201 protein-coding genes, 2 pseudogenes, 1 riboswitch and 1 other annotated feature (2 of these 205 only partly in view) are annotated in these 230,686 nt (G+C 53.2%); of the genes and pseudogenes, 75 read left to right on the top strand and 128 right to left on the bottom strand.

Translation table 11 applies throughout. From position 1 onward, the window contains the following. Positions 1-226 carry the final stretch of a tRNA (N6-threonylcarbamoyladenosine(37)-N6)-methyltransferase TrmO gene (tsaA, locus tag FHD02_RS07810; protein ID WP_061380835.1) on the top strand. 482 nt of this gene lie to the left of the window's left edge, so the window shows 226 of its 708 coding nt (coding positions 483-708); its start codon lies beyond the left edge, outside the window; its stop codon occupies positions 224-226. A gap of 113 nt (positions 227-339) precedes the next feature. Further along, on the top strand, positions 340-2,058 hold the full coding sequence (proS, locus tag FHD02_RS07805) for a proline--tRNA ligase (protein ID WP_220393787.1): 1,719 nt from the start codon (positions 340-342) through the stop codon (positions 2,056-2,058). A 43-nt stretch (positions 2,059-2,101) separates the two neighbouring features. Here the strand turns inward: proS and nlpE are convergent, their stop codons facing one another. The 3 genes from nlpE to FHD02_RS07790 are packed head-to-tail and all read right to left on the bottom strand — an operon-like array spanning position 2,102 to position 3,795. Beyond that, positions 2,102-2,800, bottom strand: coding sequence for an envelope stress response activation lipoprotein NlpE (gene nlpE / locus FHD02_RS07800; RefSeq protein ID WP_087857695.1), 699 nt, complete (start codon positions 2,798-2,800; stop codon positions 2,102-2,104). A 30-nt stretch (positions 2,801-2,830) separates the two neighbouring features. After that, a complete protein-coding gene (arfB, locus tag FHD02_RS07795; RefSeq protein ID WP_042312146.1) occupies positions 2,831-3,253 on the bottom strand; it encodes an alternative ribosome rescue aminoacyl-tRNA hydrolase ArfB in 423 nt (140 codons plus the stop codon). Beyond that, positions 3,250-3,795, bottom strand: coding sequence for a YaeQ family protein (locus FHD02_RS07790; RefSeq protein ID WP_042312149.1), 546 nt, complete (start codon positions 3,793-3,795; stop codon positions 3,250-3,252). Before FHD02_RS07790 ends, arfB begins: the two co-directional genes overlap by 4 nt. 188 nt (positions 3,796-3,983) lie before the next feature. On the opposite strand from FHD02_RS07790, the gene FHD02_RS07785 reads away from it, so the two are divergent. Beyond that, positions 3,984-4,184, top strand: a complete 201-nt coding sequence (locus FHD02_RS07785) for a YaeP family protein (RefSeq protein ID WP_005132083.1) — start codon at positions 3,984-3,986, stop codon at positions 4,182-4,184. After that, a complete protein-coding gene (gene rof, locus FHD02_RS07780; protein ID WP_032940409.1) occupies positions 4,171-4,431 on the top strand; it encodes a Rho-binding antiterminator in 261 nt (86 codons plus the stop codon). The genes FHD02_RS07785 and rof overlap by 14 nt, the downstream gene beginning before the upstream one ends. An 83-nt stretch (positions 4,432-4,514) precedes the next feature. Here rof and tilS read toward each other — a convergent pair whose 3' ends face one another. From tilS to rpsB, 20 genes are all read right to left on the bottom strand, one after another. Continuing rightward, a complete protein-coding gene (gene tilS, locus FHD02_RS07775; RefSeq protein WP_137360294.1) occupies positions 4,515-5,807 on the bottom strand; it encodes a tRNA lysidine(34) synthetase TilS in 1,293 nt (430 codons plus the stop codon). Between the two features lie 61 nt (positions 5,808-5,868). Further along, positions 5,869-6,258 (bottom strand): VOC family protein, encoded by a 390-nt coding sequence (locus FHD02_RS07770; protein ID WP_137360293.1) that lies wholly within the window; start codon positions 6,256-6,258, stop codon positions 5,869-5,871. A 67-nt stretch (positions 6,259-6,325) separates the two neighbouring features. Then, the gene (gene ldcC / locus FHD02_RS07765; RefSeq protein WP_220393786.1) at positions 6,326-8,464 is read right to left on the bottom strand and encodes a lysine decarboxylase LdcC; all 2,139 of its coding nucleotides are present in this window, start codon (positions 8,462-8,464) and stop codon (positions 6,326-6,328) included. A 99-nt stretch (positions 8,465-8,563) separates the two neighbouring features. Continuing rightward, positions 8,564-9,523, bottom strand: coding sequence for an acetyl-CoA carboxylase carboxyl transferase subunit alpha (accA, locus tag FHD02_RS07760; RefSeq protein WP_038637427.1), 960 nt, complete (start codon positions 9,521-9,523; stop codon positions 8,564-8,566). A 12-nt stretch (positions 9,524-9,535) separates the two neighbouring features. Beyond that, the gene (dnaE, locus tag FHD02_RS07755) at positions 9,536-13,018 is read right to left on the bottom strand and encodes a DNA polymerase III subunit alpha (RefSeq protein ID WP_079225448.1); all 3,483 of its coding nucleotides are present in this window, start codon (positions 13,016-13,018) and stop codon (positions 9,536-9,538) included. A 24-nt stretch (positions 13,019-13,042) separates the two neighbouring features. Further along, a complete protein-coding gene (gene rnhB / locus FHD02_RS07750; protein WP_038637421.1) occupies positions 13,043-13,639 on the bottom strand; it encodes a ribonuclease HII in 597 nt (198 codons plus the stop codon). Further along, on the bottom strand, positions 13,636-14,784 hold the full coding sequence (gene lpxB, locus FHD02_RS07745; RefSeq protein ID WP_137370456.1) for a lipid-A-disaccharide synthase: 1,149 nt from the start codon (positions 14,782-14,784) through the stop codon (positions 13,636-13,638). The genes rnhB and lpxB overlap by 4 nt, the downstream gene beginning before the upstream one ends. Further along, positions 14,784-15,572 (bottom strand): acyl-ACP--UDP-N-acetylglucosamine O-acyltransferase, encoded by a 789-nt coding sequence (gene lpxA, locus FHD02_RS07740; RefSeq protein ID WP_003018525.1) that lies wholly within the window; start codon positions 15,570-15,572, stop codon positions 14,784-14,786. Before lpxA ends, lpxB begins: the two co-directional genes overlap by 1 nt. 3 nt (positions 15,573-15,575) lie before the next feature. Next, on the bottom strand, positions 15,576-16,031 hold the full coding sequence (gene fabZ, locus FHD02_RS07735; RefSeq protein WP_003018528.1) for a 3-hydroxyacyl-ACP dehydratase FabZ: 456 nt from the start codon (positions 16,029-16,031) through the stop codon (positions 15,576-15,578). Positions 16,032-16,134: 103 nt separating this feature from the next. Next, positions 16,135-17,160, bottom strand: coding sequence for a UDP-3-O-(3-hydroxymyristoyl)glucosamine N-acyltransferase (lpxD, locus tag FHD02_RS07730; RefSeq protein WP_137370455.1), 1,026 nt, complete (start codon positions 17,158-17,160; stop codon positions 16,135-16,137). A gap of 3 nt (positions 17,161-17,163) precedes the next feature. Further along, entirely contained in the window at positions 17,164-17,649 is a 486-nt protein-coding gene (skp, locus tag FHD02_RS07725; RefSeq protein WP_016151765.1) for a molecular chaperone Skp, read from the bottom strand. A gap of 122 nt (positions 17,650-17,771) precedes the next feature. Further along, positions 17,772-20,189 (bottom strand): outer membrane protein assembly factor BamA, encoded by a 2,418-nt coding sequence (gene bamA, locus FHD02_RS07720; protein WP_137360290.1) that lies wholly within the window; start codon positions 20,187-20,189, stop codon positions 17,772-17,774. 29 nt (positions 20,190-20,218) lie between these two features. Then, positions 20,219-21,571, bottom strand: a complete 1,353-nt coding sequence (gene rseP, locus FHD02_RS07715) for a sigma E protease regulator RseP (protein WP_137360289.1) — start codon at positions 21,569-21,571, stop codon at positions 20,219-20,221. A gap of 11 nt (positions 21,572-21,582) precedes the next feature. Then, entirely contained in the window at positions 21,583-22,440 is an 858-nt protein-coding gene (gene cdsA, locus FHD02_RS07710) for a phosphatidate cytidylyltransferase (protein ID WP_038637406.1), read from the bottom strand. A gap of 12 nt (positions 22,441-22,452) precedes the next feature. Then, positions 22,453-23,211 carry a (2E,6E)-farnesyl-diphosphate-specific ditrans,polycis-undecaprenyl-diphosphate synthase gene (ispU, locus tag FHD02_RS07705; RefSeq protein WP_137348921.1) on the bottom strand — a complete coding sequence of 253 codons (759 nt, stop codon included), beginning with the start codon at positions 23,209-23,211 and terminating at the stop codon, positions 22,453-22,455. Between the two features lie 187 nt (positions 23,212-23,398). Continuing rightward, entirely contained in the window at positions 23,399-24,595 is a 1,197-nt protein-coding gene (gene ispC / locus FHD02_RS07700) for a 1-deoxy-D-xylulose-5-phosphate reductoisomerase (protein WP_137370453.1), read from the bottom strand. 97 nt (positions 24,596-24,692) lie between these two features. Continuing rightward, positions 24,693-25,250, bottom strand: a complete 558-nt coding sequence (frr, locus tag FHD02_RS07695; RefSeq protein WP_220393785.1) for a ribosome recycling factor — start codon at positions 25,248-25,250, stop codon at positions 24,693-24,695. A gap of 139 nt (positions 25,251-25,389) precedes the next feature. Next, positions 25,390-26,115, bottom strand: a complete 726-nt coding sequence (gene pyrH, locus FHD02_RS07690) for a UMP kinase (RefSeq protein ID WP_003018549.1) — start codon at positions 26,113-26,115, stop codon at positions 25,390-25,392. Between the two features lie 145 nt (positions 26,116-26,260). Beyond that, a complete protein-coding gene (gene tsf, locus FHD02_RS07685; protein ID WP_006686782.1) occupies positions 26,261-27,112 on the bottom strand; it encodes a translation elongation factor Ts in 852 nt (283 codons plus the stop codon). 136 nt (positions 27,113-27,248) lie between these two features. Then, a complete protein-coding gene (gene rpsB, locus FHD02_RS07680) occupies positions 27,249-27,974 on the bottom strand; it encodes a 30S ribosomal protein S2 (protein WP_003018553.1) in 726 nt (241 codons plus the stop codon). 325 nt (positions 27,975-28,299) lie between these two features. On the opposite strand from rpsB, the gene map reads away from it, so the two are divergent. The 4 genes from map to FHD02_RS07660 all read left to right on the top strand — a co-directional run bounded on the left by map (position 28,300) and on the right by FHD02_RS07660 (position 33,232). Next, positions 28,300-29,094 (top strand): type I methionyl aminopeptidase, encoded by a 795-nt coding sequence (gene map, locus FHD02_RS07675; RefSeq protein ID WP_038637400.1) that lies wholly within the window; start codon positions 28,300-28,302, stop codon positions 29,092-29,094. 113 nt (positions 29,095-29,207) lie between these two features. Beyond that, entirely contained in the window at positions 29,208-31,880 is a 2,673-nt protein-coding gene (glnD, locus tag FHD02_RS07670; RefSeq protein WP_220393784.1) for a bifunctional uridylyltransferase/uridylyl-removing protein GlnD, read from the top strand. Positions 31,881-31,911: 31 nt separating this feature from the next. Continuing rightward, positions 31,912-32,736, top strand: coding sequence for a 2,3,4,5-tetrahydropyridine-2,6-dicarboxylate N-succinyltransferase (gene dapD, locus FHD02_RS07665; RefSeq protein WP_006686779.1), 825 nt, complete (start codon positions 31,912-31,914; stop codon positions 32,734-32,736). A gap of 109 nt (positions 32,737-32,845) precedes the next feature. After that, positions 32,846-33,232 carry a DUF3461 family protein gene (locus tag FHD02_RS07660; RefSeq protein ID WP_003018562.1) on the top strand — a complete coding sequence of 129 codons (387 nt, stop codon included), beginning with the start codon at positions 32,846-32,848 and terminating at the stop codon, positions 33,230-33,232. A 62-nt stretch (positions 33,233-33,294) separates the two neighbouring features. Here the strand turns inward: FHD02_RS07660 and cdaR are convergent, their stop codons facing one another. The 3 genes from cdaR to dgt form a co-directional block, all read right to left on the bottom strand. Further along, complete coding sequence (gene cdaR / locus FHD02_RS07655; protein ID WP_137360286.1) at positions 33,295-34,452, bottom strand: DNA-binding transcriptional regulator CdaR; 1,158 nt, start codon at positions 34,450-34,452, stop codon at positions 33,295-33,297. Positions 34,453-34,599: 147 nt separating this feature from the next. Beyond that, positions 34,600-36,033 carry a serine endoprotease DegP gene (gene degP, locus FHD02_RS07650; RefSeq protein ID WP_005132129.1) on the bottom strand — a complete coding sequence of 478 codons (1,434 nt, stop codon included), beginning with the start codon at positions 36,031-36,033 and terminating at the stop codon, positions 34,600-34,602. A 129-nt stretch (positions 36,034-36,162) separates the two neighbouring features. Then, positions 36,163-37,680 (bottom strand): dGTPase, encoded by a 1,518-nt coding sequence (gene dgt / locus FHD02_RS07645; protein WP_042312189.1) that lies wholly within the window; start codon positions 37,678-37,680, stop codon positions 36,163-36,165. A gap of 83 nt (positions 37,681-37,763) precedes the next feature. On the opposite strand from dgt, the gene mtnN reads away from it, so the two are divergent. The 3 genes from mtnN to FHD02_RS07630 are packed head-to-tail and all read left to right on the top strand — an operon-like array spanning position 37,764 to position 39,916. Beyond that, complete coding sequence (gene mtnN / locus FHD02_RS07640; RefSeq protein ID WP_042312191.1) at positions 37,764-38,462, top strand: 5'-methylthioadenosine/S-adenosylhomocysteine nucleosidase; 699 nt, start codon at positions 37,764-37,766, stop codon at positions 38,460-38,462. Further along, entirely contained in the window at positions 38,455-39,255 is an 801-nt protein-coding gene (btuF, locus tag FHD02_RS07635; protein ID WP_137370452.1) for a vitamin B12 ABC transporter substrate-binding protein BtuF, read from the top strand. The genes mtnN and btuF overlap by 8 nt, the downstream gene beginning before the upstream one ends. 37 nt (positions 39,256-39,292) lie before the next feature. Beyond that, on the top strand, positions 39,293-39,916 hold the full coding sequence (locus FHD02_RS07630) for a TRIC cation channel family protein (RefSeq protein ID WP_038637378.1): 624 nt from the start codon (positions 39,293-39,295) through the stop codon (positions 39,914-39,916). Positions 39,917-40,035: 119 nt separating this feature from the next. On the opposite strand, the gene erpA is transcribed toward FHD02_RS07630, so the two are convergent. The 3 genes and pseudogenes from erpA to clcA form a co-directional block, all read right to left on the bottom strand. Further along, positions 40,036-40,380 carry an iron-sulfur cluster insertion protein ErpA gene (erpA, locus tag FHD02_RS07625; RefSeq protein WP_006686771.1) on the bottom strand — a complete coding sequence of 115 codons (345 nt, stop codon included), beginning with the start codon at positions 40,378-40,380 and terminating at the stop codon, positions 40,036-40,038. Next, positions 40,373-40,438, bottom strand: a pseudogene (yadW, locus tag FHD02_RS07620) (small protein YadW). Before yadW ends, erpA begins: the two are co-directional and overlap by 8 nt. A gap of 23 nt (positions 40,439-40,461) precedes the next feature. Next, a complete protein-coding gene (gene clcA / locus FHD02_RS07615) occupies positions 40,462-41,883 on the bottom strand; it encodes a H(+)/Cl(-) exchange transporter ClcA (protein ID WP_042312194.1) in 1,422 nt (473 codons plus the stop codon). Positions 41,884-42,051: 168 nt separating this feature from the next. On the opposite strand from clcA, the gene hemL reads away from it, so the two are divergent. Further along, a complete protein-coding gene (hemL, locus tag FHD02_RS07610; protein ID WP_137360283.1) occupies positions 42,052-43,332 on the top strand; it encodes a glutamate-1-semialdehyde 2,1-aminomutase in 1,281 nt (426 codons plus the stop codon). A gap of 113 nt (positions 43,333-43,445) precedes the next feature. Here hemL and fhuB read toward each other — a convergent pair whose 3' ends face one another. The 6 genes from fhuB to hrpB all read right to left on the bottom strand — a co-directional run bounded on the left by fhuB (position 43,446) and on the right by hrpB (position 54,746). Beyond that, the gene (gene fhuB / locus FHD02_RS07605) at positions 43,446-45,428 is read right to left on the bottom strand and encodes a Fe(3+)-hydroxamate ABC transporter permease FhuB (protein WP_220393783.1); all 1,983 of its coding nucleotides are present in this window, start codon (positions 45,426-45,428) and stop codon (positions 43,446-43,448) included. Beyond that, positions 45,425-46,315: a Fe(3+)-hydroxamate ABC transporter substrate-binding protein FhuD gene (fhuD, locus tag FHD02_RS07600; RefSeq protein WP_220393782.1), complete on the bottom strand. Its 891-nt coding sequence runs from the start codon at positions 46,313-46,315 to the stop codon at positions 45,425-45,427. Before fhuD ends, fhuB begins: the two co-directional genes overlap by 4 nt. Further along, positions 46,315-47,112, bottom strand: coding sequence for a Fe3+-hydroxamate ABC transporter ATP-binding protein FhuC (fhuC, locus tag FHD02_RS07595; protein WP_220393781.1), 798 nt, complete (start codon positions 47,110-47,112; stop codon positions 46,315-46,317). Before fhuC ends, fhuD begins: the two co-directional genes overlap by 1 nt. Positions 47,113-47,159: 47 nt before the next feature. Beyond that, entirely contained in the window at positions 47,160-49,334 is a 2,175-nt protein-coding gene (fhuA, locus tag FHD02_RS07590) for a ferrichrome porin FhuA (RefSeq protein WP_220393780.1), read from the bottom strand. A gap of 306 nt (positions 49,335-49,640) precedes the next feature. Beyond that, entirely contained in the window at positions 49,641-52,181 is a 2,541-nt protein-coding gene (gene mrcB, locus FHD02_RS07585; RefSeq protein WP_048214900.1) for a bifunctional glycosyl transferase/transpeptidase, read from the bottom strand. A 135-nt stretch (positions 52,182-52,316) separates the two neighbouring features. Then, complete coding sequence (gene hrpB, locus FHD02_RS07580) at positions 52,317-54,746, bottom strand: ATP-dependent helicase HrpB (RefSeq protein ID WP_220393779.1); 2,430 nt, start codon at positions 54,744-54,746, stop codon at positions 52,317-52,319. A gap of 73 nt (positions 54,747-54,819) precedes the next feature. On the opposite strand from hrpB, the gene thpR reads away from it, so the two are divergent. The 9 genes from thpR to panD all read left to right on the top strand — a co-directional run bounded on the left by thpR (position 54,820) and on the right by panD (position 61,936). Next, positions 54,820-55,350 carry an RNA 2',3'-cyclic phosphodiesterase gene (gene thpR / locus FHD02_RS07575; protein ID WP_220393778.1) on the top strand — a complete coding sequence of 177 codons (531 nt, stop codon included), beginning with the start codon at positions 54,820-54,822 and terminating at the stop codon, positions 55,348-55,350. 15 nt (positions 55,351-55,365) lie between these two features. Next, entirely contained in the window at positions 55,366-56,070 is a 705-nt protein-coding gene (gene sfsA / locus FHD02_RS07570) for a DNA/RNA nuclease SfsA (RefSeq protein ID WP_220393777.1), read from the top strand. Between the two features lie 177 nt (positions 56,071-56,247). Then, a complete protein-coding gene (gene dksA / locus FHD02_RS07565) occupies positions 56,248-56,703 on the top strand; it encodes an RNA polymerase-binding protein DksA (RefSeq protein WP_003018625.1) in 456 nt (151 codons plus the stop codon). Between the two features lie 70 nt (positions 56,704-56,773). Further along, entirely contained in the window at positions 56,774-57,670 is an 897-nt protein-coding gene (gluQRS, locus tag FHD02_RS07560) for a tRNA glutamyl-Q(34) synthetase GluQRS (RefSeq protein ID WP_079937052.1), read from the top strand. A gap of 71 nt (positions 57,671-57,741) precedes the next feature. Further along, positions 57,742-59,139 carry a polynucleotide adenylyltransferase PcnB gene (gene pcnB, locus FHD02_RS07555; protein ID WP_204192014.1) on the top strand — a complete coding sequence of 466 codons (1,398 nt, stop codon included), beginning with the start codon at positions 57,742-57,744 and terminating at the stop codon, positions 59,137-59,139. 51 nt (positions 59,140-59,190) lie between these two features. After that, a complete protein-coding gene (gene folK / locus FHD02_RS07550) occupies positions 59,191-59,682 on the top strand; it encodes a 2-amino-4-hydroxy-6-hydroxymethyldihydropteridine diphosphokinase (protein WP_003829228.1) in 492 nt (163 codons plus the stop codon). Positions 59,683-59,802: 120 nt separating this feature from the next. Then, positions 59,803-60,594, top strand: coding sequence for a 3-methyl-2-oxobutanoate hydroxymethyltransferase (gene panB / locus FHD02_RS07545; protein ID WP_220393776.1), 792 nt, complete (start codon positions 59,803-59,805; stop codon positions 60,592-60,594). 11 nt (positions 60,595-60,605) lie between these two features. Continuing rightward, positions 60,606-61,460 carry a pantoate--beta-alanine ligase gene (gene panC / locus FHD02_RS07540; RefSeq protein ID WP_220393775.1) on the top strand — a complete coding sequence of 285 codons (855 nt, stop codon included), beginning with the start codon at positions 60,606-60,608 and terminating at the stop codon, positions 61,458-61,460. Between the two features lie 95 nt (positions 61,461-61,555). Then, on the top strand, positions 61,556-61,936 hold the full coding sequence (panD, locus tag FHD02_RS07535; protein ID WP_000621526.1) for an aspartate 1-decarboxylase: 381 nt from the start codon (positions 61,556-61,558) through the stop codon (positions 61,934-61,936). Between the two features lie 6 nt (positions 61,937-61,942). On the opposite strand, the gene FHD02_RS07530 is transcribed toward panD, so the two are convergent. The 4 genes from FHD02_RS07530 to FHD02_RS07515 form a co-directional block, all read right to left on the bottom strand. Beyond that, on the bottom strand, positions 61,943-63,172 hold the full coding sequence (locus FHD02_RS07530; protein WP_220393774.1) for a polysaccharide deacetylase family protein: 1,230 nt from the start codon (positions 63,170-63,172) through the stop codon (positions 61,943-61,945). Positions 63,173-63,238: 66 nt separating this feature from the next. Then, on the bottom strand, positions 63,239-63,679 hold the full coding sequence (locus tag FHD02_RS07525) for a PTS sugar transporter subunit IIA (protein ID WP_038637318.1): 441 nt from the start codon (positions 63,677-63,679) through the stop codon (positions 63,239-63,241). A 103-nt stretch (positions 63,680-63,782) separates the two neighbouring features. Continuing rightward, the gene (locus FHD02_RS07520) at positions 63,783-64,553 is read right to left on the bottom strand and encodes an ABC transporter permease (RefSeq protein WP_042312267.1); all 771 of its coding nucleotides are present in this window, start codon (positions 64,551-64,553) and stop codon (positions 63,783-63,785) included. Then, positions 64,550-65,476: an ABC transporter ATP-binding protein gene (locus FHD02_RS07515; RefSeq protein ID WP_042312269.1), complete on the bottom strand. Its 927-nt coding sequence runs from the start codon at positions 65,474-65,476 to the stop codon at positions 64,550-64,552. Before FHD02_RS07515 ends, FHD02_RS07520 begins: the two co-directional genes overlap by 4 nt. Positions 65,477-65,584: 108 nt before the next feature. On the opposite strand from FHD02_RS07515, the gene can reads away from it, so the two are divergent. Then, on the top strand, positions 65,585-66,247 hold the full coding sequence (gene can / locus FHD02_RS07510; protein ID WP_038637306.1) for a carbonate dehydratase: 663 nt from the start codon (positions 65,585-65,587) through the stop codon (positions 66,245-66,247). 93 nt (positions 66,248-66,340) lie between these two features. Here can and hpt read toward each other — a convergent pair whose 3' ends face one another. After that, positions 66,341-66,877 carry a hypoxanthine phosphoribosyltransferase gene (hpt, locus tag FHD02_RS07505; RefSeq protein WP_042312274.1) on the bottom strand — a complete coding sequence of 179 codons (537 nt, stop codon included), beginning with the start codon at positions 66,875-66,877 and terminating at the stop codon, positions 66,341-66,343. A 203-nt stretch (positions 66,878-67,080) separates the two neighbouring features. Here hpt and FHD02_RS07500 point away from each other — a divergent pair, with 203 nt between their 5' ends. After that, positions 67,081-69,471 carry a glucose/quinate/shikimate family membrane-bound PQQ-dependent dehydrogenase gene (locus FHD02_RS07500; RefSeq protein WP_220393773.1) on the top strand — a complete coding sequence of 797 codons (2,391 nt, stop codon included), beginning with the start codon at positions 67,081-67,083 and terminating at the stop codon, positions 69,469-69,471. 83 nt (positions 69,472-69,554) lie between these two features. Here the strand turns inward: FHD02_RS07500 and cueO are convergent, their stop codons facing one another. Next, positions 69,555-71,165 (bottom strand): multicopper oxidase CueO, encoded by a 1,611-nt coding sequence (gene cueO / locus FHD02_RS07495; RefSeq protein ID WP_220393772.1) that lies wholly within the window; start codon positions 71,163-71,165, stop codon positions 69,555-69,557. Between the two features lie 153 nt (positions 71,166-71,318). Here cueO and FHD02_RS07490 point away from each other — a divergent pair, with 153 nt between their 5' ends. Next, positions 71,319-71,666, top strand: coding sequence for a YacC family pilotin-like protein (locus FHD02_RS07490; RefSeq protein ID WP_003018667.1), 348 nt, complete (start codon positions 71,319-71,321; stop codon positions 71,664-71,666). Positions 71,667-71,676: 10 nt separating this feature from the next. Here the strand turns inward: FHD02_RS07490 and FHD02_RS07485 are convergent, their stop codons facing one another. The 6 genes from FHD02_RS07485 to acnB form a co-directional block, all read right to left on the bottom strand. Further along, positions 71,677-72,444, bottom strand: coding sequence for a DeoR/GlpR family DNA-binding transcription regulator (locus tag FHD02_RS07485; protein WP_137360268.1), 768 nt, complete (start codon positions 72,442-72,444; stop codon positions 71,677-71,679). 9 nt (positions 72,445-72,453) lie between these two features. After that, a complete protein-coding gene (locus FHD02_RS07480; RefSeq protein ID WP_137360267.1) occupies positions 72,454-73,437 on the bottom strand; it encodes a D-threonate 4-phosphate dehydrogenase in 984 nt (327 codons plus the stop codon). After that, positions 73,427-74,698, bottom strand: a complete 1,272-nt coding sequence (locus FHD02_RS07475) for a D-threonate kinase (protein ID WP_137360266.1) — start codon at positions 74,696-74,698, stop codon at positions 73,427-73,429. Before FHD02_RS07475 ends, FHD02_RS07480 begins: the two co-directional genes overlap by 11 nt. Further along, positions 74,695-75,648 (bottom strand): 2-keto-3-deoxygluconate permease 1, encoded by a 954-nt coding sequence (locus FHD02_RS07470; RefSeq protein WP_137360265.1) that lies wholly within the window; start codon positions 75,646-75,648, stop codon positions 74,695-74,697. The genes FHD02_RS07475 and FHD02_RS07470 overlap by 4 nt, the downstream gene beginning before the upstream one ends. Before the next feature lie 178 nt (positions 75,649-75,826). Beyond that, positions 75,827-76,189 (bottom strand): protein YacL, encoded by a 363-nt coding sequence (gene yacL / locus FHD02_RS07465; RefSeq protein ID WP_020996227.1) that lies wholly within the window; start codon positions 76,187-76,189, stop codon positions 75,827-75,829. Between the two features lie 174 nt (positions 76,190-76,363). Continuing rightward, the gene (gene acnB / locus FHD02_RS07460; RefSeq protein WP_220393771.1) at positions 76,364-78,961 is read right to left on the bottom strand and encodes a bifunctional aconitate hydratase 2/2-methylisocitrate dehydratase; all 2,598 of its coding nucleotides are present in this window, start codon (positions 78,959-78,961) and stop codon (positions 76,364-76,366) included. 399 nt (positions 78,962-79,360) lie between these two features. On the opposite strand from acnB, the gene FHD02_RS07455 reads away from it, so the two are divergent. Then, positions 79,361-81,010 carry a DUF3300 domain-containing protein gene (locus tag FHD02_RS07455; RefSeq protein ID WP_220393770.1) on the top strand — a complete coding sequence of 550 codons (1,650 nt, stop codon included), beginning with the start codon at positions 79,361-79,363 and terminating at the stop codon, positions 81,008-81,010. A 9-nt stretch (positions 81,011-81,019) separates the two neighbouring features. After that, complete coding sequence (locus tag FHD02_RS07450) at positions 81,020-81,814, top strand: DUF2950 family protein (protein ID WP_137360262.1); 795 nt, start codon at positions 81,020-81,022, stop codon at positions 81,812-81,814. A 66-nt stretch (positions 81,815-81,880) separates the two neighbouring features. Here FHD02_RS07450 and traT read toward each other — a convergent pair whose 3' ends face one another. From traT to pdhR, 6 genes are all read right to left on the bottom strand, one after another. Continuing rightward, positions 81,881-82,612 carry a conjugal transfer complement resistance protein TraT gene (traT, locus tag FHD02_RS07445; RefSeq protein ID WP_137360261.1) on the bottom strand — a complete coding sequence of 244 codons (732 nt, stop codon included), beginning with the start codon at positions 82,610-82,612 and terminating at the stop codon, positions 81,881-81,883. 197 nt (positions 82,613-82,809) lie between these two features. Beyond that, positions 82,810-83,094: a hypothetical protein gene (locus FHD02_RS07440; protein ID WP_137360299.1), complete on the bottom strand. Its 285-nt coding sequence runs from the start codon at positions 83,092-83,094 to the stop codon at positions 82,810-82,812. Positions 83,095-83,363: 269 nt separating this feature from the next. Next, a complete protein-coding gene (gene lpdA, locus FHD02_RS07435) occupies positions 83,364-84,788 on the bottom strand; it encodes a dihydrolipoyl dehydrogenase (protein WP_003018686.1) in 1,425 nt (474 codons plus the stop codon). Between the two features lie 175 nt (positions 84,789-84,963). Then, on the bottom strand, positions 84,964-86,853 hold the full coding sequence (aceF, locus tag FHD02_RS07430) for a pyruvate dehydrogenase complex dihydrolipoyllysine-residue acetyltransferase (RefSeq protein ID WP_137360260.1): 1,890 nt from the start codon (positions 86,851-86,853) through the stop codon (positions 84,964-84,966). 14 nt (positions 86,854-86,867) lie between these two features. Further along, on the bottom strand, positions 86,868-89,531 hold the full coding sequence (gene aceE / locus FHD02_RS07425; RefSeq protein ID WP_137360259.1) for a pyruvate dehydrogenase (acetyl-transferring), homodimeric type: 2,664 nt from the start codon (positions 89,529-89,531) through the stop codon (positions 86,868-86,870). Positions 89,532-89,693: 162 nt separating this feature from the next. Next, positions 89,694-90,458, bottom strand: a complete 765-nt coding sequence (gene pdhR, locus FHD02_RS07420) for a pyruvate dehydrogenase complex transcriptional repressor PdhR (protein WP_003018699.1) — start codon at positions 90,456-90,458, stop codon at positions 89,694-89,696. Between the two features lie 564 nt (positions 90,459-91,022). Here pdhR and aroP point away from each other — a divergent pair. From aroP to FHD02_RS07405, 3 genes are all read left to right on the top strand, one after another. Beyond that, positions 91,023-92,396, top strand: coding sequence for an aromatic amino acid transporter AroP (aroP, locus tag FHD02_RS07415; protein ID WP_165406846.1), 1,374 nt, complete (start codon positions 91,023-91,025; stop codon positions 92,394-92,396). A 157-nt stretch (positions 92,397-92,553) separates the two neighbouring features. Continuing rightward, positions 92,554-93,960, top strand: coding sequence for a glycoside-pentoside-hexuronide (GPH):cation symporter (locus FHD02_RS07410; protein ID WP_137360258.1), 1,407 nt, complete (start codon positions 92,554-92,556; stop codon positions 93,958-93,960). Continuing rightward, positions 93,960-94,910 (top strand): family 43 glycosylhydrolase, encoded by a 951-nt coding sequence (locus tag FHD02_RS07405; RefSeq protein ID WP_137360257.1) that lies wholly within the window; start codon positions 93,960-93,962, stop codon positions 94,908-94,910. Before FHD02_RS07410 ends, FHD02_RS07405 begins: the two co-directional genes overlap by 1 nt. Positions 94,911-94,998: 88 nt before the next feature. Here the strand turns inward: FHD02_RS07405 and ampE are convergent, their stop codons facing one another. Both ampE and ampD read right to left on the bottom strand, forming a co-directional pair. After that, positions 94,999-95,853 (bottom strand): beta-lactamase regulator AmpE, encoded by an 855-nt coding sequence (gene ampE, locus FHD02_RS07400; RefSeq protein WP_137371178.1) that lies wholly within the window; start codon positions 95,851-95,853, stop codon positions 94,999-95,001. Continuing rightward, complete coding sequence (gene ampD / locus FHD02_RS07395) at positions 95,850-96,413, bottom strand: 1,6-anhydro-N-acetylmuramyl-L-alanine amidase AmpD (RefSeq protein ID WP_061382950.1); 564 nt, start codon at positions 96,411-96,413, stop codon at positions 95,850-95,852. The genes ampE and ampD overlap by 4 nt, the downstream gene beginning before the upstream one ends. Positions 96,414-96,500: 87 nt before the next feature. Between ampD and nadC the strand changes: the two genes are divergently transcribed. The 4 genes from nadC (at position 96,501) to hofC (ending at position 100,649) form a co-directional block, all read left to right on the top strand. Continuing rightward, positions 96,501-97,394 carry a carboxylating nicotinate-nucleotide diphosphorylase gene (gene nadC / locus FHD02_RS07390; protein ID WP_042312634.1) on the top strand — a complete coding sequence of 298 codons (894 nt, stop codon included), beginning with the start codon at positions 96,501-96,503 and terminating at the stop codon, positions 97,392-97,394. Between the two features lie 233 nt (positions 97,395-97,627). After that, positions 97,628-98,065 carry a prepilin peptidase-dependent pilin gene (gene ppdD, locus FHD02_RS07385; RefSeq protein WP_042312306.1) on the top strand — a complete coding sequence of 146 codons (438 nt, stop codon included), beginning with the start codon at positions 97,628-97,630 and terminating at the stop codon, positions 98,063-98,065. A 9-nt stretch (positions 98,066-98,074) separates the two neighbouring features. Further along, the gene (gspE, locus tag FHD02_RS07380; RefSeq protein WP_137371177.1) at positions 98,075-99,457 is read left to right on the top strand and encodes a type II secretion system protein GspE; all 1,383 of its coding nucleotides are present in this window, start codon (positions 98,075-98,077) and stop codon (positions 99,455-99,457) included. Next, positions 99,447-100,649 (top strand): protein transport protein HofC, encoded by a 1,203-nt coding sequence (gene hofC / locus FHD02_RS07375; protein ID WP_220393769.1) that lies wholly within the window; start codon positions 99,447-99,449, stop codon positions 100,647-100,649. The genes gspE and hofC overlap by 11 nt, the downstream gene beginning before the upstream one ends. Before the next feature lie 34 nt (positions 100,650-100,683). Here hofC and FHD02_RS07370 read toward each other — a convergent pair whose 3' ends face one another. After that, entirely contained in the window at positions 100,684-101,727 is a 1,044-nt protein-coding gene (locus FHD02_RS07370) for a GMP reductase (protein ID WP_042312312.1), read from the bottom strand. A gap of 225 nt (positions 101,728-101,952) precedes the next feature. Between FHD02_RS07370 and coaE the strand changes: the two genes are divergently transcribed. From coaE to yacG, 3 genes are read left to right on the top strand one after another with little or no spacing between them, the layout of a single operon-like run. After that, positions 101,953-102,573 (top strand): dephospho-CoA kinase, encoded by a 621-nt coding sequence (gene coaE, locus FHD02_RS07365; protein WP_220393768.1) that lies wholly within the window; start codon positions 101,953-101,955, stop codon positions 102,571-102,573. Next, on the top strand, positions 102,573-103,316 hold the full coding sequence (gene zapD, locus FHD02_RS07360; RefSeq protein WP_038637234.1) for a cell division protein ZapD: 744 nt from the start codon (positions 102,573-102,575) through the stop codon (positions 103,314-103,316). The genes coaE and zapD overlap by 1 nt, the downstream gene beginning before the upstream one ends. 9 nt (positions 103,317-103,325) lie before the next feature. Further along, positions 103,326-103,520: a DNA gyrase inhibitor YacG gene (gene yacG, locus FHD02_RS07355; protein WP_003018740.1), complete on the top strand. Its 195-nt coding sequence runs from the start codon at positions 103,326-103,328 to the stop codon at positions 103,518-103,520. A 167-nt stretch (positions 103,521-103,687) separates the two neighbouring features. On the opposite strand, the gene mutT is transcribed toward yacG, so the two are convergent. The 23 genes from mutT to leuO all read right to left on the bottom strand — a co-directional run bounded on the left by mutT (position 103,688) and on the right by leuO (position 130,899). Continuing rightward, positions 103,688-104,077, bottom strand: coding sequence for an 8-oxo-dGTP diphosphatase MutT (gene mutT, locus FHD02_RS07350; RefSeq protein ID WP_042312636.1), 390 nt, complete (start codon positions 104,075-104,077; stop codon positions 103,688-103,690). Positions 104,078-104,133: 56 nt separating this feature from the next. After that, complete coding sequence (secA, locus tag FHD02_RS07345; RefSeq protein ID WP_042312318.1) at positions 104,134-106,839, bottom strand: preprotein translocase subunit SecA; 2,706 nt, start codon at positions 106,837-106,839, stop codon at positions 104,134-104,136. A 60-nt stretch (positions 106,840-106,899) separates the two neighbouring features. Continuing rightward, positions 106,900-107,406 carry a secA translation cis-regulator SecM gene (gene secM, locus FHD02_RS07340; RefSeq protein ID WP_042312321.1) on the bottom strand — a complete coding sequence of 169 codons (507 nt, stop codon included), beginning with the start codon at positions 107,404-107,406 and terminating at the stop codon, positions 106,900-106,902. A gap of 281 nt (positions 107,407-107,687) precedes the next feature. After that, entirely contained in the window at positions 107,688-108,605 is a 918-nt protein-coding gene (lpxC, locus tag FHD02_RS07335; RefSeq protein WP_006686706.1) for a UDP-3-O-acyl-N-acetylglucosamine deacetylase, read from the bottom strand. A gap of 100 nt (positions 108,606-108,705) precedes the next feature. Then, on the bottom strand, positions 108,706-109,857 hold the full coding sequence (gene ftsZ, locus FHD02_RS07330; protein ID WP_003018753.1) for a cell division protein FtsZ: 1,152 nt from the start codon (positions 109,855-109,857) through the stop codon (positions 108,706-108,708). A gap of 62 nt (positions 109,858-109,919) precedes the next feature. Further along, a complete protein-coding gene (gene ftsA / locus FHD02_RS07325) occupies positions 109,920-111,182 on the bottom strand; it encodes a cell division protein FtsA (protein WP_003018755.1) in 1,263 nt (420 codons plus the stop codon). Continuing rightward, positions 111,179-112,012, bottom strand: coding sequence for a cell division protein FtsQ (gene ftsQ, locus FHD02_RS07320; RefSeq protein WP_003018758.1), 834 nt, complete (start codon positions 112,010-112,012; stop codon positions 111,179-111,181). Before ftsQ ends, ftsA begins: the two co-directional genes overlap by 4 nt. A 1-nt stretch (position 112,013) precedes the next feature. After that, on the bottom strand, positions 112,014-112,934 hold the full coding sequence (locus FHD02_RS07315) for a D-alanine--D-alanine ligase (protein WP_137360252.1): 921 nt from the start codon (positions 112,932-112,934) through the stop codon (positions 112,014-112,016). Further along, the gene (murC, locus tag FHD02_RS07310) at positions 112,927-114,402 is read right to left on the bottom strand and encodes a UDP-N-acetylmuramate--L-alanine ligase (RefSeq protein ID WP_220393767.1); all 1,476 of its coding nucleotides are present in this window, start codon (positions 114,400-114,402) and stop codon (positions 112,927-112,929) included. The genes FHD02_RS07315 and murC overlap by 8 nt, the downstream gene beginning before the upstream one ends. A gap of 51 nt (positions 114,403-114,453) precedes the next feature. Next, positions 114,454-115,521 carry an undecaprenyldiphospho-muramoylpentapeptide beta-N-acetylglucosaminyltransferase gene (murG, locus tag FHD02_RS07305; protein ID WP_042312327.1) on the bottom strand — a complete coding sequence of 356 codons (1,068 nt, stop codon included), beginning with the start codon at positions 115,519-115,521 and terminating at the stop codon, positions 114,454-114,456. Further along, positions 115,518-116,762 carry a cell division protein FtsW gene (gene ftsW / locus FHD02_RS07300; protein WP_079225510.1) on the bottom strand — a complete coding sequence of 415 codons (1,245 nt, stop codon included), beginning with the start codon at positions 116,760-116,762 and terminating at the stop codon, positions 115,518-115,520. Before ftsW ends, murG begins: the two co-directional genes overlap by 4 nt. Further along, complete coding sequence (gene murD / locus FHD02_RS07295) at positions 116,762-118,078, bottom strand: UDP-N-acetylmuramoyl-L-alanine--D-glutamate ligase (protein ID WP_137360251.1); 1,317 nt, start codon at positions 118,076-118,078, stop codon at positions 116,762-116,764. The genes ftsW and murD overlap by 1 nt, the downstream gene beginning before the upstream one ends. A gap of 2 nt (positions 118,079-118,080) precedes the next feature. Next, positions 118,081-119,163 carry a phospho-N-acetylmuramoyl-pentapeptide-transferase gene (gene mraY, locus FHD02_RS07290; RefSeq protein WP_137360250.1) on the bottom strand — a complete coding sequence of 361 codons (1,083 nt, stop codon included), beginning with the start codon at positions 119,161-119,163 and terminating at the stop codon, positions 118,081-118,083. Next, on the bottom strand, positions 119,157-120,515 hold the full coding sequence (murF, locus tag FHD02_RS07285) for a UDP-N-acetylmuramoyl-tripeptide--D-alanyl-D-alanine ligase (RefSeq protein WP_220393766.1): 1,359 nt from the start codon (positions 120,513-120,515) through the stop codon (positions 119,157-119,159). Before murF ends, mraY begins: the two co-directional genes overlap by 7 nt. Continuing rightward, on the bottom strand, positions 120,512-121,999 hold the full coding sequence (murE, locus tag FHD02_RS07280; RefSeq protein ID WP_038637205.1) for a UDP-N-acetylmuramoyl-L-alanyl-D-glutamate--2,6-diaminopimelate ligase: 1,488 nt from the start codon (positions 121,997-121,999) through the stop codon (positions 120,512-120,514). The genes murF and murE overlap by 4 nt, the downstream gene beginning before the upstream one ends. Then, positions 121,986-123,752 carry a peptidoglycan glycosyltransferase FtsI gene (gene ftsI, locus FHD02_RS07275; RefSeq protein ID WP_038637202.1) on the bottom strand — a complete coding sequence of 589 codons (1,767 nt, stop codon included), beginning with the start codon at positions 123,750-123,752 and terminating at the stop codon, positions 121,986-121,988. Before ftsI ends, murE begins: the two co-directional genes overlap by 14 nt. A gap of 15 nt (positions 123,753-123,767) precedes the next feature. Further along, a complete protein-coding gene (gene ftsL / locus FHD02_RS07270; protein WP_006686695.1) occupies positions 123,768-124,133 on the bottom strand; it encodes a cell division protein FtsL in 366 nt (121 codons plus the stop codon). Next, positions 124,130-125,071 (bottom strand): 16S rRNA (cytosine(1402)-N(4))-methyltransferase RsmH, encoded by a 942-nt coding sequence (gene rsmH / locus FHD02_RS07265; RefSeq protein WP_220393765.1) that lies wholly within the window; start codon positions 125,069-125,071, stop codon positions 124,130-124,132. Before rsmH ends, ftsL begins: the two co-directional genes overlap by 4 nt. A gap of 1 nt (position 125,072) precedes the next feature. Continuing rightward, entirely contained in the window at positions 125,073-125,531 is a 459-nt protein-coding gene (gene mraZ, locus FHD02_RS07260) for a division/cell wall cluster transcriptional repressor MraZ (RefSeq protein ID WP_137360247.1), read from the bottom strand. A 613-nt stretch (positions 125,532-126,144) separates the two neighbouring features. After that, positions 126,145-127,149: a catabolite repressor/activator gene (gene cra, locus FHD02_RS07255; RefSeq protein WP_032940373.1), complete on the bottom strand. Its 1,005-nt coding sequence runs from the start codon at positions 127,147-127,149 to the stop codon at positions 126,145-126,147. Positions 127,150-127,414: 265 nt separating this feature from the next. After that, a complete protein-coding gene (ilvN, locus tag FHD02_RS07250; RefSeq protein WP_003829566.1) occupies positions 127,415-127,906 on the bottom strand; it encodes an acetolactate synthase small subunit in 492 nt (163 codons plus the stop codon). Between the two features lie 2 nt (positions 127,907-127,908). After that, the gene (gene ilvI, locus FHD02_RS07245; protein WP_137360246.1) at positions 127,909-129,633 is read right to left on the bottom strand and encodes an acetolactate synthase 3 large subunit; all 1,725 of its coding nucleotides are present in this window, start codon (positions 129,631-129,633) and stop codon (positions 127,909-127,911) included. 318 nt (positions 129,634-129,951) lie between these two features. After that, positions 129,952-130,899 carry a transcriptional regulator LeuO gene (gene leuO / locus FHD02_RS07240; RefSeq protein WP_042312350.1) on the bottom strand — a complete coding sequence of 316 codons (948 nt, stop codon included), beginning with the start codon at positions 130,897-130,899 and terminating at the stop codon, positions 129,952-129,954. A gap of 654 nt (positions 130,900-131,553) precedes the next feature. Here leuO and leuL point away from each other — a divergent pair. The 5 genes from leuL (at position 131,554) to leuD (ending at position 136,411) form a co-directional block, all read left to right on the top strand. Continuing rightward, positions 131,554-131,640 (top strand): leu operon leader peptide, encoded by an 87-nt coding sequence (gene leuL, locus FHD02_RS07235; protein WP_048998978.1) that lies wholly within the window; start codon positions 131,554-131,556, stop codon positions 131,638-131,640. 89 nt (positions 131,641-131,729) lie between these two features. After that, positions 131,730-133,301 carry a 2-isopropylmalate synthase gene (leuA, locus tag FHD02_RS07230; RefSeq protein WP_061382934.1) on the top strand — a complete coding sequence of 524 codons (1,572 nt, stop codon included), beginning with the start codon at positions 131,730-131,732 and terminating at the stop codon, positions 133,299-133,301. Then, positions 133,301-134,392: a 3-isopropylmalate dehydrogenase gene (leuB, locus tag FHD02_RS07225; RefSeq protein ID WP_220393764.1), complete on the top strand. Its 1,092-nt coding sequence runs from the start codon at positions 133,301-133,303 to the stop codon at positions 134,390-134,392. Before leuA ends, leuB begins: the two co-directional genes overlap by 1 nt. 2 nt (positions 134,393-134,394) lie before the next feature. Beyond that, positions 134,395-135,795 carry a 3-isopropylmalate dehydratase large subunit gene (leuC, locus tag FHD02_RS07220; RefSeq protein WP_137360244.1) on the top strand — a complete coding sequence of 467 codons (1,401 nt, stop codon included), beginning with the start codon at positions 134,395-134,397 and terminating at the stop codon, positions 135,793-135,795. A 10-nt stretch (positions 135,796-135,805) separates the two neighbouring features. Further along, on the top strand, positions 135,806-136,411 hold the full coding sequence (gene leuD, locus FHD02_RS07215; protein ID WP_137360243.1) for a 3-isopropylmalate dehydratase small subunit: 606 nt from the start codon (positions 135,806-135,808) through the stop codon (positions 136,409-136,411). A 45-nt stretch (positions 136,412-136,456) separates the two neighbouring features. On the opposite strand, the gene FHD02_RS07210 is transcribed toward leuD, so the two are convergent. The 5 genes from FHD02_RS07210 to sgrT form a co-directional block, all read right to left on the bottom strand. Beyond that, positions 136,457-137,449 (bottom strand): LacI family DNA-binding transcriptional regulator, encoded by a 993-nt coding sequence (locus FHD02_RS07210; RefSeq protein ID WP_137360242.1) that lies wholly within the window; start codon positions 137,447-137,449, stop codon positions 136,457-136,459. Positions 137,450-137,531: 82 nt separating this feature from the next. Next, positions 137,532-138,815, bottom strand: coding sequence for an MFS transporter (locus FHD02_RS07205; protein WP_220393763.1), 1,284 nt, complete (start codon positions 138,813-138,815; stop codon positions 137,532-137,534). Between the two features lie 58 nt (positions 138,816-138,873). Then, the gene (gene idnO, locus FHD02_RS07200) at positions 138,874-139,638 is read right to left on the bottom strand and encodes a gluconate 5-dehydrogenase (protein WP_061382927.1); all 765 of its coding nucleotides are present in this window, start codon (positions 139,636-139,638) and stop codon (positions 138,874-138,876) included. 278 nt (positions 139,639-139,916) lie between these two features. After that, complete coding sequence (locus FHD02_RS07195) at positions 139,917-141,095, bottom strand: sugar efflux transporter (protein WP_220393762.1); 1,179 nt, start codon at positions 141,093-141,095, stop codon at positions 139,917-139,919. Between the two features lie 115 nt (positions 141,096-141,210). Next, positions 141,211-141,333, bottom strand: coding sequence for a glucose uptake inhibitor SgrT (sgrT, locus tag FHD02_RS07190; protein ID WP_016151681.1), 123 nt, complete (start codon positions 141,331-141,333; stop codon positions 141,211-141,213). A gap of 99 nt (positions 141,334-141,432) precedes the next feature. On the opposite strand from sgrT, the gene sgrR reads away from it, so the two are divergent. From sgrR to thiQ, 4 genes are all read left to right on the top strand, one after another. Then, a complete protein-coding gene (sgrR, locus tag FHD02_RS07185; RefSeq protein ID WP_137371172.1) occupies positions 141,433-143,088 on the top strand; it encodes an HTH-type transcriptional regulator SgrR in 1,656 nt (551 codons plus the stop codon). A 33-nt stretch (positions 143,089-143,121) separates the two neighbouring features. Next, positions 143,122-143,219: riboswitch (TPP riboswitch) on the top strand. A gap of 30 nt (positions 143,220-143,249) precedes the next feature. Beyond that, the gene (gene thiB, locus FHD02_RS07180) at positions 143,250-144,233 is read left to right on the top strand and encodes a thiamine ABC transporter substrate binding subunit (protein WP_079225518.1); all 984 of its coding nucleotides are present in this window, start codon (positions 143,250-143,252) and stop codon (positions 144,231-144,233) included. Further along, positions 144,209-145,819: a thiamine/thiamine pyrophosphate ABC transporter permease ThiP gene (thiP, locus tag FHD02_RS07175; protein ID WP_137360239.1), complete on the top strand. Its 1,611-nt coding sequence runs from the start codon at positions 144,209-144,211 to the stop codon at positions 145,817-145,819. Before thiB ends, thiP begins: the two co-directional genes overlap by 25 nt. Further along, positions 145,803-146,510, top strand: coding sequence for a thiamine ABC transporter ATP-binding protein ThiQ (gene thiQ, locus FHD02_RS07170; RefSeq protein WP_042312368.1), 708 nt, complete (start codon positions 145,803-145,805; stop codon positions 146,508-146,510). The genes thiP and thiQ overlap by 17 nt, the downstream gene beginning before the upstream one ends. A gap of 38 nt (positions 146,511-146,548) precedes the next feature. Here thiQ and FHD02_RS07165 read toward each other — a convergent pair whose 3' ends face one another. Both FHD02_RS07165 and araC read right to left on the bottom strand, forming a co-directional pair. Then, positions 146,549-147,316, bottom strand: coding sequence for a DedA family protein (locus FHD02_RS07165; protein WP_038637157.1), 768 nt, complete (start codon positions 147,314-147,316; stop codon positions 146,549-146,551). 119 nt (positions 147,317-147,435) lie between these two features. Next, positions 147,436-148,281 (bottom strand): arabinose operon transcriptional regulator AraC, encoded by an 846-nt coding sequence (gene araC / locus FHD02_RS07160; protein ID WP_003018834.1) that lies wholly within the window; start codon positions 148,279-148,281, stop codon positions 147,436-147,438. A gap of 339 nt (positions 148,282-148,620) precedes the next feature. Here araC and araB point away from each other — a divergent pair, with 339 nt between their 5' ends. The 6 genes from araB to rluA all read left to right on the top strand — a co-directional run bounded on the left by araB (position 148,621) and on the right by rluA (position 158,832). Then, positions 148,621-150,330, top strand: coding sequence for a ribulokinase (gene araB, locus FHD02_RS07155; protein ID WP_220393761.1), 1,710 nt, complete (start codon positions 148,621-148,623; stop codon positions 150,328-150,330). Positions 150,331-150,340: 10 nt separating this feature from the next. Then, positions 150,341-151,843: an L-arabinose isomerase gene (araA, locus tag FHD02_RS07150; RefSeq protein ID WP_220393760.1), complete on the top strand. Its 1,503-nt coding sequence runs from the start codon at positions 150,341-150,343 to the stop codon at positions 151,841-151,843. 96 nt (positions 151,844-151,939) lie between these two features. Then, on the top strand, positions 151,940-152,635 hold the full coding sequence (gene araD / locus FHD02_RS07145) for an L-ribulose-5-phosphate 4-epimerase (RefSeq protein ID WP_042312376.1): 696 nt from the start codon (positions 151,940-151,942) through the stop codon (positions 152,633-152,635). A gap of 91 nt (positions 152,636-152,726) precedes the next feature. After that, the gene (polB, locus tag FHD02_RS07140; RefSeq protein WP_220393759.1) at positions 152,727-155,078 is read left to right on the top strand and encodes a DNA polymerase II; all 2,352 of its coding nucleotides are present in this window, start codon (positions 152,727-152,729) and stop codon (positions 155,076-155,078) included. A gap of 176 nt (positions 155,079-155,254) precedes the next feature. Then, complete coding sequence (rapA, locus tag FHD02_RS07135) at positions 155,255-158,161, top strand: RNA polymerase-associated protein RapA (protein ID WP_042312380.1); 2,907 nt, start codon at positions 155,255-155,257, stop codon at positions 158,159-158,161. Positions 158,162-158,172: 11 nt separating this feature from the next. Next, entirely contained in the window at positions 158,173-158,832 is a 660-nt protein-coding gene (gene rluA / locus FHD02_RS07130; protein ID WP_220393758.1) for a bifunctional tRNA pseudouridine(32) synthase/23S rRNA pseudouridine(746) synthase RluA, read from the top strand. 95 nt (positions 158,833-158,927) lie between these two features. Here rluA and djlA read toward each other — a convergent pair whose 3' ends face one another. Continuing rightward, positions 158,928-159,743 (bottom strand): co-chaperone DjlA, encoded by an 816-nt coding sequence (djlA, locus tag FHD02_RS07125; RefSeq protein ID WP_003845702.1) that lies wholly within the window; start codon positions 159,741-159,743, stop codon positions 158,928-158,930. Between the two features lie 255 nt (positions 159,744-159,998). Between djlA and lptD the strand changes: the two genes are divergently transcribed. The 6 genes from lptD to apaH are packed head-to-tail and all read left to right on the top strand — an operon-like array spanning position 159,999 to position 166,744. Next, positions 159,999-162,359 carry an LPS assembly protein LptD gene (gene lptD / locus FHD02_RS07120; protein ID WP_137360234.1) on the top strand — a complete coding sequence of 787 codons (2,361 nt, stop codon included), beginning with the start codon at positions 159,999-160,001 and terminating at the stop codon, positions 162,357-162,359. Positions 162,360-162,412: 53 nt separating this feature from the next. Further along, entirely contained in the window at positions 162,413-163,699 is a 1,287-nt protein-coding gene (gene surA, locus FHD02_RS07115; protein WP_220393757.1) for a peptidylprolyl isomerase SurA, read from the top strand. Then, positions 163,699-164,691, top strand: coding sequence for a 4-hydroxythreonine-4-phosphate dehydrogenase PdxA (gene pdxA / locus FHD02_RS07110; RefSeq protein ID WP_220393756.1), 993 nt, complete (start codon positions 163,699-163,701; stop codon positions 164,689-164,691). Before surA ends, pdxA begins: the two co-directional genes overlap by 1 nt. Then, positions 164,684-165,505: a 16S rRNA (adenine(1518)-N(6)/adenine(1519)-N(6))-dimethyltransferase RsmA gene (gene rsmA, locus FHD02_RS07105; protein WP_005124503.1), complete on the top strand. Its 822-nt coding sequence runs from the start codon at positions 164,684-164,686 to the stop codon at positions 165,503-165,505. Before pdxA ends, rsmA begins: the two co-directional genes overlap by 8 nt. A gap of 2 nt (positions 165,506-165,507) precedes the next feature. Further along, positions 165,508-165,885: a Co2+/Mg2+ efflux protein ApaG gene (gene apaG / locus FHD02_RS07100; RefSeq protein ID WP_003018867.1), complete on the top strand. Its 378-nt coding sequence runs from the start codon at positions 165,508-165,510 to the stop codon at positions 165,883-165,885. Positions 165,886-165,895: 10 nt separating this feature from the next. Beyond that, positions 165,896-166,744, top strand: coding sequence for a bis(5'-nucleosyl)-tetraphosphatase (symmetrical) ApaH (gene apaH / locus FHD02_RS07095; RefSeq protein ID WP_220393755.1), 849 nt, complete (start codon positions 165,896-165,898; stop codon positions 166,742-166,744). A gap of 66 nt (positions 166,745-166,810) precedes the next feature. Here apaH and folA read toward each other — a convergent pair whose 3' ends face one another. The 9 genes from folA to FHD02_RS07050 form a co-directional block, all read right to left on the bottom strand. Beyond that, a complete protein-coding gene (folA, locus tag FHD02_RS07090; protein WP_137383754.1) occupies positions 166,811-167,290 on the bottom strand; it encodes a type 3 dihydrofolate reductase in 480 nt (159 codons plus the stop codon). Between the two features lie 198 nt (positions 167,291-167,488). Beyond that, on the bottom strand, positions 167,489-169,351 hold the full coding sequence (kefC, locus tag FHD02_RS07085) for a glutathione-regulated potassium-efflux system protein KefC (RefSeq protein ID WP_220393754.1): 1,863 nt from the start codon (positions 169,349-169,351) through the stop codon (positions 167,489-167,491). Next, positions 169,344-169,874 carry a glutathione-regulated potassium-efflux system oxidoreductase KefF gene (kefF, locus tag FHD02_RS07080; RefSeq protein ID WP_079937112.1) on the bottom strand — a complete coding sequence of 177 codons (531 nt, stop codon included), beginning with the start codon at positions 169,872-169,874 and terminating at the stop codon, positions 169,344-169,346. The genes kefC and kefF overlap by 8 nt, the downstream gene beginning before the upstream one ends. A gap of 103 nt (positions 169,875-169,977) precedes the next feature. Then, the gene (locus FHD02_RS07075) at positions 169,978-170,211 is read right to left on the bottom strand and encodes a YgdI/YgdR family lipoprotein (RefSeq protein ID WP_003018880.1); all 234 of its coding nucleotides are present in this window, start codon (positions 170,209-170,211) and stop codon (positions 169,978-169,980) included. A 90-nt stretch (positions 170,212-170,301) separates the two neighbouring features. Then, positions 170,302-171,645, bottom strand: coding sequence for an MFS transporter (locus FHD02_RS07070; RefSeq protein WP_003845694.1), 1,344 nt, complete (start codon positions 171,643-171,645; stop codon positions 170,302-170,304). 147 nt (positions 171,646-171,792) lie between these two features. After that, a complete protein-coding gene (gene fixX / locus FHD02_RS07065; protein WP_220393753.1) occupies positions 171,793-172,080 on the bottom strand; it encodes a ferredoxin-like protein FixX in 288 nt (95 codons plus the stop codon). Beyond that, the gene (locus tag FHD02_RS07060) at positions 172,077-173,363 is read right to left on the bottom strand and encodes an FAD-dependent oxidoreductase (protein ID WP_123268686.1); all 1,287 of its coding nucleotides are present in this window, start codon (positions 173,361-173,363) and stop codon (positions 172,077-172,079) included. The genes fixX and FHD02_RS07060 overlap by 4 nt, the downstream gene beginning before the upstream one ends. 48 nt (positions 173,364-173,411) lie before the next feature. After that, positions 173,412-174,353 carry an electron transfer flavoprotein subunit alpha/FixB family protein gene (locus FHD02_RS07055; RefSeq protein WP_220393752.1) on the bottom strand — a complete coding sequence of 314 codons (942 nt, stop codon included), beginning with the start codon at positions 174,351-174,353 and terminating at the stop codon, positions 173,412-173,414. A 15-nt stretch (positions 174,354-174,368) separates the two neighbouring features. Continuing rightward, the gene (locus FHD02_RS07050) at positions 174,369-175,139 is read right to left on the bottom strand and encodes an electron transfer flavoprotein FixA (protein ID WP_079937116.1); all 771 of its coding nucleotides are present in this window, start codon (positions 175,137-175,139) and stop codon (positions 174,369-174,371) included. A gap of 480 nt (positions 175,140-175,619) precedes the next feature. Between FHD02_RS07050 and caiT the strand changes: the two genes are divergently transcribed. The 6 genes from caiT to caiE all read left to right on the top strand — a co-directional run bounded on the left by caiT (position 175,620) and on the right by caiE (position 182,722). After that, positions 175,620-177,137, top strand: coding sequence for an L-carnitine/gamma-butyrobetaine antiporter (caiT, locus tag FHD02_RS07045; RefSeq protein WP_003829695.1), 1,518 nt, complete (start codon positions 175,620-175,622; stop codon positions 177,135-177,137). A gap of 34 nt (positions 177,138-177,171) precedes the next feature. Further along, positions 177,172-178,314, top strand: a complete 1,143-nt coding sequence (gene caiA / locus FHD02_RS07040) for a crotonobetainyl-CoA dehydrogenase (protein ID WP_220393751.1) — start codon at positions 177,172-177,174, stop codon at positions 178,312-178,314. Positions 178,315-178,397: 83 nt separating this feature from the next. Then, positions 178,398-179,615 carry an L-carnitine CoA-transferase gene (gene caiB, locus FHD02_RS07035; RefSeq protein WP_003018901.1) on the top strand — a complete coding sequence of 406 codons (1,218 nt, stop codon included), beginning with the start codon at positions 178,398-178,400 and terminating at the stop codon, positions 179,613-179,615. 61 nt (positions 179,616-179,676) lie between these two features. After that, on the top strand, positions 179,677-181,230 hold the full coding sequence (gene caiC, locus FHD02_RS07030) for a crotonobetaine/carnitine-CoA ligase (RefSeq protein ID WP_220393750.1): 1,554 nt from the start codon (positions 179,677-179,679) through the stop codon (positions 181,228-181,230). A gap of 54 nt (positions 181,231-181,284) precedes the next feature. Continuing rightward, positions 181,285-182,070, top strand: coding sequence for a crotonobetainyl-CoA hydratase (caiD, locus tag FHD02_RS07025; RefSeq protein WP_220393749.1), 786 nt, complete (start codon positions 181,285-181,287; stop codon positions 182,068-182,070). Between the two features lie 55 nt (positions 182,071-182,125). Then, the gene (gene caiE, locus FHD02_RS07020; protein WP_220393748.1) at positions 182,126-182,722 is read left to right on the top strand and encodes a carnitine operon protein CaiE; all 597 of its coding nucleotides are present in this window, start codon (positions 182,126-182,128) and stop codon (positions 182,720-182,722) included. Between the two features lie 76 nt (positions 182,723-182,798). On the opposite strand, the gene caiF is transcribed toward caiE, so the two are convergent. The 5 genes from caiF to FHD02_RS06995 form a co-directional block, all read right to left on the bottom strand. Then, entirely contained in the window at positions 182,799-183,194 is a 396-nt protein-coding gene (caiF, locus tag FHD02_RS07015; protein ID WP_220393747.1) for a carnitine metabolism transcriptional regulator CaiF, read from the bottom strand. A gap of 278 nt (positions 183,195-183,472) precedes the next feature. Further along, positions 183,473-186,697: a carbamoyl-phosphate synthase large subunit gene (carB, locus tag FHD02_RS07010; RefSeq protein WP_220393746.1), complete on the bottom strand. Its 3,225-nt coding sequence runs from the start codon at positions 186,695-186,697 to the stop codon at positions 183,473-183,475. An 18-nt stretch (positions 186,698-186,715) separates the two neighbouring features. Next, positions 186,716-187,864 (bottom strand): glutamine-hydrolyzing carbamoyl-phosphate synthase small subunit, encoded by a 1,149-nt coding sequence (carA, locus tag FHD02_RS07005; protein WP_220393745.1) that lies wholly within the window; start codon positions 187,862-187,864, stop codon positions 186,716-186,718. A gap of 456 nt (positions 187,865-188,320) precedes the next feature. Continuing rightward, complete coding sequence (gene dapB, locus FHD02_RS07000) at positions 188,321-189,142, bottom strand: 4-hydroxy-tetrahydrodipicolinate reductase (RefSeq protein WP_220393744.1); 822 nt, start codon at positions 189,140-189,142, stop codon at positions 188,321-188,323. Between the two features lie 133 nt (positions 189,143-189,275). Beyond that, entirely contained in the window at positions 189,276-190,283 is a 1,008-nt protein-coding gene (locus tag FHD02_RS06995) for a LacI family DNA-binding transcriptional regulator (RefSeq protein WP_220393743.1), read from the bottom strand. Positions 190,284-190,472: 189 nt separating this feature from the next. Between FHD02_RS06995 and FHD02_RS06990 the strand changes: the two genes are divergently transcribed. Genes FHD02_RS06990 through FHD02_RS06970 form a run of 5 tightly spaced genes read left to right on the top strand, consistent with a single transcriptional unit; the run spans position 190,473 to position 194,783 of the window. Beyond that, positions 190,473-192,218 carry a class I mannose-6-phosphate isomerase gene (locus FHD02_RS06990; protein ID WP_220393742.1) on the top strand — a complete coding sequence of 582 codons (1,746 nt, stop codon included), beginning with the start codon at positions 190,473-190,475 and terminating at the stop codon, positions 192,216-192,218. Between the two features lie 4 nt (positions 192,219-192,222). After that, entirely contained in the window at positions 192,223-192,651 is a 429-nt protein-coding gene (locus FHD02_RS06985; RefSeq protein WP_220393741.1) for a PTS sugar transporter subunit IIA, read from the top strand. Positions 192,652-192,662: 11 nt separating this feature from the next. Beyond that, positions 192,663-193,157, top strand: a complete 495-nt coding sequence (locus FHD02_RS06980) for a PTS sugar transporter subunit IIB (RefSeq protein WP_042312435.1) — start codon at positions 192,663-192,665, stop codon at positions 193,155-193,157. A 10-nt stretch (positions 193,158-193,167) separates the two neighbouring features. Beyond that, positions 193,168-193,965, top strand: a complete 798-nt coding sequence (locus FHD02_RS06975; RefSeq protein WP_042312436.1) for a PTS sugar transporter subunit IIC — start codon at positions 193,168-193,170, stop codon at positions 193,963-193,965. Then, entirely contained in the window at positions 193,965-194,783 is an 819-nt protein-coding gene (locus FHD02_RS06970) for a PTS system mannose/fructose/sorbose family transporter subunit IID (protein ID WP_016151643.1), read from the top strand. The genes FHD02_RS06975 and FHD02_RS06970 overlap by 1 nt, the downstream gene beginning before the upstream one ends. 111 nt (positions 194,784-194,894) lie before the next feature. Here the strand turns inward: FHD02_RS06970 and FHD02_RS06965 are convergent, their stop codons facing one another. The 9 genes and pseudogenes from FHD02_RS06965 to FHD02_RS24360 form a co-directional block, all read right to left on the bottom strand. Next, positions 194,895-195,677: a glucose-6-phosphate isomerase family protein gene (locus tag FHD02_RS06965; protein WP_061382893.1), complete on the bottom strand. Its 783-nt coding sequence runs from the start codon at positions 195,675-195,677 to the stop codon at positions 194,895-194,897. Then, the gene (locus FHD02_RS06960) at positions 195,670-196,233 is read right to left on the bottom strand and encodes a glucose-6-phosphate isomerase family protein (protein ID WP_220393740.1); all 564 of its coding nucleotides are present in this window, start codon (positions 196,231-196,233) and stop codon (positions 195,670-195,672) included. The genes FHD02_RS06965 and FHD02_RS06960 overlap by 8 nt, the downstream gene beginning before the upstream one ends. 97 nt (positions 196,234-196,330) lie before the next feature. Next, positions 196,331-197,245: a ribonucleoside hydrolase RihC gene (rihC, locus tag FHD02_RS06955; protein WP_042312442.1), complete on the bottom strand. Its 915-nt coding sequence runs from the start codon at positions 197,243-197,245 to the stop codon at positions 196,331-196,333. Between the two features lie 65 nt (positions 197,246-197,310). Next, positions 197,311-198,261: a 4-hydroxy-3-methylbut-2-enyl diphosphate reductase gene (ispH, locus tag FHD02_RS06950; RefSeq protein ID WP_032948486.1), complete on the bottom strand. Its 951-nt coding sequence runs from the start codon at positions 198,259-198,261 to the stop codon at positions 197,311-197,313. A 1-nt stretch (position 198,262) separates the two neighbouring features. Beyond that, entirely contained in the window at positions 198,263-198,712 is a 450-nt protein-coding gene (gene fkpB / locus FHD02_RS06945) for an FKBP-type peptidyl-prolyl cis-trans isomerase (protein ID WP_220393739.1), read from the bottom strand. A gap of 117 nt (positions 198,713-198,829) precedes the next feature. Next, complete coding sequence (gene lspA, locus FHD02_RS06940; RefSeq protein WP_003018932.1) at positions 198,830-199,327, bottom strand: signal peptidase II; 498 nt, start codon at positions 199,325-199,327, stop codon at positions 198,830-198,832. Further along, the gene (ileS, locus tag FHD02_RS06935; RefSeq protein ID WP_042312449.1) at positions 199,327-202,143 is read right to left on the bottom strand and encodes an isoleucine--tRNA ligase; all 2,817 of its coding nucleotides are present in this window, start codon (positions 202,141-202,143) and stop codon (positions 199,327-199,329) included. Before ileS ends, lspA begins: the two co-directional genes overlap by 1 nt. A gap of 37 nt (positions 202,144-202,180) precedes the next feature. Next, entirely contained in the window at positions 202,181-203,119 is a 939-nt protein-coding gene (gene ribF / locus FHD02_RS06930) for a bifunctional riboflavin kinase/FAD synthetase (protein WP_038637072.1), read from the bottom strand. Between the two features lie 7 nt (positions 203,120-203,126). Further along, positions 203,127-203,342, bottom strand: a pseudogene (locus FHD02_RS24360) (DUF2575 domain-containing protein). A 105-nt stretch (positions 203,343-203,447) separates the two neighbouring features. Here FHD02_RS24360 and rpsT point away from each other — a divergent pair. Beyond that, entirely contained in the window at positions 203,448-203,711 is a 264-nt protein-coding gene (gene rpsT / locus FHD02_RS06920; protein ID WP_038637070.1) for a 30S ribosomal protein S20, read from the top strand. 58 nt (positions 203,712-203,769) lie between these two features. Here the strand turns inward: rpsT and nhaR are convergent, their stop codons facing one another. From nhaR to dnaK, 8 genes are all read right to left on the bottom strand, one after another. Then, the gene (gene nhaR, locus FHD02_RS06915) at positions 203,770-204,669 is read right to left on the bottom strand and encodes a transcriptional activator NhaR (protein ID WP_220393738.1); all 900 of its coding nucleotides are present in this window, start codon (positions 204,667-204,669) and stop codon (positions 203,770-203,772) included. A gap of 38 nt (positions 204,670-204,707) precedes the next feature. Next, positions 204,708-205,874 (bottom strand): Na+/H+ antiporter NhaA, encoded by a 1,167-nt coding sequence (gene nhaA / locus FHD02_RS06910; protein WP_042312462.1) that lies wholly within the window; start codon positions 205,872-205,874, stop codon positions 204,708-204,710. Between the two features lie 158 nt (positions 205,875-206,032). Beyond that, positions 206,033-207,283 carry a cytoplasmic protein gene (locus FHD02_RS06905; RefSeq protein WP_220393737.1) on the bottom strand — a complete coding sequence of 417 codons (1,251 nt, stop codon included), beginning with the start codon at positions 207,281-207,283 and terminating at the stop codon, positions 206,033-206,035. A gap of 24 nt (positions 207,284-207,307) precedes the next feature. Next, complete coding sequence (locus FHD02_RS06900; protein WP_220393736.1) at positions 207,308-208,495, bottom strand: anaerobic sulfatase maturase; 1,188 nt, start codon at positions 208,493-208,495, stop codon at positions 207,308-207,310. A 103-nt stretch (positions 208,496-208,598) separates the two neighbouring features. Then, a complete protein-coding gene (locus FHD02_RS06895; protein ID WP_137360217.1) occupies positions 208,599-210,092 on the bottom strand; it encodes a sulfatase in 1,494 nt (497 codons plus the stop codon). 20 nt (positions 210,093-210,112) lie between these two features. After that, complete coding sequence (locus FHD02_RS06890; RefSeq protein WP_137360216.1) at positions 210,113-210,877, bottom strand: outer membrane protein OmpK; 765 nt, start codon at positions 210,875-210,877, stop codon at positions 210,113-210,115. Between the two features lie 353 nt (positions 210,878-211,230). Continuing rightward, positions 211,231-212,364, bottom strand: a complete 1,134-nt coding sequence (dnaJ, locus tag FHD02_RS06885; RefSeq protein ID WP_003018956.1) for a molecular chaperone DnaJ — start codon at positions 212,362-212,364, stop codon at positions 211,231-211,233. 85 nt (positions 212,365-212,449) lie between these two features. Continuing rightward, the gene (gene dnaK, locus FHD02_RS06880) at positions 212,450-214,372 is read right to left on the bottom strand and encodes a molecular chaperone DnaK (protein WP_042312465.1); all 1,923 of its coding nucleotides are present in this window, start codon (positions 214,370-214,372) and stop codon (positions 212,450-212,452) included. A gap of 384 nt (positions 214,373-214,756) precedes the next feature. Between dnaK and FHD02_RS06875 the strand changes: the two genes are divergently transcribed. From FHD02_RS06875 to satP, 3 genes are all read left to right on the top strand, one after another. Beyond that, positions 214,757-215,161: a DUF2541 family protein gene (locus FHD02_RS06875; RefSeq protein ID WP_042312469.1), complete on the top strand. Its 405-nt coding sequence runs from the start codon at positions 214,757-214,759 to the stop codon at positions 215,159-215,161. A 32-nt stretch (positions 215,162-215,193) separates the two neighbouring features. Beyond that, the gene (gene msyB / locus FHD02_RS06870; protein ID WP_137360215.1) at positions 215,194-215,907 is read left to right on the top strand and encodes an acidic protein MsyB; all 714 of its coding nucleotides are present in this window, start codon (positions 215,194-215,196) and stop codon (positions 215,905-215,907) included. A 148-nt stretch (positions 215,908-216,055) separates the two neighbouring features. Further along, entirely contained in the window at positions 216,056-216,622 is a 567-nt protein-coding gene (satP, locus tag FHD02_RS06865; protein WP_042312473.1) for an acetate uptake transporter, read from the top strand. A 34-nt stretch (positions 216,623-216,656) separates the two neighbouring features. On the opposite strand, the gene FHD02_RS06860 is transcribed toward satP, so the two are convergent. The 3 genes from FHD02_RS06860 to tal form a co-directional block, all read right to left on the bottom strand. Then, positions 216,657-217,964: an MFS transporter gene (locus tag FHD02_RS06860; RefSeq protein WP_137360214.1), complete on the bottom strand. Its 1,308-nt coding sequence runs from the start codon at positions 217,962-217,964 to the stop codon at positions 216,657-216,659. A 124-nt stretch (positions 217,965-218,088) separates the two neighbouring features. Next, the gene (mog, locus tag FHD02_RS06855; RefSeq protein WP_038637056.1) at positions 218,089-218,676 is read right to left on the bottom strand and encodes a molybdopterin adenylyltransferase; all 588 of its coding nucleotides are present in this window, start codon (positions 218,674-218,676) and stop codon (positions 218,089-218,091) included. A 110-nt stretch (positions 218,677-218,786) separates the two neighbouring features. Then, positions 218,787-219,740, bottom strand: a complete 954-nt coding sequence (gene tal / locus FHD02_RS06850; RefSeq protein WP_005124064.1) for a transaldolase — start codon at positions 219,738-219,740, stop codon at positions 218,787-218,789. A gap of 274 nt (positions 219,741-220,014) precedes the next feature. Here tal and FHD02_RS06845 point away from each other — a divergent pair, with 274 nt between their 5' ends. Beyond that, a complete protein-coding gene (locus tag FHD02_RS06845; protein ID WP_137360213.1) occupies positions 220,015-221,445 on the top strand; it encodes a sodium:alanine symporter family protein in 1,431 nt (476 codons plus the stop codon). 77 nt (positions 221,446-221,522) lie between these two features. Then, complete coding sequence (gene yaaA, locus FHD02_RS06840; RefSeq protein WP_042312480.1) at positions 221,523-222,296, top strand: peroxide stress protein YaaA; 774 nt, start codon at positions 221,523-221,525, stop codon at positions 222,294-222,296. An 84-nt stretch (positions 222,297-222,380) separates the two neighbouring features. Here yaaA and thrC read toward each other — a convergent pair whose 3' ends face one another. The 6 genes from thrC to yjjY all read right to left on the bottom strand — a co-directional run bounded on the left by thrC (position 222,381) and on the right by yjjY (position 228,646). Next, on the bottom strand, positions 222,381-223,667 hold the full coding sequence (gene thrC / locus FHD02_RS06835; RefSeq protein WP_137360212.1) for a threonine synthase: 1,287 nt from the start codon (positions 223,665-223,667) through the stop codon (positions 222,381-222,383). A 3-nt stretch (positions 223,668-223,670) separates the two neighbouring features. Then, a complete protein-coding gene (gene thrB / locus FHD02_RS06830) occupies positions 223,671-224,600 on the bottom strand; it encodes a homoserine kinase (protein WP_038637046.1) in 930 nt (309 codons plus the stop codon). Between the two features lies 1 nt (position 224,601). Next, positions 224,602-227,064 carry a bifunctional aspartate kinase/homoserine dehydrogenase I gene (gene thrA, locus FHD02_RS06825; protein WP_137360211.1) on the bottom strand — a complete coding sequence of 821 codons (2,463 nt, stop codon included), beginning with the start codon at positions 227,062-227,064 and terminating at the stop codon, positions 224,602-224,604. 23 nt (positions 227,065-227,087) lie between these two features. After that, positions 227,088-227,214 (bottom strand) — a sequence feature (Thr leader region). Continuing rightward, positions 227,144-227,209, bottom strand: a complete 66-nt coding sequence (gene thrL, locus FHD02_RS06820) for a thr operon leader peptide (RefSeq protein ID WP_032337689.1) — start codon at positions 227,207-227,209, stop codon at positions 227,144-227,146. It overlaps the preceding feature by 66 nt. A gap of 206 nt (positions 227,215-227,420) precedes the next feature. Beyond that, positions 227,421-228,107, bottom strand: a complete 687-nt coding sequence (locus tag FHD02_RS06815) for a tRNA/rRNA methyltransferase (RefSeq protein ID WP_042312489.1) — start codon at positions 228,105-228,107, stop codon at positions 227,421-227,423. Positions 228,108-228,505: 398 nt separating this feature from the next. Further along, on the bottom strand, positions 228,506-228,646 hold the full coding sequence (gene yjjY / locus FHD02_RS06810) for a protein YjjY (RefSeq protein WP_042998021.1): 141 nt from the start codon (positions 228,644-228,646) through the stop codon (positions 228,506-228,508). A 95-nt stretch (positions 228,647-228,741) separates the two neighbouring features. Between yjjY and arcA the strand changes: the two genes are divergently transcribed. Beyond that, positions 228,742-229,458 (top strand): two-component system response regulator ArcA, encoded by a 717-nt coding sequence (arcA, locus tag FHD02_RS06805; RefSeq protein WP_001194359.1) that lies wholly within the window; start codon positions 228,742-228,744, stop codon positions 229,456-229,458. A 60-nt stretch (positions 229,459-229,518) separates the two neighbouring features. Here arcA and creD read toward each other — a convergent pair whose 3' ends face one another. Then, positions 229,519-230,686, bottom strand: partial view of a cell envelope integrity protein CreD gene (creD, locus tag FHD02_RS06800; protein WP_220393735.1) — the 3' portion only. The gene runs 194 nt beyond the window's last position; 1,168 of the gene's 1,362 nt are visible here — the last part of the coding sequence; the start codon falls outside the window, past its right edge — the gene reads right to left on this strand; its stop codon occupies positions 229,519-229,521.

The following is a 230,686-nucleotide window of genomic DNA, read 5'->3' as shown; positions in this document are numbered from 1 at the left end:
AGATGTGACGTTCAGTGAAGAGATCGCTGGGCAACTGGCTGGGCTGGAAAAACGTTATCCGCATCTTCGCCAGTTTATTGCCGAAGTGCTGGCGCAGGATCCCCGTCCTGCCTACCGTAAAAACGAGGAAGAAGGCAAAACCTATGCCGTTTGGCTGCTGGACTTTAACGTCCGCTGGCGCGTTACGCCGTCAGGATTTGAGGTCTTTGCTCTGGAAGCCCGCTAATTTGCGTCGCGTACTCTTTTGACATCCCTTTCTCGCTGGTAAACTAAACCACTTTTGTTTTGTGCCAGGCTCGTTTTGAGCCTGTTCGATCGTTCAACTGGAACCGTAACAACATGCGTACTAGCCAATATCTGCTCTCCACTCTGAAGGAGACACCTGCCGACGCCGAAGTCATCAGCCACCAGCTGATGCTGCGCGCCGGGATGATCCGCAAGCTGGCCTCCGGGTTATATACCTGGCTGCCGACCGGCGTGCGCGTCCTGAAAAAAGTCGAAAACATCGTGCGTGAAGAGATGAACAACGCCGGTGCGATCGAGGTGTTGATGCCGGTCGTTCAGCCCTCTGAGCTGTGGCAAGAGAGTGGCCGTTGGGAACAATACGGCCCGGAACTGCTGCGTATTGCTGACCGTGGCGATCGCCCGTTCGTCCTTGGCCCAACGCATGAAGAAGTGATCACCGACCTGATTCGTAACGAGCTGAGCTCTTACAAACAGCTGCCGCTGAACTTCTACCAGATCCAGACTAAATTCCGTGACGAAGTCCGTCCGCGCTTCGGCGTGATGCGTTCCCGCGAATTCCTGATGAAAGATGCTTATTCTTTCCATACTTCTCAGGAATCTCTGCAGGAGACCTACGACGCGATGTATGCGGCGTACAGCAAGATCTTCAGCCGTATGGGTCTCGATTTCCGTGCGGTCCAGGCGGACACCGGTTCAATCGGCGGTAGCGCCTCTCACGAATTCCAGGTGCTGGCGCAGAGCGGCGAAGACGATGTGATCTTCTCCGACTCCTCCGACTATGCAGCAAACATCGAATTCGCCGAAGCCGTGGCCCCGAAAGAGCCGCGTGCGGCAGCAACGCAGGAGATGACGCTGGTTGATACGCCGAACGCGAAAACCATCGCCGAGCTGGTTGAACAGTTCAACCTGCCGATCGAAAAAACCGTAAAAACCCTGCTGGTGAAAGCGGTTGAAGGCAGCAAGTCTCCGCTGATTGCGCTGCTGGTTCGCGGCGATCACGAGCTGAACGAAGTCAAAGCGGAAAAACTGCCGCAGGTTGCCAGCCCGCTGACCTTCGCCACTGAAGAAGAAATTCGCGCGTTGGTGAAAGCGGGTCCGGGATCTCTGGGTCCGGTGAACATGCCAATTCCGGTTGTTATCGACCGTACCGTTGCCGTGATGAGCGATTTCGCTGCGGGCGCGAACATCGACGGTAAGCACTATTTCGGTATCAACTGGGATCGCGACGTTGCCACCCCGGAAGTTGCGGACATCCGTAACGTGGTCGCTGGCGACCCGAGTCCGGATGGCCAGGGTACGCTGCTGATTAAACGCGGCATCGAAGTGGGTCACATCTTCCAACTGGGCACCAAGTACTCTGAAGCGATGAAAGCCGCCGTTCAGGGCGAAGATGGCCGTAACCAGATCCTGACCATGGGTTGCTACGGTATCGGGGTCACTCGCGTGGTTGCTGCAGCTATCGAACAGAACTATGACGATCGCGGTATCGTATGGCCAGACGCCATTGCCCCGTTCCAGGTCGCGATTCTGCCGATGAACATGCATAAGTCCTACCGCGTGCAGGAACTGGCTGAAAAGCTGTACGCAGAGCTGCGCGCGCAGGGCATTGAAGTGCTGATGGACGACCGTAAAGAGCGTCCGGGCGTGATGTTTGCCGATATGGAACTGATCGGTATTCCGCACACTATCGTGCTGGGCGACCGTAACCTCGACAACGACGATATCGAATACAAATACCGTCGTAACGGCGAGAAGCAGTTGATTAAAACGGGCGACATCGTCGACTACCTGGTAAAAGCCATTAAAGGCTAATATCAGCAAAAGGCCCTGATAATCAGGGCCTTTTTTTCATCAATTAATTACACCCTTTACCGGGGATAAATTTCGCATCTTTATCCGCCATCAGCGTTTTCACTTTCTCGCCAGTGTCCGGGTTCGCCTCCAGTGTAAAATGCGCTTCCAGCGTCAGCAATACGGATTGCCCGTTTTCCGCGCGCGCGGCTAAATAGTCACGCTCAAGCTGGGCGTTATTCGCCACCGGCATCCGTTTACCCGTTGCGCAGTCGGTAAAGATAGCTGCGTCAGCCATATAGAAGTACATGCCCCGCATCGGCATTGGCGTCACCGGTAAGCTGGCGGAAACGGGCTGAAGGGTGTAGTTGAACTGCGACTCAATCGGATTACCTTCACGATCGAGCATTTCCAGCGCTTCGCCTTTAGCACGATAGTACGACTTTTCACCTTTACTGTCGGTCAGCACCAGCTTATCCGCAGTGCGCGCCCATGTTCCATAAGAGGCAAAGGACGACGGTTCATCCCTCACCCCCTGATAACGTTCGTTCATCACCCATGTTCCGTCTTTTTCGAGGAACAGAGAAGTTTCAATCCCTTCGCAGTCCGCGCAAGGCAGGATGCCTCGCCAGCTCTGCTGCATCGGTTTTAATTCTGCCGCCCGTGTCGGCTGTAGTACTTCGACTTCAGTACGATTGTTACAGCCGATCAAGGAAAAAAGCGTGCATGCAGCGACTACGGACAATATTGCTGTTTTCACTATCAATTCCTTATAAATTTTTATTCCTGCTCGTCAGTCTTGCGTTCGACGAACTCTCCCGCGCAGTGCTTTCACTGTGGATTTTTGCGCCTTCGACGACAACCTACGCTCTTTCGAAGCGCGCGTAGGACGCGTTGCCTGTCGGCTTTTTTGCACTGCGGTTAATTCTTTGATCACCGCCACCAGCCGCGAGATTGCCGCTTCCCGATTAAGCTCCTGGCTACGGTATTCCTGCGCCTTAATGATAATAATGCCATCGCTGCTAATCAGATGATGGCTGGCGGCAAGCAGTCGTTCCTTATAATACTCTGGCAGGCCAGAGGCCCGAATGTCAAAGCGCAAATGGATAGCCGTCGAGGTCTTGTTAACGTGCTGACCGCCCGCGCCCTGCGCCCGAATCGCCGTGATTTCCAGCTCATTATCAGGGATAGAGACGTTTCGGGAGATAACAATCATGAACGCGGCTGCCACGCGGTCAGATGAATTTCCAGATTGTTCTGAGAATCGGACAACCAGATCGCGCCATCCTGGATCGTCGCCTGCAGCGCCATGGTGCGACCAGCAAATTCACTCAGTTGTGCCAGCTGTTCGTCATCCAGATACCACACGGTAAGATTTTTAAACTGCGCGCACTTACTCTGGTTTTGTTGCCACCAGATCTGGGCCGCACGGCTGTTGTAGGTAAACAGGGCCACCTCAGCAGACTGAGTGCAGGCTTTCTTAATACGGCGCTCATCCGGCAGGCCGAGTTCAATCCATAAATCAATGCCCAGATGGTCGTTTCGCAGCCATGCTTCCGGTTCATCTTCCGCACTCAAGCCCCGCGTAAACTGCAGGCGCTCATCGGCATATTTAATCCACGCCAGCAGACGCAGCATCATGCGCTCCTGGGTTTCTGAAGGGTGACGCGCCAGCGTCAAGGCTGCGTCAAGGAATTGGTTGCGGTCAAGATCCGCCACATTGACTACAGCTTTATAGATTGTCGCTTTAAGCGCCATTTGAGAACTCCTTTCGAATCAGGCGCACATTGTAGCGAAAACCACGGCAAAAGGCTGCTAACAGCGCCTCTATCAAGGCGCTGATATTGCCTGAATGAGTATGGTATAGTCACCTTGCTAAACAGAGTTTATCTTCGTAGGCTTAGACTTGCATCCACGGTTAAGTCAGAGTGCTGACAGGAGGGCATGTGGAAAAATATTGTGAGTTAATACGCAAGCGGTACGCGGAAATCGCCAGCGGAGACTTAGGGTATGTCCCGGATGCGCTGGGCTGCGTATTGAAGGTGCTTAATGAAGTGGCGGCAGACAGCGCCCTTTCAGAGTCGGTCAGGGAAAAAGCGGCCTATGCTGCCGCGAACTTACTGGTGAGCGATTATGTCAATGAATGAAACGTATCAACCCATCAACTGTGATGATTACGACAATCTTGAACTCGCCTGCCAGCACCATTTGTTACTGACGTTGGCGTTAAAAGATGGCGAAGTTTTGCAAGCGAAGGCAAACGATCTGGTTTCCCGCAAAAACGTGGAATATCTGGTCGCAGAGGTCGCAGGTGAAACACGTGAGCTTCGCCTCGACAAAATTGCCAGCTTCAGCCACCCACAAATCGGTACCGTGGTCGTCAGCGAATCCTGATTATTTTGTTGCCGGATGGCGGTGCAAGCACCTTATCCGGCCTACGGTCCATGCAATACGTAGGCCGGATAAGCGCAGTGCCATCAGGCATACCAAATCAGACTCACACCTTCTTCATCTTCTGCTATTCCCTCACGCGTCACAAAAACACCCGCAGCCGCAATCAACGTTTCACCATAAAACAGCAGCGGCGTGGTATCTCGTCGCCAGGGTGGAATCCCCTGCTCCTGCCAGATTTTCTTTAATTTACGTCCACCGTTACGCCCGACAATATGTAATACGCCTGGCGCTTTAAAACGAATACTGACCAGCTCGTCCGCTTTAGGCACGCGCAATTCGCCTGCGGAGATTAACTGCACCGATCCCAGCCCAACGGGCAGCGTCAGCGGCGTTTGCCAGCATGGCCAAGGAATGACGGTTTCGCTGTGCCCGTCGACCGGTTTCACCCACCACAGTTGCGACTGGTAGCGACGAATGTCGAACCCTCCAAGGCGAAAACAGGGGGAAGCATCCTCTCGTGCCAGCGCGACTTCCTGCCAGATACGTTCCAGAGCGTCACGGGAAGGCATTGGCGCATGTAATCCCGCCAGCCAGCGGCGAAGCAGCGCAGCACGCCGCACATCGCTCATCATCATAAGCGGCGCCAGCAACAGTGTTCCCTGGGCCGTGACACAGTCGGCTAGATCGCTGGCAAGCAATTCATCCAGCAAGCTCTCCTGCTCGGCGCACAGCGCGGCGCTGCGGGCTGTAGCTTGCGCGAAGTGTGGCCAACGCTGTTGCAGCAAGGGAGTAACGCGCAATCTGAGGAAATTGCGATCGTAGGTATCATCCTGATTACTTTCATCTTCGATCCAGCATAATTGGTGCTGTCGCGCCCACCCTTCCAGCGCCTCTCGTGTTTGCGCCAGCAGCGGTCGGATCAGCCGGGTCCCGGCGAACGGTGAGCTTTCCCCCATGGCGGAAAGCCCGGCAGGACCACTGCCGCGCTTAAGTGCCAGCAGAAAGGTTTCGCACTGGTCATCCAAATGCTGGGCGGTCATCAGTACCTCGCCCGGCAGTAACGTCTGTGCAAATGCGTGATAGCGCGCCCGCCGCGCCTGAGCTTCTATACCCAGGCCATCATCCTCCAGACGGACCCGTTCAACCGCCAACGGCACCTGCCACTGCGCGCATATCGATTCACAGTGCTGCACCCAGCTGTCCGCATGGGGACTTAGTCCATGATGAATATGGATTGCGCGCAACGTAACGTCAGGGTGCTGTGCTCGCCACAGCACTAACTGATGCAGCAGCACGGTGGAGTCCAGCCCGCCGCTAAAGGCGACCAGAATCGATTGAGAATTCAGCAGTGAAGTATTCAGCGTGAGTGTTGTCATGATGGTTACTTACAATGGCATTGCCCGGCACGTTACCGGGCTAACGCCACAATAACAAGCCTTACAGCTCATACAGTTCGAGCGGTAATCCGTCGGGATCGTTAAAAAACGTAAAGCGTTTGCCGGTAAAAGGATCGATGCGTACCGCCTCACACTTCACATCGCGAGCCTCCAGATGCGCGATCGCTTTCTCTACATCATCCACACTGAACGCCAGATGACGTAAACCACAGGCTTCCGGTCGACTAGGGCGGCAAGGTGGAAATGGGAAAGAAAAGAGCTCAATCACATACTGACCGTTCAATGCCAGATCGCCTTTCCAGGAGTCACGCTCTTCCCGGTAGGCTTCGCTCATCAGGGTGAAGCCCAGCACATCGCAGTAAAATGCCTTACTCACCGCGTAGTCCGTCGCAATAATGGCAATATGGTGAACCTGTTTTAATTCCAGCATAGCGTCATCGCCTCTTTCGTTTGTTCTTTCAGCACGTTACTCGTGCGTAATGGGTTCAGGCAAGTCGTTATGCCATTTTTAAGACTCTCACACGATACACGCCATCCTCACCCAGTTTAGCGCCATGGATATCGGTTTCAAATCCAGGATAATGATGGCCCACTGAACACAGCATCAGCAGGAAATCGAGTACAGCCCGGCTTTTTTCCGTGATCATTTCACCAGGCATCAAGAGCGGTACTCCGGGCGGATAAGGCAGGATCATATTGGCGGAAACGCGCCCCACCAGTTGATCAAGCGCCACCGTTTCAACCTCACCTTTGATCTGCCGCTGCCAGGCCTGATGCGGCGTCATTTTCATTTCCGGTAAGGTATCAAATGCCCGCAGCATCAGCCCGGAGAGATCGTGCTGGCGAATAAGCCTATGGATCCCCTGCGCCAGATCCTGAATACGCATATTGCGATAAAAATCGGGATCCTCGGCATACAGATCCGGCAGCATGTTTTTCACGCGTAAATTCAGATCGTACGAACGCTTAAATTCCGTCAGGCCGCGCAGCAGGCCCATCGCCCGGGTTTTATCAATACCGATGCTGAACAGGAACAACAGATTATACGGTCCCGTTTTCTCGACAACCACGCCGCGTTCATCAAGGAATTTCGCCACCAACGCGGCGGGGATCCCCTCTTCACTCATATTTCCTTGTTCATCCATCCCCGGCGTCAGAATAGTGACTTTCACCGGGTCGAGGAACATGTGGTCGGCGTCAGCATCGACAAATCCGTGCCAGTCTTCACCAGGCGCTACCGGCCAGCATTCTGCTTCATCCACCCTTTCCGGCTGCCAGATATCAAAAAACCAGCCATCCGACTCTTCACGCAACCGCTGCACTTCTTTACGAAAATGCAGCGCCCGCTCCACCGAACGATTGATTAACCGCTTGCCTGAATTGCCTCGCAGCATGGCCGCTGCGGTTTCTATCGAGGCAACAATCGGGTAACTCGGCGAAGTGGATGTGTGCATCATAAAGGCTTCGTTGAAGGTGTCTTCGTCGTAGTCACCCTTAATGTGGATCAAAGAAGCCTGTGACAACGCCGCCAGCATCTTGTGGGTGGACTGGGTTTCAAAAATCACCTTCCCCGGCACGCGCTCACCGCTCATCCCGCTTTTCCCCTGATAGATCGGATGAAAATGGGTATATGGCACCCAGGCTGAATCAAAATGGATAGAGGGCACATCCAGCGTTTGCTTGATCCAGTTGGTGTTATACAGCAGGCCGTCATAGGTAGAGTTGGTGATCACCGCATGCATCGGCCATTGCGCCTGGGGGGTCTCCTCTATCTTGCTTTCAATGCTTGCACGGGTAAATTCCCTTCGGGGGATACCACCCAGAATACCCAACGCATTACGCGTCGGCTTCAACCAGATTGGCACCACATCGCTCATCATCAGCAAATGCGCCAACGACTTATGACAGTTGCGGTCAATCAACAGCGTACTGCCCGTTGGTGCGGCATACATACCAACAATTTTATTGGAGGTGGACGTGCCGTTGGTCACCATATAGCTCTGCTCGGCGCCAAAAGTGCGCGCGATATACTCCTCCGCTTCCAGGTGCGGGCCGGTATGATCCAGCAGCGAACCCAGCTCGGTCACAGAAATGGACACATCGGCTTTCAGCGTATTGCCGCCAAAGAAATCATAGAACAGGCAGCCGACCGGGCTTTTCTGGTACGCCGTTCCCGCCATATGACCGGGCGTGCAGAAGGTATACTTTCCTTCCTTCACATAGGTAAATAGCGCTTTGGTAAAAGGCGGCGTGATGTTATCCAGATATTCACTGGTGTACTGGCGGATGCGGGTGGCAATGTCTTCAGACTGGCCCAGCGCATACTCAAAAAACCACAGCGCCATACGCAGATCATGGGCGCTGACATCCATCGTCGAATGGGTATTAATAAAGGCGTAGAGCGGAAGATATTCGTTTAGCTGGTTGATCTCACTGCACAGATCCAGACTGTATTCATCCCAGTCAAAAATGACGCCGCAAATTCGCGGGTTATGTTCGATAAACTTCAGCAGGTCAACGCTATTCTGCGGCCAGATAATCTGAAACCCCTGCTGTTGTAGCGCACGCTCAAGTTCCTTGATGGGCTCATCTTTATAAAAGACGCCATGCGGTCCCATGATGGCAATGATATTCATGCGTTCCTCCTGGAAAAACCTTAGTTAAGCATAGCCTGGTCAAACAGCAGGTAAAAAAAAGGGCCACAGCATTGTGGCCCTTTTCAGAATGAATGCAGTTTACGCGTAGCCGTAGCTCATCAGACGCTGGTAACGACGGTTTTTCAGATCTTCTTTACCTAACACATCAAGATCGGCGAGATCGGCCAGCAGTTGCGCTTTCAGCGACGCCGCCATGGCTTCCGGGTTGCGGTGCGCGCCACCCAGCGGTTCAGGAATGATAGAGTCGATAAGCTTCAGCTCTTTCAAACGCGGCGCGATAATCCCCATCGCTTCTGCGGCCAGCGGCGCTTTATCGGCGCTTTTCCACAGAATAGACGCGCAGCCTTCCGGGGAGATAACGGAATAGGTGCTGTATTGCAGCATATTCACTTTATCGCCTACGCCGATCGCCAGCGCGCCGCCGGAACCACCTTCACCGATAACGGTGCAGATGACCGGTACGCTCAGACGCGACATTTCACGCAGGTTGCGCGCGATCGCTTCAGACTGACCACGTTCTTCAGCGCCCACGCCCGGGTAAGCCCCAGGGGTGTCAATGAAGGTAATGATCGGCATGTTGAAACGTTCAGCCATTTCCATCAGACGCAGCGCTTTGCGATAGCCTTCCGGCGCTGGCATGCCGAAATTACGACGAATTTTTTCTTTGGTCTCACGGCCTTTCTGATGACCAATGATCATCACCGGACGGCCATCCAGACGCGCGATACCGCCGACGATAGCTTTGTCATCCGCATAGGCACGATCGCCCGCCAGCTCATCAAATTCATCAAACGCCAGGCGGACATAATCCAGGGTGTACGGACGCTGTGGATGGCGCGCCAGTTGGGCTACCTGCCATGCGCCAAGATCGGCGAAGATTTTACGCGTCAGTTCTACGCTTTTTTCACGCAGACGATGCACTTCTTCATCGATGTTAATATCCAGTTTCTCATCCTGACGGCTAACCGCAGTCAGAGAATCGATTTTTGCTTCCAGCTCTGCAATCGGCTGTTCAAAATCAAGGAAATTCAGACTCATAGTATTCCTGTATTAGTCAAACTCCAGTTCCACCTGCTCCGAACCAATAAGGCCGCGGAGATCGTTTAGCAAACGATCGCTCGGAGAGACACGCCACGTCGCGCCAAAACGCAACCGCGCACGTGCATCCGCCCTCTGATAGTAGAGATGTACTGGAATTGTCCCCGAGCGGTGGGGTTCCAGAGACTGACGGAGTCGGTTTAAAAGCTGGTCATCAATTTGCCTGTCCGTCAGCGAGATAGCAAGCCCGCGAGCATATTTTTCCCGGGCTTCGTCAATATCCATGACTTCACGGGCCATCATTTTAAGCCCGCCGCTGAAGTCATCAAAGCTGACCTGTCCGCTGACGATAAGTATGCGGTCTTTTTCCAGCAATTGCTGGTATTTATCCAGGGCATCGGTAAACAACATAACTTCCAGACGCCCGGAACGGTCATCCAGGGTACAGATGCCGATACGATTGCCGCGCTTGGTGACCATTACCCGCGCGGCAATGACGAGCCCCGCAGCCGTGGTGACTTTACCACGTTCTGTCGGATGCATGTCTTTCAGCCTGTGGCCTCCAACATAGCGCTCAATTTCTTTTAAATACTGGTTGATGGGGTGTCCCGTCAGGTAAAGCCCTAACGTTTCACGCTCACCGTCTAATACTACCTGCTCAGGCCACGGTGTACAGTTGGCATAAGACTGTTCAATTTGTTCCGGCTCTTCCGCCAGCACGCCAAACATATCAGCCTGGCCAATAGCCTCGGCTTTCGCATGCTGATCGGCGGCTTTTAGCGCATCGTTGAGCGAATTCATCAACGCCGCGCGGTGTGGGCCAAGGCGGTCAAACGCCCCGGACATAATCAGTTTTTCCAGCACCCGGCGATTAAGTTTTTTGATATCCGTACGCGCACAGAGATCAAACAGCTCGCGGAAGTAACCGCCTTCGTTGCGCGCCTCAATAATAGCTTCAATTGGCCCTTCACCCACGCCTTTTATCGCGCCGATGCCGTAAACAATCTCGCCATCATCGTTAACGTGGAAATGGTAAAGCCCGGAGTTAATGTCCGGCGGCAGGATTTTTAGCCCCATGCGCCAGCATTCATCCACCAGCCCGACCACTTTCTCGGTGTTATCCATATCGGCCGTCATTACCGCTGCCATAAACTCGGCTGGGTAATGTGCCTTCAGCCACAGCGTCTGGTAAGAGACGAGCGCATAGGCTGCGGAGTGCGATTTGTTAAATCCGTAACCGGCGAATTTCTCCACCAGGTCAAAGATTTTCATCGCCAGTTCGCCGTCGACGCCGCGCTTTTTCGCCCCTTCTTCAAAGGTGCCGCGCTGCTTGGCCATCTCTTCCGGCTTTTTCTTACCCATCGCACGACGCAGCATATCCGCGCCGCCAAGCGTATAACCGGACAGCTCCTGGGCAATCTGCATAACCTGTTCCTGATACAGGATAATGCCGTAGGTTGGCTCCAGTACCGGCTTCAGACACTCATGCTGCCATTGTACGTCCGGGTAGGAAATCTCTTCGCGCCCATGCTTACGGTCGATAAAGTTATCTACCATCCCCGACTGTAGCGGGCCAGGGCGGAACAGGGCCACCAGAGCGATCATATCTTCGAAGCAGTCAGGCTGCAGACGTTTGATCAGATCCTTCATGCCGCGGGATTCAAGCTGGAATACCGCGGTGGTCTCCGAGCGTTGCAGCATGTCGAAGCTTTTCTTATCGTCAAGCGGAATGGCTGCGATATCCAGCGGCGGCTCGCCGTTCTTTTCACGGCGGGCGTTGATCATCTCCAGCGCCCAGTTGATGATAGTCAGTGTGCGCAGACCCAGGAAGTCGAACTTCACCAGGCCGGCGTATTCCACGTCGTTCTTATCAAACTGAGTAACCGGGTGTAGCCCCTGTTCATCGCAGTATAGCGGCGCAAAATCGGTAATTTTGGTCGGAGCGATAACCACGCCACCGGCGTGCTTACCGGCGTTACGCGTGACGCCTTCCAGCTTACGCGCCATATCGATCAGCGCTTTAACCTCTTCATCCGCCTCATAGATTTCCGGCAGTTGGGGTTCAGCTTCGAAGGCTTTCGCCAACGTCATGCCCGGATCGGGCGGCACCAGTTTCGAAATACGATCCACGAAGCCGTACGGGTGCCCCAGCACGCGGCCCACGTCACGGATAACCGCTTTTGCCGCCATCGTACCGAAAGTAATAATCTGTGAAACCGCATCACGACCGTACATTTCCGCCACGTGTTCAATAACCTGGTCGCGTTTCTCCATACAGAAGTCAACGTCGAAGTCGGGCATTGAGACACGTTCCGGGTTGAGGAAACGTTCGAACAGCAGGTCAAATTCCAGCGGATCCAGGTCGGTAATTTTTAGCGCATAGGCCACCAGCGAACCTGCGCCGGAACCACGTCCCGGGCCGACTGGTACACCGTTATCCTTCGACCACTGGATAAATTCCATAACGATCAGGAAGTAGCCTGGGAATCCCATCTGGTTGATAACCTGTAGTTCCACATCCAGACGCTCGTCATACTCCGGACGACGCTTGGCGCGCACTTCCGGATCCGGGAACAGGAATTCAAGACGCTCTTCCAGACCCTCTTTCGACTTGGCCACGAGGAAGTCCTCGGTGGTCATATCGCCGGTCGGGAACTGCGGCAGGAAATATTCGCCAAGGCGCACCGTGACGTTACAGCGTTTGGCGATTTCGACGGTGTTTTGCAGCGCCTCCGGGATATCGGAGAACAGCTCGCACATCTCGTCTTCGCTGCGCATATACTGCTGCGCGGAGTAGTTACGCGGACGTTTGGGATCGTCAAGAGTGAATCCGTCGTGGATCGCCACACGGATTTCATGCGCGTCGAAATCACCGGTTTCCAGGAAGCGAACATCGTTGGTCGCCACCACCGGCAAACCACGCCTTTCGGCCAGTTCTACCGCGGCATGCAGATAGTTTTCTTCATCTTGTCTGCCGGTACGGATCAGCTCAAGGAAGTAGCTATCCGGAAAATGCGCTTCGTAAAACGCCACGCATTCGTCAACCAGGGCGCTATTACCGCGCAACAAGCTACGTCCGACGTCGCCCATCCGGCCGCCGGAGAGCAAAATCAAACCTTCTTTTAGCTCGACCAGCCAGTCCCTGTCGATGACCGGCCCTTCTGCGCCATAACCGCGCTGATAGGCTTTTGATATCAACAACGTCAGATTCTGATAACCGGTATTGTTAGCGGCCAGCACGGTGAGTTGCGTGAGTTCATCACCCAATAGCTCACTGCGGACATGAAAATCTGCACCAACAATCGGTTTAATGCCGGCGCCGTGACCCGCTCCGTAAAACTTCACCAGACCACAGAGGTTGGTAAAATCGGTGATCGCCAGCGCGGGCATGCCTAACGCGGCCGCCTTCTTCACCAGCGGCCCGGTTTTCGCCAGCCCATCGATCATGGAGTAGTCGCTGTGCACCCGGAGGTGGACGAAACGTGGTTCAGACATCTTCAGATTCCTTCGACACAAGAATCAGGACGTGAGTCCCAGTGCGCGTTTGACGGGGCCAAAACTGCGGCGATGGTGCTCTGTCGCGCCATACAGTGCCAATTTTTCCAGATGAAAAGCAGTTGGATAGCCTTTGTGCTGTGCAAAACCATACTGCGGAAAAACCGTATCCAGCGCAGCCATTTCAGCATCGCGGGTCACTTTTGCCAGTATTGACGCTGCGCTAATCTCCGCAACGCGGCTATCACCTTTGACTACCGCCATCGACGGTACCGGTAATGCCGGGCAACGATTGCCGTCAATCAGTACGTATTCTGGCGCAATATGCAGACCCGCGACCGCACGCTGCATCGCCAGCATGGTGGCATGCAAAATATTCAGATCGTCGATTTCATGCGGTTCTGCACGGCCTACGCTCCAGCTTAACGCTTTTTCTTTGATTTCATCAAACAGCGCCAGGCGACGTTTTTCTGACAGTTTTTTTGAGTCGTTAAGACCGATAATCGGGCGAGCCGGATCCAGAATAACGGCAGCAGTAACAACCGCACCGACCAAAGGACCACGCCCGACTTCATCCACACCCGCCACTAAATGCGTATGCGGATAAACAAATTCAATCATAGCGTTAACTCCAGGACTGCATCCGCTGCCTGCTCATCGGCATTGCAACGGATCTGCTGGTGCAGTTCACGGAATGTGTCGTGCATCGCATGGCTGGTTTTGCCATTCGCCAGTAACGGCAACAGCGCTTGCGCCAGCGCATGCGGCTCACACTCTTCCTGCAACAGCTCTTTAACCAGTTCTCTTCCCGCTAACAGGTTAGGTAGCGAAACGTAATCCGTTTTCACCAGACGCTTCGCCAGCCAGAAGGTGAAGGGTTTCATGCGGTAGCCGACCACCATCGGACACTTTGCCAGCATACACTCCAGCGCAGCGGTGCCTGAAGCCAGCAGTGCGGCGTCGCTGGCCACCATCGCTTCACGTCCCATGCCATTAAGCAGATGCACGGAAAGCTCCGGCGCAACCTCAGCCTTGATACGCTCAAACTGCTCCCGGCGTTTGGCATTGACCAGCGGCACCACCACTTCGAGATCCGGGTAATGCTGACGTAACAGCTGCGCCGTTTTCAGAAAATCGGCGCTGAGCATCTCCACTTCAGCGCCACGGCTTCCAGGCAGCAGCGCCAGGCAGTGAGCATCGTGGGGAATACCCAGAATATCACGTGCCGCGTTTTTATCCGGATCCAACGGCATGGCATCCGCCATGGTGTGGCCGATAAAGCGGCACGGGACGTTAAATTTGTCATAAAACGCTTTTTCGAAAGGCAGAAAGGCCAGCACCATATTGGTGGATCTGCCTATTTTGAAAACGCGTTTCTGTCGCCACGCCCAGACGGACGGACTGACATAATGAATGGTTTTTATGCCCTGCTTTTTCAAGTTCCCTTCAAGGGTAATATTGAAATCAGGCGCATCAATACCAACGAAAACATCCGGCTTGAGATCGGTGAATCGACGAGTGAGATCGGCACGAATATGCAGTAAACGGCGCAGACGTCCGAGCACTTCAACAATGCCCATCACCGCCAGTTCTTCCATTTCGTACCAGGCTTCACAGCCTTCGGCCTGCATTAGCGGCCCCGCCACGCCAACAAAACGCGCATTGGGAACACGAGCTTTGAGTGCGCGAATTAGCCCTGCACCAAGAATATCGCCGGAGGTTTCTCCGGCGACGAGGGCAATCGTTAAAGGACGCTGCTCAGTCATTAACGAATCAGACCACGCGTTGAGCGCTCAAAGAAGTCGCTGAAAGCCTGGACTTCGGGGTACTGTTTCGCCAGTTCGGCGATTTCCGGCTTCACTTCTTCCAGAGTTTTACCGCTACGGTACAACGCTTTGTAGGCATTACGAATCGCGGTAATCGCTTCGCGGGTGAACCCACGACGCTTCAGACCTTCGATGTTGACGCCAAACGGCGTCGCGTGGTTGCCCTGGGCGATAACGTACGGGGGCACATCCTGAGCAACGCCAGAACAGCCGCCAACCATTACATGCGCGCCGATGATGCAGAATTGATGCACCGCAGTCATGCCGCCGATGATAACAAAATCATCCAGCGAAACATGTCCGGCAAGCGTGGCGTTATTCGCCAGAATACAGCGGTTGCCTACCGTACAATCATGCGCGACGTGCGCATTAATCATCAGTAAGTTATCGCTGCCCACCTTCGTCACTCCACCGCCCTGCACTGTGCCACGATGAATGGTGACGCTTTCGCGGATGCGGTTGCGATCGCCAATTTCCACGCGGGTCGGTTCGCCAGCATATTTCAGATCCTGGTTAACTTCGCCGATGGAGGCAAACTGATAGATCTCGTTATCGCGACCAATTTTTGTATGGCCATTCACGACAACGTGAGACTTCAGTACGGTACCCTCACCAATTTCAACATGGGGTCCAACAATACAAAATGGGCCAATGTGAGCGTTAGCGCCAATACTGGCGCCCTCTTCCACAATGGCGGTAGGGTGAATAAAGGCGGATTTATCAATCACGTATCAGGCCTCCCGGCTACGGGCACACATCATCGTTGCTTCGCACACAACTTTACCGTCGACCAGCGCAACCCCTTTAAAACGGGTCAGGCCACGGCGCGTTTTCTCGAAAGTCACTTCCATGATCATCTGATCGCCTGGCACGACAGGACGCTTAAAGCGCGCTTCGTCAATACCCGCGAAATAGTACAGTTCGCCTGGTTCCAGTTTTCCTACGCTTTTAAACGCAAGGATTCCGGTGGCCTGCGCCATCGCTTCCAGAATCAGTACGCCAGGGAAAATAGGTTTGCCCGGGAAGTGGCCCTGGAAGAAAGGCTCATTAACGGATACATTTTTCACTGCGCGCAGAAAACGACCTTCTTCAAAATCCAGCACACGGTCAACCAGCAGAAACGGAAAACGGTGCGGCAGAAGTTCTAAAATCTCTTCAATATGCAGAGTATGAGTGTTAGTAGTCAAAATACTCTTCCTGTCAAAATATACTAAAAGGCAATAATAACACGGCCTGTCGCAATCGTATGAATGGGACAGGCCGAAAAGTCAGACATGCAAAAAAGGTGCTTTAGTCTTGTTGATTAACCTTGCGCTCAATCACTTTGAGGCGCTTGCTCATATCATCAATATTCATCACCAGTGCAGCTGTTTTACGCCATACCTTATTGGGTTGTAGCGGAATGCCTGAGGAGTAGACGCCAGGTTCAGTGATAGGACGCATCACCATACCCATGCCAGTTACCGTGACTTTGTCGCATATTTCCATATGCCCATTGATCACACTGGCGCCGCCAATCATGCAGTAACGGCCAATCTTCAGGCTACCCGCCATAATGACGCCACCGGCTACCGCCGTATTGTCGCCAATCACAACGTTATGTGCAATCTGGCATTGATTATCAATGATAACACCATTACCGATCACAGTATCGTCCAGAGCACCACGGTCAATGGTGGTACAAGCGCCGATCTCGACGCGATCGCCGATAATCACACGACCAAGCTGCGGGATCTTCACCCAGTTACCACGATCGTTCGCGTAACCAAATCCATCCGATCCGACGACAGTGCTGGACTGGATCAGGCAGTTCTCACCGATCTGAATGTCGTGGTAAATCGTCACATTCGCCCACAAACGCGAACCTGCACCGATTTTTGTATTTTTTCCGACGAAGCAGCCTGCGCCGATAACCACGTTATCGCCCAGCTCTACGCCAGACTCAATGACCGCATTTGCGCCCACAGAGACATTTTTACCCAGCTTCGCCGTCGCATCGATCGCTGCACTCGGTGCAATGTTCTGTGCGGGCTGAGGCGTGGTATCTAAAATTTGCGCCATACGAGCATAGGTCAGGTAGGGATTCTTCACTACCAGCGCCGCACTCTTAGCAAAAGGAAGATCGTCCTGCGTCATCACAACGGCAGAAGCCTGGCATACGCCTAAGTGTTCACGGTACTTAGGATTCACCATAAATGTGATATTGCCAGTTTGCGCAGATTGCATGGACGCTACGCCGGTGATGACGATATCGCCATCACCGTGTAATTCTGCATCCAACTGCTCTGCTAAATCAGCCAGTCGAATTGAAGGCATTACTTATTTAACCTGTTTCAGTACGTCAGCGGTGATGTCTTTTACATCGCTGCTATTGTATGCAACGGTGTTTGCGTCAACGACCAGATCGATGCTCTGGCTGTTAGCAACAGATTTCACAGCTGTCTGGATACGAGTAACCAGTTTGCCACGTTCTTCGTTGGAACGACGCGCACGATCCTGCTCAAAAGCCTGAGCTTTCTGAGAGAAAGTCTGGCGCTGAGCCATAACGTCTTTTTCCAGCTTGGTACGATCGCTACCCGCTTTCATAGATTGCAGACGCTGCATTTTAGATTGCAGATCGGATTCCATGCGCTGCAGTTCGCTGGCACGGCCTTTGAACTCGTTTTCCAGCGTCGCGGAAACACCTGTCTTCTGTGCAACCTGTTGGAACAGGCTACCCATGTTGACGATTGCAATTTTGTCAGCAGCCTGTGCGGACGTTGCCATCGCTAAACCGAGACCTGCAGCTAATAACCACTTTTTCACAATTAACTCCTTACCATCCCATTTGCACCCGAAGGTACAGTTCTTTGCGTGGCCAGGCGATCCCATGCAAGATCGCCTAAAGTCAGCGCTACACTACCACTACATTCCTTTGCGAAGAACAATTACCAGGTTTTACCAATGTTAAACTGGAACTGTTCCGCTTTGTCTCCATCGTACTTCTTGAACGGTTGGGCGTAGGAGAAAACCAACGGCCCCAATGGGGACATCCATTGTAAAGCGATACCCGCTGACATACGGATATTGCTCGGATCGCTGTAATCTGGCACACCGACAGCTCGTGTTTCTGCGCTATCCTGCCAATTAGTATCCCAAACGGTACCCATATCCCAGAAGAAGGAGGTACGAACCGAGTTGGCATATTTATCACTAATAAACGGTGTTGGGGTAATAAACTCCAGGCTGGCGACAGCCATGGCGTTACCACCGACTGCATCATCTGATTTACAGTCTTTACCGTCCTTGTTCGTGCACTCTTCGTAGTCGTCAGGATCCCCTGCATAAGCCCCTGATTTATAAACTGCTTTCGGACCGATAGTATTCGACTGGAAACCACGTACGGTGCTGGAACCACCGGCATAGAAGTTCTCATAGAACGGCATTTCTTTACTGCCAATACCGTCTCCATAACCTACCTTGGTACGGCCCAGGACAACCCATTTGTGATCGTCATCAATCGGCACGTAGGTCGCGGTATCCATCGACAATTTGTAGTATTCGTTATCAGAACCCGGAATGGTCACTTTACCGTTCAGGTTGACGCGCGTACCGTCTGTCGGGAAGTAGCCACGGTCAAGCTTGTTATATGTCCAACCATAGTTAAAGGTGAAGTCATCAGCAGCAAAGCTGTTGGTATTGGTCTCACCCATTGACTCAAGATAACGATCCATCGCAACCTGCGGCTGCATGTTGGACAGTTTGTTATGTACATAACCCAGACCCGCACGCAGCGTATTGTATTCGTTAACCGGGAAGCCGAGCGTTACATCAGTACCATAACTTTTGTTGGTATAGTCGGACAGATCTGCATCATCCGCTTCAAAGTCGTTATAGAAGACGCGGCCGCCAAGGCTCACACCGTCAACGGTGAAGTACGGGTTGGTGACAGACAACTCAGTATAGGTCTGGTAGTCGTTTTTGGTGCCGTTAATACCGACGGAATAACCGGTACCTAACCAGTTATCTTGCTGAACGCCCGCCTGGAAGCTCACGCCGCTCTCGGTACCGTAACCGACACCGAAGTTAAAGCTACCGGTGTTACGCTCTTTCACCTTATAGACCACATCAACCTGATCCGGACGACCCGGAACACGCTGAGTATCGGTATCGACGGTTTCAAAGTAACCCAGACGGTTCAGACGTTCTTTACCCTGGTCGACCAGATCGCTGCCCAACCATGCGCCTTCCATCTGACGCATTTCGCGACGCAGAACGGAGTCTTTAGACGTGTCGTTCCCTTCAAAGCGAATCTTACGCACGTAGAAACGGTTACCCGCATCCACATTTACGCGTAATTTAACGGTTTTGTCGGCATCATTGATTTCAGGCTGCGACTGAACGCGCGGATAGGCATAGCCATAGCGACCCAGAAGCTTCTTGATATCATCTTCCATTTTGGTCACTTTGGTGCCGTTATAGAGTTCGCCTGGCTCGATTTTGGTCAGGCTCTCAATTTCGGCGGAGTGTCCGGCCAGGTTACCGCTCACCTCGACTCCAGAAAGCTTGTACTGATCGCCTTCAGTGATGTTAACGGTGATGTAGATACCTTTTTTATCCGGCGTCAGGCTGACCTGGGTAGAATCGATATTGAAACGAGCATAACCGCGATCCAGATAGTAGCTGCGCAGGGTTTCAAGATCGCCCGCGAGTTTCTGTTTCTGGTATTTACGATCGCCCACCACGTTCCACCACGGCACTTCATCACGCAGTTGGAAGTGAGAGATAAGTTCGTCAGTCGAGAAAGCATGGTTGCCGACGATATTGATCTGTTGGATCTTCGCCGAAACACCTTCCTGGAAGACCAGTTTGAGGTCAACGCGGTTACGCGGCAACGGTGTTACCACCGCTTTCACACTAGCGCTGTACTTACCGACGCTATAGTAGAAATCTTCCAGGCCTTTTTCGATATCGGCAAGCGTGGTGCGATCCAGAGACTCGCCAACACGTACGCCAGACGCCTCGAGGTTTTGCTTCAGCATGTCGTCTTTCACCGATTTGTTACCGGAGAAAGTGATGCTGGCAATCGTCGGACGTTCTTTTACCTGAACCAGAAGAGTATCACCATCGCGCAGGACGCGGACATCCTCAAAGTTACCGGTGGCGAACAGAGCACGAATGGTATTACTGATGTCTTCATCATTAACCGTGTCGCCTGTGCGCACCGGCATACTGAGGAGAGCCGCACCAACGGCGACTCGCTGTAGGCCTTCGAAATGAATGTCCTTCACTACGAACCCTTCAGCACCGTATACGGTGGCGCTGCTAAACAGCAGCGACGCTATGAGCAACTTTTTCATCGCCATCGTTATTATGCGTTCTTCCTAACACTCTCTTACAACCGAGAGAAATCATTGAAAAGTGCAAGCCCCATTAACAACACCAGCAAGATAGAGCCAATGCGATAACTAAAGTCTTGAACCCGCTCGGATACCGGACCGCCCTTCAGCTTTTCAATCGCCAGGAACAGCAGATGCCCCCCGTCAAGAACGGGCAACGGAAACAGGTTAATTATCCCTAAGTTCACGCTGATAAGCGCAAGGAACATCAGGTAATAAATCACCCCGAACTCCGCTGACATCCCAGCCCCCTGGGCGATAGAAATCGGCCCACTGAGGTTGTTCAGTTTTACATCACCGGTAATCAATTTTCCCAGCATACTGACCGTCAGCTTCATCAACTGCCACGTTTTATCCGAGGCTTCGAGGATGGCGCTGAAGGGCCCATACTGGCGTACAGTCTTATACTCATCAGGCAGAGGAATAATTTTAGGCACCACGCCCGCAAAACCTTCTGCCTTCCCGTTAACCTGTTTTGAATCTGGGGTTAACGTTAAAGACAAGGAACTTCCTTGTCTTTCAATATCTAGCGCTAACGGCTCATCCGGATTATCGCGCACCAGCGTCACGAACGTCATCCATTGCGTCAGCGACTGACCATTGACTTTAACGATCCTGTCGCCAGCTTGCAAACCCGCCTTACTTGCAGCCGAGTTAACCTGCACTTCTGACAGCACTGGTTCAATCTGTGGACCGCGTGGGCGAATCCCTAAACTGGAGACGGGATCCTGTTTGTCTGGCTCAAATGCCCAATGGCGTAAATCCAGCGTTTTGTCCTGCCGCTGGTCACTGCCAAACTGCGCCACGCTGAGCGTCGTATGCTCATCGCCAATTTTGGCAACCAACTGCAGTCTCACGGCATCCCAATCTGGGGTTTCGATACCATCAACCGCTTTTAGTTCCGTACCTGGTTGAATTTGCGCCTGCGCAGCAATCGAGTTGGGCGTTATTTCACCAACAACCGGACGAACACCAGGGACACCGATGATAAACACCAGCCAATAAGCGAAAATAGCAAAAAGGAAGTTTGCAATCGGACCTGCGGCAATAATGGCTGCGCGTTGCCCAACCGTTTTATTGTTGAAAGCGTAATGGCGCAGCTCCGGTACCACCGGTTCAGCGCGCTCATCCAGCATTTTGACGTAACCGCCGAGGGGGATTAGTGCGATGACGTATTCTGTACCCAGTTTATCGGTACGACGCCAAAGCGCTTTTCCAAAGCCAATGGAAAAGCGCTCAACGCGGACTCCGCAGCGCCGTGCAACCCAGAAATGACCAAATTCATGCACGGTGATAAGCACACCGAGTGCGACGATGAATGCAGCCAGATTCCAGAGAATACTCAGCATAAGACCATCCGTTAGAGCGTCCTGAATACCAGTAACAACAGGCAGGCAAAGACCGGTACCGCAGCCGTCAGGCTATCAATACGATCCAGAATACCGCCGTGTCCTGGAATTAAGTGACCACTGTCCTTAATACCTGCTTCACGCTTAAACATACTCTCAGTCAGGTCACCCAGCACGGAGGCCAGGGCTGCAACGATGGAGCAAATAAGCAAGGTGACAGGCGCAACTTCAAGATTCGCCCACATGCCATAACCCCATGAGATCACGGCCGCAGTAGCGAGTCCGCCAATAAAACCCTGCCAGGTTTTACCAGGAGAAACCTTCGGCGCCAGTTTATGTTTGCCAAACAGCTTACCAAACATATACGCACCAGAGTCCGCTCCCCAGACGAGGATCATGACATACAGCAGCCATAGCGCGCCACTATAATGATTCTCATCATAGTGCCATGCCCGTAGCGCCAGCATTCCCCAAAAGAAAGGAACAATGGTTAGTACGCCGAAAATTATGCGTAATGTTTTGGAATTACGCCAGACCGACGCCGAACCTGGGTAAAACAGTACCAGTAACAGCGCGACGATCCACCAGCCCAGCGACGCCCATAGCGATACTTCAACCAGCGGCTGATGAATATTGCGATGGTATTCTGGCAGTAAAAAAAGCATTAGCGCCAGCAACAGCCCGCATAAAACCGCCAGCCAGACTCGCTGTGTACGCGTGGTAAAGCCGCTTAACTGTCCCCATTCCCAGGCGGCCAACATACAGACGACCAGCGTAACAATGGCGAACCCCACCGGCGGCAGCAAAAACAGCGCCGCGATGACAACGGGTATTAAAACAAAAGCAGAAATCAGGCGATACTTCAGCAAAAGCGACCCCCATCAGGCTTTTTCATCACCGGGCTCGGTGCCGCCGAAACGACGCTCACGATTAGCAAAGGCATGCAGCGCACCTTCAAAGTCTTGTTCATCGAAATCGGGCCAGAGAACATCCGTAAAGTAAAGTTCGGCATAGGCAATTTGCCATAACAGAAAATTACTAATTCGATGCTCTCCCCCAGTCCTTATCACTAAATCCACAGGGGCCAGTTCATGCATACAAATTTGCTGCCCAAGCATTTCTTCATCGATTTGCTCTGGACGCAGCAGACCTTCCTGCACCTGTTGTGCCAGTTGCCTGACTCCCTGGACAATATCCCACCGTCCACCGTAATTCGCTGCAATATTCAGCGTCAACCCGGTATTCTGGGCGGTAAGCGCTTCTGATTTGCGAATCCGTTCTTGCAAACGTGAGTTAAATCGACTGATATCCCCGATAATACGCAGACGTACGTTATGGCGATGCAGGTTTTTCACTTCGCTATCAAGCGCCCACACAAACAGTTCCATTAACGCGCTCACTTCCTGCGCAGGTCGGTTCCAGTTCTCACTGCTAAAGGCATACAGCGTTAACGCATCAATACCGTTATTGGCAGCAAAAGAGACAGCCCGGCGGACGGATTTTGCTCCGGCCTTATGCCCAAAGGCGCGAATCTTCCCTTGCTTTTTCGCCCAGCGGCCATTGCCATCCATGATGATTGCTACATGGCGGCAACCATGTGCTGGCAAACTTTCGCTTAATGGTTTAGTTGCAGACAACATAACGCGTTTTTAGTCCCTGAAAGGATTTACGGTACTCAGGAATACTGAAGCCCTCACACAAAAAAGCCGTGTCAAACCACGGCTTACCCGACCGACAAAAAGCAACTACCCGCGATCGAGTGGCGCAGACTATATCACTGAAGCCCAACGCTAACAAATAGCACGATCTTCCGTAGAGGGATTATCATCAGCTTGAGAGTCGCATCACTGCTTTTCTGGCAACTTCCCGCGCGATGGCATCAACCTTCAGTACGTCATCAACGCTCTGCGGCTCCTGCAAATCCATCTTATCCAGTACGGATAAATTAAGATCGGCAATATCGGTAAATCGAATCTGCTGCGCCAGAAATGCGGCAACGGTAATTTCATTCGCGGCGTTCAGGGCGGTCGTCGCCGCCTGCCCTTGCTCAAACGCGTCCATCGCCAGTTTCAGGCACGGATAGCGCTGGTAGTCAGGTGCGGAAAACGTCAACGCACTGAGTTGGCAAAAGTCGACAGGCGTAACGCCAGACTTCACACGTTCCGGCCATGCCATCGTATGGGCAATAGGTGTACGCATGTCAGGTTCCCCTAACTGCGCCAGAACGCTGCCATCCTGATAACGAACCATCGAATGAATAACCGACTGCGGATGAATCAGCACTTCCATCTGGCTTGCGCTGGCATTAAATAACCAACGCGCTTCAATGTATTCCAGACCTTTATTCATCATGGTGGCTGAATCGACAGAAATTTTTCGTCCCATCGACCAATTCGGATGACGACATGCCTGATCGGGGGTCATAGCAACCAGATCGCGCAATGGCGTTTCACGGAAAGGGCCACCAGACCCGGTAAGCAGCACGGACACGACGCCGTTTTGCTCAAGGTCAGCGTATCCCAGATTGAGTTGGATCGGTTGCGGTAAACTCTGAAAAATCGCGTTATGCTCGCTATCAACCGGCAAAAGCTGCGCTTTGTGGCGTTTCACGTCGTCCATAAACAGACGTCCGCAGGTTACCAGAGACTCTTTGTTCGCCAGCAAAATGCTTTTGCCCGCGCGGATTGCCGAAAGCGTCGGCAGCAAGCCCGCTGCGCCGACAATCGCCGCCATAACCTGATCAACATCATCCAGCGCGGCCATATCACAGGCAGCCTGCTGTCCACTCATAACTTCAGTGCGGCTACCCTGCTCCAGCAGAGCCGATTTTAGCAATGCCGCGCTTTTTTCATCGTCCATTACCGCATAGCGAGGAGAAAATTCCAGGCATTGCTCCACCATACGGGCAACATTCTTACCCGCAACCAACGCAGCAACACGAAATTTTTCCGGGTTATGGCGTACTACATCCAGCGTACTGCAACCAATGGAACCGGTTGATCCCAGGATGGTTAATTGCTTCATGAGACATCCAGAAAAATAGGGTATAGGCAGAAAAAGCAAAACGCCGCCATCCAGCCCTTGCAGGCCTTCTAAGCGGCGTTTTTAGCGTACAGATGAATCAGAACTGCATCAGTTCCGTTTCTTTCTCTGCCAGCGCCGCATCAACTTTCTTGATCGCTGCGTCAGTCAGTTTCTGTACTTCGTCCTGAGAACGGCGATCGTCATCTTCGCTGATCTCTTTATCTTTCAACAGCGCTTTCACTTTGTCGTTTGCATCGCGGCGTACGTTACGTACGGCAACACGCGCGCCTTCCGCTTCGCCACGCACGATCTTGGTCAGATCTTTACGACGTTCTTCGGTCAGCGGAGGCAGCGGAACGCGGATGTCGGAACCCGCTGAACTTGGATTCAGACCAAGGTCGGAAGCCATAATTGCTTTTTCAACGGCAGGTCCCATGGAGCGGTCAAACACGTTGATTTTCAGGGTACGGGAATCTTCAACCGTTACGCTTGCCAGTTGGCGCAGCGGAGTCGGCGTGCCGTAATATTCCACGACAATACCATCCAGCAGGCTAGGAGAAGCACGGCCCGTACGAATTTTGCTGATTTGATGTTTGAACGCTTCGACGCATTTGTCCATGCGTACTTCAGCATCTTTTCTGATATCGTTGATCACGTTACGAATCCTTGAAAGCTCGTTTCAGTCAGACCATACCCACCACGCAAGGTGTGACAAGTATAGTCTTGATTAATTTTGAGGGACGTATCCCGCGACATTAAAGCGGAATATTACCTGCATTTAGCCGCAACGGGAATTATTCCGTGATTAACGTGCCTTCTTTTTCACCCATAACAACACGGCGCAGCGCACCCGGTTTGTTCATGTTAAAGACACGAATCGGTAATTTGTGGTCACGAGCCAGCGTGAACGCAGCCAGATCCATCACTTTCAGCTCTTTATCCAGTACTTCAGTGTAGGTCAACTGTTCGTACATGGTCGCCGTAGGATCTTTAGCCGGGTCGGCAGTAAATACGCCGTCCACTTTGGTGGCTTTCAGTACTACATCCGCTTCAATTTCAATACCGCGCAGACAGGCTGCTGAATCGGTAGTGAAGAACGGATTGCCGGTACCCGCAGACAAAATAACAACGCGGTTGTTACGCAGCAGGCTGATCGCTTCCGCCCAGCTGTAGTTATCACACACGCCGTTCAGAGGAATGGCGGACATCAAGCGAGCGTTCACATAGGCGCGGTGAAGCGCATCGCGCATCGCCAGACCGTTCATTACGGTGGCTAACATGCCCATGTGGTCGCCCACAACGCGGTTCATCCCTGCTTTCGCCAGACCAGCGCCACGGAACAGGTTACCGCCACCAATCACTACGCCAACCTGAATACCCAGCTCAACCAGCTCTTTGATTTCCTGAGCCATACGGTCAAGTATGCTTGCATCAATACCGAAGCCTTCTGAACCTTGCAGAGCTTCGCCACTTAACTTAAGCAGAATACGTTTGTAGACGGGTTTTGCATTGGTAGCCATGTTTCTTTCCTGAGACTGTCAACGAATGAGATGAGTTAATTCCGGCGACATTGTATGTCGCTTTTCAGCATGACCACTATAGCGGTTCGCTGAATTTACAAGCCAGACACAAAAAGAAGCCGCCCTCAGGCGGCTCCTTTAAAAATTAAGACTGCTTGGACATCGCAGCAACTTCTGCTGCAAAGTCAGTCTCAACTTTCTCGATGCCTTCACCCACTTCGAAGCGGATGAAACCCGTTACGTCAGCATTGTGCTCTTTCAGCAGCTGACCAACAGATTTGCTCGGTTCCATAACGAAAGGCTGGCCAGTCAGAGAAACTTCGCCGGTGAATTTCTTCATGCGGCCTTCAACCATTTTCTCTGCGATTTCTTTCGGCTTGCCAGACTGCATGGCGATGTCCAGCTGAACCTGGTATTCTTTCTCTACCACTTCAGCAGAAACGTCTTCCGGCTTAACGAATTCTGGTTTGCTTGCAGCAACGTGCATTGCCAGCTGTTTAACCAGTTCTTCGTCAGCGCCAGTTGCAGCAACCAGAACACCGATACGCGCACCGTGCTGGTAGTTACCCAGAACGTCGCCTTCCAGGGAAGCCACGCGACGAATGTTGATGTTCTCACCGATTTTAGCAACCAGCGCAACACGTTCTTCTTCGAACTGTGCTTTCAGAACTTCAACGTCAGTGATTTTGCCAGCAACGGCAGCGTCCAGTACTTTGTCAGCAAATGCCTGGAAACCAGCATCTTTAGCAACGAAGTCAGTCTGGCAGTTAACTTCCAGAATGAAAGCGATGTTGCCGTCGATTTTGGTTTTGATTACGCCGTCAGCAGCAACGTTGCCTGCTTTTTTCGCCGCTTTGATTGCGCCGGACTTACGCATGTTTTCGATTGCCAGCTCGATGTCGCCATTAGCTTCAGTCAGTGCTTTTTTGCAATCCATCATGCCTGCGCCAGTACGCTCACGCAGCTCTTTTACCAGGGATGCGGTAATTTCAGCCATTCTAAAATCCTCGGAAGATTTGATCTGCCCGGCATGAAACCGCACAGATTTAAAAGTGAAAAAGGGGGCCATATACAGGCCCCCTAACCAAACGTGATACTACCTGGTCTATAAGGGCTCTAACGAGCGTGCCTTATTATTCAGCTTCTACGAAGCTTTCTTCCGCCTGGGAAGCCAGATCCTGAGAACGGCCTTCACGAACGGTAGTAGCTACAGCGCCCAGGTACAGGGTCACAGCACGGATTGCGTCGTCGTTACCCGGGATAACGAAGTCAACACCGTCCGGATCAGAGTTGGTATCAACGATAGCAAATACCGGGATACCCAGGTTGTTTGCTTCTTTGATAGCAATGTGCTCGTGGTCAGCATCGATTACGAACAGAGCGTCCGGCAGACCGCCCATGTCTTTGATACCGCCCAGGCTGTTTTCCAGTTTCTCAAGCTCACGAGTACGCATCAGCGCTTCTTTCTTGGTCAGCTTTTCGAAAGTACCGTCCTGAGACTGAGTTTCCAGATCTTTCAGACGTTTGATGGACTGACGAACGGTTTTCCAGTTAGTCAGCATACCGCCCAGCCAGCGATGGTTCACGAAGAACTGGTCGCAGCTGTTAGCAGCTTCTTTCACCGCTTCGCTTGCAGCGCGTTTAGTACCAACGAAAAGGATTTTACCTTTACGAGCAGAGATCTTGTTCAGTTCAGCCAGAGCTTCGTTGAACATCGGTACAGTTTTCTCAAGGTTGATGATGTGAACTTTGTTACGCGCACCGAAGATGAACGGCTTCATTTTCGGGTTCCAGTAACGGGTCTGGTGACCAAAGTGAACACCAGCCTTGAGCATGTCGCGCATGGAAACAGTTGCCATGATTAAAACCTCTATATATAAAAGTTGGGGTTAAGCCTCCACGCATCCCATATTACCGACCCCAAAGGGCACCCCGGAATATGTGCCGATACGTGTGTGTTGTTACACAAAGTGAGATTTGTCGCTCCCGTCCATCGTGTGTAGTCTTCGAATGGATCGGAAGTCCGGCGCGCTTTATACCACAAATACGCCACCGACACCAATAATTGTTGGCGGTCTGTGCTGTTAATGATTCTCAATTTGGCAGGGTACACCCCTGACTGATACCATTGTCAGCACTTACACAATTATTGCCGAAAATAATCGGCACTGATGGACAGAATTCATGGCTATCTCAATCAAGACCCCTGAAGAAATCGAAAAAATGCGCGTCGCTGGCCGTCTGGCGGCGGAAGTACTGGAGATGATCGAACCGTTTATCAAACCGGGCGTCAGCACCGGCGAACTGGATCGCATTTGTAATGACTATATAGTTAATGAGCAGCAGGCCATTTCCGCGTGCCTGGGCTACCACGGTTACCCTAAATCCGTGTGTATCTCGATTAATGAAGTGGTATGCCACGGGATCCCGGACGACGCGAAGCACCTGAAAGATGGTGATATCGTTAACATCGACGTGACCGTGATTAAAGACGAATTCCACGGCGATACCTCTAAAATGTTTATCGTCGGCAAGCCCACCATTCTTGGCGAACGTCTGTGCCGTGTAACGCAGGAAAGCCTGTATCTGGCGCTGCGGATGGTTAAACCGGGCATTCGCCTGCGCACGTTGGGCGCTGCGATTCAGAAATACGCGGAAGGCGAAGGCTTCTCTGTAGTACGTGAATACTGCGGTCACGGTATCGGTCGCGGCTTCCACGAGGAGCCTCAGGTTCTGCACTACGATGCGGACGACGGCGGCGTGGTACTGCAGCCGGGCATGACCTTCACCGTAGAACCAATGCTGAATGCCGGCGATTACCGCATCCGCACTATGAAAGACGGCTGGACGGTGAAAACCAAAGACCGCAGCTTGTCTGCTCAGTACGAGCATACTATTGTGGTAACAGAAAACGGCTGTGAGATCCTGACGTTACGCAAGGATGACACCATCCCGGCGATCATCACTCACGACGAATAATGTTTTGCCTGATGGCGATGCCTCCGCATCTTATCAGGCCTACAAATTGTACTACTTCGTAGGCCGGATAAGGCGTTCACGCCATCATCCGGCTTTTTAATGGGTGGCGCATAATGAATACTCTTCCTGAACAGCACGCAAATACAGCCCTCCCCACCCTGCCTGGCCAACCGCAAAACCCCGGAACCTGGCCACAGCACGATCTCAACTGCGCCGGCATTAAAGCGCATATCGACACGTTCCAGCGCTGGTTAGGCGAAGCGTTTGACAGCGGAATTTCCGCTGAACAGCTCATTGAGGCCCGTACCGAATTTATTGACCAGTTGCTACAACGCCTGTGGATTGAAGCCGGTTTTGGCCAAATTGCCGACCTGGCGCTGGTTGCCGTTGGGGGTTACGGGCGCGGCGAACTGCACCCGCTTTCCGACATTGACCTGTTGATCCTCAGCCGTAAAAAGCTCCCGGACGCGCAGGCCGAAAAAGTCGGCGAGCTGTTAACGCTGTTATGGGACGTGAGGCTGGAAGTGGGCCACAGCGTGCGTACGCTGGAAGAGTGTCTGTTGGAAGGTTTATCAGATTTAACCGTCGCCACTAATCTGATAGAAACACGCCTGCTGATTGGCGACGTGGCGCTGTTTCTTGAGCTACAAAAGCATATTTTTAGCGAAGGTTTCTGGCCGTCCGATAAGTTTTACGCCGCCAAAGTGGAAGAGCAAAATCAACGCCACCTGCGTTATCACGGCACCAGCTACAATCTGGAACCCGATATCAAAAGCAGCCCCGGCGGCCTGCGCGACATCCACACTCTACAGTGGGTCGCCCGCCGCCATTTTGGCGCAACCTCACTGGATGAGATGGTTGGTTTCGGCTTTTTGACGCTGGCGGAGCGTGCCGAGCTGAATGAATGCTTGCATATCCTGTGGCGCATACGCTTTGCTCTGCACCTGATCGTGAGTCGTTACGATAACCGCCTGCTGTTTGATCGTCAGCTTAGCGTAGCCCAACGGCTAAACTACGGCGGCGAGGGCAATGAGCCTATCGAGCGGATGATGAAAGACTACTTCCGCGTCACACGACGGGTCAGCGAACTGAACCACATGCTGTTGCAGCTGTTCGACGAGGCGATCCTCGCTATGCCCGCCGACGAAAAGCCGCGTCCGATTGATGACGACTTTCAACTGCGCGGCTCCTTGATTGATCTGCGCAGCGATGACCTGTTTATCCGCAAACCCGAAGCGATATTGCGGATGTTTTACATCATGGTGCGTAACAGCGCAATCAGCGGGATTTATTCCACCACGCTGCGCCATCTGCGCCATGCCCGCCGTCATTTAACGCAGCCGTTATGCTATATCCCGGAAGCACGCTCGCTGTTTCTCAGCATGTTACGCCATCCGGGCGCGGTGAGTCGTGGTCTGCTGCCGATGCATCGCCACAGCGTGTTGTGGGCCTATATGCCGCAATGGTCGCATATAGTCGGCCAAATGCAGTTTGACCTATTTCATGCCTATACGGTGGACGAACACACCATTCGCGTAATGCTCAAGCTGGAAAGTTTTGCCAACGAAGATACCCGCCAGCGCCATCCGCTGTGTGTGGATCTGTGGCCGCGCCTGCGGCAGCCGGAGCTAATTCTGATTGCCGCTTTGTTCCATGATATCGCCAAAGGCCGCGGTGGCGATCATTCGGTTCTCGGTGCTCAGGACGTACTCAAATTCGCCGAGCTGCACGGCCTGAACTCCCGCGAAACACAGCTGATCGTGTGGCTGGTGCGCCAGCATTTACTTATGTCAGTCACCGCTCAACGTCGCGATATTCAGGATCCCGAAGTGATTAAGCAATTCGCCGAAGAAGTGCAAACGGAACACCGCCTGCGCTTTTTAGTGTGCCTGACCGTTGCGGATATTTGCGCCACCAACGAAACGCTGTGGAATAGCTGGAAGCAAAGCCTGCTGCGCGAGCTGTACTTTGCCACGGAAAAACAGCTACGGCGTGGGATGCAAAACACGCCGGATATGCGCGAGCGCGTGCGTCACCATCAGCTTCAGGCGTTGGCGTTATTGCGGATGGATAACATTGATGAAGAAGCGCTGCACCATATCTGGTCACGCTGTCGGGCGAACTATTTCGTGCGCCACAGTCCAAATCAACTGGCCTGGCATGCGCGTCATCTCTTACAACATGACCTCAAAGAGCCGCTCATTCTGCTTAGCCCGCAGGCAACGCGTGGAGGAACGGAAATCTTTATCTGGAGTCCGGATCGCCCGTATCTGTTTGCCGCCGTTTGCGCCGAACTGGACCGGCGTAATCTGAGCGTCCACGATGCGCAGATTTTCACCACCCGTGATGGGATGGCGATGGATACGTTCATTGTGCTGGAGCCGGACGGCAGCCCGCTGTCGTCAGACCGACACGAAGCGATCCGTTTTGGGCTGGAACAGGCGATCACTCAGCGTAGCTGGCAACCGCCGCAACCGCGTCGCCAGCCGGCAAAATTACGTCATTTCACCGTCGATACCGAAGTGACTTTTCTACCAACTCATACCGATCGAAAATCATTCCTCGAGCTTATCGCTCTCGACCAGCCAGGACTGCTGGCGCGGGTCGGGCAGATTTTTGCCGATCTGGGAATTTCGCTGCATGGCGCCCGAATTACAACTATTGGCGAGCGAGTAGAAGATTTATTCATAATCGCCACCGCCGACCGGCGCGCCCTTAATAATGAGCTGCAGCAGGAAGTGCATCAACGGTTGACAGAGGCCCTCAATCCAAACGATAAAGGGTGATGTTTTTATTTATTATGGAAAGAGTTTAACAATGCAGCAGTTACAGAACGTTATTGAATCCGCTTTCGAGCGCCGTGCCGACATTACTCCGGCAAATGTGGATACCGTAACCCGCGAAGCGGTGAATCAGGTTATTTCTTTACTGGATTCCGGTGCTCTGCGCGTCGCAGAAAAGATTGAGGGTCAGTGGGTCACGCATCAGTGGCTGAAAAAAGCGGTCCTGCTCTCTTTTCGTATTAACGATAATCAGGTTATCGATGGTGCGGAAAGCCGTTACTTCGATAAAGTGCCGATGAAATTCGCCGACTATGACGAAGCGCGCTTTCAGAAGGAAGGTTTCCGCGTGGTTCCGCCTGCGGCCGTGCGTCAGGGCGCGTTTATCGCCCGTAACACCGTGCTGATGCCATCTTACGTAAACATCGGCGCTTATGTTGATGAAGGTACGATGGTTGATACCTGGGCGACTGTCGGGTCCTGTGCGCAAATCGGTAAAAACGTACACCTGTCCGGCGGCGTTGGCATTGGCGGCGTACTGGAGCCGTTACAGGCTAACCCGACCATCATTGAAGATAACTGCTTCATCGGTGCGCGTTCTGAAGTAGTAGAAGGCGTGATCGTCGAAGAAGGCTCCGTTATCTCCATGGGCGTATACATCGGCCAGAGCACCCGTATTTATGATCGCGAAACTGGCGAAGTGCATTATGGCCGCGTTCCGGCGGGCTCCGTTGTCGTTTCCGGCAACCTGCCGTCGAAAGATGGCAAATACAGCCTGTACTGCGCGGTGATAGTGAAAAAGGTTGATGCCAAAACGCGTGGCAAAGTGGGAATCAACGAACTGTTACGCACCATCGACTAACAGCAATTTGAAAAAGCGGGCTTAGCCCGCTTTTTTTACATCTGCGAGTGGCGTAAACAAGGCTTTTCGTTAATTATTCAATGGTTATAGTGAGCTTAAGGGTACCGCTATGTATGACAATCTGAAAAGTCTGGGCATTACTAATCCTGAAGAGATCGATCGTTACAGCCTGCGGCAAGAAGCCAACAACGATATCCTGAAAATCTATTTCCAGAAGGATAAAGGCGAGTTTTTTGCCAAGAGCGTGAAGTTCAAATATCCCCGTCAGCGTAAAACGGTTGTCGCCGATGGCGTCGGCCAGGGTTATAAAGAAGTGCAGGAGATCAGCCCCAACCTGCGCTACGTGATCGATGAACTGGATCAGATCTGCCAGCGCGATCGCAGCGAAGTCGATCTTAAACGTAAGATCCTCGATGATTTACGTCATCTGGAAAGCGTCGTGACCAACAAGATCAGCGAAATTGAAGCCGATCTGGAAAAACTGACGCGTAAATAACCGCGAGTGGATGTATTCGTAGGCCGGGTAAGGCGAAGCCGCCACCCGGCATTTTGCCTGAATCAATGCTGCTCATCTAGCTGCAACGCCACATACAGCAGCAGCCTGTCGTCAAAATTTCCCAAATCCAGCCCGGTCAGTTCTGAAATACGATTCAGGCGATATTCCAGCGTATTACGATGAATAAACAATGCCTTTGAGGTCGCCAGCGGCTGAACGTTATGCCGAAACCATGCCGCCAATGTCCGACGCAGCAAGCCGTTATTATCCATTGCTTTTAACCGTACCAACGGACGTGCCAACTCATTGGCCTGCCAGCCGCCGCGCAGGCTGTCCAGCAGTACCGGCAGCATCAGATCCTGATAGAAATAGCTTCGGCTTTCCGGCATCCGCTGCTTACCGACCATCATGGTGGTACGCGCCGTACGATACGAACGGGCAATGCTGCCAGGCCCGGTAAAATAGTTGCCGAGTGAGACGCGAAAACGCAGCTGTCCGTTCTCTTTCATCCGGGTAATAAGCTGTTCAACGCGCTTGCGATGATCTTCGGCATCCCAGCGGCCAAACTGATTGAGCGCGGGTTTCAGCACCACCATCTCAGTCAGGGAAACAATCGCAATCAGATTATTACGCTCTGGCGTGGTCAACGCATTCTGTAATTGCTGTAGTTCAGCCATCGCGCTGTCAACACCAAGCTGACCGCTGTCGACTTCGACTACCGCTACCACGCGCGGCTGGTTCAAATCGATGCCTAAACGCTGCGCCCATTCCATTAGCGCCGGGGTATTTTCTTCCGCCTGGATCAGGTTCATCACCAGCTCTTCGCGCAGACGGCTGTCCTGGGCTAAAAGATGCATCAGACGAGACTGTTCCAGCATCATTTCGGCGGTCATACACACCAATTCGCCGTATTTGCGCAGATGTTCCGGTTCGCCGGTAAGACCGATAACACCAACGATTTCGCCGTCAAGACGCAGCGGCAGATTGATCCCCTGTCGCACACCGTGTAAATGCCGTGCGACCGCATCGTCAATATCGACCACCCGCCCCTGAGAAAGCACCAGCAGCGCGCCTTCGTGCAATTCACCAATTCGTTCGCGATCGCCGCTGCCGATTATCCGCCCACGGGCATCCATTACGTTGATATTGGTATCAATGATGCGCATGGTACGCGACACGATATCCTGCGCCATTTTGGTATCAAGATGCCAGCCAGCCATAAACCCTCCTGTGAGCAGAGCTCAAGCATAAGGAAGATAACAAGCGACAACATTGTGCAAATGCACAAAGCGCAAGAGAGAAGTATGGAGTTGTGGGAGGTATCACAAAAAGAAACCCCTTCCTGTGCAGGAAGGGGTTGAGGGAGATTACTGCATCAACAGATAGATGGAGCTGTCGCCACGCTGAATGTTCAGCGCCAGTACAGCGGGTTTGCTGTCGAGAATTTTGCGCAGTTCGGCGATATTTTTCACCGGTTGCTGGTTAGCACCGATAATCACATCCCCTTTCTTCAGGCCAATCTGTGCAGCCGGAGAATTCGGTTTCACGTCGCTTACCACGACCCCTTTGTCCTGGCCCTTGTTGCTCATATCGGCACCTTCAATGCCTTTGAAGATAGAGCTGGAATCAACCTGGGTCTGGCTGCTCTGCTGCAGTTCCAGATTCACAGTAACAGGCTTACCGTCGCGCAGCAGGCCAAGGTTAATTTTGCTGCCTACCGGCATAGTTCCCACCTGCGCACGCAGTGCGGCAAAGCTGCTGATAGGTTTACCGTTCAGGGAGGTAATCACATCCCCGGCTTTAATACCCGCTTTCGCTGCGGAAGAGTTCGGCATGACCTGGCTGACGAATGCGCCACGCTGGGCGTCAACTTTCATCGCTTTCGCCAGCTCAGAGCTCAGCTCGGTACCCATAATGCCCAGCTCGCCACGTTTAACCTGGCCGAACTCAACCATCTGCGAGGTCAGGTTTTTCACCATGTTGCTTGGGATTGCAAAGCCGATCCCGATATTACCGCCGTCCGGTGCGAGGATCGCGGTATTAATCCCGATCAGCTCACCGTTCAGGTTGACCAGGGCGCCACCGGAGTTACCCCGGTTGATCGCAGCATCGGTCTGGATAAAGTTCTCGTAGTTTTCCGCATTCAGGCCGCTACGGCCCAGCGCAGAAACGATACCGGAGGTAACGGTCTCGCCGAGGCCAAACGGGTTACCAATTGCCACGGTGTAATCACCCACGCGCAGCGCGTCAGAATCTGCCAGCTTAATTGCTGTCAGGTTTTTCGGATCCTGAATCTGGATCAGCGCGATATCGGAGCGCGGATCTTTACCCACGATCTTCGCGTCAAATTTACGTCCATCGCTCAGTTGAACTTTAATCACCGTGGCGTTATCCACCACGTGGTTGTTGGTCACAACATACCCTTTCGCGGCATCAATAATTACGCCGGAGCCCAGCGCCATAAATTTTTGCTGCTGGCCACCGCCGTTGTCAGCGCCCGGTGCGCCGCCCTGGCAGAACGGGGAACTCTGGAACGGAGAACCGTCCTGGCAGAATGGGGAATTATCACCGAAGAACTGCTGGAAATTACGCGGCATGCGCGGCGTATTCACCGTCGTGCTCCCCTCGACGTTAATACTCACCACCGATGGCATCACTTTTTCAAGCATCGGGGCCAGGCTTGGCATCTGTTGGGCGGTCGTTGCTGAAGACGCCGTTTCAGCCGCTGTTGCAGACAAGGGGGACAACGCCAAACCTAAACTCAGAGCCAGTGCACTCATTGCTAATGTGGTTTTTTTCATGTGTTTCGTTCTCGATTAACAGGTAACGCAAAATTGCTGTATACGTCAGAGTCGTTTTATAGCGCTAAGTTCCAGATTTAAGTTTAAGGAAAAAGTAAAATTTTATTGTCGGCCTTTACAAATGATTATTTATTGCTCTACTGCCATCAACCGGCGATATTCATCCCAGGCGTATAAATCTGTCATCCCGCTGATATAATCCTGAATCAAACGACAGCGATAATAATATTCCAGAACAGAAAACTCAGCGCAGCCAACCGATATTTTACTGACCGCCTCAACATAAGCAAGGCGATGGCGAGTGGACAGCTTCTGAAATAACCGGGACTCGATAGGAAAACGTTTTACTCTTTCATTTTCGACCAGTTCAGTAAAATCTGACTGAGTCATTTTTAATAACGGTTGATAGATTTCCAGCAGCCCGCTGATCACCCGATAGCCCTGTAACTCCAGTTGCTCAACGTCTGGGTGGCTAAACACATGTTTTATCGCCACATTTTTATAGACACCCAGCAACTGGCTGAAGCTACTGGCATCTTCTAACAGCGCGTGATTAAAACATCCCTCAAAAATCTGCGGCAAGTTATCGATAAATCGCTGAGCAGCGTACGGCACCAGTTTATTCAATGTATTAACGCGTAAATACATAAAGAACTGATCTTCGGTACTCCGGCTTAATGTATTTGAACGTGATTTCTCCCAGGCGTTCTCTACCACCAGACTGAACAGGGAACCTTTTTCGTGGTGTCCCCACGCCTCATGCAGATGGTGATAAAGTTGCTCGACGCTAAAGATTCTTTTCTCAACGGCATCTTCCAGATCGGCCACGCAATAAGAGATATCATCGGCAGCTTCCATAATCCAGGTTAATGGAAAGCGACTGTAAGGCGCTAATGATAATTCTTTACGTAACCTCTCAATATACAGTTCTTCAGAAAGATAATAGCCTGGTTTCTTCATTAAATAGTTGTGTGTTGCGGGCGCATTACCACGCCACCACGCCGGACGGGTATATTTCAAAATACCGCCAACCTGCGCCCAGGTAAGATTCATGCGCATCAGGGTATGTACCAGACGAATCCCTTGCGCATTACCTTCAAAATGACACAAATCTTGTCGCACCTTACGGCGAATATCATTCAGCGACTCTTCGCCTTCGCGCAAACGTAATGCCGCCACCAGACAGCGGTCATCGCTGAGTGGCTGACTTTCCGCATCTGCGGGATACAGTCGCTGGCGGAACCAGTCATTAATTGCCGCTTCACCAAAGTGACCAAACGGCGGATTGCCAATGTCGTGCATCAGGCAGGACATTTCGACAATACTTTCAAACGGCCCCGTCAGTTCATCCAGGCCATACTGCTCCAGCAACTTTTGCTCTTTTAGTCGGCTGAGGATCTCTTTCGCGATATAGCGGCCAACCTGCTGAACTTCCATTGAGTGCGTTAAACGCGTGCGCACCGCCGCATTACGTTCCAGCGGAAAGACCTGGGTCTTTTGTTGCAGTCGGCGAATTGCCGGAGAATTTATAATACGTCCACGATCGCTTTCGAAAATACGCAGGATCTCATGCTCAGTCTTCACGCCCTGCGGCGAACGGTAACGACGATGCCAGTTTATTTTTTTTCGGAAATCGATCTGTGCCATGTCCTCTCCCGCCTGAGAAATGCGCTACCCCTTAAGCGCATGATAGACTATGCCCTCAAATCTGGCTTATCGCGAGTAAATCTATGAAAATCGGCATCATTGGTGCAATGGAAGAAGAAGTTACGCTACTGCGTGACAAAATCGAAAACCGTCAGACCATCGCTCTCGGCGGTTGTGAAATTTACACCGGCCAACTGAACGGTACTGAGGTTGCGCTACTGAAATCAGGCATCGGTAAAGTCGCTGCTGCACTGGGCGCTACGTTGCTGCTTGAACGCTGCAAGCCGGACGCCATCATTAATACCGGTTCAGCGGGCGGCCTGGCCTCTACGCTGAAAGTCGGCGATATCGTGGTTTCTGATGAAGCGCGCTATCACGATGCCGACGTCACGGCCTTTGGCTATGAATTTGGTCAGCTACCGGGTTGCCCGGCGGGTTTTAAAGCCGATCCTGCACTGATTGCTGCGGCAGAAGCCTGCATTGCAGAACTGAATCTGAATGCTGTCCGTGGGCTTATCGTCAGCGGCGATGCCTTCATTAATGGCTCTGTTGGCCTGGCAAAAATTCAACATAACTTCCCACAGGCGATTGCCGTTGAGATGGAAGCAACCGCGATTGCGCATGTTTGCCACAATTTTAACGTGCCGTTCGTCGTAGTTCGCGCCATCTCTGACGTCGCCGATCAGCAGTCCCATCTCAGCTTTGACGAGTTCCTGGTGGTCGCCGCGAAGCAGTCAAGCCTGATGGTTGAAACGCTGGTACAGAAACTGGCGCATGGCTAAATTACTCTCCAGGGCGCTGGTCGCCCTGCTTTTCACTCTCCCGGCGTTCCTTTACGCCGCACCGCGTGTTGTTACGCTTTCTCCCGCCAATACTGAACTCGCCTTTGCCGCCGGCATTACCCCCGTTGGCGTCAGTAGCTATTCAAATTACCCGCCCGAGGCCAAAAATATTGAAGAGGTCTCAAGCTGGCAAGGCATGAATCTGGAACGCATTGTGGCGTTGAAACCGGATTTGGTCGTCGCCTGGCGCGGAGGAAATGCTGAGCGGCAGGTTAATCAGCTAACCGCGCTGGGCATTAAGGTCGTCTGGGTGGATGCCGTTACCATTGAGCAGGTCGCCGATGCGCTACGCCAGTTGGCGCCATGGAGCCCCAGGCCAGAGCAGGCCAAACAGGCAGCAAAAACGTTGCTTGATGAATATGCTTTACTAAAATCTCAGTATGCCAACAAACCGAAAAAACGCGTGTTTCTCCAGTTTGGGGCGAATCCTCTGTTTACCAGTGGAAAAGGCTCCATTCAACATGAGGTTCTTGAGGTATGCGGTGGAGAAAACATTTTTGCTGGCAGCCGGGTTCCCTGGCCGCAGGTTAGCCGTGAACAGGTCCTGGCAAGAGCGCCGCAGGCTATCGTTGCCACCGGTGGTTCGGGCGAAACGCTGAAAATTGAGCAATACTGGGGAAACCAGCTAAAAATACCCATTATTACACTTAATAGTGACTGGTTCGAACGCGCGAGCCCGCGTATTATCCTCGCCGCAAAACAACTCTGCAATGCGCTTTCACAGGTAAATTAGCGCCTGCCCCCACCAGGTTTGTTGTGAGGATTTAAACATGCTCGTCTATTGGCTGGATATTGTCGGTACCGCGGTATTTGCTATCTCTGGCGTCTTGCTTGCCGGTAAACTGCGTATGGATCCGTTCGGCGTTCTGGTCTTAGGCGTGGTAACAGCCGTCGGTGGCGGGACGATCCGCGATATGGCGCTGGATAACGGACCGGTGTTTTGGGTTAAGGATCCTACCGATCTGGTGGTGGCGATGATCACCAGCATGCTGACGATCCTGCTGGTGCGTCAGCCCCGACGGTTGCCGAAGTGGATCCTGCCGGTGCTGGATGCCGTTGGTCTGGCGGTATTCGTGGGCATTGGCGTCAACAAAGCTTTTATAGCCGGAACAGGGCCTCTGGTGGCGATTTGTATGGGAGTGATCACCGGCGTTGGCGGTGGGATCATTCGTGACGTATTAGCCCGTGAAGTACCGATGATTTTGCGCACCGAAATCTACGCGACAGCCTGTATTATCGGCGGGATCGTACATGCGACCGCGTTTTATACCTTTGATGTTTCACTGGAAAACGCCAGTATGATGGGGATGATTGTCACCCTGCTGATTCGGCTGGCCGCCATTCGCTGGCATTTGAAATTGCCGACGTTTGCGCTGGATGATAACGGACGTTGATATGACGATACAGAACATGTAGGCCGGATAAGGCGTTTACGCCGCCATCCGGCACATTGCCCGGTGGCGCTGCGCTTACCGGGCCTACAACATCAGACCATCAGTATTACAGACAGCAATCAGATGCTGAAAGAAGAACCACACCCGCAGGTGCTTTTAGCATTCGGGTTAGTCACAACGAAGCGGGAACCTTCCAGACCTTCGGTATAGTCAACCGAACCACCCACCAGATATTGCAGGCTCATCGGATCAACCACCAGACCAACACCTTGTTTCTCAATGGTCATGTCACCATCGTTCACCTGATCATCAAAGGTGAAACCATACTGAAAACCACTGCAACCACCGCCGGTGATATACACGCGTAATTTCAGGTTCGGGTTATCTTCGTCAGCGATCAGGCTTTTTACTTTATTGGCTGCTGCTTCAGTAAATTGCAGTGGCAGCGCTACGTCATCACTCATATTTTGCTCCAAACGACATTGGCAATTGGGCAAATTATAACCCAATGGTTAAAGCCATTATCTAATACCCTGGTATTTCGTTCAAGTATTCTCGCCAGCGGCGGTACCCTGGCTTTTTGCCGCCTGCTCCGCTTCCTGTTTTGCCAGCGTGCGGGCAAGGATAGTCGAGTATAGCGGCTTTCCGCCCATAAATTGGGCTAATAGTGTTGCGCCAAGACAGGTAATAATCATTGGCAAAATGAGCTGATAGTTATCGGTCATCTCCAGCACCAGCACAATACCGGTGAGCGGCGCCCTTACCGACGCCGCCAACAATGCCCCCATTCCGGCGATGGCGAAGGTCCCGGCCTCGAGGTGATAATGCGGAAAGGAGGCCGCTGCGGCCATACCGAACGCGGTACCAAGCAGCGTGCCCAACGCCAGCATCGGGGCAAAAATCCCACCAGGCGCACCGGACGAGAAGCACAGCAGCGTGGTAATAACCCGGGTAATAAAGATAAACAGCAGCAGACCGACGCTAAAATTGCCTGCCGCAGCAATCGGGATCAGGTTAAACCCGCCACCTGCCGCTTCAGGTTTAATTAATCCAAGGATCCCGCACAGGCCGCCAATCGCACCGCCCATGAGCACCCATTTTTTAATCTCGCCACCGTGGAAACGCTGGAACATGTCCTGGGTACGCAACACCATGGTATTAAACAATGGTCCGACGCAGCCAAAAATAATCCCCAGCACCAGATACAGCCACAGCGTATTCACCGGCGCATTGGAGAGCTTGCCAACTTCAATAATCGGGGCTTCACCGTTGAAAACGCGAAACACAATGCTCGACATGATGACGCCGGTAAACACGGCTTTGATCGACACGAGGTTATAGCGAAACTGTGGACGCATCTCTTCAATAATGAACAGGATCCCCGCCAGAGGAGCATTAAACGCCGCCGACAAGCCCGCTGCAGCACCGGTAGCCAGCAGGGTATGCCGCGCTTCGGCGCTGCGCATACGGAAAATATCCAGCACCATGCGTCCAATGTTGCCGCCAATCTGCACGGTCGGCCCTTCTCGCCCGAGCACCATCCCAGCGCCCAGTGTGCCCATACCGCCGATAAATTTCACCGGCAGAACGCGCCACCAGCGCACGGGTCGCAACTCTTCCAAAGCGCCTTCAATCTCTGGGATCCCCGAACCGCCCGCTTCCGGCGCAAATTTACGCACCAGAAAATAGCCGACCATCGCCAGCAATGCAGAGAGGATAAACGCCAGCGGCCACAGCAGAATGGCATGGTCCGCAACCTGAGCCAGCGCGCCTATGCGCTGATTCTGCACCCAGGTCACCGCTTTCTCAAAGGCTACGCCCACTAGTCCCGTCACGGTCCCCACTACCGCGGCCATCAAGAGGATCGCCAACGGCGTTTTGTCTCGTTCCAGGAGTCGACGGATTTGATCCCTGCGGCGTAAACGCACAATTTGTTGTGCTTCAAAAGAGGGAGTGTCTGTCTTCATCAGATGATCATTAATTGGTAATACAAATACGGAATCGGCATTCTACTCGCACATTTCACGAAAATCCCCTGCAAATCGCATTGTTTCAATTGCGTAAAACTTTCATAACCTTCTCTGAATAACTAGAATAGCGGGCATTTACTTTTTCTACGAACCAGGACCCCATCCATGAGTAAGTCTGAAAATCTCTACAGCGCAGCACGCGAACTTATCCCCGGCGGCGTTAACTCCCCCGTTCGCGCCTTTACTGGCGTGGGTGGTACTCCGCTGTTTATCGAAAAAGCGGACGGCGCGTATCTGTACGATGTCGATGGTAAAGCCTATGTCGACTACGTCGGTTCCTGGGGACCGATGGTACTGGGTCACAACCATCCGGCAATCCGTAATGCGGTGATTGAAGCCGCAGAACGCGGTTTAAGCTTCGGCGCGCCAACCGAGATGGAAGTGAAAATGGCGGAGCTGGTCACTGAACTCGTGCCGACCATGGACATGGTGCGCATGGTGAACTCCGGTACGGAAGCGACAATGAGCGCCATCCGTCTGGCGCGCGGTTTTACCGGTCGCGATAAGATCATCAAATTTGAAGGCTGCTACCACGGCCATGCTGACTGCCTGCTGGTCAAAGCCGGTTCCGGCGCGTTAACGCTGGGCCAGCCGAACTCCCCTGGCGTTCCAGCTGATTTCGCGAAACACACCCTGACCTGCACCTATAACGATCTCTCTTCAGTGCGTGCAGCGTTTGAACAGTACCCGCAGGAGATCGCCTGTATCATCGTTGAGCCGGTCGCCGGCAACATGAACTGCATCCCGCCGCTGCCAGAATTCCTGCCAGGCCTGCGTGCATTGTGCGATGAGTTTGGCGCGCTGTTGATTATCGATGAAGTGATGACCGGTTTCCGCGTGGCACTGGCCGGTGCTCAAGATTATTACGGCGTTGTTCCGGACCTGACCTGCCTGGGTAAAATCATCGGTGGCGGGATGCCCGTTGGCGCATTCGGTGGCCGTCGTGATGTGATGGACGCGCTGGCGCCGACCGGTCCGGTTTACCAGGCGGGTACGCTGTCCGGTAACCCGATTGCAATGGCGGCGGGCTTTGCTTGTCTGACCGAAGTGGCGCAACCGGGTATTCATGAAACGCTGAACGAACTGACAACGCGTCTGGCGGAAGGTCTGTTGGAAGCGGCCAAAGACGCCAATATTCCGCTGGTGGTTAACCATGTGGGCGGGATGTTCGGGATTTTCTTCACCGATGCAGAAACCGTGACCTGCTATCAGGATGTGATGGCATGCGACGTTGAACGCTTTAAGCGTTTCTTCCACATGATGCTGGATGAAGGGATTTACCTGGCGCCGTCCGCCTTCGAAGCGGGCTTTATGTCTGTGGCGCACAGTGAAGAAGATATCAATAACACCATCGACGCCGCGCGTCGGGTGTTTGCGAAACTGTAAAAGAGAACGTACAGAAACAACGTAGGCCGGGTAAGGCGAAGCCGCCACCCGGCTTTTTTATTGCCGGATGGCGACGCGAGCGTCTTATCCTGCCTACATGAAAAGAATCAGCCTCAGCGGCTCTGCTTTCTCAGCAGATAGATAAAGTACGGCGCGCCGATAAATGTCGACAGTAATCCCGCCGGGATCTGATACGGAAACAGCACCATTCTGCCGCACCAGTCGGCAAAGACCAGCAGCACGCCTCCCGCCAGCGCCGAAATCAGTATATGCGGCATCGCCCGGCGAAAACCCATCATGCGAGCAATATGCGGCGCCATCAGCCCGACAAAGCTCAACGGCCCAATCGTCATGGTTGCTGTCGCCGTCAATCCCGCCGCCAACAGCAGTAACCCCACGCGTGACGGCGTCAACGCCATACCGACCGCCCGCGCCGTATCGCCGCCGAGCGGTAAAATCGTCAACCAACGACGGCACAGCGGCGTCAGCACCAGCAAGAAAACCATCACTATCCCGGTACGCAATACCTGCTCGCCTGTCGCGTTATAGGTTGAGCCAGAGATCCAGGTCAACACGCCCGCCATGCGCGGGTCGCCGCTGGCCTGCAGCATCATCAGCAGCATTGTAAACGCCGTGCTGAGCGCCATCCCTGCCAGCAGCATACGGTGCGGCGAAAAACCGCCGCGCCCGGCGGCAACCATGATGATAAGCAGAGTGACTGCCGCTCCGAGGCTCCCGGCGGGGAGTAGCCAGCCAAAGGCATTGCCGGGCACCAGAAACAGCATGAGCACTACGCCAAATGCCGCGCCGGAGCTAATACCCAGGACTTCCGGGCTGGCCATTGGATTTCCGGTCAGACGCTGAATAATACAGCCCGCAACCGCCAGCATCACTCCGGCAATCAGCGCCGCCAGAATACGTGGCCAGCGCCAGGGCATCAGTTCATCAAGCATCACGCCGCTGGCCCATGTCCAGCCGTGTGCATCACGTCCGAACGACAACGCCACGACAACCGCCAGCAGTAAAATCGCACCGCCCGCCAGCGCAAACATCAGTACATTTTGACGCTCAGCGGCGATGCGGTTGCTGGCATTCATATCCGGTGCGCTCATGCTTTTAAGGCGCGGCAGCAGCCACAGCAGCAGCGGCGCGCCAACCAGTGCCGTCACCGAGCCGGTGGAGACTTCCATCCAGACGCGGGTTAGCCACAGAATGATTTGATCGGAGAGCCAGAGGATCAGCGCGCCAATCAACGGGGCCAGCAACAGACGCGCCAGTAAGCGCCGGGCACCGAGCATTTTTGCCAGCAGCGGCGCAAACAGACCGATAAAACCGATAATTCCGACGGCGTTAACCAGCAAGGCGCTGATGACAATCGCCAGCGTCAGTGCCGCCAGGCGCGCCAGCGATAGCGCCAGCCCAAGGTTGCGCGCCACGCCGTCATCCAGTCCCATCAGCGTCATTGGGCGTAATAACAGCAGCGTCAACATCACGCCGCCCAGCAGTTGCGGCCACAAACGCTGAACGCCACTCCAGTCGGTTTGCGTCAGCGAGCCACTGCTCCATAAAAACATGCTTTGCAGCTGATCGTGATGGAAAAGTACCAGTAACTGGTTAATCGCCCCGCAGTACAGGCTGACCACCAGACCGGCAAGGATTAGCGTCACGGGGGAAAGACGTTTGCCCCAGGCAACGCCAAACACCAGCGCGCCAACGATACAGGCCCCTGCCAGCGCCGCAAATTGCGCGGTCAGCGCCCCCGGAATCGCCCACAGCGTCGTGACCGTAATACCTAACTGCGCCCCGGTTGCGACACCTAACGTAGTGGGTTCTGCCAGTTGGTTACGCAGCACCTGCTGGAACAACACGCCGACCAGGCCCAGCCCGGCACCGACCAACAGCGAAATTGCCAACCTCGGCAGCAAGCTGTAGTGGAAAACCATCTGCTCAATAGCATTGATATCCGGTGACCAGATAGCCTGTTGCCACTGGCTGCGCGGTAGCGCATCGGAGAAGTTAACCCAGGTGAGCCAGCAGGCAGCGACAAACAGAACCGCCAGAAGAAGCGTAGGGAACAGCGCAATTCGTTTACTCACGCTTTGCCTCCCAGCGCATTATCCAGAATGCGGGCAAAATGCATCGCGGACAGCGTTGCGCCATAAAACCAGACGGCAGGCACGCGCTGAAAACGTCCGTCACGGACAAACGGCATCGCCTGCCATAATGGCGTAGACATCAGCGCAGCCATCTCTTTATCGTTGCCGTGATCAAAGCACAGCACATCAACATCCTTATAAGCAGCCAGACGGTCAATACTCACAGCAGTGCTGCCCCAGAAGTTGGTTTCTCCCTGCCAGGCGTTGGGGATCCCATATTCGTCCAGCACCTCCTGAAACAGGCTGTTCGGCCCAAACACCAGCATATGCCGCGAATCAAGCAGGGATGTCAGGAGCACGGGGCGCGCGCCACGTTGCATAAAGCGCGCTTTCAGGCTGGCGATAAAACGATCGTACTCGGCCAGATGGCGTTCAGCGGAGGCTGACAGATTCAGCAATTGCGCCATTTCCTGCAGCGATTTTCGCGCAACGGCCAGCGGCTTTTTGCCATCACTGAAATTAAATCCCTGCCCGGGGGCAATCCGCGCGAGCTTTTCGGGGGCGGGGCCATAACCAGCCGACCACACCAGAAACGAGGGCTTCATTTCGGTCAGCAGTTCGAGATTGGGTTCCGTACGTAGCCCGACGTCAATCACCGACTCCGGCAATGGAGGCTCATTGACCCACAGCTTGTAGTTAGGGATATCGGCAATGCCATACGGCGTAATACCCAGCGCCAGCAACAGCTCTACCGGTAACCATTCCAGCGCCACAATACGCTGTGGATCAATCGCCGCCGCGTGCGCCGTATTCATCCGCCACAGCAGAGGCGACAGCGCCATCGCCGTGAGCAGCCGCCGACGGGTAATATGATGTAATCCGATCATTAATAGACAAAACTCACGGGTGCGGCACCGGCCGGATGCGGCAAAATGCCCATCGGGATACCGTAAATTTGTTCCAGAGTTTCACTGCGCATCAGTTCAGCTGGCGTTCCTTGAGAAATCATCTCACCGCCGCGCAGCGCAACGAGGTAATCGCAGTAGCGGGCCGCCATGTTGATATCATGCAGCACCGCAACCACCGTCAGCCCGCGCTGCTGGCTTAAGCGGTGCACCAGCGCCAGCACGTCAACCTGATGGGCGATATCCAGCGCGGAAGTCGGTTCATCAAGCAGCAGGCAGCGGCTGTCCTGTGCCACCAGCATGGCAATCCACGCGCGCTGGCGTTCACCACCGGACAGGCTATCGACCAGACGATGCGCCAGCGGTTTTAAACCGACCAACGAAATCGCTTCTTCCACTTTCTCTCTGTCGGCTACGCCAAAACGCCCCAGCGCCCCGTGCCATGGATAACGACCAATCGCCACCAGTTCACGCACCGTCATCCCTTCCGCCTGCGGCAACTGCTGCGGCAGATAGGCGACCTTGCGGGCAAATGCTTTGCTGCTCCAGTTCTCCAGCGGCTGTTCATCAAGCAGGATTTCACCTTCTGACGGCGGCTGATGACGTCCCAGCATTTTCAATAACGTCGATTTACCGGAACCGTTGTGGCCGATAAGACCAGTCACTTTCCCCACAGGAAAAGTTAATGAGAGAGGATGCAATAGCGTGCGGCCAGGCACACGAAAGGAGACATTACGCAACGCAAAAGTGGTGTCGGGATGGGATCTGTTTTCCTGCATAGCAGCCAACTTGTAAAATGGGCACGCAAAGCGTGCCCAAAGAGAAATTAGAAACGGAAGGTTGCGGTTGCAACGACCTGACGTTCTGCGCCCCAGAAGCAGCCATAGGTATCAAAGCAGCTGGCAACGTATTCACGGTCAAACAGATTAGTAACGTTAACCGCAACGCTGGAACCTGCCATACCGAGACGAGCGAGATCGTATTTAACGACGGCATCCATCACGGTTGAGCTACCCACCTTGAAAGTATTTCCAGGATCACCATAGCTAGAACCGACATAACGGCCACCAGTTCCCAGCGTTAACCCAGATAACGGGCCTTCGTAGAAGGTGTAATCCCCCCACAGAGAGGCCATGTTTTTTGGTACCTGAACAGGTGTTTTACCTTTAAGCGTCGTGTCTTCTGTATATTCCGCATCGGTATATGTATAAGACGCTGTAAGGTTAATGTTCGCATTCACTGCGGCTTTTGCTTCTAATTCAACGCCACGAGAACGTATTTCACCCCCCGGAACCTGCGCATACGGGTTAAGCGGGTCGGTAGTCAGGTTATTCGTTTTCGTCAGCTCATATACCGCGGCAGTAACAACAACGGGCAGATCTTTTGGAACATATTTCACGCCAGCTTCATATTGCTTACCTTTTGACGGTGCATACGCAACGTTGTCGGCAGGAGTTGCTGCCCATGCTTTAGAAGGGTTCGGCTCAAAAGATTCGCTGTAGCTGAAGTATGGCGTAATACCATTGTCGAAGAGATAGTTAATCCCGCCGCGCCAGGTGAACTGCTCATCGTTACGCTCAACTTTCTGATTACTGGAACGAATAGTGGTTGCCTGCTGAGACCAGTCATAGCGGCCTCCCAGTGTTGCAACCCATTTATTCCATTCCAGTTGGTCCTGTACATACACGCCAGTTTGGTGCTGCGTGTTAAGCTGGAACGGTTTCGCGTCAGGGAAATCAACATCTTCATACACCGGATTATTCATATCTAAAGGCGGTGCACTTCCGTAGGCGTTATCAATATCGTTTCGCAGACGCGAATAGTCGACGCCGGTGAGCAGAGTGTGTCCAACATCTCCCGTCGCGAACTTGCTTTCCAATTGAGTATCTACGCCAAAATCATTATAGCGTTCATCGGCGACGATAATCTGACGAGTCAATTGATTACCCACTGCGCCGAAACCGTACACACTCTGTTGAGAGGTTTTGATTTGGCTATAACGTAAATTTTGACGCACAGTGAAGGTATCATCAAAACTGTGTTCAAAGCTGTAACCAACCATTCGCTCATAACGCGAATAGGTATTGTTCGGCGCATAATCCGTAAAGCTCACTGGCAAACGGGAACCATCAGGTAACGGATCGACCGTACCTTGTTTCGGCAACCAGCCGTAATAGCCCGTTGACGGTTCATTCTGAATGTTTGCTCGCAGAGTCAGGTTGGTTCGGTCATCAGGCTTCCAGCTAAACACTGGAGCAATGGCATAACGCTTCTGCTTCGCGAAATCCTGTTGTTCGTCATTAGAACGAGCCAACCCTGTCAGGCGGTATGAGTACACGCCGTCGTCATCCAGGGAATCGCTGAAATCAAAACCGGTTTGGAACAGATTATCCGAACCCATTTTGAATTGAATTTCTTTTAGCGGCTCTGATGTCGGGCTTTTGCTAACCATGGAGATCAAGCCGCCCGGATTACTTTTCCCGTAAAGGACAGATGTTGGCCCGCGCATAAGCTCGACGCGTTCAAGCATGTAAGGATCAACAACGGCAGAGCTGTAGTAATCCCCCTGTAGCTTGACGCCATCAAGGTAATTGTTTGGTGTTGGGCCAGGCGTATAGAAGCCACGAATAATAACGAAATCATAAGTGCTGGAAGCGCCACGCGTAGAAACGGCAGCACCAGGGGTATAGGCTAAAGCCTCTTTTACCGACCCTGGCTGATGCATATCCATCTCTTCACGCGTCACAACCGAAACAGACTGCGGGGTCTTTTCGATAGGCGTATCAGTCTTGGTGGCAGTGGCAGAGCGTTTCGCGGCGATGGTTGCTGCAGGTCCCCATGCACTTTCCTGCGGAGCAGGCGCTGCAGTTACGGTGATGGTTTCTTCTTTCGGGTCAACCGCCGCCTGTGCATAGACAGACATGCCGCTAACCGCTGTGGCTACCACTACTGCGATTTTACGCAGTGATGAACTTGGCTGAGCAGTTTTAAGACGCGCCATTGGTATTTCTCTGATGAAAGTAAATGATAACGTAAACGAGAATTATTATTATAACGGCAGCATAATATTCGAAACTCTGACGAGATAGCAAGCAATACACGTCCCTACTAAAACTGAGGGGTTAAGAAATAACCAGATGAAAAGAAAGGGTTAATAAATTAGGCTGAAAGGCGGCGTTACGCCCTTGCACTGTACGGCTGATAAGCGTAGCGCCATCAGGCAAAACAATGGCGGATAGTTGAATAGCAGCGTGAGTATCTTGCGCGAATAAAGAAAAACCCGCCGAAGCGGGTTTTTAGGCAGGCGTTAGTTACCGCCAAACATCTCTTTAATCCAACCGGCCACGCCATCGCCGTCCTTCTTCTCTTGCTGCGGCGGTTGCTGCTGTTGAGGCTGCTGTTGCTGCGGCTGCTGAGAAGATTGATCGAACGGATTACCCGACTGCTGCAACATCTCACCTTGTTGACACAGTGAATCCGGATCGGTGGTCCATACCGGAAGCGTACGCATCCCGCCGCTGCAAACGAAGTTACCGTCGTAGTCTACGCCCATATCCACCACATCCTCCGGCGGCGTCAGCACCAGCGGTGTCGGGGTCTGGTTGGCCAGGTAACGCTGGTAAATCGACATCGCGCCGCTGGCACCGTACAGCTTGGTTGGCTGGTTGTTATCGCGGCCCACCCAGGTGATGGTCACCTGGCTGCCGTCGATCCCGGCGAACCAGGTATCGACGTTGTTGTTGGTGGTCCCGGTTTTACCTGCCAGATGCAGCCCAGGATACTTCGCGCCAAGCTGGCGGCCCGTACCACGCTGAACCACCTGCTGCATGGTCCACAGCGTCATATACGCCGCCTGCGCCGGAACAGCGCGCTCAGCCTGCGGGAAGCTCTGGTACAGCACGGTACCATCTTCGGCAATCACCGAACGCAGCGCCGACAGCGGCGCACGATTCCCGCCGCTGGCGATAGTCTGGAATGCCTGTGCTACTTCGATTGGCGTCAGGTTCAACGCCCCCAGCAGCATAGCCGGAACCGGGTTAAGCTGATCTTTTGGCGCACCCAGCTTCAACCAGGTATCTGTTACCGCAGGCAGGCCCAGCGCCATCCCCAGATTTACCGTTGGCACGTTCATTGAGCGCGTTAAGGCATCCACCAGCATCACTTTCCCGCTTTCGCTATAGCGACGGTCATCGTTCTGCGGCGACCACACCTGGCCGTTCGGCTGACGCAGCGCAATCGGCGCGTCGGCAATCCAGGTATTCAGGCGGTACAACTTCGGCTGGCTGAGCGCGGTCAGATAGGTCGCCGGCTTGGCCAGAGAACCAATTGAACGACGCGCCTGCATCGCACGGTTATAGCCCGCAAACTGCGGTTCGGCTCCGCCAACCATAGCGCGAACTTCACCACTAAAGCGGTCAACGACCACAATCGCGGTTTCCAGGTCGCTCAGCTTACGCTGTTTCTTCAGCACCGGAATGCCTTCCACCGCCGCTTTTTCTGCAGCGTCCTGCGCTACGGAATCAAAGGTGGTGAAAATCTTCACACCAGAGAGATCTTTAACTTTATCGCCCAGCTTCGCCTGAAGCTCCTGACGCACCATCTGCATAAAGGCTGGCTGCGGGGAGATAACCCCACCACGCGGCTGTACACCTAACGGACGCGCGCTCAGCATGTCATACAGATCCTGGTCGATAATCTGCTGCTGTTGCAGAAGGCGCAGAACCAGATTACGACGCTCCAGCGCCAGTTTCGGGTTACGCCACGGGTTGTAGATCGACGCCCCTTTAACCATCCCCACCAGCAGCGCCTGCTGGTCGAGGCTCAGCTCTTCTACCGGACGACCAAAATAATAGAGGCTCGCCAGCGGGAAACCGCGAATCTCGTTATCGCCGCTTTGGCCGAGATAAACTTCGTTCATGTACAGCTCAAGAATGCGGTCTTTGCTGTAACGCGCATCCATGATCAGCGCCATATAGGCTTCGTTGGCCTTACGCCAGTAGGAACGCTCGCTGGACAGGAACAGGTTTTTCACCAGCTGCTGAGTCAGCGTACTGGCCCCCTGAACTGTACGACCTGCCGTCAGGTTCGCCAGTACCGCACGGCCAATGGAATAGAGGCTGATACCGTCATGCTCATAGAAGTGACGGTCTTCGGTCGCCAGCAGCGTATCCACCAGCAGATCCGGGAAGCCGCTACGCGGAACAAACAGGCGCTGCTCACCGTTAGGTGAAGAGAGCATGGTGATCAAACGCGGATCGAGACGGAAGAAACCGAACTGGCGGTTGTTATCCATATTCTCGATGGTGTCCAGATGATCGCCGTCAAAGGTCAGACGCGCACGCACCTGCCCTTCTTTGCTGTCCGGGAAGTCAAACGGACGACGAATCATCTCGATGCTCTTCGCCTGCACGGTAAATTCGCCCGGACGCGTCATCTTCGTCACCTGCCGGTACTGCGTGGCCTCCAGCAGCTTCACCATCTCGTTCTTGCCGATAGGCATTTCTGGCTCAAGGTTAACCATACGGCCATATACCGCCGCAGGAAGCTGCCAGACTTTGCCATCAATACGGCTACGGATTTTTTGGTCCAGATAAACACCATAAATGGCGATCAGCACCAAAAAGACAATCGACAGTTTTACCAGCAGCCAGAACCAGCCGCGCTTACCACGAGGCTTACGCCCTTTGCCTTTACCCTTACGCGGCATCGGTTCTTCATCCTCATAGTCATCATCATCATAATCGTCGTCATACTCTTCATCTCTGAGTTGACGACGGCTCACCTTTTGTTTCACCGGACGCGAGGGTTTCCCTTTACGTCCAATTGGCTCGCGGTCATTCCCCGCCATGCTTTTTCTCCGCAACATTCAGGCGCAAGGGCCCGATTCTCTGTTCTTCCGTCCTGCGACAGAAGAAGAAATCTCTCAATTTTCTGCTGTATTTATGCCGGATAACGGCTTCGCCTTATCCGGCCTACAGTTGCATTACGAATACTTCTTTGTGCGCCGCGTTGGCGCGGTATTCGCCGGATCGTCCGGCCAGACATGTTTGGGATAACGCCCTTTCATCTCTTTTTGCACCTCACGGTACGATCCCTGCCAGAACGCGCTCAGATCGCTCGTCACCTGTAGCGGTCTTTGGGCCGGAGACAGCAGCTCCAGCACCAGCGGCACGCGTCCCTGGGCGATGGTTGGTGTCTTCGCTTCACCAAACATTTCCTGCATCCGCACCGCCAGTGCCGGAGGATTATCTTCATGATAGCGAATGGCAATCCTACTCCCCGTCGGCACAGTGTAATGCGCCGGCAGTTCACTATCCAGACGTTGCAGCATTGACCAGTCCAGCAAACCGCGCAACGCCTGACCCACATTTAATGCTTTTAACGCGCGTAATGAGTGCACACCGCTCATGTGCGGCAGCAGCCAGGTCTCCAGCGTCGCCAACAGAGAATCCTCATCTACCGCGGGCCAGTCGTATTCTGGCAACCAGGTCGCCGCACACTGCAGACGCAGTCGAAACTGCTCGGCTTCCGGCGTCCAGTTGAGCACACTTAGCCCTTTATCGCGAATGCCATTCAACATCGCCTGGTGCAACTCCTCTTCCGAAGGTTTGGCTAATGGTTGTACTTTTACCGTGAGCTGACCAATGCGCAACCGACGCAATGCCTTTAACGTTCCCTGAGCCTCATCCCATTCGATGGTGTCGGACTGTTGCAGCAGCTCAGGACATGCCTGCATTAGCGCCTCAATATCCAGTGGCAGAGCCAGCAAAATACGCGCATCCGGCGAAGCGCTGCCCTGCAACAAAAGCGGCGCTATCAGCCATTCATGGCGTCCGGAAGCGTCATCGGCATCCAGCATTGCGCCCATACCATTAGCCAGCTGATAACGCCCTTCCTGCCCGCGTCGACGCGCGATCCGGTCAGCAAACGCCCTCGCCAGCAACGGGGGGAGTTGTGTGCTGTCGGGCTGTCCGCTGCGAACGTTAAGCCGTTTCAGCAACTGTTGACTGCGCTGCTGCCAGGCAGGCTGATTTCGTGAAAACTCCACAGCCAGATCGGTACTGCCGCCGCGCGGCGGCTCTTCCAGAATCGCAGCCAGTTTCGCCGCCGTTGCCGCTTCATCGTCATTGTTGGCGCTAACCAGCATAGCTGCTAATCGCGGGTCGTTCCCCAACATCGCCATTTTCTGCCCTGTGGCGCTGAGCCTGTCGTCCTCAAGCGCGCCCAGCATCTGCAACAGTCGTTTTGCCGCCTGCAGGTTGATGGCGGGCGGCATATCCAGCCAGTTGAGTTGCTCAGGGTCAGTGCATCCCCATTGCAGCAACTCCATCAACAGCCCGGACAGATCGCTCTGTAATATCTCCGGCTCCCCTTGCGAAGCCGCTCTTTCCGCCTGCTCTTTGGCAAGCAGATGCAGACAAATTCCGGGTTCCAGACGCCCTGCGCGTCCCGCTCGCTGCGTCATCGAGGCCTGACTGATGCGCTGGGTAATCAGTCGCGTCAGTCCCGTGCGCGCGTCATAGCGCGCCAAGCGCTCCTGGGCGCAGTCTACCACCAGCCGAATACCTTCAATCGTTAAGCTGGTTTCGGCAATATTGGTGGCCAGCACCACTTTGCGCTGGCCTTGCGGCGCGGGCAAAATCGCCTGACGCTGCTCGGCAAGCGTCAGCGCGCCATACAGTGGGCACAGCACAACATCGCTGCCCACACGCGTTGCCAGATGCTCCTGCACGCGCTGGATTTCCCCAACGCCCGGTAAAAACAGCAGCAGCGACCCGCTTTCATAGCGCAGTAGCTCCGCCGTGGCTATCGCCACCGCTTCGTCAAAACGCAGATGTGCCGCCAGCGGTTGATACCGTCGCTCGACCGGAAATGTGCGGCCTTCAGAGATAATCATGGGCGCATCGGGCAATAACTGCTGCAAGCGCCCGTTATCGAGCGTTGCGGACATGATCAACAGTTTCAGATCGTCACGCAGTCCCTGCTGTACATCCAGCAACAGCGCCAGCGCCAGGTCAGCCTGCAGACTCCGCTCGTGAAATTCGTCGAGGATCACTAACCCGACACCCGCCAGTTCGGGATCGCGTTGGATCATGCGCGTCAGGACGCCTTCCGTCACCACTTCCAGCCGGGTCTGCGGCCCCACGCAGCTCTGTGCGCGCATGCGATAACCCACGGTCTCACCGGGCTTTTCGTTCAGCAACTCCGCCAACCGCTGCGCCACATTGCGTGCCGCCAGACGACGCGGCTCCAGCAAAATAATCCGCCCCTTGATGCCACCATGCTCAAGCAGTCGCAACGGCAGCCAGGTCGATTTCCCGGCACCAGTCGGCGCGGTCAGCAGCACCTGCGACGAGTTATCAAGGGCGGTAAGCAGTTCAGGCACTACGGCGGCAACGGGCAACGACGTCACAAATGGCTCCAGAGGGTTAACATTCTTCGCGCTGCATTGTAGCATCGCGTTAATTCATAACCGAGTATCCATCATGTCTGAGCCAAAAAGGCTGTTCTTTGCGATTGAATTGCCAGGCGGGGTTCGGGAGCAGTTAATCCACTGGCGAGCCGCGCAGTTCCCTCCTGAAGCAGGCCGTCCCGTCGCCGCCGAGAATCTGCATCTGACGTTGGCCTTTTTAGGTGATGTCAGCGCAGAGAAGCAACAGGCGTTGTCGCAGCTAGCCGGACGCATTCGCCAGCCAGGTTTTACGCTCAAACTGGATGATGCCGGGCAATGGCTGCGTTCGCGAGTGGTATGGCTGGGGATGCGTCAGCCGCCGCGCGGACTGTTACAACTGGCGAATATGCTGCGGGCACAGGCCGCGCGCAGCGGATGCTACCAAAGCCCACAGCCGTTTCACCCGCATATCACGCTGCTGCGCGATGCCGGCCACGCGGTTCCCATCCCCCCACCGGGCTTTGGCTGGTCGTTTCCGGTCACAGAATTTGCGCTTTACTCCTCCTCATTTGCACGAGGACGCACACGTTACGCACAGATACAACGCTGGACGCTGACTGAATAATCAAAAGGACTGCTGATGCAATTTTCTCCACCTTTACAACCAGCTACGCTCATCCAGCGCTACAAGCGCTTTTTAGCGGATGTGATCACACCGGATGGCACAACGTTAACGTTACACTGCCCAAATACCGGCGCGATGACCGGATGCGCAACACCAGGTGATACCGTCTGGTATTCGACATCAGAAAATACCAAACGGAAATATCCGCATACCTGGGAATTAACGCAAACGCAATCCGGGGCATTTATTTGTGTTAACACGCTGTGGGCCAACAGATTAACGAAAGAGGCGATTCAGCAGGCGTTAATTTCAGAAGTTTCAGGCTACAGCACTTTGAAAAGTGAAGTAAAATACGGCGCCGAAGGGAGCCGCATCGACTTTTTGTTGCAGGCAGATTCCCGACCTGACTGCTATATTGAAGTGAAATCAGTCACGTTGGCGGAAAAAGATCAGGGTTATTTTCCCGATGCCATCACTGAACGAGGTCAGAAACATCTTCGGGAATTGATGAGCGTAGCGGCCGAAGGCAAGCGGGCAGTGATATTTTTCGCGGTGCTGCATTCAGCCATTACACGGTTTTCACCCGCGCGCCATATCGATGCAAAATATGCGCAATTATTAGTTGAAGCACAGCTTAAGGGGGTAGAAATTCTGGTTTATAAAGCGGAACTTTCTGCCCATGGTATGACTCTTATAGAGCCGTTGCCCATTACCTTGTAATGGTGTAAATATCTGGTCAATTAGTATTCTGGGCGCGTGGGCAAATACGCTTTTCCTCACAGGGTTGTCAAGTGTTACGTTTAGATAATTGCTATCCGGAAAAGCATCTGCTATTTATAGCGACCTGATTTTTCCCCCGAACATGGGGATCGATAGTGCGTGTTAAGGAGAAGCAACATGCAAGAAGGGCAAAACCGTAAAACATCGTCCCTGAGTATTCTCGCCATCGCTGGGGTGGAGCCGTACCAGGAGAAACCGGGCGAAGAGTATATGAACGAAGCCCAGCTGTCGCACTTCAGGCGTATTCTTGAGGCATGGCGTAATCAACTTAGGGATGAAGTTGATCGCACCGTATCTCATATGCAAGACGAAGCGGCTAACTTCCCTGATCCGGTGGACCGCGCCGCACAGGAAGAAGAATTCAGCCTTGAGCTGCGTAACCGTGACCGTGAGCGCAAACTGATCAAAAAGATCGAGAAGACGCTGAAGAAAGTGGAAGACGAAGATTTCGGCTACTGCGAATCATGCGGCGTAGAAATTGGTATTCGCCGTCTGGAAGCGCGTCCGACAGCCGATCTGTGCATCGACTGTAAAACGCTGGCAGAAATCCGCGAAAAACAAATGGCAGGTTAATTCCGGTCATTTTTACCACGTTTACTACAGGCGGGAGCATCTCCCGCCTTATTATTTGTTAGTCCGCAAAATGAGCGATTCACACTATATTGGCCGCTTCGCCCCTTCCCCCTCCGGCGAACTGCATTTCGGTTCACTGATTGCCGCCCTCGGCAGTTACCTGCAGGCTCGTGCCCGGCGCGGAATCTGGCGAGTACGCATTGAAGATATTGACCCCCCTCGTGAAGTTCCCGGTGCTGCAGATACGATTCTGCGTCAGCTGGAACATTACGGACTGCACTGGGATGGCGACATTTTGTGGCAATCCCAGCGTCATGACGCCTACCGCGAGGCACTCGCCTGGTTGCATCAACAGGATCTGAGCTATTACTGCACCTGTACGCGGGCGCGTATTCAAAGTGTCGGAGGTATTTACGACGGCCACTGCCGCGAGTTACGCCACGGACCGGAAAAGGCGGCAGTGCGCATTAAGCAACGCCATCCGGTAATGCAGTTTACGGACCAACTACGCGGTGAGATTCAGGCTGACCCGCAGCTTGCGAGGGAAGATTTTATTATCCACCGACGCGACGGGCTGTTTGCCTATAACCTCGCCGTGGTGGTTGATGACCACTTTCAGGGCGTAACGGAGATTGTACGTGGCGCCGATCTTATCGAACCCACGGTGCGGCAAATCTCTTTGTATCAGCAGTTTGGCTGGCAAGCGCCTGACTATATTCATCTTCCGCTGGCGCTCAACGAACAAGGCGCTAAACTTTCAAAACAAAATCATGCACCTGCGCTGCCGCAAGGCGATCCGCGTCCGGTGATTATTGCCGCGCTACGCTTTCTCGGCCAGCGTGCCGATATCCCATGGCAGGAGATGCGTGTGGACCAGATCCTGGCGTTTGCCGTTGAGAACTGGCGCCTGACAACAGTGCCTGAATCGGCGATCTTAAATCCGGCATTCTCAAATGCATCATGCTGAGCTATGATTAGCCGCTATTTTTACACAGCAACACTTGTTCTGATTGAAGTTTGACACTACCGAGGTGCACTATTTTTACCCGAGTCGCTAATTTTTGCCGCAAGGTGCTAAGCCGCGAGGAGCGCGAGGCTGAGCTCGCCGTCGCCCGTCCACATATGACGGTAATTCCGCGTGAGCAGCACTCTATCTCCCGCAAAGATATCAGTGAAAATGCCCTGAAGGTAATGTACAGGCTCAATAAGGCCGGATACGAGGCATGGCTGGTTGGCGGTGGTGTGCGCGATCTTTTGCTGGGCAAAAAGCCGAAAGATTTTGATGTCACCACTAACGCAACGCCGGATCAGGTGCGAAAACTGTTTCGTAACTGCCGCCTGGTTGGTCGCCGTTTCCGTCTGGCCCATGTCATGTTTGGCCCGGAAATTATCGAAGTGGCGACGTTCCGCGGCCATCATGAAGGCAGCGAATCCGATCGCACAACCTCACAGCGTGGGCAGAACGGTATGCTGCTGCGCGACAACATCTTCGGCTCTATCGAAGAAGATGCCCAGCGTCGCGACTTCACGATTAACAGCCTGTATTACAGCGTGGCCGATTTCACCGTACGTGATTACGTCGGGGGAATGCAGGATCTCGAAGAGGGCATCATTCGCCTGATCGGTAATCCGGAAACGCGCTATCGCGAAGACCCTGTACGTATGCTGCGCGCCGTGCGCTTTGCCGCCAAGCTCGACATGCGTATCAGCCCGGAAACCGCGGAGCCGATCCCGCGTCTGGCAACGTTGCTTAACGATATTCCTCCCGCACGCCTGTTTGAAGAAGCGCTCAAGCTGTTACAGGCGGGCTATGGGTACGAAACCTATAAAAAGCTGCGTGAGTACAGCCTGTTCCAGCCGCTGTTCCCCACCATTACGCGCTATTTCACCGAAGACGGTGACAGCCCGATGGAACGCATCATTGCCCAGGTATTGAAGAATACCGACAACCGCATTCACAATGACATGCGCGTTAACCCGGCCTTCTTGTTCGCGGCAATGTTCTGGTATCCGCTACTGGAAGCCGCACAGAAAATTGCGCAAGAAAGCGGTCTGGCCTACTACGACGCTTTCGCGCTGGCAATGAACGACGTGCTGGATGAAGCCTGCCGCTCGCTGGCGATCCCGAAACGTCTGACCTCGCTGACCCGCGATATCTGGCAGTTGCAGTTACGTATGTCCCGTCGCCAGGGTAAACGCGCCTGGAAGCTGATGGAGCATCCAAAGTTCCGCGCAGCTTACGACCTGTTAGCGCTGCGTGCCGAAGTCGAACATAATGCGGAATTACAGCGACTGGCGAAATGGTGGGGTGAATTCCAGGTTTCTGCGCCGCCGGAACAAAAAGGTATGCTGAACGAGCTGGATGAAGAGCCAGACGCACGTCGGCGCCATCGTCGCCCGCGTAAACGCGCGCCACGCCGTGAAGGCTCCGCATGACCCATCACGTATACCCAACAAATTTCGAGTCGCATCAAGGTGGTGACACAGATGCAGCTTGAAAAACGACGGGTATATATCGCCCTCGGCAGTAATTTAGCCTCCCCTCTGGAGCAAGTTAATGCTGCCGTGAAAGCGATAGGTGAAATCCCTGACAGCCGAATCGTGGCTGTCTCCTCGTTCTACCGTACGCCGCCATTAGGCCCACAGGATCAACCCGATTACCTGAACGCCGCCGTCGCGCTGGAAACCACCCTCGCACCGGAAGAATTGCTCAATCACACCCAACGCATTGAGTTACAGCAGGGCCGGGTGCGCAAAGCTGAACGCTGGGGACCGCGAACGCTGGACCTCGACATTATGCTGTTTGGCGATGAAGTGATTAACACCGAACGTCTGACCGTGCCGCACTACGACATGAAAAACCGTGGTTTTATGCTGTGGCCGTTATTCGAAATTGCTCCTGAGCTTATCTTTCCAGATGGTATCAGCCTGCATCAGCACCTTACCCATCTTGGTGCAGCAAAACCTGCCCACTGGTAAAACATCGCCTCCCCTTTAGCGTTTACTGCTTTAGCGCCAAACGATTGCTTAAATCAATTGCCCCCCTGAATGTGACTGTTAGAATGCCGGTAAATATGACTTTCATCATCAGGAAATGTTATGAAACCGACCACCATTTCGCTGTTACAGAAATGCAAACAAGAGAAAAAGCGCTTCGCCACCATTACCGCGTACGATTACAGCTTTGCCAAACTGTTCGCCGATGAAGGCATCAACGTGATGCTGGTGGGCGACTCCCTGGGCATGACAATTCAGGGGCACGACTCTACCCTGCCGGTCACCGTGGAGGATATCGCCTATCACACCCGCGCCGTACGCCGTGGCGCGCCCAACTGTCTGTTGCTCTCCGACCTACCGTTTATGGCTTATGCCACGCCGCAACAAGCGTTTGAAAACGCGGCCACGGTCATGCGCGCAGGCGCTAATATGGTCAAAATCGAAGGTGGCGCATGGCTTACGGATACGGTGAAAATGCTCACCGAACGCGCGGTGCCGGTTTGCGGTCATCTGGGATTAACACCCCAGTCGGTGAATATCTTCGGCGGCTATAAAATTCAGGGCCGCGGCGATGCCGGGCAGGTACTGCTGGATGACGCGCTGGCCTTAGAAGCCGCGGGCGCTCAACTGCTGGTGCTGGAATGCGTGCCGGTTGAGCTGGCGAAGCGTGTCACTGAGGCGCTGTCGATTCCGGTGATCGGCATTGGCGCGGGCAACGTCACCGACGGTCAGATCCTGGTGATGCACGATGCGTTTGGCATCACCGGCGGTCATATTCCAAAATTCGCGAAAAATTTCCTTGCCGAAGCGGGCGACATGCGCGCCGCCGTACGGCAGTATATGGCTGAAGTGGAGTCCGGCGTTTATCCGGGCGAAGAACACAGTTTCCATTAAGGAGTCTCGTTGTGTTGATTATTGAAACCCTGCCGCTGCTGCGCCAGCATATTCGCCGTCTGCGTCAGGAAGGCAAACGCGTCGCATTGGTTCCCACAATGGGCAACCTGCACGACGGCCATATGAAGCTGGTCGATGAGGCAAAAGCCCGGGCCGATGTGGTGATCGTCAGCATTTTCGTCAACCCGATGCAGTTTGACCGGCCGGACGATCTGGTGCGTTATCCGCGCACGCTGCAGGAAGACTGCGAAAAGCTGAACAAGCGCAAAGTCGATTATGTATTTGCCCCAGCCGTGGAAGAAATTTATCCGCAGGGTCTGGAAGGCCAGACTTTCGTTGATGTTCCCGGCCTCTCCACCATGCTGGAAGGCGCCAGCCGTCCAGGCCACTTCCGTGGCGTTTCCACGATCGTCAGCAAGCTGTTCAACCTGATCCAGCCGGATATCGCCTGCTTCGGTGAGAAGGATTTCCAGCAACTGGCGCTGATTCGCAAAATGGTCGCCGATCTGGGCTACGACATTGAGATTGTCGGCGTGCCGATTATCCGTGCCAAAGATGGTCTGGCGCTTAGCTCACGTAACGGTTATCTGACTGCAGAGCAGCGCAAAATTGCGCCGGGTCTGCACAAAGTGATGAACGGCATCGCTGAAAAACTGATTGCGGGTAATCGTGATCTGCAAGAGATTATTGCCATTGCCGAGCAGGAACTGAATGAAAAAGGCTTCCGTGCCGACGACATTCAAATCCGTGATGCCGACACACTACAGGAACTGACGGAAACCAGTAAACGAGCGGTAATTCTGGCCGCCGCCTGGCTGGGTCAGGCGCGTCTGATCGATAATCAAAGCGTTACATTAGCCCAGTAGACAGGGGTTAAAAATCAGGCAATACTGCCTGAGAATTTCTCAAAGCAGGCCAGTAGCGCCTGCTTAGCCAAGGTAAACGACAGGGTATAGAAGTTATGATTCGCACCATGCTGCAAGGCAAGCTCCACCGCGTAAAAGTCACGCAGGCGGACCTGCACTACGAAGGCTCCTGCGCCATCGACCAGGATTTCCTCGATGCCTCTGGTATTCTGGAAAACGAAGCTATTGATATCTGGAACGTGACCAACGGTAAACGTTTTTCAACCTATGCTATTGCGGCTGAACGCGGCTCCAGAATCATCTCGGTGAACGGTGCGGCGGCGCACTGTGCTGAAGTCGGCGACATTGTGATTATCGCCAGCTTCGTCACTATGTCTGATGAGGAAGCCCGTACCTGGCGGCCGAAAGTGGCCTACTTTGAAGGCGACAACGAAATGAAGCGCACCGCGAAAGCTATTCCGGTCCAGGTTGCCTGATAGTCCTTACCCCTGCGGCTGATTGACTATCAGCCGCGACATCGTTTCCAGCGAATCCGTGCGTAAAATATACAGCCTTTTGAGCAGCATCGGATTATCTCCCGGCTTCACCTTCCCTCTCACCGTGGTTACCGCCAGATGGAAACCGGCGTCGTTCGCCGCTTTTACCGCCGTGGCGTTATAACCGCCAAACGGATACGAAAGATACAGAACGTGGGAATTGAACTGGGACAGCGCCCGACGAGAACGGGCAAAATCGAACAGAATGTTGTGATAGTTGCGGCTCAGCAGGATCGGCCGATGATGAGCGTCCACTCGATGTAAAAAATGAGTATGCGACTGAAAGTCAAACACGTCCCTGATCGCATTCAGTTCTGAGACGCTCATAAACTGTAGCGATTTAGGATCCCATTTCTGCGGATGGCGCTTAATGCGTGATGAGATAATAAACGCCGTTGCCTTCATGCCGTTCTGTTTCAACACCGGATAAGCATAACGACTCACCGACTTCAGGCCATCGTCGAACGTCAGCACCACCGCTCGCGCCGGGAGGTTCATATTGTTGCGTACATAGCCTTCCAGTTGATACATCGTCAGCGTCGTGTAGCCGCGGTCGTGTAGCCAGGCCATCTGGTTGCTAAACGCGCGTACAGAGGTTGTCGTGGAGGTGTGGCGAAAGCGGGTATTCTCTTCATCGCGCAGAATATGATGATACGTTAACACCGGTATACCGTTGTCTTCCTGCGCATCCAGAGCACTGATATAGGCCAGTCTGCCGCCAATGCGGATCTGGTACCATGTCTGGTTGAGACGGTCTTTAAGCTTACTGATTATGGGATAGCGCAGATTATCCGCCAGCACGCCAAACGGAGCGCTGCCGACATCCGGGGCATTATAAACCGGTGTATCTTTCCAGGTAATCAAGCTTTGATTGCTGAGCGGTTTATTGAGATCGCCCAGACCATCATCAACTTTCTGCCGCCCCTGAACAGGCTCCAGATGTCCCTTATCAATAAACCCGGTCCCCAAGCCAAAGGTAAATTCGTAATAGTCTGCCGCGATCGGCTCTACGGCGAGGATCTGCCCGGCGCGAATATTCCCCACCGTCACCATTTTGTCACCTATCTGCGCCCACACGGCAGCCGCTTCGGTGGTTTGCATGTAGCGAGCAGGCAAAGCCGCAGCTACGCTGCCAGAAGACAGGAGCAACAAAATAAGCACAACGCGCATAACCATATGAGATAACCGAACCGAGGCGAGAAACCTCGGCTATTGTAGCAAAAGCACCATCAATACCAACGATTAATACTCATACAAATCATGCTTCAATACGAAGGGGGGATTTTTTTGTTGTTGATGCCAGAGACTTGAGACTTCCGGCCCGCCAAGCGTAACAATGCAATCGCGAAACGCAGAGCTGCTCATTGATTCCCGCGACGAAAGCATTCTCTCAAGCAATGAATAGCTGATACCTGAAATCACTTCACACTGGGGGTGTTTGTGGCTCATTAACGAGGCCACGCGGTATGGTGCGGCCCCCGCGGTATCCGTCAGGAAGATCACGCCCTCGCCTGAGTCAGTAGCATGCAGAGCGTGGCACATCATGCGGCTCAACATATTTGAGCTGAGTCCACGCCAAAAACTTACCGCCTGGCATTGGGCCAACGGGCCGTGCTTCTGCTCCAGACGATGCAGCATATCCTGTGCCTTATCGTCATGACAGGTAATTACCCAACCTAACATTGCCTACCTCCTTAGCAGGCAAGTAGTTTATCAGTGTGATAAATCCATAATGGTGATAAGCGTCAAAAGTCTTCCTCTCCCGAGCAGAGAGAGGAAGAAAGAATTAACTGCGCAAACCGCGCCCACGCTGGATCAGGTACCAGCACAGCAAATAAAACACCGCGATGAACACCACCAGCACGCCAAACGTGGTGACCAGCGGAACATCATGGATACCCAGGAAGCCGTAGCGGAACCCGCTGATCATGTAGACAATTGGGTTCAGGTGCGACAGCCCCTGCCAGAACGGCGGCAGCAGCGTTAACGAATAGAAAACGCCCCCCAAATAGGTCAGCGGCGTCAGCACAAAGGTTGGGATCAGGCTGATATCGTCAAAGGTTTTGGCGAAAACCGCGTTCAGCAGCCCGGCCAGTGAAAACAGTACCGCCGTTAACACTAGCGTGAGCGCAACAAAGACCCAGGAGTGCACCTGGAACGGCACGAAGAACAGTGAAATAGCCGTTACAAGGATCCCTACGCACAGGCCACGCGCCACGCCACCGCCGACAAAACCCGCGATAATGACGTGCGTCGGTACCGGAGCAACCAGCAGTTCTTCAATATTGCGCTGAAACTTGGCGCTAAAGAATGACGATGCCACGTTAGCGTACGAGTTGGTGATCACCGCCATCATAATCAGCCCCGGCACAATAAATTGCATGTAGCTAAAACCATGCATTTCGCCGATACGCGAGCCAATCAAATTACCAAAAATAATAAAATAGAGCGTCATGGTGATGACGGGAGGAACCAGAGTCTGGACCCAGATACGCATAAAGCGGTGGATCTCTTTCGCCCAGATGCTTTTTAGCGCAACCCAATAAAGCTGCATCATGCGCGATCTCCTTGTTTTTCATGCACCAGAGAAACAAACAGTTCTTCCAGTCGGTTCGCTTTGTTACGCATACTCAATACCTGAATACCCTGGGCGCTCAGTTGTGAGAACACGCTGTTAACCCCTTGCTCACGCAGAACTTCCACTTCCAGCGTCGAGGTATCAACCAGACGATACTGATACCCTTCCAGTTTTGGCAGCGGGCTTTTTGGCGCCAGATCGAGGATAAAAGTTTCAGATTTCAGTTTAGAGAGCAGACTCTTCATTGAGGTATTTTCCACCAGCTCACCGTGCTGAATAATACCGATATTACGACACAGCATTTCCGCTTCTTCGAGATAGTGGGTAGTCAGAATAATCGTGGTGCCTTTGTCGTTTAAATCTTTTAAAAAGCCCCACATTGAACGACGTAGCTCAATGTCGACGCCCGCCGTCGGTTCATCGAGAATCAACAGCTTTGGCTGATGCATCAGCGCCCGCGCGATCATCAGACGACGTTTCATCCCACCGGAAAGCATACGCGCACGTTCGTTACGTTTTTCCCACAAGTCGAGCTGTTTTAGATATATTTCGCTACGCTTAACGGCTTCTTTATGCTCAACGCCATAGTAGCCTGCCTGGTTGACCACGATCTGCTGCACGGTTTCAAACGGGTTAAAGTTAAACTCCTGTGGCACCAGACCAAGCTGACGTTTAGCGTTAACCGTATCTTTATCGAGATCGTATCCGAAGACGCTTACCCGTCCGGAAGTTTTATTCACCAGCGAACTGATAATGCCGATGGTGGTGGATTTACCTGCGCCATTCGGTCCCAAAAGCGCATAAAAATCACCCGCTTCGACTTGCAAATCTATGCCGCGTAGCGCCTGCACGCCACCGGGATAGGTTTTCTTAAGTTCTTGAAGTTCCAGAGCAATGGTCATGGTTTTTTACTTACCTTACGTTCTGACATTTCATATATAGTTTAATTAATGCTGGAGTTACCCTATATTAGCCCATCGAATTTATCTGGTTTCGGGTCGTACAACTCCATGAAAGACATAGATACACTCATCAGCAACAATGCACTATGGTCAAAGATGCTGGTAGAAGAGGATCCCGGATTTTTTGAAACGCTGACACATGCGCAGAATCCACGTTTTCTATGGATTGGATGTTCCGATAGCCGCGTTCCCGCTGAACGATTGACCGGTCTGGAACCGGGCGAATTATTCGTCCACCGTAATGTTGCCAATCTGGTTATTCACACCGACCTGAACTGCCTCTCAGTGGTTCAGTATGCGGTGGATGTGCTGGAAGTGGAACATATTATTATTTGCGGCCACTACGGATGCGGCGGCGTCCAGGCAGCGATTGAAAATAAAGAACAGGGGCTGATTGATAACTGGTTACTGCATATTCGCGATATCTGGTTTAAACACAGCTCACTGCTGGGCGAAATGCCGCAGGAACGCCGCATGGACACCCTGTGCGAACTGAATGTCATGGAGCAGGTCTATAACCTGGGCCACTCAACCATTATGCGATCCGCCTGGAAGCGCGGTCAGAAAGTCACCATTCACGGCTGGGCCTACGGTATTCATGATGGCCTGCTGCGCGATCTCGACGTCACCGCCACCAGCCGCGAAACGCTGGAGCAGCGCTATCGCCAGGGCTTATCTAACCTCAGCCAGAAACACTGCAACCATAAATAATGAGACATTGCCGGGAGGCGGCTATGCCTTACCCGGCCTACAAACCTGCGCCGTAGGCCTGATAAGTGAAGCGCCATCAGGCACTCCAGCCAATTACTCGTCCAGCAGCACCACTTTGCCAACGTACGGCAGATGGCGATAACGCTGAGCATAGTCAATGCCGTAGCCGACCACAAACTCATCTGGAATAGAGAATCCGATAAACTCAACCGGGACATCCACTTCACGACGGGAAGGTTTATCCAGCAGCGTACAGATAGCCAGGGATTTCGGCTCGCGCAGGCTCAGAATCTCACGCACTTTAGACAGCGTGTTGCCGGAGTCGATAATGTCTTCAACAATCAGCACGTCCTTGCCACGAATGTCTTCATCCAGGTCTTTCAGGATTTTAACATCACGCGTGGTAGACATTCCGCTGCCATAACTGGATGCAGTCATGAAATCGACTTCGTGGGAGACATGCACTTCACGGCACAGGTCCGCCATAAACATAAATGAGCCGCGTAACAGACCAACCAGCACCATATCGCTGCCGCTGTCCTTATAACGTTCGTTAATCTGACGTCCCAGTTCAGCAATACGCGCTTTGATCTCCGCTTCCGGGATCATGACTTCAACAGTATGTTTCATATCTCTAACCATATGATTTAAAAACAAATCACTCAATGCTTACTTTTAATAAGCGAGCATCTAAGCGCAAGGCACGCAGTATACCAGCAAAAGCATTCATCCGCGGCATCTGTTGATAAAGTTCATAATGTGACAATCGTCACGCGTTTTAACTCCTATAATTAACTGCTATTAAAGAAATAACACCTGTGATGGTATTTTTTATGGCAAATAACAACGTACGATCCCAACGACTTATCGTGACACTGAGTGCTCTGTTCGCCGCACTTTGTGGACTCTATCTCCTGATTGGCGGAGGCTGGCTGGTCGCCATCGGTGGCTCCTGGTATTACCCGATAGCGGGCCTGGCCATGCTCGGCGTAGCCTTCCTGCTATGGCGTAGTCAACGCTCCGCGCTTTGGCTGTATGCCGTCCTGCTTCTCGCTACCATGATTTGGGGCGTATGGGAAGTCGGCTTTGATTTCTGGGCATTAACACCGCGTAGCGACATCCTGGTCTTCTTCGGTATCTGGCTGATTCTGCCGTTCGTCTGGCGTCACCTGATCGTCCCTTCCAGCGGCGCGGTAACGGCGCTGGTCGTCGCACTACTGATTAGCGGCGCGATCCTGACCTGGGCGGGTTTCAACGATCCGCAGGAAGTACACGGCACGCTGAGCGCGGATACCACCCCGGCCGAAGCAATTTCACCGGTGGCCGACGAGGACTGGCCCGCTTACGGGCGCAATCAGGAAGGTCAACGCTACTCACCGTTAAAACAAATTAACGCCGACAACGTACATCAATTGAAAGAAGCCTGGGTATTTCGCACCGGTGATTTAAAACAGCCAAACGATCCGGGTGAAATCACCAATGAAGTCACGCCGATCAAAGTTGGTGATACGCTCTATCTGTGTACCGCCCACCAGCGTCTGTTTGCGCTCGATGCGGCGAGTGGCAAAGAGAAGTGGCATTTCGATCCCCAACTCAATACCAACACCTCTTTCCAGCACGTAACCTGTCGCGGCGTTTCTTATCATGAAGCACGTGCCGATAACGCCAGCCCGGAAGTGGTGGCTGACTGTCCGCGCCGCATCATCCTGCCGGTGAACGATGGCCGTCTGTTTGCCCTGAACGCGGAAACCGGCAAGCTGTGCGCAACCTTCGCCAATCAAGGCATCCTCAACTTACAGACCAACATGCCGGATACCACGCCGGGTCTGTATGAGCCGACGTCACCGCCCATCATCACTGATAAAACCATCGTGATTGCCGGGTCGGTGACCGATAACTTCTCCACCCGCGAAACTTCCGGCGTTATCCGTGGCTTCGATGTGAATACCGGTAAGCTGCTGTGGGCATTCGACCCAGGTGCCAAAGATCCCAATTTCATCCCGTCAGATGAACATACGTTCACCTTTAACTCACCAAACTCCTGGGCCCCTGCGGCCTATGACGCGAAGCTGGATCTGGTGTATCTGCCCATGGGCGTCACCACACCGGACATCTGGGGCGGTAACCGCACGCCGGAACAGGAACGTTATGCCAGCGCCATCCTGGCGTTAAATGCCACTACCGGGAAGCTGGCCTGGAGCTATCAAACCGTTCATCACGATCTATGGGATATGGACTTACCGGCGCAGCCAACGCTGGCGGATATCACCGTTAAAGGCCAGAAAGTCCCGGTCATTTACGCCCCGGCGAAAACCGGTAACATCTTCGTGCTCGACCGCCGTAATGGTGAACTGGTGGTACCTGCCCCGGAAAAACCGGTGCCGCAGGGTGCAGCCAAAGGTGATTACGTCAGCAAAACCCAGCCGTTCTCCGACCTTACCTTCCGTCCGCAGAAAGATTTGAGCGGCGCGGACATGTGGGGCGCCACCATGTTCGACCAGTTGGTGTGTCGCGTAATGTTCCACCAACTGCGTTATGAGGGCATCTTCACCCCACCTTCAGAGCAGGGCACGCTGGTGTTCCCTGGCAACCTGGGGATGTTCGAATGGGGCGGAATCTCCGTTGATCCCAACCGTCAGGTGGCGATAGCCAACCCGATGGCGCTGCCGTTTGTATCGAAGCTGATCCCACGCGGCCCAGGTAATCCGATGGAGCCGCCGAAAGATGCCAAAGGCACCGGCACAGAATCAGGAATTCAGCCACAGTACGGCGTGCCGTTCGGCGTCACGCTGAATCCGTTCCTGTCGCCATTTGGCCTGCCGTGTAAGCAGCCAGCCTGGGGCTACATCTCCGCCGTGGATCTGAAGACCAATGAAGTGGTGTGGAAAAAACGTGTTGGCACCCCGCAGGACAGCATGCCGTTCCCAATGCCGGTTCAGGTACCGTTCAATATGGGAATGCCAATGCTGGGAGGGCCTATCTCCACCGCCGGTAACGTGCTGTTCATTGCCGCAACCGCCGACAACTATCTGCGCGCCTACAATATGAGTAACGGTGAAAAACTGTGGCAGGGCCGTCTGCCGGCAGGTGGACAGGCGACACCGATGACCTATGAAGTGAATGGCAAGCAGTATGTGGTGATCTCCGCCGGAGGCCACGGGTCGTTTGGCACGAAGATGGGCGATTATATCGTGGCGTATGCATTGCCGGACGACGCTAAATAACTGAAAAGCCCGGTGGCGCTAAGCTTACCGGGCCTACGGATGCGACATGTCGGCCGGGCAAGGCGAAGCCGCCCCCGGCTTTTTTATACCGTGAATCCGAGCATCATGCCGGTATCTTCATGCTCTAACAGATGACAGTGCGCCATATAGGCATGCTCTTTCGGCGCGTCGTGGTCAAACTTCACCAGCACCTCGCTGACGCCGCCTTCTACCCGCACCGTATCCTTCCATCCCGCGCGGTGCGCGGCAGGCGCTTTGCCATTCTCAGACAAAATGCGGAACTGGGTGCCGTGAATATGGAACGGATGCAGCATCATGTCGCCCTGACCGGAAATCACCCAGCGCTCATGCTGACCTTTCGCCGCGGCGAACATGGGTTTATTCATATCAAACGCCAGACCGTTAATCCGGTTGGCATTATGGAAATCAAATGATCCCGCCTGCTTCATGTTGCCATGCTGCATACTCCCCATGTTGCCATGGTTCATATTGCCATGATTCATCTTCCCGTGGCCCATATTGTCATTATTCATATGGTCCATCATCTTCCCATGATCCATACCCGCCATCGCCTGACCGCCGTATTTCTTCATCAGCATTTGCATGCCCATCATGTCGAGCATCGGATCCATAGACAGCTGTAGTTTGCGTACCGTCAGGCCATCCAGTGACGGCAATGACGGCATGGATGTCAGCGAATCAGGCAGCGTTGCGGAAGCGGTAATCAGCAGCGGCTGAACGCGCATCACCGGGTGCGGCTTATCAAATGGCGCAACCGCCATCCCCATCTGGCTGACAGGCAGAGTGACCAGATCAAACGCCTTACCGTCGCTCACATCCACCAGCACTTCAAAGCGCTCGCCCATCAGCATAGGAAGTTCAGTTACTTTGACCGGTTCCGCCAACAGTCCACCATCGCTGGCAATAACGTACAGAGGACGATTGTCGCTGGCGGCAATATTCAGCGAGCGAGCGTTACACCCGTTCAGCAGGCGCAAACGCAGCCAACCGCGCGGCGCGGCATGTTGAGGATAAATCGCGCCGTTGGTCAGCAGCGTATCGCCAAACCAGCCGACGGCAGCGGTCATCATGTCCAGTTGATAGTTAATCTGTCCATCGGTGGAAAACTGCTTGTCCTGAATAATCACCGGCACATCATCAATGCCCCACTGCTTCGGCAGCAGCAGTTTGTGGATCTCTTCATCTTCAATCAGCACCAGTCCGGCCAGCCCCATCGCCACCTGGCGACCGGTTTTACCATGCTGATGTGGATGGAACCAACAGGTTGCTGCCCGTTGATCCGGTGTGAAAGTGACGGAACGTTTCCCGCCTGCCGGGATAATACCTTGCGGCCCACCATCAACTTCACCAGGAATTTCCAGCCCGTGCCAGTGCAACGTCGTCTCTTCGGCAAGCTGGTTGTGGATATCCACCGTCACCGATTGCCCTTTGTTTAGCTTTAGCGCCGGTCCGAGCAAATTGCCGTTATATCCCCACGTCGTGGCGGTTTTACCTGCAAAGTTCGACTGCCCGGCTTGTGCAATCAACTGAATGCGATTAGAAGCATCGGCGGTTAACAGGTCTGGAATGGGTAATGCCGGACGGTCGGCGGCAAATACGCTACGGCTCCACAGAGGTAATGCTGACGCGACGCCCAGCGCCACGGAGTACTTTAAAAAGTCACGACGTTGCATAATCACTTCCTTATATTCAGCAGCTTAAGCAGGCTATCTTTTAAGCATAAGCCTTCCCCTTACGGGAAGGTCAAGTAAACGGCTAATAATAAAGGTCGTCGCTTCGCTCGCAGTGTGCTAACGTTTAAATTCCGTGATGCAGTGGTAGAAGCAATGAAGACGTTTTTCAGAACAGTTTTGTTCGGCAGCCTGATGGCCGTATGCGCAAATAGCTACGCGCTGAGCGAGTCCGAAGCCGAAGATATGGCCGATTTAACGGCAGTTTTTGTTTTTCTGAAAAATGACTGTGGATACCAGAATTTGCCAAATGGGCAGATCCGTCGCGCACTGGTCTTTTTTGCCCAGCAAAACCAGTGGGACCTGAGCAATTACGACACCTTCAACATGAAGGCACTGGGTGAGGACAGCTATCGCGATCTCAGCGGTATCGGCATCCCAACGGCAAAAAAATGCAAAGCGCTGGCGCGTGACTCCCTGAGCCTGCTGGCTTACGTTAAATAATCCACCGCCGTTACTCTGGCTGTACCAGCGTCAGGGCCACGGATTGCGCTTTTAATTCAGCCTGCGCGCCTTGCGGCAAATTCACATCGGTAACGATATCAGTAAAGCGGCTAAGCGGCGCGACGTTAAATAACGAATGCGCGCCATACTTGCTGCTATCCGCCAGTAATACCTTCCGTTGCGCATTGGCAATAATTTCTTGCTTCAGTCCCGCCTTGTCTTCCGTTGGCGTGGTCACACCCTTTTCCATGCTCCAGGTGTTACAGCTCATAAAGGCGATATCGGGATAGACGCTACGCAACATTTTCCGTCCAAACTCACCAATGCAAGACTGACTGCTGTCATCAATGCGTCCACCAACAATAGTCACTTCTATCTGACGGAATTCTGACAAAAACAGAGCAATATGCAGATCAACAGTAATGACGCGCAGCGGCAAATGGGTCAGACATTTTGCCAGTTCCAGCATTGTGGTACCGGCATCAAGCACCACAGCATCGCCCGCATGCACCATTGAGGCGGCAAAACGCGCGATCGCCCGTTTCTCAGCGGGCGATCGCAGTTGCTTTTCATTGGTGGTCGGCTGCGCCGCTTCAAAACGTCGCAGGGCAACACCGCCGTGGCTACGGCTGATCACGCCCTGTTCATCCAGCTTGATAAGGTCGCGTCTGATTGTTGCTGGAGAGGCGTCAACCGCCTCTACCAGTTGCTCCACGGTCACCAGCGTATGATTTTTCAAATACGCCACAATCTTATCCAGACGGTGTTGGCCTTTCATAACAGTAAATTACGCCAGTTGCATTGCCAGTTTGATCGATACGGCCATGCTCTCAGATTTTGCTTTTCCCGTCCAGGCGATATCAAATGCCGTACCGTGATCGGCAGAGGTACGAATAAACGGCAAACCTGCTGTGATATTTACCCCATCATAAAAACCGAGCAACTTAAGCGGGATATGGCCCTGATCGTGATACATCGCCACCACCATGTCGTACTGGCCTTCATAAGCCTGCAAAAACACAGTATCCGGCGGGCACGGTCCGTATACACTCATCCCCTTCGCTTTCATATTCTCAATCGCAGGCCCGACAATGCGGATTTCCTCATCACCAAACAGGCCATTCTCACCGGCATGTGGGTTCACTCCCGCGACGGCAATACGCGGATGCGCAAAACCGACGCGCTTCAGGAAGGTATCGGCAATGCCAATTACCGTTTCAACACGTTGTCCGTTGAGCGTATCGAGAAATTTGCGCAAAGCAATATGCGTGGATACATGGATGACTTTCAGCTTGTCGGTGTAGAGCACCATTGCGTAATCACGACTTTCCGTCAACGTTGCCAGCAGTTCCGTATGTCCGGGATAATTGTGTCCGCCAAGATGTAATGCTTCTTTATTCAACGGTGCGGTCGCAATGGCATGCACATCACCTTTCATCGCCAGTTCCGTCGCTCGTTTTACACAGCGATAGGCCAGATCGCCTGCCTGCGCCTGCACTGTTCCCGGCACCAGTTCGTCGGGTTGCGCCAACGGTTCATCAATCACATGAATCGTACCCGGTTTAAATCGGGCATCAGCAACCTTTTCGATAGCGCGGAATGTCACCCCTTCAGCCAGCCCCTGGGCCTGTAATCGCTGCAGAGTTTGCAGGCACCCTACCACCACCAGCGGGGCGCCATTAAGGTCATCTTCACGCAGTGCTTTAACAATAATTTCCGGGCCAACCCCCGCCGGATCTCCCATCGTAATCGCAATAGTTTTAGTTACCACGGTACATCTCCTCAATAAAATAAAGCGCATCACAAAGGGTCGTGTCGGAACCGAATCCACCCGCTTTGGTAATCACTGGCAGGTCGTCAATCTCGCTGTTCACAAATGTTCCACACGGAATACAGGGGGCAACCTCACTTTGAATGCGATACCCTTCCGCCCCCAGCGCACTGGCGACCGCCGTAGCAATATCGCCTCCGGTCAGGAACAAACCACCGATACGCGCCTGCTCAATAATCCGCAATGTTATCTCTCCAAGACGTCGACTCAGCAGTTCTCCCAACTGTTGCCGGCTCATTTCCAGGTTGGTGCACAGCGAGTCGATCATATTCCGGTCTTCTGCACACCGACTGGTACGCAAGATCGTGTGCTGTTGCTGGCTCAACTGCGCGCAAGCCTGTTCAATAACAGAGGCCATTTCCTGCTCAAATGACGATGCAGACAATCGCGCAGCATCGATATCAACCACCGCAGCCCGGCCCTGGCACAACGCTTTTTCCACCTGACGTCGCGTTGCTTCGCTCATCGAGCCTGCCACCACCAACACTGGTAATTCCTGCTTTTCTTGCATAAACGTTCCGGCAGGCAATGCATTAGCAAGCCCTGCCGCCCCGACCAATAACGGCATCTGTTTTTGTTCGCAGACAGCGTGCGCGATCAGCGACAGATCTCGCTCTTCCACAGCATCCACCACCACCATGCATTCGCCTTCTGTCGCAAAAGCGCGAAGCAGCGCACTTAAGCTTCCCCGACGCACATCCGATAGCGACACCTCATGTACCGGGATATCGCTTTGCAACGCGATCAGTTCAGCAATGCGAGAAGAGTGAATGGGCGTTTTTGGATCGCTGGCAAATTCCGTCTCTAACAGCGGCACGCCATGTACCAGACATAATCCATCCTGTGTGGTACGCCCGGCAGCAGGGATCGCTGCCGCAATCACGGCCAGCGTCCGACCAGCAGCACGCATGGCTGCGGTGACTTCGGCTCCCACGTTGCCACGGAAAGTAGAGTCGATTTTTTTGTATACCAGCGGTATTACTTCTCCTTCACACCATGGCGCTAACGCCTGTTGTACAGCTGCGGCGGCCTGCATTGCAGGCATCGCCCGACTTTCGGTGTTAATGACCAGCACATCGGCGCGACGAGAGGGTTTCTGCGCAGGTGTGAGCATGACCTCCGTACGTGCGCCTTTTTTCGCCAACTGTACGCCGGTATCGTTAGACCCCGTAAAATCATCGGCGATAACGATCATTTTCATGCTTTGTTCTCCTGAACTGCCTGGCGCGCCTGTTTTTTCGCCACCCACGACGTAAGAATGGGCGTCAGAATAGCAGTCGTAATTACCGACGCTGCGATCAACGGCGCAGCCGCAGCAGCAACCTCTGCCAGCGATGGATCGGCTTGTGCTATCGCCAATGGCGTCGCGACCGCGTTCCCCGCAGTACTGGATGCAGCAGCGCCAGCAATACCACTCCCTCCGACGAGACGATCGGCGCGGATGTTAAAGAAGCCGCCAACAAAGGTGGTCAGCACACCCAACAGAATGCCTGCCACACCGCCCTGCAGCAGCATTTCCAGGTTAATACCAGCCCCAAGTGCAAAGGCAAAGAAAGGAATGAGCAACGGACCGCCTTTGGTCAGGAAGTCACGCATATTGGCATCGAGGTTACCGAGGATCATACCTACCACCAGCGGTACTAAAACCGCCACCAGCGCCATGACAGGAATATTTGCCATACCCGCTGCACCCAACGCGATCATGGTAAAGAAAGGCCCATCATTCAGCGACAAGATAGAGATCGCACCGACATCACGTTCGTTGCCAAACTCCCCCACCAGCGCCGCATAAAGCCCGCCATTAGAGTTACTCATTGCTGCAATAATGGCGACACCGCTTAAGCCAAAGATCCCTTCTGCGCCGAACAGATGTTCAACCCCAAGGCCAATCGCGATGGCGACAAGTAATTTTGTCAGCGTAATCGTACCGCCCTGTAACAAAGCTTGCGGCGCCGCCTTGACGCTAATCCCTGCGCCCATGCAGAGCAGGAACGCGCCGATTAGGGGGGCTGCGCCATTTTTAAATAAAGCAGTGGTGAATCCACCAATCTGCAACGCCTGCGGGGCAAAAGTGTTGATAATGGCACCGATAACCAACGGCACAACCATCATGCCGCCGGGTACACGTTCTATTGCCTTCTTGATGTTCATGGTCTTCCCGCCTGTTGTTATGTTGTGATTAAATAAAATCATAACGATTATATTTAATCAAAACAAGATCACAAACGCGGCAGATCACAGTTTAAAAATGATCAATAAAAATCAAATAATCATTTTGTGAAAAAAAGCCGGGTTAGTATCACCCGGCTTGATTGATATCTGAAATTACTCAGGATTGATGCACAAATTCACGGTACGCCGCGACCACTTGCAGAAAATCCTCTACGCCGCAGAGCGAAAAGCTTTCTTCGTCGTAGTAGCTCATCCCCTCTTCCATTTCATCGCCCGAGAACTCGAGCTGATTGGCGCGAACCATCACCTCTTCGCCATCCAGCCAGAGCGTGTATTCATGCCCTGCTCGCTGCCAGGAGCGCTCACTGCCCTTCACCGCACGCGCCGCCTGTTCCACTTCATCAAGTAAGGCCAGGTTCTCTTTCACTTCCTCATTAAACCAGTGCCCCACCACCTCGTGGCCCATGGACATACGCACTTTTACCACTCCGGTAATATCGCGCAGAAATTCGTAATCCATAATGTCTTCCTCTGCTCCCGGCAATGCGCCAATACCGCATTGCGCCTTGCTGTAATTATCGCAGCAGCGCGGCAGAAAAAAAGCGTAGCGGGTATAAGGAATAGAAATAAAAATGCCCGGAGAAGCTGACTTCTCCGGACATTGATGCGTTTTTACACAATACGCGTTAATACATTAGACCGCAGTCTGGAAAATCACCCCATCTGCTTTCTCAGTGTACTGAGAGAGCTGGTCGAAGTTCAGGTAACGGTAGGTATCCACCGCCGTCTTATCCACCTGCGCCACATAGGTCTGGTACTCTTCCGGCGTCGGCAGCTTGCCGATCAGCGCCGCAACCGCCGCCAGCTCCGCAGAAGCCAGGAAGACGTTCGCCCCGGTACCTAAACGGTTCGGGAAGTTACGGGTGGAAGTGGAAACCACCGTTGCACCGTCGGCCACACGCGCCTGGTTCCCCATACACAGGGAACAGCCCGGGATCTCAATACGCGCGCCGCTCTTACCAAACACGCTGTAGTAGCCTTCTTCGGTCAGCTGCGCCGCGTCCATACGGGTCGGCGGTGCCACCCACAGGCGCGTCGGCAGCTGGCCTTTATGGTTGTCCAGCAGCTTGCCGGCGGCACGGAAGTGGCCGATGTTGGTCATGCAGGAGCCGATGAACACTTCGTCGATCTTCTCGCCCTGCACGTCAGACAGCAGACGCGCGTCGTCCGGATCGTTCGGCGCACACAGGATTGGCTCTTTGATATCCGCCAGATCGATGTCGATCACCGCCGCGTATTCCGCGTCGGCATCGGCTTCCAGCAGCTGCGGATCCGCCAGCCATTTTTCCATGCCCTGGATACGACGTTCCAGCGTACGACGGTCGCCGTAGCCTTCGGCGATCATCCACTTCAGCAGGACGATGTTGGAGGTCAGGTATTCAACGATCGGCTCTTTGTTCAGCTTGATGGTACAACCGGCAGCAGAACGCTCGGCGGAGGCATCGGTCAGCTCAAACGCCTGCTCCACTTTCAGATCCGGCAGACCTTCGATTTCCAGGATGCGGCCAGAGAAGATGTTTTTCTTCCCTTTCTTCTCAACGGTCAGCAGGCCCTGTTTGATAGCGTACAGCGGGATGGCGTGTACCAGATCGCGCAGGGTGATGCCTGGCTGCATTTTGCCTTTGAAGCGCACCAGCACAGATTCCGGCATATCCAGCGGCATCACGCCGGTCGCGGCGGCAAACGCCACCAGACCAGAGCCCGCAGGGAAGGAAATACCAATCGGGAAACGGGTATGGGAGTCACCGCCAGTACCCACGGTATCCGGCAGCAGCATGCGGTTCAGCCAGGAGTGGATCACGCCGTCGCCCGGACGCAGAGAGACACCGCCACGGTTCATAATGAAGTCTGGCAGCGTATGGTGCGTGTTCACGTCAACCGGCTTCGGATACGCCGCAGTGTGACAGAAGGACTGCATCACCAGGTCAGACGAGAAGCCCAGACACGCCAGGTCTTTCAGTTCGTCACGGGTCATCGGGCCGGTAGTATCCTGAGAACCTACGGAGGTCATCTTCGGTTCGCAGTACGCGCCCGGACGGATGCCTTTCACGCCGCAGGCACGGCCAACCATTTTTTGTGCCAGAGAGAAGCCACGGCTGCTTTCTGCCACGTCTTTCGCCTGACGGAAAACGTCTGAGTGCGGCAGACCCAGCGCTTCGCGCGCTTTGGTGGTCAGGCCACGGCCGATAATCAGCGGAATACGGCCACCGGCGCGCACTTCGTCGATCAGCACGTCGGTTTTCAGTTCGAAGGTTGCCAGCAGCTCACCGGTTTCGTGGTTGCGCACTTCACCGCTGTAAGGGTAAACGTCAATCACGTCGCCCATGTTCATGTTCGACACGTCGACTTCAATCGGCAGCGCGCCCGCATCCTCCATGGTGTTGAAGAAGATAGGCGCAATTTTGCCGCCGAGGCACAGACCGCCGCCGCGCTTGTTCGGCACGTTCGGGATGTCATCGCCCATAAACCACAGCACGGAGTTGGTCGCGGATTTACGGGAGGAACCGGTGCCCACCACGTCGCCCACGTAGGCCAGCGGGTAGCCTTTTTTCTGTAATGCTTCGATTTGTTTGATCGGGCCAACGACGCCCGGCTGATCCGGGTCAATGCCTTCACGGGCGTTTTTCAGCATCGCCAGCGCGTGCAAAGGAATATCCGGGCGGGACCAGGCATCCGGGGCCGGAGAGAGGTCATCGGTGTTGGTTTCACCCGTCACTTTAAAGACGGTAACGGTAATTTTTTCAGCAAGCGCTGGACGGTTGAGGAACCATTCGGCATCAGCCCAGGACTGCATTACCTGCTTCGCATATTCGTTGCCCGCTTTGGCTTTTTCTTCTACATCGTAGAAGTTATCGAACATCAGCAGCGTTGAAGAGAGCGCTTTGGCGGCAATCGGCGCCAGTTTTGCGTCGTCCAGCGCATCGATCAGCGGATGAATGTTGTAACCACCCTGCATGGTGCCCAGCAATTCAATGGCTTTTTCTGGCGTGACCAGTGGGGAGGTGGTGTCGCCTTTCGCGACAGCAGCGAGAAAACCGGCTTTAACATATGCGGCTTCATCTACGCCAGGAGGAACGCGGTTGATCAACAGGTCTAACAGGAATTCTTCTTCGCCCACAGGCGGGGTCTTCAGCAGCTCGACAAGTGCGGCCATTTGGGTTGCGTCTAAAGGTTTTGGCACAATCCCCTGGGCAGCACGCTCAGCTACGTGCTTACGGTATTCTTCTAGCACGACGATATCTCCTCGCTCTCATTGTCATAATGCGGCGCTTTTGTTGATGGGCGATTCTCTTCACGCTCCTGTGAGACAGTAGTTAGTAGGGTAAATGCCCGGTACCGCATAAGGCACAATAACAGGATTTTCTTTAAGTGTTAATCTGTTTACAAAAAAGCAACATAAAAAATTGGCTGAATCGTTAAGAATGGTCTAACACCCTTGCTATATCAGGCGCAGCTATTTCAGCCCGCAATATTTGGACACATTATTTCGCATCGCTTTAAAAAACTTGCGCTGGCGATCCCAAGATTCGTCAAAAATTAAACTATCGTCTCTTTATACTCGCTTGAAACTGCACCCGTTGGCGGCAGGCATGATGACCATGACGGTTCTTCCTGAACCGGGAGAGATAAAATGACGTTGCCCTTTAAGCCCCATATCATTGCTCTTGCGTGCAGTGCAGGGTTGTTTGTCGGTGCGGGCGTGCTGTATGTAAAAAGCCGCACACCGGAAGCCCCCGAACAACCAGCCCCGGCAGCGGTTGCGCCTCAGGCGCCTGTTGCCGCGACACCTGTCGCGCCCGCTGCGCCAGCCACGTATACCACGGCTCAACTTGATCAGTGGGTTGCGCCTATCGCCCTCTACCCCGATCCGCTACTGTCCCAGGTATTGATGGCCTCCACATACCCATCAAACGTTGTTCAGGCTGTGCAATGGTCGCGTGATAACCCAACCCTGCAAGGTGATGCCGCCATTCAGGCCGTGTCCGGTCAGTCCTGGGATCCAAGCGTAAAATCGCTGGTGGCATTCCCACAACTGATGGCTCTGATGGGCGAAAACCCTGACTGGGTGCAAAATCTGGGGAACGCGTTTCTGGCTCAACCGCAGGACGTGATGGACGCGGTACAGCGCCTGCGTCTGTTGGCTCAACAAACCGGTTCGCTAAAATCCTCGCCACAGCAAACCGTGACCAACACGCAAAAAACGACGGTTGTCGTACCGGCGCAATCATCCTCAACCTCAACATCCCATACGGCAAGCAGCGCACCTGCGACAACGGTTATCAAAATTGAGCCAACCGATCCGCAGGTTGTCTATGTGCCCAACTACAACCCGAGCGTGGTCTACGGCAGCTGGCCTAATACTGCGTACCCGCCTGTCTATCTGCCGCCCCCTCCGGGAGAGCAGTTTGCCGACAGTTTTGTCAGAGGATTCGGTTATAGCCTGGGCGTTGCGACCACCTATGCTCTGTTCAGCAACATTGACTGGGATGACGACGACCATCATCATGACGACGATCACCACGACCATGATAATGGCGGCCCGCATGGTGGAAATGGTTACCAGCACAACGGTGATAACATCAACATTAATGTGAATAACTTCAACCATATCTCCGGGCAAAATATCAAAGGGCAGACCATGGGCTGGCAGCATAACCCGGCATATCGTGACGGCGTGCCGTACCAGAACAACGCTGTCGCCCAGCGCTTTCATCAAACAAATGTCAGCGGCGGCTTAAGTTCAACCCAGCACACCCCCACCACTTCCGCCACACGTGACAGCCAGCGTCAGGCGGCGATGACACAGTTCCAGCAGCGAACCCATACATCACCCGCCAACCTGTCAGGCGAGACATCCCGCGATAGCCAGCGCAAAGCGGCATCGCAGCAGTTAAATCAAATTGCCCAGCGTAATAATTACCGTGGCTATGACGGAACACAAAACAGCAGTCGTCGCGAGGCGGCACAGCAGATGCTGAATAAATCTACCACGCAGCAGCATCGCTCCGAGCTGAAGGCTAAAGCCCAGCAACACCCTGTTTCGCAGCAGCAGAGAGACACCGCCCACCAGCGTATTGAATCCTCTACGCCGCAGCAGCGTCAGTCCTTCCGCCAGGAGATGCATGCCAACGCCTTTAGTGGGAATGACAGCCGCTCACCGTCATGGCAGTCGCAGCAGTTGCGCGGGCAGGAAAGCCGCCGCATCGGCAATATCAATACCGGACAACGTGCTGCCGCACGTGAAAATTTTTCTGAGCACCACGAGTTTCGCCGTCGTTAATCGGAGCCGATGATGAAAAAAATCATGTTAAGCGCCCTGTTGCTGTCATTGCCATTCATGAGCTATGCGCAGCAGGCGTTCACGTCGCCCGAGGATGCGGCGAGTGCATTCGCCACTGCAGTGGCGCAGCAAAATGAAGCGCAGCTCACGGCGTTGTTAGGCGACAACTGGCGGCATTTTTTGCCGCCGGAGGGCGCTGACCCAGAGGCTATCGCGCGCTTTAACCGCGACTGGAAAATTAGCCATCATATTATTCAGCAGGACAACATGGCGCATCTGAACGTAGGGCAAGAGAACTGGCAGTTACCCATTCCAATGGTGAAAACGAGTAAAGGCTGGCAATTTGATATGGCTGAAGCTCAGGAAGAGATCCTCACGCGTACTATCGGTCGCAATGAGCTTTCCGCCATCGAGGCGCTGCACGCTTACGTTGATGCTCAACAAAGCTATTACGCGCTCAATCAGTCATATGCGCAAAAGATTGTCAGCAGCGAAGGCAAAAAAGATGGTCTTTATTGGCCCGTCTCTCCGGGCGAAACGCCAAGCCCTCTGGGGCCAGCTTTCAGCCCACAGGAGCCAGGGGCTGGCTATCACGGTTATCGCTTCCGTATTATTCCCGACAAAGCCAGCGGATTCGCGATGGTTGCGTGGCCCGTCGACTACGGCCAAACAGGGATAATGAGCTTTATGATTAGCGGCGATGACACCGTATATCAGGCCAATCTTGGCGAAGCATCACAGCAAAAAGCGCAGGCGTTAAGCGAGTACAGCCCGGATAAAACTTGGCAAGCCGTCACCCCGTAACGTGAGGTCCATACGCAGTCAGTAAGCCGGGTAAGGCAAAGCCGCCACCCGGCAACTCGCAACAAATTACAGGATGTTAGCAACAGATTTCGCCAGTTGAGCTTCCAGAACCGGCTTCGCTTCTTCGAACTTCAGGTTCACTTTATTGGCGTTAGATACTACGCGGGTCTGATATTTGGCGCGATCGCCTTGCGCGGTGCTGGTTTGCAGCTTAATGCCGGACGTCCCCTGACGCAGCGCGGCAACGTTATCTGTTGTCACTTTCGCTTTGCTGCGCTCGGAGATTTGCAGGTCAGTGACCATGGTGTAGTTTACGTCTTCCACCATCGCATCAGCAGCCATACCGATCAGTCCCGCTGCCAGGCCAACGCCCAGCGCCGCACCGGAGGAGTTGCTGTTATAAGCGGTAATCCCCGCGCCTAAAGCAGCCCCCATCGCCGCCCCTTCATAACCGGTCTTCAGGAAGCCCTGAGCTTCGCGCAGATCCATTTTGTCCGCTTTCAGTACGTTCGCCTGCACCCAGTAGTACGCGCTGTCCGGTGAACTGGTCACTTTATAGCCCTTCGCGGACAGGTCATTTGCCAGCAGGGTTTGCAGGTTGCTCATGTCTTTATCGGAAGTGTTTTTCACCTGAATGTAGACGGTCTTCTCGCTGGAAGGCTCCAGCCAGATGGTTTCGCTCATCTGCGTTTTCACTTCAAGATTACGTTTTTTAACGGCGGTGGTCATGGCGCCACACCCGGTCAGCGTAATTGTCGCGACAACCATGCCAACAACCGCGATTTTTTTTAAAGACATGTTTTTTCCTTTTTTCGTGTAATAGAGAGTCCAGAGCCTCTTAACCGCGCGGCCAGTAGCCACACAATGGCGAAAAAAGTATCGGCAGTTGCGCAATTTTTTTTAGAGGAAATATCAATAAGATGACTACCAGAACTGGTAGTTTGGGATTGGTGACGCTCACGTCAGCGTGGATTTGTCTGACGTGAGCGGGAGAGTCAATTCTGATGCGGCATTAATTCAGGATAACCTTTAAACGTCGGCTTCGTGCTGGTAAGTGCTACTTCGTCAGCTCGAATGCTGCCAGAGTTTGTGGCCCACACACCTTCCTGTGTCTGGCTAATCTGCTGATGCTGCGCATTCAAATTTTGTCCCATTGCCGCAATATGCGTGCTTTCGGTACCGCCGCTGTTGGTAGCCCATGGGATGACGGCGTCCTGCGCCAGCGCCATGCCGGAAATAAACACGGTAGTCATTACTGCTGCCTTTAAAAAACGTTTCATCATTTCCCCTCTCAATTTGTTATCACGCTATTAGTTTAGAGGGTTATTAATTTCATCTAATGACAAGATAAGGTGATTTATTTCTTGTGAAACAGGATGTTGATTTGGAATGGCGATTTCATGCGGTTCGGGCGTATCGTGCAGTACAGGAAAAAACATTTTCTGGCAATTCGGCGATTTACTTTAATTCTCTCCAGATTTTGACACTACTTTGTAACAAACACATAAAAAAAGCGGCCATTCAGCCGCTTTTTATCATTTTGGAAAAATTACTTTTTCTTCGCTTTCGGGTTCGGCAGGTCGGTGATGCTACCTTCGAACACTTCAGCTGCCAGGCCAACGGACTCGTGCAGAGTCGGGTGAGCGTGGATGGTCAGCGCGATGTCTTCAGCGTCACAGCCCATTTCGATCGCCAGACCGATTTCACCCAGCAGCTCGCCGCCGTTGGTACCGACAATCGCCCCACCGATCACACGGTGAGATTCTTTGTCGAAAATCAGTTTGGTCATACCGTCTGCGCAGTCAGAAGCGATAGCACGGCCAGAAGCAGCCCACGGGAAAGTGGCGGTTTCGTAGCTGATGCCTTTTTCTTTCGCTTCTTTCTCAGTCAGGCCAACCCACGCAACTTCTGGTTCAGTGTACGCGATGGATGGGATAACTTTCGGATCGAAGTAGTGTTTCTTACCGGCGATAACTTCAGCGGCAACGTGACCTTCGTGAACACCTTTATGCGCCAGCATCGGCTGACCGACGATATCGCCGATAGCAAAGATGTGCGGCACGTTAGTGCGCAGCTGTTTGTCAACGCGGATGAAGCCACGGTCGTCAACTTCCACGCCAGCTTTGCCCGCATCGAGGTTTTTGCCGTTCGGTACACGACCGATAGCCACCAGCACGGCATCGTAACGCTGTGCTTCAGCAGGCGCTTTTTTGCCTTCCATGGAAACGTAGATACCGTCTTCTTTCGCTTCAACGGCGGTCACTTTGGTTTCCAGCATCAGGTTGAATTTCTTGCTGATGCGCTTGGTGAAGACTTTAACCACGTCTTTATCGGCAGCTGGGATAACCTGATCGAACATTTCAACCACGTCGATCTCTGAACCCAGCGCATGGTACACGGTACCCATTTCCAGACCGATGATACCGCCGCCCATAACCAGCAGGCGCTTAGGAACAGTTTTCAGTTCCAGCGCGTCAGTGGAATCCCACACACGCGGATCTTCATGCGGAATAAACGGCAGTTCGATCGGACGGGAACCCGCCGCGATGATCGCGTTGTCGAAGTTGATCACGGTTTTGCCGTTTTCGCCTTCAACTTCCAGGGTGTTCGCCCCGGTAAATTTACCCAGACCATTAACCACTTTCACTTTACGGCCTTTAGCCATACCAGCCAGACCGCCGGTCAGTTGAGTGATAACTTTTTCTTTCCAGGTACGAATCTTGTCGATATCGGTTTTCGGCTCGCCAAAAACGATACCGTGTTCAGCCAGCGCTTTGGCTTCTTCGATAACTTTTGCTACGTGCAGCAGCGCTTTAGAAGGGATACAGCCGACGTTCAGACAAACACCACCGAGGGTGCTGTAACGTTCTACGATGACGGTCTCCAGACCTAAATCTGCGCAACGGAAGGCAGCAGAGTAACCTGCAGGGCCTGCCCCAAGTACCACGACCTGAGTTTTGATTTCAGTGCTCATCATGACCTCTTAATTTATACCCGTCGTCCACCGGGTCGTTCTATCCGCCCGTATTTTACAAAATTGTTAACAATTTTGAAACAACAAACGGCAACCGATTTGTCTTTCGCACAATAACCTCACTGACTTCATGAGATTACCAGAAAAAAGCCGGCCGTCGGGCCGGCTTTTTCGCTTACATCACCAGGCGGCGAATGTCAGACAGCATGTTGTTGATGATGGTGATAAAGCGCGCACCATCCGCACCGTCGATTACGCGGTGGTCGAAGGAGAGCGAAATCGGCATCATCAGACGCGGCATAAACTCTTTACCGTTCCACACTGGCTCCATAGAGGACTTGGAGACACCGAGGATCGCCACTTCCGGCGCGTTAACAATCGGCGCGAAGTGGGTAGTACCCAGGCCACCGATGCTGGAGATAGTGAAGCAACCGCCCTGCATTTCGCCAGCAGTAAGCTTACCATCACGCGCTTTCTTGGAGATGGTGGTCAGTTCGCGAGACAGCTCGGTAATGCTCTTCTTATTCACGTCTTTAAAGACCGGAACAACCAGACCATTCGGGGTATCTACCGCAACGCCGATGTTGATGTATTTCTTCAGGGTCAGACGCTGACCGTCTTCGGACAGAGAGCTGTTGAAGCGCGGCATCTGTTCCAGAGCGGCGGCAACGGCTTTCATGATGAAGACTACTGGGGTGAATTTCACGTCCAGTTTACGTTTTTCAGCTTCGGCGTTCTGTTGTTTACGGAACGCTTCCAGATCGGTGATATCGGTCTTATCAAAGTGCGTAACGTGCGGGATCATCACCCAGTTACGGCTCAGGTTCGCCCCAGAAATTTTCTGGATACGGCCCAGTTCCACTTCTTCGATTTCACCAAACTTGCTGAAGTCCACTTTCGGCCAGGGCAGCATGCCCGGGATACCGCCGCCAGCAGATGCTGCCGGTGCAGACTCGGCGCGTTTAACCGCGTCTTTCACGTAAGCCTGAACGTCTTCACGCAGGATACGACCTTTACGACCGGTACCTTTCACTTTCGCCAGGTTCACACCAAACTCGCGCGCCAGGCGACGAATCAGCGGAGTCGCGTGGACGTAAGCGTCGTTTTCAGCGAAGTCAGATTTACCTTCCGCTTTTGCAGCTGGAGCTGCTGGCTTCTCAGCTTTCGCCGCCGGAGCCGGAGCCGCCGCTTCTTGTTTAGCCGGAGCGGCCGCAGGCGCTGCGCCTTCAACTTCGAAGACCATAATCAGAGAACCGGTTTTCACTTTGTCGCCGGTGCTGATTTTGATTTCTTTCACGGTACCCGCGAACGGAGCCGGAACTTCCATAGAAGCTTTGTCGCCTTCTACGGTGATCAGTGATTGTTCAGCGGCAATTTTATCGCCCACTTTAACCATCACTTCAGTGACTTCAACTTCGTCACCACCGATGTCCGGTACGTTAACTTCTTTCGAGCCAGATGCTACCGGAGCCGCTGCTGCTGGCGCCGCTTCGGCTTTCGCCGGTGCAGCCGCGCCCGCTTCGCCCGCCACTTCGAAGACCATAATCAGGGAGCCGGTAGACACTTTGTCGCCGGTGCTGATTTTGATCTCTTTCACGGTGCCCGCGAACGGTGCCGGAACTTCCATAGAGGCTTTGTCACCTTCAACGGTGATCAGCGACTGCTCAGCCGCAACGGTGTCGCCGACTTTGACCATCACTTCGGTCACTTCAACTTCGTCGCCGCCGATGTCCGGTACGTGTACTTCTTTCGCCGCTGCCGCAGCAGGTGCTGCTGCCGGAGCCGCTTCTTTCTTCTCTTCTGCCGGAGCAGGTGCAGCTGCTGCTGCACCGTCGGCGGAATCGAAAATCATGATCAGTTTGCCGGTCTCAGTTTTGTCGCCAACAGAGACTTTGATCTCTTTAACGATACCTGCCTGAGGAGACGGAACTTCCATAGAGGCTTTGTCGCCCTCTACGGTGATCAGCGACTGTTCAGCTTCAACTTTGTCGCCCACTTTGACCAAGATCTCGGTGATTTCAACTTCATCAGCCCCGATGTCCGGTACATTGATTTCGATAGCCATTATTCTTTTACCTCTTACGCCAGACGCGGGTTAACTTTATCTGCATCGATGTTGAATTTGGTGATTGCGTCAGCAACCACTTTCTTATCGATTTCGCCACGTTTAGCCAGTTCGCCCAGGGCCGCTACAACCACGTAGGAAGCATCAACTTCGAAGTGGTGACGCAGGTTTTCACGGCTGTCAGAGCGACCGAAGCCGTCAGTACCCAGTACGCGGTAATCATCAGCCGGTACATAAGTACGAACCTGTTCGGCAAACAGTTTCATATAGTCAGTAGATGCTACTGCCGGTGCGTCGTTCATCACCTGAGCGATGTACGGAACGCGCGGCGTTTCCATCGGGTGCAGCATGTTCCAGCGCTCACAATCCTGACCATCACGCGCCAGTTCAGTGAAGGAGGTTACGCTGTACACGTCAGAACCAACACCGTAGTCGTTCGCCAGGATCTGGGCAGCTTCACGGACGTGACGCAGGATAGAACCGGAGCCCAGCAGCTGAACTTTACCTTTGCTACCTTCGAGGGTTTCGAGTTTGTAGATACCTTTACGGATACCTTCCTCGGCGCCTGCTGGCATTGCCGGCATGTGGTAGTTTTCGTTCAGGGTGGTGATGTAGTAGTAAACGTTCTCTTGTTTCTCACCGTACATACGCTCCAGACCATCGTGCATGATGACCGCAACTTCGTATGCGTAAGACGGATCGTAAGAGATACAGTTCGGGATAGTCAGAGACTGAATATGGCTGTGACCATCTTCGTGCTGCAGACCTTCGCCGTTCAGCGTAGTACGACCGGAAGTACCACCAATCAGGAAGCCGCGCGCCTGCTGGTCACCAGCCTGCCAGCACAGGTCGCCGATACGCTGGAACCCGAACATGGAGTAGTAGATGTAGAACGGGATCATCGGCAGATCGTTGGTGCTGTATGAGGTCGCAGCAGCCAACCAGGATGCGCCGGCACCCAGTTCGTTGATACCTTCCTGCAGGATCTGACCTTTCTCGTCTTCTTTATAGTAAGCAACCTGCTCACGGTCCTGCGGGGTGTACTGCTGACCGTTCGGGCTGTAGATACCGATCTGACGGAACAGACCTTCCATACCGAAAGTACGCGCTTCGTCAGCGATGATCGGAACTAGACGATCTTTGATCGACTTGTTCTTCAGCATCACGTTCAGGGCACGAACGAACGCGATAGTGGTGGAGATTTCTTTGTTCTGCTCTTCCAGCAGCGCACCGAAGTCTTCCAGAGCCGGCAGTTCAAGCTTCTCGCTGAAGTTCGGCTGACGAGCAGGCAGGTAGCCGTGCAGTTTCTGACGCTGAGCGTGCAGATAGGTGTGCTCTTCAGAACCTTCCGGGAAGGTGATGTAAGACAGGTTTTCAACCTGCTCATCGGTCACTGGAACGTTGAAACGGTCGCGGATATAACGCACGCCGTCCATGTTCATTTTCTTAACCTGGTGAGCGATGTTTTTACCTTCAGCAGTGTCACCCATGCCGTAACCTTTAATGGTATGGGCGAGGATTACAGTTGCTTTGCCTTTGGTTTCCTGCGCTTTTTTCAGTGCAGCGTAGACTTTCTTCGGATCGTGACCACCACGGTTCAGGGCCCAAATCTGCTCGTCAGTCCAGTCAGCAACCAGCGCTGCGGTTTCCGGGTATTTACCGAAGAAGTGCTCACGTACGTATGCGCCATCTTTGGATTTGAAGGTCTGGTAGTCGCCGTCAACGGTTTCGTTCATCAGCTGGATCAGTTTACCGCTGGTGTCTTTACGCAGCAGCTCATCCCAACGACCGCCCCACATGACTTTGATAACGTTCCAGCCAGCACCTGCAAAGATGCCTTCCAGTTCGTTAACAATCTTGCCGTTACCGGTGACCGGGCCGTCAAGACGCTGCAGGTTACAGTTGATAACAAAGACCAGGTTGTCCAGTTTTTCACGGGTCGCGATAGTGATCGCACCTTTAGATTCTGGCTCATCCATCTCGCCGTCGCCGAGGAAGGCGTAAACGGTTTGTTTAGAGGTATCTTTCAGGCCACGGTGTTCCAGATATTTCAGGAATTTAGCCTGGTAGATAGCACCGATTGGGCCCAGACCCATAGAGACGGTCGGGAACTGCCAGAATTCTGGCATCAGTTTCGGGTGCGGGTAGGAAGACAGGCCTTTGCCGTGAACTTCCTGCCGGAAGTTGTTCATCTGCTCTTCGGTCAGACGACCTTCCAGGAATGCGCGTGCGTAGATACCCGGAGAGATGTGCCCCTGGAAGTATACCAGGTCGCCGCCATCCTGCTCGTTGCGTGCACGGAAGAAGTGGTTGAAGCAAACATCATATACCGTTGCGGAGGACTGGAAGGATGCCATGTGGCCACCCAGCTCAAGGTCCTTTTTAGACGCGCGCAGTACGGTCATGATGGCGTTCCAGCGGATAGCAGAACGGATACGACGTTCCAGATCCAGATTACCCGGATATTCCGGTTCATCTTCAACGGCAATAGTGTTTACATAATTGCTGGCCCCTGCACCTGCCGCTACTTTCACGCCGCCTTTGCGCGCTTCTGAAAGCAGTTGGTCGATCAGATACTGAGCACGCTCAACACCTTCTTCACGGATGACCGATTCGATCGCCTGTAGCCAGTCGCGAGTTTCGATCGGATCCACGTCATTTGGGAAACGTTCTGACATGGGGGTATTCCTTATCTATCTAATACGTTGAGTTATCTGGAACCTGTCCCATTGTGTTCTCGCTCAAGAGCACAATAAGACAGGTTCTGCGTTTAGTTGCCGCGCATTTTATTAGCGCTTGATTTACAACATCTTCTGGTTAACGTTCTGCCAGAAAAATCACTAATTCTTTCGTTGCTCCAGACGGCGTAAGGCGCGTTCACGACGGCTTTCCTCACGGCTTCTGTCCAGTAAAATCTCTTCGATAAACGCCAGGTGACGGTGAGACGCTTCACGCGCCTCTTCAGGCTTCCCGGCGATGATTGCTTCAAAGATACGGGTACGATGACTGCTTACCAGCGGCAGCATCTCGCGACGCGCGTACAGCAATTCGAAGTTTTGACGAACATTCTGGGCCAGCATCGGCTCCATACACCTTAGCAGATGGAGCAGTACCACATTGTGTGCGGCTTCGGTGACAGCAATTTGATACTGGAGTACCGCATCGGATTCGCCGTCCAGATCGCCGGACTGTTGCGCAAGCTCGATCGCATGGTGGAGTTCACGGATACGCGTTTTGTCTTCATCCGTGCTGCGTAATGCAGCGTAATAGGCTGCAATACCTTCCAACGCATGGCGCGTCTCAAGCAGGTCAAACTGGGATTCAGGATGGTCAGAGAGCAGCTCTACCAGTGGGTCGCTAAAGCTCTGCCACAGGCTGCTCTGAACAAAAGTGCCACCGCCCTGACGACGAAGCAGTAACCCCTTCGCTTCAAGGCGTTGGATCGCCTCGCGCAAGGAGGGGCGGGAGACGTCAAACTGTTTTGCCAGCTCGCGTTCCGGTGGGAGTTTTTCTCCGGGGCGAAGTGTCCCCTCAAGAATTAAAAACTCCAGCTGCTGCTCAATCACATCGGAGAGTTTTGGTTGGCGGATTTTGCTGTAGGCCATGATTTCCTGTCTTAAGCCATTTGCCCGGAGTCAATTGGTCTTACCAATTTCATGTTCTTGACGCTAAAGTAACAAAGTATTCACCTTCTGTCCATACAGGTTTTGATTGAAATCAGTAAAGGGGGCATATTTTAACAACATTACAGAAATAACGTTTCAAACATGTAACTATGCACAAATGTTAAATTTACCCACCATGGGGTAGTTTTAACCGAATTGAAACGAAAAAATATATTATCTGAACCGATTCACCTACCTAATTATCGACTCGTAAAGCGAAATTTATGAATAAATATTCAAAATGGAAATTTTGAGGTAGATAAACTCGCATTTACAAATGGTTTCTTTTTATTCAACTCGTCAACACCCTCGCATAAAGCAGGTGCATTCGCGCTCGCATAACATTATTCTGATCAAGACAAAAGTATTAAGGCAACATTTCCTTATTGGCATCTGTAAACAAATTAATACAACAAACGGAATTGCAAACTTACACACGCATTGCTGCGTAGTTCAAAAAATAAGTACTCGAAATATGAAGAGTAAAACCACACACGAGGTTTAATGATGGAAAGTCAACCGCATGGCGATCAGCTCAAGCGCGGCCTTAAAAACCGCCATATACAGCTAATCGCGCTGGGTGGCGCGATTGGTACCGGGTTATTCCTTGGTAGCGCATCCGTTATCCAGTCTGCAGGACCGGGGATTATTCTCGGTTACGCTATTGCCGGCTTTATCGCCTTTTTGATCATGCGTCAGTTAGGTGAAATGGTGGTTGAAGAGCCGGTTGCAGGCTCCTTTAGCCACTTTGCCTATAAATACTGGGGCGGTTTCGCGGGTTTCTCTTCCGGCTGGAACTATTGGGTACTGTACGTTTTGGTTGCCATGGCAGAGCTGACTGCCGTAGGTAAATACATTCAGTTCTGGTATCCGGAGATCCCAACCTGGGTTTCTGCGGCTGCCTTCTTCGTGCTGATCAACGCCATCAACCTGACCAACGTGAAGGTGTTTGGCGAGATGGAGTTCTGGTTTGCCATTATTAAAGTCATTGCCGTAGTTGCGATGATCCTGTTCGGCGGCTGGTTGCTGTTTAGCGGTAACGGCGGCCCACAGGCCAGCGTCAGCAACTTGTGGAGCCAGGGGGGCTTCCTGCCACACGGCTTCACCGGTCTGGTGATGATGATGGCGATTATCATGTTCTCCTTTGGTGGGCTGGAACTGGTCGGCATCACCGCAGCAGAAGCCGATAACCCGGAGCAAAGCATTCCGAAAGCGACTAACCAGGTTATCTACCGTATCCTGATTTTCTATGTCGGTTCGCTGGCGGTTCTGCTTTCCCTGATGCCGTGGACACGCGTCACGGCTGATACCAGCCCGTTTGTCCTTATTTTCCACGAGCTGGGCGACACCTTTGTTGCCAATGCGCTGAACATCGTGGTGTTGACCGCCGCCCTTTCTGTCTATAACAGCTGTGTATACTGCAATAGCCGCATGCTGTTCGGTCTGGCGCAGCAGGGCAACGCGCCGAAAGCGCTGATGAACGTCGACAAGCGCGGCGTACCGGTGAACACCATTCTGGTCTCCGCGCTGGTAACGGCTCTATGTGTGTTGATCAACTATCTGGCGCCGGAATCCGCCTTTGGCCTGCTGATGGCATTGGTGGTTTCCGCCCTGGTGATCAACTGGGCGATGATCAGCCTGGCGCACATGAAGTTCCGCAAAGCCAAACAGCAGCAGGGCGTAACCACCCGCTTCCCGGCTCTGCTCTACCCGCTTGGTAACTGGGTGTGCCTGCTGTTCATGGCCGCAGTGCTGGTGATTATGCTGATGACGCCGGGCATGGCGATCTCGGTGTACTTAATCCCGGTATGGATTGGTATTCTTGGCATCGGCTATCTGTGCAAGCAGAAAACGGCCCGCGCGGTTAAAGCGCATTAAACTTCCCTCCCCCACCTGGACCGGGTGGGGGTTGTTACCTGCCTCACACTTTCCCATTCACGACTGTTTCGTCCATATCAGCGGCGTTATCCTGCAACGTAAAAACACCGGTACCAGACAATAATTCTCTCCATATCTCATTAATGGAGTGCAGTTGATGGAAACCAGTAAGCTCACGGTGAAAGAAAAGATCGGCTATGGAATGGGCGACGCCGGATGCAACATCATCTTTGGCGCCATCATGTTGTTTGTTAACTATTTTTACACAGATATTTTTGGTCTGGCGCCTGCCCTGGTCGGCGTATTACTGCTCTCAGTACGCGTTATAGATGCCGTTACCGACCCTATAATGGGCGCGATGGCCGACCGCACACGCAGTAAATATGGTCGATTTCGTCCATGGCTTTTGTGGATGGCTTTCCCTTACGCATTATTCAGCGTGCTTATGTTTACCACCCCTGAGTGGACGTATAACAGCAAAGTTATCTATGCCTTCGTCACCTACTTCCTGCTCTCTATTACCTATACGGCGATCAACATTCCCTACTGTTCGCTCGGCAGCGTTATCACCAACGATCCCAATGAACGCGTCGCCTGTCAGTCATATCGCTTTGTATTGGTAGGGATTGCAACCCTGCTACTCTCCCTCACCCTGCTGCCGATGGCTGACTGGTTTGGCGGGGAAGACAAAGCTAAAGGGTATCAGATGGCGATGGCGGTGCTCGCCTTCATCGGCATGTGCATGTTCTTGTTTTGCTTTGCATCAGTCCGTGAACGCGTTCGCCCCGCCGTGCAGACTAACGACGATTTAAAAGCCGACCTGAAAGATGTGTGGAAGAACGATCAGTGGGTAAAAATCCTGCTGTTAACCCTGTGCAACGTCTGCCCGGGCTTTATTCGCATGGCCGCCACCATGTACTACGTTACGTGGGTTATGCAACAAAGCACGCAGTTCGCCACGTTGTTTATCAGCCTCGGCGTCGTCGGCATGATGATCGGCAGCATGCTGGCGAAGGTATTAACCGATCGCTGGTGCAAACTGAAGGTGTTCTTCTGGACCAACATCATCCTGGCGATTTTCTCCGCTGCATTTTATTTCTTCGACCCGAAAGCCACCATGATGATCATGGTGCTCTACTTCCTGCTCAACATCCTGCATCAGATCCCTTCCCCGCTGCACTGGTCGTTGATGGCGGATGTCGATGACTACGGTGAGTGGAAAACCGGTAAGCGCATCACCGGGATCAGTTTCTCCGGTAACCTGTTCTTCCTCAAGCTGGGCCTGGCGATTGCCGGGGCGATGGTTGGCTTCCTGCTCTCCTGGTACGGCTACGACGCAGGGGCGAAAGCGCAAAGCGACTCTGCCATCAACGGTATTATGCTGCTGTTTACCATCATACCCGGCGTAGGGTACCTGATTACCGCAGGCGTGGTTCGCCTGCTAAAAGTTGACCGCGAGTTTATGCAGCAAATCCAGACCGATCTGGAAAAACGCCGTACCAACTACCGTGAACTGAATGAATACCACGATATAAAAACGACTGAACCCGTAAGGAAAGCCTAATGAATCAGTGGCCAAATCCCTTTATCGAACAACGCGCCGATCCGTTTATCTTACGCGACGGTAGCCACTACTATTTCATTGCGTCAGTGCCAGAATATGACCGGCTGGAGATCCGTCGGGCCGACTCTCTGGAGGGATTGCGCTCCGCCACTCCCGTTGTCGTCTGGCGTAAGCCGGAAAGTGGTCCTATGAGCCAGCTCATCTGGGCGCCGGAACTTCATCATCTGGCGGGCAAGTGGTACATCTATTTTGCCGCTACCCATACTCAGGCGCTTGATAAGCTGGGAATGTTCCAGCACCGCATGTTTGCTTTGGAGTGCGCAGACGCCGATCCGTTGACCGGCAAGTGGACAGAGAAAGGCCAGATTAAAACGCAGTTTGATACCTTCGCCCTGGATGCCACCACCTTTAATCATCAGGGGAAACAATGGTATCTATGGGCACAAAAATCACCCGATATCGCCGGAAATTCCAATATTTATCTCGCAGAGCTGGAAAACCCATGGACGATTAAAGGCGAGCCGGTCATGCTCAGCCATCCTGAGTATGACTGGGAATGCCGGGGTTTCTGGGTCAACGAAGGTCCGGCCGTCGTGGTGCATGGCGACAAGCTATTTATCAGCTATTCGGCCAGCGCCACCGATGAGAATTACTGTATGGGGTTGCTGTGGATTGACCTCAACGACGATCCGCTCACCCCGCAGAACTGGCATAAATCACCGCGCCCGGTCTTTACCACCAGCTATGAAAATCGTCAGTATGGACCGGGACACAACAGCTTTACGCAAACGCCGGAAGGTGAAGATGTACTGGTGTACCACGCGAGAAATTACACCGAAATTGAAGGCGATCCGTTGTACGATCCAAACCGCCATACGCGTCTGAAACTGGTACGCTGGGACGAAAACGGGATGCCTGATTTTGGCATCCCGCCTGCTGATACGATCTAAGCCGTTGCACTGCCCGGTGGAGCTAATGCTTACCGGGCCTACACGTTTTTCCACTGTAGGAAGCGTTAGCGCCATCCGGCAACAATCGCTAGATCAGCGTGCCGTAAATCGTCAACAGCGCAATAATCACCACCACCACAAACGAGGTCTTCTTCGCCATTGAAACAGCCGCTTTTGGCGTTTCGACTTTATCAGTATGCGGTTCACGCGCCAGAGAGAACTGCGCCAAACGAGTAAGCACCTGATATTGCGAAGTATGCAGATCCGCCAGTGAGGCAAACCAGGCCGGCAGCGCTTTCTCGCCGTGTCCCAGCAGCGCATAGACTACGCCAGCCAAACGAACCGGGATCCAGTCCAGCACATGCAGGATCGCATCAATACCCGATTGCAGACGCTGATGCGGCGTCTGATAGCGCGCCAGCCAGGACTGCCAGGCGCGTAAAAAGGCATAACCAACCAGCGTCACCGGTCCCCACGGACCACCAATGATCAACCAGAATAACGGCGCCAGATAAAAGCGGAAGTTGTTCCATAACAACGCGTTCTGCAGTTCACGCAGGAACTCACGCTCATCACAGTCCGGCGGAACACCATGGATAAGCGTCAGCTCGCTGGCCATCGCCTCACGAGCATGTACATCATCACGAGATGCCGCCTGTAAATAGGCGTGATAGTGGAGACGCGCCTTGCCTGCTCCAATGCACAGCAAGCCAATTAAGATCCACGCCACCAGTAACGGAACGTTAAACAGCAGCCCATGAACCGCGCGCAGCAGCAGGAATGTCAGCCCCATTGCAATCAGGGTCATGCCCACCGTACGCATCATCGAGAAGTGCTTAATTCGGCGGAAAAAAGCTTCCACCCGATGATCAAGCTGCCAGTGCTCACCCAGCTTAAACAGGCGTTCAACAATCAACACCATTAATGTTGTAAACAACGTCATGTCATCTCCTTGTGCGACGAGGGGGTGACCAGGGCGCGAAATTTTGCCCAGTCAAAAGACGGCCCGGGATCGGTCTTACGCTCGGGGGCAATGTTGCAGTGTCCAGTTATATTGCTGGCAATGGTCGGATAACGCGTAATCAGTGCATTCGTCACGGCGGCCAGTTGCTTATACTGTGCATCGGTATAGGCCAGCGTATCCGTTCCTTCCAGCTCGATACCAATTGAAAAATCATTACAGCGCTCACGCCCCTGATAATTTGACACGCCCGCATGCCAGGCTCGTTTATCAAAAGGGACGTACTGCACAATCTCACCATCACGGCGGATCAAACAATGGGCTGAGACGCGCAAATGGGCGATCTCAGCAAAAAAAGGATGGGCCTTGGGATCAATCGTGCCGGTAAACAACGCGTCTATCCACGGGCCGCCAAACTCGCCGGGCGGCAGGCTGATATTATGCACCACCAGCAGAGAAGGGGTTTCGTCATCCGGGCGGCAATCGTAATGAGGAGAGGGAACGCGTCGCGCCTCTGCCAGCCAGCCCTCGTCTAACAACATGCAGAATCTCCTTATTGGTGGTGCTCATATCAGGTTCAGGGTAGCATGTTTCCACCTTATGATTCGTTAGCAATTTGGAGTTTTATCATGCCGCCTCGCCGCTATAACCCTGACTACCGACGTGACGCGCTGTTGGAACGCATAAATCTGGATATCCCTGCCGCTGTAGCTCAGGCACTGCGCGAAGATTTAGGCGGAGAAGTTGATGCCAATAACGATATCACCGCACAGCTTTTACCCGAAGACATGCGCTCCCACGCCACCGTGATCACCCGAGAAAATGGCGTTTTTTGCGGGAAACGTTGGGTGGAAGAGGTCTTTATTCAATTGGCTGGCGATGATGTCAACATCACCTGGCATGTCGAGGATGGCGACAGCATTAAAGCTAATCAACCGCTGTTTGAGCTGGACGGACCTTCCCGCGTACTGCTGACCGGCGAACGTACCGCGCTTAATTTTGTGCAGACGCTTTCGGGTGTGGCGAGCGAGGTGCGTAAATACGTCGATCTGCTGGCAGGGACAAAAACCCAACTACTGGATACACGTAAAACGCTGCCAGGGCTGCGTACTGCCCTGAAATACGCCGTGTTATGCGGCGGCGGCGCAAATCATCGTCTGGGGCTTTCTGACGCCTTCCTGATTAAAGAAAACCATATTATTGCTTCTGGTTCGGTACGCCAGGCCGTTGAAAAAGCCTTCTGGTTGCATCCGGATGTACCCGTTGAAGTTGAAGTTGAAAGCCTGGAAGAACTGGACGACGCGCTGAAAGCCGGGGCGGACATCATCATGCTCGATAACTTCGAAACTGAGCAAATGCGCGAAGCGGTAAAACGCACCAACGGCCAGGCGCGTCTGGAAGTCTCGGGTAACGTCACCCATGAAACACTGCGAGAATTTGCCGAAACCGGTGTGGACTTTATCTCCGTTGGCGCACTGACCAAGCACGTCCGCGCGCTCGATCTCTCCATGCGTTTTCGTTAATTTCTAATAGCAAGGCCCGATGGCGCTTCGCTTATCGGGCATCCCCCCAGCCGGATAAGACATTTACGCCGTCATCCGGCAGTTTCTTCGAGCCCCTTCGCAAATACGTTGTCTGATGCTGTAATTTCGTAAAAATCCTCTGAACCCGCCTTCCCGTTCTGTTTTTTGTCTCTCGCCTAAGATCCGTTCGATTTGCCAAAGTAGCGCCAGCTAACTCCAGGAGCGAATCAACAATGGACAAACAACGAGGCTTCACGCTTATCGAACTAATGGTGGTCATTGGCATCATTGCCATTCTTAGCGCCATCGGTATTCCGGCTTATCAAAACTATCTACGCAAAGCCGCCCTGACAGACATGCTGCAAACCTTTGTCCCCTATCGCACCGCGGTCGAACTCTGTGCGCTGGAGCATGGTGGAACGGAGACTTGCGATGCCGGGACCAATGGCATCCCCTCCCCCACAACCACCCGTTATGTCTCAGGCATGAGTGTTGAAAAAGGCGTTGTCAGTCTCACAGGCCAGGAAAGCCTGAACGGGCTAAGCATCACGATGACGCCGGGTTGGGATAATGCCAACGGTATTACCGGCTGGAGCCGTAACTGCGCCATTCAAAATGACAGCGCACTGCAACAGGCTTGCGAAGACGTTTTCCGCTTCGATACCTACTAAGGAAAAGAGATGAATACCACGCAACTTACGGCGCTATGCCAACGTTATCAGGGAATATTACTCGATGCAGACAATGAAGTAGTACACATCGCCGTGGTGGATGCACCATCCCATGAGCTGCTGGATGCCCTGCATTTTGCCACCACCCGACGTATCGACATTGTTTGCTGGACGCGCCAGCAAATGGAAGGGCACACGCATACGCCACAGAAAATGTTACCGGTCGTAGTGTCTGAAAGCAGCGCTACCGCAGCCGGGGTGCTGAATCAGACGTTTCAATCCGCCCTGGCGCAACGGGCTTCTGATATTCACTTTGAACCCGCGGAACATCGCTATCGGATCAGATTACGCGTGGATGGCGTATTACATGCTTTGCCAGAAGTCCCAACTGAGATGGGCATCGCTATCACCGCGAGATTAAAAGTATTAGGCAGTCTGGATATCGCCGAGCACCGGCTGCCACAAGACGGACAATTTACCGTTGAGATTTCAGGGCAGCCCATTTCGTTTCGTATCTCCACCCTGCCCTGTCGCTGGGGTGAAAAGGTAGTGCTGCGGCTACTTCAACAGGTCGATCAGACGCTGGATATCACTACGCTGGGAATGCAGGACGAACAGCTGGCAGCATTTTCGCAAGCGTTGCAGCAGCCTCAAGGGCTGATTCTGGTTACCGGGCCTACCGGGAGCGGTAAAACGGTCACCCTGTACAGCGCGCTACAAACCCGAAATACATCAGATGTGAATCTTTGTAGCGTAGAGGACCCGGTAGAGATCCCGATCTCAGGCCTTAACCAGACACAAATTCACCCACGCGCAGGTCTTACTTTTCAGGGAGTATTGCGCGCGCTGCTGCGCCAGGATCCCGACATCATTATGGTCGGCGAAATCCGCGATGGCGAAACGGCTGAAATAGCGCTTAAGGCAGCACAAACCGGCCATCTGGTTCTGTCAACACTGCATACAAATTCCACCAGTGAAACCCTGGTGCGCCTGCAGCAAATGGGGGTTGCGCGTTGGATGATCGCCTCCGCGCTGACGCTCGTCATTGCCCAACGGCTGGTCAGAAAGCTATGCCCCCATTGCCGACAACGCCTGGAGACATCCATCACGCTCCCCAAAGCAATCTGGCCCATGCCACTGCCACGTTGGCATGCGCCTGGTTGCGAACATTGTTATCACGGGTTTTATGGCCGTACCGCATTGTTTGAAGTGCTGCCCGTTACTCCTGCATTACGCCAGAATATCGCCAGCGGCACATCCGTAGACGGGGTGGAGTCAGATGCTCTGCTATCAGGGAGTACGCTTTTCGGGAATGGCTGTCAGGCCGTCGAACAAGGCTTAACGACATATGAAGAACTGATTCGCGTACTGGGCGTACCGCATGTCAGCTAAACAGCTTTGGCGCTGGCAAGGCATTAACAACGAAGGTGAGCCGTCGGAAGGCGTATTATGGGCTGAAACCCGACTCTCGCTGATACGTGTTCTGGAGCAGCGGCATATGACGCCGTTACATATTAAACGTATGCGTGTCAAAAACTCGCACTGGAGCCGTGAAAGGAGCGCCGAAACCATCCATCAGTTGGCAACATTGCTGAAAGCAGGGCTAACACTCTCGACAGCGCTAACCCTGCTGGCTGAACAGCATCCCAGCAGCCAGTGGCAGGCGCTCCTGCGCACGCTGGCTCACGATATGGAGCAGGGCATTTCCCTCTCCACCTCACTCGCAACATGGCAACACGTTTTTCCGCCACTTTATCAGGCGATGATCCGTACCGGAGAGCTTACAGGTAAGCTGGATGATTGCTGTTTTGAACTCGCCAGACAGCAAAAAAACCAGCAGCAACTCGCTGATAAAGTTAAAAAAGCCCTGCGCTATCCGATTATCATCATCACGATGGCGGTAATGGTCGTATTTGCGATGCTGCAGTTTGTGCTCCCTGAGTTTGCCGCCATCTACCAAACGTTCAACACCCCACTACCGGCGCTCACTCGGGGGATTATTGCCATCGCCGACTATAGCAGCCAATGGGGGTGGCTGGCGGTAGCATTCACTATGCTCTCGGTTATGACATATCACGTGATCAAACAGAAACCGTATTGGCTCATTCTGAGTCAGAAATTGTTGCTTGGGCTCCCGGTGACAGGCGCGATGGTCAGAGGGCAAAAACTCACGCAGATCTTTACTGTTCTGGCGTTAACGCAAAACGCAGGCATTCCCTTTTTACAGGGTCTTGAGAGCGTAACTGAAACGCTTGCCAGCCCTTTCTGGTCTCAACGTTTAGCGCAGGTTCATCACGATATCAGCGCCGGGAAACCTGTCTGGTTGGCGCTGAAAAATTGCGGTGAATTCAGTCCATTATGTATACAGCTGGTAAGAACGGGGGAAGCATCAGGTTCGCTGGATGCAATGCTGCGTAATCTCGCCCACCATCACGGAGAGAAAACGCTGTCTCAGGCGGAAAATCTGGCTGCGCTACTTGAGCCCGCGTTACTGGTCATTACGGGTTTGATCATCGGTACGCTGGTTGTCGCGATGTATTTACCGATTTTCCATTTGGGAGATGCAATGAGCGGCGTGGGATAAAGCTGGCGCATTACCACACGCCAGCTTGATCATGTTACAGACTATTGAAAACGCGGTTTTCTTGTTCCTGTACACGAATAAACGTTGTACGTTTGGTCAGCTCTTTCAGACGAGATGCACCGACATAAGTACAGGCTGAACGCAGGCCGCCGAGGATATCGCGAGCGGTATTATCAACCGGACCACGCAGCGGCAGCTTAACGGTTTTACCTTCTGCGGCGCGGTACTGTGCAACACCACCTACGTGACGCGTCATGGCAGATTCAGAGCTCATACCGTAGAACAGCATGAATTTCTCACCGTTCTCTTCAACAATTTTGCCGCCACTTTCTTCATGACCGGCCAGCATCCCGCCGAGCATAACGAAGTCCGCACCGCCGCCGAACGCTTTTGCCACGTCACCCGGCATTGTGCAGCCACCGTCGCTGACAATCATACCGCCCAGACCGTGGGCTGCATCGGCACATTCAATCACTGCTGAAAGCTGCGGATAGCCAACGCCGGTTTTTACACGCGTGGTACATACAGAACCTGGCCCAATACCGACTTTGACAATGTCCGCACCGGAAAGCACCAGCTCTTCACACATTTCGCCGGTAACTACATTGCCCGCACAGATCGTTTTCGTCGGCCATGCTTCACGCGCTTTTGAGACAAACTGAACAAAATGCTCTGAGTAGCCATTTGCCACATCAATGCAGATAAAGTTCAGCGCCGGGTTGAGCGCCAGAATCTGTTTGGTTTTTTCGAAATCAGCGTCAGAGGTGCCGGTTGAAACCATCACATGCTTGAGCACATCGGTAGAAGTCTCTGCGATAAAAGCAGACCAGTCTTCAACAGAATAGTGTTTGTGCACAGCCGTCAGGATGTCGAAAGATGCCAGAGCCTTTGCCATGGCAAACGTCCCGACAGTGTCCATGTTCGCAGCGATAATCGGTACGCCGGACCAGGTCTGACCTGAATGCTTAAAGGTAAATTGACGTTCCAGCTCAACATCGGAACGGCTTTTGAGAGTAGAACGCTTAGGGCGGATAAGAACGTCTTTGAAACCTAACTTCAGATCTTCTTCGATACGCATGTGCGGATTCCTGGGGTTAATGGCGAAAAATCGAAACTCACAACTCCAGTGACGCTATCATACGCACTAATCAATGCCGCGCAAGACTGCGAAATTCTCTTTTTTTACGCTACAATCCCATAAATTTACCTGGCGAATAGTAGGTTAATCCTGCAGTAGCCTCGCCTTCACGCGCTTAACTTTTAACTGTTTGATAATCAAACTTAAACTCCAGGATCTGCATCTATGAGGTATACAGTAGCCTTAACCGGCGGCATTGGCAGTGGTAAAAGCACCGTTGCAAATGCGTTCGCTGACCTCGGAATAAACGTGATTGATGCAGATATCATTGCGCGTCAGGTGGTTGAACCAGGTAAGCCTGCCCTCATGGCGATTAAAGAACATTTTGGTTCCGACGTGATAGCCGCTGACGGGTCGCTACAGCGACGCATTTTACGCGAACGTATTTTTTCCAATCCTGAGGAAAAAAGCTGGCTAAATGCGCTGCTCCATCCGCTTATTCAGCAGGAAACACAGCGTCAGTTTGATCAAGCGACCTCGCCCTATCTGTTATGGGTTGTCCCATTGCTGGTAGAGAATTCGCTGTATAAAAAAGCCAACCGCGTGCTGGTGGTGGATGTCACCCCTGAGACCCAGCTCAGACGAACCATGCAGCGTGATGATGTGACGCGCGAGCATGTTGAACAAATTCTTGCTGCCCAGGCAACGCGTGAAGCGCGTCTGGCCGTGGCAGACGATGTTATTGATAATAATGGCGCACCGGAAGCCATCGCCTCGGATGTCGCCCGCCTGCACGCGCTCTATTTGCAATGCGCGTTGCAGTTTGTCTCACAGGAAAAACCGTAATGCACACCCAGGTCCTTTTTGAACACCCTCTCAATGAGAAGATGCGTACATGGCTGCGCATAGAGTTTTTGATCCAACAGCTCTCCGTTAATTTACCTATTGCAGACCATGCAGGGGCGCTGCATTTTTTCCGTAATATCGGCGACTTACTGGATGTCTTTGAACGCGGTGAAGTCCGAACCGAACTCCTGAAAGAACTTGAACGACAACAGCGTAAACTCCAGGCCTGGGTTGAAGTTCCCGGCGTCGATCAAAGCAGAATCGACGCATTGCGCCAACAGTTAAAAAGCGCGGGCAGCATTCTGATTTCGGCCCCACGCATTGGACAAACGCTGCGTGAAGATCGTCTGATTGGCCTCGTGCGTCAGCGTTTAAGCATTCCTGGCGGATGCTGCAGTTTCGATCTTCCCACCCTGCATATCTGGTTACATTTACCGCAGCCGCAACGCGACGCGCAGGTTGAAACCTGGCTTGCCAGCCTGAATCCGCTCAACCAGGCGTTGTCGCTGGTGCTGGATTTAATTCGTAACTCGGCGCCGTTTCGTAAACAAACCAGCCTGAATGGTTTTTACCAGGATAACGGCGAAGATGCCGATTTGCTGCGCTTGCAGCTGCCGCTGGATTCGCAGCTTTATCCGCAAATTTCTGGTCATAAGAGCCGTTTTGCCATTCGTTTTATGCCGCTGGATAGCGAGAATGGCCAGGTGCCTGAGCGTCTCGATTTTGATCTGGCGTGCTGTTAAGGAGTCAACATGTCTGAACAAACCATCGTCAACTGCCCAACCTGCGGCAAACCCGTGGTGTGGGCTGAAGTCAGTCCATTTCGCCCATTCTGCAGCAAACGCTGCCAGTTAATCGATCTGGGAGAGTGGGCCGCAGAAGAGAAACGTATCCCAAGCTCTGGCGATCTGTCGGAAAGCGACGACTGGAGTGAAGAGCAGAAATAACTCTGCCAAAACGGGAGAAGGCAACGCCGCATCCGGCGTTGTATGTTGTTTTGCCTGATGGCGCTGCGCTTATCAGGCCTACGAACGAAAACGTAGGGCGGGCAAGCGTAGCGCCCCCGCCATAATTGGCCGGATGTGGCATTGCCTTATCCGGCCTACGAACACCATTAGCCCGCAATTAGCTTTTCAATTACCGGCGCATTCGCGGGCGGGAAGTCCTCCACATTCAGAGCATCTTGCACAATCCACTGCGCCGGTTGTCCCTCTTTGCCCCACGGTTCGCCTTCCCAGCTCTCAACCAGCCAGAACCATAGCGTGATGTGCCGGTCCGGAAACTGATACTCCAGCTTTTCGAACAATGAATTCTGAGTCGGTGTGATCCCAACTTCTTCCTGTAGTTCGCGAATCAGCGCCTGCTCTGGCGTTTCACCCGCTTCAATTTTCCCGCCGGGGAATTCCAGCTTATTTGCCATATGGGCATCCGCCGCACGCTGGGTGATAAAAATTTCATTGTGCTGGTTACGAATAATCCCGACGGCGATCTGTAGTATTTTCATTTTCATCGTCCATAAAAAAGGCGCAGAAGTCTGCGCCTTTTCAATAAGTTATTTTCTTAGCTCAGACGACCATGACACTGTTTGTATTTCTTGCCGGAACCGCAAGGGCACGGATCGTTACGACCCACTTTACGATCGCCGGTTTGTGCTGCCAGCTCTTCTGCTGCGGCGGAATCGTCACCTTTATGGCTCAACTGCTGCATCTGCGCTAAACGCTCAGCTTCTTCACGACGCTGCTGCTCCATCGCTTCTACTTCTTCTGGCATACGTACCTGAACTTTGCTCAGGGTACTGATCACTTCATACTTCAGTGATTCCAGCATTGATGCAAACATAGAGAAGGATTCGCGCTTATATTCCTGCTTCGGATCTTTTTGCGCATAACCACGCAGATGGATACCCTGACGCAGGTAATCCATTGCCGCAAGGTGCTCTTTCCACAGCGAGTCGAGCGTTTGCAGCATCACGCCTTTTTCGAAGTGACGCATCATCTCTGCGCCCACAACTTCTTCTTTGCGCTGATAAACTTCCACCGCGTTTGCCAGAATACGTTCACGCAGCGTTTCTTCGTGCAGCTCAGGTTCTTTATCCAGCCACTCTGAAATCGGCATATCCAGATCGAAGTCGTTTTTCAGGCGCTCCTGCAGACCAGGAATATCCCACATTTCTTCCAGAGACTGCGGCGGAATATAGGCATCAATCGTCGCTTTGAAGACGTCTTCGCGGATACTGTTAATGGTTTCGCTAACGTCAGAGACGTCCAGCAGTTCGTTACGCTGGGTGTAGATTGCACGTCGCTGGTCGTTTGCAACGTCATCATATTCCAGCAGTTGCTTACGAATATCGAAGTTGCGGCTTTCCACTTTACGCTGCGCGTTTGCAATCGCTTTCGTCACCCACGGGTGTTCAATCGCTTCACCCGGCTTCATACCCAGTTTACGCATCATGCCGGACACGCGGTCAGAGGCAAAAATACGCATCAGCGCATCTTCCATCGACAGGTAGAAACGAGACGAACCCGCATCCCCCTGACGACCGGAACGGCCGCGCAGCTGGTTATCGATACGACGAGATTCATGGCGCTCAGTACCGATAATATGTAAACCACCGGCCGCTAACACCGCGTCATGACGAACCTGCCAGTCAGCTTTGATCTGGGCAATCTGTTCCGGAGTTGGGTCTTCCAGCTCGGCAACTTCCGCCTGCCAGCTACCACCCAACACGATATCGGTACCACGACCCGCCATGTTTGTCGCAATAGTTACGGCTGACGGATAACCCGCCTGAGCAACGATATCCGCTTCGCTGGCGTGGAACTTGGCGTTCAGTACGTTGTGCTTGATACCCGCTTTGGTCAGCTCGTTAGAGACCACTTCCGATTTTTCAATGGAGATAGTACCCACCAGCACCGGCTGGCCATTTGCGGTACGCTCTTTAATATCTTCAATAATCGCCTGAATTTTTTCCGCTTCGGTCATGTACACCAGATCCGGTAAATCCTTACGGATCATCGGACGGTTGGTCGGAACGACCACGGTATCCAGTTTGTAGATGGAGCTGAATTCAAACGCTTCAGTGTCTGCAGTACCGGTCATACCGGCCAGTTTTTCGTACAAACGGAAGTAGTTCTGGAAGGTAATGGATGCCAGCGTCTGGTTTTCGTTCTGGATCTCCACCCCTTCTTTCGCTTCAACAGCCTGGTGCAGGCCATCGGACCAGCGACGCCCCTGCATCGTACGACCAGTGTGTTCGTCGACGATGATAACTTCGCCATCTTTCACGATGTAGTCGACGTCACGGGTAAACAGCACGTGCGCGCGCAGTGCGGCAGTCACGTGGTGCATCAGCATAATGTTGCCCGGAGAGTACAGCGACTCGCCCTCATCCATAATGCCTTCGTTCACCAGCAGTTCTTCAATCAGCACCAGACCACGTTCGGTCAGGTTAACCTGGCGTGCCTTCTCATCTACGGAGAAGTGACCTTCGCCCTGGAAAGTGTCGGAATCTTCCTTCTCCTGACGGATCAGGTGCGGAATGATTTTGTTCACTTTTTTATACATTTCCGAGCTGTCTTCAGCCGGACCGGAAATGATCAGCGGCGTACGCGCTTCATCGATCAAGATGGAGTCGACTTCATCGACCAATGCATAGTGCAGTTTACGCTGAACGCGCTCTTCCGGGCTAAACGCCATGTTGTCACGCAGGTAGTCAAAGCCGTATTCGTTGTTGGTACCGTAAGTAATATCAGCGTTGTAGGCTTCACGCTTGGCTGGTGCTGGCAGGCCAGACATGTTGATACCCACGGTCATGCCGAGGAATTCAAACAGTGGGCGGTTATTTTCAGCGTCACGCTGAGCCAGGTAGTCGTTCACGGTAACCACGTGTACGCCTTTGCCACTTAACGCGTTCAGGTACGCCGGCAGCGTTGCGGTCAGGGTTTTACCTTCACCGGTACGCATTTCCGCGATGCAGCGGTCGTTCAGGACCATACCGCCCAGCAGCTGAACATCGAAGTGGCGCATGCCGAACACACGCTTACTCGCTTCGCGGACCACCGCGAACGCTTCCGGGATCAGGCTCTCAACGCTGGCGCCTTTTTCCAGACGGGCACGGAATTCAGCGGTCTTCGCTTTCAGCTCATCATCGGAGAGTTTTTCCATCTCCGGTTCCATTGCGTTGATGACATTGACCACTTTACGCATACGACGCAGCGTACGTTCGTTACGGCTACCGAATACTTTTGTTAATAATTTGATTAGCATAATAAAATCTCAAACGCCCCGCAGTGCGGAGTCAAAAATTATAAGTTGGAAGGTTCTTTTTTAGCTGAGGCGTTGAGGGCCAGCGCGGATACCCTGCAGCTGGCTGATCCAGACCGGAACGCTAAACGCGGCCTGAGAGGTAAAGTGTGCGTATGTCACGCGACTTACTGTCGCGGGCGGAGTGCCTTCTTGCGTCAGCATCGCGCTGAGCGTATTCAATAACGCAAGATGGTGCGCCTGGATTGGCAACGGCTCTTCGGCAACGGGCAGCGCCTGAGGAGCCATAGCAAAAGAAAGATGGCGAATAACCGTACGAATAGCATGCTGATGCCAGTAGTCGACGGTAAAATTCGGGCGGCGATTGGTCGCTTCCAGCAAAGCAAGCTGGTTAAAGTTAACTTTAGCGCCTTGATCGTGATTGCTGGCGGTCGCCTTCGCGGGGGTATTAGGTTCAGCAGCATTACCGAGCGCGGGCAGGCCAAAACTAGCCGCGACCATCCCCAACAGGAGATGCGGCCAGAAGTACCGTCTGCCTAACTGTCGCCAGCGCGTCAGTATTCCACTCACGTTATTGCCACCTGATATACCCTGCGTTTGGGGTTACATATGCAAAACCATTTTTTGCGCACAAATATTACCATTAATGCGTTCGCACCACAGCAGTAATGACGCAAGTCGCGGGTAAATATGCTTAAGAAAGCAGCGATCGAACGCTATTTTACTCGGCCGGTGGGGAGAAAGTCGCTTCAGGGAAGGTGGTTTGCAATCGGAAAATAAAAAACGACTGGTTCACCTGGCCGGAGAGAGTGCCAGATTAACCAGTCGAATTTATGCGACAACGTATATCGTTATGCCAGTACGGTCGAAGGTGCTTTGAACGCCAACGGCAGTTCTGCATCGTCCTGGAAGGTCACATATTCCCAGGCTTCCTGTTTCGCCAGGACCGCCTGCAACAGTTTGTTATTCAATGCATGACCGGATTTATACGCGGTGAATGCACCAATAATGTTGTGACCACACATGAACAAGTCACCAATTGCGTCGAGCATTTTGTGACGAACGAATTCGTCTTCAAAACGCAGGCCGTCTTCGTTCAATACGCGATAATCGTCAACAACGATGGCACAATCGAAGCTGCCGCCCAGGCACAGGCCGCGGGACTGCAGATATTCGATATCACGCATGAAGCCGAAAGTACGCGCGCGGCTGATCTGGCGCATGAACGCATCCGCAGAGAAGTTCATCGCGTAGCGCTGCGTGCTGGAGTCGATTGCCGGATGGTTAAAGTCGATGGTGAAATCCAACGTGAAACCATTATACGGCTTAAACTCAGCCCACTTATCGCCATCTTCGACACGAACGGTCTCTTTGATGCGAACAAATTTTTTGGCGCTGCTCAGTTCTTCAATACCCGCATCAAGCAGCAGATAAACGAACGGAGCGGCACTGCCATCCATGATCGGGATTTCCGGGGCGTTAACTTCAATAACGATGTTATCGATACCTAAGCCCGCCAGAGCAGCGTTAAGGTGCTCAACGGTTGAAATCCGTACATCATGCTCATTGACCAGACACGTACAGAGCATGGTATCACGCACAGATTTGGCATCGGCCGGGAAATCTACCGGAGGATTCAAGTCGGTGCGACGATAGATGACCCCGGTGTTGGCCGGCGCAGGGCGTAATGTCAGGGTGACTTTTTTGCCGGTATGCAAACCGACGCCAGTCGCCTGAACGATACGTTTAAGAGTCCTTTGTTTGATCATCGTATAATCTCGCCAAATTACCTATCCAACCGAAGTGTACTATACATTCGGTGGGCCAGTTTAGCACAAAGAGCCACAATTCCCAAATTCCAGCTAATTCTTAATCAGCTTGCTTACGCAGGAACGCAGGGATATCCAGATAATCCGGCTCTTTAGTGGTTTGCGGCGTATTGTCGTTCACCACTTTCGCAACCGGTTTTTGCTCTTGCGTCAACGGCGCCATACCGTGTTGCTGGTAACGATCCATTACCGGTTGCTGAACCTGCTTGTTGGTTACCAGAGTGATTTCAGGACGCTTGTCCATACCAATTCCAGTGGCAACAACGGTCACGCGCAGTTCGTCGTTCATATCCGGGTCCAGAGAGGTACCGATAACCACGGTCGCGTTATCCGATGCAAAGGCACGGATGGTGTTACCGACGGTTTCGAACTCATCCAGACGCAGGTCGAAGCCCGCAGTAATGTTGACCAACACGCCGCGCGCGCCGGACAGATCGATATCTTCCAGCAGCGGGGAAGAGATTGCCATTTCAGCCGCTTCTTCCGCACGGTCTTCACCGCTTGCCACGCCGGAGCCCATCATCGCGTAGCCCATTTCGGACATCACGGTGCGCACGTCTGCAAAGTCGACGTTCATCAGGCCCGGACGCGTAATCAGTTCAGCGATACCCTGGACTGCGCCTTTCAGCACATCGTTCGCTGCGCCAAACGCATCCAGCAGGGAGATACCACGGCCCAGCACTTTCAGCAGTTTGTCGTTCGGGATAGTGATCAGAGAGTCCACGTGTTTGGACAGCTCGGTGATACCCTGCTCAGCGAATGCCATACGCTTCTTGCCTTCAAAGTTGAAAGGCTTAGTCACGACAGCAACAGTCAGGATACCTAAATCTTTTGCTACTTCAGCAACCACTGGCGCTGCACCGGTTCCGGTACCGCCGCCCATACCTGCTGCAATAAACACCATGTCTGCGCCGTCAAGCGCTGCACGCAGAGCTTCACGATCTTCGTCTGCCGCATTACGACCGACTTCCGGGTTTGCACCCGCGCCCAGACCTTTGGTGATGCCGCTACCAATCTGAATGGTCTGTCCAACCGCCGTTTTACGCAACGCCTGAGCGTCGGTATTCACCGCGAAGAATTCAACACCTTCGATGCGCTCGCGCACCATGTGTTCAACGGCATTACCGCCGCCGCCGCCGACGCCGATGACTTTAATCACCGCGTCATTGGTTAGTTCCATAGGTTCAAACATAGTTTCTCTCTCCGTTGTGCCTGTCGCCTGAGACCTTTAATGTGCGTCGGTCTCTTTAAAAATTAAAACTCTTTTCGCAGCCAGCTATTGAGTCGTTTAATCCACGAGCCAACTGACGCCGTTACGCGTTTTTCAACTTCAGCCTCACCACTTAAATGGGATTCTTTCCCGTAGTGAAGCAGCCCCACCGCCGTGGAATAGTACGGCTCCTGGGCATAATCCGTCAGACCGGTAATATTCAGCGGTGCGCCAATACGGACTTGCGTATGGAACACGCGCTGTGCGCAGGCCGCAAGACCTTCAATTTGCGCTGCGCCGCCGGTTAACACAATCCCCGCCGCCAGATGATGTTTCACACCCTGCTGGCGAAGCTGTTCTTGTAATTGCAAAATTTCTTCGTTGACCAGGTTGAGCAGCTCGGTATAACGCGGCTCAATGACCTCTGCCAAAGTCTGACGCTGCAGGCTACGTGGCGGACGGCCGCCCACGCTTGGCACCTCAACGCTCTCGTCTTTACCGACGATGGAGCCCAGCGCGCAGCCATGACGAACTTTGATGGCTTCGGCATCGCTCGGCGGCGTACCGAAGGCATACGCGATATCGCTGGTCACCACATTCCCTGCATAAGGGATCACTTTGGTATGGCGCAACGCCCCGCCAGTATAAACGGCGATGTCCATTGTACCACCACCAATATCTACCACGCAGACACCCAGTTCACGTTCATCTTCCGTCAACACGGAATAACTGGCTGCCAGTCCGGCGAAAATCAGTTGGTCAACTTTCAGACCACAACGTTCAACGGCTTTGACAATATTCTTCGCCATGTCGTTATGGCAGGTAATAAGATGCACTTTTGCCTGCATGCGTACGCCGGAAAGACCGACCGGATTTTTAATACCTTCCTGGTAGTCAATGGCGTATTCCTGCGGAATAACGTGCAGAACACGATGTTCATCGCGCACGCGTACGGATTTTGCCGTATGTACGACGTTTTCCACATCTTCCTGTGTCACTTCCTCTTCGGAAATGGGCACCATACCAATTTCATTCTGACAGCTAATATGTTTGCCGGAAAGCGCCAGATATACCGAGGATATCTGGCAATCTGCCATCAGCTCAGCCTGGTCAATGGCGCGCTGTACGCATTTCACCACTGACTCAAGGTCATTCACCCCGCCTTTATCCATACCTCGCGATGGGCAACTGCCCACGCCAATGATATTGACCATACCGTCGGGCAGAACTTCCCCTACTAAAGCGGCTACCTTCGCGGTGCCAATCTCCAGTCCAACTACCAGTTTTCTGTCCGTCGCCTTGATCATTGTTGTTCTGCCTGTGCCTGATTCTGTTGCTGATTAGATTCCTCAGGAGGCAAGGGAACCCAGCCTACTGCCGCTCCTGAGTCATAACGCAAATCAACGTAGCTAATCCGTTTGCCATCGGTTTGCGCCTGCTGCTGTAAAACCGGGTAGAGTTCCACAAAGCGAGCCAAACGTTTTATCGTATCGCCCCTGCCCAGATTGAGCTTAATATCGTTATTCAGCGTCAACTGCCAGGAACGACGCGCGGTCATCGCCGCTTCCTTCAGGGTGAATCTATCCTTAGCCAGCACCTGCCCCATATCGCGGAACCCTTGCAGCACTTCACTTGCGCTGCCTTCCGGTCCGTACAACATGGGTAATACCTGCTTATTGGCCCGACCGGTTGGGACGCTGAACGTATTGCCTTCGGCATCCACCATGTGCTGGTCATTCCAACGCGCAATTGGCACATATTCAACCAGATGAATCTTCAATTCATCAGGCCATTGCTTTCTGACGCTCGCCTGTTTAATCCACGGGAGGCGTTCAATCTGACTCTGGATGATGTTTACATCCTGCGTCATAAAGGTTCCCGGCGCGCCCAGCGCCAGAATGGACTGACGGATATCATCATTGCGCGTGTAATGCCGTTCGCCGGTTAACACCAGTTTTGACAACGGCAAACGCTGCGCATCTTCCATCCATCCCAACACTACCCAGCCGCTGACAAACACGGTGCACAGCACTGTCAGCAGGAACAGTATTCCTGCAAGACGCGTTCCATTATTGCGGCGTGAGGAGTTTACTTCTTCTTCATCACCGTTTCGCGTGTTCAGCGCAGCCTGCGACATATCAGTCCGCCAACTCCAGAATTCTTACCACCAACTGCGAGAAGCTCAGACCCGCCTGACGCGCCGCCATCGGCACCAGGCTGTGGCTGGTCATACCCGGAGAGGTATTGGCTTCCAGCAGATAAAACTGGCCATCGCTGTCCAGCATGACGTCAATGCGCCCCCAACCTTTACAGCCCAGGGCGGTCCACGCTTTCAGGACTAAATCCTGTAATCTGGCCTCTTGCTCGACTTCCAGACCTGCAGGGCAGAAATATTGTGTCTCATCAGAGAGATACTTCGCCTCATAATCATAGAAGGTTCCCGCGGGTTGGATACGTATTGACGGTAAAATTTCTTCGCCGAGTATCGCAACGGTAAATTCCGGGCCACTGAGCCATTTTTCAATCAGTACTTCTTCATCATGCTGAAAAGCCAATGCTAATGCACCCTGCAAAGCATTTTCTTCTTCAACTTTTGACATCCCTACGCTGGAGCCTTCACGGCTTGGCTTCACAATCAGCGGCAAACCTAACGCAGAGATTTTTGCAACTATCTCATTGCTAAGACCTTTTTCGAACTCAGCGCAGGTCAACGCAACCCATGGCGCGACGGGTAAACCTGCGCCCTGCCACAGCAGCTTGCTACGCAGTTTGTCCATTGAGATCGCGGAAGCCATGACGCCGCTGCCGGTATACGGCAGACCGATCTGCTCCAGCATGCCCTGCAGCGTACCATCTTCACCACCACGTCCATGCAGCGCAATAAACACCTTCTGAAAACCCATTGATTTCAGAAGAGTGACATCAACCTCTTTCGGGTCAACCGGATGGGCATCGACACCACCTTCGCGTAACCCTGCCAATACGGCCGCGCCGGAATTCAGCGACACTTCTCGCTCTGCGGAGGTACCTCCTGACAGGACCGCGATTTTATCAGCCATGTTGTTCTTCCTCCGGATTTTGCGGCTTCAGTTTGATTTCAGCTAAGGAACGCGCAATTTTGCCGATATTTCCAGCGCCTTGCACCAAAATCAGATCGTTGCCGGTTAATACCGGTGCCAACATTTCTGCCACCAGGGCCGGATCGGATACCAGAATAGGATCGATCTTACCGCGACCACGAATAGTACGGCACAGCGAGCGGCTGTCAGCGCCCGGAATGGCGGCTTCGCCCGCGGCGTATACATCCAGCATCAACAGCGTATCAACCTGAGTCAGCACGTTGGCAAAGTCGTCATACAAATCGCGAGTGCGCGTATACCGATGCGGCTGGAACAGCATCACCAGATTTTTGTCCGGCCAGCCTGCGCGTGCAGCTTTAATTGTGGCGTCCACTTCCGTTGGGTGATGGCCGTAATCATCAACCAGCATCGCGGTCCCGGCTTTACCGTTAACCGGCTCAAGTGGGAATTCGCCGAGGAAGTCAAAACGACGTCCGGTACCCTGGAAACTTTCCAGCGCGCGCAGGATCGCGTCGTCTTCAATACCTTCTTCCGTTGCGACAGCCACCGCAGCCGCGGCGTTCAGCGCATTGTGGCGGCCCGGCGCGTTTAACGTCACGCGTAGATCGGCCATCCCCTGACGCACCAGCGTGAAGTGCCCCTGCGGGCCGATCTGCTGGTAATCCTCAACGCGCACATCGGCATCATCACTGAAACCATAGGTTGTGGTTTGACGGCCAACTCGCGGTAACAGTTCGCGGATCACCGGATCGTCAACGCACATCACCGCACGACCATAAAACGGCAAGTTATGCAGGAAATTAATAAACGTCTGCTTTAAATTTTCGAAGTCGCCATGGTAGGTATCCATATGGTCGGCTTCGATATTGGTGACAACCGCCACCATCGGCTGCAAATGCAGGAACGACGCGTCGCTCTCGTCCGCTTCGGCAATCAAATAACGGCTATGACCCAGGCGCGCATGGACGCCAGCAGCCTTCACCAGACCACCGTTAACAAAAGTCGGATCCAGCCCCGCTTCCGCGTAAATACTGGAGACCATCGCTGTGGTCGTGGTTTTACCGTGCGTCCCGGCAATGGCGATGCCGTGACGAAAACGCATTAACTCCGCCAGCATCTCAGCACGGCGGATCACTGGAATACGCGCTTCATGCGCCGCAACAATTTCCGGGTTATCCGCAGAAATAGCGCTGGAGACCACCACCACGCTCGCATCGCGCACGTTTTCAGGGCGATGGTTGAAGAAAATCGTGGCGCCGAGATTCGTCAACTGCTGCGTCACCGGATTTGGCGCTAAGTCAGAACCGCTGATCTGATAACCTTCATTGGCCAAAACTTCGGCAATACCGCCCATACCAGCACCACCGATGCCGACAAAGTGAATGTGCCGAACGCGACGCATTTCGGGCACGATGGAACGCAGTTTTGCCAGTTGTTGTGTATTCATTCTTTAGCCATTAACTTCTTAGTTCATGCGATGCAAAAGGCATCACCACAATTACGCCCGGGCAGCCCGGCTCACTTCATTTGCAACGCGTTCGGTGGCATCCGGTATGGATGCGGCGCGCGCACGTTCTGCCATGGTTAATAAAGTTTCTCGCGACCACCCGGCAAGGGTGCTGGCGACGGCGTCCACAGTAAACTGTGGTTGCTCTAAAATTTTGGCGGCGCCCGCTTTTTCCAGCGGCAACGCATTCCAGTACTGCTGTCTGTCTTTGTGCTGGAACGGCACAAACAGCGCAGGCAAGCCTGCGGCGGCAATCTCACTCACCGTCAGCGCGCCGGAACGGCACACGACAACATCCGCCCACGCATAAGCGGCGGCCATATCATCAATAAACTCAGTGACCTTATGCTGCGGTTGTCCCGCCTCGGCATAAGCGTGTTCAACGGTCTGCTGCGCGCCCTTACCGCTCTGGTGCCAGATAGTCACCGCCTCGCCAAGCTTTGCGGCAACCTGCGGCATCGTCTGGTTGAGGACGCGTGCGCCCTGAGAACCACCAACCACCAGCACACGAACCGGGCCTTCACGTCCAGCCAGACGCGCTTCGGGTAATGGCAGTGCCAGCACGTCCGTGCGTACTGGGTTCCCGACCACGTCCGCATTCGGGAAAGCGCCAGGGAAAGCCTGCATAACCTTCGTTGCAATCTTTGCCAGCCATTTATTGGTTAATCCCGCAATGCCGTTCTGTTCATGCAGTACGACCGGAATACCTAATGACCATGCAGCTAAACCGCCAGGACCTGACACGTAGCCGCCCATACCGAGCACCACATCAGGCTTGAATTGCTTCATGATGGCGCGCGCCTGACGCCAGGCGTTAAAAATACGCACGGGTGCGGCAAGTAGTGCGTTAACGCCTTTGCCACGCAGACCGGAGATGCGAATAAAGTCAATTTCAATGCCATGCTTCGGCACTAAGTCCGCTTCCATACGATCGGCGGTGCCCAGCCAACGAACCTGCCAGCCCTGGGCCATTAAATGGTGCGCGACCGCCAGCCCCGGGAACACATGCCCGCCGGTACCGCCTGCCATCACCATTAACCGCTTCGGTTGACCACTCATCGTGCACCTCGTGTAAACGCCTGGGCTTTTTCCAGACGCGTTTCATAATCTATACGTAACAAAAACATGATGGCCGTCGACATTATCAACAAACTGGAACCACCATAGCTGATTAACGGCAGCGTCAGACCTTTGGTTGGCAGCATACCTGCCGCCGCGCCGACGTTTACCAGCGCCTGGAAGCTAAACCAGATCCCGATGGAGCAGGCTAAAAAGCCTGAAAAACGGTGGTCAATTTCCAGCGCTTTACGGCCAATCGACATCGCGCGAAAAGCGACGAAGAATACCATTAAAAGTGCCAATACCACACCGATATAACCCAGCTCTTCCCCAATGATGGCGAAGATGAAGTCGGTGTGCGCTTCCGGCAAATACTCCAGCTTTTGGACTGAGTTGCCTAACCCCTGCCCCCAAACCTCACCGCGGCCAAAAGCCATTAGCGATTGCGTCAGCTGGTATCCGCTGCCGAACGGATCTTCCCATGGATTCCAGAAAGAAGTTACGCGGCGAATACGATACGGTTCGGCAAGGATCAGCAGCACGACCGCCGATATCCCCATGCCGATAATCGCAATGAACTGCCATAATTTAGCGCCGGCAAGAAACAGCATCGCCAGCGTGGTGACAAACAGCACCACCACCGTACCGAGGTCAGGCTGCGCCAGCAGCAGCACGGCCAGTACCAGGATCACGCCCATCGGTTTCAGGAAGCCGCGCAGGTTGTTTCGAACTTCATCCACCTTGCGTACCAGGTAGTTGGCGAGATAACAGAACAGCGACAGCTTGGTAAATTCCGCAGGCTGAATACGCAGCGGCCCCAGAGCAATCCAGCGCGATGCCCCGTTAACGGAGCTCCCCACCACCAGCACGATCAGCAGCATGATGATCGAGGCGATGAGCATCGTGGTGCTGTACTTCTGCCAGAACTCCATCGGCAAACGCAGCGTGACCATCGCCAAACAGAACGCCAGGAAGATGTACAGCGCGTCGCGTTTGGCAAACAGGAAGGGGTCGCCCGCCAGACGTTGTCCTACCGGCATCGATGCCGATGTCACCATGATGAAACCAATTGCCGCCAGACCAAAGGTCAGCCACAGCAGCATGCGGTCATACATGATCAGGCTGTCCGCGTCTTTATCGCGCGAAGCCATCACCCAGCCTTTAAGTGCCGCAAAGATCCACGCCAGGACACCCAGTCCCGGTAAGCGCGGCATTCTCAGACGAGGGAGAGATAAACGCATCAACCCAACTCCTTCGCCAGGCGCGTAAAGACGTCACCGCGTTGCTCAAAATTCTTGAACTGATCGAGGCTGGCACAGGCGGGCGACAGCAGCACCATATCACCGGGCTTCACGCGCGGCGCGAGCAGACGCATTGCCTGCTCCATGGTTTCAGTTTGTTCCGCAACCTCAGGTCGCAGCGCGGCAAGCTGCGCGCCATCGCGGCCAAAGCAGTACAGACGAATGTTGTCGCCGTTCAGATAACGTTGCAGCGGCATAAAGTCAGCGGATTTCCCGTCGCCGCCCAACAACAGGTGCAGCGTACCGTCAACGTGCAGGCCATTCAGCGCCGCTTCGGTACTGCCGACATTGGTCGCTTTTGAATCGTTGATCCAACGCACACCGTTATGATTCAGTACCAACTGGAAACGATGCGCCAGTCCGGTAAAGGTGGTCAGCGCTTTCAGGCTTGACGCCCGCGGCAGACCCGCAGCATCAGCCAGCGCCAGCGCTGCCAGAGCGTTGGTATAGTTATGCTGGCCGGTAAGCGTCATCTCTTTCACGTTGAGAACTTTTTCACCCTTCACCCGCAGCCAGGTTTCGCCCTGCTGACGATTAAGATGATAATCCCCCATGTTGACGCCAAAGCTCACGCAACGCTCATCGGCACCACGAACCGGCATGGTCAGCGCATCATCCGCATTGACCACGCAGACTTTCGCATTCTCATAAATGCGCAGTTTGGCCGCACGATACTGCTGCAAGCCAAACGGATACCTGTCCATATGATCTTCGGTGACGTTCAAAATAGTGGCGGCTACGGCCTGTAAGCTGGAGGTTGTTTCCAGTTGGAAGCTCGACAGTTCCAGAACATACAGCTCACGCTCATCATCCAGCAGCATCAGCGCGGGCAGGCCAATGTTACCGCCCACCCCCACGTTCACACCGGCCGCTTTCGCCATTTCGCCAACCAACGTCGTAACGGTGCTTTTACCGTTAGAACCGGTGATCGCAACGATCGGCGCCTGCGCTTCGCGACAGAACAGCTCGATGTCACCGACAATTTCAATCCCCGCATCGGCGGCAGCGCTCAGCGAAGGGTGCGCCAGGGCAATACCAGGGCTGGCGACGATAAGATCGGCGTCCAGCAGCCAGTCATCATTCAGACTGCCAACATGACGCTCAACCGCTTCCGGTAATTTATCCAGGCCCGGCGGCGTCGCGCGGGTATCCATCACGCGCGGCGTTACGCCACGCGCCAGGAAGAAATCCACGCAGGACAGCCCGGTCAAACCCAGACCGATAATGACGACTTTTTTACCCTGGTAATCAGCCATGATTAACGTACCTTCAGCGTTGCCAGGCCAATCAGCACCAGCATCAGCGAAATAATCCAGAAGCGCACAATCACGCGCGGTTCCGGCCAGCCTTTCAGTTCATAGTGATGGTGGATCGGCGCCATACGGAAGATGCGCTGTCCGCGCAGCTTAAAGGAGCCAACCTGCAGAATGACCGACAGGGTTTCTACGACAAATACGCCGCCCATGATCACCAGCAGGAATTCCTGACGCAGCAGCACAGCAATAATGCCCAGCGCGCCGCCCAGCGCCAACGATCCGACGTCTCCCATGAAGACCTGCGCCGGATAGGTGTTAAACCACAGGAAGCCTAACCCTGCACCGACAATCGCCGTACAGACGATCACCAGTTCACCGGCATGGCGTAAATACGGAATGTGCAGATAGTTGGCAAAGTTCATGTTACCGGTCGCCCATGCCACCAGCGCAAAACCCGCAGCCACGAACACGGTCGGCATAATCGCCAGACCATCCAGACCATCGGTGAGGTTGACCGCGTTACCAGTACCCACAATCACAAAGTACGCCAGCAGGACGTAGAACAGTCCCAATTGCGGCAACACGTCTTTGAAGAACGGCACGACCAGTTCCGTCGCCGGGGTATCTTTGCCCGCGAGATACAGCGCAAAGGCTACGCCCAGAGCAATCACCGACATCCAGAAATATTTCCAGCGCGCAATCAGGCCTTTGGTGTCTTTGCGTACCACTTTGCGGTAGTCATCGACAAAACCGATGATGCCGTAACCGACCAATACCACCAGCACGCACCAAACGTACGGGTTCGACGGGTATGCCCACAGCAGCACGGAGATAACAATCGCGGTGAGGATCATAATCCCGCCCATGGTCGGCGTACCGCGTTTACTGAAGTGTGATTCCGGACCGTCGTTACGTACGACCTGTCCAAAGGACATTTTTTGCAGGCGGGCGATCATGCGCGGGCCCATCCACAAAGAGATGAACAGCGCGGTCAGCAGGCTGACGATGGCGCGAAACGTCAGATAGGAAAAGACGTTAAAGCCGGAATAATATTTGACCAAATGTTCGGCCAGCCAAACTAACATGTCCCATTCTCCTGTAATGCGCGTACTACCTCTTCCATGGCGGCACTACGTGAACCCTTCACTAAAATCGTCATGATCTGATGTTCTGCAATCAGCGCCTTGAGATGCGCGACCAGCGCGGTTTTATCCGCAAAATGCTCGCCCACGCCACTGGCGCCGCTAATTGCCTGACTCAGTTTCCCTGTACTCAGTACACGGTCGATGCCCGCGGTTTTCGCAGCAACACCTACCTGTACGTGACATGCTTCGCTTTCCGCGCCAAGCTCTGCCATATCGCCCACCACCAGCACGCGGTAGCCCGGCATTTCGGACAGCACCTGTACCGCTGCGGTCATCGAACCAACGTTAGCGTTGTAGGAGTCGTCCAACAGCAGCTGATTTTCTGCGAGTTGAATCGGGAACAGACGCCCCGGTACCGCTTGCAGATCCTTCAGGCCCGCTTTGATCGCCTCAGGCGTCGCGCCTACCGCCATAGAGAGCGCAGCCGCCGCCAGGGCGTTAGCTATGTTGTGACGACCCGGCAACGGCAGCAGAACATCAATGCTTCCGGTTGGCGTGCGCAGCGAAAACTCCGTACCGTGCGAGGTCACGTGAACGTCAGCCGCCGAAAAATCGCTGTTGGCCGCATTCGGGGAGAAGCGCCAGACTTTGCGATCGCCAATGATGCTCTGCCAGTTCAGCCAGTCGTTGTTATCAGCGTTCATGATGGCGATGCCATTCGCTGACAGACCGCCAAAAATCTCACCTTTAGCCTTCGCAACGCCCGCCAGAGAGCCGAAACCCTCCAGATGCGCAGCAGCAAGATTGTTCACCAGCGCCGCTTCCGGACGCGTCAGGCCAACGGTCCAGGCGATTTCGCCCTGATGATTGGCGCCGAGCTCAATCACGGCATAGTCGTAATCGTTGTTTAAGCGCAGCAACGTCATCGGTACACCGATGTCGTTGTTCAGATTGCCCGCGGTGTATAGGGTGTTGCCACACTTGCTCAGAATGGATGCCGTCATCTCTTTAACAGACGTTTTGCCGGATGAGCCGGTCAGCGCGACCACGCGCGCCGGAACCTGGGCGCGAACCCACGCTGCCAGTTCGCCGAACGCCAGACGGGTGTCTTTTACAATAACCTGCGGTAAATCAATATTGAGTGGACGGCTGACTAACAGCGCGCCTGCTCCCCCGTCTTTCGCCTTGTCGGCAAAATCGTGGGCATCAAAGCGTTCGCCTTTCAGCGCCACAAACAGGCAGCCCGGCGTCACTTTACGCGTATCGGTTGTCACTGCATCGAGGGTCAGGTCGCCCCCTTTTAGTTCGCCACAGAGGATTTCCGCCAGTTGGCTGAGCGTTACGCTAATCATGCGATCACCCCCAGCAGACGCGCTGCCGTGACGCGGTCAGAATAGTCGAGACGCTGTGAACCAACGATCTGGTAGTCTTCGTGCCCTTTCCCGGCCACCAGCACCACGTCGTTTTCTTTCGCCTGCATGATGGCGTTAGTCACTGCTTCGGCGCGACCTTCCATCACCTTCGCCTGTCCGGCATCCAGCATCCCCGCCAGAATGTCGTTGATGATGGCGCGCGGCTCTTCGGTACGCGGGTTGTCATCGGTCACCACGACCACATCAGCAAATTGTTCGGCAATCGCGCCCATCAGCGGACGTTTGCCTTTGTCACGATCGCCACCGCAGCCAAAGACGCACCACAGTTTGCCGGTACAGTGCAGACGCGCCGCCTGCAGCGCTTTTTCCAGCGCATCCGGCGTATGGGCATAATCAACCACCACGGTGGTTTTACCGGGCGCGCTGAACACTTCCATACGCCCGCAAACCGGTTGCAATTGTGTCGCTGTTTTTAGTAAATCAGCTAACGGATACCCCAGCGCCAGCAGCGTTGCCAGCGCCAGCAGCAGATTGCTGACGTTAAACGCGCCCATCAGGCGGCTTTCAATTTCGCCTTCCCCCCATGAGGAGGTAAAGCGAATCGTTGCCCCGCTGTCGTGATACTTCACCTCAACGGCTTTTAACCAACGACCATGACAGTTCGGGTTGATGTGGTCTTCCATCGAAACGGCCACCGCATCCGGAAGTTTGGCCAGCCAGCGACGACCGACCTCATCATCCGCATTGACGATGGCCTGACCGCAATGGTGCGTGGAGTACAGCAGCCATTTCGCGGCTTCGTAATGTTCCATGTCACCGTGGTAGTCGAGATGGTCACGGCTTAAGTTAGTAAACACTGATGCGGCAAACTTCAGCGCCGCGACGCGATGCTGAACCAGACCGTGGGAAGAGACTTCCATCGCGCCAACCGTGGCGCCCTGTGCAACCAGTCCCGCCAGCACATGCTGGACATCAACGGCTGAACCGGTGGTATTTTCCGTCGGGATCACTTTGCCCAACAGACCATTGCCAACGGTTCCCATCACCGCGCTGGTTTCACCCAGCAGTTGGCTCCACTGCGCCAGCAATTGAGTAGTGGTCGTTTTACCGTTGGTCCCGGTCACGCCAACCAGACGCATTTTTTCAGAAGGCTCGTGGTAAAAACGGCCCGCCAGTGCAGATAAACGCTCATTAAGCTGGCTGAGATAGATAACCGGAACGCCGTGCATTTCACGGATTTCACCATCAGTCGCTTCATCTTTTGCTTCTGCAATAATGGCAGCCACACCTTGCGCTATCGCCTGCGGGATATACCGACGCCCGTCCGCCTGATGACCCAATACTGCGACAAAGAGATCGCCCGATGCAGCCACACGGCTGTCGAGCGTCATCTCCCGCAGTGCTCGCTCCGGTGCACCCGGCACCCATGGAGCAAGAAGGTCGCGCAAATTACGATCTGCCACCTGTTGCCTCGCCTTGATTATTCACAAATTCACTTTTATCGCCCGTTGCCAGCGCATCCGGTTCGATGTTCATGGTGCGTAGTACGCCGCCCATGATGGCACCGAAGACCGGCGCGGAAACGGCGCCACCGTAATATTTACCCGCCTGCGGATCGTTGATAACAACAACCAGCGCGAAGCGCGGCTGACTCGCAGGCGCAACGCCTGCGGTATAAGCAATGTATTTGTTGATGTAGCGACCATCCGGCCCTACTTTTTTCGCCGTACCGGTTTTGATGGCGATGCGATAGCCTTTAATCGCCGCCTTCACGCCGCCGCCTCCGGGCAGCGCTACGCTTTCCATCATGTGCACCACGGTACGAACGGTCGCTTCCGGGAAAATACGCTCGCCCGGAACAGGAGGGTCAACTTTGGTAATCGACAGCGGGCGATAAACGCCATAACTGCCGATCGTTGCATAGACTCGCGCTAACTGTAACGGGGTTACCATTAGCCCATAGCCGAAAGAGAAGGTGGCCCTCTCTATGTCAGACCACCGTTGTTTTTGAGGATATAAGCCACTGCGTTCTCCGACCAACCCCAAATTGGTCGCTTTTCCCAGCCCAAAACGTGAGTAAGTATCTACTAACGCTGAGGACGGCATCGCTAACGCCAGCTTAGAAACACCGACGTTACTCGACTTCTGCAAAACCCCGGTAAGGGTCAATTCGCTATAACGCGCCACGTCTTTGATTTCGTGACCATTAATTCGGTAAGGAATCGTATTGAGTACGGTATTTTCGCGTACCACTCCACGCTGCAGCGCCGTCATTACCACCATTGGTTTGACGGTAGAACCCGGTTCAAACACGTCGGTAATGGTACGGTTACGCATGACATCTTTTTGCGTACCGGAGAGATTATTGGGGTTGTAGGACGGGCTGTTGGCCATCGCCAGCACTTCACCGGTGTTGACATCCACCAGCACGGCGCTGCCGGATTCCGCTTTGTTGAACGCGACGGCATTATTCAGTTCACGGTAGACCAGCGCCTGTAAACGCTCATCAATGCTCAGCGCAAGGTTGTGCGCCGCCTGGCTGTCAGTAGAGGAAATATCTTCAATTACGCGGCCATAGCGGTCTTTACGCACGATACGTTCGCCCGGCTGTCCGGTGAGCCACTTATCGAAGCTCTTCTCAACGCCTTCAATCCCCTGGCTGTCAACGTTAGTAAAGCCAATGAGGTGAGCGGTCACTTCTCCGGAAGGATAGTAACGACGGGATTCTTCACGCAGGTGAATACCCGGCAGCTTGAGTTTTTTGATGTAGTCGGCCATGTCAGGGTTAACCTGACGCGCCAGATAGATAAAGCGTCCTTTCGGGTTGGCGTTAATGCGGGAAGCCAGCTGGTCGAGCGGGAGATTCAGCGCAGTCGACAGCGCTCTCCAGCGTTCACCAACGCTCACGCCGCCTGCGTCATGCACCTCTTTCGGGTCGGCCCAAATCGCTTTCACCGGAACGCTCACCGCCAGCGGACGACCGGAACGGTCGGTAATCATCCCGCGCGATGTGGAGACTTCCTGGACGCGCAGGGAACGCATGTCACCCTGACGCACCAGCATATCCGGCGCAATAATTTGCAGCCAGGCAACGCGCCCCAGCAGGAAACCCAATGCCAGCAAAATACAGCCGCACAGTAACGCAAAACGCCAACTGACAAAGTTGGCTTGTTCTTCCTGGCGTTTTGGTTTGTGCGTTTTTGCCGCTGCTTTCATGCGTCGCGTTTATCCTTATTTTTGTACTACGATATTTTCTTGTGAGGGATCAACATGCTGCATTTGCAGCTTTTCCGTTGCGATCCGTTCAACACGGCTATGGTCGCCGAGCGCGTTCTCCTCAAGGATCAAGTTGCGCCATTCGATATCCAGCGCATCTCGCTCCAGAACCAGTTGCTCACGCTGCGCGGTCAGTAACCGCGTATGGTGAGCTGTTGTCACGACGGTAACCGCCGTCAAAATAATGCAAATGAACAGGCAGAGTGGCAGCTTCCCATACCGCAAAAGATCGTCACCGATCACGCCAGGCAAGGCATGGCGCTCGTTGCTTCCTATCGATCCTTTAACTTTGCTGAGGGCTTCTGTCACTCTGCTGATCATGCGTTCGTCCTCTCTGCAATACGCAGAACTGAACTACGGGCACGAGGATTTTCAGCTACCTCTTCTTCACCCGGCATCATCTTGCCTAGTGCTCTTAACTCACGGCCGCCCAGCTTTTTGATCTGCGCTTCCGTCATCGGTATTCCAGCCGGAACCTGAGGACCACGGCTTTGTTCGCGCATAAAGCGTTTCACAATGCGGTCTTCAAGCGAATGGAAACTGATAATCGAAAGGCGACCACCTGGTGCCAGCACGCTGAGCGAGCTTTTTAGCGCCTGCTCTATCTCCTCCAGTTCACTGTTCACCCAGATGCGCACCGCCTGGAAGGTACGGGTCGCGGGATGTTTGAATTTGTCTTTCACCGGCATTGCCGCCGCAATCACTTCCGCCAGCTCCTTGGTGCGGGTCATCGGTTCGATGCGATTGCGGTCTACGATGGCGCGAGCAATGCGTTTACCAAAGCGCTCCTCGCCAAAGGTTTTAATCACCCAGGCAATATCCGCTTCATCGGCGGTTTGCAGCCATTCGGCCGCGGACTGACCGCGTGTTGGATCCATACGCATATCCAACGGACCATCACGCATAAACGAAAAACCGCGCTCCGCGTCATCAAGCTGCGGTGAAGACACGCCAAGATCGAGAAGAATCCCGTCGATCTTACCGGTAAGCCCACGCTCGGCGACATAGTCAGCCAGCGCAGAGAAAGGTCCATGGACGATGGAGAAACGGGGATCGGTAATCGTCTGTGCAACGGCAATAGCCTGCGGATCGCGATCGATAGCCAGTAAACGTCCCTCTTCGCCAAGCTGGGAGAGGATCAGACGTGAATGACCACCGCGACCAAATGTCCCGTCAATGTAGATGCCGTCTGGACGAATATTCAGGCCGTTGACGGCCTCATCCAGCAACACCGTTGTATGTTTATAATTTTCCATCATTTTATAGAGACAAATCCTGCAATCGTTCCGACAGCGCGCCGGTAACAGACTGCTCAGCGTCGATATCTTCCTTGACCTGTTGATACCAGGTCGTTTCATCCCACAGCTCAAACTTATTGAACTGCCCAACCAGCATCACTTCTTTCGTTAGCCCCGCATGTTGCCGCAGAATGGGCGCTATCAATAATCGGCCAGCGCTATCCATCTGGCATTCGCTGGCATGCCCCAACAACAGGCGCTGTACGCGACGCTCAACTGGATTCATGCTCGACAGACGCGATAACTTCTGCTCGATAATTTCCCATTCAGGCAGGGGGTACAGCAGCAGGCACGGGTGATGGATGTCAATGGTGCAAACCATTTGACCGGTAGCGCTCTCAAGCAGTTGCTCCCGATAACGGGTGGGCACAGATAAGCGCCCTTTACTGTCGAGATTAACTAACGTTGCTCCCCGGAACATGCCAGTCTCACCCCCGATTACCACTTTATCCCACAAAATCCCACTTAAAGGAGTTTACGGAGCGGAGGAAAACCTTGTCAAGCAAGTCACGGCGCTAAGCGGAGCAAAAAACACATTGTTTACGGCTAATATCAGCGTTGAACAAATTCCGTACAGCAAACGAAGCAAATTAACGTCATGAATATTTGTAAGAAAAAAATCCAACAACTCATGATTGTTTAAAACAACTGAATATCATCAAAAGAAAATATAAAGTGTCAGTTTGCGACGCGAGCGGCATTTTAGGACAATATGCAGCGAGATAACAGTACCAGTTAATCAGTCTGTATGCCGTGCAGGAGCGAGGTCAGCGTGAGGTTGTCGCCATAGGGCAGCAAAGTGTTTGTTAATTCGGCAAATCCCTACAAGCATGTAACAAAATAATACAACCGTAACGCATCTTTACGCTTCAATAACCCAAAAATGGCGAGTTGCATTTTTAATTCGGCATAATTCACGAATCAATTTCAGATAATTCTAAAGAATATTCTTAATTATAATGAGGTTATTTCTGAGAATAGAATATTTGATGACGTCAGAGGCTTATGCCGTTGACGTCATCAAATGAGGCAACTTAGTTACGGCTCAGAATACCGCGACGGTACAGATTACGCCGTATACGCGTTAACCCAGGTTTGGGTTTACGCGGCTCATCCAGACTTGCCAGCACAATCTCCAGCACGCGTTCCGCTACATCACGATGGCGTTGCGCCACCGCGAGAACCGGACACTGCAGGAAGTCGAGCAGTTCGTGATCGCCAAAAGTCGCTATCGCCAAATCAGACGGCAACTGCCCATCGCGACGCAGGGTCACATCCATCACCCCCTGCAACAGAGCAAACGACGTGGTAAACAGCGCCTGAGGCATTGGATGCGTTTCCAGCCATTTATCAAACAACTGCGCTGCCGCTTCACGTTCATAGCTGTTGGCGTAGAGGAAATGCACCTCACGCGGATCATCTTTCCACGCGGTACGGAAGCCCTGCTCACGCAGGAAGCTGACAGATAATTCAGGGAGCGCGCCCAGATAAAGTACGGTTTCTGCAGGGAATTTACGTAACTCCTGCGCCAGCATTTCCGCATCATCCTGGTCCGCGCCCACGACGCTGGTGAAATGTTCGCGATCCAGCGCACGGTCCAGCGCCACAATCGGGAATGAACTGTTTGCCCAGCGCTGATAGAACGGATGTTCTGGCGGCAAGGAAGTCGACACAATGATGGCATCAACCTGGCGCTGTAAAAGATGCTCAATACAGCGCATTTCGTTATCTGGCTGATCTTCGGAGCAGGCAATCAACAGTTGATACCCGCGCTGACGCGCCTGGCGCTCCAGATAGTTTGCGATCCGGGTATAGCTTGTGTTTTCAAGATCCGGGATCACCAGCCCGATAGAACGTGTGCGTCCAGCACGCAGCCCGGCCGCCACGGCATTCGGGTGGTAATTATGCTCACGCACCACCGCCATGACTTTTTCAACCGTTTTGTCGCTTACGCGATATTGCTTTGCTTTGCCATTAATAACGTAGCTTGCAGTCGTTCGCGAAACGCCGGCCAACCGAGCGATTTCATCCAGTTTCACAATTGCCCCTTGCGTAAAATGTACAAACCATAACCTTTGTGATGGCATGGGTTAAGTTTCTTAACATCTAAGCGCAGAATAATGACTGCGGCAACCGCTTTTGTCTCTGGTTACTGCTGATTTCGCAAAAAAAAAGCGCAACAGGAAGCATCAGCGAAAACGGGTACGTTACCTGTAGGCCGGATAAAGCGTTTACACCGCCATCCGGCATGACCTCCACGAGGATGCCTGATGACGCTGTGCTTGTCAGGCCTACAGTCGAGTATTAGCGCATGATTTTATCACCGCGAGAAAGCCCCACCACGCCGGAACGGGCTACCTCTACAATTTTGGCGACTTCACGTAATGTTGCCAGGAACGCATCCAGCTTATCACTGGTGCCCGCCAACTGTACGGTGTAGATGGACGGCGTGACGTCGATGATTTGCCCGCGGAAAATCTCCGTGTTGCGTTTCACCTCCTCCCGACCATAGCCGCTGGCCTGGATTTTCACCAACATGATCTCGCGTTCAACATGGGCGCCCTGCCCCAGTTCGCTAACGCGCAGAACATCCACCAGTTTGTGTAGTTGCTTTTCGATCTGCTCCAGGACTTTCTCATCCCCTACCGTCTGAATCGTCATTCGCGATAAGGTTGGATCGTCAGTGGGTGCAACGGTCAGGCTTTCAATATTGTATCCACGCTGGGCGAAAAGGCCTATCACACGCGACAAGGCACCCGACTCGTTTTCCAGCAATACCGATAATATCCGGCGCATAATCAGGTCCTCTCCGTTTTGCTTAACCACATTTCATCCATACCGCCCCCACGAATCTGCATCGGGTAGACATGCTCGCTGCCATCAACGGTGACATCGACAAACACCAGACGACGATTGCGCACATGCTCCAGCGCTTCACTCAGTTTGCTTTCCAGTTCTTCTGGATGGTTAATCTGGATACCAACATGCCCATAAGCCTCGGCAAGGCGCACAAAATCGGGCAGCGACTGCATATAAGATTGTGAGTGACGTCCGGAGTAGATCATGTCCTGCCACTGCTTGACCATGCCGAGATAACGGTTGTTCAGGTTGAGCACCAGTACCGGCAACTCATATTGCAGCGCCGTAGACAGTTCCTGGATGTTCATCTGAATACTGCCATCCCCGGTAACACACACTACCGTTTCATCCGGCAGCGCCATTTTCACGCCTAACGCCGCAGGTAATCCAAATCCCATGGTGCCGAGGCCGCCTGAGTTAATCCAACGGCGTGGTTTATCGAATGGGTAGTAGAGTGCGGCAAACATCTGATGCTGACCAACGTCAGAGGTGACATACGCATCCCCTTTCGTCAGACGCCAGATGGTTTCAATCACCGCCTGTGGCTTAATGCTTTCACTTTGCGTGTCATATTTCAGGCACTGACGGGCGCGCCAGTGTTCAATCTGTTGCCACCAGTCACGGTTATCATCCAGCGGCTGCTGAGATTTCTCCTGCTCCAGCAGTTCGAGCATCTGATCGAGTACCAGACGAGCATCGCCGACAATCGGAATATCCGCAGTGACGGTTTTCGAAATAGAGGTCGGATCGATGTCGATATGCAGCACGGTCGCATTTGGGCAATATTTTGCCAGGTTATTGGTCGTTCGATCGTCAAAGCGCACGCCGACGGCGAAGATCACATCGGAATGATGCATGGTCATGTTTGCTTCGTAAGTTCCATGCATGCCCAGCATCCCAAGCGCCTGCCGATGTGTTGCCGGAAACGAGCCTAACCCCATCAGCGAGGAAACAACCGGCAGATTAAGTGCTTCAGCGATCTGGCCTAACTGCGCATGGCAGGCGGCATTAACGGCGCCACCACCCACGTACACAACCGGTTTTTTAGCCGCGACTAACGTCTGCAGAGCGCGTTTTATCTGCCCTTTATGTCCGGTCGTCGTCGGATTATACGAACGCATGCTCACCGACTCAGGCCAGCTATAAGGCAGTTTCTTAGCTGGATTCAGAATATCCTTCGGCAAGTCCACTACCACAGGCCCGGGACGACCGCTGGCCGCCAGCCAGAAGGCTTTTTTTAGCACCTGTGGGATGTCTTCAGTTTGTTTGACCAGGAAACTGTGCTTCACCACCGGGCGGGATATGCCCACCATGTCACACTCCTGGAAGGCATCATAGCCAATCAGCGACGTTGCGACCTGCCCAGAGAGGATCACCAACGGAATGGAATCCATGTAAGCCGTTGCAATCCCGGTAATCGCGTTGGTAGCGCCGGGTCCTGAAGTGACTAATACGACGCCCACCTCCCCCGTAGCGCGCGCAAGGCCATCAGCCATGTGTACCGCAGCCTGCTCATGGCGGACCAGCACATGATCAATACCACCGACCGTATGCAGCGCATCATAAATATCGAGGACGGCCCCCCCGGGATAACCGAATACCTGCTTTACACCCTGATCGATGAGCGATCGGACGACCATCTCGGCTCCAGACAACATCTCCATGGCTTGCCTCACTCTTATAATGAAAAACGGTTTAACAACACATTAACCGCTGACGATGACGCATGGCAATTGACTCCGCAGGGGTAGCCTCAGAGCAAATAAGAATAAAACGGAGGAAAGCGTCGATTTAAAGGAGAATTAAACCAGGATAAGTAAATGATATGATAAATAATCGCTTAAAAAGGGGGACTTACAGCTATTACTCTATTTTTTTACACTTTTGGCTAAACCTGAAAAGTGGATTTCAGCATAAAATTTCATATACAAAGAAAAAAGCAGAACAAACAAGTTGCATTAACCGATTTGTTCTGCTGAATGCTATTGCTTACAGACGGAGACCAACAGCTCTTCCATCCATTGATGTCCTTTATCCCGGCCAGCAGCTTCATGCCAGGAAAGATAACATGTCCGACTATTCAATTTTAAAGGTAAAGGCAATATCTGAAGTTCTAACGAATCTGCGAACTCTTCTGCCAACCAACGTGGCGCAATCGAAACCAGATGCGTTTGCGATACAATATTAAGAACGCTAATTAATGCCATGCCCTGGTAAGCGACGCAAGATTGTTTATCCGGCGTGTCATACCACGGCTGACTGAAAGATGCGAAGCGGTCCAACGAAACCACCGCGTGCTGCTCATTATAAAGGTCGCTTTCCAATAATGGACCACTAATGCGCGGATGCTTTTTGCTCGCGACTAATACCATTTCATCATTGAATAACGGAATACTTGAGAATTCTGGACGGCGGAATTCTTCATAGCTAATAACAAACTCAGTTTCCTGGTAACGCAACTGATGCTCGGTATTTTGATTGAGTGAAGATTTAAATACGACATTAATGTTTGGCGCGACTTGTTCAACCCGATTATAAATCAATGATGTCAGGATATTATCTAATGGGCTGCATACGCAAAGATTGAATACACGTTCGCTGCTGGTTGGCTCAAAACCCGATCCAGGCAGCTCGTTTTGCACTAATTGCAATGCCTGACGAATGGAACCAAATAGCTGGAAAGCTCTTGCTGTCGGCTGGATCCCACGACCGTAACGAACAAAAAGCTCATCATTAAACATGACCTTCAGGCGCGCTACCGCATTACTGACTGCTGGTTGTGACATCCCTAAGGTATGCGCTGCGCGGGTAATATTCTGTTCCTGCATCACCGCATCAAAAACAGTTAAAAGATTAAGGTCAACCATGCGAAGCTGCGGTTTTCCTGGCTCTAAAAGATTGGGTTTATCTATTATTTTTACTTCTGGCATAGTTAACTCCACTGTCACTCTAAACTCCCTTTTCCCAGACGGAGTGAAGAAATAACCTCCGTTAATATGATTTACCATGCATATAAAATGAGAAAAAGGAAAAACATTAAAATTAGGAAAACATAAAGGTACAAACCTAAATGAACAAAAGAGCAATGCGAGCGCAGTGTGGCAGAGGTCACTGCACGATGATTCATATGTTTAAATTTCAAAAACAATATAACCATAAGCACGGCGAATACACAATCATACATATTATGAATGTATATTTAAGTTTTAATTAAATGTTTATATTATTAATACATTAAAAGTTAACATTAATTTATCAATTATGAGCTTCTGCTCTCTTCCTATCCATTCAGAATTAGTATAAAAACAGGTAAATCATACAGATATAAAATCTCAAATAGATCAATTAGTTCAACAGATGGTTACAGTAAGTGCAAGCAAATATGCTTAAATATGTCTAATCATGAAAAATATGTACAAGCATCAGCGGATTAATTTTATATACGGTAAAAAATTCAGCACAATTCGCTTAAGTTTTGCCTAAACTTTCCTCTGCTAAAGGGGCATTTACAGAGGATGGGGTTGACATCGAAGTTCATATCCAGTACCACTAAAAGCATATCGCATTCGCCTGGAGCTTAATTGATGACTTACATTGCTCGTTTCAACGGTCTACTACTACTAAACGCATCTTCGTTGCGCGGTAGACTGGTGGACGACATTCAGCATTAAGTCAGCTCCAGTTAAGACAGAAACCCGCGCCGTTGCGCGGGTTTTTTTATGCTCGAAGCAAGGCGCCCTAAAGACCAAGGACCTAAACCATGAGCCAGCAAGTCATTATTTTCGATACCACCTTACGCGACGGAGAACAGGCGTTACAGGCAAGCCTGAGTGTGAAAGAAAAACTGCAGATTGCGCTGGCCCTCGAGCGTATGGGCGTTGACGTGATGGAAGTGGGTTTCCCGGTTTCTTCACCCGGTGACTTTGAGTCGGTTCAAACCATTGCTCGTCAGGTCAAGAACAGCCGCGTTTGCGCCTTAGCGCGCTGCGTTGAAAAAGATATCGATGTTGCCGCTGAATCCCTGAAGGTCGCTGAAGCTTTCCGCATTCATACGTTTATCGCCACCTCGCCGATGCATATCGCAACAAAATTACGCAGCACGCTGGATGAGGTTATCGAGCGAGCTATCTATATGGTTAAGCGAGCGCGTAATTATACGGATGACGTGGAATTCTCCTGCGAAGACGCTGGTCGTACTCCTATCGCAGACCTGGCTCGCGTGGTAGAAGCCGCCATTAATGCGGGTGCCAAAACCATCAATATCCCCGATACCGTCGGTTACACCATGCCTTTCGAATTTGGCGCAATCATTTCCGGTCTGTATGAACGCGTACCAAATATCGATAAAGCCATCATCTCAGTGCACACCCATGATGATTTAGGTCTGGGCGTCGGCAACGCGCTGGCGGCCGTTCATGCCGGTGCGCGTCAGGTGGAAGGCGCAATGAATGGTATCGGCGAACGTGCTGGTAACTGCTCACTGGAAGAAGTGATTATGGCGATCAAAGTGCGCAAAGATATCCTGAACGTACAGACCCGCATTAATCACCAGGAGATCTGGCGTACCAGCCAGTTAGTCAGCCAAATCTGTAACATGCCCATTCCGGCAAACAAAGCGATTGTCGGTAGCGGTGCCTTTGCGCACTCCTCCGGCATCCATCAGGACGGCGTACTGAAAAATCGTGAAAACTACGAAATCATGACGCCTGAATCCATCGGCTTGAATCAGGTGCAGTTGAACCTGACCTCCCGTTCCGGACGCGCCGCGGTGAAACACCGTATGGACGAGATGGGCTATAAAGAAAATGAATACAATCTGGACAACCTGTATGACGCTTTCCTGAAACTGGCAGATAAAAAAGGTCAGGTATTCGATTACGACCTGGAAGCGCTGGCTTTTATTAACAAACAGCAGGAAGAACCAGAACACTTCCGTCTGGACTATTTCAGCGTACAGTCTGGTTCTAATGATATTGCCACGGCCTCCGTCAAGCTGGCCTGTGGTGAAGACGTCAAAGCCGAAGCGGCGAACGGTAACGGCCCGGTCGATGCCATTTATCAGGCCATTAACCGCGTGACGGAATACAACATCGAACTGGTGAAATACAGCCTGACCGCCAAGGGGCACGGTAAAGATGCGCTGGGTCAGGTGGATATCGTCGCCAACTATAACGGTCGCCGCTTCCACGGCGTCGGTCTGGCAACAGATATCGTCGAGTCTTCCGCTAAAGCGATGGTGCATGTGCTGAACAATATCTGGCGCGCCGAAGAAGTCGAAAAAGAATTGCAACGCAAAGCTCAGAACAACGAAAACAACAAGGAAACCGTGTGATGTCGAAGAATTACCATATTGCTGTTTTGCCGGGTGACGGTATTGGCCCGGAAGTGATGGCGCAAGCCTTGAAAGTACTGGACGCAATTCGCCACCGTTTTAACCTGCGCATTACCACCAGCCACTACGATGTGGGTGGCGCCGCCATCGATAATCACGGTCAGCCGCTGCCACCGGCAACAGTTGAAGGCTGTGAGCAAGCTGACGCCATTCTGTTTGGCTCCGTTGGCGGCCCGAAATGGGAAAACCTGCCGCCAAACCAGCAGCCTGAACGCGGTGCGCTGCTGCCATTGCGTAAGCATTTCAAATTATTCAGCAACCTGCGCCCGGCAAAGCTGTACCAGGGGCTGGAAGCGTTTTGCCCGCTGCGTGCCGATATCGCCGCTAACGCTTTCGACATCCTGTGCGTGCGAGAACTGACCGGTGGGATCTACTTCGGTCAGCCAAAAGGCCGCGAAGGCAGCGGCCAGCATGAAAAAGCCTTTGATACCGAGGTATATCACCGTTTCGAGATCGAACGTATTGCCCGTATCGCGTTTGAGTCAGCTCGCCAGCGTCGCCGTAAAGTCACGTCGATTGATAAAGCTAACGTGCTGCAGTCTTCCATTCTGTGGCGTGAAATCGTTAGTGAAATTGGTAAAGAGTATGCGGACGTTGAACTGGCGCATATGTACATCGACAACGCCACCATGCAGTTGATTAAAGACCCGTCGCAGTTTGACGTCGTGCTGTGCTCTAACCTGTTCGGCGACATCCTCTCCGATGAGTGTGCGATGATCACCGGCTCCATGGGCATGCTGCCGTCCGCCAGCCTGAACGAGCAGGGTTTTGGTCTGTACGAGCCTGCTGGCGGCTCCGCCCCGGATATCGCTGGGAAAAACATTGCTAACCCTATCGCCCAGATCCTGTCGCTGGCGCTGCTGCTGCGCTACAGCCTGGATGCCAACGATGCGGCAACCGCAATTGAGAGCGCCATTAACCGCGCATTAGAAGAAGGCATTCGCACTGGTGATTTGGCCCGTGGCGCTGCCGCAGTCGGTACCGATGAAATGGGCGACATCATTGCCCGTTACGTCGCAGAAGGGGTGTAATCATGGCCAAAACGTTATACGAAAAATTGTTTGATGCGCACGTTGTCTTTGAGGCGCAAAACGAAACCCCGCTGCTGTACATCGACCGCCATCTGGTGCATGAAGTCACCTCCCCGCAGGCGTTTGATGGTCTGCGCGCGCATGGACGTCAGGTGCGCCAGCCGGGTAAAACCTTCGCCACCATGGACCACAACGTCTCCACGCAGACCAAAGACATTAACGCCTCCGGCGAAATGGCGCGTATTCAGATGCAGGAATTGATCAAAAACTGCAATGAATTTGGCGTCGAACTGTACGACCTGAACCACCCGTACCAGGGTATCGTGCATGTGATGGGGCCTGAGCAAGGCGTGACCTTGCCGGGAATGACCATCGTCTGTGGCGACTCCCACACCGCCACCCACGGCGCGTTCGGCGCGCTGGCGTTCGGTATCGGCACGTCAGAAGTTGAACACGTGCTGGCAACGCAAACCCTGAAACAGGGCCGCGCCAAAACCATGAAGATTGAAGTCAACGGCAAAGCCGCGCCGGGCATCACGGCGAAAGATATCGTGCTGGCGATTATCGGTAAAACCGGCAGCGCTGGCGGCACCGGCCACGTGGTGGAGTTCTGCGGTGAAGCGATTCGCGACCTGACCATGGAAGGCCGCATGACCCTGTGCAACATGGCGATTGAGCTGGGCGCGAAAGCGGGCCTGGTCGCGCCGGACCAGACCACCTTCAACTATGTCGAGGGCCGTCTGCACGCACCGAAAGGCAAAGATTTTGACGATGCCGTCGCCTACTGGAAAACCCTGCAAACGGATGAAGGCGCCACTTTCGACAGCGTCGTCACCCTGCAAGCAGAAGAGATCGCGCCGCAGGTCACCTGGGGGACTAACCCGGGCCAGGTTATCTCCGTGAATGACAACATTCCGGATCCGGCGTCCTTCAGCGATCCGGTTGAACGCGCCAGCGCCGAAAAAGCGTTGGCCTATATGGGCCTGAAGCCGGGGATCCCACTGACCGACGTGGCTATCGATAAAGTGTTTATTGGTTCCTGCACCAACTCGCGTATCGAAGATCTGCGCGCGGCGGCGGAAATCGCCAAGGGCCGTAAAGTGGCGCCGGGTGTACAAGCGCTGGTGGTGCCAGGCTCCGGCCCAGTGAAAGCGCAAGCGGAAGCGGAAGGTCTGGATAAGATCTTTATCGAAGCGGGTTTTGAATGGCGTCTGCCGGGCTGCTCAATGTGCCTGGCCATGAACAATGACCGCCTGAACCCAGGCGAGCGCTGCGCATCCACCAGCAACCGTAACTTTGAAGGTCGTCAGGGCCGCGGTGGCCGTACGCACCTGGTCAGCCCGGCGATGGCGGCAGCGGCCGCGGTCACCGGCCATTTCGCCGACATTCGTAGCATCAAATAAGGAAACTACCATGGCAGAGAAATTTACCCAGCATACCGGCCTGGTTGTCCCACTGGATGCCGCCAACGTCGATACCGATGCAATTATCCCGAAACAGTTTTTGCAGAAGGTTACGCGCACCGGTTTTGGCGCCCATCTGTTTAACGACTGGCGTTTCCTGGACGAAAAGGGTCAACAGCCAAATCCAGAGTTTGTGCTGAACTTCCCGGAATATAAAGGTGCCTCAATTCTGCTGGCACGGGAAAACTTTGGCTGCGGCTCTTCACGCGAACATGCGCCGTGGGCGCTGACCGACTACGGCTTTAAAGTAGTGATCGCGCCAAGCTTCGCCGATATCTTCTACGGCAACAGTTTCAACAACCAACTGCTGCCGGTGAAATTAAGCGACGAACAGGTCGATGAGCTGTTCAACCTGGTCAAAGCCAATCCGGGGATTACATTTGAAGTGGATCTGGTCGCGCAGGTAGTGAAAGCAGGCGATAAGACCTACAGCTTTAAAATCGACGACTTCCGCCGCCACTGCATGTTGAACGGTCTGGACAGCATCGGGCTGACGCTGCAGCACGAAGCCGCCATCACCGAGTACGAAGACAAGCAGCCCGCGTTTATGCAGTAATCTCTCCCGCTGGTCACCACACGGTGGCCAGCCCTTTCTCTTCGCCTAAAGCGTATCGCCGTAATAGATTTGGTAGCCAAGATTGACGCTGCCCGGCGCATCTTTCCCGTTCAAACGCTTAATCAGAATATCCGCTGCCGTTTTGCCAATCTCAAAGCGTGGCGTAATCACGCTGGCAATTTTTTGCAGCCGTGCGCGCCCTATTTCCAGCCCGTGGAAACCGGCAATCGCCATTTTTCCCGGCACATCGTACTGCTGTGCCTGACACTCCAGCAGCGCGCCAACCGCCAGGTCATCGTTGGTACAGAAAATAGCGTCAATATCCGGTTTTTCCGCCATCGCCTGCTGGAACATCTTGCGGCCCAGCGCCACCGACGAAATGGTTTTTGGCGCCAGGTGGTACGCTTCCAGCCCCTGCGCCGCCAGCGCTTTCTCGGTGCCGCGAAAACGGCTAAGGTCGCGGGGGTCATCCATCGAGCCAAAGAAAGCAATGCTGCGTTTGCCGCTGTCGATAAAAGCCTGCGTCATTTCAAACGCGGCTTTTTCGTTATCAAACCCAACCTGAATATCAAGATACTGGCCGCTAATGTCCATTAGTTCTGCCACCGGCACGCCGCTGGCGCGCACGTACTGGCTCATCCGCTCGGTATGCAGCTTTCCCGTGAGGATCAGGCCGTCGATATTGTAAGAGAGCAGGTTCAGCACTTCGCGTTCTTCACGCTCGGCATCATATTCGTAGTTGGCGATCAGCGTCTGGTACTGGCAGGCCGAGGTGACGGATTCAATCCCCGCCAGCACATCGGCAAAGATCTGATTACGAAACGAGGGGATCAGCACACCAATGGTTTTGCTGCGGGCGTTGAGCAGAATTTCCGGGGCGCGGTTGGGGATGTAGTTGTTCTCTTCCATCACTTTCGAAATCAATTCGCGGCTGCGTTGCGACACCTGATTCGGGTCACGCAGATAACGGCTGACCGTCATCTTATTCAGCCCGGCCAGGGCGGCAATATCCTGTAATGTCATCCGATTGTTTTTCATGAGGTTCTCTACGACCAACAGCCCATTATGCTCGCAGAGAACCTTATCACAGCCGGTTAGCGACTGCACTCCTCGCTCAACCTTAACGCGTAGCCATCTCAGCCGACGGCGACGTGGTTTCATTTTGCGCACGAACGCAGTACATCAGCACCACCGACGCCAGCAGAGCAATCGCCATGAAGGTGTAGGAGACGCCCGGCCCGCCGGTCACACCGTTGAGGTAACCCACCAGCCACGCGCCGAGGAATGCCCCTAACGCGCCAAAACTGTTGATCATCCCCATCGACACGCCGGAGACGTTGCGCGGCAGCAGTTCGGGGATCAGCGCAAAGAACGGCCCGTAAGGCGCATACATACAGGCAGCGGCCACAACCAGCAGCACGTAGGAGAGCCAGAAGGACTGGTTGCCCAACAACCACGAGGCAAAGAACGCGATGGCGGCAATCAACAGCAGCGGCCAGATAAACAGTTTACGGTTCTGGAACTTATCGGACAGCCAGGAGACGGTCAGCATCAGGCAAATCGCCGCCAGATACGGCACCGCTGCCAGCCAGCCCACCGCCACGATGTCCATCTGTGCCGCATTTTTGAGGATTGACGGCATCCACATCATGAAGCCATACACCCCGATGCTCCACAGCGCATGCACCGCGCAAAGCATAATGACGCTGCGTGAACGCATCGCTTCACCGTAGTTACGCATCGGTTTGATGTCGCGCTGCTCGCGATCCATCGCCTGCTGTAATGCCTGTTTCTCCTGCTCACTCAACCAGCCCGCATCCGCCGGTTTGTCGCGTACCATAATCACCCAGCAGAACGCCCAGATCACCGCCGGAATGCCTTCGAAAATAAACATTTCGCGCCAGCCCCAGGCTTCAATCAGGTAGCCGGAGACAATCGACATCCACAGCACCGTCACCGGGTTACCGAGGATCAAAAAGGTATTGGCGCGCGAACGTTCGGTTTTGGTGAACCAGTTGCTGATATAAATCAGCATCGCGGGCATCACCGCCGCTTCGACGATCCCAAGAATAAAGCGGATCGCCATCAGCGTTGGGATATTGCTTACAAAGCCGGTCGCCGCGGCACAAAGCCCCCAAAGGATCAGGCTGTAAAAAATCATTTTGCGCACGCTATGCTTAACGGCGTACATCGCACCCGGCACCTGGAAGAAGAAATAGCCCAGGAAGAACAGCGCGCCAATTAACGATGCGGTTCCCTGAGTAATTCCTAAATCATGTTCAATACCGGCGGCAGCGGCAAAGCCGTAATTGGCGCGGTCGAGATAAGCTAAGCTGTAGGTAATAAAAATAATCGGCATTAAATACCACCAGCGACGCGCCGGCAGTTTTGCGAGCATATTCATACTCACTCCTTGGATTATTGTTTTATCTGTCAGGCCGCGCGTAGCGGCCCATTATTGATCAGACCGCGGCCAGCATGCCGCCGTCCACAAACAGAAGATGTCCATTAACAAAGTCAGAGGCCGGCGCGGCAAGATAAACCGCCGCGCCGATCAACTCTTCCGGTTTACCCCAGCGGGCGGCGGGCGTGCGCTGGAACAGCCAGGCGGAGAATGCCTCATCGTTAACCAGCGCGGTGGTCATGTCGGTGGCGAAATAACCGGGCGCAATACCGTTGACCTGAATATTGTATTCCGCCAGTTCCACGCACATGCCACGGGTTAACATTTTGACCGCGCCTTTTGACGCCGCGTATGGGGTAATGGTTTTACGACCTAATTCGCTTTGCATTGAGCAGATATTAATAATCTTCCCGCGGCGGCGTTGCACCATGTAGCGGGAAACCTGCTGCGACACCAGAAAGACCGATTTCTGGTTTACATCAATCACTTTGTCCCATTCAGCCTCCGGGAATTCGGTGAAGGGATAACGACGCTGAATTCCGGCGTTGTTAATTAAAACATCAATGGCCCCAACTTCCTTTTCGATTTGCGCGATGGCGCGCGCCACCTCTTCCCCGTTGGTGACATCAAATCCATAGCCAACGGCGCGATAGCCTTCGGCCACCAGTTTGTCCGCCGCCGCCTGAGCGCGCTGCTGGGTAATATCGTTAATCACAATCTCAGCACCGTGCGCCGCCAGACCGTTGGCCAGCAGGTTACCAATGCCCTGAGCGGAACCGGTAATCAGCGCGCGTTTACCAGTCAGGTCGAATAGGTTTTTCATAAAAAAACTCCTTTTTTAATAACTGTTACGCGTAACTGTATACGCGTAACAGTAGAAAAAAGAAGATCAGGAAGAGGAAAATGATCGTTATGTGATCAACATTGCATTTACGTGCAAGATGAAAAAAAGAGGGATTGGCCTGATAAGCGTAACGCGATCAGGCCGTAAGGACAGGTTGCCGGATGGCGGCGTAAACGCCTTATCCGGCCTACAAAAACGACAAAAGCGAATACGAAATGTCATCCGGTCGAACACAGCGACGCCGGGACTGCACCGGACTAAACATCCTTCACCCGCCCAGTCATCCACAACGTGACCACCGAAATCGCCGCAATTACCCAATAGACAGCATAGTGACCGTAGCTTTGGGCAACCGCCCCCTGAATCACTCCGGCCAGAATCACGCCCGTTGAAATACTGTTGGTGAATAATGTGGTCGCAGAACCCGCGCGCCCCGGCATCAGATCCTGAAACCACAGCATTCCTATTCCGGCGATAATACCGATAAACACCGCGTTAAACAGTTGCAGAACCAGCAGCGCCGTGCGGCTGTGAAAGAAGATCAAACCGAGATAAAACAATACGCCCGCCGCTACGGCCGCAATCATCATGCGCCGCTTGCCAAAGCGTTTCACATAGTAGCCCGCCAGAATCATCGCCGGAATTTCCAGCCCGGCCGCGGTGCCCATCAGGATCCCGGCCAGCTTGTCCGGTAAACCCAGTTCAAGGCTGATCCACAGCGGCATATCGATGATGTACATGGTGTTGCAGGTCCACATCAGCGTGGAGGCAATAAACAGCATGCGTACATTTTTGTCCTGCCAACCGCCAGCCTGTTCCAGCGGCACATCGACAGGTTGTTCCACCCGCGCCACAGACGGCAGTATCAGCGCGATTAGCACGAGGCTAATAGCAAAAATGCCTGCGGCAATGGAAAACATCGCCGTGAAGCCGTAATTCAGCGCCAGCATAAAGGCCAGCGGCGGCCCAATCACCCAGGCCAGCGAAAGCTGCGCACGCATCACCGAGCTAAACATCACCACTTCGCGCGCGGAACTATCGGCATATTCCCGCGCCAGCGCAAACAGCTGCGGCATGGCGGTATTCGCCAGCGAAGCCAGCAGCACACCGCAGGTGATCAGAGTGAGATAGTGGCGATTAAAGGCAAACAACAGCGCGTTGCCGATTGCCATCAGACAACAGAACATGATCAGTTTGCGCCGATCGCCCTGACTGTCGGATCGTTTCGCCAGACCAAGGCTGACTCCGATCCCGGCAATGGCGTTGACGGTGTAAAACAGCCCGACCCAAAATGGCTGCGCACCGACTTCACGGCTCAGAAACAGACTCAGCGTGGGAGCCTGCAACGCCCCGGCCACGCCCATCATAAAAGCGACCAGCATAAATGCCGCGTAAACGCCGTTGAGGCGCCGTCCCATGGTCATAATCCAGAGCATATCTTTCCTTTTAAGCGCAGCTGAAACGAAAAAAGCCAGCAGATAATACCTGCTGGCGCGGCGATTAACACCAATACTCAGTCACACATGATGTCTGCAACTCGCAATTCGGAGGTCAGGCTGTCACCTCCCACTGCATCAGTTCTTCAAGCATCTTTAAGCGCTGCGGTGCGCTCAGGCAAGCCAACCAGGACGATTTTTCCGTCGCAGTAAAGTACTTCAACCAGAACTGACGCATAGATGACCCCTTCGTTGTCTCATCGCTTCATCGGAATCTATTATTGGCTTAATATAGGGATAATAAAATTGCTGAGTTTTCCGCAGGAGTTCCCCTTTTATGTCTTCTGGTCGTTTGCAACAACAGTTCATCCGTCTGTGGCAATGCTGTGACGGCAAAACGCAAGACACGACGCTGAACGAACTGGCGGAGCTGCTGAGCTGCTCGCGCCGTCATATGCGCACCCTGCTTAATACCATGCAGGATCGCGGCTGGTTAACGTGGGAAGCCGAAGTTGGGCGGGGTAAACGCTCGCGCCTGACATTCCTCTATACCGGGCTGGCGCTCCAGCAGCAGCGAGCAGAAGACCTGCTGGAACAGGATCGTATCGATCAACTGGTACAACTGGTCGGTGATAAAACGGCCGTCAGACAAATGCTGGTTTCCCACCTGGGACGCAGTTTTCGCCAGGGGCGGCACATCATGCGCGTCCTCTATTATCGTCCTATGCGCAATCTGCTCCCCGGCACGGCGTTACGCCGCTCCGAAACCCATATTGCCCGGCAAATCTTCAGTTCCTTAATTCTGGTAAATGAGGAAAATGGGGAACTGGCAGCCGACATCGCCCATCATTGGCAACAGATTTCGCCTTTACACTGGCGATTCTTCCTGCGCCCGGGGATCCATTTCCACCATGGCCGCGAGCTGGAAATGGAAGATGTTATTACCTCGCTACAGCGCATCAACGCCCTGCCGCTGTACTCGCACATTACGCAAATCGTCTCGCCCACGGCCTGGACGCTGGATATCCATCTTGCCCAGCCCGATCGCTGGCTTCCCTGGTTACTGGGGCAAGTCCCCGCCATGATCCTGCCGCGAGAATGGGAAACGCTAAGTAACTTCTCCAGCCAGCCGATTGGCACCGGCCCATATGCTGTAATGCGCAATACTAATAACCAACTGAAAATTCGCGCATTTGATGATTACTTCGGCTACCGGGCGCTGATCGATGAAGTTAACGTTTGGGTATTACCTGACATCGGCGAAGAGCCGGGCGGCGGCTTGACGCTAAAAGGTCCCACGGAAGATGAAAAAGCGATCGAAAGCCGCCTCGAAGAAGGCTGCTATTACCTGTTGTTTGATGCGCGAACCCATCGTGGCGCGAACCAGGAGGTTCGCGAGTGGGCAAGCCGCGTTCTTTCACCGACGAATTTAATCTGTCACGCCGACGAACAGTACCAACGACTGTGGTTTCCCGCCTATGGGTTACTCCCCCGCTGGCACCACGCCAAGCCCGGACATGGCGAAAAGCCGGCCGGGCTGGAAACGCTAACGCTCACTTACTATCGCGATCACATCGAACACCGAATTATCGCGCAGATCATGAAAACGCTGCTGGCGGAACATCAGGTACAGTTAAATATTCAGGAGATCGACTACGATCAGTGGCATGCAGGTGAAATAGTCAGTGATATCTGGCTTAACAGCGCCAACTTTACCCTCCCGCTGGACTTCTCGTTGTTCGCGCATCTCTGCGAAGTCCCGTTACTGCAAAACTGTATCTCGCGGGATTGGGAAAACGATGCGGCCCGTTGGCGAACCGGTGAAATGAGCCTGGCGGCATGGTGCCAACAGCTGCTCGCCACAAAGGCCATTGTGCCGTTGATCCATCACTGGCTGATCATTCAGGGCCAGCGCAGTATGCGCGGGCTACGCATGAATACCCTCGGCTGGTTTGATTTTAAATCGGCATGGTTTGCGCCGCCGGATCCTTAATTGCTGCTGAGCAACAAAATCATTACACTAACGCCGTTCTCAACGGGGTGCTATGCAATATGCTGGCTGAGAGATACCCGTCGAACCTGATCCGGATAATGCCGGCGAAGGGATTTGAGGCTTATCTCAAGTCCTTTGCCACCCAACTCTTGAGGTGCAAAGTGTTTAAAAAATGTCTTCCGCTTTTACTGCTGTGCGCAGCGCCTGCCTTCGCCAAACCGGTACTGACCGTCTATACCTACGATTCGTTCGCCGCGGACTGGGGCCCTGGCCCGACAATCAAAAAAGCCTTTGAAGCTGACTGCAACTGCGAACTGAAGCTGGTCGCGCTGGAAGATGGCGTCTCGCTGCTTAACCGCCTGCGCATGGAAGGAAAAAACAGCAAAGCCGACGTCGTACTGGGACTGGATAACAACCTGCTGGATGCCGCCACGCAAACCAAACTGTTCGCCAAAAGCGGGGTCGCAAACGACGCCGTTGACGTGCCCGGCGGCTGGAAAAATGACACCTTTGTTCCGTTTGATTACGGCTACTTCGCTTTTGTCTATGATAAAAACAAGCTGAAAAATCCGCCAAAGAGCCTGAAGGAATTGGTAGAGAGCAGCCAAAAATGGCGCGTCATTTATCAGGATCCACGCACCAGCACGCCAGGGCTGGGCCTGCTGTTATGGATGCAGAAAGTTTATGGCGACAAAGCGCCGGAGGCGTGGCAGAAACTGGCCGCCAAAACCGTCACCGTCACCAAGGGTTGGAGCGAAGCCTACGGCCTGTTCCTGAAAGGTGAGAGCGATCTGGTACTGAGCTACACCACCTCCCCGGCCTATCACATCATTGACGAGAAAAAAGATAACTACGCCGCCGCTGAGTTTAGTGAAGGTCACTATTTGCAGGTGGAAGTCGCCGCCCGCACCGCTGCCAGCAAGCAGCCGGAACTGGCTGAGAAATTCCTGAAATTTATGGTGTCACCGGCATTCCAGAATGCCATTCCGACCGGCAACTGGATGTATCCGGTGACGCAGGTTGCTCTTCCATCAGGATTTGAGCAACTGAATAAACCGGCCACCGCGCTGGAATTTACCCCGCAGCAGGTTGCGGCCCAGCGTCAGACATGGATCAGCGAATGGCAACGCGCCGTCAGCCGTTAATTCCCGGCTGGCTGGTTCCCGGGCTTTCTGCCGCCACGCTGATGGTGGCAGTTGCCCTGGCCGCGTTCCTGGCGCTATGGTTTAACGCCCCACAAGGTGACTGGCTCTCGCTGTGGGGAGACGACTACCTGTGGCACGTGGTGCGTTTTTCTTTCTGGCAGGCTTTTTTATCCGCAGTGTTGTCGGTTGTCCCGGCAATTTTCCTTGCCAGAGCGCTTTATCGCCGCCGTTTCCCTGGACGTCTGGCGCTGCTACGCCTGTGCGCGATGACGCTAATTCTGCCGGTGTTGGTCGCGGTCTTTGGCATCCTGAGCGTGTATGGCCGTCAGGGTTGGTTAGCCTCGCTCTGGCAGACATTCGGGCTGGAGTGGACGTTTTCGCCGTACGGTTTGCAGGGCATCCTGCTGGCGCACGTTTTTTTCAATCTGCCGATGGCCAGCCGTCTGCTGTTGCAGTCGCTGGAAAATATTCCCGGCGAACAGCGACAGTTAGCCGCTCAGTTGGGTATCCGCGGCTGGCATTTCTTCCGCTTTGTCGAATGGCCATGGTTACGCCGTCAAATCCTTCCCGTCGCGGCGCTCATCTTTATGCTGTGCTTCGCCAGCTTCGCCACCGTCTTGTCGCTGGGTGGCGGGCCGCAGGCAACCACCATTGAGCTGGCTATCTATCAGGCGCTGAACTTTGATTACGATCCCGCCCGTGCCGCGATGCTGGCGTTGATCCAGATGCTGTGTTGTTTAGCGCTGGTGCTCCTCAGCCAACGCCTGAGCCGCGTCATTGCGCCGGGCACCACGCTGGTTCAGGGCTGGCGCGATCCCGACGATCGTTTGCACAGCCGTCTGGCCGACTCGCTGCTGATTATTCTGGCCCTGCTGCTGTTGCTGCCGCCGCTGCTGGCAGTGCTTGTCGATGGTCTTAACCGCCAGGTTCTGGATGTGCTTATGCAGCCGGTTCTGTGGCAGGCATTGGGAACTTCACTGCGCATCGCGCTGGCGGCAGGGGCATTGTGCGTGATACTCACCATGATGCTGTTATGGAGCAGTCGCGAACTGCGCGCCCGACAGCAGGTGCTGGCAGGCCAGGTACTGGAGCTTAGCGGCATGATGATCCTCGCCATGCCGGGCATCGTGTTAGCTACCGGCTTCTTTCTGCTGCTCAATAACACCGTTGGACTCCCCGAATCTGCCGACGGCATTGTGATTTTCACCAACGCGCTGATGGCGATCCCTTACGCGCTGAAGGTACTGGAAAACCCAATGCGTGACGTGACCGCACGCTACAGTATGTTGTGCCAGTCGTTGGGAATTGAGGGATGGTCGCGCCTGAAAGTGGTTGAACTGCGGGCACTGAAACGTCCGCTGGCGCAGGCGATGGCGTTTGCCTGTGTATTGTCGATTGGCGACTTTGGCGTGGTGGCGTTATTTGGCAATGAGGATTTCCGCACCCTGCCGTTTTATTTATATCAGCAGATTGGATCTTATCGCAGTCAGGATGGCGCGGTTACGGCGCTCTTACTGCTGATCCTGTGCTTTACGCTGTTTACCGTTATTGAGAAATTGCCGGGTCGAAATGTTAAAACTGATTGATATCACATGGCTTTACCACCATTTGCCCATGCGCTTTACGCTGTCGGTCTCGCGCGGTGAGCAGGTAGCAATACTCGGGCCCAGCGGTGCCGGGAAAAGTACGTTGCTGAATCTGATTGCCGGCTTTCTCACGCCTGCCAGCGGCACAATGATGATTGAAGGTGAAGATCACACCGCAACGCCTCCTTCGCGTCGTCCCGTCTCCATGCTGTTTCAGGAAAACAATCTGTTTAGCCATCTGAGCGTGTGGCAAAACATCGGCCTGGGTCTTGATCCGGGTTTAAAACTGAACGCGCTTCAGCGGGAGAAAATGCACAACATCGCCCGGCAAATGGGGCTCGATTCACTGCTGGAGCGACTCCCCGGTGAGCTTTCCGGCGGGCAGCGACAACGCGTGGCGCTGGCGCGTTGTCTGGTGCGGGAGCAACCCATATTGCTGCTCGATGAACCGTTCTCTGCGCTCGATCCCGCCCTGCGTCAGGAGATGTTAACCCTGGTCGCCGAGGTCTGCCGTGATAAGCAGCTTACGCTGCTGATGGTTTCCCACAGCGTAGAAGATGCGGCGCGAATTGCGCCCCGGTCAATCGTGGTCGCTGACGGACGCATTGCGTGGCAAGGTAAAACAGACGAGCTACTAAGCGGTCAAGCCAGTGCCTCAGCGCTGTTAGGCATCAACCCTCATATTTCGTAGGCCGGATAAGGCGAAGCCGCCATCCGGCAAAGGAATCGCTAGTAACCCACAACTTTGCGCAGAATATCGATATACACCGGCATCAGCGGGTGACGCAACAGCGCCACCAGCGCGACCACGCCGATCCCGAGCGTTAACGGTGCCAGATACAGCAAACGACTGCGGGGGAAATACGCGGTTAAACGATCGACTGCCGCTTTGCCGCTACGCCACAGCCGCCAGCATAGCCAGCCCCCGACCCACAGCAGCAACGCCGTCGCCAGCAGCAGCCATTTGAAGTCTCCGCTCTGCATATCGGAAGGAATATCGATTGCCGCTCCCGCCAAAATACCCGGCAGGAAATAGAACGGCGGCCACAGCACGCAGCCTATAATATTCGGCACAATAAATTTTGCGACAGGCAGATCCAGCATGCCCGCCACCATCGGCACCAGCGGACGCGTTGGGCCGACAAAACGGCCCACCAGAATGGTAAACATGCTGTGCTGATGCAGCGCATGCTCGGTTTTATCCAGCAGCGCCTTGTTCTTTTTCATGAACGACCAACGGTGCAGCGGCTTTTTAAAGCGCCAGCCCAACCAAAAGGAGATCCAATCCCCCAACAGGCAACCGACGATGCCCGCAAGCCAGGCATGCCAGAAATTCAGTTCGCCACTGCCAATCAGCGCCCCCAGCCCCGCCATCATCACGGTGCCAGGCAGAATCAGACCAACCAACGCCAGCGACTCCAAAAAAGCCACCAAAAGTACGGCGATCAGAGAGTACAGGGCGGACTGGAGAATAAAGTGTTCCAGCAATGCTTGCATAATGTGTCCGTCAGATTTACGAAGCAGGGATTTTGATAACCCTTCTCAACTTCGTCAAGCCATCAATTGTCTGAATAGATTGCCAGTTATGACAACTTTCAGGACACATCATTCACTTTTTATTCACATCCAGCACGGAACTCGCTCGGACTGGCGCCGGTACATTTTTTGAAAACGCGAGAGAAATAGAGCTGGTCATCAAAGCCGACGTTGCGACCCACCGTGGCGATAGGCATACGTGTGGTACTCAGCAGTAGCTTCGCCTGACTGATACGCTGATCCTCACGCCAGCTTAATACGCTGATGCCCAATTGCTGGCGGAACAGGTGTGACAAACGGGAAGGCGACAGGCAGACATGCTGTGCGACGCTGGCAATATCAAAATTGCTGTCCGCCAGATGATCGCTAATGTACTGGCAGGCATCGCGAACGCGGTTGTCCATTGGCGGATGCAGCGACTCATTAATGGCTTCCATACGTCGGAGTAACAATTGCTCCAGCAGATTAATCGCCAGCAGTTCGGAATAGCGGCCCTCCCCTTGCCCGGCATTAATGATCTGTCCAAACAGTTCATTAAAATGCGGTTGGTGCGCTTCATCAGGGCGAAAGAAACCGGTCTGGGCAAAAATGGCCGGCCAGGTCAACCACTCCTGCCAGTAAGCGCGTGGCCGAAAGTAGACCCACTGGTGATACCACTCGCTGGCATCCGGGTGGCGTCCGTAGTGGTGAATTTCTCCGGGCGGAAACAGCAAAATATCGCCAGGTCGACAGACAAACTGCTTGCCCTGATTATTAATGACCCCTTCCCCACGGATAGTGAGATTAAGGATATAGCCCTTCATCCCCAGCGGCCTGTCGATAAAAAAGTCCAGGTATCCGTTCGCCTCAATGGGGGTTAATCCAGCCACCAAATGTGCGTTAAACGAATATCCCGGCAGTAGGGGATCGTTTTGCGTTTCAGCCATAATTTCAATACTCCCTGGGTTCTGCTAAGAAACAATTTGTCCATATTACGCCAGACATCATCGCCGTCGCCCCTGCGGGTCACAGTGTTTGCAGTAATGGACCATCAACCCCGCTTGTGAAAAGCAATTTGTAAAAAACATGTACTACGCCAACGTCAAAATCGGCTAACGAAAGTGTCTATAACTACGGCAGAAATGTCCACATTGATTATTTGCACGGCGTCACACTTTGTGATGCCACAGCATTTTAGTCCATAAGATTAGCGGATCCTGCCTGACGGTTTTTATCCCTTCTCACTACTGTTTATCCATACCCGTATTTTTGGATGGAGTAAGACGATGGCGATTGCAATTGGCCTCGATTTTGGTAGTGATTCGGTACGCGCTTTGGCGGTGGAATGTGCCACTGGTGAAGAAATCGCCACCAGCGTTGAGTGGTACCCACGTTGGCAGGAAGGGCAGTATTGCGACGGCCCAAACAACCAGTTTCGCCATCATCCGCGCGACTACATTGAGTCCATGGAAGCGGCGCTGAAAACCGTCCTGGCCGAGCTGAGCGCGGAACAACGCGCGGAAGTGGTCGGGATTGGCGTTGACAGTACCGGTTCAACCCCGGCGCCTATTGATGCCGACGGCAACGTACTGGCGCTGCGCCCGGAGTTCGCGGAAAACCCGAATGCGATGTTTGTTCTGTGGAAAGATCACACCGCGGTCGAAGAAGCCGAAGAAATTACTCGCCTGTGCCACACGCCGGGCAAGATCGATTACTCCCGCTATATTGGCGGTATTTATTCCAGCGAATGGTTCTGGGCAAAAATCCTGCACGTGACTCGCCAGGACCACGCGGTCGCCGAGGCGGCGGTCTCATGGATTGAGCTGTGTGACTGGGTTCCGGCCCTGCTCTCCAACACTGTGCGCCCCCAGGATATTCGTCGCGGTCGCTGCAGCGCCGGGCATAAATCCCTGTGGCATGAAAGCTGGGGGGGGCTGCCGCCAGCCAGTTTCTTTGACGAACTCGACCCCATCCTCAACCGCCATCTGCAATACCCAATGTTTAGCGACACCTTCACGGCGGACCTGCCGGTTGGCACTCTGTGTGCCGCGTGGGCGCAGCGCCTGGGGCTACCAGAAACCGTGGTGATTTCAGGCGGAGCTTTTGACTGCCATATGGGCGCGGTCGGCGCAGGCGCACAACCCAATACGCTGGTGAAAGTCATCGGCACGTCTACCTGCGACATTCTGATTGCCGACAAACAAAGCGTTGGCGAACGCGCGGTGAAAGGCATTTGCGGCCAGGTTGATGGCAGCGTGGTGCCGCATTTTATCGGTCTGGAAGCGGGGCAATCTGCTTTCGGCGATATCTATGCCTGGTTTAGCCGTGTGTTGAGCTGGCCGCTGGAACAGCTTGCCGCGCAGCACCCGGAACTGAAAACCCAGATTAAAGCCAGCCAAAAACAGCTGCTGCCAGCGCTCACCGAAGCCTGGGCGAAAAATCCGTCGCTGGATCACCTGCCGGTGGTGCTTGACTGGTTTAATGGTCGTCGTACGCCGAATGCCAACCAGCGTCTGAAAGGCGTCATTACCGACCTGAATCTGGCAACCGATGCGCCAGCGCTGTTTGGTGGTCTGATTGCCGCCACGGCCTTTGGCGCACGCGCCATCATGGAATGCTTCACCGAACAAGGCATTGCGGTTAACAACGTCATGGCGCTCGGCGGTATCGCGCGTAAAAACCCGGTCATCATGCAGGCCTGCTGCGACGTGCTAAACCGTCCGCTACAGATTGTCGCTTCAGACCAGTGCTGCGCGCTCGGTGCGGCTATCTTCGCCGCCGTTGCCGCGCAGGTCCATGCAGACATTCCAGCCGCCCAGCAACACATGGCGAGCGCAGTAGAAAAGACGATGCAACCTCGTCCAGAACAGGCTCAACGTTTTGAACAACTTTACCGCCGCTACCAGCAGTGGGCGGTAAGCGCTGAACAACAGTACCTTCCGACTGCCGCACCGGCGCAGCAAGCCCCGGTAGACCTGGCAACCCTGACTCATTAAGGACACGACAATGACAATTTTTGATAACTATGAAGTGTGGTTTGTGATTGGTAGCCAGCATCTGTATGGCCCGGAAACACTGCGTCAGGTAACCCAACATGCCGAGCACGTTGTTAACGCACTGAATACGGAAGCTAACCTGCCCTGCAAACTGGTATTAAAACCGCTGGGTACTTCTCCTGACGAAATTACCGCTATCTGTCGTGATGCCAACTATGACGATCGCTGCGCAGGCCTGGTGGTCTGGCTGCACACCTTCTCTCCAGCCAAAATGTGGATTAACGGTCTGACTATCCTCAACAAACCGCTGATGCAGTTCCACACTCAGTTCAACGCCGCCCTGCCGTGGGACAGCATTGATATGGACTTTATGAACCTGAACCAGACCGCACACGGCGGTCGCGAGTTCGGCTTCATCGGTGCGCGTATGCGTCAGCAGCACGCCGTGGTCACCGGTCATTGGCAGGATAAGCAAGCGCACGAGCGTATTGGCTCCTGGATGCGCCAGGCGGTGTCCAAGCAGGATACCCGCCATCTGAAAGTCTGCCGTTTTGGCGACAACATGCGTGAAGTTGCGGTCACCGATGGCGATAAAGTTGCCGCACAGATCAAATTCGGTTTCTCGGTAAATACCTGGGCCGTGGGCGATCTGGTGCAGGTAGTGAACGCAATTAGTGACGGCGAAATCAACGCACTGATCGACGAGTACGAAAGCACCTACACCATGACGGCGGCCACGCAAGTCCATGGTGAAAAACGTCAGAACGTACTGGAAGCCGCCCGTATTGAACTGGGGATGAAACGCTTCCTGGAACAGGGCGGATTCCACGCCTTTACGACGACATTTGAAGATTTGCACGGCCTGAAACAACTCCCGGGTCTGGCCGTACAGCGTCTGATGCAGCAAGGCTACGGCTTTGCGGGCGAAGGCGACTGGAAAACCGCCGCTCTGCTTCGCATCATGAAGGTGATGTCAACCGGTCTGCAGGGCGGCACCTCATTTATGGAGGATTACACCTACCACTTCGAGAAAGGCAACGATCTGGTACTCGGCTCACACATGCTGGAAGTGTGCCCGTCAATCGCTGTGGAAGAGAAACCGATCCTCGACGTTCAACACCTCGGTATTGGTGGTAAAGACGATCCTGCCCGTCTGATCTTCAACACTAAAACTGGCCCGGCAGTGGTTGCCAGCCTGATCGATCTCGGCGATCGCTATCGCCTGCTGGTTAACTGCATCGACACGGTGCAAACGCCGCATGACCTGCCGAAACTGCCGGTGGCTAACGCATTGTGGAAGGCCCAGCCGGATCTGCCAACCGCATCTGAGGCCTGGATCCTTGCCGGTGGCGCGCACCACACCGTCTTCAGTCATGCGCTGGATCTGAACGATATGCGCCAGTTCGCTGAAATGCATGATATCGAGATCGCAGTGATCGATAACGATACCCGTCTGCCGGCCTTTAAGGACGCGTTGCGCTGGAACAAAGTGTATTACGGGTTCAAACGTTAATTGGTGAAACGGATTGCCCGGTGGCATTTCATTTACCGGGCCTACAAATTACGTAGGCCGGATAAGCGAAGCGCCATCCGGCATTCAGGAGTTAACATGCTAGAAGATCTTAAACGTCAGGTACTGGAAGCGAATCTGGCGTTGCCAAAGCACAACCTGGTGACGCTGACCTGGGGAAACGTTAGCGCCGTTGATCGCGAACGCGGCGTGTTTGTGATTAAACCTTCCGGTGTCGATTACAGCGTCATGACCGCAGACGATATGGTTGTTGTCAGTATCGCCACAGGGGAAGTCGTTGAAGGCACGAAAAAGCCCTCCTCCGATACTCCAACGCACCGTTTGTTATATCAGGCATTCCCGAGCATTGGCGGTATTGTTCATACCCACTCGCGCCACGCGACAATATGGGCGCAGGCGGGTCAGTCAATTCCAGCGACAGGCACCACCCACGCGGACTATTTCTACGGCACGATTCCCTGTACGCGGAAAATGACCGACAGCGAGATTAACGGTGAATACGAGTGGGAAACCGGAAATGTAATCGTTGAAACCTTCGAGAAACAAGGCATTGACGCAGCGCAGATGCCTGGCGTACTGGTGCACTCTCACGGTCCGTTCGCCTGGGGAAAAAATGCCGAGGATGCCGTGCATAACGCCATCGTGCTGGAAGAAGTCGCCTATATGGGGATTTTCTGCCGCCAGCTCGCACCGCAACTGCCGGATATGCAACAAACCCTACTGGATAAGCACTACCTACGTAAACACGGTGCAAAAGCGTATTACGGACAGTAGTCTCTGCGGGTACAGGATAACTGTATAAAACCACAGCAAATCTATCAGAACCAGGCTATAATCATGCCTGGTTTTTTAATGGATACACAGCGTGGCGCAGGCAGGCTTTATTTTAACCCGGCACTGGCGGGACACCCCGCAGGGAACTGAGGTCTCATTCTGGCTGGCTACAGACGACGGGCCGCTGCTGGTTACGCTCGCGCCGCAGGAATCCGTCGCGTTTATACCAGGCAGTCAGGTTCCGCGCGTTACATCATTATTACGTACAGAGAACGGCTATCGCCTGACGCCGCTTCAACTACAAGATTTCCACCGCCAGCCCGTTTCGGGTCTGTATTGCCGCTCCCATCGCCAGCTCATGCGGCTGGAAAAACTCCTGCGCGAAAACGGCGTCACTGTCTACGAAGCGGATATCCGCCCGCCGGAGCGCTACCTGATGGAACGCTTCATCACGTCCCCGGTCTGGGCCGAAGGCGACAAACAGCACGGCACGCTGATTAATACCCGCCTGAAACCAAACCCGAGCTATCGTCCACCGCTAAAATGGGTATCGCTGGATATCGAAACCACACGGCATGGTGAACTCTACTGCATTGGCCTTGAAGGTTGCGGGCAGCGTATTGTCTACATGCTCGGCCCGGCAAACGGCGATGCCTCGGCGCTGGATTTTGAACTTGAGTACGTGGCAAGCCGCCCGCAGTTGCTGGAAAAGCTCAACGACTGGATTGCCCGTCACGATCCCGATGTCATCATCGGCTGGAACGTGGTGCAATTCGATTTACGCGTCCTGCAAAAGCATGCCGAACGTTATCGCATCCCCCTGCGTTTTGGTCGTGATAATAGCGAACTGGAGTGGCGCGAGCATGGCTTCAAAAACGGCGTGTTCTTCGCGCAGGCCAAAGGTCGTCTGATCATTGACGGCATTGAAGCACTCAAATCCGCCTTCTGGAATTTCTCGTCATTTTCGCTGGAAACGGTGTCGCAAGAATTGCTAGGTGAAGGCAAGTCGATTGATAACCCGTGGGACCGAATGGACGAAATTGACCGTCGGTTTGCCCAGGATAAACCCGCGCTCGCCACCTACAATCTCAAAGACTGTGAGCTGGTCACGCGTATTTTTCATAAAACCGAGATCATGCCTTTTCTGCTGGAGCGCTCGACGGTCAACGGCCTACCGGTCGACCGTCACGGTGGTTCGGTTGCCGCCTTCGGCCACCTCTACCTTCCGCGCATGCACCGGGCGGGTTACGTGGCGCCAAATCTGGGGGAAGTTCCCGCGCACGCCAGCCCCGGCGGCTACGTGATGGACTCGCGCCCGGGATTGTACGACTCCGTGCTGGTACTGGATTACAAAAGCCTGTACCCCTCAATTATTCGTACATTTTTGATCGATCCGGTGGGGCTTATCGAAGGGATGGCGCAACCAGATCGGGAGCACAGCACCGAAGGTTTTCTTGACGCCTGGTTCTCACGCGAAAAACATTGCCTGCCGGAGATCGTTACTCAGATCTGGCACGGGCGTGAAGAAGCAAAACGCCACGGAAATAAACCGCTCTCGCAGGCACTGAAAATTATCATGAACGCGTTTTACGGTGTGCTTGGCACGACCGCCTGTCGCTTTTTCGACCCAAGACTGGCCTCATCAATCACGATGCGCGGTCATGCGATCATGCGCCAGACCAAAGCGTTAATTGAGGCTCAGGGTTACGACGTCATCTATGGTGATACCGACTCGACCTTTGTCTGGCTTAAAAAGGCGCACTCAGAAGATGATGCCGCCCGGATTGGCCGGGAGCTGGTGAGCCATGTCAACTCGTGGTGGGCGCAATCGCTAAAGCAACAAAATCTGACCAGCGCGCTGGAGCTGGAGTTTGAAACCCACTTTTGTCGCTTTCTGATGCCGACTATTCGCGGTGCAGATACCGGTAGTAAAAAACGTTACGCCGGAATGATTCAGGAAGGGGCTGAACAACGCATGGTGTTTAAGGGGCTGGAAACGGTTCGCACCGACTGGACACCGCTGGCGCAACAATTCCAGCAGGAGCTGTACCTGCGAATTTTTCGTAACGAGCCGTATCAGGAGTTTGTCCGCGAGACCATCGACCGTCTGATGGCGGGTGAACTGGATGCGCAACTGGTGTACCGCAAACGCCTGCGCCGCCCGTTAAGTGAATACCAGCGTAATGTTCCGCCACATGTCCGCGCGGCACGACTGGCTGATGAACAGAATATAAAACGAGGTCGAGCGCCACAGTACCAAAACCGTGGCACCATTAAATATGTCTGGACAGTAAACGGCCCTGAACCTGTGGATTATCAGCAATCTGCTCTCGATTATGAGCACTATCTGAGCCGTCAGATACAACCAGTTGCCGAGGGAATACTTCCCTTTATCGATGATAACTTTGCTACACTACTCACAGGGCAACTGGGGTTATTTTGACGCGTGACGAAACCGCCGCCATCCAGTACCATAGCGCCCTTTCCATTCCTGGACCCATTTAACACCACTACCACTGATTTATTAGCCTGGTAGCGGGGTCGTATGCTCTCAAAAACCGGGTTAGCCCGGAAAATGACGAGTATTGCCTGCAATTAAAGATATAGAGCCGAACATATATGCCTTTTACACTTGGTCAACGCTGGATCAGCGATACAGAAAGCGAACTGGGACTTGGTACTGTTGTCGCCATGGATGCGCGAACCGTCACTTTACTTTTCTCATCGACGGGCGAAAACCGTCTGTATGCGCGCAGTGATTCTCCCGTGACCCGCGTGATGTTCAATCCTGGCGATACGATAACGAGCCATGAAGGCTGGCAGCTGCATGTCGATGAAGTAAAAGAAGAAAACGGCCTGCTTGCCTATATCGGAACCCGCCTTGATACCGAAGAAACCGGTGTAACGCTGCGTGAAGTGCTGCTCGACAGTAAACTGGTATTCAGCAAACCACAGGATCGCCTGTTTGCTGGCCAAATTGATCGTATGGACCGCTTTGCGCTGCGCTATCGCGCGCGTAAATTTCAGAGCGAACAGTACCGTATGCCGTGGAGTGGTTTGCGCGGCCAGCGTACCAGCCTGATCCCCCACCAGCTCAACATTGCTCATGATGTTGGTCGTCGTCACGCCCCGCGCGTTTTGCTGGCTGACGAAGTGGGTTTAGGTAAAACCATTGAGGCCGGGATGATCCTGCATCAGCAACTGCTTTCCGGCGCCGCTGAACGCGTACTGATCATCGTCCCTGAGACGCTACAGCACCAGTGGCTGGTCGAAATGCTGCGCCGTTTCAACCTGCGTTTTGCGCTGTTTGATGATGAGCGTTATGCAGAAGCGCAGCATGACGCCTACAACCCGTTTGAAACCGAACAGTTAGTTATCTGTTCGCTGGACTTTGCCCGTCGCAGTAAACAGCGTCTGGAGCACCTGTGTGACGCCGAATGGGATCTGCTGATTGTCGATGAAGCCCATCACCTGGTGTGGAGCGAAGATGCGCCCAGCCGCGAATATATGGCCATTGAACAGTTGGCTGAACGCGTGCCGGGTATCCTGCTGCTGACCGCTACGCCAGAACAGCTGGGTATGGAAAGCCACTTTGCGCGTCTGCGCCTGCTGGACCCAAGCCGTTTCCACGATTTCGCCCAGTTTGTTGAAGAGCAAAAAAATTACCGTCCGGTCGCTGATGCCGTCGCCATGCTGCTGGCTGGCAACAAGCTGAGTAACGATGAGCTGAACATGTTAGGCGACATGATTGGCGAGCAGGACATTGAGCCGTTATTGCAGGCGGCAAACAGCGACAGCGAGGACGCCCAGAGCGCGCGCCAGGAGCTGGTTTCAATGCTGATGGACCGCCATGGCACCAGCCGCGTGCTGTTCCGTAATACCCGTAACGGTGTGAAAGGCTTCCCGAAACGCGAACTGCATACCATCAAGCTGCCGCTGCCAACCCAATATCAGACCGCGATTAAAGTCTCCGGTATTATGGGCGCGCGTAAGAGTGCGGAAGACCGGGCTCGCGACATGCTCTACCCGGAACAGATTTATCAGGAATTCGAAGGTGACACCGGCACCTGGTGGAACTTTGATCCGCGCGTGGAATGGCTGATGGGCTACCTGACCAGCCACCGCTCGCAAAAAGTGCTGGTTATCTGCGCGAAAGCGACCACCGCGCTGCAACTGGAGCAGGTCTTGCGCGAGCGTGAAGGGATCCGCGCCGCCGTGTTCCATGAAGGAATGTCGATCATTGAACGTGACCGCGCGGCAGCCTGGTTTAGCGAAGAAGATAGCGGCGCCCAGGTGATGCTATGTTCTGAAATCGGCTCCGAGGGGCGTAACTTCCAGTTCGCCAGCAACCTGGTGATGTTCGACCTGCCGTTCAACCCGGACCTGCTGGAACAGCGTATTGGTCGTCTGGACCGTATCGGTCAGGCGCATGATATTCAGATCCACGTGCCGTTCCTGGAAAAAACAGCGCAATCCGTGCTGGTGCGCTGGTACCACGAAGGTCTGGATGCGTTCGAACATACTTGCCCAACCGGACGTACTATCTATGACACGGTATACAACAATCTGATCGGCTTCCTGGCTGAGCCGGAAAATACCGATGGCTTTGATGACCTGATCAAAACCTGCCGTGAGCAGCATGACGCGCTGAAAGCCCAGCTTGAGCAAGGCCGCGATCGCCTGCTGGAAATTCACTCCAATGGCGGCGAAAAAGCTCAACAGCTTACCGAAAGTATTGAAGAGCAGGATGACGACACCAGTCTGATCGCCTTTGCCATGAACCTGTTTGATATCGTCGGTATTAATCAAGATGACCGTGGCGACAATTTGATCGTGCTGACGCCGTCCGATCACATGCTGGTACCGGATTTCCCTGGCCTGCCGGAAGATGGCTGCACCATTACGTTTGAACGTGATGTCGCCCTGTCGCGTGAAGACGCTCAGTTTATTACCTGGGAGCATCCGCTGATCCGCAATGGTTTGGATCTGATCCTTTCCGGCGATACCGGAAGCAGCACTATTTCTTTATTGAAAAACAAGGCATTACCAGTCGGCACCCTGCTGGTTGAACTGGTCTACGTTGTAGAGGCGCAAGCGCCGAAACAGCTGCAGTTGAACCGCTTCCTGCCACCAACGCCGGTACGCATGCTGCTGGATAAAAACGGTAATAACCTTGCCGCACAGGTTGAATTCGAAACCTTTAACCGTCAGCTCAGCGCCGTTAACCGCCACACCGGCAGCAAACTGGTCAACGCCGTGCAGCAGGATGTTCATGCCATCCTGCAACTGGGTGAAGCGCAGGTGGAAAAATCCGCCCGCGCGCTGATCGACGCGGCGCGTAAGGAAGCGGACGAGAAGCTGACGGCAGAACTGTCGCGTCTGGAAGCCCTGCGTGCCGTTAACCCGAACATCCGTGATGACGAACTCAGCGCCATTGAAAGCAACCGCCAGCAGGTGTTGGAAAGCCTGGATCAGGCGGGCTGGCGTCTGGATGCCCTGCGTCTGATCGTCGTGACGCACCAGTAACGGAGCCATACATGGAGATGGAAAACTACAATCCGCCGCAGGAGCCCTGGCTGGTTATCCTGTATCAGGATGAGCACATTATGGTGGTCAATAAGCCGAGCGGCTTGTTGTCCGTGCCGGGCCGTCTGGGTGAGCACAAAGACAGCGTGATGACGCGCATTCAGCGCGATTATCCGCAGGCTGAATCCGTGCATCGTCTGGATATGGCAACCAGCGGCGTGATTGTAGTCGCGCTAACCAAAGCGGCAGAGCGTGAACTAAAACGCCAGTTTCGCGAGCGCGAACCGAAAAAGCAGTATGTCGCACGCGTATGGGGACATCCCGCTCCGGCCGAGGGACTGGTTGATTTACCGCTGATTTGCGACTGGCCGAACCGGCCAAAGCAGAAAGTGTGTTATGAGACCGGGAAATCCGCGCAGACCGAGTATGAAGTGGTAGAGTTCGCGGCGGATAACACCGCCCGGGTGGTGCTCAAACCTATTACCGGACGCTCCCACCAGCTGCGTGTGCATATGCTGGCATTAGGGCATCCGATTCTGGGCGATCGCTTCTACGCCCCGCCACAGGCCCTGGCGTTAGCGCCGCGCCTGCTGCTGCACGCAGAGATGTTAACCATCACCCATCCCGAGTACGGCAACAGCATGACGTTTAAAGTCCCGGCAGATTTTTAAACGCAGAGCCAATTGATGCCGGGAGCGCTTCGCTTGCCCGGCCTACATTCATTAACGTAGGCCGGATAAGGCGCAAGCCGCATCCGGCAATTCAATCACTTAAATCCTTTCTGCTCTTTAATCAGCTCGTACGCCTTTTGAATTTCCTGCGCCTTCTGCTTAGCCATCTCCATCATCTCCGGCGGCAGCCCTTTCGCCACCAGCTTGTCCGGATGGTGTTCGCTCATCAGTTTACGATAAGCGCGTTTAATGGTGGTCGCATCGTCGGTTGTTTTAACACCGAGAACATTGCAGGCGTCTTCCAGCGTCGGGCCTCGTTGCGCTTGCTGCCAGCCGCCACCACCGGACTGCTGCTGATATCCGCCGCCGAACTGTGCCCCGCCCTGCATCATGCGCAGAAACTGATCAAACTGGGTGCGCGAAATCCCCAACTCTTCAGCGATCACATACAACACTTCGCGCTCGTTAGGATGCAATGACCCATCGGCAAATGCTGCCTGGATCTGGATCTCCAGAAACATGCGGATCAAATCGAATCGACCAAAACAGACGCTGCGAAACTGACGCATCTTTTCACGTAATGGGTAATTGTCTGATTTTCCCACCCGGAAGGCGTGTTGCGCGGCAGTACGGGAATCACCGTGCAAATTCATCCGATCCATCAACTGGCTGGCGATATGAATATCGGCTTCCGTGACGCGACCTTTGGATTTGGTCAGATGTCCCATCACCTCAAAAGTGGTGGCAAAAAAAAGCGCCTGGCGTTCACGTTGGTTGGCAAACCACGCCATTTTGCGCATGCGGGCTTTGTCGAACATGTGGCCGACTAACAGGCCCAGAACCACACCCCAGAAGCCGCCGCCCATCATTAAAGCCACGGCTACACCAATTATCTTTCCCCAATACTGCATAGACTCCCCAAATCTTTATGCTCTCAGCCAGACTATGTCCCACAATATAAGCTGCTTTTACCGTTTGACGGCTGCGGTCAATTGTGGGACATCGCCTATAATTTGCATTATCATACCTGTCATTCAATGCCGTGCCTAACACCACGGATGCCTAAATGGGCAGGATTAACACTAGCGCAGTGAAGATGAGATAAGTTAGGCTGTGACCGTTTGTCACGCGCGACGCTACCGATGATGGAACAATAAATACAACGTATGAAAAAACGTATTCCCACTCTTCTGGCCACCATGATTGCCAGCGCCCTTTATAGTCAACAGGGTCTGGCAGCCGATCTCGCCTCACAGTGTATGCTGGGCGTGCCGAGCTATAACCGTCCTCTGGTGAAGGGCGAAACCAATGAATTACCCGTCACCATCAATGCCGACAACGCGAAAGGGAATTACCCGGATGACGCGGTGTTTACCGGCAACGTGGATATTGCGCAGGGTAATAGCCGCCTGCAAGCCGACGAAGTTCAGCTTCATCAGAAGCAGGCAGAAGGCCAGCCGGAGCCAGTACGTACCGTCGATGCGTTGGGTAATGTCCATTACGATGACAATCAGGTTATTCTGAAGGGACCGAAGGGCTGGTCTAATCTGAATACCAAAGATACCAACATCTGGGAAGGTGATTACCAGATGGTGGGCCGTCAGGGACGCGGGAAAGCCGACTTGATGAAACAGCGTGGGGAAAACCGTTATACCATTCTGGAAAACGGTAGCTTTACCTCCTGTCTGCCCGGTTCCGATACCTGGAGCGTCGTCGGTAGCGAAGTCATCCACGATCGTGAAGAACAGGTCGCAGAGATCTGGAACGCCCGTTTTAAACTGGGTCCGGTTCCGGTCTTTTACAGTCCTTATTTACAGTTGCCCGTCGGCGATAAGCGCCGTTCCGGTTTCCTGATCCCGAACGCAAAATACTCGACTAATAACTATTTTGAGTTCTATCTTCCGTACTACTGGAACATTGCGCCCAATATGGACGCCACCATCACGCCGCATTATATGCACCGTCGTGGCGGCATCATGTGGGAGAACGAATTCCGCTACCTCACCCAGGCGGGTGCAGGCCTGATGGAGTTCGACTATCTGAACTCCGATAAAGTGTACGAGGATGATAACCCGAAGGATGACAACTCACGCCGCTGGCTGTTTTACTGGCGGCACGCTGGCGTAATGGACCAGGTGTGGCGTTTCAACATCGATTACACCAAGGTCAGCGACACCAGCTACTTCAATGATTTCGATAATAAATACGGTTCCAGTACCGACGGCTATGCCACGCAAAAATTCAGCGTTGGCTATGCGGTACAGAACTTTGACGCCACGGTCTCGACCAAGCAGTTCCAGGTCTTCGATGCCGCAAACAGTAACAGCTACTCTGCGCAGCCGCAGTTAGACGTCAACTATTACCAGAATGACGTCGGTCCGTTTGATACCCGTATTTATGGCCAGGCGGTCCATTTCGTGAACACCAATGACAACATGCCGGAAGCCACGCGTGTTCACCTGGAACCGACCATTAATCTGCCGTTGTCAAATAACTGGGGCAGTATCAATACCGAAGCGAAACTGCTGGCAACGCACTATCAGCAGACCAACCTGGATTGGTACAACAACAAACCGAGCAACGTTAACAAGCTAGACGATTCAGCCAACCGCGTCATGCCGCAGTTTAAAGTCGACGGCAAGATGGTCTTCGAGCGCGATATGAACATGCTGGCGCCGGGATATACCCAGACGCTGGAGCCGCGCGCGCAGTACCTGTACGTCCCATACCGCGACCAAAGTCATATCTATAACTATGACTCATCCCTGCTGCAATCTGACTACAGTGGCCTGTTCCGTGACCGCTCTTATGGCGGCCTGGACCGTATTGCTTCCGCCAATCAGGTAACGACCGGGGTCACATCTCGCGTTTATGATGACGCGGCCGTTGAACGTTTTAATATTTCTGTGGGTCAAATCTACTATTTCACCGAGTCTCGCACTGGCGATGACCATACAGAATGGGAGAATGACGACAAAACGGGCTCACTGGTATGGGCTGGCGATACCTACTGGCGCATCTCCGATCGCTGGGGTTTACGCAGTGGGATCCAGTACGACACGCGCCTGGATAGCATCGCAACCAGCAATAGCAGTATCGAATACCGCCGTGACGAAAACCGTATGCTGCAATTGAACTACCGTTATGCCAGCCCAGAGTATATTAAGGCCGCGGTACCTTCACGCGATGTAACTAACGCCCAATATGAAAATGGGATTTCACAGGTAGGTGCGGTGGCGAGCTTCCCGATTGCCGACCGCTGGTCGATTGTCGGTGCTTACTACTTCGATACCAATGTGAACAAAGAAGCAGATTCAATGCTGGGCTTACAGTACAACTCCTGCTGTTACGCTATTCGCTTCGGCTACGAACGTAAGCTGAACGGTTGGGATAACAAAATGCAGCACGCGATTTATGACAACACGATCGGCTTTAATATCGAACTGCGTGGTCTGAGCTCTAACTACGGTCTCGGCACCAACCAAATGTTGCGTTCGAACATTTTGCCGTATCAAAGCGCTTTATGATCTGATTGATTTACAACGTAATCCGCATTGCGGTTAATTGAAATGGAAAAAGTATGAAGAACTGGAAAACGCTGCTTCTCGGTATCGCCATGATCGCGAATACCAGTTTCGCTGCCCCACAGGTAGTCGATAAAGTCGCAGCCGTCGTCAATAACGGCGTCGTTCTCGAAAGCGACGTCGATGGCTTAATGCAGTCAGTAAAACTTAATGCGGGTCAGGCTGGTCAGCAGTTACCGGACGACGCCACGCTGCGTCATCAGATCCTGGAGCGTTTGATCATGGATCAAATCCTCCTGCAAATGGGTCAGAAGATGGGGGTTAAAATCTCTGACGAGCAGTTGGATCAGGCTATCGCCAACATCGCCAAGCAAAACAACATGACGCTGGATCAGATGCGCAGCCGTCTGGCACAGGATGGCTTAAGCTATTCGACCTATCGTAGCCAGATCCGCAAAGAGATGACCATCTCCGAAGTGCGTAACAACGAAGTCCGCCGTCGCGTCACCATTCTGCCGCAGGAAGTGGATGCCCTGGCGCAGCAGGTTGGCAACCAAAACGATGCCAGCACCGAGCTGAACCTGAGCCACATTTTGATCCCATTACCGGAAAACCCAACTTCAGATCAGGTTAACGCGGCTGAAAGCCAGGCGCGTTCCGTTGTTGATGAAGCGCGTAACGGTAGCGATTTCGGCAAACTGGCCATCACTTACTCCGCAGACCAGCAGGCGCTGAAAGGCGGCCAGATGGGTTGGGGACGTATTCAGGAACTACCGGGCATCTTCGCTCAGGCGTTAAGCACCGCGAAGAAAGGCGATATCATCGGCCCTATTCGTTCAGGCGTGGGTTTCCACATCCTGAAAGTCAACGATATGCGTGGTCAAAGTCAGAACATCTCCGTGACTGAAGTGCACGCCCGCCATATTCTGCTGAAGCCATCGCCGCTCATGACCGATCAACAGGCGCGTCTGAAGCTGGAACAAATCGCGGCAGATATTAAGAGCGGTAAAACCACCTTCGCGGCAGCAGCGAAAGAGTTTTCTCAGGATCCCGGTTCTGCCAACCAGGGCGGCGATCTGGGCTGGGCTGCGGCGGATATTTTCGATCCCGCTTTCCGCGATGCGCTGACCAAACTTAACAAAGGCCAGATGAGCGCCCCGGTGCATTCCTCTTTCGGTTGGCATCTGATCGAACTGCTGGACACGCGTAATGTGGATAAAACTGACGCAGCGCAGAAAGACCGTGCCTACCGTATGCTGATGAACCGTAAATTCTCGGAAGAAGCAGCGACCTGGATGCAGGAACAGCGCGCCAGCGCATACGTTAAAATTCTGAGCAACTAATGACTCGTATTCAACGCGTTGTCATCACTCCCGGCGAACCCGCCGGGATTGGCCCAGACCTCGTGGTTCAGCTCGCACAGCGTGAGTGGCCCGTAGAACTCGTCGTCTGTGCGGATGCCGCTCTTCTCAGTGACCGGGCAGCGATGCTCGGTTTACCGCTTTCACTCCTCCCCTACTCTTCAGATACTCCAGCCAGACCGCAATCAGCAGGTACGTTGACGCTGTTACCGATTGCGCTACGAGCACCTGTAGTCGCAGGTCAGTTGGCGGTAGAAAATGGCCAATATGTCGTGGATACGCTGGCTCGCGCCTGCGATGGTTGTCTGCAAGGTGAATTTGCGGCGCTGATTACCGGCCCTGTCCACAAGGGCGTAATCAATGACGCTGGGGTGCCGTTTACCGGGCATACCGAGTTTTTTGAAGAGCGTTCACAGGCGAAGAAAGTGGTGATGATGCTGGCGACGGAGGAGCTACGCGTAGCGCTGGCCACCACGCATTTGCCGCTCAGAGCCGTTGCCGACGCTATTACACCCGCACTGTTGCAGGAAGTGATTGGCATTCTGCATCATGATTTGCGCACCAAGTTTGGCATTGCCGATCCGCATATTCTGGTGTGTGGACTTAACCCGCATGCTGGTGAAGGCGGACATATGGGGACGGAAGAGTTAGACACCATCATTCCGGTCCTCGATACCCTGCGTACGCAGGGGATGAAATTAAACGGCCCACTGCCTGCAGATACGCTGTTTCAGCCCAAATATCTCGACCACGCGGATGCCGTATTGGCAATGTACCACGATCAGGGTCTCCCCGTGCTAAAATACCAGGGATTTGGTCGCGGTGTGAATATCACGCTGGGCCTGCCCTTTATTCGCACATCTGTCGATCACGGCACCGCACTTGAACTTGCGGGTCGTGGGCAAGCAGATGTCGGCAGTTTTATTACGGCGCTTAACCTCGCCATCAAAATGATTGTTAATACTAATGAATAATCGAGTCCATCAGGGCCACTTAGCCCGTAAACGTTTCGGGCAAAACTTCCTTAACGATCAGTTTGTGATCGAAAGTATTGTCTCTGCTATCAATCCGCAGAAAGGTCAGGCAATGGTCGAAATCGGCCCGGGCCTGGCAGCATTGACCGAGCCAGTAGGTGAACGACTGGATAAGCTCACGGTCATTGAACTGGACCGGGACCTTGCCGCGCGCCTGCAAACTCACCCGTTTTTAGGGCCAAAGCTGACGATTTATCAGCAAGATGCCATGACGATGAACTTCGGCGAACTCGCACAAACGATGGGTCAGCCGCTGCGCGTTTTCGGCAACCTGCCGTACAACATCTCCACGCCGCTGATGTTCCATCTTTTTACCTATACTGATGCCATTGCCGACATGCATTTCATGTTGCAAAAAGAGGTAGTCAATCGTCTGGTTGCAGGGCCAAACAGTAAAGCGTATGGTCGATTAAGCGTCATGGCGCAATATTATTGCAATGTGATCCCGGTACTCGAAGTACCGCCATCCGCATTCACGCCTGCGCCTAAAGTCGATTCCGCCGTTGTGCGTCTGGTTCCACATGCGACGATGCCGTACCCGGTTAAAGATGTCCGCGTGCTGAGCCGTATTACCACCGAAGCGTTTAACCAGCGCCGCAAAACGGTACGTAACAGCCTCGGTAACCTGTTTAGCGTTGAGGTCCTGACCGAGCTGGGTATTGATCCGGCGATGCGAGCGGAAAATATCTCTGTCGCGCAATACTGCCGGATGGCTAACTATCTGTCAGAAAACGCGCCATCGAAGGAGAGTTAAAGATGATCAATTCGCCCCGAGTGTGCATTCAGGTACAAAGCGTCTACATTGAGGCGCAATCCTCACCTGATGATGAACGTTACGTTTTTGCTTATACCGTGACTATCCGCAATTTGGGGCGAGCGCCTGTGCAGCTGTTGGGGCGTTATTGGTTGATCACTAATGGTCATGGCCGCGAAACCGAAGTTCAGGGCGAAGGTGTGGTTGGCGTTCAGCCCCATATCGAACCTGGCGAAGAGTATCAGTACACCAGCGGAGCGGTAATTGAAACACCGCTGGGCACCATGCAGGGTCATTACGAAATGATCGATGAACAAGGCATTGCCTTTACCATCGACATTCCCGTGTTTCGGCTCGCCGTTCCAACACTCATTCACTAAAACAATAACTATGGCAACATACCTTATTGGCGACGTTCACGGTTGTTACGATGAACTGATCGCCTTGCTGCACCAGGTAGACTTTAACCCCGAACAAGACACCCTCTGGCTCACCGGCGATCTGGTCGCGCGTGGGCCAGGCTCTCTGGACGTTTTACGCTACGTGAAATCTCTGGGCGATAGCGTGCGGTTAGTCCTTGGCAATCACGATCTGCACCTGCTGGCCGTGTTTGCTGGTATCAGCCGTAACAAACCGAAAGACCGGCTCACACCGCTGCTCGAAGCCGCGGATGCGGATGAGTTACTTAATTGGTTACGCCGCCAGCCGCTCTTGCAGATTGATGAAGAGAAGAAGCTGGTGATGGCGCATGCCGGTATCACTCCACAATGGGACCTGCAGACGGCAAAAGACTGTGCTCGCGATGTTGAAGCCGTGCTGTCGAGCGACTCGTATCCCTTCTTCCTTGATGCGATGTACGGCGACATGCCCAATAACTGGACCCCGGAACTCACGGGGCTGGCACGCCTGCGTTTTATTACCAACGCTTTTACTCGCATGCGTTACTGCTTCCCCAACGGTCAGTTGGATATGTACAGCAAAGAGTCACCAGAAGAGGCACCTGCCCCGCTGAAGCCGTGGTTTGCCATTCCTGGACCTGTCAGTGAAGCGTACAGCATTGCATTCGGGCACTGGGCATCGCTGGAGGGTAAAGGCACACCAGAAGGTATTTACGCGCTGGATACGGGGTGTTGTTGGGGAGGCGATCTCACCTGTCTGCGCTGGGAAGACAAACAGTACTTTGTGCAGCCATCAAATCGCCATCTGAATCTGGATCCTGGCGAAGCAGTCAACGCCTGATAGTCGTTTGCCGGATGCGGTGCCCGCACCTTATCCGGCAAACGAATATGCCATCAGGCATCCAAATTAACGACGCTCCAGAACCTCGAAGCAGTAGCTGTGAGAGTTTTGCGCGTCGGCATCGTGGAATTCACTGAACACCGATTCCCAGTCATCCGGCTCGTAGTCCGGGAAATGCGTATCCCCTTCCACTTCAGCGTCAATATGCGTCAGATACAGTTTCTGCGCTTTTGGCAGGAACTGCTCATACACACGCCCACCGCCAATTACCATAATTTCAGGCTCATCGCCGCAGGCCGCAATTGCTTCATCTACAGACTTCACCCACTGCACGCGATCGTCGGTGCCAGGCTTACTGCTGATGACGATATTTTTACGCCCAGGTAACGGTCGCCCGATGGACTCCCAGGTGTGGCGTCCCATGACAACCGGCTTGTTTAAGGTATTACGTTTAAACCAGGCGAGATCGGCAGGGAGGTTCCACGGCATGGCGTTCTCCATACCGATGACGCGATCTACCGCTAACGCCGCAATCAGACTGATCATTGAATATTTCCCGGATACAAAAAAATTGTCGCCACTATACGGAAAGCGCAATCTTTCGTCGACTGGCGGAAAGAGGATGAACAGGAAAATTTTCCGTTCTGCTGGCGAACCGACCTATTTATGGTGGTACGCCAGCATTACAGTAGTTCAAAAACAGCCAATTAGCAGTAAAGTTTGCAGAACATCACATTTTTTACCCTATACTGACGGTTTCACTTCCGGCTCATCGGCGACGTCGCCCGTATGCTTACCTTCATCCGTGCCTTGCCAGCCATGGCGTTGAATTAACGATAAGTGCTGACGATCTTCCGCAATAATTTCACTCAGCATTGCGCTGGTGCGTTTATAAACGGCCGCGCGGGAAGTCGCGTCATTTTCCCCTTTCACCATCTCCTCTACCATCATGGTATTGAATCGGCGGAATACGTCGGCCCGCTCACGCGCCTCATAGCGCCCAAGGCCGAGCCCCTCCAGCGCCAGACGTCCAGTCTTCAGTGCACCTTCAAAGGTTTCACGTTCCGGCATATCCACGCCCGCCTGGCGCAGGCGGATGTAATGATCCACGTCGCGCGCACGAGCAATAATTTGCAGATGCGGGAAATGCTCTTTCACCATTTCGGTTAACTGCAGGCTGGTTTGCGGATCGTCAATGGCATTAATAATGACTTCAGCTTTCGCCGCCCCTGCAGACTCCAACAGATCCATCCGGGTCGCATCGCCATAGAAAACCTTCATGCCGAATTTACGCAGCGTTTCGATATGGTCCGGGTCATGATCAAGAACCACCATTTTGACACCGCTGGACAACAACAGACGACCGGTTATCTGGCCAAATCGCCCAAATCCAGCGATGATCACCCGCGGTTGCTCCTCATCGATTTCATCGGCTTCCCGCTCTTCCTCTGTCGCTGATTTTTCCAGACGCGTCAAAATCACCAGCAAAATCGGCGTAGCCGCCATCGATAGCGCCACCGCCAACGTCAGCGATTTCGCCCAGTCGGGATCGAGCACATTTGCCATTTGCGCCGCGCCAAACACCACAAAAGCAAACTCACTGCCCTGCCCTAATAATACGGCAAACCAGCGGCGCTGCTTGTTCGGCACCTGCAACGGTTTCGCTATCAACCACAGCATGACGGTTTTAATAACCAGGAAACCGACCAGCAAAATGATAATGCGCAAGGGATTATCAATCAGCGTACCAAAGTCGATAGACATCCCCACACCGATGAAAAACAGCCCCAGCAGCAGACCTTTAAACGGCTCAATGTCGCTTTCCAGCGCGTGCCGATACTCAGAGCTCGCCAGCAGCACCCCGGCCAGGAATGCCCCCATCGCCATCGACAATCCAACCTCTTCCAACAGCAGACCGAAGCCAAACACGAGGAACAGCGCAACGGCACTAAATACTTCCCGCAGGCCCGAACGGGCAACAAAACGTAAGGCCGGACGTGTGACATAACGCCCCAACACCACCACCAATACCAGTGCGCCCGCTACCTTAAGGGCAGACAATGCAAACGCCCCAAGCGTTGTCGATGCACCGCTCGCTGCCAGCAACGGAATCATCGCCACCAGTGGAATAGCGGCGATATCCTGGAACAGCAGCACGGCAAACGCGCTGCGGCCCATTTGTGAAACCATCAGGTTGCGTTCATTCATCGCCTGCATAGCGATAGCCGTAGAGGAAAGCGCCAGCGTCATGCCGATCAGTTCCGCTACCTGCCAGCGCAGGCCGAGGAACATACAGAACCCACCAATCAGGCCCCCGCATACCACCATCTGTAGCGCGCCGCCGCCGAACACCGAGGCTCGAAGTTTCCACAAACGTTGCGGATCCAGCTCCAGACCGATGACAAACAGCATCAGCACCACACCGATCTCCGCAAAATGCAGGATGGATTCGGCATCCGTCACCAGCCTCAGGCCCCATGGACCGATAATGCACCCGGCGATGAGATACCCCAGTACCGACCCGAGCCCCAACCGTACGGCGATGGGGACAATCAGTGCCGCCGATCCGAGGTAAATCAGCGCCTGTATCAGCGTATGGCTATCCATGGTGTGCCTCCTGCCATTCCATCAGACGCTGTTTGTAGTGACGCGCCTGCGCTTGCAGGGTTTCATCATCACAGATAAACGTACAGTGCATCGCAAACGGCGGCAGCCATTTGAGGCCGCAATAGAGCGCTGTTGCCTGTAAAGGCTGGGAGAGCACATCAAATCCGGGATGGGAGCCAATATCGAAGTGGTTTTCACCGCCGCCGGTCGTCACCGCCCACAGCAGATGTTTACCGTGCAGCGCAGTTCCACCGTGGCCGTACGCCCAACCGTGTGCAAGGACCTTGTCCATCCACAGCTTGAGTAATGGAGGTGTGCTGTACCACTGCATCGGATGCTGCCAGATGATCAAATCAGCGCGTGCCAGCGCATCCTGTTCAGCGGCAATATCGATATTGAAGTCGGGGTAGAGCTGGTAGAGCGAGCGGATCTCCACGCCCTCCAGCGTCCTTGCCTGTTCAAGCATCCGCTTATTCGCATGCGAGTGCTGCGGATAGGGATGCGCATAAATGATGAGGATCATGATTAGCCTGTTTCACTGCATTATTGTAATAACAGTGAGTTTAGTCACTTAATCCGCAGGCTAACAGTCAATATTATTGAGTGGCTGAATGGAGAAAACTGAACTAGTTATCCAGCTCGCTCATATCTTTAACCTGATCGCGGTTAATCTGTTCCGTCTTACCCGTCTGGGCATTTTTGTACGATACCAGGCCAGTATCATCATCGACTTGCGGTTTGCCGTCAGTGACGATTGTTTTGCCATCGGTGGTTTTAACCGCCTGGTTTGAGGAACAACCGGCCACGGTAAACAATGCTGCTGCGGTAAAAATAGAGGTGATCAGGATATGTTTTTGCATGGTGTTCTCCCTGCTTTTCAGTTGCTTTCAGTGATATACCTGTTAACTGTAGGCTAACTGACTGAGTTACAGGGAAAATACAGAACACTCCTAATAGCCCGCCCTGGTCACGGGCTTACTGCGAATCGTCATTTGACTGGTTTGCGCCAGCGTCAGACCTCGCGTTTCCGGGGCGAAAGCGATGGACACAAGCAGGCCAATCAGCGAAATTCCTGCGCCCATCAGCATGACATTGCTGATCCCGTATTTGGTGATGAACACCGGCAGGGCCCAGGTTGAAACAATGGTGCCAATGCGGCTTAAGGACATGATCACCCCGACGGCAGACGCGCGAATATCGGTAGGGAACAGTTCATTTGGGTACAGCCACTGCAGATTTCCCGGTCCCCCCGAGAAAAACGCGTACACGGCAAACGCCAGCACCACCAGCCACGCCCCCATATCAGGAATTAACCCCAGCACGGCCAGCGCCAGCGTCATCATTATAAAGCTGCCAATTAACAATGGCCGACGGCCCGCGCTATTGAGCCAGAACATGGGCGGAATGCACCCCAGCATAAAGCACAGGCTTATCACCACATTGCCCAACGCCGCGCTTTTCCCGGCACCAAGCCCCAACAGTCCAACAATCTGCGGACCAAAGGTATAAATGGCGAACATCGGGATCACCTGGCAGGTCCAGATAGCGGCGACAAACAGTACAAACGGGAAATGGCGGCGGTTAAACAGCTGTAGGAAGCGCGTCTCCTGCGGTGCCTCTTCGTCGAACACCACCGGTTCGCCGAACAGTTTGATCATCATCGCTTCACACTCTTTCACCCGACCTTTACGCAGCAGCCAGCGCGGCGATTCAGGAAGATCGAAGCGCCCAATCAGGATCAAAATACAGGGGATCACCGCGCTGCCCAGCATCCAGCGCCATCCGCCCTCAACATCATACAGCCAGTAACCGACCAGATCGGCACAGGTAGCGCCGACATACCACATCGCGGCGATAAAACCGATGGAGAAAGCGCGCTGGCGGGTATTGGAGAACTCGGTAATCATCGAGGTGGCAATCGGATAATCGGCACCAATCACAATGCCGATCAACACGCGCATCACCAACAGCTCAACGGGCGAGGAAACAAACATGGTTGCCGCCGATATTACACCAATGGCGATAATATCGATGATGAACATTTTGCGCCGCCCGACCTTATCGGAAATGTAGCCAAACAGCGACGTCCCCACAAACAGACCGGCGAGCGTGCCGGCACCCAGCAGACCAATCCACTGTGCGTCCAGTTTCAATGCTGGCGTGAGCTGTTCCAGCGCCACGCCAATCATCACCAGCACATAACCATCCAGAAATGGCCCACCGCTTCCCCACAGCATTATCCGGCGGTGAATAGAGGTAAATTTGATGTCATCAAAGTTCCTGGGCTGCTGCATAGCGACTTCCTGTTTCAACACGGGCAAAGCGTCATCTGTAAGCCGGATAAGGCGTTTACGTCGCCATCCGGCATTGGCTCCACATGATTGCCGGATGGCGACGTTAACGCGTCTTATCCAGCCTACGGGTGCACAACCTCGTACTTATTAGCCGTAGCGAAACTCCACGCCAAATGTCCCGCGCGGGTATTCCCACTTTTCCAGCGCTGTATCAAGTCCGAGAATGCGGCACGTTCCGCACTCCAGGCATCCGGCATAATCAAAACGGACGCTGCCATCGTCCTGCTTTTTATACAGTCCGGCTGGACAAGCCTTAATCAGCACTTCCAGCGTCTGTTTATCAGGATCGGTTTTGAGAATGATATGCGGGCTTTCTTCGTCCACATTGAACTTATTGACGCCCAGTTTGACGTCCACATTGACGGGAGATGTCATAATACGGTCACTCCTTTCAGGCCATCTTTCATCAGGTTGATGAAGCCCACTTTCTTCGCATGGCGCAGGATTTTTTTGCGCATTGGCACCGGAGCAGAGCCATCTACGGTGAACAGGTCGCGCGCGATACTGACCGCCATTTCGGGATAGGCGGTAAACATGCGTGGGTTATCAAGGAAAGCGGGAAGCTTCTGATACATGCGCATATCGCGCATTGGACCATCATCGAGATGCTGACGGTATTCGCCCAGCGACTGCTTGCTGAAGTCGTCGCGCTTCATCGCGGAAAGCACCGTCTTCGCCGCCGCTTCGCCTGCTGATATGGCGAGATCCATACCGCGGATGGTAAAGCCGAGGTTCATACACATTCCGGCAGCATCACCGGCAATCAGTACTCCGTCACCCACCAGTTCAGGCTGCATATTCATACCGGCCTCCGGTACGACGTGCGCGGCATATTCCACCAGCTTGCCACCGGCGATAAGTGGGGCAACCGCCGGATGCTGTTTGAAATCTTCCAGCATTTGTGGGACCGATTTTTTAGCATCTTTCAGATGATGAAGCCCGCAGACCAGCCCCAGAGAAAGGGTCGTTTCATTTGTATAGAGGAAGCCCCCGCCCATCAGACCATCGGTCGGTGAACCGGCAAACAGGCAGGCTGCGCCTTCGTTCCCCTGTAACTGGAAACGATCTTCAATCACCGATTTTGGCAATTCGATCAGCTCTTTTACGCCAACAGCAACATGTGATGCCTCAACGCGCCTGGCCATGCCCAGTTTTTCTGCCAACAAAGAATTCACCCCGTCAGCGAGGATCACAACTTTGGCTTCCAGAATATCGCCGTCGGCTTCCACGCCCACGACTTTGCCTTCTCGCTGCACAACGTTATCCACGCGAATACCGGTGATAAGCTGGGCTCCCGCTTCCTCGGCCTGCTCCATCAGCCAGGCGTCAAATTTGCTGCGTAAGACGGAATAAGAAACCTGCGACGATGCGGCCTCTTCACCATTGCAATAGTCGATGGTCATCGCCCCTTTGTCGGTCATAAAGGCGAGTTTTTCGTGGGTGATTATGCGTTCAATGGGGGCCTGCTCAGCAAAACCGGGAATGATGCGCTCCAGGCTATGCGCATACATGCGCCCACCGGTGACATTCTTCGCACCAGCAGAATTGCCGCGCTCGATGACCAGCACCTGTGCACCTTCCCGAGCCAGCACCAGCGCCGCAACCGAACCGGCCAGACCTGCACCCACGATGATGGCATCAAAGATATCTTCGGACATACGTACTCCTGTCAGTGGCAGGATACTTTCGCACCCTGCCCGAATGGTTTAACGCGCCAGAGCAGCCGTCAGCGCAGGCAGGATCTTCAGCGCATCGCCAACGATGCCAAAATCTGCGTACTGGAAGATCGGCGCATTTTTATCTTTGTTGATGGCGAAAATCGTCTGCGCGCCGTTGGCGCCGACCATATGTTGGATCTGCCCGGAGATCCCCACGGCCAGGTACAGTTCTGGTTTGAGCATCAGGTTGGAAATGCCGACGTAGCGTTCGTGCTCCATCCACTTCTCGTTTTCAGCCACCGGACGCGAACAGGCCAGCTCAGCGCCAATGGTCTGGCACAGTGCTTCAGCCAACGAGATATTTTCTTTGCTACCAATACCGCGTCCCACGCTGACCACCAGACGGGCTTTGTCGAGATCGACGCTGTTGCTCTGACGCGCCTGAGTTGCCGTACGGGTCACGGCAATAGCCGGAGCCTGCCACTGGATGGTGTGCACCTCGCCGCTGCGGGCGGTATCCGGTTGCTGCGCGTCAAACGTTCCGCTGCTGAGTGTGATCACAGCAAACGGTGAAACGATTGTTTCTGCCCCCATCGCCAGGCCGCCGTAGACCATATGTTTGACCGCTGCTTTTCCGTCCTCCACCGCGACTGCACTGGCGTCGTTTGAGACCGCAGCCGACAAGCGAAAGCCCAGCTTTGCCGCTAACAGCTTGCCCCGACGCGTATTCGGCAGCAGCACCGCGCCGCCCTCGCTGTGCTGACGAATGGTCTCGGCCATCGCATCGGCGTAGTCTTCAACCATACGGTCTTCTGGTTTGCCGCTGAGCAGCCAGACATGAGCTGCGCCTAAATGGCATGCCGCCGCGCTGTCCTCATCGCTGAGTACAAATGTGTTAACGTTTTCACCTAAAGCCTGCGCACCATTCATCAGTTCCGGCAGACGAGAAGGGGTATCGCTGAATACCCAGACACTGGAAAATTTGTTCATAACATCCCCTGATAATTAAATGATTTTGCGAAGATTCTCGACAAACGCGGCAATCTGTTCTTCACCGTCACCTTCAATCACAACGCGCTGACGCTCGCGCTGCTTCGGTGCGGCAACCTGTTGTTCGGAATACGCTTGCGCGCCGTTCAACCCAATGTCCGCAGACGACCAGACCTGAACCGGTTTTTTCGCCGCGCCAAGAATGGCTTTCATGGAAGGGATTTGAGGGGTGTTGATGTCAGTAGAAACCGCGATCACCGCCGGAAGCGGGATACTCAGGGTTTCAACTTCATCTTCCAGTTCACGCTCTACCGTCAGCGTGTTGTCGGTAAGAGAGAGGATTTTACTCACGCCGTTAATCGCCGGCACGTTCAGCATTTCGCCCACCAGCAGACCAACCTGCTGAGCATAAAGATCGGAAGAACCGTCGCCGCAAATAAGCAGATCAAAACCTGACTTTTGTGCGGCGGCAGCCAGCACGGTGGCGGTTTGTTGCGGCAGCGCCTGTTCAAATTGTTCGTCAATGACAACAATCAGTTCATCAGGGCCACGGGAGAGCACGTCTTTGCGCCCTTTTGCATTGGTCAGCGCTTTGCCGCCGACGCTCATGGCCACAACCTGAGCCTCTCCCACCTGCTGTTTCAATTGGCAAGCCGCTTCGATCGCATTCAGATCATATTGGCTGATTTTGCCATCCGCTTTGCTGAAATCAAGTGTTCCATCAGCATTATTAATCGCAATATCCTGCTCATCAGGTACGCATTTATAGCAAGTAATTATCTTCATTGCATCTCCAGAAATCATGAAGGAAACGTATTTATATCGGCGGTGTTAAATACAGATATCACGCTCTTTAATTCGGAAATAAAACATTAATCACCAATATTGAAAATGTCACACATTGATATTCGTAACTTTCAATAGTGTTATGCACTTCACCAATATTGAAAGAAACATGTCAAACACGAAAATTTTCAATATTGTTTGCTGGTTCAACAATATTGAACGCCAGTCACTTAAAAAAGTTAAAAAATAAACATCAAGATTATGATTAATAAAGAAATTATTTGTATTTTCAGACAAAATAACCAGCATAAAAAAGTGTGACACAGATAACAGAATAGCCGAAAATGAATACCCATTATGAGTTACTCACTGAGGCGCCCCAGAGGTTAAAAAGTTATCAACAAATCATTAATAATAAATAAACAAACGATCACACACTGGCACGCTAAATAAATTTCGTTTTCACACTGGAATTCACTTATGAAAAATGAAAAGAGAAAGTCGGGAATTGAACCGAAGGTTTTTTTTCCGCCATTAATAATTGTTGGGATACTTTGTTGGCTAACAGTAAGAGATCTTGATGCCGCTAACGTCGTTATTAATGCGGTATTCAGTTATGTCACCAACGTCTGGGGCTGGGCATTCGAATGGTATATGGTCGTCATGCTCTTCGGCTGGTTCTGGTTGGTCTTTGGCCCATATTCGAAAAAGAAATTAGGCGACGAAAAACCCGAGTTTAGTACCGCCAGCTGGATTTTTATGATGTTCGCGTCCTGTACATCCGCCGCGGTGCTGTTCTGGGGTTCCATCGAGATCTACTACTATATCTCTACCCCGCCGTTTGCTCTCGCCCCCAACTCCGTTGGCGCAAAAGAGATAGCTCTGGCGTACAGCTTGTTCCACTGGGGACCGCTGCCGTGGGCAACCTACAGCTTCCTTTCAGTCGCATTCGCCTACTTCTTCTTTGTACGCAAAATGGACGTTATCCGTCCCAGTTCCACGCTAGTGCCATTAGTGGGCGAGAAGCATGCCAAGGGCTTGTTCGGCACCATCGTCGATAACTTCTATCTGGTGGCGCTGATCTTCGCGATGGGAACCAGCCTCGGTCTCGCTACCCCGCTGGTAACCGAGTGTATGCAATGGCTGTTCGGTATTCCGCATACGCTGCAACTCGACGCCATCATCATTACCTGCTGGATCATATTGAACGCCATTTGCGTGGCCTGCGGCCTGCAAAAAGGGGTCAAGATCGCCAGCGACGTACGTAGTTACCTGAGCTTCCTGATGCTCGGCTGGGTGTTTATCGTCAGCGGCGCCAGCTTCATCATGAACTACTTCACCGACTCGGTCGGCATGCTGCTGATGCATCTGCCGCGCATGCTGTTCTACACAGATGCCATCGGCAAAGGCGGCTTCCCGCAGGGCTGGACTGTTTTCTACTGGGCGTGGTGGGTTATTTACGCCATCCAGATGAGTATCTTCCTGGCACGTATTTCTCGCGGTCGTACCGTACGTGAACTGTGTTTCGGGATGGTGTTGGGCCTGACTGCATCAACCTGGATCCTGTGGACCGTCCTTGGCAGCAACACGCTGCTGCTGATGGATAAAAACATTCTCAACATCCCGCAGTTGATTGAACAACACGGCGTGGCGCGCGCCATTATCGAAACCTGGGCTGCTTTACCGCTCAGCACCGCCACCATGTGGGGATTCTTTATCCTCTGCTTTATTGCCACCGTCACGCTAATTAACGCCTGCTCCTACACCCTGGCGATGTCCACCTGTCGCGAAGTTCGTGATGGTGAAGAACCGCCGCTGTTGGTGCGTATCGGTTGGTCCGTTCTGGTCGGCGTCATCGGCATCGTTCTGCTGGCGCTGGGTGGGTTGAAGCCCATTCAGACCGCAATTATCGCCGGGGGATGTCCGCTGTTCTTCGTCAACATCATGGTGACGCTGTCCTTTATTAAAGACGCCAAAGTGCACTGGAAAGACAAGTAATTCTTATTAACCCAATTGATCAAGAGGCTGAAAGATGGATTTCAACTTAAATGACGAGCAGGAACTGTTTGTCGCCGGTATTCGTGAACTGATGGCCAGTGAGAACTGGGAAGCTTATTTTGCCGAGTGCGATCGCGACAGCGTCTATCCTGAGCGTTTTGTAAAAGCGCTGGCGGATATGGGCATCGATAGTCTGTTGATCCCGGAAGAACACGGTGGGCTGGAAGCCGGTTTTGTCACCGTTGCCGCCGTCTGGATGGAACTCGGACGTCTTGGCGCACCGACTTACGTGTTGTATCAATTACCAGGCGGTTTTAACACTTTTCTGCGTGAAGGTACCCAAGAGCAAATTGATAAAATCATGGCGTTCCAGGGGACCGGTAAGCAGATGTGGAACTCGGCGATCACAGAACCGGGAGCGGGATCGGATGTTGGCAGTCTGAAAACCACTTATACACGCAAAAATGGTAAGGTTTATCTTAATGGCAGTAAGTGCTTTATCACCAGTAGCGCCTATACCCCGTACATCGTAGTGATGGCGAGAGATGGTGCATCACCGGATAAACCTGTTTATACCGAATGGTTTGTTGACATGAGCAAGGCGGGTATCAAGGTCAACAAACTGGAGAAACTCGGTCTGCGCATGGATAGCTGCTGTGAAATCACCTTTGATGACGTTGAACTGGACGAGAAAGACATGTTCGGTCGGGAAGGTAATGGCTTCAACCGTGTGAAAGAAGAGTTTGACCATGAACGCTTCCTCGTCGCGCTGACCAACTACGGTACGGCAATGTGCGCTTTTGAAGACGCCGCGCGTTATGCCAACCAACGCGTACAGTTTGGCGAAACGATCGGCCGTTTCCAGCTGATCCAGGAGAAGTTCGCGCACATGGCGATCAAACTAAATTCCATGAAAAATATGCTGCTGGAAGCTGCGTGGAAAGCGGATAACGGCACCATTACCTCGGGTGACGCGGCAATGTGTAAATACTTCTGCGCCAATGCCGCGTTCGAAGTGGTAGACACCGCTATGCAGGTACTGGGCGGAATAGGCATCGCGGGTAACCATCGCATCACGCGTTTCTGGCGTGACCTGCGCGTTGACCGTGTTTCTGGTGGTTCTGACGAAATGCAGATCCTGACGTTGGGTCGTGCGGTACTTAAGCAATACCGCTAATTCAGCACGATTCATAGGCCGGATGGCGGAGCGAGCGCCTTATCCGGCCTACATGGACACCCATAAATGCCAGGAGAAAAATGATGAATCATTTACCAATGCCAGCCTTCGGCCCGCTTTCCGGGGTACGCGTTGTCTTTTCAGGGATCGAAATTGCCGGTCCGTTCGCCGGACAGATGTTCGCCGAATGGGGTGCTGAGGTTATCTGGATTGAAAACGTCGCATGGGCCGATACCATCCGCGTGCAGCCGAACTATCCGCAGCTCTCACGCCGTAACCTGCACGCCCTGTCGCTGAATATTTTCAAAGATGAAGGTCGGGAAGCGTTTCTGAAGCTGATGGAAACCACCGATATTTTCATTGAAGCCAGTAAAGGCCCGGCCTTTGCCCGCCGCGGTATTACCGATGAAGTGCTGTGGGAACATAACCCGAAACTGGTTATCGCCCACCTTTCCGGCTTCGGCCAGTTTGGTACCGAGGAGTACACCAATCTTCCGGCGTATAACACCATCGCGCAGGCGTTCAGTGGCTATCTGATCCAAAACGGCGACGTGGATCAGCCAATGCCAGCCTTCCCGTACACCGCCGATTACTTTTCCGGGATGACCGCAACGACAGCGGCGCTGGCGGCCCTGCACAAAGTGCGCGAAACGGGTAAAGGTGAAAGCATCGATATCGCTATGTACGAAGTGATGCTACGCATGGGTCAGTATTTCATGATGGATTACTTCAACGGCGGCGAAATTTGCCCACGCATGACCAAAGGCAAAGACCCGTATTACGCTGGCTGCGGCCTGTATAAATGCGCCGATGGCTATATCGTCATGGAGCTGGTCGGCATCACGCAAATCAACGAGTGCTTCAAGGATATTGGCCTCGCCCACATTCTTGGCACACCGGAAGTCCCGGAAGGCACCCAGCTTATTCATCGTGTGGAATGCCCTTACGGCCCGCTCGTGGAAGAGAAACTGGACGCCTGGCTGGCAACGCACACCATCGCCGAAGTCCAGGCGCGCTTTGCTGAGCTGAACATCGCCTGCGCGAAGGTGCTGACCATTCCAGAACTGGAAGGCAACCCGCAGTACGTTGCCCGTGAATCTATTACTCAGTGGCAAACGATGGACGGTCGCACCTGCAAAGGACCGAACATCATGCCGAAATTTAAAAACAATCCGGGGAAAATCTGGCGCGGCATGCCGTCACATGGCATGGATACGGCCGCCATTCTGAAAAACATTGGTTATAGCGAAGCAGACATAAATGAGCTGGTCGGCAAAGGCCTGGCCAGAGTTGAGGAATAAACGCGACGCGCTGACCGCTCATTGGTTAGCGCTCACGCCTGATTTCAGTGGATAAAGCAATATGGATATCGTTGGCGGACAAAACTTACGTCAGATGTGGGACGACCTGGCCGGGGTGTACGGAGATAAAACGGCGTTAATTTTCGAATCCTGCGAAGGAGTCGTTCGGCAGTTTAGCTATGCCTCGCTCAATGAAGAGATTAACCGCACAGCAAACTTGTTCCATTCCTTAGGGATCCGCAAGGGCGATAAGGTCGCATTGCATCTGGATAACTGTCCGGAATTCATTTTTTGCTGGTTTGGGCTGGCAAAAATTGGCGCCATCATGGTACCGATTAATGCCCGCTTGCTGGGTGAAGAAAGTGCCTGGATCCTGCAAAACAGCCAGGTAAGCCTGCTGGTCACCAGCGCCCAGTTTTATCCTATGTACCGCCAGATACGGCTGGAAAATAGCACCCCGCTTAATCATATCTGTCTGATTGGCGAACAGCTTCCGGCTGACGACGGCGTGAGTCACTTTATCCAACTGCAATCCCGCCAGTCCGCCACGCTGTGCTATACACCTGCGTTATCCACTGACGATACGGCGGAAATTCTGTTTACCTCAGGCACCACCTCTCGACCTAAAGGGGTGGTAATTACCCACTACAACCTGCGTTTTGCGGGCTATTACTCTGCCTGGCAAATTGCTCTGCGTAATGATGACGTCTACATGACGGTGATGCCCGCTTTTCATATCGACTGTCAGTGTACCGCCGCAATGCCAGCATTCTCCGCAGGCAGCACCTTTGTGCTGCTAGAGAAGTACAGTGCCAGGGCGTTCTGGAATCAGGTGCATAGATATAAGGCGACGGTTACCGAATGCATTCCGATGATGATCAGAACGCTAATGGTGCAGCCCGCTGCACCAACCGACAGACAGCATCACCTGCGCGAAGTGATGTTCTACCTCAATTTATCCGAGCAGGAAAAAGACGATTTTACCGAACGCTTTGGCGTCAGGCTGCTGACCTCCTACGGTATGACTGAAACCATCGTCGGTATTATCGGCGACCGTCCCGGTGACAAACGACGCTGGCCCTCCATTGGCCGCGTGGGGTTTAGCTATGAAGCCGAAATCCGTGACGATCACAACCGTCCCCTGCCCGCCGGAGAAATTGGCGAAATCTGCATTAAAGGCGTGCCGGGCAAAACCATCTTCAAAGAGTACTACGCGCAGCCGGAGGCTACCGCCAAAGCGCTGGAACCTGAGGGCTGGTTACATACCGGTGATTCGGGCTATCAGGATGAGGATGGCTATTTTTATTTCGTCGACAGACGCTGCAACATGATTAAACGCGGCGGGGAAAATGTCTCCTGCGTCGAGCTGGAAAATATTATTTCTGCGCATCCGAAAATTCAGGACATTGTGGTTGTCGGTATTAAAGATTCAATCCGTGATGAAGCCATTAAAGCGTTTATCGTCCTTAATGAAGGTGAAACATTAAGCGAAGCCGAGTTCTTCAGCTTCTGCGAAAACAATATGGCGAAATTCAAGGTTCCCTCTTTTATGGAGATAAGAACCGACCTGCCGCGCAATTGTTCAGGAAAAATAATCAAAAAAAATCTGAAATAACCCTTCCGACAGGAATTCCTCCTGCCGGGAAATCTATTTATCTGGAGATGAACTATGAGTGAATCATTACATCTGACCCGTAACGGCCCGATCCTGGAAATTACCCTCGACCGGCCTAAAGCCAATGCCATTGACGCCAAAACCAGCTTTGCCATGGGTGAAGCATTTCTTAATTTTCGTGACGACCCGGAATTACGCGTAGCGATTATCACCGGTGGCGGTGAGAAATTCTTTTCTGCGGGCTGGGACTTAAAAGCAGCGGCTGAAGGTGAAGCGCCGGACGCCGATTTTGGCCCAGGCGGCTTCGCCGGTTTAACCGAAATTTTCGACCTCGATAAGCCGGTCATCGCTGCGGTTAACGGCTATGCGTTTGGCGGTGGTTTTGAATTGGCGCTGGCGGCGGATTTTATCGTCTGCGCGGAAAACGCCAGCTTCGCGCTACCGGAAGCCAAGCTCGGGATCGTGCCAGACAGCGGTGGCGTACTGCGTCTGCCTAAGCTGCTGCCACCGGCAATCGTCAACGAAATGGTGATGACCGGCAGACGAATGGGCGCCGAAGAAGCGCTGCGCTGGGGCATCGTCAACCGCGTTGTCAGCCAGAGCGAACTGATGGATAGCGCGCGTGAACTGGCGCAGCAGTTGGTGAATAGCGCCCCGCTCGCGATCGCCGCACTGAAAGAGATTTACCGCACCACCAGCGAAATGCCGGTGGAAGAAGGCTACCGCTACATCCGCAGCGGCGTGCTGAAGCACTATCCATCAGTGCTGCATTCGCAAGATGCGCTTGAAGGACCGCAGGCGTTTGCCGAAAAACGCGACCCGGTGTGGAAAGGTCGTTAATGTGCCGATGCCGGATAGCGATTCGCTTATCCGGCAATAAAACCGAGATAAAACGATGAGCTACTACGCCTTTGAGGGCCTGATTCCGGTGGTACATCCGGATGCCTTTGTCCATCCCAGCGCCGTACTGATTGGCGATGTCATTGTGGGTGCCGGAGTTTATATTGGCCCGCACGCGTCATTGCGTGGTGATTATGGTCGCTTGATCCTGGAGGCAGGTTCTAATCTGCAGGATGGCTGCATTATGCACGGCTACTGCGACACCGACACCATCGTGCATGAGAACGGACACATCGGCCATGGCGCAATCCTGCACGGTTGCGTGGTGGGCAGAGATGCGCTGATCGGCATGAACAGCGTCATTATGGACGGCGCAGTGATTGGCGAAGAGAGCATTGTCGCCGCCATGAGCTTTGTCAAAGCCGGATTTCAGGGAGAGGCAAGGCAGATGCTGGTGGGCTCACCCGCTCGCATATTGCGTGAAGTCACGGACCAGGAACTGCACTGGAAACGGCTAAACACCAAAGAATATCAGGATCTTGCAATCCGCTGCCAAACAGGTCTACACGAAACGCTGCCCTTAACGCGGGTCGAAGAAAACCGGCCGCGCCTGAAAGGCACGACGGACGTAAAACCCAAATCAGCACAGTAATTGATGCCGGATGCGCTCACGCTTATCCGGCCTACGCGTCAATCACCGTTTATGCCACCATCAGGCAAACTAATTATTAGCGACGCATACTCTTGGAGAGCATCATCTGCCATTTCTGCTCACGATTAAGCTCTGTTGGAGGAACAGCGGACAGGCGCGGCGTTTTCGCCACACTTACCTTTTTTTCCTGCAAATTGTGATTCAATCGGCGGTAGAGATGAGAATCAATACTAATGATTTTTACCAGACGCTGGCACTGGCAGCCCCGACCAGCAATCTGATTCGGGATCATCTTAACTTCACAAACAATTTCTCCCACTTCCGACAGAATATAAGAGAGCGTATTAATTGCTTTGCAGTGTTCAATATCAAAATGGCGGGAAATTTCCTTGGCGGTAATCCAACGATCCTCAGCCATCATCCAGTCGGCAATTAACAAATAAAGCGGTCTTTCAACATATTTTTCACACATAAGCACACCATTTCACAAATTAAAAATCTGGCTACGGCCTGTCCAAATTAATAAAAACTAAGCCATATTAAAATTGTGGATATGAAGGATAGTATGCGACTTAAATATTGAATAGTGTGAGCAATATCGTGCTTATTACATTGAAAATGTGGTTACGGAAACGGACTTCTCCAGGAATGACCTGAAAGAGTAAAAAAAAAACGGTTCCTATACAGGAACCGTTTCTAATTTATATTGCAGATCCAATTAACGGCAATATCACCGATATCTTCAGTTTATTACTTTTTGATCTGCGCGTGCATTTCCTGCACCGAGGTTACTTTCTCGGTAGCGTCCGCGTTCAGCGCCATCGCGGTGGCGAAGCCGCCGTTCAGGGTAGTGTCGTAGTGCACTTTGTACTGCAGCGCGCTGCGGCGAATCAGCTTGGAGTCTTCAATCGCCTGACGACCTGCGGTGGTGTTGATGATGTAGGTGTATTCGCCATTCTTGATGCGGTCCTGAATGTGCGGACGACCTTCATGCACCTTGTTCACCAGACGCGGGTTGATACCCGCTTCGCCCAGCACAATCGCGGTACCGTGGGTGGCATCCAGCTCGAAGCCTTGTTTCAGCAGCTTAGCGGCCAGGTCCACCACGCGCTCTTTGTCGCCTTCGCGAACGGAGAGCAGCGCACGGCCCTGTTTCTTCATCGTGGAGTTACTGCCCAGCTGCGCCTTAGCGAACGCTTCCGCGAAGGTACGGCCCACGCCCATCACTTCCCCGGTAGAGCGCATTTCTGGCCCTAACAGCGGGTCAACGCCCGGGAATTTGTTGAACGGCAGCACCACTTCTTTCACCGAGTAGTACGGCGGGATAATTTCTTGGGTCACGCCCTGCTCGGTCAGCGATTTGCCGGCCATCACGCGCGCCGCCACTTTCGCCAGCGGCACGCCGGTGGCTTTGGAGACGAACGGTACGGTACGCGCCGCACGCGGGTTGACTTCAATCAGGTAGACTTCGTTGTCTTTCACTGCAAACTGTACGTTCATCAGGCCGCGTACCTGCAACTCGAAGGCCAGTTTCTGCACCTGCTGGCGCATCACATCCTGAATTTCCTGGCTCAGCGTGTAGGCTGGCAGGGAACAGGCGGAGTCGCCGGAGTGTACGCCCGCCTGCTCGATGTGTTCCATGATGCCGCCAATCAGCACCATTTCGCCGTCGCAGATGGCGTCAACGTCGACTTCAATCGCATCATCAAGGAAGCGGTCCAGCAGCACCGGCGCATCGTTAGACACGCTGACCGCAGTCTGGAAGTAGCGACGCAGGTCGGCTTCGTCATAGACGATTTCCATCGCGCGGCCGCCCAGGACGTAAGACGGGCGCACCACCAGCGGGTAACCAATCTCTTTCGCCTTCTCAACCGCTTGTTCAATGGCGGTGACGGTGGCGTTCGCCGGCTGCTTCAGCTTCAGACGGTCAACCGCGTGCTGGAAGCGTTCACGGTCTTCCGCGCGGTCGATGGCGTCCGGGCTGGTGCCGATAACCGGTACGCCTGCGGCTTCCAGTTCACGCGCCAGCTTCAGCGGGGTCTGGCCGCCGTACTGCACGATGACGCCCTTCGGCTTCTCGATGCGCACGATTTCCAGCACGTCTTCCAGCGTCACCGGCTCGAAGTACAGACGGTCGGAGGTGTCGTAGTCGGTGGAGACGGTTTCCGGGTTACAGTTGACCATGATGGTCTCGTAACCGTCTTCGCGCAGCGCCAGCGAGGCGTGTACGCAGCAGTAGTCAAATTCGATCCCCTGGCCGATTCGGTTCGGGCCGCCGCCGAGGACCATGATTTTGTCGCGGTCAACGGACGGGTTAGATTCGCACTCTTCTTCATAGGTGGAGTACATGTAGGCGGTGTCGGTGGCGAATTCCGCCGCGCAGGTATCCACGCGCTTGTAGACCGGATGCAGGTTGTACTGGTCGCGCAGCTTGCGGATTTCCGCTTCGCGCACGCCTGCCAGCTTCGCCAGGCGCGCATCGGCAAAACCTTTACGCTTCAGGTGGAACAGGAAGTCAGCGTTGAGGCCGTTAATGCCCACTTCCGCCACTTTCTCTTCCAGACGCACCAGCTCTTCAATCTGCACCAGGAACCAGCGGTCGATGTTGGTCAGGTTGAACACGCCGTCGACGGAGAGGCCCGCGCGGAACGCATCGGCGATGTACCAGATACGCTCAGCGCCCGCATCTTTCAGCTCGCGGCGGATTTTGGTCAGCGCTTCCGGGTCGTCGAGGCTCACTTTCGGGTCGAAGCCGGTGGCGCCCACTTCCAGGCCGCGCAGCGCTTTTTGCAGAGATTCCTGCTGGGTGCGGCCAATCGCCATCACTTCACCGACAGATTTCATCTGGGTGGTCAGACGGTCATTAGCGCCAGCGAATTTCTCGAAGTTGAAGCGTGGAATCTTGGTGACAACGTAGTCGATAGACGGCTCGAAGGAGGCCGGAGTACGCCCACCGGTGATGTCGTTCATCAGTTCGTCGAGGGTGTACCCCACCGCCAGTTTGGCCGCAACTTTGGCAATCGGGAAACCGGTGGCTTTCGAGGCCAGCGCCGAGGAGCGGGAGACGCGCGGGTTCATTTCGATAACGATCAGACGGCCGTCTTTCGGATTCACCGAGAACTGGACGTTAGAACCGCCGGTTTCAACGCCGATTTCACGCAGTACCGCCATCGAGGCGTTACGCATGATTTGGTATTCTTTGTCGGTCAGGGTCTGCGCCGGGGCCACGGTGATAGAGTCACCGGTGTGGATACCCATCGCATCGAAGTTTTCGATAGAGCAGACGATGATGCAGTTGTCGTTTTTATCACGCACCACTTCCATCTCGTACTCTTTCCAGCCGATCAGCGATTCATCAATCAGCAGCTCATTGGTTGGCGAGAGGTCCAGACCGCGTTCGCAGATTTCTTCGAACTCTTCACGGTTGTAAGCGATACCGCCGCCGGTGCCGCCCATGGTAAAGGACGGACGGATGATGCACGGGAAGCCTACATCAGCGGCAACCGCCAGCGCTTCTTCCATAGTGTGCGCGATACCGGAACGCGCGGTGTCGAGGCCGATTTTCTTCATTGCCACATCGAAGCGACGACGGTCTTCTGCTTTATCAATCGCATCGGCGGTCGCACCAATCATGGTCACGCCGAACTCTTCCAGTACGCCCTGACGCTCCAGCTCCAGCGCGCAGTTCAGCGCGGTCTGGCCGCCCATGGTCGGCAGCACCGCATCCGGACGCTCTTTTTCGATGATTTTGCGTACCACTTCCCAGTTAATCGGCTCGATGTAGGTCGCATCGGCCATTTCCGGGTCGGTCATGATGGTTGCCGGGTTAGAGTTCACCAGAATAACGCGGTAACCCTCTTCGCGCAGCGCTTTACACGCCTGGGCACCGGAGTAGTCAAACTCACACGCCTGACCGATAACAATCGGGCCCGCGCCCAGAATCAGGATACTTTTTATGTCTGTACGTTTTGGCATGGCTCTTATTACTCCTGATTATTTCGCGGACTGACGGTATTGCTCAATAAGCTCGATAAAGTGGTCGAACAGCGGCGCTGCATCGTGCGGGCCTGGGCTCGCCTCTGGGTGGCCCTGGAAGCTGAACGCCGGTTTATCGGTACGGTGAATCCCTTGCAGGGTACCGTCGAACAGGGATTTGTGGGTCACGCGCAGGTTGGCTGGCAGCGAGTCTTCATCAACCGCAAAACCGTGGTTCTGCGCGGTGATCATCACCACATTCTTATCCATGTCTTTCACCGGGTGGTTACCACCGTGGTGACCAAATTTCATCTTGATGGTCTTCGCACCGCTCGCCAGCGCCAGCAGTTGATGGCCGAGGCAGATGCCAAATACCGGAATGTCGGTCTGGAGGAATTTCTCAATCGCGTCGATGGCATAGTCGCACGGGGCCGGGTCGCCAGGGCCGTTTGACAGGAACACGCCGTCCGGATTCATCGCCAGCACTTCTTCAGCGGAAGTTTTCGCCGGTACCACTGTCAGGCGGCAGCCGCGGTCCACGAGCATGCGCAGGATGTTGCGCTTGGCGCCAAAATCGTAGGCCACCACGTGGAACGGCAGCTCTTCTGCGGACTTGGCTTCCGGCAGGTCCCCTGAAATCGTCCAGCTACCCTGCGTCCAGCTGTAGGATTCAGCGGTAGTCACTTCTTTTGCCAGGTCCATCCCATTTAAGCCCGGGAACGCTTTGGCCTTTTCTAAGGCCAACGTAGCATCCAGATTATCGCCTGCAATGATGCAGCCGTTCTGAGCGCCCTTCTCGCGCAGCAGTCGCGTCAACTTACGGGTATCGATATCGGCAATCGCCACGATGTTATGGCGTTTCAGGTAAGAAGAGAGGTCTTCGGTGTTGCGGAAGTTGCTGGCAATCAGCGGCAGGTCGCGAATAACCAGACCTTGAGCGTGAACCTGAGAAGACTCTTCATCGGCGGCATTGGTGCCGACATTACCAGTATGGGGATAAGTAAGAGTGACGATTTGGCGAGAATAGGAAGGATCAGTGAGGATTTCTTGATAACCGGTCATTGAAGTATTGAAAACGACTTCCCCAACCGCCGAACCTGTTGCCCCTATGGCCCGACCGTGAAACTGGGTTCCGTCTTCCAGAACCAATAGCGCTGACTTAATCAAAACACCCTCCAGAGAATATTCACTCACTTTATTTGCATATTAATTCATTAACACCTCATGAATCAATGCAAATTTGCTTACCTATGGATTTCTGGCAAACGGCGGCATTCTAGAGATAGCCCACGTAAAAGTCTACCCAAAAGGGTAATTTTTATTATTATTTTACGCCACTGGAATAAATCATTCGATTTAACAGGCAAAAAGATCATCTAACTCAGAGTGGAAAACGCTTGCGGTAAGTAAAGAGTGTAAAAACCGGAAGAGCGATAGAAAAAAGTGGACCATTTGGTCAAAATTTACATTGAGATAACAGAATAAAGCATAAAGACACAAACAAATATGCCATTAAACAAAAAAACCAAACCAAAAGGCAAAAAATTAAAGGGCAATAAAATATTGCCCTATGTAATCAAATAATTATGATTACAATAACCACATCACGAAGGGTAACAAAATCTATAAACTGCGTAAATCAAGCACATCTTTCATATCAAAAAGACCGTTTGACTTAGATTTAAGCCAAACAGCCGATCTCACTGCGCCATTGGCAAACGTCATGCGACTGGATGCTTTATGGGTGATTTCAATACGCTCGCCAATATCAGCAAACATTGCGGTATGTTCGCCGACAATGTCACCGGCGCGTACGGTCGCAAAACCAATAGTGCCCGGCACACGCTCGCCGGTATAACCTTCGCGCGTGTAGACCGCGCAGTCTTTCAGATCTTTATCCAACGCCCCGGCGATCGCCTCGCCCATTGCCAGCGCCGTCCCCGATGGGGCATCCACTTTGTGGCGGTGATGCGCTTCGATAATCTCAATATCGGTATAGTCCCCCATCACTTTTGCCGCCTTCTCCAGCAGCTTGAGCATGACGTTAACGCCGATGCTAAAATTCGCCGCGAAAACGATAGCAATCTCCTGCGCAGCATCGCGAATAGCCTGCTTACCAGCATCATCAAACCCGGTGGTGCCAATCACCATCCCTTTACCGTGCTGGCGGCAAAACGCCAGATGTGTCAGCGTGCCTTCCGGGCGCGTGAAATCGATGAAAACATCAAAATCATCTTTCACCGCCTCAAGGCTGCTTTGTACGGTAACGCCTGTTTTCCCGGCTCCCGCTAACTCTCCGGCATCGCTTCCCAGTAAGGAAGAGCCTTCGCGCTCCAGCGCCGCGCCAAGCTGTACGCCATCCATGCCAAGTGTGGCCTGAATCAACTGACGCCCCATGCGTCCTCCGGCTCCCGCGATGGCAACGCGGATTTGTGCATCATGCATAGCTATTCTCTTTTGTTAATTTTGCGTAAATCGTTTTCAGAGTAACCAGCGCATCGCTGCGCCGCCAGCCGAAAACGTCGATAATTAGAATTTAATGATAAACAGCCAGAGATATCAGTAAAAGGCATGACGATCAGCAAAAACCACATGATTCTCTGACTACCAGCGCCGGCGGCAGGATAATACGTTTCGGCGGTTCGTCATTTCCCTGAATACGGCTATAAAGTAGCTCTCCTGCCTTACGACCTATCTCTTTTGCCGCCACCGACACGGTGGTAAGCGCAGGTTGTACCAGCGCCGCTTCGGTGATGTCGTCAAACCCCACCAGCGCAAAATCCCGCCCAGGTTCCCGCCCCATTTTACGTAGCGCCTGCATAACCCCAAGCGCCACAATATCCTGATAACATACGGCGGCGGTAATTTGCGGGTAACGCAGAAGAAGAGACTCCGCTACTTTTGCGCCGTCAATTTGGCTGGCCTGCGTAGCCACGATCCATTCTGGATTCGGCGATATTCCTTGTTCCAGCAATGTGCTGGTGAAGCCACCGATACGCTGTGTCCGACTGCCAGAACCAGGACTCCCCCCAATAAACGCAATATTCTTGTGACCCATTCTGACTAAATGGGTGGTGGCCATTTGCGTACCGAGAAAGTTATCGGTTCCGACAAAATCAAAATCAGGATCGCTAAGGGGACGGACGACCATAATGGCGGGGATATTGCGCCTTTTCAGCGCCTCGAAGAAGGATGTCGGCGTCTCGCGCGCCGCGCAGAGCACCATGCCGCAGGCATTATTGCGCATCAAAGAGTCGACAAATTTTTGCTGCCGTTCCCCTGACTCTTCGCTATTTGCCAGAAACAACAACAGATCATGTCGTTCCATCTCATGGCTTAGCCCTGCAGTCATCTCGCCGTAAAAAGGGTTAGTGATATCGTGGAGCAACAATCCAACCTGATTACTGCTCCGGTTACGCAGGTTAGCGGCGGTTTGATTATACACATAGCCAGCATCATCCAGCGCTTTAAGCACCCGGTCGCGTGTAGCCTGAGAAATTCGCCCCCGGTTACGCAATACCATCGACACGGTCGCCGTGGAGACTCCCGCGCGCTCAGCTACCTGCGCCAAAGTGACTGTGGTCATACCTGCTCCTGATTTTTTATCGAAGGTTAATCGAATAACCGAAATATTGCTTTTTTACGTGTGATTCACATCACGCTAACGCGCTTTTCACCGCTCTTGATTCTGAATATGGCGGGTTAATCGCGTTAACCACACTATGAAAATAAGGTTAATCGATTAATCTTAAATAAGCCAACACGGAGAAAGAAAATGACGACAACCTATAATAAATTCCCTGAGGTTAACGTTCAGGGATATGACGATCACGCCTGGCAGGGTTGGACGGAGATCCATTCTGTGCTTAACACCAGGGTTTCTGCTGCAGCCAAAACCGTATTGATCGTGGATTGCTATCCGGGCGTGCGGCTTGAAGAACTGGAACAACAGCTTGTCACGACGTTAGATACCACGCTGGTGCTGAATATTGAATCCGCCCGCCGAGATGAGCAGGCCCTGCATGAGTTACTGGCGCGTAACCTTACCGACGATCGCGTGTTCGGCGTCCTTTCCTGCCATCACCTGGATGAGTTTTTTGATAGCGACAAGCTCAGTCAGCTCCGCCAACAGATTGATGCCATTGCCGAAGGTCTGGTCGTGGTATACGGACCCGGTGCGACGCTGGCACACCCGGGTGACGTACTGGTTTATGCCGATCTTCCGCGCTGGGAAATTCAACAGCGTATGCGCCATGACGGGCTGGGGAACTGGGGGGCGGAAAACCAGGATGAAGATATTCTTCGTCGGTACAAACGTGCCTTCTTCATTGAGTGGCGGGTATTCGACCGACACAAAACGCCGTTACTCAAACGCGTCGATTATTTGCTTGATACCACGGTAGAAAATCATCCCGCGATGGTCAGCGGCGACGCGTTTCGCGCCGGTCTGCAACAAACAACTCAACAACCGTTTCGCGTTGCCCCGTTCTTCGACCCAGGCGTTTGGGGCGGGCAATGGATGAAAAAACACTTCGATCTCGATCCCTCAGCCCCCAATTACGCGTGGTGTTTTGATTGCGTGCCCGAGGAAAACAGCCTGTTACTGCGTTTTGGCAACGTGCGGATCGAGATCCCCTCTCAGGATCTGGTGCTAACCTGTCCCCGCCCCCTGCTGGGCGAGAAAGTTCACGCACGTTTTGGTGCAGAATTCCCGATTCGTTTTGATTTCCTCGACACCATTGGCGGCCAGAATTTGAGCTTTCAGGTTCATCCGCTCACTGAGTACATTCAGCAGCAGTTTGGTATGCACTATACCCAGGATGAGAGCTATTACATTCTCGAAGCCGAGCCGAACGCCGTGGTGTATCTCGGCACCAAAACCGGGATCGCGCCGCAGGACATGCTCGACGATCTCCGAGCCGCGGGTCGTGGTGAAAAAGCCTTTGATGATGCGCGATTCGTTAATCAGATCCCTGCGCATAAACACGATCACTTCCTGATCCCCGCCGGAACCGTCCACTGCTCGGGTGCAGGAACCATGGTGCTGGAGATCAGCGCAACGCCCTATATCTTCACCTTTAAACTGTGGGATTGGGGACGTTTAGGGTTAGACGGTTTACCGCGCCCGGTCCATCTGGATCACGGTCAGCAGGTGATTGACTGGCAGCGCGACACGCAATGGGTACACGACAACCTGGTCAACCGTATCGAGCCTATCGCTGAAGGAGAAGGTTGGCGGGAAGAAAGAACCGGAATGCACGAACGCGAGTTTATTGAAACGCGACGCCATTGGTTTACGGCACCGGTCACGCACCATACCCATGGCGGCGTAAACGTCCTGAACCTGGTCGAAGGTGCGCAGGCCGTTGTTGAAAGCCCGAGCGGCGCATTTGCCCCGTTTGTCGTCAACTATGCAGAGACCTTTATTATCCCGGCCGCCGTTGGAGAATACCGTATTTCGCCGTTTGGCAAGGGTATCGGCCAGCAGCTCGCTACGATTAAAGCCTGGGTCAGAGGATAAGCGCATGATTAACGTTATTGTTGCCACCCATGGTCCCCTGGCAGAAGCGCTTCTCGCCAGCGGTCGTATGGTTTACGGAGAATTACCGCATGTTTACCCCGTCACGCTGAGTGAACAGGCGGGTATTGAAGGGTTTAAACAGACGTTTACTCAGGTTCTCGCGAGCGCCGGGAAAGATGCTGACGGCGTACTGGTACTTTGTGACATGCAAAGCGGTACGCCGTGGAATGTCGCCTGCCATCATGCGTTTTCTGCACAAACGGTTCCCCCCGTTGCCGTCGTCGCGGGGGTCAATTTCCCGATGCTGTTACAAAGCGAGGAGATCTATCAATTAACGGATGTTCACGCCGCAGCCGTCGAGCTGTTGGCGTTGACGGTACCTACGCTGATTAAAGCCGCCCCGGTTTTATCCGTTCAGTCCGACGATTTTTAAAGGAAACCACTATGAGTATTTCTTTTGTACGTATCGATGACCGCGTAATCCATGGGCAGCTCGTGACACGTTGGGCCAAAGAGCTGCCCTGTGACGGGATTGTCGCGATAGACGACGCCGTCGCGGCCGACCCTCTGCTCTCTTCGGTAATGAAAGGCGCCGTGCAGGACACCAAAGTCTGGTTGTTTGATACGGCCACCGCGATTGAAAAACTGCCGAAAGTCATTGCCAGCGAGAAGCGTTATTTCGTCATTGGTAAATCACCCGTCACGCTGAAGCGCATTGAAGAAGCAGGTATTAGCCTAAAAAATGCCAACGGCAAAATTAATGTAGGCCCAATGAGCGCCCGTGCCGATACCACCACCATCGGCCCAAACCAGTCGGTGAATGGCGAGGAAATCGCCGCCTTTGACTGGCTGACACAACATGGGCACCTGGTTGAGTTTCGCCTGGTCCCTGACGCCAGTTGCTACAGCTGGCAGGACGCACGTCAGAAGCTGAAATAAGGAGCGCACGATGATTATCGAAGCTACGTTGATTGGCATACTTTGCTACCTCGGCGCGCTCAGCAGCCCCTGGCTGCTGGGACTGACTGGCGGCTGGTATCTGATCACCCGTCCGCTGATTTCCGGAATGTTGGTCGGGATTATCCTTGGCGATATTAAAACGGGGATCATGATTGGCGTCGCGGTTCAGGCAGTATATATCGCGATGGTTACACCTGGCGGTTCGATGCCCGCCGACCTCAACTTTGTTGCTTACCCGGCTATTGCTTTAGGGATCCTTTCCGGAAAGGGCCCCGAGGTCGCGGTCGCGCTGGCAGCCACCATCGGTATCGCCGGCACCATTTTGTTTAACGCGATGATGGTACTGAACTCCTTCTGGAATCACCGGGCAGATGTGGCGCTGGAGCGGGGCGACGAACGCGGTATTTACCTGAACAGCGCCATCTGGCCACAGGTGACAAACTTTGTCCTGCGTTTTGTACCGACCTTTATTGCGGTCTACTTCGGGGCGCAATATATCAGCGGTTTTATGGACAGTTTGCCGAAAATTGTTCTGTCGACGATGAACGTACTGGGAGGCATTTTACCCGCCGTCGGGATCGCGATTTTGCTTAAGCAGATTATCAAAAATTACACCATGCTGATCTACTTCCTCGTCGGTTTTGTCTGCATCGTCTTTTTAAAACTCAACATGGTCGCGCTAGTGATCGTCGGTTCGCTGTTGGCGTTGATCCATTACAACTACAAACCAGAACCGCCACAGACTACGCATGCAAAGTCGGTCGTTGATGATGAGGATGAATTCTGATGGAAGAACGTACACTTACGCGTAAAGATCTTCGCCGCTGCTGGCGCGCATGGATGATGCACAACTTGTCATCTATGAGCTTTGAACGTCTGGAATCTTTTGGCTTTTGCCTGAGTATGCTCCCGGTGGCGAAAAAGCTCTATCCCGACGCCGCCCAACGTACTGAAATGCTGCGCCGTCACGCCTCGTTTTATAATACGGAGCCGCAGATAGGCGCGATCGTTAATGGCATGGTACTGGGGCTGGAAGAGAAAAAAGCGAACGGTGAGCCGATCGATGGGGAAACGATTAATACCCTGAAGGTTGGACTGATGGGCCCTATAGCCGGGATTGGCGATTCGATGATCCCGGGCATGCTGATCCCTATCCTGCTCAGTATCGGTATGGCCCTGGCGGCTGGTGGTAACATTCTGGGACCGCTGTTTTATACCGTCGCCTGGCTGGCAATCATTATTCCCGGCTCATGGTTTTTGTTCCTCAAAGGCTACAAAATGGGATCCGGCTCGGTGGAAATGCTGGTGAGCAGCAAATCTGCCCGCCTGCGTGAAGCGTTATCACTATTGGGCGTGTTTGTTATGGGGGGCGTAGCGGCGAGCTACGTTAAACTTGGCACCGGGCTGGAATTTATCACCAAGGATGGGGTAAATATTCATGTGCAACAGATGCTGGACGGAATTTTCCCGCAGCTATTGCCGCTGATTGTTGTATTGGGCACGTGGTATCTGATGGCCAAGCGTGGCGTGTCGCCAGTAAAAGCGATGATTTTATTGTTGATACTGGCTGCGCTCGGCGTTGCGACAGGCCTGTTTGCAGGGTAGTGCCTGTCATTTGCCGGATGGCACATACGCTTATCCGGCCTACTCTACTGTACCGCGTTTTTCAGTTTGTAGGCCAGGCAAAATCAGAACCGGGGCTATGCCCCGGTTATTTTATGGATGGAAGTTTTGCCACAGCTCGGGGTGCCTGTCCGGGCGTGATATAAATTGAAAGCGCGCCGGGTCCTCGATGAATTGCTGGTAAACAGGCGCGGAAGTAATCGAGAATTCCGTATATTGTCGGGGCGTAACGGCGTGTAATCTCCCGGGTATGTATCGCGAATTATGCTGCCAGATGACATGGTTGCCCTGCAATAACGGGTACCACGCCAACCCTTTATGCGCGCGCACAGCCTCGTACTCAAAACCATATTCACGATCGCACCACGCACCAAAAGTTAACGGTATATTCGGATCTGCGGATATGGTCGCATGCCCCCAACCGGGCGGAACCAGCACTTTTTCACCGGGTCCGGCAATCACAGCAAAACAACGCCCAGGGTCGTCCTCGACATACTCCTGCATATAGATTATCGCTTTTCCCTGCCAGATTTCGTAAAGCTCCGGCGGGGACCAGCCGCTGTGCTGGCTGATACGATGAATATGCCCCTGGCTACGCACCGGCTCTTCCCCCAGCCGTCCCGCTGCATAAGTCACCACGCCAAACAACAGCATCCGCTTTTTCAGCTCTTCGCGATCCTGCATTCGTGCCACATCCATCGCAATGGCATACACCTCTTCCGGCCCCTCACAATGCGGATCGCGCAGTGAGGCGCGAATGTGATCGAGTCGGCGAATCTCCGGCATCGGCCCAGTGACTTCATCCCCATAGCTAAAGCCAAGCGGATGGTGATGAACCCTCATATCCAGGCCATAAGAATGCGCTAAGTCAGCCATTCTGTTCCTCCTTCGCCTGAATCGTCTTATTTTCCTCAAAGACTCTTATTCTGAAGCCCCTGGTCAGCGCCGCATAATCATGGCCTGCAATCCCTGGCCATACGGCGAGCGCCGACAGAATCTCTTCCCCTGTGTTGATCAACCGGTGTGCGGTAAAACCGGGAATGATGTGGACGGATCCGGCGAATACCTTTTCCAGCCTCGCCTCACCCTGTTCAGTTTGCAACAGCAGCAACCCCGTGCCACGCAGACCAAAATAGACCTCACCCTGTTCGCGACGCGCATGGAAATGCCCACGGGTCATAAAATACTCGCGGCCGATCCGTCCAGGATAAAGATGGGTAACACCGGTGTAAAGTTCACCTTCTGCGGGGGACGTATGCAACATCTCAACGTCATATACGACCTGCTCGCCTGACAGTTGCTGGCGGGCATTTTCATCGGCAAAAACGTCAGTAAGATCCTGAATGCGAGTGGATTTACGCAATAACGGGCCATCGGCTAATGCGCCGCTTGCCCACGCCACCTGCGGTGGCTGGATAAAAGAAAGGTTCATATGTGTCTCCGGCCCGAGGAGAACAACGGGATAAGATTAGCAGATTAATCGATTAACCTGCTAATTCTGTCTGCATATTGCGGGCCGGATCACAGCCTCAAGGTGCCAGCGCCAGCACCTCTGCCACCCACTGCTGGAACCCCTCAACGTCAAGATCCAGTGCAACCTGGGCATTTGCCGGATGCCCCAAACGCCCTTCAATATCCACCACCGTAGTACCCGAGGTATATTCCCCCTGAGTTTCCACCGCCACGAAGCACGGCTGCAGGGTAAACAGTTCCGGGCGCACCAGCCAGGCAATCGCGCACAGGTCGTGCATCCGCAGTCCTGTATTCATACTGCCGCTGCGGTAATGGCTAAATAGCGCGTGCAGCATTTTTCCCGTCTGGTTAAGCTGAGGCAAGGTCGCCAGATAGTCCGGGGCGAGCATAGCCTGATTAGTGACATCCAGCCCACACATCACAATCTCCAGCCCGCTGTGGAAAACTTTCGCGGCGGCCTCAGGATCGATAGCAATATTAAACTCAGCGTTTGGCGTGAAATTCCCGCGCCCGGCTGAACCGCCCATAATCACCAGACGATGAATATTGAATACGCATTCAGGGTAATGGGTCAGCAACAGCGCAATGTTGGTCAGCGGACCAATCGCCACCAACGTCACGGGCTGCGGGGCATGCATCAGCGCGTCACGAATAGCCTGGAAGGCGGGTTTTGCCATCGCCTGGCGGTCATGTTCAACAAATTCATATCCTTCCATACCGGACTCGCCGTGCACGGAAGCGGCATCTCGCAGCGGCCGTACCAGTGGCATTGATGCCCCTTGCGCCAGCGGAATATCCGCATTCCAGAAATGCAGCAACTGCAACGCATTACGGGTAGTTTTTTCCACCGAAACGTTGCCTGCTACCGTGGTCATCAGTTGCAGATCCAGCTCAGGGGCAAACAGCGCGGCGGCAATAGCGGCGGCATCATCAATGCCGGGATCGGTATCAAGAATGATCGGTAAGCGCATGGTTTCTCCATAAAAAATGCCAGACGTTAAGTCTGGCATCTTCTCATAATCGTATCGTGAAAGACTTACTCTACTTCACGAACATCCACACGCAGCTCTTTAGGCACTTCGAAAACGATATTTTCTTCACGGCCTTCCAGGGGGATAGCTTCCCCACCGCCAAGCTCCTGCAGGCGAGCGATCACGTTTTGCACCAGGATATCCGGTGCCGAGGCTCCGGCCGTCACGCCCACACACTTCGCCTCTTTTACCCACGCTTCCTGGATATCGGTCGCATCGTCGATCAGATACGCCGCTTTCCCCATGCGCTGGGCCAGTTCAGCCAGACGGTTGGAGTTAGAGGAGTTTTTCGAGCCGACCACCAGCACCACATCAGCCTGTTCCGCCAGCGCGCGAACCGCTTCCTGACGGTTGGTGGTGGCATAACAGATATCGTCTTTGCGTGGCCCGACAATTTTCGGGAAGCGTTGACGCAGCGCGTCAATAACGTCAGAGGTGTCGTCAACGGAGAGCGTGGTCTGCGTCATGAAGGATAATTTTCCTTCATTTTTCACATTCAGTTTCAGTACATCTTCCGGTGATTCAACCAGATACATTCCCCCTTGCGGGTTGCTGTACTGCCCCATCGTGCCTTCGACTTCCGGGTGCCCGGCGTGACCAATCAGAATTGACTCTTCACCGCGACGGCTGGCGCGCGCCACTTCCATATGCACTTTGGTGACTAACGGACAGGTGGCATCGAAAACCGTGAGGTCACGGCCTTTGGCTTCGTTACGCACAGCCTGAGAGACGCCATGAGCGGAGAAAATTAGGATCGCGCCGTCCGGCACTTCACTGATTTGTTCAATGAAAATAGCGCCGCGCTCGCGCAGGCTATCCACCACATAGCGGTTATGCACCACCTCATGACGGACATAAATCGGCGCGCCATAAATAGCCAGCGCGTTTTCTACAATGCTGATAGCGCGGTCTACGCCAGCGCAAAAACCGCGCGGGTTAGCCAACAGGATCTGCATTTTACGCCTCCAGTGCCGGTTCGACTTCCAGCACTTCAATATCAAAATGAACGGTATGCCCGGCCAGCGGATGGTTGAAATCAACCGTGATCGAGTCACCGTTGATTTCACGAATCACGCCAGGCATCTCACTGCCGTCCATTGCGGTAAAGAGCATGATAGCGCCAATTTCTGGCTCGCCCGCGTCCATAAATTCCCGACGCGAGAAATACTGAATTAAGTCCGGGCTTGACACGCCAAAGGCGGCATCCGGCTCCAGAGCAAAAGTGGTTTTATCACCCTCTTTTAGGCCCAGCAGGTGTTGTTCCAGTCCTTCAGACAGAGAACCATCGCCCAGGCGAAACAGCGCAGGCTTGCTGTTATTGCGGGTTGACTCTGCGGTGGAGCCATCGTCGAGCTTAAGGGTGAAGTGCACCAGCACCGCACTGTTACTCTGTACTGATTTAGACATGCAGGTTGCTCTTTAAAATTGCTGCCGCCTGTTTGCCCGGTGGCGCTACGCTTACCGGGCCTACAAGGTTCGCGATAGATTGTAAGCCGGATTAGCATAGCGCCATCCGGCATTTTTTTATGCGGCTTTTTTCTCTTTCGACGGTAAGAAGCCTTCGAGAACAATCAATGCCGCGCCGATACAGATTGCCGTATCAGCCAGGTTGAATGTCGCGAAATGCCAGTCACCGACGTAAAAGTCAATCATATCAACCACGAAGCCATGCCACAGGCGATCGAACAGATTGCCCAGCGCACCGCCAATGATTAACGCATACGCGATGTTGTTCAGCTTCTGCGTCGCCTTCGAGCGATACATCATCACCATCAGGATGACGCAGATACCAATAGCGATACCGGCAAAAAACCAACGTTGCCAGCCGCCGCTGTCGGCTAAGAAGCTAAACGCCGCGCCATAGTTTCGCGCGTAGTGCAGATTAAGCGACGGGAACAGCGATACCGTATCCCCCAGAGCAAAGTTCTGGAGGATCAGGTACTTGCTGCCCAAATCGATAATCAGCACGACTACCACCAGCCATAGCCAGCGTAGTCCTGTTGAACAAAGAGGCTTACTCATCAGGCAAACTTACGTTGTTCGCCATCACCGGCGATGTTGCTGACACAGCGTCCGCAGATATCTGCATGTTCCGCCACCTGGCCGACGTCGGTAGTGTAATGCCAGCAACGCGGGCACTTCTCACCTTCGGCTTTGCTCAGTACGATTTTCAGACCTTTGAGCAATTCGCTCTGCTGAGCATCAGCTGGCGCCGCGGCATAGTCCGCAACGCTCGCGCCGGAGGTCAGCAGCACAAAGCGCAACTCTTCGCCGAGTGCGGTCAGTTTCGCCGCCAGTTCGGGTTCAGCGTACAGGGTGACTGCCGCTTCCAGAGAACCGCCGACTTTCTTATCCGCACGCGCTTGCTCGATAACCTTGTTCACTTCGCCGCGTACTTTCAGCAGCTCGTCCCAAAAGGTATCGTTCATCGCCTCGGTTTCGCCTAAGCCAAACAGGCCTTCGTACCATTCACCGGTAAAGACGTATTTTTCACGATCGCCCGGCAGGTAGCCCCAGATTTCATCAGCGGTGAAGGACATGATCGGCGCCATCCAGCGAACCAGCGCTTCTGCAATGTGGAACAGCGCAGTCTGGCAGCTACGACGCGCCCGGCTTTCCGCTTTCGCGGTGTACTGGCGGTCTTTGATGATGTCGAGGTAGAACGAACCCATTTCGACGGAGCAGAAACGCATCAGGCGCTGTACCACTTCGTGGAAGTCATAGGCTTCGTAAGCTTTCAGGATCTCTTCCTGGGCCGCTTGCGCACAACCTACCGCCCACCTGTCCAGCACCACCATCTCTTCCGGTTTCACCATGTCTTTTACTGGATCGAACCCGTTCAGGTTCGCCAGCAGGAAGCGCGCGGTGTTACGGATACGACGATAGCTGTCGGCTGCACGTTTCAGGATTTCGTCAGAAACCGCCATTTCACCGGTGTAATCGGTAGACGCGACCCACAGACGCAGAATATCCGCGCCGAGTTTGTTCATCACGTCCTGCGGAGAAACGGTGTTACCGATAGACTTGGACATCTTACGGCCCTGACCATCCACGGTGAAACCGTGAGTCAGTACCTGGCGATAAGGTGCTTTGCCTTTCATGGCGGTGGAGATCATCAGAGAAGACATGAACCAGCCGCGGTGTTGGTCAGAGCCTTCCAGATACATATCCGCTGCGTGGCCAGCAAATTCAGGACGCACGTCCACAACGGATGAGTGGGTGGAACCAGAGTCAAACCATACGTCCAGCGTATCCGGGACTTTGACATACTGGTCTGCTTCATCGCCGAGGATATCTTTCGGATCGAGATCCCACCACGCCTGGATACCGTCAATTTCAACGCGTTTAGCCACTTCTTCCATCAGTTCGATAGCGCGCGGATGCAGCTCTTCGGTGTCTTTGTGAACGAACAGAGACATCGGCACACCCCACGTCCGCTGACGTGAGATACACCAGTCAGGACGATTGGCAACCATGGATTCAATACGTGCCTGGCCCCAGTCAGGGATCCACTGCACGCCTTTGATCTCTTTCAGGGACTGCGCGCGCAGGCCTTTCTGATCCATGCTCACGAACCACTGCGGGGTCGCACGGAAGATGATCGGCGTTTTATGGCGCCAGCAGCACGGATAGCTATGCTGCATCTTCTCGACGTGCAGCAACGCGCCTTTTTCGCTCAGCAGAGCGACAACAATATCGTTGGCTTTAAAGACGTTTACGCCGTCCAGGGTCGGGTAGGTGCCCGCCAGATAAGCGCCATCCGGACCAACCGGGTTCGCCACTTCCAGACCATATTTTTGACCGATGACATAGTCGTCCGGGCCGTGGCCAGGCGCGGTATGTACCGCCCCGGTACCCGCATCCAGCGTGACGTGATCGCCCAGAATCGCTGGCACGTCAAAACCCATAAACGGGTGGGTAAAGCGCAACAGTTCCAGCTCTGCGCCTTTAACGGTACCCAGAATGGTGTAGTCAGCCGCGCCAATACGCTGCATGACGCTTTCAACCAGATCTTTCGCCAGAATCACGGCCTGGCCATCGATCTGCACCAGCGCATAGTCAAAATCAGGCGCCAGGGAGATCGCGCGGTTCGCCGGCAACGTCCACGGGGTGGTGGTCCAGATAACCAGCGAGATCGGGCCGTTAACGTCAGAAACGGCAAATTTCGCTTTCACCGCGTCCTGATCGGCTGCGTGGAACGCCACATCGATGGACGGGGAGGTTTTGTCATAATACTCAACTTCCGCTTCCGCCAGCGCGGAACGGCAGTCAACGCACCAGTGCACCGGCTTCGCACCTTTATGCAGGTGACCGTTGCCGATGATTTTACCCAGCGCGCGAATGATGTTGGCTTCGGTTTTGAAGTCCATGGTCAGGTACGGATGCGACCAATCGCCCAGCACGCCAAGACGGATAAAGTCTTTACGCTGACCGTCAACCTGTGTAGCAGCGTATTCACGGCATTTAGCGCGAAACTCAGCGGCGGTGAACTTCTCGCCCGGTTTGCCATATTCCTGCTCTACTTTCAGCTCGATCGGCAGACCGTGGCAGTCCCAGCCCGGAACGTAAGGCGAGTCATAGCCCGTGAGTCCTTTGGACTTCACGATAATGTCTTTCAGAATCTTGTTAACCGAGTGACCAATATGAATACTGCCATTCGCATAAGGAGGGCCATCATGCAGAATGAAGGTTTTTTTGCCTTTTTTGGCCGCACGAATGATGCCGTACAGGTCATCATCAGTCCAACGCGCCAGCATTCCCGGTTCGCGCTTGGCGAGATCGCCGCGCATCGGGAACCCTGTTTCCGGCAAATTCAGGGTTGATTTATAGTCACTCATCAGATTCTCGGTTCCGTATTTAAAACTCGTATAGGCATTAAGCCGGTTTTGTTAGCCCAAAAAAATCGCGGGCAGTCAACTCATCACGCGCAATCTGCGCTTTTAGTTCATCCAGCGAGGCAAATCGCTGCTCGCTGCGAATTTTTTTACGCAGCACTACATCTATATGGCGACCGTAGAGGTCCATTACAACGTCCAGTAGATGCACTTCCAACTGCTGACGTACGCCGGCTACCGTCGGGCGGGTGCCGATGTTGGCAACGCCGGGAAAAGGTTTGTCACCCAGCCCCATCACTTCAACCGCATAAACCCCTTTCACCGGAGAAACCTGGCGACGAAGCGGTAAGTTTGCCGTCGGAAAACCAATGGTGCGTCCTAACTCGTCACCATGTACCACCCGTCCTGAGATGGTAAAAGGGTGCCCAAGCAGGCTTTCGGCCAGTTGCAGGTTATCTTCTGCCAGCGCCTGACGTACCGCAGTGCTGCTAATGCGCACACCGCCTTCGCAGAAGGTTTGGGTGCTGGTGATATCAAAGCCATACTCAGCGCCCGCTTCCTGTAATAACAAGAAATCGCCCGCACGGCTAGCGCCAAAGCGGAAATCATCGCCCACGGCAAGAAATTGTACACCAAGGCGCTTAACCAGCAGATCGCTGATAAAAGTCTGCGCTGTTAATGCCGCGAAGCGCCTGTCAAAACGCACGCACAGTACGTAATCTACGCCACACTCCGCCAGATAACGCAGTTTTTCTCGCAGGCGAGTAAGGCGCGCAGGCGACTTGTCCGTTGCAAACAGCTCTAATGGCTGTGGCTCGAAAATCATCACCATCACCGGCAAATTGCGTTTGCGCCCTTCTTCCCGTAAGCCCTGCAGCAACGCACGATGACCACGGTGCACGCCGTCGAAATTACCAATAGTCAGCACACACCCATGCGGGGCCTGACTGAGATTATGTATGCCTCGTATCAGCTTCATGTCTGGCTCAAAACAGTGAAAATCGTGAAAGTATACCCTGTACCGCGGTCAAGGTTAACCGGCGATTGTTTCTCCGAAACAGAAAGAGGATGGTTTTCATTGTTATGAAACAAATTGCAGACCTTTACGGGCAATCCAATGCAATTTTTCTCGTGGAAAAGCTGTATTCACGCCACGCAAGCTGGTAGAATCCTGCGCCATCACTACGCAACGAGTGCTGCAATTTAAACGGCGCTTATTTGCACAAATCCATTGACAAAAGAAGGCTAAAAGGGCATATTCCTCGGCCTTTGAATTGTCCATATAGAACACATTTGGGAGTTGGACCTTGGCTAATATCAAATCAGCTAAGAAGCGCGCCGTTCAGTCTGAAAAGGCCCGCAAGCACAACGCTAGCCGTCGCTCTATGATGCGTACTTTCATCAAGAAAGTATACGCAGCTATCGAAGCTGGCGACAAAGCTACTGCACTGAAAGCATTTAACGAAATGCAACCACTCGTGGACCGTCAGGCTGCTAAAGGTCTGATCCACAAAAACAAAGCTGCACGTCATAAAGCAAACCTGACTGCACAGATCAACAAACTGGCTTAATCGCCTGCTTGTTGTCGCTTTGTGAAAAAACCCGCGCAAGCGGGTTTTTTTATGGCTGTCATTTGTTCATTGGCGTAAAGAGCGCCGAGTAGTCCGCATTACAAATACGCTGCACCGCCGGATGCTGGATCATCCTTTCCGCAAATATAGCGTGGTACTCCTCCATCACATTCTCCACGCGCCCAATCTCAACAATCGAATCATCGGCATAGAAGTTGTTCGAATAGAGCGTCGGGGCAACGAAAATAGCGTTATGCGTTGCACCAAAAGCTTTCATCAGCGCTGCGTCATCAAACTCGCCGAGGATTTCAACGTTCAAGCCTTGTGAGTTAATCCAGTTCAACAGCTTACGACCGAGCATCGAACGTCGTCCAGGAATCAGTAATCGACGCTCTTCCAGACAGGCCGGAAACGGCTTCTCAGGCAAAGGCTGGGTGCACCAAAAACTCACGCCGCATTCGCCTATGCGCACCGAGAACAACCCTTCCTGTTGCGTAGAATCAATCGGACAGTCAGAGATAATCATATCCAGCTTATGCTGGCTGAGTTGGTCCAGCAGCATCTCGTGCGTTGATTCAAAACAACGCAGATGGATTTGTTCATCTTCCACCACCGCAGCATCCAACACACGGCTGACCAGCTGTTTGGATAGTGCATCCGCCACACCGACATCAAACAGCAAGTTAGACTCTTTGCGGTAGTTCACGATATCCAGCATTTCCTGGCTTAGCGTGAACATTTTATCTGCATAACGAAAGACTAACTCGCCTAACTCACTTGGCTCCAGCCCACGCCCCTTCCGCTTGAACAACTTTCCCTGTAAACGTTCTTCAAGCGCTTTGATCTGCCCGGTAATGGTCTGCGGTGTCAGATAAAGCGCTTCTGCTGCACCAACCACCGACCCTTCTTTATAGACATGCCAAAAGTAATACAGGTGGTTGTAATTTATATGAGACATACTCTCTCCCTGAAAATTGTCACGAAAGGGTTATCCTGTCAGGCGGATGCGTTTAACCGGGTGCGTAACCAGCAGTAACCAATTACCGCCGACAGCAAGGAGCCAATCAGGATCCCCAGTTTCGCCCAGTTAATCAGCTCAGGATCGACATTACCAAACGCCAGGCTGGCGATGAAAATTGACATCGTAAAGCCAATACCGCACAGAATCCCAACCGCCATGATCTGCTGGAAATTCGTTCCTTCAGGTAATTGCGCCAGCTTTAAGCGTAACGCCAGCCAGCAAAACAGGCTGATACCCAGGGGTTTACCAATCAACAGACCTGCAATAATCCCCAACGGTAATACGGAGGTCAGCCCATCAATGGTGACACCCTGCAGTGAGACACCCGCGTTAGCGAAGGCAAACAGCGGCAGGATCAGGTATGCCACCCACGGATGCAAAACATGCTCCAGACGCTTTGCCGGTGAACGTCCGTGTTTTTCCTTTAACGGAATGAAGAAACCGACGATCACGCCAGCCAGCGTCGCATGCACGCCGGACTTCAGTACCGCAGTCCATAACACCACGCCCACCAGAATATAAATCCCGGTACGTCTCACGCCACACAGATTCAAGGCTGCCAGGACGAGAATGGCACACGCGGCAACGCCCAGCGACAGCAGCGAGAGATCGCTGGTGTAGAACAGCGCAATGATCACGATAGCGCCAAGATCATCGATAATCGCCAGCGCCATGAGGAAGATTTTCAGCGCCAACGGAACACGACTGCCCAACAATGCCAGCACGCCTAATGCAAAAGCGATATCCGTTGCAGCCGGGATCGCCCACCCTTCACGAGTGATAGGGTCAGCATAGTTAAATGCCAGATACAGTAGCGCCGGGACAATCATCCCCCCGATAGCGGCAATGATCGGAAATGCAGCCTGACGCAGACTGGCCAGCGACCCCTGCATTAACTCGCGCTTTACCTCCAGACCAATCAACAGGAAGAACACCGCCATCAACGCGTCATTGATCCACAGCAGCATATTTTTGTTGATCTCAAGCGCGCCAACCCGCAGTTGAACGGGCGTTTCCAGAAAGGCGTGGTACCATCCACTGGTGATCCCGATATTTGCCATCAACATAGCGACGACGGCTGCGATGATCAGGATGATGCCCCCCGAGGCGTCACTACTAAAAAAACGATGCAGATGTTTCACTTTTATTCTCTCTATTAGGTGAATACTTCGTAAATACTATCTTACACCCTCAAAAAGCTCGTTAAAATTAGATTATTTATGATGAATAGATCGGTTTTTACGAACCATATATCCAGGAGGTAACTGCTGAAAATCAGTATTTAACCTTAGCAGTCATGTCATTCGATGTGGCGGGCATTGAAGGCATAGCGGAGATAATCCAGCGTTGAAACGACATTGCTGGGTGACATATGATTAATTTGTGTCAAAAACGGGTGTCTATTGATGTACGTAATAAACTCCGTTGCTCCGGCAAGCGTAGCATGGCGCAGCATGCCCGTTTTTTTATTACCCGTTAGGCTACATACTGCTATCGCATAATCTTGGGTGGAATAGGTACGCCAGACATTATTACGAATCCCTCCACTTTGAAACATGCGGTACGGAATACCACTTTGCGCAGGCCTGTCCCCTCTTTCCTTTACAAACGAGATATGGCAGCGCCCTTGCTGGACGTGTTGTAAATTAGCCATCATACAACCACCTAATATGAAGCACTCATGGTCAATGTAATGCTGAACATTGAGGGAGCGTTCATCAGTAAGTGTTTTGACTAATTCAAAATGCCGATAAGCTGGCAGGACAGGTTTTACCAGCATCCCGGAGTCATTTCTGTATAGCGTTGCGGGACCATAATCCACATCAAACAAGATATTCCGTCGCATTGTCATCAGTTCCTTGCGCTGGACAAGATGCGCTAACGTTCCGGAGGGTAAACGTTCTTCGTAGTAGGAAGTATACTGGTACTCATCCTCAACAGGCTGGGTTGAATAATTAGTCGAAACAGCAATAACCCGGCCACTATTCTCCTCAACAGTGACCAGAACATACAGACTATTGTCACTACCGTTAAATTTTATCCGAAAAGCACGTGTACTCATCACCAGGTCGAATTTCGGAATAACAAACTCACGTTCAGCCTGATTTGCCTTACGGGATAATTTTAGTAGAACGCGGTTCAGGCCCGTGCTGTCAACAGACAGCGCCGAACGAATATCAACCAGTGAAGCACCCTCCAGGATAAGCCTGGCAAGATCTTCCAGACGAGGGTCGTCTTTATGCCTGACAGGAGAAATAAACGTTTTATGACATTGCAGGCAATAGACTCGCGGTTCCCCCTGAGCGGAAAAACCATACTTTTTTAATGAGGTACTGCCGCAGGTTGGGCAAACCTTAACCAACCCCTTCCATGACTGGTTTACCGACTGACGAAATAGGTTAAGAGAGCGTTCAGAAATGATAGGGAAAAAAAAGCCACATTCCCGGCACAGGATATTTTTCCCCTGTGCCAAGTAATCAGGGCTATTAAAGACCCCAAGGTTTTTACAATCGGGTGTTTTACACACATCTACATTGATTCGAGAAAACATATTCACTCCCTGCGAATATTGCTATCACACAAATATTGATTTTATCTCTGCGGGTGAAATTCCATTTTCATAGAGCGTTTTCATCGCATTCATCGTTGGGCTGGTATGGGCAAAAAAAGCCTGATAACCCGCGCACAGGTAGTTTTGATTCGAAGAACCAGAAACTGAAGGTAAAAAACGATGCTTAGGGCAACCACCATAACAGGCAAACTGCCACTGACAGGCATAACATTCCTGCGCCATTTTTTGGCGCTTATCTTCGCCAAACTGTCGATTCTGTTCGCTGTTGTTTATTGCGCGCAATGTCATATCCTGGATATTTCCCAGTTTGTACTGTGGGTAAACAAAATGATCGCAATTATAAACGTCGCCATTCATTTCCAACGCAAACGCACTACCACAGGTTGGCGCAAATACACATACCTGTGGCGGAAATCCACACCAGGCCGCTAAAGTTTGCTCAAAAATCTGTACACCTACATCGCCAATGTCGTTACGGATCCAGACATCAAAGATTGCATTAAGAAAATGGCCAAACTCGATAGGATCGACAGACCAAGGCATCATTGCAGTTTGTTTATCAACAGGATGTGCCAATCCTGTGTCACCACTTCTCTCAACCAGCGGAATAAACTGCATATAACGGCTGCCAATGCTTTTCAGATATTCATAGACCCGTAGCGGATAACGCATATTTGTATGGTTAACGACCGTCAGAGTATTAAACTCGACACCGTGACGTACCAGACATTTAATGGCTTGTTCAACCTTTTCGTATGTCGGCTTTCCTGAACGTGTAACGCGCCATTCATCATGCAAAGCTGCATCACCGTCAATGGAAACCCCAACCAGGACGTGATGCTGCTTAAAAAACATCGCCCACTCGTTATCAATCAAAATACCGTTGGTCTGGAAAGTATTGATTATTGTCTTTTCACCCGCGTATATCTGCTGAAGTTCGACCGCCCGTCGAAAAAATGGCAGCCCCATCAACGTTGGCTCCCCTCCTTGCCAGGCAAAAATCACCTCATCCACATCCTGCGCGGCGATATGCTGTTTGATAAACAATTCAAGCGTATCTTCAGACATCCTGTAATTGGCTTTTCTCTGCGGATAGAGCTTCTCTTTCTCCAGGTAAAAACAGTATTTGCAATCCAGATTGCATACCGAACCCGTCGGTTTAATCATGACCTGACAACTTTTTCTCTGCATTTAATTTAGATCCATAAATAAAAGAACCTGATTCAGTACCAAGGTGCTGAATCAGGCGGGCAGAGCCCTAAGTGGCATACTCTATATTTTTATTGTTATCCAATTAACCCCAGGTTACCGGAGTTGGTTTTTCACCTCGAGCTTTCATTAATGAATCGTTATCAATATCCTTTTTGTACTTCAGGAATTTACCGTACAGCTGTTTTTCTATATCAGGCTGCTTGCCAATCTGATTAAGGGTTTCAAAACGATCCTTTTTCAGGTTATAGAGATATTTAGGTTTATTTTCACGATCGATGATCATCTTCCAGTCACCATCACGAATAGCCCATTCATCAGTAGGATCGTCCTGGAATGGCATATCAATACCAAAAATGAGTGGTTTCTGACGTACTAACGTTTTCTGTTCCAGTAATGGAACCAGAGACTGCCCATCGTAGGTACGATCTGTTGGCAGTTTAAAATCCATCATGTTTGCTAATGTCGGCAACCAGTCAAGGCCATAAACCGGCGTATCCGTTACCATTCCCTGCGGAATATGTTTACCATACTTGATGATTGCCGGAACGCGGATTCCGCCCTCCCACAGATTATCTTTACGACCGCGAAGCCCATCCGTTTCACCCGCCAGGTTTAACTCATACACTTTACGCGCTTCACGAGTGACAGGTCCGTTATCACTGGTAAAGATAACAATGGTGTTATCTTCTTCACCCATTGCCTTTATCTTATCCATTACTTTACCAACCTGAGCATCCATATAACTGATGTTGGCATAATACTCACCTGTGCCACGCCAAGGTTTATCAGCCCAATCACCGTAGAACAGATCCGGATGCTGTTTCTGGTAGGCACTCATGTATTGCGAATACATATCGAGGTATTTTTTCGGTGAGGCCAGCGGGCTATGGACCTCAGTAAATGCAACGTATAAGAAGAACGGTTTATCGTCTTTCTTGTTATCCAGCCAGTTAACAACTTCTGAACTAACCAGTTCACCGCTAAATGTTTCTGCTCTACCAATCGGTTTACCATTACGCACGAATCCGGTCGGATGCACGGTGCCATAGCGTGGGCGCTCTTTCGCGTTATCTAAAGTGGAATCGGTCACAAACCCTGCAGCATTCACCAGGGAATAGTCGAATCCCATATCTTTCGCCTGTGGCTGATCGGTGCGATCTCCTCCAGCATTCAGATGTAATTTCCCCATCATCGCCGTGTCGTAGCCTTGCGCTTTTAGCAGATTAGCAATCGTCAGCTCATTACGGCCCAATGCCACATCTTTCCCTTCAGGGATCCAGGAACGGATCCCCGTACGGAACGGCATACGTCCAGTGAGCAAACCAGCACGAGAAGGTGAACACAGCGGGGCTGGCGCATAGTAGTCGGTAAATTTCACCCCTTCCTGAGCTAATTTATCAATATTAGGTGTTTTAACGATTTGATGACCATAAGCCGCCAGATCGCCATATCCCAAATCATCCGTAAGGATGATGACCAAGTTAGGACGCTTATCCGTAGCGGCCTGAACTGTTTGTAATGTGCTCCCGGCGCACAGTGCCAACCCAATCATGCTGGCAACGACTGTTTTTTTCATTTCAGTTCCTTTAATTTTAATTAAAATGAATATCCGACCATATAAATCATCTGATCCCCATATCCGTCATAACCTAATTTGTTCTCAAAATAACGATACGTTACAGATGCCTTCCATCGTGGATAAAACTTCCATGCCAACGTTAACCCTCCATTTAAACCATTCCTACCGAATTGCTGCTCCGTGTAAGCATCATTTCTATCAATCTCGACTTCATTCCAGTCAGATAAAACAAAGCTTTCACCAAATAAAGAGAAGTTATAAACAGCAGTCCAACCAACAACATATCCATTCCATCCACTGGTCTGTCCATATTTCGGTGATACATAGTCACCTGATTGGTTATGCAAGCCGATATAAGGTTTAAAGAAACCCCAATCTCCGCTCCACCCCAGATAACCAAGTCCATAAAACATATCCAGATCGTCACCCCAAGAGTTGTCCCATTGACCGTATATCTTGCCAAAGAAGGTATAGTCAGAATCAAAAAGACGCACATGGGTCATAGCAGAGACGGTATGGTTACGGCCCGCCACTGCATGGTTCAATACGTTGCTTTCAATAAAAGAATAGAATTCAGCCTCTCTGAAGTTAACACCAAAATCAGCCGTTGCTTTCCAAACCTCACCACGGTGTACATTCACAAAACCGCTATTCCAGTCGGCATAACCAGCATTAATTGATCCAAAAGAGTTTTTATATTCCAGAGCCTGTATATTTTGGCTAAAAAGGGCTGGAGTGGCTAATACAAGGCTGACCAATAGTATTTTCTTTATCCGAGGCATTGAATTTATTCTCCATAATTATAATTTATTCATCAATGAATGAAGGTTTGCTGTGTGGAGAGATATTAAACAAATGTAATTACAAGATAGTGATGTAAATCTCACATCAGGATAGATAAAAGTTGCTTAAAATAATGTGTCCAATAATGTTGCTAGAGATATGATAAGTTCATATTTATTAATAAACACGTCAATATCTTCTTACTAAATCACCTCTGATATATTTACCTGACATGTTAGAAAACTCACATTCAAGGCCATCCAACTCACTTTTATCCTTGACAATAAAAAACCGGTATTCTCTCCAAGGAGAATACCGGTTTTTTCAAACGAGAAAGCTTTTCAGCTTGTCGTTAGCGCGTCAGATCGTCAAAGAACTTCTTCACACCGTCGAAGAAGCTTTTTGAACGCGGGCTGTTGTTTTCGCCGGTAGGACCGCCGAAGCTTTCCTGCAGATCTTTCAGCAACTGCTTCTGCTTGTCGTTCAGACCTACCGGGGTTTCAACAACTACACGGCACAGCAGATCGCCCTGAGCGCCACCGCGAACCGACTTCACACCTTTCCCGCGCATGCGGAACAGTTTGCCAGTCTGCGTTTCGCCCGGAATTTTTAACTTCACGCGACCGTCCAGCGTCGGGACTTCAATCTCGCCGCCCAGCGCTGCCATCGCAAAGTTAATCGGCACTTCACAGTACAGGTTGTTGCCTTCACGCTCAAAAATTGGGTGCTGTTTTACCTGCACCTGAACGTATAAATCGCCTGCTGGCGCGCCATGCTCACCGGCTTCACCTTCGCCAGACAGACGAATACGATCGCCGGTGTCAACGCCTGCCGGGATTTTAACGGACAGCGTTTTGCTTTTCTCAACGCGACCATGACCGTGACATTTGTTGCACGGATCTTTAATCAGCGTACCGCGCCCCTGACAATGTGGACAGGTCTGCTGTACGGCAAAAAAGCCCTGGCGCATCTGCACCTGGCCGGAACCGTGACAGGTTGGACAGGTCTGCGGTTGAGTACCTGCCTTCGCACCGCTGCCATGGCAGACGTCACACTCTTCCAGCGTCGGAATACGGATCTCTTTGGTGACGCCACGCACGGCTTCTTCCAGAGTGAGATCCATGTTGTAACGTAAATCAGCACCACGTGAGGCGCGCTGACGACCACGACCGCCGCCAAAGATATCGCCAAACACGTCACCAAAGATATCGCTGAAGTCAGCCCCGCCGCCAAAACCGCCGCCGCCGCCCATACCGCCTTGCTCAAACGCAGCATGACCGTACTGATCGTAAGCTGCACGTTTTTGCGCATCGGTCAGGATCTCGTAGGCTTCTTTGATCTCTTTGAACTTGGCTTCGGCCTCTTTATCACCCTGGTTACGGTCCGGGTGATATTTCATGGCCAGGCGCTTGTAGGCCTTTTTGATTTCACGCTCTTCCGCTGATTTGGAAACGCCTAAAATCTCGTAATAGTCTTGCTTAGCCATCTCTTTTTATCTGCCCCTAACATGCGTGCACGGGCGGAGAGGAAACCTCTTCGCCCGTGCCAGTAATTACCCGTTCAAAGGGCGATTATTTTTTGTCTTTCACTTCTTCAAACTCAGCGTCGACAACGTCGTCATCTTTCGCGTTGTTTGCAGAAGCATCAGCGCCTGCTGCACCAGCCTGCTGCTGTGCGTGCTGCTGCTGAGCGATTTCCATCAGTTTCTGGGAAACCTGTGCCAGCGCCTGCATTTTCGCTTCGATATCCGCTTTGTCTTCACCTTTCAGAGAAGTTTCCAGCGCGGTCAGTGCAGACTCGATGGCAGTTTTGTCGTCAGCCGGCAGTTGGTCGCCTGCTTCTTCAACCTGCTTACGAGTGCTGTGCAGCAGATGGTCACCCTGGTTACGGGTCTGAACCAGCTCTTCAAACTTACGGTCAGATTCTGCGTTCGCTTCTGCTTCGCGAACCATTTTCTGGATTTCTTCTTCGTTCAGACCAGAAGAAGCCTTGATGGTGATCTTCTGCTCTTTACCGCTGTTTTTATCTTTCGCGGAAACGTGCAGGATACCGTCGGCATCGATGTCAAAAGTTACTTCGATCTGCGGCATACCGCGCGGAGCCGGGCTGATACCATCCAGGTTAAACTGACCCAGATCTTTGTTATCGGCAGCACGTTTACGTTCACCCTGCAGCACGTGGATGGTTACCGCAGACTGGTTGTCTTCAGCGGTAGAGAACACCTGGCTGTGCTTGGTCGGGATAGTGGTGTTTTTCGCGATCAGTGGCGTCATCACGCCGCCCATGGTTTCGATCCCCAGAGACAGCGGGGTAACGTCCAGCAGCAGTACGTCTTTCACATCACCAGTCAATACACCACCCTGAACGGCAGCACCGATTGCTACAGCTTCGTCCGGGTTAACGTCTTTACGCGGCTCTTTGCCGAAGAACTCAGCAACTTTCTTCTGGACCATCGGCATACGCGTCTGACCACCAACGAGAATAACGTCGTTGATATCAGAAACAGACAGGCCGGCGTCCTGCAGAGCAACTTTCAGCGGCTCGATAGAACGGTTAACCAGGTCTTCAACCAGGCTTTCCAGTTTCGCACGGGTCACTTTGATGTTCATGTGTTTCGGACCAGTCGCGTCTGCAGTGATGTACGGCAGGTTCACGTCGGTCTGCTGAGCGGAAGACAGCTCGATCTTCGCTTTCTCAGCGGCTTCTTTCAGACGCTGCATCGCCAGCGGGTCATTACGCAGGTCGATACCCTGATCTTTCTTAAACTCGTCAACCAGGTAGTTGATCATACGGCTGTCGAAGTCTTCACCACCCAGGTGGGTATCACCGTTGGTTGCCAGAACTTCGAAGGTTTTTTCGCCGTCAACTTCGTCGATTTCGATAATAGAGATATCGAAAGTACCACCACCGAGGTCATACACCGCGATAGTACGGTTGCCGACTTCTTTATCCAGACCGTAAGCCAGCGCAGCTGCGGTTGGTTCGTTGATGATACGTTTTACTTCCAGACCTGCGATACGACCGGCGTCTTTGGTTGCCTGACGCTGAGCATCGTTAAAGTATGCAGGAACGGTGATAACCGCTTCAGTTACCGGTTCACCCAGGTAATCTTCAGCCGTTTTCTTCATTTTTTTCAGCACTTCTGCAGAGATCTGCGGCGGTGCCATTTTCTGACCTTTTACGTCAATCCATGCATCACCGTTGTCAGCACCGATGATTTTGTACGGCATGATCGCTTCATCACGCTGTACTTCTTCGTCCTGGAAGCGGCGGCCAATCAGGCGTTTAATCGCAAACAGGGTGTTTTGCGGGTTTGTCACTGCCTGACGTTTAGCCGGCTGACCAACCAGAGTTTCACCATCCTGGGTATAAGCAATGATAGAAGGCGTGGTGCGATCGCCCTCGGCGTTCTCCAGCACACGTGCAGTAGTGCCATCCATAATCGCTACACAAGAGTTGGTAGTACCCAGGTCGATACCAATAATTTTACCCATCTAAACGTCTCCACTAAAAATTCGGTCATCATGTGGTTGTGAATCTGTAATAAGGGCGAAACGTGCGGTTTCAACTACCCTGAATCGTTTTTTTTCAGACTCACCACTGCGGTTGACTACTAAGTGGGGTCGTAACCCACTTCATCAAGGGGGGCATGAAAAATTTTTTTAGCGCAGAAGCAATAAATTTGCCGAAAAAAGGCACAAAACTACAAAAAATGAATAATCGCCAATCAAAATAAATTCATAAAACCGATTAATACGGTGCTGTCATTCACGCAAAAATTTTAATAAAAAGAAAAGATTACGTGAATGAATCGTTTTTATGTCGGCGGTAAAATAGCGCGAAGCCACACACTTTTGCAGCCGTCAAAGAGAAATTCCATGAAATCCGTTTTAACCCTTTCCGCCAGCCTGCTTATGGGCCTGCTGCTGAGCAGCGCCGCGCACGCTAACGATCATAAAGTTCTGGGGATGATTGCTATGCCCCGCAATGCAACCAACGATCTCACGCTCAAAATTCCCGTTTGTCGGGTGGTGAAACGTATTCAACTCACCGCCGATAGAGGCGATATTAACCTTAACGGCGCATCCGTTTACTTCAAAGCTGCGCGCACCTCCAGCCAAAGCCTGAATGTCCCGTCTTCCATTAAAGAGGGACAAACCACCAATTGGATCAACATTAATAGCGACAACGACAACAAACGCTGCGTATCCAAAATTACTTTTTCAGGCCAGTCGGTAAACTCCTCTGACATGGCGACGCTTAAAGTCATCGGCGACGACTAATTCCGCCCTTTTATTCAGAAGCCATAGAAAACATGAATGTCACGTATTTGCATGACGACGATCTCGACTTTCTGCAGCATTGCAGTGAGGAACAACTCGCCACGATTACTCGCCTGTTAACGCATAATGAAAAAGGCAAAGCTCGTCTGTCGAGCGTTCTGAGCCACAACGAATTATTTAAATCGATGGAAGGACACCCGGAACAGCACCGCCGCAACTGGCAACTGATCGCTGGCGAACTTCAGCATTATGGTGGCGACAGCATTGCCAATAAACTTCGTGGCCATGGAAAGCTGTATCGGGCGATTTTGCTGGATGTTTCGAAGCGCTTGAAGCTTAAAGCCGACAAAGCGATGTCCACGTACGAAATTGAACAGTATTTGCTGGAACACTTTCTACGGAATGCCTGGCAAAAAATGGATGCCGGGCATAAGCAGGAATTTCTGCAGGCGGTTGATGCAAAAGTCTCTGAACTGGAAGAGTTACTGCCGCTATTGATGAAGGATCGCCATCTGGCGACTGGCGTTTCTCACCTGCTCTCCAGCCAACTCACTCAGATCCTGCGTACCCATGCCGCAGTGAGCGTCATTGGGCATGGATTGCTACGCGGTGCTGGGCTTGGCGGCCCGGTCGGCGCGGCTTTAAACGGGGTTAAAGCAGTGAGTGGCAGCGCCTATCGCGTGACGATTCCGGCGGTGCTACAAATCGCCTGTCTGCGCAGAATGATCAACAGCGCACAAGCGTGATGCCCATCACAGGGAAAATAATTCATTTTCCCTTCGTTAGATCATAGACAGTGCCCTCTCCCCTGATTATTATGCCGCGCCCCGAAGACAGTGATCGTTATTTGGGGAAACTATTTCACCATTCAATCAATGATGATTTTGAGGAATTATGGGCAACACTAAGTTGGCTAATCCGGCACCGCTGGGCCTGATGGGCTTTGGCATGACCACCATTCTGCTTAACCTGCATAACGCGGGTTTCTTCGCCTTTGACGTTATTATTCTGGCGATGGGCATTTTCTACGGCGGTATCGCGCAAATTTTTGCCGGGCTGCTGGAATATAAAAAAGGCAACACCTTCGGTTTAACCGCCTTTACCTCCTACGGCTCGTTCTGGCTGACGCTGGTTGCGATCCTGATCATGCCGAAAATGGGCCTGGCGGATGCGACCAATGGTCAGTTCCTGGGCGTATACCTGGGTCTGTGGGGCGTGTTCACACTGTTCATGTTCTTCGGCACGCTGAAAGCTGCTCGTGCGCTGCAATTTGTCTTCCTGAGCCTGACGGTGCTGTTCGCACTGCTGGCCGTGGGCAACATTGCAGGTAACGAAGCGATCATCCACGTTGCTGGCTGGGTTGGCTTAGTGTGTGGCGCAAGCGCCATTTACCTGGCGATGGGCGAAGTGCTGAACGAACAGTTTGGCCGTACCATCCTGCCGATTGGTGAAACGCACTAATCTGACGCTATCCCCCCGAACGGGGGGATATTCCTTACAAGCGCTGTAACTCTCCCTGCACGCTGGTATCGCGATGATAAATATCTTGTCGCAGCCAAATCCCCAGTCCTAACCCCACCAGCGATAACGCCAGTACATACCAGGCAGGAGCCATTGGCGACACGCTCATTAACATCGTCACGGCGATTGGCGTCAGACCACCAAAAATGGCGTACGAAACGTTGTAAGAAAACGAGATACCGGTAAAGCGGACTTCCGCTGGAAACGCTCGTACCATGACATAAGGCACGGCCCCCACCACGCCAACGCACAAGCCCACCAGCCCATACAACAGGAACAAATGCTGAGGATGGCTACCGGCCAGATGATAGAAAAACCAGCTCGAACAGGCCAGCAGCAGACTACCGACAATAAAGGTTTTGCTGGCGCCAACCCGGTCGACAATAAACCCGGCCAGCAGACAACCGACGCACAGCATAATGGTCGCGACGCTGTTGGCTTGTAACGTCAATGCTGGCGCAAAGCCATACTGCTTTTGCAACCAGACTGGCGACATCAGGATCACCACCACAATCCCGGCCGATAACAGCCAGGTCAGCAGCATGGAAATGACCACCGCTTTTTTATGTTTGCTCACCACCGACTTCACCGGTAGCTCTTGTGCCAACGCTTTACGCTGCTGCATTTCGAGGAAGATAGGCGTTTCCTGCAGCCAGCGGCGCAGGTACATCGCCACCAGCCCAAACACGCCGCCCAGCAGGAAAGGAATACGCCAGCCGTAGTCATGCACAGCTTGCTGCGTCAGGCTGGTGTTCACCAGCGTTGCAACCACCGAACCCAGCAGAATCCCCACCGTCAGCCCGGCGGTCAGCGTTCCGCAGGCAATGCCAATGCGACGCTCCGGTACGTGTTCCGCCACGAACACCCACGCCCCCGGCACTTCTCCCCCAATGGCAGCCCCCTGCAAAATGCGCATCAGCAATAACAGTAACGGCGCAAGGATCCCCATGGAGGCATAGGTAGGCAACAAACCAATCGCCAGCGTCGGTATCGCCATCAGCAAAATGCTCAGGGTAAACATTTTCTTGCGTCCGACCAGGTCGCCAAAATGCGCCATAATGATGCCGCCCAATGGGCGCGCCAGGTATCCGGCGGCAAAAATGCCGAAGGTTTGTACCTGACGTAGCCATTCAGGGATATCTGCCGGGAAGAAAAGTTCGCCAACAACAGCGGCAAAGAAGACGAAGATAATGAAATCATAAAACTCAAGCGCCCCGCCGAGAGCAGCAAGCGTAAGGGTTTTATAATCCTGGCGATTTAGCGGTCGAGTGTGTTGTGACATAGCAAACCATGAGTCAGTGGAGTAATTGATTATGTCTGTCGATATATGTAAAGCAAAAATTACTATATCGTAAACAATTCAATACTCCACCTTCATTGTTACTTATATCACGAATAGTCTACTTTCAGGCGTTTGTATCGCGTATTGCGCTTTTAGGGCGAAAAGATGCTACAACTGCCGGTGCAGTTTCGACATAAGGCCCATCTAACAGCTGTATACAATACGGTACACTTGCAAAGATACCTGGCACAATTACCTTACCCTCGGCATCTTTCACGCCTTCCAGCGTTTCTTTGATCGACTTCGGCTGCCCAGGCAGATTCAGGATCAGCGCCTGTTTGCGAATCACCCCAACCTGACGGGAAAGGATTGCGGTTGGCACAAAGTGCAGACTTATCTGGCGCATTTGCTCACCAAAACCTGGCATCTGGCGGTCAGCTACGGCCAGCGTAGCGTCTGGCGTTACGTCGCGACGTGCCGGACCCGTTCCGCCGGTCGTCAGCACCAGATGACAGCTCATTTCATCAACCAGCTCGCATAAGGTCTGTTCGATGATCGCCTGTTCATCCGGGATCAACCGCGTTTGCAGCTCAAAAGGGGTCGTAAGGGCTGATGCCAGCCACTCTTCAAGGGCCGGGATACCTTTATCCTGGTAAACGCCGCTAGAAGCACGGTCAGAAATGGACACCAGGCCAATGCGTAAAGTATTCATGATTATTCCATTTAAACAGTCTCGTTAAACAGAATGATACACTGCGAAAGGAAGGACAGACAGGTTTCAGAAGAGGTAGCGTGACCCCAGTCAGGGCCACGCCGAAATGATTACAGCAGATCGCCGATCATTTTTTCCAGTTTACCCTGGTCTACAGCAAACTTACGGATACCGTCCGCCAGTTTGTCTACAGCCATTGGATCCTGGTTGTGCTGCCACAGGAACTCAGCTTCAGTGATACGTGCAGGACGCGCTTTCACTTCGCCAGAGAAGGACAGTTTACGTTCAATAGCACCTTCGCTTTCCGCCAGCTCTTTCAGCAGAGCCGGTGCAATCGTCAGACGATCGCAGCCCGCCAGCTCGATGATTTCGCCGATGTTACGGAAGCTCGCGCCCATAACTACGGTTTCGTAACCGTGCTGTTTGTAGTACTCGTAGATTTCCGTTACGGAAACCACACCCGGATCTTCTGCCGGTGCATACTCTTTCTTATCGGTATTGGCTTTGTACCAGTCAAGAATACGACCAACGAACGGAGAAATCAGGTATACGCCAGCTTCTGCACATGCACGCGCCTGCGCGAAGGAGAACAGCAGGGTCAGGTTACAGTTGATGCCTTCTTTTTCCAGCTGCTCAGCAGCACGGATGCCCTGCCAGGTTGAAGCCAGTTTGATCAGAATGCGATCGTTGCTGATGCCAGCATCGTTGTACAGTTTAATCAGACGTTTTGCTTTCGCGATGGATGCGTCGGTGTCGTAGGACAGGCGAGCGTCAACTTCTGTGGAAATGCGACCCGGGACCAGTTTCAGGATCTCCAGACCGATGTTTACCGCCAGTTTGTCGGTCGCGTCGACGACCTGCTGCGCGCGGTCGTTGCTCTGCTGCTTAGCCCAGGCTACAGCGTCATCAATCAGCTTGCGGTATTCCGGGATCTGCGCTGCGTTAAGAATGAGAGAAGGGTTAGTTGTGGCATCCTGAGGCTGATACAGCTTCATTGCCGCGATGTCTCCGGTGTCGGCCACTACTGTGGTGAACTGACGAAGGGAGGTCAATTTGTCCGTCATGATAGCGATTCTCTTTAAACAGCTTGTTAGGGGGATGTAACCGATCTTCCCTGATGATAGCACGACGCACTCTCAGCGCAACCGCCTGGATTGTCCTACCTGCCGCTCAGCCCTGATTACGCATCCCAAAGCCTGAGATGCGCAATTAAGGGGTATACCTATTGTTATGATAAACTCCCGCAATCAATCTGCTTATAAGGTATATACTGGTCGATAATTGGTAGCGCTTACATGGGATTATTCGCGCTTACCGGCATCAACAAGAGGGATGTTAATGCCTGATTTTTTCGCATTTATTAATGAAATACTCTGGGGATCGGTGATGATCTACCTCCTGCTTGGCGCAGGATGTTGGTTCACCTGGCGCACGGGGTTCATCCAGTTTCGCTACATTCGCCAGTTTGGCAGAAGTCTTAAAAACAGCATCAACCCGCAACCGGGCGGTTTAACCTCCTTTCAGGCTTTATGCACCAGTCTTGCCGCGCGGATCGGCAGCGGAAATCTGGCGGGCGTGGCGTTGGCAATCGCCGCAGGCGGCGCGGGAGCCGTTTTCTGGATGTGGGTCTCGGCAGTCATTGGTATGGCAACCTCGTTTGCCGAATGCTCACTTGCGCAACTGTATAAAGAACGCGATAGCAAGGGACAGTTTCGCGGCGGTCCTGCGTGGTATATGGCGCGTGGGCTGGGTATGCGCTGGATGGGCGTGCTTTTTGCCATCTTTTTACTCATCGCATATGGGCTGATTTTTAACAGCGTGCAGGCAAACTCGGTCTCGCGCGCACTTGCTTTTGCCTTTGACATCCCTCCCCTCTTCTCCGGTATCGCCCTGGCTATCGCATCATTACTGGTCATCGTCGGCGGTATTAAAGGCGTTGCCCGTCTGATGCAATGGTTTGTTCCGGTAATGGCTCTGTTGTGGGTCGGTTGTAGCCTCGTCATCTGCCTTTGGCATTTCGGTCAGCTTCCCGACATTATCATGACCATCGTTAAAAGCGCCTTTGGCTGGCAGGAAGCCGCCGCCGGCGCCGCCGGGTACACGCTAAGCCAGGCCATTGCCAGCGGCTTTCAACGCGGTATGTTCTCGAATGAGGCCGGAATGGGATCTACCCCAAACGCCGCCGCCTCGGCTGCGTCATGGCCTCCGCATCCTGCGGCACAAGGTATTGTGCAAATGATTGGTGTTTTAGGCGATACGCTGATTCTCTGTACGGCCAGTGCGATGATCGTTCTGCTGGCGGGTAATGGCACCAGTTCCATACCCATTGAAGGCATCCAGTTGCTGCAGAGAGCGATGGTCTCGCTGACAGGTGAATGGGGCGCCGGATTCGTCGCCTTTATTGTGATCCTGTTTGCCTTTAGCTCTATCGTCGCCAACTACATCTATGCGGAAAACAACCTTATTTTCCTGAAGCTGGACAATATCCGGGTAATTTGGCTATTACGTATCGCGACCGTGAGCACCGTTGTCGGCGGCACATTACTCAGCTTCCCGCTGCTCTGGCAACTTGCCGACATCATCATGGCCTGTATGGCTATCACTAACCTGACGGCGATTTTACTGCTCTCGCCGGTTGTCCATACCCTCGCCAGCGACTATCTACGCCAGCGTAAACTCGGAGTGCGCCCGGAATTTGATCCGCGTCGTTATCCTGATATCAGACAGCAGCTTGCGCCTGAAAGCTGGGATGAAACGCCGCGTGATTAGCGCGGCAATCGCAACCATCGATCAATTCTGTCCATTTTTTTGCTAAAGTCGCAGTAAATTTCCTGCAAGGACTGGATATGCTGATTCTGATTTCACCTGCAAAAACGCTCGACTACCAAAGTCCGCTGGCAACCACACGCCACACGCTGCCTGAACTGCTGGATCACTCGCAGCAGCTTATTCACGTGGCGCGCCAACTCTCCGCACCGCAGATTGGCAAGTTGATGGGAATTAGCGACAAGCTGGCTGATCTGAACGCCACCCGTTTCCATGACTGGCAACCCGATTTCACACCGGAGAATGCGCGTCAGGCTATTCTGGCGTTTAAAGGCGACGTCTATACCGGGCTGCAGGCTGAAACCTTCAGCGAAGCGGATTTTGACTTCGCTCAGCAGCATTTACGCATGTTGTCCGGGCTGTACGGCGTGTTGCGTCCGCTGGATTTGATGCAGCCTTACCGTTTGGAGATGGGCATTCGTCTGGCTAATCCAAAGGGTAAAGATCTTTACCAGTTCTGGGGTGATACCATTACCGACAAACTTAACGAAGCACTGGAAGCACAAGGCGACAGCGTGGTGATTAACCTCGCATCAGATGAATATTTTAAATCCGTGAAGCCGAAAAAGCTGAACGCCGAACTTATCAAACCGGTCTTCCTCGATGAGAAGAACGGCAAGTTCAAAGTCATCAGCTTTTATGCCAAAAAAGCGCGTGGCCTGATGAGCCGCTACATCATTGAAAACCGCTTAACGCAGCCAGAGCAGCTAACGGCATTTAACAGTGAAGGCTATTTCTTTGATGAGGAAGCGTCAGGGAATGGCGAACTGGTGTTTAAACGCCACGAGCAATAGTGTACATGCCGGATGGCGGCTAACGCCTTATCCGGCCTACAGGTTTTGTAGGCCCGCTAAGCACAGCGCCAGCGGGCACCACCGTTAACCGCGGGTCATCATCAGCTTACGCAGCGCAGCAAAATCAGCAGGCAGGTGATGAGAGAGCAGCGGCAAATCAGCACGCTCCGCCAGCTCTTTTGGCAGAGCCAGAGTAAGCTCAAGAATCTCTTCAACGCTTTCCTTAAACTTCGCCGGATGCGCGGTGCCGAGGAACAAGCCGTACTCGCCAGGATTCAACTGGTCACGCAGCGCACGGTAAGCCACCGCCGCATGCGGTTCTGAGGTGTACCCCATTTCATGCAGCTCGCGCATCGTATCCTGAGTGGTAGCATCGTCAACGGCGGCATACCCCAGCTCATTCAGACGCCAGATTTTACGGCGGAACAGTTCTTCCACACGCGGCCAGTTGTTCGGCTGGCTGACATCCATCGCGTTGGATAACGTCGCCTGCGTCGCCTTCGGCGCCCACTCGCCTTCTGCAAGGAAGCGTGGAACCGTATCGTTGACGTTGGTCGCCGCAATAAAACGCTTCACCGGCAAGCCCAGCGATTTCGCCAGCAGTCCGGCGGTCAGATCGCCAAAGTTGCCGCTGGGAACGGAAATAACCAGCTGGTTACGCGATTCTTGCGGCAGTTGAGCCACAGCTTCAAAGTAGTAACAGATTTGCGCCAGCAGACGGCTGATATTGATTGAGTTAGCCGAGTTCAGCCCCAGCGCTACCTTCAGTTCTTCGTCATCAAACGCCTGTTTCACCAACGCCTGGCAAGCATCAAAATCACCATCAATAGCGACGGTTTCAATGTTACCGCCCAGCGTACAGAACAGTTTTTCCTGTAATGGGCTGATCTTGCCGTTCGGGTAGAGGATCACCACACGAACGTTCGGCAGGCCATAAAACGCATGCGCCACTGCGGCACCGGTATCGCCGGAGGTCGCCGTCAGAATCGTTACCGGTTTGTCGCCGCTGATGTGCGTCAGCATCTGCGCCATAAAGCGCCCGCCAAAGTCTTTAAATGCCAGCGTAGGACCGTGGAACAGCTCCAGACAGCCAATGTCCGCTGCAACCTGAGCAACCGGCGCCGGGAACGCAAACGCCGCGCGCACGCGCTCTTCCAGAATCTCCGGCGAGATCTCGTCACCAATAAATGCGGAAAGGATCTTAGCGCTGCGGCTAACGAAGTCCTGGTTCAGCATCTCATCCACTTCTGTCAGATTGAATTCCGGCAGATCGTGCGGAAAAAACAACCCCTGATTCTTGCCAAGCCCTTGCGTGACGGCCTGCGCAAAGCTGACCTGTTCGTTATGATCTTTCAGATTATAGAGTTTCATTGATTATCCCAGTACCCGTGCGCCTGCCGTGTCCAACCGGCAAATATGAACAAAGCCTTCCTGATTTTGCAGATAATGTTTAGCCAGCCAGTCTGCGACACGCTGCGCCGTATCCGGCTTATCGCACAAGGCGAACAGCGTCGGCCCTGACCCGGAGATCCCGCTGGCCAGCGCGCCGATTTCCGCTACCGCCTGACGCGCCTGGCTGAAGCCTGGCAGCAAGCGGGTACGATACGGCTCAGCAATGACATCTTTCATCAGCTTCGCGGCCAGAAGAGGCTGACGGGAATAGCAGGCATGGATAAACCCAGCCAGATGCCGCCCGTGGGCGATACAGTCCTGACGGCGATACTGCGCAGGTAAAATGGCCCGCGCTTCCGCCGTCGATACTTTAATCCCCGGATACGCCAGTACCCACAACCACTCATCAAAGCCTGGCACCTGCTGGCTGATAATGCCGTTTTCTTCGATCATTAACTGCATACCGCCCAAAAAGCACGGGGCAACATTATCGTAATGAATACTGCCGGAGATACGTCCTTCCAGCTCACCCATGATCGCCAACAGGCGCGTGTCGTTGAGCGGTTTCCCACAGTGCTCGTTCATGGCGACCAACGCCGCCACAACGGAACAGGCGCTGGAACCTAACCCGGAGCCAATCGGCATATTTTTTTCCAGCGTCATCGCCACCGGAACGGTTTTACCCAGCTCCTGACAGAATCGCTCCCAGCACTGATAGACGATATTTTCTCGCGGCTCAGAAGGCAGTTTGTCAGCAAAGCGCCCAAGATTATTCAGACTGAACTGGTCGGCTGGCTCAACAGAGACCACATCACCCAATAGCGAACCGTCTACGGGGGTTACCGCCGCCCCAAGCACATCAAACCCGACGCTCATATTGGCACTGGAAGCCGGGGCATAAACTCTCACCATGTCAGACTCCTAACTTCCATGAAAGGGTACGTAGCAGGTCGGCAAATACGCCCGCCGCTGTTACGTCATTCCCCGCGCCGTATCCGCGCAGCACTAACGGTAACGGCTGATAGTAATGGCTATAAAACGCCAGCGCGTTTTCACCGTTTTTCACTTTGAACAGCGGATCGTTGCCGTCTACTGCATCAATTTTCACGCGACAGACGCCATCCTCTTCAATATTGCCAACATAGCGCAATACTTTCCCCTCATCACGAGCTTTCGCCACCCGCGCGGCAAAGTCATCATCCAGTTGCGACAACTTCGCCATAAAGGTGGAAACATCGCCGGAATCATCAAATTCTGTTGGCAGAACCGGCTCAATGACAATGTCAGACAGCTCCAGCTCACGCCCGGTTTCACGGGCCAGGATCAGCAGCTTACGCGCCACGTCCGTACCGGAAAGATCGTCACGCGGATCGGGCTCGGTATAACCCAGCTCACGCGCCAGGGTGGTCGCCTGGGAGAAGCTCATGCCTTCATCCAGCTTGCCAAAAATAAACGACAGCGAACCGGAAAGAATGCCGGAGAATCGTTGCAGTTCATCGCCTGCACTGAGCAGATTTTGCAGGTTTTCAATAACCGGTAAGCCCGCGCCCACGTTGGTGTCATACAGGAATTTACGTCGCGACTTCGCCGCAGCAAAACGCAGTTGATGGTAGTAATCCATCGACGACGTATTGGCCTTTTTGTTCGGGGTGACCACATGAAAGCCTTCACGCAGGAAATCGGCGTACTGATCCGCCACCGCCTGGCTTGAGGTACAGTCGACGATCACCGGATTGAGCAGATGATATTCTTTCACCAGACGAATTAAGCGCCCAAGGTTGAAAGGTTCTTTCGCACACTCCAGCTCAGACTGCCAGTTTTCCAGATTCAGACCATGAACGTTGGTCAGCAGTGCCTTCGAGTTCGCCACGCCGCACACGCGCAGATCGATATGCTTGTTTTTCAGCCAGGTTTGCTGACGTTTAAGCTGCTCCAGCAGCGCACCGCCCACTCCACCGACGCCAATCACAAACACTTCAATCACCTGATCGGTATTGAACAGCATCTGATGGGTCACGCGTACGCCGGTGGTTGCGTCGTCGTTGTTCACTACCACCGAAATAGAACGCTCAGAAGACCCCTGGGCGATCGCCACGATGTTGATGTTCGCGCGAGCCAGCGCGGCAAAGAATTTCGCCGAGATACCGCGCAACGTGCGCATACCGTCGCCAACCACCGAGATGATAGCCAGACGCTCAGTCACCGCCAGCGGCTCCAGCAGACCTTCTTTCAGTTCGAGATAGAATTCATCCTGCATGGCGCGTTGCGCACGCGCGCAGTCGCCCTGCGGGACACAGAAGCTGATGCTGTATTCAGAAGAGGATTGGGTAATCAGCACCACCGAGATGCCCGCACGCGACATCGCGGCAAAAACGCGTGCGGCCATGCCCACCATACCTTTCATTCCTGGGCCGGAGACGCTAAACATTGCCATGTTATTGAGGTTAGAAATACCTTTTACCGGCAAGTCGTCGTCATCGCTGCTGGCGCCGATCAGCGTACCGGGCGCTTGCGGATTGCCGGTATTTTTAATCAGGCACGGGATCTGGAACTGGGCAATAGGGGTAATGGTGCGCGGATGTAGTACTTTAGCGCCGAAGTAAGAAAGCTCCATCGCTTCCTGATAAGACATCGACTTCAGCAGTCGGGCGTCGGGTACCTGACGCGGATCGCAGGTATATACGCCGTCGACATCGGTCCAGATCTCGCAACAGTCCGCACGCAAACAGGCGGCCAGTACGGCGGCAGAGTAGTCAGAGCCATTACGCCCCAGCACCACTAACTCACCTTTTTCATTCCCGGCGGTAAATCCTGCCATCAGAATCATATGGTCCGCTGGAATACGGCTGGCGGCAATGCGGCGTGTAGACTCGGCGATATCAACAGTAGATTCGAGGTAATGGCCTACCGCCAGCAGCTTCTCAACCGGGTCGATGACCGTCACGTTGTGCCCGCGCGCTTCAAGCAGGCCAGCCATGATGGCGATCGACATTTTTTCGCCACGGCAGATAAGCGCGGCATTGATGCTGTCCGGGCACTGCCCCAACAGGCTGATACCGTGCAGGACGTGCTTAATCTGGGCAAATTCTTGTTCAACCAGGGTTTTGAGCTGAGCCAGCGGGAAACCCGGTTGTGCGGCGGCAAGACCAACTAAAAGCTCTGAGAAAATGCGTTCGGCGTCGCTGATATTGGCTAAAGCATCCTGACCACCGATGGTCTTTTCAATCATCGCCACCAGATGGTTGGTAATTTTGGCGGGGGCAGAGAGAACGGTCGCGACCTGCCCCTGTCTGGCATTGCTTTCCAGAATGTCGGCAACCCGCAGAAAGCGCTCTGCATTTGCCACTGATGTACCGCCGAACTTCAACACTCGCATGGTTTACCTCATTGCCTTTGGTCGAAAAAAAAGCCCGCACTGTTTAGGTGCGGGCTTTTTCTTGTGTTTCCTGTACGCGTCAGCCCGCACCGTTACCTGTGGTAATGGTGATGGTTGTGGTAATAGTGATGCTGATGCGTTTCATGATGTTGTGTGCTCTGTAATTATTATCTGTCTGTCTTGTATTCTTTTAGGGTTAAAGTATCTGCTGACCTAAGTCAATAAATTTTTAAATTGATCGCATTCCGAAACTTGTTCATGAGCCACTGCTTGCCCTTTTACTTTCAACCAATACAGCATGTCCGCCCTACTTGAAACCAAAACAAAACGCTAATTAGTTAATGTTAACCAGCACTTTATTTTGTTATGTTTTTTTCTATATCATGTAAAAAACGGTGCAGCATTGCCGTGTCTCGCTGCCCTAATAAGCCCATTCGCTGTTGCAGCCAGTCGGTGAGTTTGATGTCGTCAGAAACGTTCAGCGTGGCTAATAAACGCAAAACGCGCGCACGCAGCGCCTGCAACTGAAGTTCATCCGTCACCTCACTATTTTTGGCCGGTTGTTGTATTAAACCTGCTAATTGATAGCAATACACCATCACCGCCTGCCCCAGATTGAGTGAAGGGTAGTCAGCCACCATTGGTACCCCGGTAAGGATATCCGCCAGCGCTAATTCTTCGTTGGTCAGCCCGGAATCTTCGCGCCCAAACACCAGCGCGGCGTGATCCATCCACGCGGATTTTTCCTGCAGCAGAGGAACGAGTTCGACCGGTGTGGCGTAATAATGGAACTTCGCCCGGCTACGCGCCGTGGTCGCAACGGTAAAATCAACGTCGTGCAGCGCTTCGGCTAGCGTTGGAAAAACACTAATATTATCAATAATGTCGCCCGATCCATGTGCAACCCATCGCGTTGCAGGTTCCAGATGGGCCTCGCTGTCCACGATCCGCAATTGGGTGAATCCCATGGTCTTCATCGCGCGGGCAGCCGCACCAATATTTTCCGCTCTGGCAGGGGCAACCAGAATAATTGTTAAACGCATTTCGATACTCTTTTAGCCAGTCGGCAGGTAATAATGTGACCCACATCAACATATTACGCAGCGCGAATTTACATATTTTTAACAGAAATCACTGAAAAAGGATTTCGCATCCAATAAAAAATGCTAAACTATTTCCAACCTGTACTATTGCTTTTTATGTTAACAGAAGTTGCATATCCTTCTGTTTATCCATGATAATTTAATTTAAAATGGATAGCATTGGTTGGATTCATTACATTTATTAATTAGCTCGTGCAACTAGTTGTAATATTGCAATTTTGTGATGAAAGCAAACATTTGGATGCGTTGATTTCATCAAACTGTTAACGTGCTACAATTGAACTTGATATATGTCAACGAAGCGTAGTTTTATTGGGTGTCCGGTACGTCTTAGCCTGTTATGTTGCTGTTAAAATGGTTAGGATGACAGCCGTTTTTGACACTGTCGGGTCCAGAGGGAAACTACCCACGACCAAGCTAATGATGTTGTTGACGTTGATGGAAAGTGCATCAAGAACGCAATTACGTACTTTAGTCATGTTACGCCGATCATGTTAATTTACGGCATGCATCAGGCAGGTCAGGGACTTTTGTACTTCCTGTTTCGATTTAGTTGGCAATTTAGGTAGCAAACATGCAGACCCCGCACATTCTTATCGTTGAAGACGAGTTAGTAACACGCAACACGTTGAAAAGCATTTTCGAAGCAGAAGGCTATGATGTATTCGAAGCGACAGATGGCGCGGAAATGCATCAGATTCTCTCTGAATATGACATCAACCTTGTGATTATGGATATCAATCTGCCTGGGAAAAATGGCCTCCTGTTAGCGCGCGAACTCCGCGAACAAGCTAACGTTGCGCTGATGTTCCTGACGGGCCGTGATAACGAAGTCGATAAAATTCTCGGCCTCGAAATCGGCGCCGACGATTACATCACCAAGCCGTTTAACCCGCGCGAACTGACTATCCGTGCTCGTAACCTGCTGTCACGTACCATGAACCTGGGTACCGTCAGCGAAGAACGCCGTAGCGTCGAGAGCTACAAGTTCAATGGCTGGGAGCTGGACATCAACAGCCGCTCTCTGATTGGTCCTGATGGCGAGCAGTATAAACTGCCACGCAGCGAATTCCGCGCCATGCTTCACTTCTGTGAGAATCCTGGCAAAATCCAGTCTCGCGCAGAACTGCTGAAAAAAATGACCGGTCGCGAACTGAAGCCACATGACCGTACCGTTGACGTGACTATCCGCCGCATTCGTAAACATTTCGAATCAACGCCGGATACGCCAGAAATCATCGCTACCATCCACGGTGAAGGCTACCGTTTCTGCGGCGACCTGCAGGATTAATTCGATCCTCACACGTACAAAAACGGCGCTTTATGCGCCGTTTTTCATTTCACCGCTCACCTATTTCCATATACGAAACTTGTCACTCTCATCGGGTTGCGGCTCAGGAAGCGCTTTCGACGTTGGTTTTGGCTGCGCCAGTGAGTGCCAGTCAAGATGACGCGTCAGGAACATCACGCCACACAGCGCGAATAACAGTACGCTGGTGCCAAGCAGTAAAGAGCTGTCCTGTGAACGGAGCAACACCCACATCACGCCATCCAGCGCCAGTAGCGCCGCGGTGAACAAAATACTCTTGCGCCAACCCTGTAATATCGCCTGCAGATACACACCGTTCATCAACGCCCCCACCAGACTGGCCGTAATCCACGCGGCGGTAAAACCAATGTGTTCTGACAACGCCAGCAGCAACAGATAAAACATCACCAGCGATAATCCCACCAGCAGGTACTGCATCGGGTGCAGTCGAAGGCTGGTCATGCTTTCAAGCACAAAAAAAGACATAAAGGTCAGCACAATCAGCAAAATGGCATATTTTGTCGCCCTGTCCGTCAGTTGATATTGATCCGCAGGCGTGGCGACAGCAACGCTAAATGCAGGCATTCCCTCCCAGCCAATCTTTTCACCATCAAAGCGTTCGCCGAGGTTATTGGCAAACCAACTGCTTTGCCACTGGGCATTGAATCCAGACTCACTGATTTCGCGCTTAGCCGGAAGAAAATCCCCAAGAAAATTGGGATGCGGCCAATTGCTGGTTAAGGTCATTTCACTGTTACGGCCAACCGGAACGACGGAAAAGTCGCCGGTGCCGCTCAAATTAAGCGACAGCGCCATGCTGAGATTTTGCGCCGTCCAGCTCGCGTCGGGCAGCGGAATATGGATCCCCTGAGCACGACCAGCCAGCCCCGTTCCAGGCTCCACGGCCAGCGACGTGCCGTTGACCTGTGGGGCTTTCACCACGCCGATACCACGCGCATCCCCCACGCCCACTACAATAAACGGTTTGCCGAGGCTGACATTAGGATGGTTTAAATCACTCAAACGCTCAGCGTTAAACTCGGCTTTCACCGCCAAATCGTTATGCCAGACCAGGCCTTCATAAATACCAATTTTACGCGCTTCAACGTTTTGGCTTCCCTCAACGACCAACGACTCCGGTAACCAGAAATGGATATAGCTGCGCTTACGCTGGACCTCTTTACCCTCCTCCAGCTCGGTATAAAGTTCC

Origin of the sequence: Citrobacter sp. EC_71 (genome assembly GCF_019584005.1) — a bacterium.
In the GTDB taxonomy this organism is placed as follows: domain Bacteria; phylum Pseudomonadota; class Gammaproteobacteria; order Enterobacterales; family Enterobacteriaceae; genus Citrobacter; species Citrobacter werkmanii.
This window is presented reverse-complemented; position numbering and strand designations above follow the sequence as displayed.

Bases quoted from the DNA above. Each gene is read 5' to 3' on its own strand.
- proS (WP_220393787.1), top strand. From the start codon at position 340: ATGCGTACTAGCCAATATCTGCTCTCCACTCTGAAGGAGACACCTGCC.
- arfB (WP_042312146.1), bottom strand. From the start codon at position 3,253: ATGATTGTTATCTCCCGAAACGTCTCTATCCCTGATAATGAGCTGGAA.
- FHD02_RS07790 (WP_042312149.1), bottom strand. From the start codon at position 3,795: ATGGCGCTTAAAGCGACAATCTATAAAGCTGTAGTCAATGTGGCGGAT.
- rof (WP_032940409.1), top strand. From the start codon at position 4,171: ATGTCAATGAATGAAACGTATCAACCCATCAACTGTGATGATTACGAC.
- tilS (WP_137360294.1), bottom strand. From the start codon at position 5,807: ATGACAACACTCACGCTGAATACTTCACTGCTGAATTCTCAATCGATT.
- FHD02_RS07770 (WP_137360293.1), bottom strand. From the start codon at position 6,258: ATGCTGGAATTAAAACAGGTTCACCATATTGCCATTATTGCGACGGAC.
- ldcC (WP_220393786.1), bottom strand. From the start codon at position 8,464: ATGAATATCATTGCCATCATGGGACCGCATGGCGTCTTTTATAAAGAT.
- accA (WP_038637427.1), bottom strand. From the start codon at position 9,523: ATGAGTCTGAATTTCCTTGATTTTGAACAGCCGATTGCAGAGCTGGAA.
- dnaE (WP_079225448.1), bottom strand. From the start codon at position 13,018: ATGTCTGAACCACGTTTCGTCCACCTCCGGGTGCACAGCGACTACTCC.
- rnhB (WP_038637421.1), bottom strand. From the start codon at position 13,639: ATGATTGAATTTGTTTATCCGCATACGCATTTAGTGGCGGGTGTGGAT.
- lpxB (WP_137370456.1), bottom strand. From the start codon at position 14,784: ATGACTGAGCAGCGTCCTTTAACGATTGCCCTCGTCGCCGGAGAAACC.
- lpxD (WP_137370455.1), bottom strand. From the start codon at position 17,160: ATGCCTTCAATTCGACTGGCTGATTTAGCAGAGCAGTTGGATGCAGAA.
- bamA (WP_137360290.1), bottom strand. From the start codon at position 20,189: ATGGCGATGAAAAAGTTGCTCATAGCGTCGCTGCTGTTTAGCAGCGCC.
- rseP (WP_137360289.1), bottom strand. From the start codon at position 21,571: ATGCTGAGTATTCTCTGGAATCTGGCTGCATTCATCGTCGCACTCGGT.
- ispU (WP_137348921.1), bottom strand. From the start codon at position 23,211: ATGTTGTCTGCAACTAAACCATTAAGCGAAAGTTTGCCAGCACATGGT.
- ispC (WP_137370453.1), bottom strand. From the start codon at position 24,595: ATGAAGCAATTAACCATCCTGGGATCAACCGGTTCCATTGGTTGCAGT.
- pyrH (WP_003018549.1), bottom strand. From the start codon at position 26,115: ATGGCTACCAATGCAAAACCCGTCTACAAACGTATTCTGCTTAAGTTA.
- tsf (WP_006686782.1), bottom strand. From the start codon at position 27,112: ATGGCTGAAATTACCGCATCCCTGGTAAAAGAGCTGCGTGAGCGTACT.
- rpsB (WP_003018553.1), bottom strand. From the start codon at position 27,974: ATGGCAACTGTTTCCATGCGCGACATGCTCAAGGCTGGTGTTCACTTT.
- map (WP_038637400.1), top strand. From the start codon at position 28,300: ATGGCTATCTCAATCAAGACCCCTGAAGAAATCGAAAAAATGCGCGTC.
- glnD (WP_220393784.1), top strand. From the start codon at position 29,208: ATGAATACTCTTCCTGAACAGCACGCAAATACAGCCCTCCCCACCCTG.
- dapD (WP_006686779.1), top strand. From the start codon at position 31,912: ATGCAGCAGTTACAGAACGTTATTGAATCCGCTTTCGAGCGCCGTGCC.
- FHD02_RS07660 (WP_003018562.1), top strand. From the start codon at position 32,846: ATGTATGACAATCTGAAAAGTCTGGGCATTACTAATCCTGAAGAGATC.
- cdaR (WP_137360286.1), bottom strand. From the start codon at position 34,452: ATGGCTGGCTGGCATCTTGATACCAAAATGGCGCAGGATATCGTGTCG.
- degP (WP_005132129.1), bottom strand. From the start codon at position 36,033: ATGAAAAAAACCACATTAGCAATGAGTGCACTGGCTCTGAGTTTAGGT.
- dgt (WP_042312189.1), bottom strand. From the start codon at position 37,680: ATGGCACAGATCGATTTCCGAAAAAAAATAAACTGGCATCGTCGTTAC.
- mtnN (WP_042312191.1), top strand. From the start codon at position 37,764: ATGAAAATCGGCATCATTGGTGCAATGGAAGAAGAAGTTACGCTACTG.
- btuF (WP_137370452.1), top strand. From the start codon at position 38,455: ATGGCTAAATTACTCTCCAGGGCGCTGGTCGCCCTGCTTTTCACTCTC.
- FHD02_RS07630 (WP_038637378.1), top strand. From the start codon at position 39,293: ATGCTCGTCTATTGGCTGGATATTGTCGGTACCGCGGTATTTGCTATC.
- erpA (WP_006686771.1), bottom strand. From the start codon at position 40,380: ATGAGTGATGACGTAGCGCTGCCACTGCAATTTACTGAAGCAGCAGCC.
- clcA (WP_042312194.1), bottom strand. From the start codon at position 41,883: ATGAAGACAGACACTCCCTCTTTTGAAGCACAACAAATTGTGCGTTTA.
- hemL (WP_137360283.1), top strand. From the start codon at position 42,052: ATGAGTAAGTCTGAAAATCTCTACAGCGCAGCACGCGAACTTATCCCC.
- fhuD (WP_220393782.1), bottom strand. From the start codon at position 46,315: ATGATCGGATTACATCATATTACCCGTCGGCGGCTGCTCACGGCGATG.
- fhuC (WP_220393781.1), bottom strand. From the start codon at position 47,112: ATGCAGGAAAACAGATCCCATCCCGACACCACTTTTGCGTTGCGTAAT.
- fhuA (WP_220393780.1), bottom strand. From the start codon at position 49,334: ATGGCGCGTCTTAAAACTGCTCAGCCAAGTTCATCACTGCGTAAAATC.
- mrcB (WP_048214900.1), bottom strand. From the start codon at position 52,181: ATGGCGGGGAATGACCGCGAGCCAATTGGACGTAAAGGGAAACCCTCG.
- thpR (WP_220393778.1), top strand. From the start codon at position 54,820: ATGTCTGAGCCAAAAAGGCTGTTCTTTGCGATTGAATTGCCAGGCGGG.
- sfsA (WP_220393777.1), top strand. From the start codon at position 55,366: ATGCAATTTTCTCCACCTTTACAACCAGCTACGCTCATCCAGCGCTAC.
- dksA (WP_003018625.1), top strand. From the start codon at position 56,248: ATGCAAGAAGGGCAAAACCGTAAAACATCGTCCCTGAGTATTCTCGCC.
- gluQRS (WP_079937052.1), top strand. From the start codon at position 56,774: ATGAGCGATTCACACTATATTGGCCGCTTCGCCCCTTCCCCCTCCGGC.
- folK (WP_003829228.1), top strand. From the start codon at position 59,191: ATGCAGCTTGAAAAACGACGGGTATATATCGCCCTCGGCAGTAATTTA.
- panB (WP_220393776.1), top strand. From the start codon at position 59,803: ATGAAACCGACCACCATTTCGCTGTTACAGAAATGCAAACAAGAGAAA.
- panD (WP_000621526.1), top strand. From the start codon at position 61,556: ATGATTCGCACCATGCTGCAAGGCAAGCTCCACCGCGTAAAAGTCACG.
- FHD02_RS07530 (WP_220393774.1), bottom strand. From the start codon at position 63,172: ATGGTTATGCGCGTTGTGCTTATTTTGTTGCTCCTGTCTTCTGGCAGC.
- FHD02_RS07525 (WP_038637318.1), bottom strand. From the start codon at position 63,679: ATGTTAGGTTGGGTAATTACCTGTCATGACGATAAGGCACAGGATATG.
- FHD02_RS07520 (WP_042312267.1), bottom strand. From the start codon at position 64,553: ATGATGCAGCTTTATTGGGTTGCGCTAAAAAGCATCTGGGCGAAAGAG.
- FHD02_RS07515 (WP_042312269.1), bottom strand. From the start codon at position 65,476: ATGACCATTGCTCTGGAACTTCAAGAACTTAAGAAAACCTATCCCGGT.
- can (WP_038637306.1), top strand. From the start codon at position 65,585: ATGAAAGACATAGATACACTCATCAGCAACAATGCACTATGGTCAAAG.
- hpt (WP_042312274.1), bottom strand. From the start codon at position 66,877: ATGAAACATACTGTTGAAGTCATGATCCCGGAAGCGGAGATCAAAGCG.
- FHD02_RS07500 (WP_220393773.1), top strand. From the start codon at position 67,081: ATGGCAAATAACAACGTACGATCCCAACGACTTATCGTGACACTGAGT.
- cueO (WP_220393772.1), bottom strand. From the start codon at position 71,165: ATGCAACGTCGTGACTTTTTAAAGTACTCCGTGGCGCTGGGCGTCGCG.
- FHD02_RS07490 (WP_003018667.1), top strand. From the start codon at position 71,319: ATGAAGACGTTTTTCAGAACAGTTTTGTTCGGCAGCCTGATGGCCGTA.
- FHD02_RS07485 (WP_137360268.1), bottom strand. From the start codon at position 72,444: ATGAAAGGCCAACACCGTCTGGATAAGATTGTGGCGTATTTGAAAAAT.
- FHD02_RS07475 (WP_137360266.1), bottom strand. From the start codon at position 74,698: ATGAAAATGATCGTTATCGCCGATGATTTTACGGGGTCTAACGATACC.
- FHD02_RS07470 (WP_137360265.1), bottom strand. From the start codon at position 75,648: ATGAACATCAAGAAGGCAATAGAACGTGTACCCGGCGGCATGATGGTT.
- yacL (WP_020996227.1), bottom strand. From the start codon at position 76,189: ATGGATTACGAATTTCTGCGCGATATTACCGGAGTGGTAAAAGTGCGT.
- FHD02_RS07455 (WP_220393770.1), top strand. From the start codon at position 79,361: ATGACGTTGCCCTTTAAGCCCCATATCATTGCTCTTGCGTGCAGTGCA.
- FHD02_RS07450 (WP_137360262.1), top strand. From the start codon at position 81,020: ATGATGAAAAAAATCATGTTAAGCGCCCTGTTGCTGTCATTGCCATTC.
- traT (WP_137360261.1), bottom strand. From the start codon at position 82,612: ATGTCTTTAAAAAAAATCGCGGTTGTTGGCATGGTTGTCGCGACAATT.
- FHD02_RS07440 (WP_137360299.1), bottom strand. From the start codon at position 83,094: ATGAAACGTTTTTTAAAGGCAGCAGTAATGACTACCGTGTTTATTTCC.
- lpdA (WP_003018686.1), bottom strand. From the start codon at position 84,788: ATGAGCACTGAAATCAAAACTCAGGTCGTGGTACTTGGGGCAGGCCCT.
- aceF (WP_137360260.1), bottom strand. From the start codon at position 86,853: ATGGCTATCGAAATCAATGTACCGGACATCGGGGCTGATGAAGTTGAA.
- aceE (WP_137360259.1), bottom strand. From the start codon at position 89,531: ATGTCAGAACGTTTCCCAAATGACGTGGATCCGATCGAAACTCGCGAC.
- pdhR (WP_003018699.1), bottom strand. From the start codon at position 90,458: ATGGCCTACAGCAAAATCCGCCAACCAAAACTCTCCGATGTGATTGAG.
- aroP (WP_165406846.1), top strand. From the start codon at position 91,023: ATGATGGAAAGTCAACCGCATGGCGATCAGCTCAAGCGCGGCCTTAAA.
- FHD02_RS07410 (WP_137360258.1), top strand. From the start codon at position 92,554: ATGGAAACCAGTAAGCTCACGGTGAAAGAAAAGATCGGCTATGGAATG.
- FHD02_RS07405 (WP_137360257.1), top strand. From the start codon at position 93,960: ATGAATCAGTGGCCAAATCCCTTTATCGAACAACGCGCCGATCCGTTT.
- ampE (WP_137371178.1), bottom strand. From the start codon at position 95,853: ATGACGTTGTTTACAACATTAATGGTGTTGATTGTTGAACGCCTGTTT.
- ampD (WP_061382950.1), bottom strand. From the start codon at position 96,413: ATGTTGTTAGACGAGGGCTGGCTGGCAGAGGCGCGACGCGTTCCCTCT.
- nadC (WP_042312634.1), top strand. From the start codon at position 96,501: ATGCCGCCTCGCCGCTATAACCCTGACTACCGACGTGACGCGCTGTTG.
- ppdD (WP_042312306.1), top strand. From the start codon at position 97,628: ATGGACAAACAACGAGGCTTCACGCTTATCGAACTAATGGTGGTCATT.
- gspE (WP_137371177.1), top strand. From the start codon at position 98,075: ATGAATACCACGCAACTTACGGCGCTATGCCAACGTTATCAGGGAATA.
- hofC (WP_220393769.1), top strand. From the start codon at position 99,447: ATGTCAGCTAAACAGCTTTGGCGCTGGCAAGGCATTAACAACGAAGGT.
- FHD02_RS07370 (WP_042312312.1), bottom strand. From the start codon at position 101,727: ATGCGTATCGAAGAAGATCTGAAGTTAGGTTTCAAAGACGTTCTTATC.
- coaE (WP_220393768.1), top strand. From the start codon at position 101,953: ATGAGGTATACAGTAGCCTTAACCGGCGGCATTGGCAGTGGTAAAAGC.
- zapD (WP_038637234.1), top strand. From the start codon at position 102,573: ATGCACACCCAGGTCCTTTTTGAACACCCTCTCAATGAGAAGATGCGT.
- yacG (WP_003018740.1), top strand. From the start codon at position 103,326: ATGTCTGAACAAACCATCGTCAACTGCCCAACCTGCGGCAAACCCGTG.
- mutT (WP_042312636.1), bottom strand. From the start codon at position 104,077: ATGAAAATACTACAGATCGCCGTCGGGATTATTCGTAACCAGCACAAT.
- secA (WP_042312318.1), bottom strand. From the start codon at position 106,839: ATGCTAATCAAATTATTAACAAAAGTATTCGGTAGCCGTAACGAACGT.
- lpxC (WP_006686706.1), bottom strand. From the start codon at position 108,605: ATGATCAAACAAAGGACTCTTAAACGTATCGTTCAGGCGACTGGCGTC.
- ftsZ (WP_003018753.1), bottom strand. From the start codon at position 109,857: ATGTTTGAACCTATGGAACTAACCAATGACGCGGTGATTAAAGTCATC.
- ftsA (WP_003018755.1), bottom strand. From the start codon at position 111,182: ATGATCAAGGCGACGGACAGAAAACTGGTAGTTGGACTGGAGATTGGC.
- ftsQ (WP_003018758.1), bottom strand. From the start codon at position 112,012: ATGTCGCAGGCTGCGCTGAACACGCGAAACGGTGATGAAGAAGAAGTA.
- FHD02_RS07315 (WP_137360252.1), bottom strand. From the start codon at position 112,934: ATGGCTGATAAAATCGCGGTCCTGTCAGGAGGTACCTCCGCAGAGCGA.
- murC (WP_220393767.1), bottom strand. From the start codon at position 114,402: ATGAATACACAACAACTGGCAAAACTGCGTTCCATCGTGCCCGAAATG.
- murG (WP_042312327.1), bottom strand. From the start codon at position 115,521: ATGAGTGGTCAACCGAAGCGGTTAATGGTGATGGCAGGCGGTACCGGC.
- ftsW (WP_079225510.1), bottom strand. From the start codon at position 116,762: ATGCGTTTATCTCTCCCTCGTCTGAGAATGCCGCGCTTACCGGGACTG.
- murD (WP_137360251.1), bottom strand. From the start codon at position 118,078: ATGGCTGATTACCAGGGTAAAAAAGTCGTCATTATCGGTCTGGGTTTG.
- mraY (WP_137360250.1), bottom strand. From the start codon at position 119,163: ATGTTAGTTTGGCTGGCCGAACATTTGGTCAAATATTATTCCGGCTTT.
- murF (WP_220393766.1), bottom strand. From the start codon at position 120,515: ATGATTAGCGTAACGCTCAGCCAACTGGCGGAAATCCTCTGTGGCGAA.
- ftsI (WP_038637202.1), bottom strand. From the start codon at position 123,752: ATGAAAGCAGCGGCAAAAACGCACAAACCAAAACGCCAGGAAGAACAA.
- ftsL (WP_006686695.1), bottom strand. From the start codon at position 124,133: ATGATCAGCAGAGTGACAGAAGCCCTCAGCAAAGTTAAAGGATCGATA.
- rsmH (WP_220393765.1), bottom strand. From the start codon at position 125,071: ATGATGGAAAATTATAAACATACAACGGTGTTGCTGGATGAGGCCGTC.
- mraZ (WP_137360247.1), bottom strand. From the start codon at position 125,531: ATGTTCCGGGGAGCAACGTTAGTTAATCTCGACAGTAAAGGGCGCTTA.
- ilvN (WP_003829566.1), bottom strand. From the start codon at position 127,906: ATGCGCCGGATATTATCGGTATTGCTGGAAAACGAGTCGGGTGCCTTG.
- ilvI (WP_137360246.1), bottom strand. From the start codon at position 129,633: ATGGAGATGTTGTCTGGAGCCGAGATGGTCGTCCGATCGCTCATCGAT.
- leuO (WP_042312350.1), bottom strand. From the start codon at position 130,899: ATGCCAGAAGTAAAAATAATAGATAAACCCAATCTTTTAGAGCCAGGA.
- leuL (WP_048998978.1), top strand. From the start codon at position 131,554: ATGACTTACATTGCTCGTTTCAACGGTCTACTACTACTAAACGCATCT.
- leuA (WP_061382934.1), top strand. From the start codon at position 131,730: ATGAGCCAGCAAGTCATTATTTTCGATACCACCTTACGCGACGGAGAA.
- leuB (WP_220393764.1), top strand. From the start codon at position 133,301: ATGTCGAAGAATTACCATATTGCTGTTTTGCCGGGTGACGGTATTGGC.
- leuC (WP_137360244.1), top strand. From the start codon at position 134,395: ATGGCCAAAACGTTATACGAAAAATTGTTTGATGCGCACGTTGTCTTT.
- leuD (WP_137360243.1), top strand. From the start codon at position 135,806: ATGGCAGAGAAATTTACCCAGCATACCGGCCTGGTTGTCCCACTGGAT.
- FHD02_RS07210 (WP_137360242.1), bottom strand. From the start codon at position 137,449: ATGAAAAACAATCGGATGACATTACAGGATATTGCCGCCCTGGCCGGG.
- FHD02_RS07205 (WP_220393763.1), bottom strand. From the start codon at position 138,815: ATGAATATGCTCGCAAAACTGCCGGCGCGTCGCTGGTGGTATTTAATG.
- idnO (WP_061382927.1), bottom strand. From the start codon at position 139,638: ATGAAAAACCTATTCGACCTGACTGGTAAACGCGCGCTGATTACCGGT.
- FHD02_RS07195 (WP_220393762.1), bottom strand. From the start codon at position 141,095: ATGCTCTGGATTATGACCATGGGACGGCGCCTCAACGGCGTTTACGCG.
- sgrT (WP_016151681.1), bottom strand. From the start codon at position 141,333: ATGCGTCAGTTCTGGTTGAAGTACTTTACTGCGACGGAAAAATCGTCC.
- sgrR (WP_137371172.1), top strand. From the start codon at position 141,433: ATGTCTTCTGGTCGTTTGCAACAACAGTTCATCCGTCTGTGGCAATGC.
- thiP (WP_137360239.1), top strand. From the start codon at position 144,209: ATGGCAACGCGCCGTCAGCCGTTAATTCCCGGCTGGCTGGTTCCCGGG.
- thiQ (WP_042312368.1), top strand. From the start codon at position 145,803: ATGTTAAAACTGATTGATATCACATGGCTTTACCACCATTTGCCCATG.
- FHD02_RS07165 (WP_038637157.1), bottom strand. From the start codon at position 147,316: ATGCAAGCATTGCTGGAACACTTTATTCTCCAGTCCGCCCTGTACTCT.
- araC (WP_003018834.1), bottom strand. From the start codon at position 148,281: ATGGCTGAAACGCAAAACGATCCCCTACTGCCGGGATATTCGTTTAAC.
- araB (WP_220393761.1), top strand. From the start codon at position 148,621: ATGGCGATTGCAATTGGCCTCGATTTTGGTAGTGATTCGGTACGCGCT.
- araA (WP_220393760.1), top strand. From the start codon at position 150,341: ATGACAATTTTTGATAACTATGAAGTGTGGTTTGTGATTGGTAGCCAG.
- araD (WP_042312376.1), top strand. From the start codon at position 151,940: ATGCTAGAAGATCTTAAACGTCAGGTACTGGAAGCGAATCTGGCGTTG.
- rapA (WP_042312380.1), top strand. From the start codon at position 155,255: ATGCCTTTTACACTTGGTCAACGCTGGATCAGCGATACAGAAAGCGAA.
- rluA (WP_220393758.1), top strand. From the start codon at position 158,173: ATGGAGATGGAAAACTACAATCCGCCGCAGGAGCCCTGGCTGGTTATC.
- djlA (WP_003845702.1), bottom strand. From the start codon at position 159,743: ATGCAGTATTGGGGAAAGATAATTGGTGTAGCCGTGGCTTTAATGATG.
- lptD (WP_137360234.1), top strand. From the start codon at position 159,999: ATGAAAAAACGTATTCCCACTCTTCTGGCCACCATGATTGCCAGCGCC.
- surA (WP_220393757.1), top strand. From the start codon at position 162,413: ATGAAGAACTGGAAAACGCTGCTTCTCGGTATCGCCATGATCGCGAAT.
- pdxA (WP_220393756.1), top strand. From the start codon at position 163,699: ATGACTCGTATTCAACGCGTTGTCATCACTCCCGGCGAACCCGCCGGG.
- rsmA (WP_005124503.1), top strand. From the start codon at position 164,684: ATGAATAATCGAGTCCATCAGGGCCACTTAGCCCGTAAACGTTTCGGG.
- apaG (WP_003018867.1), top strand. From the start codon at position 165,508: ATGATCAATTCGCCCCGAGTGTGCATTCAGGTACAAAGCGTCTACATT.
- apaH (WP_220393755.1), top strand. From the start codon at position 165,896: ATGGCAACATACCTTATTGGCGACGTTCACGGTTGTTACGATGAACTG.
- folA (WP_137383754.1), bottom strand. From the start codon at position 167,290: ATGATCAGTCTGATTGCGGCGTTAGCGGTAGATCGCGTCATCGGTATG.
- kefC (WP_220393754.1), bottom strand. From the start codon at position 169,351: ATGGATAGCCATACGCTGATACAGGCGCTGATTTACCTCGGATCGGCG.
- kefF (WP_079937112.1), bottom strand. From the start codon at position 169,874: ATGATCCTCATCATTTATGCGCATCCCTATCCGCAGCACTCGCATGCG.
- FHD02_RS07075 (WP_003018880.1), bottom strand. From the start codon at position 170,211: ATGCAAAAACATATCCTGATCACCTCTATTTTTACCGCAGCAGCATTG.
- FHD02_RS07070 (WP_003845694.1), bottom strand. From the start codon at position 171,645: ATGCAGCAGCCCAGGAACTTTGATGACATCAAATTTACCTCTATTCAC.
- fixX (WP_220393753.1), bottom strand. From the start codon at position 172,080: ATGACATCTCCCGTCAATGTGGACGTCAAACTGGGCGTCAATAAGTTC.
- FHD02_RS07060 (WP_123268686.1), bottom strand. From the start codon at position 173,363: ATGTCCGAAGATATCTTTGATGCCATCATCGTGGGTGCAGGTCTGGCC.
- FHD02_RS07055 (WP_220393752.1), bottom strand. From the start codon at position 174,353: ATGAACAAATTTTCCAGTGTCTGGGTATTCAGCGATACCCCTTCTCGT.
- FHD02_RS07050 (WP_079937116.1), bottom strand. From the start codon at position 175,139: ATGAAGATAATTACTTGCTATAAATGCGTACCTGATGAGCAGGATATT.
- caiT (WP_003829695.1), top strand. From the start codon at position 175,620: ATGAAAAATGAAAAGAGAAAGTCGGGAATTGAACCGAAGGTTTTTTTT.
- caiA (WP_220393751.1), top strand. From the start codon at position 177,172: ATGGATTTCAACTTAAATGACGAGCAGGAACTGTTTGTCGCCGGTATT.
- caiB (WP_003018901.1), top strand. From the start codon at position 178,398: ATGAATCATTTACCAATGCCAGCCTTCGGCCCGCTTTCCGGGGTACGC.
- caiC (WP_220393750.1), top strand. From the start codon at position 179,677: ATGGATATCGTTGGCGGACAAAACTTACGTCAGATGTGGGACGACCTG.
- caiD (WP_220393749.1), top strand. From the start codon at position 181,285: ATGAGTGAATCATTACATCTGACCCGTAACGGCCCGATCCTGGAAATT.
- caiE (WP_220393748.1), top strand. From the start codon at position 182,126: ATGAGCTACTACGCCTTTGAGGGCCTGATTCCGGTGGTACATCCGGAT.
- caiF (WP_220393747.1), bottom strand. From the start codon at position 183,194: ATGTGTGAAAAATATGTTGAAAGACCGCTTTATTTGTTAATTGCCGAC.
- carB (WP_220393746.1), bottom strand. From the start codon at position 186,697: ATGCCAAAACGTACAGACATAAAAAGTATCCTGATTCTGGGCGCGGGC.
- dapB (WP_220393744.1), bottom strand. From the start codon at position 189,142: ATGCATGATGCACAAATCCGCGTTGCCATCGCGGGAGCCGGAGGACGC.
- FHD02_RS06995 (WP_220393743.1), bottom strand. From the start codon at position 190,283: ATGACCACAGTCACTTTGGCGCAGGTAGCTGAGCGCGCGGGAGTCTCC.
- FHD02_RS06990 (WP_220393742.1), top strand. From the start codon at position 190,473: ATGACGACAACCTATAATAAATTCCCTGAGGTTAACGTTCAGGGATAT.
- FHD02_RS06985 (WP_220393741.1), top strand. From the start codon at position 192,223: ATGATTAACGTTATTGTTGCCACCCATGGTCCCCTGGCAGAAGCGCTT.
- FHD02_RS06980 (WP_042312435.1), top strand. From the start codon at position 192,663: ATGAGTATTTCTTTTGTACGTATCGATGACCGCGTAATCCATGGGCAG.
- FHD02_RS06975 (WP_042312436.1), top strand. From the start codon at position 193,168: ATGATTATCGAAGCTACGTTGATTGGCATACTTTGCTACCTCGGCGCG.
- FHD02_RS06970 (WP_016151643.1), top strand. From the start codon at position 193,965: ATGGAAGAACGTACACTTACGCGTAAAGATCTTCGCCGCTGCTGGCGC.
- FHD02_RS06965 (WP_061382893.1), bottom strand. From the start codon at position 195,677: ATGGCTGACTTAGCGCATTCTTATGGCCTGGATATGAGGGTTCATCAC.
- FHD02_RS06960 (WP_220393740.1), bottom strand. From the start codon at position 196,233: ATGAACCTTTCTTTTATCCAGCCACCGCAGGTGGCGTGGGCAAGCGGC.
- rihC (WP_042312442.1), bottom strand. From the start codon at position 197,245: ATGCGCTTACCGATCATTCTTGATACCGATCCCGGCATTGATGATGCC.
- ispH (WP_032948486.1), bottom strand. From the start codon at position 198,261: ATGCAGATCCTGTTGGCTAACCCGCGCGGTTTTTGCGCTGGCGTAGAC.
- fkpB (WP_220393739.1), bottom strand. From the start codon at position 198,712: ATGTCTAAATCAGTACAGAGTAACAGTGCGGTGCTGGTGCACTTCACC.
- lspA (WP_003018932.1), bottom strand. From the start codon at position 199,327: ATGAGTAAGCCTCTTTGTTCAACAGGACTACGCTGGCTATGGCTGGTG.
- ileS (WP_042312449.1), bottom strand. From the start codon at position 202,143: ATGAGTGACTATAAATCAACCCTGAATTTGCCGGAAACAGGGTTCCCG.
- ribF (WP_038637072.1), bottom strand. From the start codon at position 203,119: ATGAAGCTGATACGAGGCATACATAATCTCAGTCAGGCCCCGCATGGG.
- nhaR (WP_220393738.1), bottom strand. From the start codon at position 204,669: ATGTCTCATATAAATTACAACCACCTGTATTACTTTTGGCATGTCTAT.
- FHD02_RS06905 (WP_220393737.1), bottom strand. From the start codon at position 207,283: ATGTTTTCTCGAATCAATGTAGATGTGTGTAAAACACCCGATTGTAAA.
- FHD02_RS06900 (WP_220393736.1), bottom strand. From the start codon at position 208,495: ATGCAGAGAAAAAGTTGTCAGGTCATGATTAAACCGACGGGTTCGGTA.
- FHD02_RS06895 (WP_137360217.1), bottom strand. From the start codon at position 210,092: ATGAAAAAAACAGTCGTTGCCAGCATGATTGGGTTGGCACTGTGCGCC.
- FHD02_RS06890 (WP_137360216.1), bottom strand. From the start codon at position 210,877: ATGCCTCGGATAAAGAAAATACTATTGGTCAGCCTTGTATTAGCCACT.
- dnaJ (WP_003018956.1), bottom strand. From the start codon at position 212,364: ATGGCTAAGCAAGACTATTACGAGATTTTAGGCGTTTCCAAATCAGCG.
- dnaK (WP_042312465.1), bottom strand. From the start codon at position 214,372: ATGGGTAAAATTATTGGTATCGACCTGGGTACTACCAACTCTTGTGTA.
- FHD02_RS06875 (WP_042312469.1), top strand. From the start codon at position 214,757: ATGAAATCCGTTTTAACCCTTTCCGCCAGCCTGCTTATGGGCCTGCTG.
- msyB (WP_137360215.1), top strand. From the start codon at position 215,194: ATGAATGTCACGTATTTGCATGACGACGATCTCGACTTTCTGCAGCAT.
- satP (WP_042312473.1), top strand. From the start codon at position 216,056: ATGGGCAACACTAAGTTGGCTAATCCGGCACCGCTGGGCCTGATGGGC.
- FHD02_RS06860 (WP_137360214.1), bottom strand. From the start codon at position 217,964: ATGTCACAACACACTCGACCGCTAAATCGCCAGGATTATAAAACCCTT.
- mog (WP_038637056.1), bottom strand. From the start codon at position 218,676: ATGAATACTTTACGCATTGGCCTGGTGTCCATTTCTGACCGTGCTTCT.
- tal (WP_005124064.1), bottom strand. From the start codon at position 219,740: ATGACGGACAAATTGACCTCCCTTCGTCAGTTCACCACAGTAGTGGCC.
- FHD02_RS06845 (WP_137360213.1), top strand. From the start codon at position 220,015: ATGCCTGATTTTTTCGCATTTATTAATGAAATACTCTGGGGATCGGTG.
- yaaA (WP_042312480.1), top strand. From the start codon at position 221,523: ATGCTGATTCTGATTTCACCTGCAAAAACGCTCGACTACCAAAGTCCG.
- thrC (WP_137360212.1), bottom strand. From the start codon at position 223,667: ATGAAACTCTATAATCTGAAAGATCATAACGAACAGGTCAGCTTTGCG.
- thrB (WP_038637046.1), bottom strand. From the start codon at position 224,600: ATGGTGAGAGTTTATGCCCCGGCTTCCAGTGCCAATATGAGCGTCGGG.
- thrA (WP_137360211.1), bottom strand. From the start codon at position 227,064: ATGCGAGTGTTGAAGTTCGGCGGTACATCAGTGGCAAATGCAGAGCGC.
- FHD02_RS06815 (WP_042312489.1), bottom strand. From the start codon at position 228,107: ATGCGTTTAACAATTATTCTGGTTGCCCCTGCCAGAGCGGAAAATATT.
- yjjY (WP_042998021.1), bottom strand. From the start codon at position 228,646: ATGACTAAAGTACGTAATTGCGTTCTTGATGCACTTTCCATCAACGTC.
- arcA (WP_001194359.1), top strand. From the start codon at position 228,742: ATGCAGACCCCGCACATTCTTATCGTTGAAGACGAGTTAGTAACACGC.